Annotated in this window: 219 protein-coding genes, 1 tRNA gene, 1 pseudogene and 1 other annotated feature (2 of these 222 only partly in view); of the genes and pseudogenes, 97 read left to right on the top strand and 124 right to left on the bottom strand. The window is 56.3% G+C overall.

The window, feature by feature from the left end; translation table 11 throughout:
* Positions 1-24 (top strand) — tRNA-Val (locus tag V6944_RS06310); it begins 153 nt to the left of the window's first position.
* A 121-nt stretch (positions 25-145) separates the two neighbouring features.
* Here the strand turns inward: V6944_RS06310 and V6944_RS06315 are convergent.
* A complete protein-coding gene (locus V6944_RS06315) occupies positions 146-910 on the bottom strand; it encodes a DeoR/GlpR family DNA-binding transcription regulator (protein WP_333498307.1) in 765 nt (254 codons plus the stop codon).
* 107 nt (positions 911-1,017) lie between these two features.
* Here V6944_RS06315 and V6944_RS06320 point away from each other — a divergent pair, with 107 nt between their 5' ends.
* The 5 genes from V6944_RS06320 (at position 1,018) to V6944_RS06340 (ending at position 3,973) form a co-directional block, all read left to right on the top strand.
* A complete protein-coding gene (locus V6944_RS06320; protein ID WP_333498308.1) occupies positions 1,018-1,431 on the top strand; it encodes a hypothetical protein in 414 nt (137 codons plus the stop codon).
* Between the two features lie 87 nt (positions 1,432-1,518).
* A complete protein-coding gene (locus V6944_RS06325; protein WP_333498309.1) occupies positions 1,519-2,037 on the top strand; it encodes a phosphoribosyltransferase in 519 nt (172 codons plus the stop codon).
* Positions 2,038-2,130: 93 nt separating this feature from the next.
* Positions 2,131-2,691 carry a fasciclin domain-containing protein gene (locus tag V6944_RS06330; RefSeq protein WP_333496461.1) on the top strand — a complete coding sequence of 187 codons (561 nt, stop codon included), beginning with the start codon at positions 2,131-2,133 and terminating at the stop codon, positions 2,689-2,691.
* 59 nt (positions 2,692-2,750) lie between these two features.
* On the top strand, positions 2,751-3,299 hold the full coding sequence (locus tag V6944_RS06335; RefSeq protein WP_333498310.1) for an RNA polymerase sigma factor: 549 nt from the start codon (positions 2,751-2,753) through the stop codon (positions 3,297-3,299).
* Positions 3,296-3,973, top strand: coding sequence for an anti-sigma factor (locus V6944_RS06340; RefSeq protein WP_333498311.1), 678 nt, complete (start codon positions 3,296-3,298; stop codon positions 3,971-3,973). Before V6944_RS06335 ends, V6944_RS06340 begins: the two co-directional genes overlap by 4 nt.
* A 41-nt stretch (positions 3,974-4,014) precedes the next feature.
* On the opposite strand, the gene V6944_RS06345 is transcribed toward V6944_RS06340, so the two are convergent.
* The 6 genes from V6944_RS06345 to V6944_RS06370 all read right to left on the bottom strand — a co-directional run bounded on the left by V6944_RS06345 (position 4,015) and on the right by V6944_RS06370 (position 12,184).
* Positions 4,015-5,922 (bottom strand): heavy metal translocating P-type ATPase, encoded by a 1,908-nt coding sequence (locus tag V6944_RS06345; RefSeq protein WP_333498312.1) that lies wholly within the window; start codon positions 5,920-5,922, stop codon positions 4,015-4,017.
* On the bottom strand, positions 5,919-6,989 hold the full coding sequence (gene hflK / locus V6944_RS06350; RefSeq protein ID WP_333498313.1) for a protease modulator HflK: 1,071 nt from the start codon (positions 6,987-6,989) through the stop codon (positions 5,919-5,921). Before hflK (V6944_RS06350) ends, V6944_RS06345 begins: the two co-directional genes overlap by 4 nt.
* A complete protein-coding gene (gene hflC, locus V6944_RS06355) occupies positions 6,986-7,987 on the bottom strand; it encodes a protease modulator HflC (protein ID WP_333498314.1) in 1,002 nt (333 codons plus the stop codon). Before hflC ends, hflK (V6944_RS06350) begins: the two co-directional genes overlap by 4 nt.
* Positions 7,984-9,885, bottom strand: coding sequence for a protease modulator HflK (gene hflK, locus V6944_RS06360; protein ID WP_333498315.1), 1,902 nt, complete (start codon positions 9,883-9,885; stop codon positions 7,984-7,986). Before hflK (V6944_RS06360) ends, hflC begins: the two co-directional genes overlap by 4 nt.
* Before the next feature lie 176 nt (positions 9,886-10,061).
* On the bottom strand, positions 10,062-11,288 hold the full coding sequence (locus tag V6944_RS06365) for a multidrug effflux MFS transporter (RefSeq protein WP_333498316.1): 1,227 nt from the start codon (positions 11,286-11,288) through the stop codon (positions 10,062-10,064).
* 53 nt (positions 11,289-11,341) lie between these two features.
* Positions 11,342-12,184, bottom strand: coding sequence for an SDR family oxidoreductase (locus V6944_RS06370; protein ID WP_333498317.1), 843 nt, complete (start codon positions 12,182-12,184; stop codon positions 11,342-11,344).
* 168 nt (positions 12,185-12,352) lie between these two features.
* Between V6944_RS06370 and V6944_RS06375 the strand changes: the two genes are divergently transcribed.
* Complete coding sequence (locus V6944_RS06375) at positions 12,353-13,258, top strand: LysR family transcriptional regulator (protein WP_333498318.1); 906 nt, start codon at positions 12,353-12,355, stop codon at positions 13,256-13,258.
* Between the two features lie 13 nt (positions 13,259-13,271).
* On the opposite strand, the gene V6944_RS06380 is transcribed toward V6944_RS06375, so the two are convergent.
* The 3 genes from V6944_RS06380 to V6944_RS06390 all read right to left on the bottom strand — a co-directional run bounded on the left by V6944_RS06380 (position 13,272) and on the right by V6944_RS06390 (position 15,577).
* Positions 13,272-13,943: a carboxymuconolactone decarboxylase family protein gene (locus V6944_RS06380; RefSeq protein WP_333498606.1), complete on the bottom strand. Its 672-nt coding sequence runs from the start codon at positions 13,941-13,943 to the stop codon at positions 13,272-13,274.
* A gap of 106 nt (positions 13,944-14,049) precedes the next feature.
* Positions 14,050-15,033, bottom strand: coding sequence for an aldo/keto reductase (locus tag V6944_RS06385; protein WP_333498607.1), 984 nt, complete (start codon positions 15,031-15,033; stop codon positions 14,050-14,052).
* Positions 15,034-15,049: 16 nt separating this feature from the next.
* Positions 15,050-15,577: an NAD(P)H-dependent oxidoreductase gene (locus tag V6944_RS06390; protein ID WP_333498319.1), complete on the bottom strand. Its 528-nt coding sequence runs from the start codon at positions 15,575-15,577 to the stop codon at positions 15,050-15,052.
* A gap of 142 nt (positions 15,578-15,719) precedes the next feature.
* On the opposite strand from V6944_RS06390, the gene V6944_RS06395 reads away from it, so the two are divergent.
* The 4 genes from V6944_RS06395 to V6944_RS06410 all read left to right on the top strand — a co-directional run bounded on the left by V6944_RS06395 (position 15,720) and on the right by V6944_RS06410 (position 20,794).
* A complete protein-coding gene (locus tag V6944_RS06395; RefSeq protein ID WP_333498320.1) occupies positions 15,720-16,673 on the top strand; it encodes a LysR family transcriptional regulator in 954 nt (317 codons plus the stop codon).
* A gap of 145 nt (positions 16,674-16,818) precedes the next feature.
* Entirely contained in the window at positions 16,819-18,120 is a 1,302-nt protein-coding gene (locus V6944_RS06400) for a uracil/xanthine transporter (RefSeq protein WP_333498321.1), read from the top strand.
* A gap of 239 nt (positions 18,121-18,359) precedes the next feature.
* Positions 18,360-19,607, top strand: a complete 1,248-nt coding sequence (pepT, locus tag V6944_RS06405) for a peptidase T (protein WP_333498322.1) — start codon at positions 18,360-18,362, stop codon at positions 19,605-19,607.
* On the top strand, positions 19,604-20,794 hold the full coding sequence (locus V6944_RS06410) for an MFS transporter (protein ID WP_333498323.1): 1,191 nt from the start codon (positions 19,604-19,606) through the stop codon (positions 20,792-20,794). The genes pepT and V6944_RS06410 overlap by 4 nt, the downstream gene beginning before the upstream one ends.
* 70 nt (positions 20,795-20,864) lie before the next feature.
* Here V6944_RS06410 and V6944_RS06415 read toward each other — a convergent pair whose 3' ends face one another.
* On the bottom strand, positions 20,865-21,071 hold the full coding sequence (locus V6944_RS06415; RefSeq protein ID WP_185666118.1) for a glycogen synthesis protein GlgS: 207 nt from the start codon (positions 21,069-21,071) through the stop codon (positions 20,865-20,867).
* Between the two features lie 253 nt (positions 21,072-21,324).
* On the opposite strand from V6944_RS06415, the gene V6944_RS06420 reads away from it, so the two are divergent.
* On the top strand, positions 21,325-21,465 hold the full coding sequence (locus V6944_RS06420; RefSeq protein WP_112205122.1) for a hypothetical protein: 141 nt from the start codon (positions 21,325-21,327) through the stop codon (positions 21,463-21,465).
* A gap of 105 nt (positions 21,466-21,570) precedes the next feature.
* Here the strand turns inward: V6944_RS06420 and V6944_RS06425 are convergent, their stop codons facing one another.
* Positions 21,571-22,446, bottom strand: coding sequence for a LysR substrate-binding domain-containing protein (locus V6944_RS06425; protein ID WP_333498324.1), 876 nt, complete (start codon positions 22,444-22,446; stop codon positions 21,571-21,573).
* A 112-nt stretch (positions 22,447-22,558) separates the two neighbouring features.
* On the opposite strand from V6944_RS06425, the gene V6944_RS06430 reads away from it, so the two are divergent.
* Positions 22,559-23,299, top strand: coding sequence for a metallophosphoesterase family protein (locus V6944_RS06430; protein ID WP_333498325.1), 741 nt, complete (start codon positions 22,559-22,561; stop codon positions 23,297-23,299).
* On the opposite strand, the gene V6944_RS06435 is transcribed toward V6944_RS06430, so the two are convergent.
* From V6944_RS06435 to V6944_RS06465, 7 genes are all read right to left on the bottom strand, one after another.
* Complete coding sequence (locus V6944_RS06435) at positions 23,263-24,135, bottom strand: oxygenase MpaB family protein (protein ID WP_333498326.1); 873 nt, start codon at positions 24,133-24,135, stop codon at positions 23,263-23,265. The genes V6944_RS06430 and V6944_RS06435 overlap by 37 nt on opposite strands.
* Positions 24,136-24,153: 18 nt before the next feature.
* Positions 24,154-25,029 carry an NAD(P)-dependent oxidoreductase gene (locus tag V6944_RS06440; RefSeq protein WP_333498327.1) on the bottom strand — a complete coding sequence of 292 codons (876 nt, stop codon included), beginning with the start codon at positions 25,027-25,029 and terminating at the stop codon, positions 24,154-24,156.
* A 787-nt stretch (positions 25,030-25,816) separates the two neighbouring features.
* Complete coding sequence (locus V6944_RS06445) at positions 25,817-26,719, bottom strand: MurR/RpiR family transcriptional regulator (protein WP_415980515.1); 903 nt, start codon at positions 26,717-26,719, stop codon at positions 25,817-25,819.
* Positions 26,716-27,666 carry an ABC transporter substrate-binding protein gene (locus V6944_RS06450; protein ID WP_442910722.1) on the bottom strand — a complete coding sequence of 317 codons (951 nt, stop codon included), beginning with the start codon at positions 27,664-27,666 and terminating at the stop codon, positions 26,716-26,718. The genes V6944_RS06445 and V6944_RS06450 overlap by 4 nt, the downstream gene beginning before the upstream one ends.
* 8 nt (positions 27,667-27,674) lie before the next feature.
* A complete protein-coding gene (locus V6944_RS06455) occupies positions 27,675-28,727 on the bottom strand; it encodes a FecCD family ABC transporter permease (protein WP_333498328.1) in 1,053 nt (350 codons plus the stop codon).
* The gene (locus V6944_RS06460; protein WP_333498329.1) at positions 28,724-29,740 is read right to left on the bottom strand and encodes a FecCD family ABC transporter permease; all 1,017 of its coding nucleotides are present in this window, start codon (positions 29,738-29,740) and stop codon (positions 28,724-28,726) included. Before V6944_RS06460 ends, V6944_RS06455 begins: the two co-directional genes overlap by 4 nt.
* Entirely contained in the window at positions 29,740-30,564 is an 825-nt protein-coding gene (locus V6944_RS06465; protein ID WP_333498330.1) for an ABC transporter ATP-binding protein, read from the bottom strand. Before V6944_RS06465 ends, V6944_RS06460 begins: the two co-directional genes overlap by 1 nt.
* A gap of 425 nt (positions 30,565-30,989) precedes the next feature.
* Between V6944_RS06465 and V6944_RS06470 the strand changes: the two genes are divergently transcribed.
* Complete coding sequence (locus V6944_RS06470; RefSeq protein WP_333498331.1) at positions 30,990-33,158, top strand: TonB-dependent siderophore receptor; 2,169 nt, start codon at positions 30,990-30,992, stop codon at positions 33,156-33,158.
* 133 nt (positions 33,159-33,291) lie between these two features.
* Positions 33,292-34,251: a L,D-transpeptidase LdtC gene (ldtC, locus tag V6944_RS06475; protein ID WP_333498332.1), complete on the top strand. Its 960-nt coding sequence runs from the start codon at positions 33,292-33,294 to the stop codon at positions 34,249-34,251.
* Between the two features lie 88 nt (positions 34,252-34,339).
* On the opposite strand, the gene bhsA is transcribed toward ldtC, so the two are convergent.
* Complete coding sequence (gene bhsA / locus V6944_RS06480; RefSeq protein WP_333498333.1) at positions 34,340-34,597, bottom strand: multiple stress resistance protein BhsA; 258 nt, start codon at positions 34,595-34,597, stop codon at positions 34,340-34,342.
* Positions 34,598-34,842: 245 nt separating this feature from the next.
* Here bhsA and V6944_RS06485 point away from each other — a divergent pair, with 245 nt between their 5' ends.
* The gene (locus V6944_RS06485; RefSeq protein ID WP_333498334.1) at positions 34,843-35,481 is read left to right on the top strand and encodes a TetR/AcrR family transcriptional regulator; all 639 of its coding nucleotides are present in this window, start codon (positions 34,843-34,845) and stop codon (positions 35,479-35,481) included.
* Positions 35,482-35,537: 56 nt separating this feature from the next.
* On the opposite strand, the gene V6944_RS06490 is transcribed toward V6944_RS06485, so the two are convergent.
* The 11 genes from V6944_RS06490 to V6944_RS06540 form a co-directional block, all read right to left on the bottom strand.
* Entirely contained in the window at positions 35,538-36,074 is a 537-nt protein-coding gene (locus V6944_RS06490; protein WP_185666104.1) for a glycine zipper 2TM domain-containing protein, read from the bottom strand.
* Between the two features lie 219 nt (positions 36,075-36,293).
* Positions 36,294-37,598, bottom strand: coding sequence for an NAD(P)/FAD-dependent oxidoreductase (locus V6944_RS06495; RefSeq protein WP_185666103.1), 1,305 nt, complete (start codon positions 37,596-37,598; stop codon positions 36,294-36,296).
* 272 nt (positions 37,599-37,870) lie between these two features.
* Positions 37,871-38,413, bottom strand: a complete 543-nt coding sequence (gene ycfP, locus V6944_RS06500) for an alpha/beta hydrolase YcfP (protein ID WP_185666102.1) — start codon at positions 38,411-38,413, stop codon at positions 37,871-37,873.
* Positions 38,414-38,451: 38 nt separating this feature from the next.
* On the bottom strand, positions 38,452-39,477 hold the full coding sequence (nagZ, locus tag V6944_RS06505; protein ID WP_185666101.1) for a beta-N-acetylhexosaminidase: 1,026 nt from the start codon (positions 39,475-39,477) through the stop codon (positions 38,452-38,454).
* Positions 39,465-40,307, bottom strand: a complete 843-nt coding sequence (gene thiK / locus V6944_RS06510) for a thiamine kinase (protein ID WP_333498609.1) — start codon at positions 40,305-40,307, stop codon at positions 39,465-39,467. Before thiK ends, nagZ begins: the two co-directional genes overlap by 13 nt.
* Positions 40,288-40,926, bottom strand: coding sequence for a penicillin-binding protein activator LpoB (gene lpoB / locus V6944_RS06515; protein ID WP_333498610.1), 639 nt, complete (start codon positions 40,924-40,926; stop codon positions 40,288-40,290). Before lpoB ends, thiK begins: the two co-directional genes overlap by 20 nt.
* 23 nt (positions 40,927-40,949) lie before the next feature.
* Positions 40,950-41,324, bottom strand: a complete 375-nt coding sequence (locus V6944_RS06520) for a YcfL family protein (protein ID WP_333498335.1) — start codon at positions 41,322-41,324, stop codon at positions 40,950-40,952.
* A 3-nt stretch (positions 41,325-41,327) separates the two neighbouring features.
* Positions 41,328-41,684 (bottom strand): purine nucleoside phosphoramidase, encoded by a 357-nt coding sequence (hinT, locus tag V6944_RS06525; RefSeq protein ID WP_333498336.1) that lies wholly within the window; start codon positions 41,682-41,684, stop codon positions 41,328-41,330.
* A 131-nt stretch (positions 41,685-41,815) separates the two neighbouring features.
* Positions 41,816-42,139, bottom strand: a complete 324-nt coding sequence (locus V6944_RS06530; RefSeq protein ID WP_333498611.1) for a YdbL family protein — start codon at positions 42,137-42,139, stop codon at positions 41,816-41,818.
* A gap of 7 nt (positions 42,140-42,146) precedes the next feature.
* Positions 42,147-42,338, bottom strand: a complete 192-nt coding sequence (locus V6944_RS06535; RefSeq protein WP_185666098.1) for a YnbE family lipoprotein — start codon at positions 42,336-42,338, stop codon at positions 42,147-42,149.
* Positions 42,335-44,977: a YdbH family protein gene (locus V6944_RS06540; RefSeq protein WP_333498337.1), complete on the bottom strand. Its 2,643-nt coding sequence runs from the start codon at positions 44,975-44,977 to the stop codon at positions 42,335-42,337. The genes V6944_RS06535 and V6944_RS06540 overlap by 4 nt, the downstream gene beginning before the upstream one ends.
* Before the next feature lie 311 nt (positions 44,978-45,288).
* Between V6944_RS06540 and V6944_RS06545 the strand changes: the two genes are divergently transcribed.
* Together V6944_RS06545 and hslJ are read left to right on the top strand one after the other, a co-directional pair.
* Entirely contained in the window at positions 45,289-46,278 is a 990-nt protein-coding gene (locus V6944_RS06545) for a 2-hydroxyacid dehydrogenase (protein ID WP_333498338.1), read from the top strand.
* Positions 46,279-47,170: 892 nt separating this feature from the next.
* Complete coding sequence (gene hslJ / locus V6944_RS06550; RefSeq protein ID WP_333498339.1) at positions 47,171-47,611, top strand: heat shock protein HslJ; 441 nt, start codon at positions 47,171-47,173, stop codon at positions 47,609-47,611.
* A 3-nt stretch (positions 47,612-47,614) separates the two neighbouring features.
* Here the strand turns inward: hslJ and V6944_RS06555 are convergent, their stop codons facing one another.
* Positions 47,615-47,881, bottom strand: coding sequence for a putative hemolysin (locus V6944_RS06555; protein WP_220439790.1), 267 nt, complete (start codon positions 47,879-47,881; stop codon positions 47,615-47,617).
* A gap of 308 nt (positions 47,882-48,189) precedes the next feature.
* Between V6944_RS06555 and nifJ the strand changes: the two genes are divergently transcribed.
* Positions 48,190-51,717, top strand: coding sequence for a pyruvate:ferredoxin (flavodoxin) oxidoreductase (gene nifJ, locus V6944_RS06560; protein ID WP_333498340.1), 3,528 nt, complete (start codon positions 48,190-48,192; stop codon positions 51,715-51,717).
* A gap of 713 nt (positions 51,718-52,430) precedes the next feature.
* Positions 52,431-53,570: a porin OmpC gene (gene ompC, locus V6944_RS06565; RefSeq protein ID WP_333498341.1), complete on the top strand. Its 1,140-nt coding sequence runs from the start codon at positions 52,431-52,433 to the stop codon at positions 53,568-53,570.
* A 58-nt stretch (positions 53,571-53,628) separates the two neighbouring features.
* Here the strand turns inward: ompC and V6944_RS06570 are convergent, their stop codons facing one another.
* The 3 genes from V6944_RS06570 to V6944_RS06580 are packed head-to-tail and all read right to left on the bottom strand — an operon-like array spanning position 53,629 to position 55,389.
* Entirely contained in the window at positions 53,629-53,913 is a 285-nt protein-coding gene (locus tag V6944_RS06570) for a heavy-metal-associated domain-containing protein (RefSeq protein ID WP_333498342.1), read from the bottom strand.
* A complete protein-coding gene (locus V6944_RS06575; RefSeq protein ID WP_115074230.1) occupies positions 53,910-54,266 on the bottom strand; it encodes a hypothetical protein in 357 nt (118 codons plus the stop codon). The genes V6944_RS06570 and V6944_RS06575 overlap by 4 nt, the downstream gene beginning before the upstream one ends.
* Positions 54,244-55,389 (bottom strand): transglutaminase-like domain-containing protein, encoded by a 1,146-nt coding sequence (locus V6944_RS06580; protein WP_333498343.1) that lies wholly within the window; start codon positions 55,387-55,389, stop codon positions 54,244-54,246. Before V6944_RS06580 ends, V6944_RS06575 begins: the two co-directional genes overlap by 23 nt.
* Before the next feature lie 227 nt (positions 55,390-55,616).
* Between V6944_RS06580 and V6944_RS06585 the strand changes: the two genes are divergently transcribed.
* Positions 55,617-56,156, top strand: coding sequence for a DUF2058 domain-containing protein (locus V6944_RS06585; protein WP_333498344.1), 540 nt, complete (start codon positions 55,617-55,619; stop codon positions 56,154-56,156).
* A 51-nt stretch (positions 56,157-56,207) separates the two neighbouring features.
* Here V6944_RS06585 and V6944_RS06590 read toward each other — a convergent pair whose 3' ends face one another.
* Both V6944_RS06590 and V6944_RS06595 read right to left on the bottom strand, forming a co-directional pair.
* Complete coding sequence (locus V6944_RS06590) at positions 56,208-56,906, bottom strand: RluA family pseudouridine synthase (protein WP_333498612.1); 699 nt, start codon at positions 56,904-56,906, stop codon at positions 56,208-56,210.
* Between the two features lie 105 nt (positions 56,907-57,011).
* Positions 57,012-57,380 carry a cell envelope integrity protein TolA gene (locus tag V6944_RS06595; RefSeq protein WP_333498345.1) on the bottom strand — a complete coding sequence of 123 codons (369 nt, stop codon included), beginning with the start codon at positions 57,378-57,380 and terminating at the stop codon, positions 57,012-57,014.
* 330 nt (positions 57,381-57,710) lie between these two features.
* Here V6944_RS06595 and ttcA point away from each other — a divergent pair, with 330 nt between their 5' ends.
* Positions 57,711-58,646: a tRNA 2-thiocytidine(32) synthetase TtcA gene (ttcA, locus tag V6944_RS06600; RefSeq protein ID WP_333498346.1), complete on the top strand. Its 936-nt coding sequence runs from the start codon at positions 57,711-57,713 to the stop codon at positions 58,644-58,646.
* A gap of 48 nt (positions 58,647-58,694) precedes the next feature.
* Here the strand turns inward: ttcA and dbpA are convergent, their stop codons facing one another.
* The 3 genes from dbpA to V6944_RS06615 form a co-directional block, all read right to left on the bottom strand.
* The gene (dbpA, locus tag V6944_RS06605; RefSeq protein ID WP_333498347.1) at positions 58,695-60,068 is read right to left on the bottom strand and encodes an ATP-dependent RNA helicase DbpA; all 1,374 of its coding nucleotides are present in this window, start codon (positions 60,066-60,068) and stop codon (positions 58,695-58,697) included.
* Between the two features lie 333 nt (positions 60,069-60,401).
* Positions 60,402-61,385 (bottom strand): zinc transporter ZntB, encoded by a 984-nt coding sequence (zntB, locus tag V6944_RS06610; RefSeq protein WP_220439796.1) that lies wholly within the window; start codon positions 61,383-61,385, stop codon positions 60,402-60,404.
* Positions 61,386-61,575: 190 nt separating this feature from the next.
* Positions 61,576-62,745, bottom strand: coding sequence for a methyl-accepting chemotaxis protein (locus V6944_RS06615; RefSeq protein WP_333498348.1), 1,170 nt, complete (start codon positions 62,743-62,745; stop codon positions 61,576-61,578).
* 364 nt (positions 62,746-63,109) lie between these two features.
* Between V6944_RS06615 and V6944_RS06620 the strand changes: the two genes are divergently transcribed.
* The 5 genes from V6944_RS06620 (at position 63,110) to V6944_RS06640 (ending at position 68,857) form a co-directional block, all read left to right on the top strand.
* Positions 63,110-65,248 carry a putative bifunctional diguanylate cyclase/phosphodiesterase gene (locus V6944_RS06620; RefSeq protein ID WP_333498349.1) on the top strand — a complete coding sequence of 713 codons (2,139 nt, stop codon included), beginning with the start codon at positions 63,110-63,112 and terminating at the stop codon, positions 65,246-65,248.
* Positions 65,249-65,378: 130 nt separating this feature from the next.
* Positions 65,379-66,230, top strand: coding sequence for an aldo/keto reductase (locus V6944_RS06625; RefSeq protein ID WP_333498350.1), 852 nt, complete (start codon positions 65,379-65,381; stop codon positions 66,228-66,230).
* A 19-nt stretch (positions 66,231-66,249) separates the two neighbouring features.
* Complete coding sequence (locus tag V6944_RS06630; RefSeq protein WP_333498351.1) at positions 66,250-67,239, top strand: aldo/keto reductase; 990 nt, start codon at positions 66,250-66,252, stop codon at positions 67,237-67,239.
* Between the two features lie 190 nt (positions 67,240-67,429).
* Positions 67,430-68,143: an SDR family oxidoreductase gene (gene bdcA / locus V6944_RS06635; RefSeq protein WP_333498352.1), complete on the top strand. Its 714-nt coding sequence runs from the start codon at positions 67,430-67,432 to the stop codon at positions 68,141-68,143.
* Positions 68,144-68,290: 147 nt separating this feature from the next.
* The gene (locus V6944_RS06640; RefSeq protein ID WP_333498353.1) at positions 68,291-68,857 is read left to right on the top strand and encodes a DJ-1/PfpI family protein; all 567 of its coding nucleotides are present in this window, start codon (positions 68,291-68,293) and stop codon (positions 68,855-68,857) included.
* 65 nt (positions 68,858-68,922) lie between these two features.
* On the opposite strand, the gene V6944_RS06645 is transcribed toward V6944_RS06640, so the two are convergent.
* Positions 68,923-69,792, bottom strand: coding sequence for an aldo/keto reductase (locus V6944_RS06645; protein WP_333498354.1), 870 nt, complete (start codon positions 69,790-69,792; stop codon positions 68,923-68,925).
* 337 nt (positions 69,793-70,129) lie between these two features.
* Here V6944_RS06645 and V6944_RS06650 point away from each other — a divergent pair, with 337 nt between their 5' ends.
* Positions 70,130-70,876 (top strand): SDR family oxidoreductase, encoded by a 747-nt coding sequence (locus tag V6944_RS06650; RefSeq protein WP_333498355.1) that lies wholly within the window; start codon positions 70,130-70,132, stop codon positions 70,874-70,876.
* 70 nt (positions 70,877-70,946) lie between these two features.
* Here the strand turns inward: V6944_RS06650 and V6944_RS06655 are convergent, their stop codons facing one another.
* Positions 70,947-71,849, bottom strand: a complete 903-nt coding sequence (locus V6944_RS06655) for a LysR family transcriptional regulator (RefSeq protein ID WP_333498356.1) — start codon at positions 71,847-71,849, stop codon at positions 70,947-70,949.
* Positions 71,850-72,010: 161 nt separating this feature from the next.
* Here V6944_RS06655 and V6944_RS06660 point away from each other — a divergent pair, with 161 nt between their 5' ends.
* Entirely contained in the window at positions 72,011-72,964 is a 954-nt protein-coding gene (locus V6944_RS06660; RefSeq protein ID WP_333498357.1) for an AraC family transcriptional regulator, read from the top strand.
* A gap of 169 nt (positions 72,965-73,133) precedes the next feature.
* A complete protein-coding gene (locus V6944_RS06665) occupies positions 73,134-74,501 on the top strand; it encodes an MFS transporter (RefSeq protein WP_333498358.1) in 1,368 nt (455 codons plus the stop codon).
* Positions 74,502-74,581: 80 nt separating this feature from the next.
* Here V6944_RS06665 and V6944_RS06670 read toward each other — a convergent pair whose 3' ends face one another.
* Entirely contained in the window at positions 74,582-74,878 is a 297-nt protein-coding gene (locus V6944_RS06670; protein WP_333498359.1) for a DUF406 domain-containing protein, read from the bottom strand.
* A 203-nt stretch (positions 74,879-75,081) separates the two neighbouring features.
* Positions 75,082-76,698 carry a peptide ABC transporter substrate-binding protein gene (locus V6944_RS06675; protein WP_333498360.1) on the bottom strand — a complete coding sequence of 539 codons (1,617 nt, stop codon included), beginning with the start codon at positions 76,696-76,698 and terminating at the stop codon, positions 75,082-75,084.
* Between the two features lie 192 nt (positions 76,699-76,890).
* Here V6944_RS06675 and mpaA point away from each other — a divergent pair, with 192 nt between their 5' ends.
* On the top strand, positions 76,891-77,610 hold the full coding sequence (mpaA, locus tag V6944_RS06680) for a murein tripeptide amidase MpaA (protein WP_333498361.1): 720 nt from the start codon (positions 76,891-76,893) through the stop codon (positions 77,608-77,610).
* Here the strand turns inward: mpaA and ycjG are convergent.
* The gene (gene ycjG, locus V6944_RS06685; RefSeq protein ID WP_333498362.1) at positions 77,601-78,566 is read right to left on the bottom strand and encodes an L-Ala-D/L-Glu epimerase; all 966 of its coding nucleotides are present in this window, start codon (positions 78,564-78,566) and stop codon (positions 77,601-77,603) included. The two genes, mpaA and ycjG, sit on opposite strands and share 10 nt — an antisense overlap.
* 100 nt (positions 78,567-78,666) lie before the next feature.
* On the opposite strand from ycjG, the gene tpx reads away from it, so the two are divergent.
* Positions 78,667-79,173 (top strand): thiol peroxidase, encoded by a 507-nt coding sequence (gene tpx / locus V6944_RS06690; protein WP_333498363.1) that lies wholly within the window; start codon positions 78,667-78,669, stop codon positions 79,171-79,173.
* A gap of 47 nt (positions 79,174-79,220) precedes the next feature.
* Here tpx and tyrR read toward each other — a convergent pair whose 3' ends face one another.
* The 12 genes from tyrR to pspA all read right to left on the bottom strand — a co-directional run bounded on the left by tyrR (position 79,221) and on the right by pspA (position 90,279).
* Positions 79,221-80,765 (bottom strand): transcriptional regulator TyrR, encoded by a 1,545-nt coding sequence (gene tyrR / locus V6944_RS06695; RefSeq protein WP_333498364.1) that lies wholly within the window; start codon positions 80,763-80,765, stop codon positions 79,221-79,223.
* A gap of 228 nt (positions 80,766-80,993) precedes the next feature.
* On the bottom strand, positions 80,994-81,698 hold the full coding sequence (locus tag V6944_RS06700) for an ABC transporter ATP-binding protein (protein WP_333498365.1): 705 nt from the start codon (positions 81,696-81,698) through the stop codon (positions 80,994-80,996).
* Positions 81,685-82,521: an ABC transporter ATP-binding protein gene (locus V6944_RS06705; protein WP_333498366.1), complete on the bottom strand. Its 837-nt coding sequence runs from the start codon at positions 82,519-82,521 to the stop codon at positions 81,685-81,687. Before V6944_RS06705 ends, V6944_RS06700 begins: the two co-directional genes overlap by 14 nt.
* Positions 82,514-83,347: an ABC transporter permease gene (locus V6944_RS06710; RefSeq protein ID WP_333498367.1), complete on the bottom strand. Its 834-nt coding sequence runs from the start codon at positions 83,345-83,347 to the stop codon at positions 82,514-82,516. The genes V6944_RS06705 and V6944_RS06710 overlap by 8 nt, the downstream gene beginning before the upstream one ends.
* The gene (locus tag V6944_RS06715) at positions 83,347-84,396 is read right to left on the bottom strand and encodes an ABC transporter permease (protein WP_333498368.1); all 1,050 of its coding nucleotides are present in this window, start codon (positions 84,394-84,396) and stop codon (positions 83,347-83,349) included. The genes V6944_RS06710 and V6944_RS06715 overlap by 1 nt, the downstream gene beginning before the upstream one ends.
* A gap of 77 nt (positions 84,397-84,473) precedes the next feature.
* A complete protein-coding gene (locus V6944_RS06720) occupies positions 84,474-86,042 on the bottom strand; it encodes an ABC transporter substrate-binding protein (protein WP_333498369.1) in 1,569 nt (522 codons plus the stop codon).
* Positions 86,043-86,165: 123 nt separating this feature from the next.
* Positions 86,166-87,233, bottom strand: a complete 1,068-nt coding sequence (locus tag V6944_RS06725) for a YcjF family protein (protein ID WP_333498370.1) — start codon at positions 87,231-87,233, stop codon at positions 86,166-86,168.
* Positions 87,230-88,627: a YcjX family protein gene (locus V6944_RS06730; RefSeq protein ID WP_333498371.1), complete on the bottom strand. Its 1,398-nt coding sequence runs from the start codon at positions 88,625-88,627 to the stop codon at positions 87,230-87,232. Before V6944_RS06730 ends, V6944_RS06725 begins: the two co-directional genes overlap by 4 nt.
* Before the next feature lie 34 nt (positions 88,628-88,661).
* Positions 88,662-88,880: a phage shock protein PspD gene (gene pspD / locus V6944_RS06735; RefSeq protein ID WP_185666061.1), complete on the bottom strand. Its 219-nt coding sequence runs from the start codon at positions 88,878-88,880 to the stop codon at positions 88,662-88,664.
* Positions 88,881-88,894: 14 nt separating this feature from the next.
* The gene (gene pspC, locus V6944_RS06740; protein WP_185666358.1) at positions 88,895-89,254 is read right to left on the bottom strand and encodes an envelope stress response membrane protein PspC; all 360 of its coding nucleotides are present in this window, start codon (positions 89,252-89,254) and stop codon (positions 88,895-88,897) included.
* A complete protein-coding gene (gene pspB, locus V6944_RS06745; protein ID WP_035894063.1) occupies positions 89,251-89,475 on the bottom strand; it encodes an envelope stress response membrane protein PspB in 225 nt (74 codons plus the stop codon). The genes pspC and pspB overlap by 4 nt, the downstream gene beginning before the upstream one ends.
* 135 nt (positions 89,476-89,610) lie before the next feature.
* On the bottom strand, positions 89,611-90,279 hold the full coding sequence (pspA, locus tag V6944_RS06750) for a phage shock protein PspA (protein WP_333498372.1): 669 nt from the start codon (positions 90,277-90,279) through the stop codon (positions 89,611-89,613).
* Between the two features lie 167 nt (positions 90,280-90,446).
* Between pspA and pspF the strand changes: the two genes are divergently transcribed.
* On the top strand, positions 90,447-91,421 hold the full coding sequence (gene pspF / locus V6944_RS06755; RefSeq protein ID WP_333498373.1) for a phage shock protein operon transcriptional activator: 975 nt from the start codon (positions 90,447-90,449) through the stop codon (positions 91,419-91,421).
* Here pspF and V6944_RS06760 read toward each other — a convergent pair.
* Together V6944_RS06760 and V6944_RS06765 are read right to left on the bottom strand one after the other, a co-directional pair.
* Positions 91,412-92,803 (bottom strand): MFS transporter, encoded by a 1,392-nt coding sequence (locus tag V6944_RS06760; protein WP_333498374.1) that lies wholly within the window; start codon positions 92,801-92,803, stop codon positions 91,412-91,414. The two genes, pspF and V6944_RS06760, sit on opposite strands and share 10 nt — an antisense overlap.
* Before the next feature lie 25 nt (positions 92,804-92,828).
* The gene (locus tag V6944_RS06765; RefSeq protein WP_333498375.1) at positions 92,829-94,001 is read right to left on the bottom strand and encodes a M20 aminoacylase family protein; all 1,173 of its coding nucleotides are present in this window, start codon (positions 93,999-94,001) and stop codon (positions 92,829-92,831) included.
* A gap of 175 nt (positions 94,002-94,176) precedes the next feature.
* Here V6944_RS06765 and V6944_RS06770 point away from each other — a divergent pair, with 175 nt between their 5' ends.
* The 7 genes from V6944_RS06770 (at position 94,177) to fabI (ending at position 102,663) form a co-directional block, all read left to right on the top strand.
* The gene (locus tag V6944_RS06770) at positions 94,177-96,474 is read left to right on the top strand and encodes a helix-turn-helix domain-containing protein (RefSeq protein ID WP_333498613.1); all 2,298 of its coding nucleotides are present in this window, start codon (positions 94,177-94,179) and stop codon (positions 96,472-96,474) included.
* A gap of 90 nt (positions 96,475-96,564) precedes the next feature.
* A complete protein-coding gene (gene sapA, locus V6944_RS06775) occupies positions 96,565-98,214 on the top strand; it encodes an ABC transporter substrate-binding protein SapA (RefSeq protein ID WP_333498376.1) in 1,650 nt (549 codons plus the stop codon).
* On the top strand, positions 98,211-99,176 hold the full coding sequence (sapB, locus tag V6944_RS06780) for a putrescine export ABC transporter permease SapB (protein WP_185666055.1): 966 nt from the start codon (positions 98,211-98,213) through the stop codon (positions 99,174-99,176). Before sapA ends, sapB begins: the two co-directional genes overlap by 4 nt.
* Positions 99,163-100,053, top strand: a complete 891-nt coding sequence (gene sapC / locus V6944_RS06785) for a putrescine export ABC transporter permease SapC (protein WP_333498377.1) — start codon at positions 99,163-99,165, stop codon at positions 100,051-100,053. Before sapB ends, sapC begins: the two co-directional genes overlap by 14 nt.
* Positions 100,053-101,045, top strand: a complete 993-nt coding sequence (gene sapD / locus V6944_RS06790) for a putrescine export ABC transporter ATP-binding protein SapD (protein WP_185666053.1) — start codon at positions 100,053-100,055, stop codon at positions 101,043-101,045. Before sapC ends, sapD begins: the two co-directional genes overlap by 1 nt.
* Position 101,046: 1 nt before the next feature.
* Complete coding sequence (gene sapF / locus V6944_RS06795) at positions 101,047-101,853, top strand: putrescine export ABC transporter ATP-binding protein SapF (protein WP_106928998.1); 807 nt, start codon at positions 101,047-101,049, stop codon at positions 101,851-101,853.
* 24 nt (positions 101,854-101,877) lie between these two features.
* Positions 101,878-102,663, top strand: a complete 786-nt coding sequence (fabI, locus tag V6944_RS06800) for an enoyl-ACP reductase FabI (protein WP_333498378.1) — start codon at positions 101,878-101,880, stop codon at positions 102,661-102,663.
* Between the two features lie 3 nt (positions 102,664-102,666).
* On the opposite strand, the gene V6944_RS06805 is transcribed toward fabI, so the two are convergent.
* A complete protein-coding gene (locus V6944_RS06805) occupies positions 102,667-102,795 on the bottom strand; it encodes a hypothetical protein (protein WP_333498379.1) in 129 nt (42 codons plus the stop codon).
* A 153-nt stretch (positions 102,796-102,948) separates the two neighbouring features.
* Here V6944_RS06805 and V6944_RS06810 point away from each other — a divergent pair, with 153 nt between their 5' ends.
* From V6944_RS06810 to osmB, 6 genes are all read left to right on the top strand, one after another.
* On the top strand, positions 102,949-104,106 hold the full coding sequence (locus V6944_RS06810; protein WP_333498380.1) for a CMD domain-containing protein: 1,158 nt from the start codon (positions 102,949-102,951) through the stop codon (positions 104,104-104,106).
* Between the two features lie 81 nt (positions 104,107-104,187).
* Entirely contained in the window at positions 104,188-106,122 is a 1,935-nt protein-coding gene (locus V6944_RS06815; RefSeq protein WP_333498381.1) for an exoribonuclease II, read from the top strand.
* 163 nt (positions 106,123-106,285) lie between these two features.
* Positions 106,286-108,277, top strand: coding sequence for a cyclic di-GMP phosphodiesterase (gene pdeR / locus V6944_RS06820; RefSeq protein WP_333498382.1), 1,992 nt, complete (start codon positions 106,286-106,288; stop codon positions 108,275-108,277).
* An 81-nt stretch (positions 108,278-108,358) separates the two neighbouring features.
* Positions 108,359-108,541 carry a YciZ family protein gene (locus tag V6944_RS06825; protein WP_035896315.1) on the top strand — a complete coding sequence of 61 codons (183 nt, stop codon included), beginning with the start codon at positions 108,359-108,361 and terminating at the stop codon, positions 108,539-108,541.
* Between the two features lie 70 nt (positions 108,542-108,611).
* On the top strand, positions 108,612-109,361 hold the full coding sequence (yciT, locus tag V6944_RS06830; protein WP_333498383.1) for a DNA-binding transcriptional regulator YciT: 750 nt from the start codon (positions 108,612-108,614) through the stop codon (positions 109,359-109,361).
* 300 nt (positions 109,362-109,661) lie between these two features.
* Positions 109,662-109,877: an osmotically-inducible lipoprotein OsmB gene (gene osmB, locus V6944_RS06835; protein ID WP_035896313.1), complete on the top strand. Its 216-nt coding sequence runs from the start codon at positions 109,662-109,664 to the stop codon at positions 109,875-109,877.
* A 144-nt stretch (positions 109,878-110,021) separates the two neighbouring features.
* On the opposite strand, the gene yciH is transcribed toward osmB, so the two are convergent.
* The 5 genes from yciH to pgpB form a co-directional block, all read right to left on the bottom strand.
* Positions 110,022-110,348: a stress response translation initiation inhibitor YciH gene (yciH, locus tag V6944_RS06840; RefSeq protein WP_333498384.1), complete on the bottom strand. Its 327-nt coding sequence runs from the start codon at positions 110,346-110,348 to the stop codon at positions 110,022-110,024.
* Positions 110,348-111,082 (bottom strand): orotidine-5'-phosphate decarboxylase, encoded by a 735-nt coding sequence (pyrF, locus tag V6944_RS06845; protein ID WP_333498385.1) that lies wholly within the window; start codon positions 111,080-111,082, stop codon positions 110,348-110,350. The genes yciH and pyrF overlap by 1 nt, the downstream gene beginning before the upstream one ends.
* Before the next feature lie 273 nt (positions 111,083-111,355).
* On the bottom strand, positions 111,356-112,525 hold the full coding sequence (gene lapB / locus V6944_RS06850) for a lipopolysaccharide assembly protein LapB (RefSeq protein WP_333498386.1): 1,170 nt from the start codon (positions 112,523-112,525) through the stop codon (positions 111,356-111,358).
* A 4-nt stretch (positions 112,526-112,529) separates the two neighbouring features.
* Entirely contained in the window at positions 112,530-112,838 is a 309-nt protein-coding gene (locus tag V6944_RS06855) for a LapA family protein (RefSeq protein WP_333498387.1), read from the bottom strand.
* A gap of 169 nt (positions 112,839-113,007) precedes the next feature.
* Positions 113,008-113,733 carry a phosphatidylglycerophosphatase B gene (gene pgpB / locus V6944_RS06860; RefSeq protein WP_333498388.1) on the bottom strand — a complete coding sequence of 242 codons (726 nt, stop codon included), beginning with the start codon at positions 113,731-113,733 and terminating at the stop codon, positions 113,008-113,010.
* A gap of 167 nt (positions 113,734-113,900) precedes the next feature.
* On the opposite strand from pgpB, the gene ribA reads away from it, so the two are divergent.
* A complete protein-coding gene (gene ribA / locus V6944_RS06865; protein WP_185666043.1) occupies positions 113,901-114,491 on the top strand; it encodes a GTP cyclohydrolase II in 591 nt (196 codons plus the stop codon).
* Positions 114,492-114,537: 46 nt separating this feature from the next.
* Here the strand turns inward: ribA and V6944_RS06870 are convergent, their stop codons facing one another.
* Genes V6944_RS06870 through V6944_RS06880 form a run of 3 tightly spaced genes read right to left on the bottom strand, consistent with a single transcriptional unit; the run spans position 114,538 to position 117,463 of the window.
* Entirely contained in the window at positions 114,538-115,665 is a 1,128-nt protein-coding gene (locus V6944_RS06870) for an ABC transporter ATP-binding protein (protein WP_333498389.1), read from the bottom strand.
* Between the two features lie 12 nt (positions 115,666-115,677).
* Positions 115,678-116,580, bottom strand: a complete 903-nt coding sequence (locus tag V6944_RS06875; protein WP_333498390.1) for a carbohydrate ABC transporter permease — start codon at positions 116,578-116,580, stop codon at positions 115,678-115,680.
* Entirely contained in the window at positions 116,573-117,463 is an 891-nt protein-coding gene (locus V6944_RS06880) for a carbohydrate ABC transporter permease (protein ID WP_333498391.1), read from the bottom strand. The genes V6944_RS06875 and V6944_RS06880 overlap by 8 nt, the downstream gene beginning before the upstream one ends.
* A 194-nt stretch (positions 117,464-117,657) precedes the next feature.
* Between V6944_RS06880 and V6944_RS06885 the strand changes: the two genes are divergently transcribed.
* Positions 117,658-118,506, top strand: coding sequence for a helix-turn-helix domain-containing protein (locus V6944_RS06885; protein ID WP_333498392.1), 849 nt, complete (start codon positions 117,658-117,660; stop codon positions 118,504-118,506).
* Between the two features lie 19 nt (positions 118,507-118,525).
* Here V6944_RS06885 and bglB read toward each other — a convergent pair whose 3' ends face one another.
* From bglB to V6944_RS06900, 3 genes are read right to left on the bottom strand one after another with little or no spacing between them, the layout of a single operon-like run.
* Entirely contained in the window at positions 118,526-119,635 is a 1,110-nt protein-coding gene (bglB, locus tag V6944_RS06890) for a beta-galactosidase BglB (protein ID WP_333498393.1), read from the bottom strand.
* Between the two features lie 9 nt (positions 119,636-119,644).
* A complete protein-coding gene (locus V6944_RS06895; protein ID WP_333498394.1) occupies positions 119,645-120,937 on the bottom strand; it encodes an ABC transporter substrate-binding protein in 1,293 nt (430 codons plus the stop codon).
* Positions 120,934-122,106, bottom strand: a complete 1,173-nt coding sequence (locus tag V6944_RS06900; protein WP_333498395.1) for an oligogalacturonate lyase family protein — start codon at positions 122,104-122,106, stop codon at positions 120,934-120,936. The genes V6944_RS06895 and V6944_RS06900 overlap by 4 nt, the downstream gene beginning before the upstream one ends.
* Before the next feature lie 424 nt (positions 122,107-122,530).
* Here V6944_RS06900 and V6944_RS06905 point away from each other — a divergent pair, with 424 nt between their 5' ends.
* A complete protein-coding gene (locus V6944_RS06905) occupies positions 122,531-123,286 on the top strand; it encodes an oligogalacturonate-specific porin KdgM family protein (protein ID WP_333498396.1) in 756 nt (251 codons plus the stop codon).
* Between the two features lie 123 nt (positions 123,287-123,409).
* Here the strand turns inward: V6944_RS06905 and acnA are convergent, their stop codons facing one another.
* The 5 genes from acnA to topA all read right to left on the bottom strand — a co-directional run bounded on the left by acnA (position 123,410) and on the right by topA (position 130,678).
* Positions 123,410-126,085 carry an aconitate hydratase AcnA gene (gene acnA / locus V6944_RS06910; protein ID WP_333498397.1) on the bottom strand — a complete coding sequence of 892 codons (2,676 nt, stop codon included), beginning with the start codon at positions 126,083-126,085 and terminating at the stop codon, positions 123,410-123,412.
* Between the two features lie 214 nt (positions 126,086-126,299).
* Positions 126,300-126,467 (bottom strand): hypothetical protein, encoded by a 168-nt coding sequence (locus V6944_RS06915; protein WP_185666034.1) that lies wholly within the window; start codon positions 126,465-126,467, stop codon positions 126,300-126,302.
* Between the two features lie 2 nt (positions 126,468-126,469).
* Entirely contained in the window at positions 126,470-126,586 is a 117-nt protein-coding gene (locus tag V6944_RS06920) for a YmiA family putative membrane protein (protein WP_333498614.1), read from the bottom strand.
* Between the two features lie 337 nt (positions 126,587-126,923).
* Positions 126,924-127,898, bottom strand: coding sequence for an HTH-type transcriptional regulator CysB (cysB, locus tag V6944_RS06925; protein WP_333498398.1), 975 nt, complete (start codon positions 127,896-127,898; stop codon positions 126,924-126,926).
* A gap of 182 nt (positions 127,899-128,080) precedes the next feature.
* Entirely contained in the window at positions 128,081-130,678 is a 2,598-nt protein-coding gene (gene topA, locus V6944_RS06930; protein WP_333498399.1) for a type I DNA topoisomerase, read from the bottom strand.
* Positions 130,679-131,072: 394 nt separating this feature from the next.
* Here topA and V6944_RS06935 point away from each other — a divergent pair, with 394 nt between their 5' ends.
* A complete protein-coding gene (locus V6944_RS06935) occupies positions 131,073-131,324 on the top strand; it encodes a YciN family protein (protein WP_333498400.1) in 252 nt (83 codons plus the stop codon).
* Positions 131,325-131,402: 78 nt separating this feature from the next.
* Here the strand turns inward: V6944_RS06935 and sohB are convergent, their stop codons facing one another.
* Positions 131,403-132,449, bottom strand: coding sequence for a protease SohB (gene sohB / locus V6944_RS06940; RefSeq protein WP_333498401.1), 1,047 nt, complete (start codon positions 132,447-132,449; stop codon positions 131,403-131,405).
* Positions 132,450-132,702: 253 nt separating this feature from the next.
* On the opposite strand from sohB, the gene V6944_RS06945 reads away from it, so the two are divergent.
* Together V6944_RS06945 and cobO are read left to right on the top strand one after the other, a co-directional pair.
* Positions 132,703-133,464 carry a YciK family oxidoreductase gene (locus V6944_RS06945; RefSeq protein WP_333498402.1) on the top strand — a complete coding sequence of 254 codons (762 nt, stop codon included), beginning with the start codon at positions 132,703-132,705 and terminating at the stop codon, positions 133,462-133,464.
* Complete coding sequence (gene cobO, locus V6944_RS06950) at positions 133,461-134,051, top strand: cob(I)yrinic acid a,c-diamide adenosyltransferase (RefSeq protein ID WP_333498403.1); 591 nt, start codon at positions 133,461-133,463, stop codon at positions 134,049-134,051. The genes V6944_RS06945 and cobO overlap by 4 nt, the downstream gene beginning before the upstream one ends.
* Here cobO and V6944_RS06955 read toward each other — a convergent pair.
* The 5 genes from V6944_RS06955 to V6944_RS06975 form a co-directional block, all read right to left on the bottom strand.
* A complete protein-coding gene (locus tag V6944_RS06955; protein WP_333498404.1) occupies positions 134,023-134,997 on the bottom strand; it encodes an AraC family transcriptional regulator in 975 nt (324 codons plus the stop codon). The two genes, cobO and V6944_RS06955, sit on opposite strands and share 29 nt — an antisense overlap.
* A gap of 23 nt (positions 134,998-135,020) precedes the next feature.
* A complete protein-coding gene (locus tag V6944_RS06960; RefSeq protein ID WP_333498405.1) occupies positions 135,021-137,372 on the bottom strand; it encodes a beta-glucosidase family protein in 2,352 nt (783 codons plus the stop codon).
* A gap of 18 nt (positions 137,373-137,390) precedes the next feature.
* The gene (locus tag V6944_RS06965; protein ID WP_333498406.1) at positions 137,391-138,752 is read right to left on the bottom strand and encodes an MFS transporter; all 1,362 of its coding nucleotides are present in this window, start codon (positions 138,750-138,752) and stop codon (positions 137,391-137,393) included.
* Positions 138,753-138,933: 181 nt separating this feature from the next.
* Positions 138,934-139,854: a 23S rRNA pseudouridine(2605) synthase RluB gene (rluB, locus tag V6944_RS06970; RefSeq protein ID WP_333498407.1), complete on the bottom strand. Its 921-nt coding sequence runs from the start codon at positions 139,852-139,854 to the stop codon at positions 138,934-138,936.
* Positions 139,855-140,097: 243 nt separating this feature from the next.
* The gene (locus V6944_RS06975) at positions 140,098-140,589 is read right to left on the bottom strand and encodes a GNAT family N-acetyltransferase (protein ID WP_333498408.1); all 492 of its coding nucleotides are present in this window, start codon (positions 140,587-140,589) and stop codon (positions 140,098-140,100) included.
* Between the two features lie 97 nt (positions 140,590-140,686).
* Here V6944_RS06975 and V6944_RS06980 point away from each other — a divergent pair, with 97 nt between their 5' ends.
* Positions 140,687-141,598: a LysR family transcriptional regulator gene (locus V6944_RS06980; RefSeq protein ID WP_333498409.1), complete on the top strand. Its 912-nt coding sequence runs from the start codon at positions 140,687-140,689 to the stop codon at positions 141,596-141,598.
* Positions 141,599-141,636: 38 nt separating this feature from the next.
* Here the strand turns inward: V6944_RS06980 and V6944_RS06985 are convergent, their stop codons facing one another.
* The gene (locus V6944_RS06985; RefSeq protein ID WP_333498410.1) at positions 141,637-142,257 is read right to left on the bottom strand and encodes an L-threonylcarbamoyladenylate synthase; all 621 of its coding nucleotides are present in this window, start codon (positions 142,255-142,257) and stop codon (positions 141,637-141,639) included.
* Positions 142,254-143,135 (bottom strand): RNase RNM, encoded by an 882-nt coding sequence (gene rnm / locus V6944_RS06990; protein ID WP_333496369.1) that lies wholly within the window; start codon positions 143,133-143,135, stop codon positions 142,254-142,256. Before rnm ends, V6944_RS06985 begins: the two co-directional genes overlap by 4 nt.
* A gap of 167 nt (positions 143,136-143,302) precedes the next feature.
* Positions 143,303-143,395: a sequence feature (Trp leader region), on the top strand.
* Positions 143,396-143,429: 34 nt separating this feature from the next.
* Between rnm and V6944_RS06995 the strand changes: the two genes are divergently transcribed.
* From V6944_RS06995 to trpA, 5 genes are read left to right on the top strand one after another with little or no spacing between them, the layout of a single operon-like run.
* Positions 143,430-144,992, top strand: a complete 1,563-nt coding sequence (locus V6944_RS06995) for an anthranilate synthase component 1 (RefSeq protein ID WP_185666020.1) — start codon at positions 143,430-143,432, stop codon at positions 144,990-144,992.
* Entirely contained in the window at positions 144,992-146,587 is a 1,596-nt protein-coding gene (gene trpD / locus V6944_RS07000; protein WP_333498411.1) for a bifunctional anthranilate synthase glutamate amidotransferase component TrpG/anthranilate phosphoribosyltransferase TrpD, read from the top strand. Before V6944_RS06995 ends, trpD begins: the two co-directional genes overlap by 1 nt.
* A gap of 3 nt (positions 146,588-146,590) precedes the next feature.
* On the top strand, positions 146,591-147,949 hold the full coding sequence (trpCF, locus tag V6944_RS07005; protein ID WP_333498412.1) for a bifunctional indole-3-glycerol-phosphate synthase TrpC/phosphoribosylanthranilate isomerase TrpF: 1,359 nt from the start codon (positions 146,591-146,593) through the stop codon (positions 147,947-147,949).
* Positions 147,950-147,958: 9 nt separating this feature from the next.
* Entirely contained in the window at positions 147,959-149,152 is a 1,194-nt protein-coding gene (gene trpB / locus V6944_RS07010; protein WP_312658163.1) for a tryptophan synthase subunit beta, read from the top strand.
* A complete protein-coding gene (trpA, locus tag V6944_RS07015) occupies positions 149,152-149,961 on the top strand; it encodes a tryptophan synthase subunit alpha (RefSeq protein WP_333011811.1) in 810 nt (269 codons plus the stop codon). The genes trpB and trpA overlap by 1 nt, the downstream gene beginning before the upstream one ends.
* A 32-nt stretch (positions 149,962-149,993) precedes the next feature.
* Here the strand turns inward: trpA and V6944_RS07020 are convergent, their stop codons facing one another.
* On the bottom strand, positions 149,994-150,449 hold the full coding sequence (locus V6944_RS07020) for a MarR family winged helix-turn-helix transcriptional regulator (RefSeq protein WP_333498413.1): 456 nt from the start codon (positions 150,447-150,449) through the stop codon (positions 149,994-149,996).
* A gap of 75 nt (positions 150,450-150,524) precedes the next feature.
* Between V6944_RS07020 and V6944_RS07025 the strand changes: the two genes are divergently transcribed.
* Positions 150,525-151,472, top strand: a complete 948-nt coding sequence (locus tag V6944_RS07025; protein WP_333498414.1) for a quinone oxidoreductase family protein — start codon at positions 150,525-150,527, stop codon at positions 151,470-151,472.
* A 325-nt stretch (positions 151,473-151,797) separates the two neighbouring features.
* Positions 151,798-152,430 (top strand): LysE family translocator, encoded by a 633-nt coding sequence (locus V6944_RS07030; protein WP_333496364.1) that lies wholly within the window; start codon positions 151,798-151,800, stop codon positions 152,428-152,430.
* 9 nt (positions 152,431-152,439) lie between these two features.
* On the opposite strand, the gene V6944_RS07035 is transcribed toward V6944_RS07030, so the two are convergent.
* On the bottom strand, positions 152,440-153,963 hold the full coding sequence (locus V6944_RS07035) for an EAL domain-containing protein (protein ID WP_333498415.1): 1,524 nt from the start codon (positions 153,961-153,963) through the stop codon (positions 152,440-152,442).
* 721 nt (positions 153,964-154,684) lie between these two features.
* On the opposite strand from V6944_RS07035, the gene V6944_RS07040 reads away from it, so the two are divergent.
* The 3 genes and pseudogenes from V6944_RS07040 to V6944_RS07050 form a co-directional block, all read left to right on the top strand.
* Positions 154,685-154,891, top strand: coding sequence for a hypothetical protein (locus V6944_RS07040; protein WP_333498416.1), 207 nt, complete (start codon positions 154,685-154,687; stop codon positions 154,889-154,891).
* A 263-nt stretch (positions 154,892-155,154) separates the two neighbouring features.
* Positions 155,155-155,355 carry a hypothetical protein gene (locus V6944_RS07045; RefSeq protein ID WP_333498417.1) on the top strand — a complete coding sequence of 67 codons (201 nt, stop codon included), beginning with the start codon at positions 155,155-155,157 and terminating at the stop codon, positions 155,353-155,355.
* 227 nt (positions 155,356-155,582) lie between these two features.
* A pseudogene (locus V6944_RS07050) lies at positions 155,583-155,754 on the top strand (hypothetical protein); the annotation flags it as partial.
* Positions 155,755-156,039: 285 nt separating this feature from the next.
* Here the strand turns inward: V6944_RS07050 and V6944_RS07055 are convergent.
* Positions 156,040-156,273, bottom strand: coding sequence for a hypothetical protein (locus V6944_RS07055; RefSeq protein WP_333498418.1), 234 nt, complete (start codon positions 156,271-156,273; stop codon positions 156,040-156,042).
* Positions 156,274-156,450: 177 nt separating this feature from the next.
* Positions 156,451-157,086 carry an outer membrane protein OmpW gene (ompW, locus tag V6944_RS07060; RefSeq protein WP_333498419.1) on the bottom strand — a complete coding sequence of 212 codons (636 nt, stop codon included), beginning with the start codon at positions 157,084-157,086 and terminating at the stop codon, positions 156,451-156,453.
* A gap of 394 nt (positions 157,087-157,480) precedes the next feature.
* Between ompW and V6944_RS07065 the strand changes: the two genes are divergently transcribed.
* From V6944_RS07065 to yciA, 3 genes are read left to right on the top strand one after another with little or no spacing between them, the layout of a single operon-like run.
* Positions 157,481-158,224, top strand: a complete 744-nt coding sequence (locus tag V6944_RS07065; RefSeq protein ID WP_333498420.1) for a YciC family protein — start codon at positions 157,481-157,483, stop codon at positions 158,222-158,224.
* 46 nt (positions 158,225-158,270) lie between these two features.
* Positions 158,271-158,810: a septation protein A gene (locus V6944_RS07070; RefSeq protein ID WP_185666008.1), complete on the top strand. Its 540-nt coding sequence runs from the start codon at positions 158,271-158,273 to the stop codon at positions 158,808-158,810.
* Between the two features lie 15 nt (positions 158,811-158,825).
* Entirely contained in the window at positions 158,826-159,224 is a 399-nt protein-coding gene (yciA, locus tag V6944_RS07075) for an acyl-CoA thioester hydrolase YciA (RefSeq protein WP_333496359.1), read from the top strand.
* Between the two features lie 57 nt (positions 159,225-159,281).
* Here yciA and V6944_RS07080 read toward each other — a convergent pair whose 3' ends face one another.
* A complete protein-coding gene (locus V6944_RS07080) occupies positions 159,282-159,818 on the bottom strand; it encodes a YniB family protein (protein ID WP_185666006.1) in 537 nt (178 codons plus the stop codon).
* A 135-nt stretch (positions 159,819-159,953) separates the two neighbouring features.
* On the opposite strand from V6944_RS07080, the gene hxpB reads away from it, so the two are divergent.
* The 4 genes from hxpB to V6944_RS07100 all read left to right on the top strand — a co-directional run bounded on the left by hxpB (position 159,954) and on the right by V6944_RS07100 (position 163,786).
* Positions 159,954-160,622, top strand: coding sequence for a hexitol phosphatase HxpB (gene hxpB, locus V6944_RS07085; RefSeq protein ID WP_333498421.1), 669 nt, complete (start codon positions 159,954-159,956; stop codon positions 160,620-160,622).
* 154 nt (positions 160,623-160,776) lie between these two features.
* The gene (gene kduD / locus V6944_RS07090; protein WP_333498422.1) at positions 160,777-161,538 is read left to right on the top strand and encodes a 2-dehydro-3-deoxy-D-gluconate 5-dehydrogenase KduD; all 762 of its coding nucleotides are present in this window, start codon (positions 160,777-160,779) and stop codon (positions 161,536-161,538) included.
* An 87-nt stretch (positions 161,539-161,625) separates the two neighbouring features.
* Positions 161,626-162,216: a metal-dependent hydrolase gene (locus V6944_RS07095; protein ID WP_333498423.1), complete on the top strand. Its 591-nt coding sequence runs from the start codon at positions 161,626-161,628 to the stop codon at positions 162,214-162,216.
* Positions 162,217-162,394: 178 nt separating this feature from the next.
* Complete coding sequence (locus V6944_RS07100; RefSeq protein ID WP_185666002.1) at positions 162,395-163,786, top strand: L-cystine transporter; 1,392 nt, start codon at positions 162,395-162,397, stop codon at positions 163,784-163,786.
* 121 nt (positions 163,787-163,907) lie between these two features.
* Here V6944_RS07100 and cedA read toward each other — a convergent pair whose 3' ends face one another.
* The 8 genes from cedA to osmE form a co-directional block, all read right to left on the bottom strand.
* Positions 163,908-164,147: a cell division activator CedA gene (gene cedA / locus V6944_RS07105; RefSeq protein ID WP_185666001.1), complete on the bottom strand. Its 240-nt coding sequence runs from the start codon at positions 164,145-164,147 to the stop codon at positions 163,908-163,910.
* A gap of 139 nt (positions 164,148-164,286) precedes the next feature.
* Positions 164,287-165,042: a chitin disaccharide deacetylase gene (gene chbG, locus V6944_RS07110; protein ID WP_333498424.1), complete on the bottom strand. Its 756-nt coding sequence runs from the start codon at positions 165,040-165,042 to the stop codon at positions 164,287-164,289.
* A gap of 11 nt (positions 165,043-165,053) precedes the next feature.
* Complete coding sequence (locus tag V6944_RS07115) at positions 165,054-166,400, bottom strand: 6-phospho-beta-glucosidase (RefSeq protein WP_185665999.1); 1,347 nt, start codon at positions 166,398-166,400, stop codon at positions 165,054-165,056.
* Positions 166,401-166,505: 105 nt separating this feature from the next.
* Positions 166,506-167,330 carry a transcriptional regulator ChbR gene (chbR, locus tag V6944_RS07120; RefSeq protein ID WP_333498425.1) on the bottom strand — a complete coding sequence of 275 codons (825 nt, stop codon included), beginning with the start codon at positions 167,328-167,330 and terminating at the stop codon, positions 166,506-166,508.
* 25 nt (positions 167,331-167,355) lie between these two features.
* Entirely contained in the window at positions 167,356-167,703 is a 348-nt protein-coding gene (gene chbA, locus V6944_RS07125) for a PTS N,N'-diacetylchitobiose transporter subunit IIA (RefSeq protein WP_333498426.1), read from the bottom strand.
* A gap of 54 nt (positions 167,704-167,757) precedes the next feature.
* Positions 167,758-169,116, bottom strand: coding sequence for a PTS N,N'-diacetylchitobiose transporter subunit IIC (gene chbC / locus V6944_RS07130; protein ID WP_333498427.1), 1,359 nt, complete (start codon positions 169,114-169,116; stop codon positions 167,758-167,760).
* Between the two features lie 84 nt (positions 169,117-169,200).
* On the bottom strand, positions 169,201-169,521 hold the full coding sequence (locus V6944_RS07135) for a PTS sugar transporter subunit IIB (protein ID WP_035897020.1): 321 nt from the start codon (positions 169,519-169,521) through the stop codon (positions 169,201-169,203).
* Between the two features lie 288 nt (positions 169,522-169,809).
* On the bottom strand, positions 169,810-170,148 hold the full coding sequence (gene osmE, locus V6944_RS07140) for an osmotically-inducible lipoprotein OsmE (protein ID WP_333498428.1): 339 nt from the start codon (positions 170,146-170,148) through the stop codon (positions 169,810-169,812).
* Positions 170,149-170,376: 228 nt separating this feature from the next.
* Here osmE and nadE point away from each other — a divergent pair, with 228 nt between their 5' ends.
* Entirely contained in the window at positions 170,377-171,204 is an 828-nt protein-coding gene (nadE, locus tag V6944_RS07145; RefSeq protein WP_333498429.1) for an ammonia-dependent NAD(+) synthetase, read from the top strand.
* Positions 171,205-171,303: 99 nt separating this feature from the next.
* Here the strand turns inward: nadE and spy are convergent, their stop codons facing one another.
* The 6 genes from spy to V6944_RS07175 form a co-directional block, all read right to left on the bottom strand.
* Complete coding sequence (gene spy / locus V6944_RS07150; RefSeq protein WP_185665994.1) at positions 171,304-171,810, bottom strand: ATP-independent periplasmic protein-refolding chaperone Spy; 507 nt, start codon at positions 171,808-171,810, stop codon at positions 171,304-171,306.
* A 317-nt stretch (positions 171,811-172,127) separates the two neighbouring features.
* Complete coding sequence (gene astE / locus V6944_RS07155; RefSeq protein WP_333498430.1) at positions 172,128-173,105, bottom strand: succinylglutamate desuccinylase; 978 nt, start codon at positions 173,103-173,105, stop codon at positions 172,128-172,130.
* A gap of 9 nt (positions 173,106-173,114) precedes the next feature.
* Positions 173,115-174,440 carry an N-succinylarginine dihydrolase gene (gene astB, locus V6944_RS07160; RefSeq protein WP_333498431.1) on the bottom strand — a complete coding sequence of 442 codons (1,326 nt, stop codon included), beginning with the start codon at positions 174,438-174,440 and terminating at the stop codon, positions 173,115-173,117.
* Positions 174,437-175,915: a succinylglutamate-semialdehyde dehydrogenase gene (astD, locus tag V6944_RS07165; RefSeq protein ID WP_333498432.1), complete on the bottom strand. Its 1,479-nt coding sequence runs from the start codon at positions 175,913-175,915 to the stop codon at positions 174,437-174,439. Before astD ends, astB begins: the two co-directional genes overlap by 4 nt.
* The gene (gene astA / locus V6944_RS07170; RefSeq protein ID WP_333498433.1) at positions 175,915-176,946 is read right to left on the bottom strand and encodes an arginine N-succinyltransferase; all 1,032 of its coding nucleotides are present in this window, start codon (positions 176,944-176,946) and stop codon (positions 175,915-175,917) included. The genes astD and astA overlap by 1 nt, the downstream gene beginning before the upstream one ends.
* Positions 176,943-178,163, bottom strand: a complete 1,221-nt coding sequence (locus V6944_RS07175; protein WP_333498434.1) for an aspartate aminotransferase family protein — start codon at positions 178,161-178,163, stop codon at positions 176,943-176,945. The genes astA and V6944_RS07175 overlap by 4 nt, the downstream gene beginning before the upstream one ends.
* Positions 178,164-178,612: 449 nt before the next feature.
* Between V6944_RS07175 and xthA the strand changes: the two genes are divergently transcribed.
* From xthA to V6944_RS07210, 7 genes are all read left to right on the top strand, one after another.
* Positions 178,613-179,416, top strand: coding sequence for an exodeoxyribonuclease III (xthA, locus tag V6944_RS07180; protein ID WP_333498435.1), 804 nt, complete (start codon positions 178,613-178,615; stop codon positions 179,414-179,416).
* A gap of 354 nt (positions 179,417-179,770) precedes the next feature.
* On the top strand, positions 179,771-180,430 hold the full coding sequence (locus tag V6944_RS07185; protein WP_333498615.1) for a TVP38/TMEM64 family protein: 660 nt from the start codon (positions 179,771-179,773) through the stop codon (positions 180,428-180,430).
* Positions 180,430-181,131, top strand: a complete 702-nt coding sequence (locus V6944_RS07190; protein WP_333498436.1) for a TVP38/TMEM64 family protein — start codon at positions 180,430-180,432, stop codon at positions 181,129-181,131. The genes V6944_RS07185 and V6944_RS07190 overlap by 1 nt, the downstream gene beginning before the upstream one ends.
* Complete coding sequence (locus V6944_RS07195; RefSeq protein ID WP_333498437.1) at positions 181,131-182,324, top strand: ABC transporter substrate-binding protein; 1,194 nt, start codon at positions 181,131-181,133, stop codon at positions 182,322-182,324. Before V6944_RS07190 ends, V6944_RS07195 begins: the two co-directional genes overlap by 1 nt.
* Positions 182,297-183,832, top strand: a complete 1,536-nt coding sequence (locus V6944_RS07200; RefSeq protein ID WP_333498438.1) for a thiamine ABC transporter permease — start codon at positions 182,297-182,299, stop codon at positions 183,830-183,832. The genes V6944_RS07195 and V6944_RS07200 overlap by 28 nt, the downstream gene beginning before the upstream one ends.
* Positions 183,832-184,464: an ATP-binding cassette domain-containing protein gene (locus V6944_RS07205; protein WP_333498439.1), complete on the top strand. Its 633-nt coding sequence runs from the start codon at positions 183,832-183,834 to the stop codon at positions 184,462-184,464. Before V6944_RS07200 ends, V6944_RS07205 begins: the two co-directional genes overlap by 1 nt.
* Before the next feature lie 84 nt (positions 184,465-184,548).
* The gene (locus V6944_RS07210) at positions 184,549-185,853 is read left to right on the top strand and encodes a sulfurtransferase (protein WP_333498440.1); all 1,305 of its coding nucleotides are present in this window, start codon (positions 184,549-184,551) and stop codon (positions 185,851-185,853) included.
* Here V6944_RS07210 and V6944_RS07215 read toward each other — a convergent pair.
* Both V6944_RS07215 and V6944_RS07220 read right to left on the bottom strand, forming a co-directional pair.
* Entirely contained in the window at positions 185,850-186,482 is a 633-nt protein-coding gene (locus tag V6944_RS07215) for a CDP-alcohol phosphatidyltransferase family protein (RefSeq protein ID WP_333498441.1), read from the bottom strand. The genes V6944_RS07210 and V6944_RS07215 overlap by 4 nt on opposite strands.
* The gene (locus tag V6944_RS07220) at positions 186,472-187,041 is read right to left on the bottom strand and encodes a carboxymuconolactone decarboxylase family protein (RefSeq protein ID WP_333498442.1); all 570 of its coding nucleotides are present in this window, start codon (positions 187,039-187,041) and stop codon (positions 186,472-186,474) included. Before V6944_RS07220 ends, V6944_RS07215 begins: the two co-directional genes overlap by 11 nt.
* Before the next feature lie 78 nt (positions 187,042-187,119).
* On the opposite strand from V6944_RS07220, the gene V6944_RS07225 reads away from it, so the two are divergent.
* Entirely contained in the window at positions 187,120-187,536 is a 417-nt protein-coding gene (locus V6944_RS07225) for a pyrimidine (deoxy)nucleoside triphosphate diphosphatase (RefSeq protein ID WP_333498443.1), read from the top strand.
* Here the strand turns inward: V6944_RS07225 and V6944_RS07230 are convergent.
* Entirely contained in the window at positions 187,496-187,765 is a 270-nt protein-coding gene (locus tag V6944_RS07230; protein ID WP_333498444.1) for a YnjH family protein, read from the bottom strand. The two genes, V6944_RS07225 and V6944_RS07230, sit on opposite strands and share 41 nt — an antisense overlap.
* 235 nt (positions 187,766-188,000) lie before the next feature.
* On the opposite strand from V6944_RS07230, the gene gdhA reads away from it, so the two are divergent.
* Positions 188,001-189,344: an NADP-specific glutamate dehydrogenase gene (gdhA, locus tag V6944_RS07235; RefSeq protein WP_333498445.1), complete on the top strand. Its 1,344-nt coding sequence runs from the start codon at positions 188,001-188,003 to the stop codon at positions 189,342-189,344.
* Positions 189,345-189,458: 114 nt separating this feature from the next.
* Here the strand turns inward: gdhA and V6944_RS07240 are convergent, their stop codons facing one another.
* The 3 genes from V6944_RS07240 to V6944_RS07250 form a co-directional block, all read right to left on the bottom strand.
* Positions 189,459-191,396, bottom strand: a complete 1,938-nt coding sequence (locus V6944_RS07240) for a DNA topoisomerase III (protein WP_220440597.1) — start codon at positions 191,394-191,396, stop codon at positions 189,459-189,461.
* Positions 191,397-191,400: 4 nt separating this feature from the next.
* Positions 191,401-192,444, bottom strand: coding sequence for a selenide, water dikinase SelD (gene selD, locus V6944_RS07245; protein WP_220440598.1), 1,044 nt, complete (start codon positions 192,442-192,444; stop codon positions 191,401-191,403).
* A 130-nt stretch (positions 192,445-192,574) separates the two neighbouring features.
* Entirely contained in the window at positions 192,575-193,126 is a 552-nt protein-coding gene (locus tag V6944_RS07250) for an NAD(P)H nitroreductase (RefSeq protein ID WP_333498446.1), read from the bottom strand.
* A gap of 159 nt (positions 193,127-193,285) precedes the next feature.
* Between V6944_RS07250 and sppA the strand changes: the two genes are divergently transcribed.
* The 4 genes from sppA (at position 193,286) to V6944_RS07270 (ending at position 198,339) form a co-directional block, all read left to right on the top strand.
* Entirely contained in the window at positions 193,286-195,142 is a 1,857-nt protein-coding gene (sppA, locus tag V6944_RS07255) for a signal peptide peptidase SppA (RefSeq protein ID WP_333498447.1), read from the top strand.
* A gap of 56 nt (positions 195,143-195,198) precedes the next feature.
* Positions 195,199-196,215, top strand: coding sequence for an asparaginase (gene ansA / locus V6944_RS07260; protein WP_220440599.1), 1,017 nt, complete (start codon positions 195,199-195,201; stop codon positions 196,213-196,215).
* Between the two features lie 10 nt (positions 196,216-196,225).
* Entirely contained in the window at positions 196,226-196,867 is a 642-nt protein-coding gene (pncA, locus tag V6944_RS07265) for a bifunctional nicotinamidase/pyrazinamidase (RefSeq protein ID WP_333498448.1), read from the top strand.
* A 218-nt stretch (positions 196,868-197,085) separates the two neighbouring features.
* On the top strand, positions 197,086-198,339 hold the full coding sequence (locus tag V6944_RS07270) for a glycoside hydrolase family 18 protein (protein WP_333498449.1): 1,254 nt from the start codon (positions 197,086-197,088) through the stop codon (positions 198,337-198,339).
* A 135-nt stretch (positions 198,340-198,474) separates the two neighbouring features.
* Here the strand turns inward: V6944_RS07270 and V6944_RS07275 are convergent, their stop codons facing one another.
* The 4 genes from V6944_RS07275 to V6944_RS07290 all read right to left on the bottom strand — a co-directional run bounded on the left by V6944_RS07275 (position 198,475) and on the right by V6944_RS07290 (position 202,733).
* Entirely contained in the window at positions 198,475-199,872 is a 1,398-nt protein-coding gene (locus tag V6944_RS07275; RefSeq protein ID WP_333498450.1) for an LLM class flavin-dependent oxidoreductase, read from the bottom strand.
* A gap of 55 nt (positions 199,873-199,927) precedes the next feature.
* Entirely contained in the window at positions 199,928-201,313 is a 1,386-nt protein-coding gene (locus tag V6944_RS07280; RefSeq protein WP_333498451.1) for an FAD/NAD(P)-binding protein, read from the bottom strand.
* Positions 201,314-201,325: 12 nt separating this feature from the next.
* Positions 201,326-202,498, bottom strand: a complete 1,173-nt coding sequence (ssuD, locus tag V6944_RS07285; protein ID WP_333498452.1) for an FMNH2-dependent alkanesulfonate monooxygenase — start codon at positions 202,496-202,498, stop codon at positions 201,326-201,328.
* Positions 202,499-202,607: 109 nt separating this feature from the next.
* Complete coding sequence (locus tag V6944_RS07290) at positions 202,608-202,733, bottom strand: hypothetical protein (RefSeq protein ID WP_333498453.1); 126 nt, start codon at positions 202,731-202,733, stop codon at positions 202,608-202,610.
* 38 nt (positions 202,734-202,771) lie between these two features.
* Here V6944_RS07290 and V6944_RS07295 point away from each other — a divergent pair, with 38 nt between their 5' ends.
* Positions 202,772-204,700, top strand: a complete 1,929-nt coding sequence (locus tag V6944_RS07295; RefSeq protein ID WP_333498454.1) for a sigma-54-dependent Fis family transcriptional regulator — start codon at positions 202,772-202,774, stop codon at positions 204,698-204,700.
* Here the strand turns inward: V6944_RS07295 and V6944_RS07300 are convergent.
* The gene (locus V6944_RS07300; protein ID WP_185665965.1) at positions 204,697-204,975 is read right to left on the bottom strand and encodes a YeaC family protein; all 279 of its coding nucleotides are present in this window, start codon (positions 204,973-204,975) and stop codon (positions 204,697-204,699) included. The two genes, V6944_RS07295 and V6944_RS07300, sit on opposite strands and share 4 nt — an antisense overlap.
* Positions 204,976-205,017: 42 nt before the next feature.
* Entirely contained in the window at positions 205,018-205,431 is a 414-nt protein-coding gene (msrB, locus tag V6944_RS07305) for a peptide-methionine (R)-S-oxide reductase MsrB (protein WP_220440604.1), read from the bottom strand.
* A gap of 339 nt (positions 205,432-205,770) precedes the next feature.
* Here msrB and gapA point away from each other — a divergent pair, with 339 nt between their 5' ends.
* The 3 genes from gapA to V6944_RS07320 all read left to right on the top strand — a co-directional run bounded on the left by gapA (position 205,771) and on the right by V6944_RS07320 (position 212,097).
* Entirely contained in the window at positions 205,771-206,766 is a 996-nt protein-coding gene (gapA, locus tag V6944_RS07310; protein ID WP_035894601.1) for a glyceraldehyde-3-phosphate dehydrogenase, read from the top strand.
* Between the two features lie 84 nt (positions 206,767-206,850).
* On the top strand, positions 206,851-207,735 hold the full coding sequence (locus tag V6944_RS07315) for a D-hexose-6-phosphate mutarotase (RefSeq protein ID WP_333011882.1): 885 nt from the start codon (positions 206,851-206,853) through the stop codon (positions 207,733-207,735).
* A gap of 333 nt (positions 207,736-208,068) precedes the next feature.
* Complete coding sequence (locus tag V6944_RS07320; RefSeq protein WP_333498455.1) at positions 208,069-212,097, top strand: autotransporter outer membrane beta-barrel domain-containing protein; 4,029 nt, start codon at positions 208,069-208,071, stop codon at positions 212,095-212,097.
* 101 nt (positions 212,098-212,198) lie between these two features.
* On the opposite strand, the gene V6944_RS07325 is transcribed toward V6944_RS07320, so the two are convergent.
* Positions 212,199-212,945 (bottom strand): MipA/OmpV family protein, encoded by a 747-nt coding sequence (locus tag V6944_RS07325; RefSeq protein WP_333496323.1) that lies wholly within the window; start codon positions 212,943-212,945, stop codon positions 212,199-212,201.
* A gap of 436 nt (positions 212,946-213,381) precedes the next feature.
* Here V6944_RS07325 and yeaG point away from each other — a divergent pair, with 436 nt between their 5' ends.
* From yeaG to V6944_RS07360, 7 genes are all read left to right on the top strand, one after another.
* Complete coding sequence (yeaG, locus tag V6944_RS07330; RefSeq protein WP_333496322.1) at positions 213,382-215,316, top strand: protein kinase YeaG; 1,935 nt, start codon at positions 213,382-213,384, stop codon at positions 215,314-215,316.
* 114 nt (positions 215,317-215,430) lie between these two features.
* A complete protein-coding gene (locus V6944_RS07335) occupies positions 215,431-216,708 on the top strand; it encodes a YeaH/YhbH family protein (protein ID WP_333498456.1) in 1,278 nt (425 codons plus the stop codon).
* 135 nt (positions 216,709-216,843) lie between these two features.
* Positions 216,844-218,331 (top strand): diguanylate cyclase DgcJ, encoded by a 1,488-nt coding sequence (dgcJ, locus tag V6944_RS07340; RefSeq protein WP_333498457.1) that lies wholly within the window; start codon positions 216,844-216,846, stop codon positions 218,329-218,331.
* A gap of 16 nt (positions 218,332-218,347) precedes the next feature.
* Positions 218,348-218,848, top strand: a complete 501-nt coding sequence (locus V6944_RS07345; protein WP_333498458.1) for a YbaK/prolyl-tRNA synthetase associated domain-containing protein — start codon at positions 218,348-218,350, stop codon at positions 218,846-218,848.
* Between the two features lie 217 nt (positions 218,849-219,065).
* Positions 219,066-220,409, top strand: coding sequence for a glycoside-pentoside-hexuronide (GPH):cation symporter (locus V6944_RS07350; protein WP_333498459.1), 1,344 nt, complete (start codon positions 219,066-219,068; stop codon positions 220,407-220,409).
* A gap of 7 nt (positions 220,410-220,416) precedes the next feature.
* The gene (locus V6944_RS07355; RefSeq protein WP_333498460.1) at positions 220,417-222,453 is read left to right on the top strand and encodes a glycoside hydrolase family 31 protein; all 2,037 of its coding nucleotides are present in this window, start codon (positions 220,417-220,419) and stop codon (positions 222,451-222,453) included.
* Between the two features lie 163 nt (positions 222,454-222,616).
* Positions 222,617-223,063, top strand: a complete 447-nt coding sequence (locus V6944_RS07360) for a DUF441 domain-containing protein (RefSeq protein WP_185665957.1) — start codon at positions 222,617-222,619, stop codon at positions 223,061-223,063.
* Here the strand turns inward: V6944_RS07360 and V6944_RS07365 are convergent.
* Positions 223,047-223,841: an AraC family transcriptional regulator gene (locus V6944_RS07365; RefSeq protein WP_333498461.1), complete on the bottom strand. Its 795-nt coding sequence runs from the start codon at positions 223,839-223,841 to the stop codon at positions 223,047-223,049. The genes V6944_RS07360 and V6944_RS07365 overlap by 17 nt on opposite strands.
* 96 nt (positions 223,842-223,937) lie before the next feature.
* On the opposite strand from V6944_RS07365, the gene V6944_RS07370 reads away from it, so the two are divergent.
* A complete protein-coding gene (locus V6944_RS07370) occupies positions 223,938-225,122 on the top strand; it encodes a CynX/NimT family MFS transporter (protein WP_333498462.1) in 1,185 nt (394 codons plus the stop codon).
* 74 nt (positions 225,123-225,196) lie between these two features.
* Here V6944_RS07370 and V6944_RS07375 read toward each other — a convergent pair whose 3' ends face one another.
* Positions 225,197-225,904: a CTP synthase C-terminal region-related (seleno)protein gene (locus V6944_RS07375; protein WP_442910723.1), complete on the bottom strand. Its 708-nt coding sequence runs from the start codon at positions 225,902-225,904 to the stop codon at positions 225,197-225,199.
* Between the two features lie 137 nt (positions 225,905-226,041).
* On the opposite strand from V6944_RS07375, the gene V6944_RS07380 reads away from it, so the two are divergent.
* Positions 226,042-226,386 (top strand): DUF488 domain-containing protein, encoded by a 345-nt coding sequence (locus V6944_RS07380; RefSeq protein WP_185665954.1) that lies wholly within the window; start codon positions 226,042-226,044, stop codon positions 226,384-226,386.
* Positions 226,387-226,416: 30 nt separating this feature from the next.
* Here V6944_RS07380 and V6944_RS07385 read toward each other — a convergent pair whose 3' ends face one another.
* From V6944_RS07385 to V6944_RS07410, 6 genes are all read right to left on the bottom strand, one after another.
* Positions 226,417-226,722 carry a hypothetical protein gene (locus V6944_RS07385; protein WP_333498463.1) on the bottom strand — a complete coding sequence of 102 codons (306 nt, stop codon included), beginning with the start codon at positions 226,720-226,722 and terminating at the stop codon, positions 226,417-226,419.
* A 60-nt stretch (positions 226,723-226,782) separates the two neighbouring features.
* Entirely contained in the window at positions 226,783-227,031 is a 249-nt protein-coding gene (locus tag V6944_RS07390) for a putative hemolysin (protein WP_333498464.1), read from the bottom strand.
* Positions 227,032-227,298: 267 nt separating this feature from the next.
* The gene (locus V6944_RS07395; protein ID WP_174331283.1) at positions 227,299-227,520 is read right to left on the bottom strand and encodes a DNA-binding transcriptional regulator; all 222 of its coding nucleotides are present in this window, start codon (positions 227,518-227,520) and stop codon (positions 227,299-227,301) included.
* A gap of 61 nt (positions 227,521-227,581) precedes the next feature.
* Entirely contained in the window at positions 227,582-228,775 is a 1,194-nt protein-coding gene (locus tag V6944_RS07400) for a phage late control D family protein (protein ID WP_333498465.1), read from the bottom strand.
* A gap of 2 nt (positions 228,776-228,777) precedes the next feature.
* Entirely contained in the window at positions 228,778-229,242 is a 465-nt protein-coding gene (locus tag V6944_RS07405) for a phage tail protein (protein WP_333498466.1), read from the bottom strand.
* An 11-nt stretch (positions 229,243-229,253) separates the two neighbouring features.
* On the bottom strand, positions 229,254-230,686 hold the 3' portion of the coding sequence (locus V6944_RS07410; RefSeq protein WP_333498467.1) for a phage tail tape measure protein. 997 nt of this gene lie beyond the right edge of the window; 1,433 of the gene's 2,430 nt are visible here — the last part of the coding sequence; the start codon falls outside the window, past its right edge — the gene reads right to left on this strand; it ends in the stop codon at positions 229,254-229,256.

Genomic DNA, 230,686 nt, shown 5'->3' on the forward strand with positions numbered 1-230,686 from the left:
GTTCGAGTCCATTCAGACGCACCATTCTGTTTTATCTCCGAAATATCCCTCTCAAGCATTTATTTAAAACCGTTATGTTGCCATCATTTCATTCGCGTCTGTTGTGCAGCGAAATGGGAAGGTTTTCACCCTCCCGGAAAATACGCTATTCCGCCCTTTCGATGCGGATATTACCGTTATCGAAATCCACCGTCTGGGTATCCGGACTCACCACCATCACATCAATTTCTTCGCAGGAAACCACTTTATAGCGGGCGACCTGGGCGATTTTTTCTGCCGTCACGGCGGTAATCACCTCATTGCTCTGCGCGATGACCTGCTTCTTAAAACAGGCATCTTCATAATAGACCGCACTTAATCCCGCCTGCAGATCCAAGCCGCAGACGCCGACAAACGCCTGCTCAAAAACCATCTCCCGCACCTGATTCACCGTGTCTGAGCTGAGCGTACTTCCCGTTTTCGGATTCACTTTACCGCCCAGAAGAATCAGTTCACCGTGGGTTCTGGCGCCTAATGCCGCAGCAATTTGCGGGCAGTTGGTGACAATCGTCAGTTCAATATCCTCAGGAATAAACGCCGCCATCGCCAGGTAGGTTGAGCCGGAATCAATAAAGACGCAGGATTCTGGCTTCAGCAGTTCGGCGCATTTGCGACCCACCAGCGACTTCTCAGAGACGTTTTGTTCAATGCGCGAGGCCAACGGGCTTGAGGCAATCAGCTGACTAACTGCGCCGCCGTAGACCTTCTTGCACACCCCCTGACGCGCCAGCTCCTGCAGGTCGCGACGAATCGTATGTTCTGAAACGCCAAGCTGTCGTGCCACATCAGCCCCAATCACCCGGCCGGTTTTCATCAGCAGCTGGTGAATAAACGCCTGTCGCTGATCGGGTAAAGCATCATAATCAATCAAGGCAACCTCCCACAAACGATCAATATATTGCACAATCTATCACAATGTATCATAGTGGCGCTATCTGTTAGCCCACTGTTGCCGTCAGGCAGGACTCTCCCGACATCATGGAGCATCGTGTGTGCATCACCTTACCTCAGGGTTTGAGCGCTCATCTACAGCAGCTTGAGCAGCGGACCCACGCCTGGTTTAGCGCTCAGCCGGTCGCCTGCGCGGAAGACATGTTCATTAAGTACTACTACGAATCGCGGCGCGGCAGCCTGAAACCGCTGTACGCCACGCTTATTCAGCACGCCCGCGAGCAGCACATCGTCATTCAATCGGCCATCACGGACTGCCTGACCCGCGCGGTTTCCGCCAGCATACAGGCGCCGGGGCGCGCCGTGCGTCTGGTCCTCGGGATATTGACTTACTGGCTCTCGCAGTATCATTGCGGGCAACACCGCGAGCTTCCCGAACCCCGTGAAGCGCGCGATATCATCGCCGGGATCTTACAAGATACGGTGATCTCCGTCGGCTAAACGTCGGCCGACATTTTCCGGGCAATATCGTGACGTTTATTCATAGCCATCATGCTCGATTGTGATGGATTCACACCAGGAGTTAACATGAGCAATCACCGTATCGGCGAAATTATCCTTGATGAAGCAGCGATTGCGACAGGCGTTCGCAACGTAGCAGCGCAGCTAAACCGCGATTTTCGCGATGCCGTGGTCATTACCGTGGTGCCCGGCGGGATCCTCTTCACCGCCGACCTCACCCGGCAATTAGATTTTGATATCAGCATGGATTATATCTCCTGCCCCCATACGCCGGGCGACCGCCATAACGGCTCGACCATCGTCTATCACCAGAATATTGATATCACCAACCGAGACGTCATCGTGATTGATGACGCGATTGAATCCGGCGGCACCATGAAGCGTCTGGTCGCACACCTGGCAGAACACTATCGCCCCGCTTCCGTGTCAGTTGCGGTGCTGTTCGTGAAGCCGGGTCGCGTGGCAATCCCGGTAAAGCAGTACTACGCATGGGAGATGGAGAATGACGATCTGCTGGTGGGCTATGGGATGCCGTGGGAGAACAAATACCGTAATCGGCCCAATGTGGCTCGGCTGATAAAATAATTCATTTTTTGTGCATCCGTTTCCTTTCTTCATTCGTATTAACAGATGAGGGCACATAAACCCTTCCTAAAACAACCAATGAGGGAAGTGAAAATGAAACAATTTCTTAAAACGATGCTTTTTTCTACCCTGATCGTCAACGGTGCTGCTCAGGCGGCAATGATGGATAACAGCACGGTAATGGTCGGTGGTGCTGCCATGTACCCCTCTAAAAATATTGTGCAGAACGCCGTGAATTCGAAGGATCACACCACGCTGGTCGCGGCAGTCAAAGCCGCAGGGCTGGTGCCAACGCTGGAAGGCGCTGGGCCGTTTACCGTCTTTGCCCCAACCAATACGGCGTTTGAAAAACTGCCAGCAGGCACCGTCGACTCGCTGCTTAAACCGGAAAACAAACAAAAACTCACCAGCGTGCTCACCTATCATGTGGTCTCAGGGAAACTCGATATGAAAGCGCTGGAGAAAAAAATTAAAGCCGGCGGCGGGAAGGCGGAGCTGAAAACCGTTAACGGCGAATCGCTGTGGGTGATGGCAAACGGGCCGCACAATATTCAGATTAAAGACGTGCGCGGCAACATCGCCAATATCACCACCTATGACGTGAATCAGAGTAACGGTGTGATCGACGTTATCGATACTGTGCTGATGCCGTAAAGCATTGCCTATACTGAGTGCAGCCACTCCTGGTGTGGCTGCACCTTTAAGGGAAGCCGATGACAGCCAATGTGCCTCATATTCATGCCGGATTAATGAACCAGATAGCCTGCGGCGATAAAGATGCCCTGGCGCAGCTCTATCATCTCCTCGCTCCCAAACTGCTGGGCATCATTCTGCGCATGGTCAGACGGCGTGACTGGGCCGAAGAGATCCTCCACGATACCTTTATTCAAATCTGGCAATCGGCCATCTATTACGACGAGCAGCGCAGCGAACCGCAAATCTGGCTCTGCCATATCGCCAGAAATCGCGCGATTGATTATTTGCGCAAGCATGAGCATCGCTGTTGTTCGGTTGAGGAGATAAGCGAAGCCGAGGACGGTTTTCAAGCGCTGCCGCCCGGCGACGATGTGCATCAGGAGGCGCGTCGGCTTCATCACTGCATGGACCATTTACCCGCCGAGCAGCGCCAAAGCATCGCACTGGCCTATTATCGCGGCCTGTCGCAAACCGAAATTGCTCTGTCGATGAACCAACCGGAAGGCACGGTAAAAAGCTGGATCCGCCGCGCGTTGACGCACCTCAGGGAGTGTATTGGCCTATGAGCATGGAACAGAAAGAAGCATTGTCGGCCGCCACCTATGTGCTGGGATTAACCGACCCGCTGCAGCGACGGCAGCTAGATAAACGTCTGGATGAGGACGACGATTTCGCCGCTGAAGTCGCGCGCTGGCAGAAGGCGTTTAGCGCTGTTGACATCACCACGCGTGACGTTGCGCCCTCGCCAGGGCTTTGGCAGCACATCGCACGCGATCTGGTGCCACATCAGACCGCCCAGGTCGCTTCATCGGCGGGAAATCGTCCGTTATTCTGGCTAGGCTGGGCGCTTGCCGCCACGTTGGGTGGCGTTGTTATCCTCACTCAGGTGATAAAACCAGACTCTCCCTCTGCACTACAGACCATTGCCATTCTTAGTGATAAACAGTCAGAGCGGCAGTTCGTGGTGATGCTGGATAGATCGGTTTCTACGCTTCAGGTCTCGGCGCTAGGTGTCACCTTGCCGCACGACAAAACGCTGCAACTGTGGATGATCAAAGGCAGCGCCCCGCCGCGCTCGCTCGGGCTTATCACCCAGCGTGACGGCAACACCTTCAAGCTCCCCGCCGAGGCGCTGGATAATCAGACCGTACTGGCCATCAGCCTGGAACCGCCAGGCGGCTCTCCGCTGCCCGGACCGTCCGGCCCGGTGGTGTATCAGGGCAGCGTCAGAGCGCTGTAGCGCAAGAAAGCGCGTGGCAACGCGGTGTTGCCACGCTCGGTTTAGTGGGTCTCATCGAACTGCAACAACCGCCCGGTGTTGAGCAGCACCAGCAGCGTGCTGAGATTATGCAGCACCGCCGCGATCAGCGCGCCAGCCGAACCCAGCAATCCCATCGCCGCCGCCGCGACGATCAGAATCGTCCAGCCTAGCCCAATAAAGACGTTGACCTGCAGCGTCGAACGACATTTACGGCTCAGGCGGATAGCGCTCGGCAAGCGGCGCAAATCACCGCCCGCCAGCACTACGTCCGCCGACGCCAGCGCGATATCCGCACCGCTGCCGCCCATCGCGATACCCACCGCACCCGCTTTTAACGCCAACGCATCGTTGATGCCATCGCCAACGACCATCGGCCGCCAGCCGTCATCCACCATCTCCTGCACCTGACGCAGTTTTTCCGCCGGTAGCGCTTCAGCGGCCAATTCATTAATGCCCGCCTGCTGCGCCACGCGCTCGGCAACCGCCAGCCGATCGCCGGTCAGCAGCTGTACACGGTTAACGCCCAGCGATTGCAGTTCGGCCATCACCGCGGGCGCTTCCGGTCGCAGGGTATCTTCCAGCAGGAACCAGCCGAGGAAAACGCCATCAAGCGCCAACCCGACTACCGGGCCTTCATGCTCAGGTACTGGCGATACCGGCACATGATGCTGGGTAAACAGCGCCTGCCGTCCGAGTAGCGCAACGCCGTCATCGGTGGTCGCCGTAATCCCAACGCCCTGAATCTCTTCAACCTCACGCAACCCGATGTTACCCGGCGCGGCCACGGTCTCCGCCAGCACCCGGCTTACCGGGTGGTTACTGGTGGCACCCAGCGCAGCCGCCAGTTCAAGCACCCGTTCACGTGGAAGATCCGTCGCCAACACTGCTTCCACAAAGCTCAAACGCCCCTGGGTCAACGTTCCGGTTTTATCGACGATCAGCGCATCGACATCCGCCAGCTCTTCAAGAAATGCCGCATTACGGATCAGAATGCCGTGCCGCGCCGCGACGGCAATACCCGCCATCGCGGTGGCCGGAGCCGAAAGCACCAGTGCGCAGGGGCATGCCGCCACCAGCACCGCCAGCATGGCCTGGCTGTTGTAGGTTAAAAACCAGGTGGTCGCCGCAATCAGCAGCACCAGAATAAGGTAGTGGCCCGCGTAGCGCTCGAGCATACGGGTGATTGGCGGTTTTGCCTGCTCGGCATCCTTCATCAGCGCGATCACTTTGCCGAGCGTCGACTGGTCGCCGGTATGGCTGACTTCAACGCGTAGCAGGCCGTTCAGGTTGATGCTGCCCGCAAAAACGTTCATACCAGTTGTCGCCTCAACCGGTACAGACTCACCGGTAATGTGCGCCACATCAAGACTGGCCTGACCGGAAAGAATTCGTCCATCGGCAGGAACCCGGTCGCCCGGTCGCACCTCGACCACATCTCCCGCTTGCAGATGCTGGCTGTCAACGGACTCCAGTTCACCGTTGGCCCGTACGCGTCGAGCCTGGCTGCGCGTCAGCTTGCTCAGCCCGGCGATCGCCTGACGGGTCCCCATCACGCTGCGCTCTTCGAGGATATGGCCAAAAATCATGATCACCGGCAGCAGCGCGGCGGTCATTAAATCCCCCAGCGCCCAGGCACCGAGCATGGCCAGTACCACCAGCAGGTCGGTCACGCCGTGCAGGTCCGGGTGCAGCAGGCTGTGCCACGCGGCACGAAATACCGGTACCGCCACCAGCAGCCAGGCGACGCCGGCAAGAATATCGCTAATGCCGGGCTGGTCCGGGGCGATGGCCCGCCAAAGCAGGCTCAGCAACAGCAGACCGATGGTGACCATGGTCAGCGTCAACTGACGCTGCATGCGTCGCTGTTCGGCGGGTGTTTGCAGATTGCCGCTAAAGTGAATATGGCCGTGGCTACACTGATGGCTCATGGTTTTGCCTCGCTATGGGTTGGCGCAGCCGGCTGCGACGGCAAGCCTTGCAGGATAAGACGACTGTCGTCACCGGGCGCGACGGTAATCACCTGCCCCGACTGCGCCAGAATATGAGCCACTTTGTCACGCCAGACGCGCTGGAGCAGCCCGCCATCGGTGCCGTCATGGCGGGCCTGAGCCAGTTGAACAATGGTGCGGGTGTCCACGTTAGCCTGCGCCACAATTTCCTGACCGCGTGCCTGCGCCTGGCCCAGCGTGCGGTCGGCCTGCTGCTGCGCCTGTTGGGTACGCAGCGCCGCCGCCGTGCGGGCGCTGGCCACCGCCTGCTCCGCCTGCTGTCCGGCAGCCAGCACGGCGTTAAACGCCGCCACGGCGTTCTCCGGCAGTGAAGAGGTGATATCCACACGCTCAATACGAATGCCCGGATCGTTGCCTCCGGCGGCTAACCGCGTCAGGCTTTGCGCCATCGCCTGCTTAAAATCACTGCGCAGCTGAATACGCTGCTGCGCCGCACGACTGTCGTTTTGCAGCGTCTCAGGGCGGGTCACCAGAATCGAGTCCAGATCGCGGCCCACGCACACCACCGCCGCCGCGCGTTCTGCCAGACGGTCAATCAACGGCTCAATATGCGGGCGCTGCAGCGCAAACTGCACCGGATCGTCAACCCGCCAGAACACCCGCACGTTAAGCTGCACCACGCCCGCATCGCCGGTCAGCAAGTAGCCCGCGCCTGCGCCTGCATCGTTATCACGGTCCCAGCTGTTAATCTGGCTTAGCTGCTGCTCCCGCTGCAACGCCCTAACGTCGCGTTCAAGAATACGCTCCGAACCCGGCACCCGCTCTACCCGTTCAATCGGGTACGGCCAGGCAAACAGCAGCCCCGCACCTTCCACTCGCACCGGTTTACCGAAGCGGTAGACCACCGCCCGGCTGTCCGGGGCTATCTGGTAGATGCTGGAAAACAGCCACGCGCAGGCGGCAATCATCGCCGCCGCGTAGAGCGCAAAAAAGGCCAGGCGGTACGACTGCCCCCACGGCGTGGATATCTGCGCATCACGCATCATGGTTTCGCCGTCTCTTTGAGCTCATCCGGCCCCTGCACCAGCGCCCGGAACGGCTCTGCATCGGTACGCAGCACCATACGGGTATTGCCATTGACGATGGTGCTCAGCGTATCCAGCGAGCGCAGCAGGTTATACAACTGCGGGTCGCTGGCCCAGGCTTTGCCGTAAATCGTTGCCGCATCGCGCTGGGCGTTTGCCACAATGGTCGCCGCCTTGACGGAAGCATCGGCCTCTACAATGCGCCCATCACGATCGGCCTGGGAGTGAATCTCCGCCGCCAGACGTTTGCCTTCCGCCGTTCGCTCTGCCGCAATGGTTTCACGCTCGGCGCGCATGCGGTCAACGGTGGCATTGAGGGTCACCGCCGGTAGCGTCAGCCGTTCAATGCCGGTCTGGATAACTTCAATACCGTAACTATTGAGCAACTGTGCTTTTAACTGCGCCTGAAGCGCCTGCTCCAGCTGGGCGATTTTCACTTTGCTGCTGTCGACGTTGACGATATCTGCCAGCGCGTAGTTACTGGTGGTGGTTTCCAGCGCCGAGCCGATAAAGGTACGAATCTGACGCGCCGCTTCATCCGGCTGGTTCTGTACCGCACGGATAAAACGCAGCACATTGCCGTCGTCCGGTTTCACCTTCCAGATAACCCAAGCCTGCACTAGCACCCGCAGCCCGTCTCGGGTACCCACATCCTGCAAACCGCTGGAGGTAGAACGCACGCGCAGGTCAACGTTGATTGGCGTTTCAAACGGCGCCGGTAAACGCCACGCCAGCCCCGGAGAAAGCAGCACGCGCTCCGGATTGCCAAAACGGGTCACCACCGTCGCGCTGCCCGCGCTGACGTTAAGCAGGCAGGCCGTTAGTACCGCCAGCGTCAGTAAAAAGGCCGCAATACCGAGCCGCAACGCCCGCTTATTGCGCAGCGGCGCGGGAGAGGCCGTCTGACGCACGCCCACTTTTTCCGTACGCTGCGGAGGAACGATTGAATGGATCTTCATGGTTTGCTGGCCTTCTGTGGTGCAGTGCTATCGGAGAGCGCAGGATACTGGCGCATATCCAGAACGGGTTCATTGGTGCCCTGAAGATGACTATCCAGGATGAGAAGCGGCGTATGGGCCAGCGTCTGGCTCAGAATGTGGTAACGGCGCTCGAGAATAAAGGCCTGACCGGCCTGCTGCCAGGCCTGGCTGTCGGCGGCAAACTGCGCCGCGGCGGCCTGGGCGCGGGAGAGATTTTCCGCCGCAAACGCCTGCGCATCGTTCTCGCGGGTTTCGGCGTTTTGTCGCGCACCGTTAGTCACCGTCGCGGCATAGCCCCGCTCGCGAGCCACCCGTGCGCTGGCGGCAATTTGCGCAGCCTGCACGCCGTGATAGGCGTCAGCAGCCCCGGCTGGCGGATGGATCGCTTCGATACGGGTAGAGAGCAGTTCAACGCCGGTGTTCAGTGCGGTTAAGCGCTGCTGGATTTGCTGATTGAGCGTCGTCGACAGGCTGGCACGCTGCTCGTTGAGCAGTTCATCGAGCTGTTTGCTGGCAAACTGCGCCACCAGCACCTGACGGGCAATGCTGCGGATCAGCACCGGCAAATCTTCCGCCTGATACTGGCTGTTGAGCGCATCTTCATTGCGCAGCCCCACGCGCCAGATAAGGCGGATATCCATGTTCACTATCTGGAAACTCTGCTTATCGGCGGCCTGGCTGGCAATCACCTGCGACTGGTCGGTCAGATGGCTGCTGTCCCATAAACGCCAGCTATTCTGCGGCGCCGGGCCTTCTGCGCTGTCCGGTACGTCGTTACGCGCCTTCTGCTCCGGCTCATCGCTCAGGCGCAGCTCATGCACCGCGCCGAACTCCACGGCGCGCACCCGGCCAAACGGCCAGGGCAGACCGGCGTGCAGCCCCGGCGAGAGCACCGCCATCGGGCGACCAAAGCGCTCGTAAATGCCCCGCTGATGCAGCGGCACCTGCGTCAATCCGCTCAGCAACCAGCCAAGCACCGCCAGCCCGCAAACCACCGGGACGATGGTTTTGCCCATCAGGCGAAATGCCTGAACCTGACGCAGATCGATGCCAAAGCGTTGTTCCAGCGTGTCGAGAACAAAAGCCAGCGGGCGTAGTGGCCAGCGATACTGGGCGGCAAGCAGGCTACGGGTCAGGAAACGGGGATAGCTATCCTGCGGCAACGGCGTGGCCATCACCATCAGCACGCGCAAGAAATATTCCAATGCCACCAGCAGCACCAGCAGGCAGCCCAGTTTGATAAGCCACAACGTCAGCGTCGGCGAGTAGGTGACCAGCAGCAGCGACCCGGCCAGCAGGAGCAGCAGGTTCAGCATGACGCGCGTCAGCCCGACATATTCCTGCTGGTAGCGCCAGTGGCGGATGGTCTTAAAAGAAATAGTGCGTTCGATAACCAGCAGGCCGAAGCTGATGACCAGCAGAATGCCGGGGATGACCCGGCTTATCGCCGTGTCGGCTTCACTGGCGGGGCTGCGATCCGCCAGGCCGGAAACGGCGAAAAAGATCGCCAGCAGCGACAGCACCGCGGTCAGCGCCAGGTGGTTTTGGAAATAGTTCAGCCAGCTCTGTATGGCGGGAGGGAGTAACTGACGCTGCCGCGCTGGGGGGGATTCATCGCTTTGCGCCGCTGGGGCTGGGGCTGGGGCTGGGCACTCATAGCGTATGGCGTTATCAACAAACGCCAGCGCCACCAACACGATAGCCAGCAGCAGTCGGAATGTGGGCAGCCAGAGTCCGGTTCCTGCGATTAATAGCAGGAACGCGTAAATCAGGCCGACCAGCAGCAGTACGCCGTAGAGGGAAAATCTAGCAATGGTAAGACGCAAAAACAGGCGCGGATGCGGCGCCTTATTCTGCAATAGCGGTGGTAATGACACCCTGATGCTCCCAATGGTTTCGCCTACCCGGCTGCAACACATCTGGTAATAGCAGGAATGGCAAACGGATGCGGATTTTGGCGTTACGATATAACATCATTATCATATACAAAACAGAATATAATAAGCCGCCGCAACCATTTTCGTATCAATATGTAACCGGATATTCCGTAGGCTTATTCCTGCGCCAACGTGCGCTGCTCTCCGCCTTTGCCTTTCATCACCATCACAAAGCACAGCAGCGTAAAGGCCATCATGATCCAGGCCATCGCCCACGGCGTGCCGTCGCTAAACACCGACAGCAGCAGCGACGAGACGATCCCGCTGCCGTACTGCAACGAGCCAATCAGCGCCGAGGCCGACCCCGCCAGATTCGATGGCACCGTATCCAGCGCGGCGGCGGTAGAGGCCGCGGCGACAATGCCGTTCATCGAGAAGAAGATAAAGATAGTCAGCACCATCGCCACCATGCCGCCCATATGCGTTTTCACCGACAGCGCCAGCAGTACGGTCGCCAGCGCGGCCACAAAGGCGGCTACCCGCAACAGCGTATGCAACGGGTGACGCTGCACTAAGCGGCGGTTAACGGAGCTTAGCGCCATCACGCCGATAATATTGACCGCAAACAGCCAGCCGTAGTGCTGCGGATCAACGTGGTAGTAGCTGATATAGACAAACGGTGAACCGGCGATAAAGGCGTAGGCCGCCACGTAGAAAAAGCTCACGCACAGGGTGTAGCGCATAAACTCGCGGTTTTTCAACAGCGAAGCGTAGTTGCCAAACGCGCTGCTGATGGGCGTGGTCAGCCGTTTTTCGCCCGGCAGCGTTTCCGGTAGCCACCACAGCGCGATAAACATCGCCGCCCCCATCACCACCAGCAGCCAGAACACTGCGCGCCAGGAAGCGATCGTCACAATCTGCCCACCGAGCAGCGGGCCCACCACCGGGGCGATGGCGCTGATAATCACCAGCGTCGAGAGCATCTGCGCCGCGCGGGTGCGGGCATAGAGGTCGCGAATCATTGCGCGCGCCAACATCGGGCCGGTACAGGCGCCGAACGCCTGGAACACTCGCCAGAAAACAATCTGCGGCATGTCGCTCGACAGCGCGCAACCGGCAGAGCCAATCACAAACAGAACCATACCAATAAACAGCGGGATACGACGGCCAATGCGGTCGCTAATTGGCCCCCAGATAAGCTGGGCAAACGAGAAGCCAATCAGGAAGCCGGTAATGGTCAGTTCGACGTTCCCCTGCAGTTCGGCGGCCATCATCGGCATGGCGGGCAGGTAGATATCGGTTGAAAGCGAGGTAAATGCCATCAGCGCACCGAGAATCACAATAAAGAAGATCCCGGAGGTGGCGGCGCGTTTATTCGGCGTGGAGTGTTCGGTTCTGCTCATAATGTCCTGACAAAAAAGAAGAAACCGGCAGACGCGTGCTGCCGGTGAAGGGGTTACTCGCCAGCGGGGAAATCGGTCGATGCCGCCAGCGCTTGCTGCGTTTCAAAATCGGCAACGCGCGCGCGCAGCGTCGATATGGTGCTTTGCAGCGCCTGCGAGCCCAGTACCATGCGCAGCGGGGCCGGATTGACCTCCACGCTTTCAATAATGCGTGCCGCCATCCGCGCCGGGTCGCCCGGTGCCTGACCGTTCGCCGGGTCGAGCATCTTAAGGAAGCTATGCGCTGGTGTCGCATCGTATTCCGGCATCAGGGTCGCGACCTGCGCGCTGCCGTAGCGGAATTCGGTGCGCGCACCGCCGGGCTCGACGATGGTCATTCCGATACCAAACGGTGCCACTTCTTGCGCCACGGCTTCGACAAAACCTTCAATGCCCCATTTGGTGGCGTGATACATTGAGTTTCCGGCGAAGGCCACCTGGCCGCCGTAGGAGGAGATCTGAATCACTCGGCCACCGCCCTGGGCACGCAGATGCGGCAGCGCGCTGCGGATAAGCTGGATAGAACCCAGCAGGTTGGTATCAATCATTTGCTGCACCTGCGCGTCGTTCAACTCTTCCGCCGCGCCAAACAGGCCGTACCCGGCGTTGGCAATCACCACGTCAATGCGGCCAAAGCGTGCCCAGGCTTCATCCACCACCTGACGCACCGCCGCGCCATCGGTGACATCCAGCAGCGGTGCGCTGAAGGTCTCTGGCCAGGCGGCCAGCAGGTCTTCCACCTTCGCCGTGCTGCGCACCGTGCCAATCACGCGTTCACCGCGCGCCAGCAGCTGCTGCGCCATTTCACGACCAAAACCGCTGCTTACGCCTGTAATAAGCCATGTCCGCTGATCCATAAATCCTCCCGCTAACCGTTGATATTTGCGCCGTCAGGCGTTGTCGCCCCGCGTTTCGATGCCGTGATTATCCGCCGTAGATTATTACCAGTATATGAATTTATCCTGCTTTCAGAATTCCAATTTTGGATATAATAGCCAGTAAACCCTTAATCATCAGGCCACACCATGCTCGATAAACTTGATGCGCTGAAAATTTTCTGTACCGCCGCGCAGACGCTCAAATTCCGCGAAGCCGCCACTCAGTTGGGCCTCGCGCCACAGCAGGTCACTCGCGGCATCGCTGAGCTGGAAAGCCAGCTCGGCGAGATGCTGTTTCTGCGTAATACCCGACAAATTAAGCTCACGCCGTTTGGTCAGCAGTTCTGGCCTAAAGCCGAGCGGCTGCTGGCGGAGAGCGAAGCGCTGTTTGCCGAAGGCCAGCAGCGTAATGAGCAGGCCATGGCGGGCAAAGTGCGTATCACCCTGCCCCCGCTGTTTGAGAACCGGGATATTATCTGTCAGCTTCTGCATCAGCTGTCGGGCTACCCGGAGATTGCCATCGAGTGGCATAACACCGGTCGTCACCTGAATATTATTGATGAGCAGATTGATATTGGCATTCGTATTGGCGCGGTGCCGGATAATCGCTATATCGTCAAAACGATCCGCCCGGTCGGGGTGCAGATTGTCGCCGCGCCAGCGTTAATCCAGCGGCTGGGCGAACCCGCTGACCTCAAAGCGCTGCAGCTTCACTACCCGCTGAGCGCGCTCAGCAACAGCAATTCCGGCCGCGTCTGGCCGTGGCAGTTTGCTAACGACAACAGCTTCTTCCCGACCAACCCGGCGTTTGTCGCGTTCGATATCGACAGCGAGCTGGCGGCGGCGCTCGCCGGGCGTACCGTTAGCCAGTTGGCGGATATTACCGTGCGTCCGTTCCTGCAGCGCGGCGAACTGGTGAATTTGCTGCCATCGCTAAACTATCAGCCGTGGCAGCTCTATATATTTCGCCCGCATCTGCCGCTGCTCCCCGCCCGCGTGAGGCTGGTGTTCGATCTGCTGACGCAGATCCTACGCGAGCATTTCGCGCATTAAGCCAGGTACAGCGTTATGACTTCGCGGTTTCAGCAAGAAACTGCGCCAGAACCGCATTGGCATTAGCCGCCATGTCCGCAGAGCACGTCGCTGCCAGCACGGCGATAAACGCCTGAAGTTGCTCTGAGGTGATACCGTTATGGTGACTGATGGCAAAGTGGCTTTTCAGCTGGCTTTCTGCGCCGGGAATGGCGGCCAGCGCAGAAATCGTCGCCAGTTCACGTGCCGGCCAGTCCAGCACATCGCGCTGGAAGATATCGCCAAACAGATGCGCTTTCAGGTAGGTATCGATAGCCGGAGCAAAATCAAACAGCGGCCCGCTCACCGCTCTGCCCACCAGCGCCGTTTGGGTATCACGCCCGGCGGCCAGACTATCCCATCCCGCTGCCGCTGGGGTGGCAGCCTTACCTTCTTCATCGACAATGCCCTGCGCCTGACGCGCGTTCATCACCGACATAAAGCAGCCGAGGCCGTTAAGGCTGCGCGGGAAACCACAGTAGGCATAAAGCTGAACCAGCACTTCTTTGATCTCATTCACGGTCAGCCCAGCGTCCAGCCCTTCATGCAGCGCGGTGGTCAGTCGGGTCATGTCACCGCAGGCGGTCAGCGCGGCAATGGGGATCATCGCCTGCTGACGGTCATTTAATGGGTTTTGCATCATTGCCTCTTCGAAGGGAGCCCGCAGGCTCCCGAATAAACGGGTAAATGGGAAAAGTATAGAGCGTTAACGTGAGGTTGATTAGTTGGTGAAATCAGAACTGGCCTATGAGCCAGTTTCATGAATACCGTCGCTACCGGCCAGAGAAACGCAGTACCTCCGCCGGATAGCGCTCGCCCTGAATCTCAATATTGGCGTCGGCGATGCACTTAAGATCCTGCGCATCGAGCGTGAGGTTCAGCGCACCGATATTCTCCTCAAAGCGGATCTGGCTGCGGGTACCAAACAGCGGCACGATCCACGGTTTTTGCACCATCAGCCATGCCAGCGCCACCTGCGCCGGGGTGGCGGCATGTTTGTCGGCAATCTGGCGGATAAGCGTAACCAGTTGTTGATTGCTGGTGCGGGCGGCATCGGCAAAGCGCGGCGTGTGGGCGCGGATATCGCTACTGTCGAAGACCGTGGAGGCGTCGATTTTCCCGGTCAGAAAACCTTTGCCCAGCGGACTGTAGGGAACCAGCCCAATGCCCAGCGCTTCCAGCGTCGGCAAAATCTCACGCTCCGGTTCGCGCGTCCACAGGGAATATTCGCTTTGCAGCGCCGCCAGCGGCTGTACCGCGTGGGCCCGTCGGATAGATTCAGCGCTGGCTTCCGACATGCCAAACCAGCGTACCTTCCCTTCGGCAATCAGATCCTGCACCGTTCCTGCAACCTCTTCCATGGGCACGTCCGGGTCAACGCGATGCTGATAGTACAGGTCGATATAATCGGTCCCCAGACGCTTCAGGCTGCCTTCTATCGAGCGGCGGATCTGCTCCGGACGGCTGTTGACGCCCCCGCGATGCTCGCCGGTCTGCTGATCGATATCCCAGCCAAATTTGGTGGCGATTTTGACCTGATGACGAAACGGCGCAAGCGCCTCACCGACCATCCGTTCGTTGGTCCAGGGGCCGTACACCTCGGCGGTGTCGAAGAAATCCATCCCCCGTTCAACCGCATGGCGGATCAGCGCAATCATCTGCTCGCGGTCCGGTAGCTCGCGGGCTTTGCCATAGCCCATGGCGCCAAGCGACAGCGCCGACACCTCAAGCCCTTGCCCTAACTGACGTTTTATCATCATACCTCTCCTCCGTTTACGCCGCGCGCAGTTCGGCGGCAAAACGTGCCTGGAACTCGCTCAGCTTATCTTTATTGCGGGCCGCCACCTCATAAAACGCCAGCGGCGGGCGGTAGTCCATGCCCACATAGCGGGCGCTGGCTTTCATAGGGGTGAGCACCTCTTCCATGGTGCTGTTGAGCAGACCTTCATGGGAATAGGTGAACTCACTCGCCCCCGCTGTGGTAACAATTTGTAGTTGTTTCGCTTTCAGCGCCTCGCCGCCGGGACCAAAGGCCCAGCCGTAGGTCCAGACCGCATTCAAATAGGCTTTGAGCATCGGCGTCAGGTTGAACCAGTGGGTAGGATAGAGGAACACCACCCGGTCAGCCTCCGCATAGGCTGCCTGCTCTGCCGCCACGTCGATGGCCGCAGGGTTATCACCGTACAGTGCTTCCAGGTTACGTACCGTCACATTTTCCGCCTCTTCGGCGGTCTGCTGCAGCGCGTGGATCGCGCGGGATTGAGAGAAATAAGGATGGGAAACCACCACCAGCGTTTTCATATGTCGATGACCTTGTCGTGTTTATCTCGAATGACACGCAGTATGCGACGAGCTATTGCTAACTTTAATAGGCCTTATGGTTGATGTACTTTCAACCTAAGGTTAATAATAAAGGCCATTACCCCTGCTATCGGAACCGGACATGGACCTTTCTCAGCGCGTGCGCGCCATTACTTCGTTTATCGATGCCGCCGATGCAGGCAGCTTTGCCGCCGCCGCGCGGCTTCAGGGCGTGAGCGCCGCCGCCATCAGCAAAAACATCGCCGGGCTGGAGCAGGCGCTGGGGGTTCGTTTAATGAACCGCACCACCCGCAAGCTCAGCCTGACCGAAGAAGGGGCAGCCTTTTTACAACAGGCGCGCATCGCCATTGAGGCACTGGATACCGCCGTCGATACGGTCGTGGCCGGGAAAATGGAGACGCGGGGGCACGTGCGCATCTCCACCAGCGCGGCCTTTGGGCGCGAACAACTGCTGCCCGCCCTGCCGGGGCTGCGTCAGCGCTATCCTGGCCTTTCCGTTGAGGTGGATTTTGACGATCGGGTGACGGATATCGTCCGCGATGGCTACGATCTGGCTATCCGCGGCGGGCGCATTGTCGATTCGTCGCTGATTTCCCGCCCGGTCTGTCTGTTGAATATGGTGTTGGTGGCTTCACCGGCCTACCTGGCGGAGTGTGGCATACCAACCACGCCGGACGCGCTCAGGCATCATCATCTGATCGCCCGTCGCTTTCTCGGCGGCAAAGTGTCGCCCTGGAACTTTCACGCGCCCGATGGCAGCCTGATAACGCTGGAACCGGACGCCGCTGTTGTCACCCTCTCCGCCCCCGAAGCCCAGCTTCAGGCGGCGCTGCTGGGCCTGGGAATTGCACAAGTTGGCGTTCATCACGCGCTGGCGCATCTGCAAAGCGGGCAGCTAAAAACGCTGCTCTTCGGGCAACACGATAGCGGTAGCTATGAAATGGTGATTCAGTACCCGCACCGGGCGCTGGTTGCGCCGCGCGTCAAAGCCACCGTCGAATACCTGCTGGAGACGTTCCGCCAGGATCCCAGGCTGCATTTCCCCGTTGCCAGACTGGCGGAGTTTGCGGCATAGTCCAGGATAGATATATTCATCACACAAATACTGCATTTCATGCCGCATTTTCGGCATTTCATTCCCGTTTTCAGGCCGTTAATGCCTGAAATGTCTGATGGGCGATAAAAAGGCCTACAGTAGCGTTTATTTACAGGTGTGCCCTATGCCGAAGTCTCTGTTTCAACGTGAAAACCTGTTGTCCGGGTTTCAGTGGTTCTTCTTTATTTTCTGCAATACCGTGGTGGTCCCGCCAACGCTGGTTTCCGCTTTCCATCTGCCCAACAGCAGCCTGTTGATGCTGACCCAGTACGCGTTTCTCAGCACCGCGGTCGCCTGTTTACTGCAGGTCTTTTTTGGCCACCGCCGCGCCATTATGGAAGGGCCAACCGGCTTATGGTGGGGTACCATTCTGACCATCACCCTGGCAGAAGCCTCGCGCGGCACGCCGCTGAACGATATTGCCAGCAGCCTGGCGGTGGGAATCGCCATCTCTGCGGTATTGACCATTATTATCGGCATCAGCGGCCTCGGTAACCGCCTGTCGCGGCTGTTTACCCCGACGGTGATGGTCGCTTTTATGCTGCTGCTGGGCACGCAGCTCACCACCATCTTCTTTAAAGGGATGCTGGGGCTGCCGTTTGGTATCGCCAAATCAACCGTCGGCCTGCAGCTTGCACCGTTCGCCATTTCGACGGCCATTATGTTGTTCGTGATTGGCCTGATTATCTTCTTACCTGCGCGCATTTCCCGCTACGCCCTGCTGATTGGCACGGTTGTCGGCTGGCTGGTGTGGCGCATCTGCTTTGGCCCGTCAGCCAACTCCTTCGGCGAACTGCACTGGCAGCTGTTCCCGCTGGGCAGCCACGGTACGCTGTCGCCAGGGATTATTCTCACCGCGGTTATCACCGGTCTGGTGAATATCAGCAATACCTACGGCGCCGTGCGCGGTACCGATGTGTTCTACCCGCAGAGCCCCGCCAACAGTACGCATTATCGCCGCAGCTTTGTGGTTTCCGGGGTGATTACTCTCGTGACCGTACCGCTGGCGGTGATCCCTTTCTCGCCGTTCGTCTCCTCCGTGGGGCTATTAACTCAGACCAACGACAGCTCGCGAAAATCCTTTTTCTACGGTGCGCTGCTGTTCCTGCTGGTCGCCATCGTGACCCCGCTAACTCGCTTCTTCTGCGCTATTCCGTTAGGCGTCAGCAGCGCGGTGATGCTGGTCTCTTATCTGCCATTATTATATTCCAGCCTGGTATTTAGCCAGCAGGTGAAATTCACTTCGCGGAATATCTATCGTCTGGCACTGCCCTTATTTATTGGGCTATTTTTAATGAACCTGCCGCCGATATATTTACAGGATGTGCCGCTCACCATTCGTCCGTTGTTAAGTAATGGCTTATTGATGGGGATTTTGTTATCCGTATTGTTAGATAATATTATTCCGTGGGATCGTTTTAAATAGCTATTCCTGCCGCTCCCCGATACACCGGGGAGCACACGCGCCTTCAGCTTCACTCACCGCTTTACATGCCAGCGTAATGTGCTATTAATAAGTATAGTTGTATGGCAAGTGATTAATTCAAAAACACATAACGCAAGCGTTTCCTGTTGCATAAGAGAGAACGGTAAGAAGCTTTTATCCCTTCCACAAAGATGTGAATAAAGTGTTTCTTTACGTAACCAAATAATAGGCAAATCGTAATGAAAAAACGTATTGATAGCGACAAAATAACAAAAACATTCCTCGAATATACCTTAATTAACACCACCTCCGTTCCCACTAGTCAGAATTTACCGAGTAGTGATAATCAATTTAAACTCGCCCAACACGTCGCCAATCAATTTGCTCATCATACTGGCGTTACCGTTGATATAAACCATCACGCGATCACCACCATTACGCTTCCGGCGAATATCGCCAACGCCCCATCCATCGTCTTCTTCGCACACCTCGATACCGCGCCTGACCATACCGGCGATACCCATGCTATTCGCGTGAACCAGTACGACGGGCAGGCTATCATCCTGCCGGGCAGCGGCGAACGCTTCTCACCCGACAACCACCCGGAGCTGCTGGATTACATCGGCCAGGATCTCATCACCACCGATGGCACCAGCCTGCTGGGAGCAGATGACAAAGCGGCAATCGCCGCCGGTGCCGAAGCACTGCAGTATCTGATTGCCCACCCGGAGGTGCCGCACGGCGATATTCGTCTGGTGCAGCTGCCGGATGAAGAGATTGGTATTCGCGGGGCAAAAGCGTTGGACGTACAAGCGCTGAACGCGGACTACGGTATCTGCCTCGACTGCTGCGGCGTCGGCGAATACGTGATTGAAAACTGGTACGCCGGTAGCGCGCAGATTACGGTTAAAGGCACCACCGCTCACCCGATGAGCGCGAAAGGCAAACTGGTGAACGCGCTGTGTATCGCCACGGAAGTGATTACCGCCCTGCCGCCAAAAGAGCGCCCAGAGCACACCGAGGGCCGCGAAGGCTATTACTGGCCGCACAAGCTGACCGGTGATACCGCCAGCGCCACGCTGGATATCGCTATCCGTGATTTTGAAATCGACGGCTATCAGCAGCGTAAATCCACGCTGCAGGCGATTGTGGCCGACCTCAAACAGCGCTGGGGCGACGAGCGCGTCTCCATCACGCTGAATGATATTTACGACAACGTGAAGCCGAGTCTCGACAAATCACCGGAGATTCTGGAAAACGTCAAACGGGCGATGCATAACCTCGGCATTACGCCAAAACCGCTGCTGATGCGCGGCGGCTACGACGGCAGCGTGATCACCCCAAAAGGGCTGCCGACCATCAACATCTTTACCGGCGCACACAACTTCCACTCGACCAAAGAGTTTTTACCCGTCGAATCTCTGCGTCTGGCCGCTGAAATGTTGCTGGAGATGGTGGAACTGAGCACCAGTGAGGTTCGCGCGTGAAAAAGTGGACCATTGAATTCGTACTCTATGCCGTCTACATGGTGTTCGGTGCCGCCTGGGCCACCACCGGCTCGGTAATGCCGCAGATAATGGCTGATTTTAACGTTGACGTGTCGCACGCCGCGCTGATGTCGAACGTTATTCTGTGGGCCAAGATTGTCGGTGCCGTGGGCACTGCCGTACTGGTTGCCCGCATGGGAACGCGCAAATCGTACCTGTTGGGCTGCGTGATGATTGGCGTGTCGGTCTTTATTCCCTTCGTCGATAACTTCACCCTGCTGTTGATTATTCGCTTCCTCGGCGGCCTCGGCGGCGCGGTATGTCTGGTGTCGCTGGTGCCAACGGTGGCCCGCTTCTTCGATAACAAGATGGCGGCCACCCTCAACAGCATCAACTGCACCTCAAACATCATCGGCACCATCATTGCCCTGACGCTGGCGGGCTATCTTTCCACCTTCTTCGGCGGCTGGCGCAACCTGCTGGCGGCCTACGGGGTGATTACCCTGGCGCTGGGCGTGGTGTGGATGCTGTGCTTTACCGACGAAGAGCGCAGCGAGCAGCACGCGGCGAACCTGAGTCGTGAAAGTAAGATGGCGGTGCTGAAAGAGGCGATATTCAGCCGCATCGTGTGGGGGATGATTGCCCAGTACGCTGGCGCGATGATCATGATGGTGTTTATGTTCACCTTCCTGCCGCTGTACTACGCCAAATATGCGCATTTACCGGCAGACTCACACGCCCATCTGAGCGGCACGGTGAACCAGGTGGGGATTATGCTCGGCGCGCTGGTGGGGCCGTATTTCAAAAACCGCGGCTATCACTATAAAAACTGGCTGCTTATCTCCAGTATTTTTATGGCGGTAACGACTTTTGCCATGCTGTTCGCCACCAACGACCTGGTGATTCTGGTGTGCTCATTCCTGACCGGCGGTATCTTTGCGACCTGGTTTGCGTTTATCTTCTCGATTCCGAAAGAGGGGCTCAAAAACGCCACCACGCAGACCGTCACCTACGCCATGTCCACCTTCTGGGTCTGCACCTTCCTGCTGGCCACCATCAACAGCCAGCTTATCGGCTGGTCGGTTGACCTGACCGGCGGCTTTACCGTGGGCTTTACCTACGTCTTTGCCCTGATGGTGGTTTCACCGATTGTGGCGCTGCTGGTCTTTCCCAAAAAAGCGCGATAATCAGAAACAACAACGGGCACGATATTGTGCCCGCTTACCATGAAAAACGGGCCGTCCGGCCCGTTAACGATTAACACACTTCAAGTAACTGCCGCTTCGCGCTTTCCGCCTGCGTTCGGTAGAATTCATACCGCGCACAGAACCACGTTCTTTGCTGCTCGTTCATATTGCCGGTTACCGCGCAAATATCGACAGGGCGGCCTCGCGACTGCATTTGGGCAAAACTGCGGGCCAAAAAATCAAAGTTCATTAACGCTTGTTGATCCTGTTGTTGCATTGCATATCCCTCCGGTCTGATACTCGTTTTCAAGGCTATATGCTCTACTGTTTCCAGTATTCGCCTGTTATCAGTTACTTTTTGAACACTGCGTGCGCATTCCAGTCGCGCGCCGTCACACTTCAGCCATTTCTCTTTTTTCTTCACGAGCGGATCGTGCTGAATACGCGTGCGGGTCCATATGCGGGTACATCAATCAACATTTTTGCAATATACTGTGACAATTGTAGAACAGAGTGAGTACAGGTGAGCGATGGAAATTGATCTCGATAATCTGGTCTTTGATGGGCTGGAAGAGGCGCAAGAGCGCAACGCAGAACGTCTTGACGATGCGGACAAGAAAGCGCAGGCGATTGTCGCCGACGATGATTGCGGCGATGCCTGCAAAATCTGATAACAGAAACCGGCCTGAGGGTCGGTTTTTTTATGTGAAGTGGGAGTCTGCCCCGGCGTCGCTGCGCTCGGCCGGGCTACTTGTTCGTGGCAGTGTCACGTTAAATCAATCCGCTATCTGTTCTTTGGCTAGCGCTACTAGCTTTTTAATCGCGGCGGTGCGTTCCCGTTTGCGGTACAGCAGCCACAGCACCGAAGGTATTTCATCACCGGCAATCTCCCGGTAGCACACGCCAGGCAGATTGATCGTCTGCGCCATCACCGCAGGAACCACCGCCACACCGTTGCCCAGCGCAACGTTCGCCAGCACCTCGGTCAGCGCTCCCGCCCGTCGGGTGTGTTTAAGAGCAAAGCCGCCGCGATTCGCCACCTCATCGGTGCCAGACTGCTGCTCTGGCAGAATAAAGGTTTGCTGGCGGAGATTTGCCGGGGCAATCGCCGTGGTCTGCGCCAGCGGATGACCGTCGCTTAACGCCAGGCAAAAGTGGTCATGATGCAGCACCAGATGGGCCACGTCGGCGGGCAGCGCCAGCGGGCCACGCACTAACGCGACGTCGAGTTTACCTTCCACCAATTGCGCCGCCATCCCCGCCATCGGCAGTTCGCTGACTTCTACGGCAACGTCGGGGTATTGCTGGCGATAGTGATAAAACAGTGAACTCAGCATCCCGGACAGCAACGTCGATGACACATATCCCACGCGCAGATACCCCCGCTCGCCCCGCGCCGCGCTCTGCACCCTCGCCCTCGCCTGTTCTGCCTGCAAAAGCGTTGCCTGCGCCTCGTCGCGCAGAATCGCCCCTGCCTGCGTCAACTGCACCCGCCGCTGAGCGCGCACGAACAGCGGCGTTCCCAGTTCGCGCTCAAGCTGGGCTATCTGCACGGAAAGCGTCGGCACGGCGATACCGAGCGCCTCCGCTGCCGCACCAAAATGCAGGGTGTTAGCCACTTCAAGGAAATAACGCAGATGACGCAGATCCATGACCGCTCCAGATTGTTAGGTTTTACCTAATAATAACGACAAGCGTCTGGATTGAACAAGGCTGTCAGAACGCCGATGCTAATGGCTATACGAACCTTTCCGGATACCTACCATGCTGTATCGTTTTGCTATTTTTAGCGATGTTCACGCCAATTTACCGGCGCTCGACGCCGTTCTCGCCGATATTGACCATCACGGCATTACCCAATGCTACTGCCTTGGCGACGTCGTCGATTTCGCCCCCTGGCCGAATGAGGTTATCGCCCGACTGCGTGAGCGGCAGATTCCGGTGCTACGAGGAAACCACGACCAGCGGGTGGCCTGCGATGAACCGGTGACCACCATGGCGGTGCATAGCCCCGAAGAGCGTGATGCCAGGGTTGAAGCCATTGCGTTGAGCAAACGGGTTCTTAGCGAGGAAAACCGCCGCTGGCTGCAAGCGCTTCCCGATACATTGCGCCCGGATCTGCCGCTGCCAATTCTGCTGGTGCATGCCAGCCCGCGCTCGCTGTCGGAATATCTGTACGCCGATACCAGCGTACGCACGCTGCTGGCCTTTCCACAATTGCACGACGTCGACGCGTTAATTTGCGGGCATACTCACTTCGCCTGCGTACGGGAAATCGACAGAGGCGCGGGCCGACCGCTGCTGTTCGCCAACCCCGGCGCCGTGGGACGCATTAAACCAGGACAGCCGCAGGCAAGCTGGATGTTAGGGGAAATTCGTGAAGAGACGCTGTCGTTGAAGGTCAAAACGGTGCAGTACGATGTGGCGCAGGTGGTACAGGCCATCCGCGACAGTGAAGTACCGGATTATTATGCCGACGAACTCATGCGCCGCATCGCGCAGTGATAAGCGCCGTTGCGCACCGAGCGGCGCAGAACAGCAGCGATGGTATGCACCCCGCCACGCACCAGACGCTGCTCGACTGGATTAAGACGTAAATCCAGCATCTCCTGAGCCCAGTCGGGCAGCAGGTCAATCCCTGCCTTCATCAGAATCGTACCCGCGGGTTGTGCCATCCGCCCCGGCAGACGGGTGGTCATCAGCACGCGAGCGACTTCCCGGGTGCGTTCATCGCATCTTAGCTGAGGCCGCATCTGCTCGAGATAGTCCGCCACTGCCTGCGGTGTTTTCGGCACGTTACGCGCCCCCAACCGCTCGGCGATACTCGCGGACTCAATAAAATATTGCGCCTGCCTTGCCGGGCTCACCACTACGCGGCGATAGCGCAGATGGGAGGCCATAAACGAACTGCACTCCGCGACATGAACCCAGGTCAGCAGATCCGGGTCGCTGGCGGCGTACGGCGTCCCGTCGATGTCCATCCCGCTAACCCGCTCATGAATCGCTTTTACTTTGGCTATCAGCCGCTCGGCATCAGGAACTGTGGCAAAAGTGGTGGCCGAGATAAACTGACTGGTGCGGCGCAGACGGCCAAAGATATCTTCACTAAATGAGGAGTGATCCCACACACCGGCTAGCGCCAGTGGATGCAGCATCTGCAGTAATAACGCGCTGATGCCGCCGCACAGCATGGAGGTGAAATCGCCGTGCACCGGCCAGATAGCCGACTGCGGGCCGAACAGCCCCGGTTCCCCAGCAGGATGCTCGAAGTCGATTTCATTCAGCGCTATCCCCGTCAGACCTAGCACCTGACGTTCAATACGCTGACGTAGCCACTCCATGCGCTTTCTCCCTCAGGCTTACGCTTTACGCGCGTTATCAAGCCAGGCGTACACCGCCGCCAGATCTTGTTCAGCCAGCCCGCCCTGCGACGCCTGCGTCCACATGTCGACGATATCGGCCATCATCGGCATAGTGCCCTGCGGAGCGTTCTCCAGCGCCAGACGCGCATCTTTGAGCGCATGCTGAAGCTGCATCTGCGGGGTGTAGTCCTCTTTACGGATCATCTCCAGTTTGCCCTTGACGTACGGCGCCGCCAGCGGCCCGCCTTCCAGCGTTTCCCACAGCTGGCCTGGCGTGAAGCCAAACTGTTTGGCAAGCTGCATACTTTCCGCCACGCCCTGCATCATCGAAATCAACCAGGCGTTGATCACCAGCTTCATCTTCTGGCTGTTGCCCGCGTCGCCGTACCACTGGGTGCCGCGAGAAATGGCGTCAAAGACCTGTTGTGCATCACTGGCTCGCGACGCATCACCGCTCGCCATCACCAGAATCTGGGCGTTTTCCGCCGGGGCTTTGGTGCCGGAAACCGGTGCATCGAGGTAGAGCATATCGGGGCGAAGTGCTTCGAGCAACGCGATGGCATCGGCGGTTTCCTGAATGCCGATGGTCCCCATCTGGCAAAAGGTCGCACCTTGCGGGCAGGATGGCGCAACGGCACGGATGGCCGCCAGGGTGGCATCACCGTCGGTGAGCATGGCGATAATCACCTGCGCTTCGCTTGCCGCTTGTGCGGCGTTTTCACGCACGATAAGGCCCGCTGACAGCAGATCGTCACCACGACCCGGCGTGCGGTTCCAGCCGTATACGGTGAAACCTTTTTTCAGCAGGTTGGCGGCAAATGCATGCCCCATCGCGCCTAAACCCAGTACCGCTACCGCGGGCAGTGCCTTCATGTCTCTCTCCTCAGATGGTCGGTCTTTTGGGTAGGGTGATGATTATTCGGCAGAAAAGCAACTGGTTAATGGTTAAGCGCTCTTCTTATTTGCAGCTTTCTGATAACAAAACTGGATACATATCAGTTTGATGAAAGATTCCGTTCACTTTACGTCGGGTGGAATATGGACTTCCTTCACAGGTGAACGGGCCAAGGGGTGCGGCCGCGCACCCCTTCGCAATCCCCGCGGCCCCGCAGGGAAATCGGTGCTTCGCACTACGCTCGCCTACGACTCCAGCCTGCGGCACGGCGAAACTCGAGATTACTCGGCCCATCCATGGGCCTCGCCCCTTCGGGGCCAACGCAAGCGTTGTTCAAAATTGCTCCCGGCAATTTTGTCCTGTCTCGGTTCGCCTCAGTCCGCCATCCATGGCGGTCTGACCTTGTCTTCCGTGCTACGGCTCGCCGATTTCCAGCGGGGACTCTGCCGTTTCAGAAGCCTTTGTTTTGTTTTTCGCTAAATTCAAAGACCGCACGGTTTTTGGTGGCGTCTAAATCGCCGAAGCGTTCCCTGTAGGCCGGGTCAGCCCACATGGATGTGGGCTGAGGGCGTGGTTCACATGGATGTGAACTCGCGCCCGACCCGAAGCCGGAAGGGATAAGCTGAGGGAACCGCGCAGCGGCGATTGGCCGCCCCTTGCGCGCTCTCTGCGCCAGTGCAGTTTATATGGCTACCGCTGGAAGAGAGCGCAACAGAGTGATAAGCCTGAATGCAACTCAGAACGAAGGCATTAGCAACGCTCGCGCTACCCCCCTTTCCGCCCCCCAGACTTCCCAATCGCCTTATGCAAATCATTAATCCGCTTCATCGAACGCAGCGTCCGCTGCGAATGGGTGGATGCCACCGACAGCACCAACATTTCCAGACACACCATCACCGTACCATGCAGCGGCACCCGACCATTCTCCCCACGCGGAACGTGGATCACCACCTGCGCCATATCGCTAAAGCGCGAATCAGTAGCCTGAGTCAGCAAAATCGTCGGAATACCCAACCGCTCCGCCTCACGCAGCGTCGTCAGCCCTTCCCGATGCGGCGATTTTTGCCCCATCATAATCAGCACATCTCCGCGCTGCAGCGCAATAAGCTGCTCGGCGAGACTAAAGCCGGTGCGATTAAGCACGCAGGACGGCAAACCAATCCGGCTGAACAGTCGCGCGGTGTACTCGGTCAGAATCCCCGACGCGCCAATGCCAAACAACGCCACCTGACGCGCGTCACCGAGCAGGGCTACCGCCTGGGCTATCGCCGCACGGTTGCTGGTGCTGGCGAGCATCTCACAGGCACGCTGGTGCCCTTCCAGCACAAAATCAATGCTGGAGTTAACGTCGCTGGTCAGTGCCCCAACCGTCGAAGCCATTTTTTCCGACGAGGTGATCGTCGGGCCAAACCAGTGCTGCATGGTCTGCTTCAGGTCACGCAACCCGGCGAAGCCGAGCGCCTGGATGGCGCGTACCACGGTGGCATCGGAGGTTTGCGTAGCGGCGGCAATCTCCATCGCCGTGTGGTCGAGCACCGCTTCGCGGTTGTCATCAATCCAGTGCGCGACCGCCAGCAGGCGCGGCGAAAGCTGAGGCGTGCGGCTGCGCAGGCGTTCGCCGAACAGGTCGACCCGGCGTTTCTCTTTACGCATCACCGTCTGGCTCATTTCGCCTCCTTAGGCAGTGGACGACCGGCAATCTGCGACTGCACCTCCGCCACCAGCAGGTTCAACGAGGCATAAGAGTTAGAGATGACCTCGTCGCGCGGCAGCAGGATGTAATGCCCGGTGCGGCAGGCGCGCATAAAGTCGCACCAGCCCGGCATCACTTTTTCCATATCGTTGAGTTCATCCTGCGGTTTGCCGCCGGTGTCCGAGCGCCAGGTGGCAAACAGGAAATCGGCGTCCAGCTCCGGCAGTTGCTCAGCGCTCACGTCAATACGCTGGCCGTCGGGAATGCCTTCAATCATCGGCGGGAAACGGAAGCCCGCATCGCGTAGCACGCGTCCCAGTGAATGATAAGAGTGATGCACCGTGATTTTGCCGTTGTTGGCCTGAATCACCGATACGGTGATCTTATTGGTATCGATGGTCTGTTTGAGCTGTTCGATTTGCGTCTGATAACGGCGCTCAAGAATGGCCAGCCTCGCCTGTGAGCCGGTCAGTTCGGCCAGCTTGCTATAGATACGCGGCGCGCTGCCGAGCAGATGGTCAATGCTCACCGTCGGGGCAATTTTCGCCAGCTGCTCAATCGGCACGTTACGGTTGGGTTCGGTAATAATCAGATCTGGTTTGGCTGCTGCCACCGCTTCGAGGTCAATATCTGCGGTGCCGATAAACTGAATATCGCTGTTGTCAAAATCGACGCCGGTCAGCATCGCGCTGGAACGCAGATAGTGGCTACCGTCTGGACGTGTCCGCCCGTGGCTGGCGACCGGTGGCACGCCAAGCTCGATAAGCGGAATGGTAATGTCGAGATCGTGCATCGACACGATACGTTTCGGATGATCGGGAACCTGAACCACGCGGCCCAGATCGTCGGTAAACGGGTGCGTTTGCGCAAACGCCGAAATGCTAAACAGGCACAACGCTGACATCAGCCCACGTAGGGTCATCCAGAACCTCACAAAGCGTCACGACGACGCCACAGCAGTAAAATAAAGAAAGGACAGCCAATCAACGAAATGATGATCCCTGCCGGAATTTGTAGCGGTGCAAAGGCCAGCCGCCCGAGGGTGTCGGTGAGCAACACCAGCAGCGCGCCAATCAAGGCGCTACCTGTAAGCAACGCTACCTGACCGCCCCGCAGCATAAAGCGCGCCATATGCGGCGCCATCAGACCGACAAAACCGAGGCTGCCCACGCAGGAGACGCTCGCCGCCGTCAGCAGCACCGGGGCGAAAAAGCGCAGCAGCGTCAGGCGTGATAACCGCACCCCGAGCCCGTTCGCCACCTGGTTGCCCATCAAGGCGACGTCTGCCGCCCTCGCCGTCAAATAGAGAATCAGCACCGCCGGCAGCGCCCATACCACCGCGACCGCCAGCAGTGACCAGGTGGCGGCGTGCAGGCTGCCCGCAAGCCAGGTCATTGCCGTCTGTACATCGCGGATATCGGCAGTGGTGATAAACAGCCCCATCGCCGCCGACAGCGCCCACGACACGCCGATACCAATCAAAATAAAGCGCGGTCGCGAGAGGTCACGGGCCAGTACAATGACCAGCAGCGCCACCAGCACGCCGCCGAGCATGCCGACCAGCGGTCGCCAGGCGAGACTGACGGCGGGGAATGCCAGGATTAAGGTCAACACCACCACGCTGGTTCCCTCTTTCACGCCAATTAATCCAGGGTCGGCCAGGCCATTGCGGGTAATCGACTGCATTGCCGCACCGGCAAGGCCGAGCATGCCGCCACAGAACAGCGCCATCAGCAGTCGGGGTAAGCGGATGTCGCGCACAATGTACACCTGCTGCGCACTTAACGCCTCTGGCATAAACAGCGCCCGCCCGATAGCGCCAGTGGGAATGGGCAGCGAACCTCGCGTGATGCCGAAAACCACTAATAGCAAAATCACGGTCATCAGCGCGGCGGCGATTTTCAGCAACCGGGGACGCAGCAGAATACGCAATGGGCCGATTGCGACGGCGCGAAAACCCGCGCGGGTGACTGCTCGCATCATTTAAAGAACCTCACCGCAATCGCGATAAACACCGGCGCACCGACCATCGCGGTCATCACCCCGGTCGCCAGCTCCTGCGGCGCCAGCAGCCAGCGGGCGAGAATATCCGCCAGCAGCAGTAGTAACGCCCCAGTGGGTAGCGCCAGCAGCAGCCCGGTGCGGATATCCTGCCCGGCCCAGCGGCGAATAACGTGTGGCACCACCAGCCCGATAAAGCCAATCGGCCCGGCTACCGAGACCGCCGCACCGCACAGTAGCGCGATGGCAATCACCCCCAGTACACGGGTGCGCACCACCGATACGCCTAGCCCGCTGGCCACCCGGTCGCCGAGGGCCAGGATATTGAGGCGCGGCGCGATTAACGCCGCCATCAACACGCCGAGCAACGCAGGCACGCTGGCAATCTGTAGCGTGCCGAGACTAATGCCGGAGAGATCCCCTGCAAGCCAGGTCCGCATCGCTTGTAACGTCTGTTCATCAAGGATCAGAATCGATGCGGTGACAGCCGATGCAAACGCCGACAGCGCCACCCCGCAGAGCGTAATTTTCATCGCCGTCGCGCCGACACGCCCGGCGGAAGCGAGTAGCATCACCAGCCCGAACAGCGCCGCCGCCCCTAACGCCGCCGCCAGCGGGCGACTCACGCCATAGGAGATCCCCGCCGCAGAGCAGACCACTACCGCCAGCGTTGCTCCGGCGTTGAGGCCGAGAATATGCGGTTCACCCAGCGGGTTGCGAATCACCGTTTGCAGCAGCAGCCCCGCCGCCCCCAGCGCCGCGCCGGTCAGCAGTGCCGCCAGCAGCCGCGTCAGACGCAGGTTAATGATGATGCGGTGGTCAAAATTTCGCGGGTCGTAGTGCAGCAGCGCGTCAATCACCATGCCGGGAGCAATGGCACGCGCGCCAAGCCCGAGATGAATCACCGCGCCGAGGCATAGCAGACTGCTAACCAGCAGCAGTGCCCACAGCGGACGAACCGTTTTTGGCCGTTGAATCAGGCTCTGCGTCGCCATCAGGCAGACTCCGGGTGGGCGCAGAACGGCATAAACAGCGGTTTGCCGGTTTGCGGGTTAGGCAACATATGCACGTCGACGTCGAAAACCTGTTTGATGATTTCCGCCGTGCAGGGCGCGCTGTCATCCACAATGCTGGCAATCTTCCCCTGCTTCATAAAAATCAGCGTGTCGGCGTAATTCACCGCAAAGTTGAGGTCATGCAGCACGGTCACCACAGTGCGCCCGTGTTCGCGGGTAAGCTGCTGGAGCAGTTCGAGGATCTCCACCTGATAGCGTAAATCAAGCCAGGTGGTCGGTTCATCCAGCAGAATGGTGGCGGTTTGCTGCGCCAGCGCCATGGCAATCCAGCAGCGCTGACGCTGGCCGCCAGAGAGGCTGTCGACCGGCAGATGAGCAAACTCCAGAGTGCCGGTCAGACGCAGCGCCGTCTCGACCGCCTGTTCATCGTCCGCCGACCATTGGCGGATCAGCCCCTGCCACGGGTAGCGTCCGCGTGAGACCAGTTCAAAGACGGTGAGCCCTTCCGGGGTCAACGGCGACTGCGGCAGCAGGCCGAGCTGCCGCGCGACCTGTTTCGTTGGCTGTTGGTGAATATCGAGACCGTCCAGACGCACGCAGCCGCCCAGCGGTTTGAGCATCCGCGCCATGGTGTTGAGTAAGGTGGATTTACCGGAACCGTTGGCGCCCGCCAGCACCGTCATCTTGCCGACGGGGAGGGTCAGGCTGATGTTATCAACGATGCGCTGGTTGCCGTAACCGGCGCAAAGGGACTCCAGCACTATCCCGCGTTCCTGAGGGGCGTTTTGTTGCCGCTGTGGCATGTTTCTTTCTCTCCGGCCGCAACGACGTGGTATCGTTCTGCACTTTAAATAAATCTCATTCTCTTTTGATCATGCAATGTCGTAATGTAGTAGTCAATAGCACTACATTATCACTTCATTTCATAAGGGATAGGCCGTGCAGCGCAATTTACACCGCTAACAAAAAACAATAAAAACATTTATATTCAACACATTATGAATACAACCTCTCTTTCCCGCCTTCACACTTTGGCTCATTTTGAGTCCCCGATAAATTTATTGCTGATTGGATTTACTACTACATTTTTGCATGTTTGAATGATTCTCAATTACATATCCTGAACATCCCGGCTTGGTGTGAATGGGTAATTTTGGCTTTTCAGGGCAATGATTTTTATCAATTTTGACTGCCATCCTTCGGCAGTTTTTTTATGGGAAACAGAGAGATGACACAGTTATTCCCGACGTTCACGGGAAAATCCGGACGCGCACTTTTTTCACTGGTTTTTCTGGGGGCGGTCGGTTCTCCTTCGCTGATGGCGGCAGAAAATACCCCGAGCGGCGATAGCGCGAAAAAAGAAGAAGCGATGACGGTGATAGGCACCGCGCAGGCTGACCAGACGGTTACCGAAGGGTACCAGCCCATCAGCAGCGCCACCGCAACCCTCACCTCGATGCCGCTGCTCGATATTCCGCAGGTGGTCAACACGGTGAGTGACAAAGTGCTGGAGGACCAGCACGCCACTTCGCTTGACGAGGCGCTGTATAACGTCGCCAACGTGGTGCAAACCAACACCCTGGGTGGCACCCAGGACGCCTTTACCCGCCGTGGCTTTGGTGCTAACCGCGATGGTTCGATCATGACCAACGGCCTGCGCACCGTACTGCCACGCAGCTTTAACGCCGCCACTTCTCGCGTGGAAGTATTGAAAGGCCCAGCCTCTACTTTGTACGGGATCCTGGACCCAGGTGGCCTGATTAACGTCGTTACCAAGCGCCCGGAACGCACCTTCTCCGGCGATATTTCCGCCACCTCCAGCAGCTTTGGCGGCGGCACCGGGCAAATCGATGTGACCGGTCCGATTGAAGGCACCCGTCTGGCGTATCGCCTGATTGGTGAATACCAGAATGAAGATTACTGGCGCAGCTTCGGCAAAGAGCGCAGCAGCTTTATTGCCCCTTCCCTGACGTGGTTTGGCGACGATGCGACGGTAAACCTCTCCTGGTCACACCGTAACTACAACACGCCGTTCGACCGTGGCACCATTTTCGACCTCGATACCGGGCATGCGGTGAAGGTGCCGAGCAAAGAGCGTTTTGATGAGCCATTCAACATTACCGACGGTAATTCCGATCTGGCGCAGCTCAATGCGGAATACCGTCTGAACAGTCAGTGGACCGCCCGCTTCGATTACAGCTTTAGCCAGGACATGTACAGCGATAACCAGGCGCGCGTGATGGCTTACGATGCGAAGACCGGCAACCTGACCCGACGCGTCGATGCGACCCAGGGCTCTACCCAGCGTATGCACTCTACGCGGGCAGATTTGCAGGGTAATGTGGTAATTGGCGGCTTCTATAACGAGCTGCTTACCGGTATTGCTTACGAGAATTATGACCTGCTGCGTACCGATATGATTCGCTGCAAGAACGTCAAAAATGGCTTTAACATTTATGACCCGGTTTACGGCTCGCTGAGTAAATGTACCAGCGTCTCCGCAGCCGACAGCGATCAGCGTATTCAGCAGGAGACCTACGCCACCTACGTGCAGGACGCGCTGTATCTGACCGATAAATGGATTGTGGTGGCAGGCGCGCGCTACCAGTATTACACCCAGTACGCGGGTAAAGGCCGTCCGTTTAAAGAGAACACCGACAGCCAGGATGAAAAGCTGACGCCGAAGCTGGGTATGGTCTACAAGCTGACGCCAAACGTCTCGCTGTTCGGCAACGTGGCGCAGTCGTTTATGCCACAGTCCTCGATTGCCAGCTATATCGGCGATCTGCCGCCGGAAGAGTCCACGGCCTACGAGATGGGCGCGAAGTTTGACCTGTTCAACGGCGTGACCTCGAACATCACCTTCTTTGATATTCATAAGCGCAACGTGCTGTATACCGAGACCATCGGCGACGAAACCTACGCTAAAACGGCGGGTAAAGTGCGTTCACGCGGGATTGAAGTGGATGTCGCAGGTTCACTCACCGACAACCTGAACGTGATTGCCAGCTACGGCTACACCGATGCGGTGGTGACCGACGATCCTGACTACAAAGGCAAACCGCTGCCGAACGTACCGCGCCATACCGGTTCACTGTTCCTGACCTATGACATCAACAACGTCTACGACAGCAACACCCTGACCCTCGGCGGCGGCGGCCACGCCCTGAGCCGTCGTTCAGGCACCAACGGCGCGGATTATTACCTGCCGGGCTACGCGGTGGCCGATGTCTTTGCGGCTTATAAAATGAAGCTGCAGTATCCGGTCACGCTGCAGCTGAACGTCAAAAACCTGTTCGATAAGACCTACTACACCTCGTCTATCGCCAGCAACAACCTGGGTAACCAGATTGGCGATCCGCGCGAAGTACAGTTCACGGTGAAAATGTCCTTCTAACCGCCAGCGGCCCCACTCTCGGGGCCGCCTTTACATACTCTTTCAAACCCTTAGCACTTCCCTACAGTTCCCTTCCGCATAATAGTCGCTTTAACTTTTAAGCAACATATTGCGACTTTGAGGGATTAGAGTAATGAAACAAACTCTGCAACTTTCGCGCTGGCTACTGGGATTACTTCTCGTTGCCAGCGTGGCGCTGCCCGCCAGCGCCAACAGCTGGCCGTTACCGCCGCCCGGCAGCCGTCTGGTCGGCGAAAACCGTTTCCACGTCGTCGAGAACAACGGCGGTTCACTGGAATCTATCGCCAAAAAATACAACGTTGGTTTCCTCGCCCTGCTTCAGGCCAACCCCGGGGTCGATCCTTACGTGCCCCGTGCCGGTAGCGTACTGACCATTCCGCTGCAAACGCTGCTGCCGGACGTTCCGCGCGAAGGTATTGTGCTGAATCTGGCTGAGCTGCGTCTGTACTACTATCCGCCGGGTAAAAATACGGTCACCGTCTACCCTATCGGCATAGGCCAGCTAGGCGGCACGACGGTGACGCCAACGATGGTGACTACCGTCTCCGATAAACGCGCCAACCCGACCTGGACACCAACAGCGAATATCCGCGCCCGCTACAAAGCCCAGGGGATCGATCTGCCTGCGGTAATGCCTGCGGGGCCGGACAACCCAATGGGCCACCACGCCATTCGCCTGGCGGCCTACGGCGGCGTGTATCTGCTCCACGGCACCAACGCCGATTTTGGTATCGGTATGCGCGTCAGCTCCGGCTGTATTCGTCTACGCGATGGCGACATCAAAGCGCTGTTTGACCAGGTGACGCCGGGAACCAAAGTGACCATCATCAACACGCCAATCAAGACATCGGTCGAGCCAAACGGTGTTCGTCTGGTGGAGGTTCACCAGCCGCTGTCCGAACATATTGATGACGATCCGCAGACGCTGCCTATCGTGCTGAACGCCAGCATGCAGGCGTTCAGCCAGAATGCGAATACCGACGCAGCCGTGATGAACAAAGTGATGGACGTACGCTCCGGGATGCCGGTTGATGTCACCCGTCACCACGACGTCGCGCAGCAAAATATGTAGCACAACCCATAAAGAAAAAGGCCCTGAGCGGGATGCGCTCAGGGCCTTTTTTATAGCAGTGACATAAGCATTATGAGGGTTTTAATGCTTATTTATAGATAACTGCGGTGCCGTGCAGGTTGTTTGGACCGCTGACAGAAGTGATACGGAACGATTTCGCGCCCATGTCTTCTGCTTTCTGAGCCAGTTCTTGTTCCAGAGACGCCAGGTTAGGGCCTGCGGAAGCAGAGATGCTGCCGACTTTATGCTGGTCTGCCGGAGTAGACTGCACTTCAACGGCAGCAAAGCTTGCGAATGATAGGGAGCTCAGTATGGCTGCGATGGCCAGAGTTTTTACGGTTTTCATGATTTTTACCTTTGCAGATGATTTTTGTAGGTCAGACGTTATTAACTTAACGATCGATAAATTAATCATAATGAGATCCAGGTCACACGTCAACGTATTTTTATAACGATCGTTTATTTAATAAAGATTCATATATTTTTCATATGAATATGTTCTTTTTATTTTTCCTCACGAAGCGCTAGCCCCTTCCGGGGATTATTTTTATAATGAACGTTCACTAAACACCGACTAAGGTAGGCGGCACGATGACAACTGACACGCAAAGTTGCGCGAAAAAAGGCCGCGGTCGACCTAAAGTATTCGACCGGGAAGCGGCGCTTGATAAAGCGATGACGCTATTCTGGCAGTATGGCTATGAAGCAACATCCCTCTCCGACCTCGTCGAAGCCACGGGTGCAAAAGCGCCGACGCTATATGCCGAGTTTGTGAATAAAGAGGGGCTGTTTCGCGCCGTTCTCGATCACTACATCACGCACTTTGCCTCAAAAAATGAAGCCTGCTTGTTCTGTGATGAGCAGCCGGTGGTGGAAGCGCTACGCAACTACTTCACCGCGGTAGCTACCTGCTTTACCAGCAAGGACACACCGGCGGGCTGCTTTATGATCAATACTTCGGCGGCGCTGGCAGCGTCATCGAAAGAGATTGCGAAGACCATTAAGTCTCGGCATGCGGTACAGGAGCAGACGCTGAACCAGTTTCTTCAGCTGCGTCAATCGCGAGGGGAAATTCCGGCGGGGAAAAATGTTACCGAGCTGGCGCTGTTCTTGAGCTGTATTCTGCAAGGTATGTCCATTAGCGCCCGCGAAGGGGCCAGCTTTGATACCCTGATGCAGATAACCGACACCACGCTACGCCTCTGGCCGCAGATGATTGCCCCATCGTAAAAAAAACGCCCCGCCATCTGAGTGATGGCGGGGCGAACAACTGACTACCTGCTATTTTAGGCTTTATTCAGTACCAGCTGGCCGTTGCTATCCAGCGGGATCTGGCTACCAGGCTGTTTATCCATACGGATTTTTCCCTGCTGATCGCCAATTTTGTAGGTCACATCATAGCCGAGCGTCTTTTCGGATTTGTCATACACCGTTTTACAGCGCTGCTCGTTGGTGGTGTAGGTGTCATTATTCTGCATCGCACCCTGCACCTGGTTACCGGCATAGCCGCCGCCTAACGCGCCGACCACAGTGGCCACGCTTTTACCGTGCCCGCCACCAAACTGATGGCCAATCACGCCACCTGCCACCGCACCCAGCACGGAACCGGCGATACGGTTTTCATCCTGTACCGGACGACGATGCGTCACTGCGACGTTGCGGCACTCCTGCCGCGGATTTTTGACGGTTTCCTTGATAGGCGTAGCGGAAATGACCTGCGCATACTGCGGGCCACGGTCGAAAACGTTCATACTCGCTACGGCGGCGACCCCAAGCGCGGCGGCAACGCCAATACCTATACCCGCCAACATTGATTTATTCACGGGAGATCCTCCTTTGTTGCTATTGCTAACAATTGTGCAACCGATCGTTAGCAGTGCCTATCAGACAAAAACTCAAAAGCAGGATTTTATGTGGGGAGATGGGTGTTTCGGAGGATTCTGAAGATGGAATGTCCCGGCGTCGCGACGCTCGGCCGGGCTACTCGTCGCTGCTGTAGCCCGGCCGAGGCGTTAGCGCCGACGCCGGGAACAGCACGATGATTAATGCAGTTTCAGACGCGGACGAATCACGCGGTTGATGCTGCCAACCAGCATCATCAGGCCAGTTTTCACGTAGCCGTGCAGCGCAATCTGGTGCATTCGGTACAGAGAGATGTAAACCATACGCGCGATGCGCCCTTCAATCATCATCGAACCGCGCATCAGGTTGCCCATCAGGCTGCCGACGGTGGAGTAGTTGGAGAGCGATACCAACGAGCCGTGGTCTTTGTAGCTATAGGCTTTCAGCTCTTTGCCCTTCATCTGCGCCAGAATGTTATTCAGTGCGCAGGTCGCCATCTGGTGCGCCGCCTGAGCGCGCGGTGGCACAAAGCCGCCTTCCGGACGTGCGCAGGAGGCACAGTCGCCAATCGCGTAGATATCAGGGTCACGGGTGGTTTGCAGCGTTGGCTCCACCACCAGCTGGTTAATACGGTTGGTTTCCAGGCCACCGATCTCTTTCATAAAGTCCGGCGCTTTAATCCCTGCCGCCCAGACCATCAGATCGGCCTGAATATACTCGCCGTCTTTGGTGTGCAGGCCGCCTGCGTCAGCGCTGGTGACCATCGTTTGGGTCAGCACACGCACGCCCATTTTGGTCAGCTCGCTGTGCGCGGCACCGGAGATACGCGGTGGCAGCGCAGGCAGAATACGCTCACCGGCTTCCACCAGCGTCACGTTCAGCGCTTCGTTGCTTAAGCCTTTATAGCCGTAGCTGTGCAGCTGTTTCACCGCATTGTGCAGTTCAGCCGACAGCTCAACGCCGGTCGCCCCGCCGCCAACAATCGCAATGTTTACCTTGCCATTTGCGCCGAGGTTCGCCGAGTACTTCAGGAACAGGTTGAGCATTTCCTGATGGAATCGACGCGCCTGATGCGGGTTATCGAGGAAGATGCAGTGCTCTTTCACGCCCGGGGTGTTGAAGTCGTTGGAAGTACTGCCCAGCGCCATCACCAGCGTGTCGTACGCCAGCTTGCGCTCAGGCACCAGCAGTTCGCCCTTCTCATCGCGCAGTTCAGCGATAGTGAGGGTTTTCGCTTCGCGGTTGATATCCATCACCGAACCCAGCTGGAACTGGAAGTGGTGGTTACGCGCATGCGCCAGATAGCTCAGTGCATCCACGCCTTCATCAAGAGAGCCCGTTGCCACTTCATGCAGCAGCGGTTTCCACAGGTGGCTGTGGTTACGATCCACCAGTGTGATTTTCGCTTTTTTACTGCGGCCAAGCTTTCTACCCAGTTGAGTAGCCAGTTCCAGGCCGCCAGCACCACCACCCACAATTACGATTTTTTTCATTGGCGTAGTCATGTGACCCCCTTAAAATTTATTAACCAATTGTTAATTAAAAGTTATGAATATAGCCTTTAATTAACAACAAGTTACTTGTGTGAAACCATTCAGCTGCAATGAGAATAACATGAATGGTGCATTGGTCATACCAAAATTGATGTGCATCAAGTTTTATCGCGCAGAAGTTGAGCGAACGGTATTTTGATAGCCGAAAAACAGTGAGCAACGGTTAAAAATTAACAAAAAAAAGCCCCGGCAACGGAGCGTTGCCGGGGCGCTTTGCGGGTCTCTTAGCCTAAGGTTTTAAAGGCTTTGATTCGCTGCAGATGTGGGGAGATATTCTTGAACTTATGCCCCTGCTCTTCATCCCAGATGATCTCATAGTAATGATGCAGCATGTCGGCTGAACGCTGGCTATCCAGCGCATCATCGTGACGCGAGAGAATGGCCAGGCAGCGATCGCGATTTTTCTCACGGAAGTTGTTCACGCACTTGGTCGCGATATCCATATACTCTTCCGGGCGATCAATCTTGCCGTCCATGTTCTCGTTCGGGAACAGGTTCGGGTTAAACATCACCTGGCGGATATCGCACAGGAAGCCGATACGTTCCGCCCAAAAGCCACCCAGCCCTACGCCGCAGATGAGCGGTCGCTCGTCGGCGTTCAGCTGCAGCATCTTATCCACTTCCTTGAGCAGATGCTGCATGTCATGTTTCGGGTGCCGCGTGCTGTAGCTAATCAACCGCACGTCCGGGTCGATAAACTGTAGCTGCAGCACTTTTTCGTGGTTACCTGGGCTATTTGAGTCAAAACCGTGTAAATAGATAATCATTTGATCCTCACCACACCATTACTCCCACACCGGGAGGGTTAATGACCAGCCTTCTCTTCCTGCCAGCGTTCGTGGAGTTGCTCCAGCTCAGCGCTAACCGTTTTCCAGCGGGCGGAGTCCATCAGTTCCTGACGGCTAAATGAACCTTTATGATACAACTTCGTAACACGCTCAGCGTTGATCGGCGACAGGTTATCTAACACGCTGACGGCCCCTTTACGATTATTGCAGACGAGGATCATATCGCAACCTGCATCCAGCGAGGCCTGACCACGCTCAGCATAGCTGCCCATGATCGCCGCCCCTTCCATCGACAAATCGTCGGAGAAGATCACGCCATCAAAGCCCAGCTCACCGCGCAGCACGGTTTTAAGCCAGTGCGGCGAGCCGCTTGCCGGACGCGGGTCGACTTCATCGTAGATAACGTGCGCGGGCATAATGGCATCAAGAGCGTTTTCGGTAATCAACGTTTTAAACACCGCCATATCTTTGGCGCGAATCTCAGCCTCTGAACGCGGATCATGCGGCGTCTCTTTATGCGAGTCGGCGGTCACCGCGCCGTGGCCTGGGAAGTGTTTACCGGTAGTTTTCATCCCGGCGCTGTGCATACCGTCAATAAAATGACGCGCCATTGCCAGCGCTTTGTGCGGGTCAGCATGATAGGAACGTTCGCCGATGGCGGTGCAGATATGGCCGACATCCAGGACCGGTGCAAAGCTGATATCAATGTCCATGGCGATCATTTCGCTTGCCATCAACCAGCCTGCGTCTACTGCCATACGTCCGCCCGCCTCTTCGCCCAGCACGGCGGCAAAAGATTGCGCTGCTGGCAAACGGGTGAAACCTTCGCGGAAACGCTGGACGCGCCCGCCTTCTTGATCGACCGCCACCACCAGATGATTCCGGGAGGCGCTACGGATCTGGCGAACCAGTTCGCGCAGTTGCTCCGGGTCATGATAGTTACGGGTGAAAAGAATTAAGCCGCCTACCAGCGGATGCGCCAGAATTTCACGTTCTTCGGCATCCAGCTCATAGCCTTCAACATCCAACATTACTGGCCCCACACGGCCTCCTTTTTATCGCTAAGCTGGCACCAAATCTCGTTGGCCAGCGTGATGAATTGTTTGTCGCCGCTTTGCTGCCAGCGACACTCGAACCAGCCGGCCATAAGCATCAACACCCATGGTCGCCAGCGTTTAACCTGTCGCCAGAGCGCTTCCGGCGAAAAATGCGCCTGCTCGGCGTAGGCCCACGTCAGTTCGCGGCGCTGCTTCATATCTGCGGTCCAGACGGCGGCGAGCTCCAGCGCCACATCGCCGTCTCCCGCATATTCCCAGTCGATCAGCCGAAGCCCGTCGGCAGTATGGACGATATTGCCCGCATGAACGTCCATATGCAGCGGTGCCAGCCGCAGCGGGCGTGGTTCGCCCTGCTTACGCAGGCGCTGAAGTTCCCGCAGCCACAACGGCGTTCGCCGCGCCGGGTCGCACTGCTCCCAGTACTGCATCAGCAGCGGTTGCAGCGAAAGCGCCCAGCCAAATCGCGATTGCTGATGCAAATCATACAGGAGAGTCGCGAGCGGACGATGCGTCGGGAGCACGCTTTTGATCTCACCGGCTAAAAAATCAACGGCCATCCAGCCGGGCGTATAAAAAACCGGCTTTGGCGCCAGTGAAGACGGGAGTTGACGCAGGGCGTGATATTGACGAAGGAAATCGCTTTCCGGCGCATACGGGTCGTGATGCTGACGTAACACTAACCGCCGTTCGCCGTGTTGCAGAATGCAGCTACTGCCGCTCAGCCCCGACGCTTCGGGGCTGGCGACAATGTCATAGTGCGGGAAGACGCGTGACAGGAGTTCGTCACGCGAGAGTTTACTGTTGCGCAACCGCACCCTTACCTGACCAGACGATCTCACCGGTCTGTACCAGCATCAGCTGCATTTGCAGCGTCGGTGCGTTGACGTTGCCGGTGGCGTTAGAATAAAGCACGTACTGCGCGCCCACGTTACGGGCGATGCCCATCGCTTTGCTGCGGGAGCCGAGGCTATCCTGCGGCGACAGGCCAAGCTGCTGCTTGGCGACCGCCAGCTGCTGCGCAGAGACCAGTGTGAATTTACCGTTGCCGGCCAGCGCATTGCGCAGCGCGGTCGTCGCCTCACCGGCGTTCAGCGAACCGTTGGTACGGTTGTTGACGCTATCAACCAGCAGAATACTGCCCGCGTTAACGCCGCCGGCCTGGAGCATTTTGCCCACCAGCGGCTGCGCGGCACCGTTCCAGTCATAGTGACGAACGCGCGGCGTTGGCTGCGCAGGCGTTTCACCGCCGTGCTCAATTGGCCCCGGCTGCTGCGGGATCGTCGGCACGCTCGGTACCGTCGGCACCGGCTGCTGCGGTTCGGTTGGCTGCTGCGGCTGCTGTGGATTGACCGTGTCGACCGGTGCTGGCTGTTCACGCACCACACACCCGGCGAGGAACATCGCCAGGGAAGCAATTAACGCATAGCGACCCAATTTACTCATTGATAGTTTACCCCTCAGAGATAAAGATAAAGCCGGGCTTTATGCGCCCCAAGACTGTTAGCCGTCCCGTACAGCGTCACCGACCCCATCGGTGGAACCGTGATGCTGCGCGGCGCTTCCAGCGGGTGCATTTCCAGCCCTCTGGCGTCATACCAATAAAAACGATAATGGACGGTGACCGGCTCTCGCCTTTCGTTAAACAGCTTCGCGCTGGCGGTAGACTGGATATCCGATGAACTCAGCACCGGCTTTTCCGCGCTGACCCCCGCCGCCAGGACGTTGGATTCCATGACCAGCGTTTGCTGCTCGCTGACGGCGATTTCCGGGCGTGAATGACACCCGGCAAGCAGCGTCGCGCAAAGCACAAGACCGAGACAGACCGGTTTCATAGGTTAGCCTTTATGCGCCAGCATTGGCCCCAGCGGGCGACCACCCACCAGATGCATGTGGATATGGTAAACTTCCTGCCCGCCGTGGCGGTTGCAGTTCATGATCAGACGATAGCCGTCTTCAGCAATCCCTTCATCACGAGCAATTTTCGCCGCCACGGTGACCATACGCCCCAGCGCCTGTTCGTGCTCGGCGGTAACGTCGTTGGTGGTGGCAATCAACGTGTTGGGGATGATCAGAATATGCGTCGGCGCCTGCGGAGAAATATCGCGGAAGGCGGTGACCAGGTCATCCTGGTATACGATGTCTGACGGGATTTCGCGACGAATGATTTTGCTGAAAATCGTTTCTTCTGCCATTGGGAGTTCCTTTATTATTCTCATGTGCAGCCGGTAAAATCGTTACCGACGAACAGGTTACATGCCAAGAGTATGAGCGAGTTGCCGCCCCTGTTTCAACCGTAATGCGTTTTTTCTTAAACGTCCGACCTTTACTTCCGCACCCACTGGCCGTTAATGCCCTGGACGTATTCCCCCGGCTGGGCTTTCTCAATCAGCTTTTTCCCGGCCAGACGCGCCACTTCCTGCGACGGCAGGTTGTTGCTTTGCGCCAGCTGCTGATAGCTTTGGCTGCGTGCTTCATTGATTTTTTTCACCAGCGTCAGCGTCTCGCTATCCTGGGCAATGGCCGCCAGATAGCCCCCCTGCGTTTCTCCCACTCGCCCCTGTTGGCGAGCTTCGGGCAGCGTAAGCGCCAGCGCCTGTAGGCTGAAGAGCGTGAACGCCAGCACGGCGATAATCCCGGTTTTTCTCATCATAGCCTCAGAATAGGTCGCTACGGGACTTGAGCAGATCCTCAACGTCCTTATCGGCCTTAATATGGATTTCGTGTTCAATTTTCACGTTCATATTGATGGTGATCGGCTCTTTCGGCGCCGCCACTTCAATGCGCGGCACGCACCCTGATAACAGGCCGGTTGCCATCAATCCCAGTATGGCGATGGATAATTTCATTGTTGCTCCTTACATTCCGTGCCGCTGCGACACGGCACACCGGGAAGGGTTGCGTGTTGCTCAAGCCATGACTGAAGTTTGTCGCCAAAGCGCAGGCTTCGCCACAAATCAAAAACATTCTCCTGATGCGTATAGTTCAGGCGCACCGTGCTGCGTTTCTCGTCCATCACACCGGTACCAGTCACCGTCGCCTGTAGCGTCAGCATACCGAGACTGTCGAGATTGATACGCGTCCACGACCGCGAGATCTCCATATAGCGCAACCAGTTAATCGCGGCCCCGGCGGCAATATTATCGTCGGCGACGGCATCGGCGGTGTCTTTATCCAGCCTCAAGGTCATCGGGCCGGGGTTATGCAACCAGCCGTCTTTGATTATCCATTTACTGTCGTTCAGCCAGAGCGGCAGCGCGCCGTCCACCGGGCCGGACATGGCGAACTGTTTCGGGTTGACCGCGCTGACCAGTTCGCTGGTCGAAATATGCTGCAAGCGCAGCAGAGCCGCATCGTGCTGCGGCATGCGCAGTTGCTGCATGGTCACCTTGCCGCCGAGCACATCGACGCTGACGTCGCTCAGTTGTAGCGGCGATGCTTCGCTCCACGGCCAGGTGCCCTGCAGGTCGGCGGTGACATTACGCGCCGTCACCTGGTTGACAATTTCAGCAATACGCAGCGACACCGGGCGACGCGTCCCCAACTGCCATACGCCCGCTTTCAGGCGGAACGGCAGCACGAAATCGACGCCGTTGACTTCGTTATCCGGCATCCACGCGCTGCCGTTGCGCAGCACGCCGTGACCACCGGCCTCAAAACCTTGCCCTACGGCGGCGGAGAACGCCACCTGGGCATACAGCGAACCGTCACGTAGCTTCATTTTCCAGTCCGGCGGCACCAGCGGCTGGAACACCATCAGCGACTGCTTCGGCCACCATGCTTGTCCGCGCAGACGTTCGCCGTCCCAGCGGCCATTGACGCGAATCGGGCCAATGTCCTGCGCTCTCAGGTCACCTTTAAACTGGAAGAAGGTCGGGTCGCGGCCGTCAACGCTGAAGTTCAGGGCCGAGGCGGGCAAGACGCTGCCGCCGGTAAAGCGCGTCTCTTTGGCATCAAGCGCCAGCGCGCCGGTAAAGGAGGGATGTTGTTCGTCGCGGATCCAGTGAATCGGCTGCTGTAGCGTCAGACGCGGCTGATCGACGGTCATGGTGCCGTACTGCAGTTTGTCAAAACCGGTCGACAACGAGTTCAACACAATCGCGCTGTCGCGCCATTCGCCGGTGCCGGTGACGTCCCAGCGTGCCTGCATCGGCGTGAAGTGACCGTCCCCCCAGTAGCGCCACTGCCAGGTCCCTTTATCCGGCATGAAGTTGTCGGCCTTGCCATCCAGATGGAGGACAAAATCGCCGGTTTGCTGCTCATGGGCGCGAAGGATCGCCTGCAACCGGCCATCGATCCCCTGAGTAGAAATCTTCACTCCGGCGAGCGGCCAACGAATGTCGTCAATGTTGAGGGCATCGATGAGGCGGCCACGAGATCGCAGTAGCGAACCGGGCTGGAAAACCAGCGTCGGCGCGGAAAGCGGGCCGCTCAACTGTGCGGGCAGTTTAGCGTAGAAAATCAGATCGCCCTGCTTGGCTTCACCGACCAGATGCAGCGGCATGCTGCTGTTGTCCATGCTTAGCGTGCCCGGCCCAACGTTCAGCACCGCTACGCCTTTACCGGCATCACCGGAGGTCAGTACGCTCAGGCGACCGGTAATCAGCGTTTTATCGATACCCTGCTGCCAGTTATCCAGCTTCACGCCCACGCGACCACTGAGCGGAATGCCTGCCTGATACGGCCAGCTCCAGCGACCGTCGCTGATAACGAGCTGCTGTTCGGTAACCTGCCATGGGAAGTCAGCGATCGGGTCGTCTTCGCCACGCGCCATCATCAACAGCTGCCCCTGATTGCCGTCCCAGTTCAGTTCAGCATCCACCAGCGACGGCACCTGAGGCACCTGGAACGTCGATTCAAGATGTCCTTTCACCGGCAGGCCGTCCGGCACCAGCGGCATGGTAAATTCACCGAGCAGCTTCACCGGCGGTTCGCCTTCCAGCAGGCTGGCATGAAACTCGCTGACCGTCAGCGCCTGCCCGCGCAGACGAGCGTGCAGCGTCACCTGGTCGCCTTCATACTCCAGCTCCTGATGCTGAGCGGTGAGCGAGACCTTGAGCTTGCCCTGCCACTTTTCCCACGGCGAGATACTCAGCGAGTCGATGGACAGCCAGGTGTTCGGCAACATCGACTGCCATTCCGCCAGCGTGCGCGGTGCACCCGGCACCGCATCGTTTTGCGGGAGCTTATTAAAGCAGACGGAGTTCAGGTTGACGGCGACGGCATGCAGCTGCCAGCGACTAGGATGTGACAGCGTCACATCTTTCAGCGTAGCGAGCTCGCAATCCCCTACCAGATAACGTAAATCAGGAACGCGCAAGGAGGTGCGGGTGAAACGTGGGCTGTCGTTCAGCGCGATGCGAGTTCCCGCTGGCAGCCAGATGCCCACCAGCGTAGGCACCCAATACCCGAGTGTCATCACCAGCGTCAGCGGCAGGAGTATTAATACCAGGAGTAGCGCAATAACGGCTTTATATTTACCCTTCATGGGTGCAGTGATATCCAGATTAAGCAGGCAGTCATGCCGTGAACGCGCAGCGGGCGATCCCAAGGGGCATATTGTGTCATGTCAGACCTGTTAGTGAAAGCCGCCGTCATGGATTAATCATAGCTGCTACAAAATAAAACGTGAGGAATTTCAGTTGATTCTGATTGAGACAGTGATTTCTCCCCTGCCAATTATCCGCGTATACTGGTGATAGTTTCTTTACGTAACTTTAGCCTTCAAAATATTTTTATATTTTGTAAGATTTTTTGAAATGTGCTAAATTAACGCCAAAATCATTGGAGAAAAGTCTTATGAAAATCGCCGTTTACAGCACCAAGCAGTACGACAAAAAGTACCTGCAAAATGTTAATGAGACATATGGCTTTGAACTTGAATTTTTTGATTTCCTGCTGACGGAAAAAACCGCGAAAACCGCCCACGGTTGTGAAGCGGTCTGTATTTTCGTCAACGATGACGGCAGCCGTCCGGTTCTGGAAGAGCTGAAAAGAATCGGCGTGAAGTATATTGCGCTGCGCTGTGCGGGCTTTAATAACGTCGACCTCGATGCGGCAAAAGAGCTGGGTCTGCGCGTGGTTCGCGTTCCGGCCTATTCACCGGAAGCCGTTGCTGAACACGCTATCGGCATGATGATGACGCTTAACCGTCGTATTCACCGTGCTTATCAGCGTACCCGTGATGCTAACTTCTCGCTGGAAGGCCTGACCGGCTTTACCATGTTTGGTAAAACCGCTGGGGTGATCGGTACCGGTAAAATCGGCGTTGCCGCCCTGCGCATTCTGAAAGGTTTTGGTATGCGTCTGCTGGCGTTTGACCCGTATCCAAGCGCCGCGGCATTGGAACTGGGCGTAGAGTACGTTGACCTGCCGACGCTGTTCGCCGAGTCGGACGTTATCTCGCTGCACTGCCCGCTGACCGCGGATAACTATCATCTGCTCAACACGAGCGCGTTTGAGAAGATGAAAGACGGCGTGATGATCGTCAACACCAGTCGCGGTGCGTTAATTGATTCCCAGGCGGCGATTGAAGCGTTGAAGACGCAGAAAATTGGCGCGCTGGGGATGGACGTGTACGAGAACGAGCGCGATCTGTTCTTTGAAGATAAGTCTAACGACGTGATTCAGGACGATGTGTTCCGCCGTCTGTCAGCCTGTCACAACGTACTGTTTACCGGCCACCAGGCGTTCCTGACGGCGGAGGCGCTGACCAGCATTTCGGAGACGACGCTGGAGAACCTGCGCCAGATTGATACTGGGGCTGATTGCCCTAACGCTATTGCTTGATTCGTTGTGCGTTCTCCACATGGGTTGTGGAAAACGACTGAATATATGTCAGTTTGGTGAAGGGTTCCGTTCACTTTACGTTAGGTGGAATATGAAGTTCCATCACCGGTGAACGGGCCAAGGGGTGCGGCCGCGCACCCCTTCGCAATCCCCGCGGCCCCGCAGGGAAATCGGTGCTTCGCACTGCGCTCCCCTACGACTCCAGCCTGCGGCACGGCGAAACTCGAGATTACTCGGCCCATCCATGGGCCTCGCCCCTTCGGGGCCAACGCAAGCGTTGTTCAAAATTGCTCCCGGCAATTTTGTCCTGTCTCGCTTCGCCTCAGTCCGCCATCCATGGCGGTCTGACCTTGTCTTCCGTGCTACGGCTCGCCGATTTCCAGCGGGGACTCTGCCGTTTCAGAAGCCTTTGTTTTGTTTTTCGATAAATTCAAAGACCGCACGGTTTTTGGTGGCGTCTAAATCGCCGAAGCGTTCCCTGTAGGCCGGGTCAGCCCACATGGATGTGGGCTGAGGGCGTGGTTCACATGGATGTGAACTCGCGCCCGACCCGAAGCCGGAAGGGATAAGCTGAGGGAACCGCGCAGCGGCGATTTTGCCGCCAGAGCCCGGGGGTGCAGGGGGCGGCGGCGATTGGCCGCCCCTTGCGCGCTCCCTGCGCCCGCGCAGTTTATATGGCTAGAACTGGAAGGGAGCGCAACAACGCGATAAAGCCAAAAGTAGCTCCCCTGATCAATCCCCGCCTCTTATAACCGCCACTAAGAATTTGACTAATAACGTCAGCCACCCGCCCGGGAAGCATTTTCCGCCAAGTCCCCCAGCCCTCTCCGGCTGTACAGTAACCCCTCAGTAGCATTCACCTGATCAATATATTTATAAGAAGTCTCAAGCAATGAAGAAAATGTTATTCCTGCTGGCCGCAGCCGCTCTGCTTTCAGGCTGCGTCTATAACAGCAAAATGTCTACCGGCGGCGAACAGCTCCAGCATCACCGCTTCGTACTGGAAAGCGTGAATGGCAAAACCATCAATAGCAGTGATACTCCGCTTGACGTGAGCTTTGGTGAAAAGCAGCCGCTGTTGAACCATATTTATCTGTCCGGCGAGATGTGCAACCGCTTCTCCGGCACGGCAAAAATCAGCAACGGTGAACTAAAAGCATCCGATTTGACGACGACGCGCAAGATTTGTAGCGATGCGCAGCTGAACCAACTCGACGCCACGCTGAGTACCATGTTGCGTCAGGGCGCCCAGGTCGATTTAACCGAACAACAGTTAACGCTAGCAACGGCCGACCAGACGCTCATCTTTAAGCTCGCCGACCTGGTGCATTAATTCTCAGTAGCTACCGCAGCTTCCCGCCGCCAACGATTGCTCGCTGCAACGTTTACCGTTCGGCAGCGCGCACATGCCAATGCTGGAGCCATCCAGCTGGCGGGCGGCGGAGAGCGACCCACCGATCATCGCGCAGTTTGCTTCGCCTGAGCTGGACATTGCCGCTCTCATCCCTGGCGTCACGTGTGCCGCCGTTGCCTGCTGAGCAGGTTCACTGCTACACGCGGATAATAAAAGCGCCGCACACCCCACAAAAAAAGCAGCTCGCATCACTTCCCTCCGAATCGCAAAAATAGGAACAAACCTATGCATCATAGGCAGCGCAGCCGCGCTCGTCGAGAGAGGAAACGCGCATTTATGCACCTTAGAAACATTTTCTGGCAATTTTGTGGCTAAAAACATTCGCGTCATTGATATAGACGCGCCCCAAGGACACAAAAGCAAAAATGATTCAGCGCGGGGTTTGCTAAACTTCACCTAACATCATCGACAAGAGCGATGTGTCTATTAAGGATAAATTTCCGGTCTTCGGGATGCCCGTGGGCCACTTTTCTGCGCAATGTAAGGTGTCATAACCAATGATCACAACTGACGGTAATGGTGCGGTCGCCTCGGTGGCGTTCCGAACCAGTGAAGTCATCGCCATTTACCCGATCACGCCGAGTTCAACCATGGCCGAGCAGGCCGATGCCTGGGCGGGGAATGGACTTAAAAACGTGTGGGGCGATGTCCCACGCGTGGTCGAAATGCAGTCTGAAGCCGGCGCCATTGCCGCCGTGCATGGCGCGTTGCAAACCGGTGCGCTGTCGACCTCTTTCACCTCATCGCAGGGTCTGCTGCTGATGATCCCTACGCTTTACAAACTGGCCGGTCAGCTGACCCCGTTTGTCCTGCACGTTGCAGCCCGAACCGTAGCGACCCACGCGCTGTCGATTTTCGGCGACCACTCCGACGTCATGGCTATCCGCCAGACCGGCTGTGCGATGCTGTGTGCCGGTAGCGTTCAGGAAGCGCAGGACTTTGCGCTGATTTCACATATCTCCACGCTGAAAAGCCGCGTGCCGTTTATTCACTTCTTCGACGGCTTCCGCACCTCGCACGAAATCAACAAAATCGTACCGCTGTCGGATAACACCATTCGCGACCTGCTGCCGCAGGATGAAATCACCGCACACCGCGCCCGCGCGCTGAACCCAGAACACCCGGTGATTCGCGGTACCTCCGCAAACCCGGACACCTACTTCCAGTCTCGCGAAGCGACTAACCCGTGGTACAACGCGGTCTATGACCACGTTGAGCAGGCGATGGCTGATTTCGCCGACGCCACTGGTCGCCACTATAAGCCGTTCGAGTACTACGGCCATCCGCAGGCCGAGCGCGTGATTGTCATCATGGGCTCCGCCATCGGTACCTGTGAAGAGGTGGTGGATGAACTGCTGACCCGCGGCGAGAAAGTCGGCGTGCTGAAAGTGCGTCTCTATCGTCCATTCTCCGCTCAGCATTTACTGCAGGCACTGCCGGAAAGCGCGCGCAGCGTGGCGGTGCTCGACCGTACCAAAGAGCCTGGCGCAATGGCCGAACCGCTATACCTCGACGTGATGACCGCGCTGGCGGAAGCGTTCAATCAGGGCGAGCGTGAAACCTTACCTCGCGTGATTGGCGGCCGCTACGGCCTGTCATCAAAAGAGTTTGGTCCGGACTGCGTGCTGGCTATCTTTAATGAATTATCGGAAGCGAAACCAAAACCGCGCTTCACCGTCGGCATTTACGACGATGTCACCAACCTCTCCCTGCCGCTGCCGGAAAACACGCTGCCGTCGCGCGCGCGTCTGGAAGCGCTGTTCTACGGCCTTGGTAGTGACGGTAGCGTCTCGGCTACCAAGAACAACATTAAAATCATCGGTAACTCGACGCCGTGGTTTGCGCAGGGTTACTTCGTCTACGACTCCAAAAAGGCCGGCGGTCTGACGGTTTCTCACCTGCGCGTGAGCGATACGCCCATTCGCTCCGCCTACCTGGTGGCGCAGGCCGATTTCGTGGGCTGCCACCAGCTGCAGTTTATCGACAAATACCAGATGGCCGAGCGCCTGAAGCCCGGCGGTATTTTCCTGCTCAATACCCCTTACAGCGCCGATGAAGTATGGGGACGTCTGCCGCAGGAAGTGCAGGCCGTACTGAACCAGAAAAAAGCGCGCTTCTACGTGATTAACGCGGCGAAAATCGCCCGTGAATGCGGACTGGCCGCGCGTATTAATACCGTAATGCAGATGGCGTTCTTCCATTTGACGCAAATTCTGCCGGGTGATAGCGCGCTGATGGAGCTGCAAAACGCCATCGCTAAAAGCTACAGCAGTAAAGGTCAGGATCTGGTTGAGCGTAACTGGCAGGCGCTGGCGCTGGCACGCGAGTCACTGTTCGAAGTGCCATTGCAGCAGGTCAACGCTACCAGCCCGAACCGCCCGCCGGTGGTGTCCGACGCCGCTCCAGATTTCGTCAAAACCGTCACGGCCGCGATGCTCGCCGGGCTTGGCGATGCGCTGCCGGTCTCCGCACTGCCGCCGGACGGTACCTGGCCGGTGGGTACCACCCGCTGGGAAAAACGCAACATTGCCGAAGAGATCCCCATCTGGAAAGAGGGTCTCTGTACCCAGTGTAACCACTGCGTCGCCGCCTGCCCGCACTCGGCGATTCGTGCCAAAGTGGTCTCTCCGGAAGAGATGGAAAACGCCCCGGCTTCCCTGCACTCTCTGGACGTGAAGTCCCGCGATATGCGCGGCCAGAAATACGTCCTGCAGGTGGCGCCTGAGGACTGCACCGGCTGTAACCTGTGCGTGGAAGTCTGCCCGGCGAAAGATCGTCAGGATCCAAGCATCAAGGCCATCAATATGATGTCCCGCCTGGAGCACGTTGAAGAAGAGAAAGTGAACTATGACTTCTTCCTCGACCTGCCGGAAATTGACCGCAGCAAGCTGGAGCGTATCGATATTCGGACCTCGCAGTTGATTACCCCGCTGTTTGAATACTCCGGTGCCTGCTCCGGCTGCGGCGAAACGCCGTATATCAAGCTGCTGACCCAGCTGTACGGCGACCGCATGCTGATTGCCAACGCCACCGGCTGTTCTTCTATCTACGGCGGTAACCTGCCATCCACGCCGTACACCACCGATGCCAACGGTCGCGGCCCGGCGTGGGCCAACTCGCTGTTTGAAGATAACGCCGAGTTTGGCCTGGGCTTCCGCTTAACGGTCGATCAGCATCGCCAGCGCGTGATGCGCCTACTGGACGGTTTTGCCGAACATATCCCGACTGAGCTGAACGACGCGCTGCACGCCGATGCCACGCCGGATGTCCGTCGCGAACAGGTCTCACAGCTTCGTATTGCACTGAAAGGTGTTGAGGGTGCTGAAGAGCTGCTGACCGATGCCGATGCGCTGGTCGAGAAATCTATCTGGCTGATTGGCGGCGACGGCTGGGCCTACGATATTGGCTTCGGCGGCCTGGATCACGTGATGAGCCTGACCGAGAACGTCAATATTCTGGTGCTGGATACCCAGTGTTATTCCAACACCGGCGGCCAGGCCTCTAAAGCGACCCCGCTCGGTGCGGTCACCAAGTTTGGCGAGCACGGCAAGCGTAAAGCGCGTAAAGATCTGGGCGTCAGCATGATGATGTACGGGCATGTTTATGTGGCGCAGATTTCACTCGGCGCGCAGCTCAACCAGACGGTGAAAGCGATTCAGGAAGCGGAGTCTTATCCGGGTCCGTCACTGATCATCGCCTACAGCCCTTGTGAAGAGCACGGTTACGATCTGGCGTTGAGCCACGATCAGATGCGCCAGCTTACCGCTACCGGCTTCTGGCCGCTGTTCCGCTTCGACCCGCGTCGCGCTGATGAAGGGAAAATCCCGCTGGCGCTGGACTCTCGCCCACCGTCAGACGCGTTAGCAGAAACGTTGATGAACGAGCAGCGCTTCCGTCGTCTGAACAGCCAGCAACCGGAAGTGGCCGAGCAGCTGTGGAAAGACGCGGCGGAAGATTTGCAGAAGCGCTACGACTTCCTCGCACAGCTGGCGGGGAAGGCTGAGAAGCCAACGCCGCAGGAATAAGTAGATTGACCAATAACCGCCTTCAACATGAAGGCGGTTTTTTTGCATGTAAAATAACGGCCCATTTAGCCAGCACCGTTACATTTGTTTTTATGCACTCGATCACACTATTTAATCGGATATGGATAAAATACCTTCTTCTTATCCTTAACAAAGTATCAGGAATAGTTTTATTACCGTGTGTCAGAATATTCTCTACACACAAAACACCCTTCTCACTCCCCTTCATTTTTCATCATTTATTTAAATTCGCCAATCGCCACGCGCAAATTAGTCGCGCATTAATTGCGCAAGAACAGATGGCCATTCATCATCCAGGCCACGGTTTGACGTCAATGGAATTTTTGCTAAGCCCATGAAAAAAAGATCAAAAAAGAGGAATAAAAAAAGCCCGAATGAGGGTTCGGGCTTGTCATTTCATATGACGAAGAAGGTAAATGACACACGGCAACTTAAATACGTTGTGTGACAAAAAGGCATATAACGCAGATAGCTTACGGCAGGGAATATTCTTTGTATAATTTTTATTTTATATATTTTAAAGAAAATCATTCATCAAAATTATTATCATTTCATAGGAATTATATTCTTTAGATTTTACTTATGTTGTAACAAATGTTATTTACCATCTCCGATAGGTCTCCTTTAGCATTGCCTTACTTCCTCCATTTGAGTGGAAGTGCGCGAATAAAAATACTAAAGGAATAATTTCAATGAACAGAAAAGTACTGGCCCTCGTTATCCCTGCGCTGTTAGCAGCAGGCGCAGCTCATGCCGCAGAAGTTTATAATAAAGACGGCAACAAATTAGACATCTATGGCAAGGTAGATGGTCTGCACTATTTCTCCAGCAACTCCAGCAACGATGGCGATCAGAGCTACGTTCGTTTCGGTTTTAAAGGCGAAACTCAGATTAACGATATGCTGACTGGTTATGGCCAGTGGGAATATAACGTTCAGGCAAATGACACCGAAAGCAACACCGACAACGCATGGACCCGTCTGGGCTTCGCCGGTCTGAAGTTCGGCGACTACGGTTCATTCGACTATGGTCGTAACTACGGCGTGCTGTACGACGTAGAAGGTTGGACCGATATGCTGCCAGAATTCGGCGGTGACTCCTACACTAACGCTGACAACTTCATGACTGGTCGTGCTAACGGTGTGGCTACCTACCGCAACAACGATTTCTTCGGTCTGGTTGATGGCCTGAACTTTGCTCTGCAGTACCAGGGTAAAAACGAAAACCAGAGCGGCGAAAGCGACGTTGGCACCAACAACCGTAGCGATGGCAATACCCGTAAAGACAACGGTGACGGCTTCGGTATGTCCACCTCTTACGATCTGGGTATGGGCGTAAGCGCTGCAGCTGCATACGCAACGTCCGATCGTACTAGCGACCAGATCACCAACAGCAATGCTGGTGGCGATAAAGCTGATGCATGGACCGTTGGTCTGAAATATGACGCTAACAATATCTATCTGGCGTCCATGTATTCTGAAACCCGCAACATGACTCCGTACGGTAATCTCAACGGCGTTGCAAATAAAACTCAGAACTATGAAGTGACTGCACAGTACCAGTTCGACTTCGGTCTGCGTCCAGCAATTTCTTACCTGCAGTCTAAAGGTAAGGATCTGGGTGCAACTCACGACGGTGGCGTTTACTATACTGGCGGCGACAAAGACCTGGTTAAATACCTGGATCTGGGCGCAACCTACTACTTCAACAAAAACATGTCCACCTATGTTGATTATAAAATCAACCTGTTGGACGGTAACGATTCCTTCTATCAGGATAACGGTATCAACACCGATAACGTTGTTGCACTGGGTCTGGTTTACCAGTTCTAATGCAACAAAAAACCCGCTGGCGACAGCGGGTTTTCTTTTTTACCACGTCAGCACGGCCTCACTGCACCGCACTTTCCCCGTGAATTTCACCCTTAAACCCGGTTTTGGCAATCGCCGCCAGCAATTGTTGGTTATCGAAACTCTCCGGCACCACCACTTCAGCCTGACGCGTTTTCAGCGACGCTTTCGCCTTAATCACCCCATCGGTCGTACGCAACGCCTGATTAATTGAAATCACGCACAGCGGGCAGTTCATCTCGCCAATATCAATGGTCACCAGCTTATCGGCGGCCCAGCTCAGCGGCGTAACGAGCATCAACGCCAGACATACTGCTTTTTTCATTCCATCCACTCCCAAATCCAGGGCAGAACATAAGGATAGGTGATAAGCGCCAGCACCAGCGGTACCGACAGCCAGTAAAGCCACACCAGTACCCGACGGCTCACCACATTGACGCACACCGGCTTCGACGACAAATGCAAACGCCAGAATCCGCGCGCCATCAGCCCTACCGCAACGACGATCATCGGGAACTGCAGCCAGGACGCGCCGGGAATACCCACCAGCCCCGCCGCCGAGATGCCAAACAGCAGATACAGCAGCGGCCCAATGCAGCACAGCGTCGAGGCACCGGCAGCGACGATCGCCGCCAGTAGCGTCAGGACACCGCCCTTAATGCTGTTCGACGCTGACATAATCGTAGCTAAACGCCGCAGGATCGTAGAAGTTCAGCGGGTCGCCATCCACCTCGGCATACGGATAGCCCAGGTTGTTGACGTCACCCTGCTCTGCAGCTGGCGACAGCGCAAAATCACGCGCGTGGTTGAAGCCCACCCAGTTCATCTCCCAGTTGCCGAACAGATAGTCGTTTACCGCCGTCACCGCCGGGTCGCCGTTCTCTTTTTTCTCGGTCAGACGCATTTTGGTGACGTCCGCCGGATCGGCAGGCATCCAGCCGAAGCCGGCCAGCCAGAACATCGCGCGACAGTGTTGGCCGCCGCTGACTTTTGCCACGCCCTGCGCGTCGGCGCTGCCGAAGGCTTTTTTGGAGTAGCCATCAAGCTTGCGGCTCGCGCCGAGGCGGATACCGAACATTTCCCGCGCCGGGATCCCGACCGCGCGGCACAGCGCCACAAATACCGAGTTGATATCGGTACATTTACCGCCCAGCTTGCCGGTTTTCAGGATCTCACCCACGTCACCGGTACCGCAGCCAATGACCGCATCATCACGGTGCATATGCGTGCTCACCCAGTCATGAATCAGACGCGCTTGCTTCAGCGGCGCTTTTTCGCTGCCGATAATTTTCAGCGCGGTCTCTTTGACCAGACCATCAACGGGAATATGGGGCGTCGCCTGCAGGAACGGCTTGATTTCATCAGGGATCACCGCGCCTTCCACCGGCAACTGCCAGTCGGCAAGACGGTTTTCTTTCAGCACTTCCCAATCGCGGGTTTCAATCTCCATTTCGACCTTGATCTCCATCGGGCCACTGGAGGCAGGCCAGGTCACAAACAGGACTTTCGCCCCGTAGCGGTTATTGGCGTTGAGGGTAGCGCTTTGATAGTTGCCGCTAAAGGAGAGGTCAAGCAGCTGCTGGAAGGCAGTATCTTCAGGGATGGGGATCCACAAGTTGACCTTGCCGGAAGATCCCTGCGGGGCCTTAAGGCTGTAGGTCTGGGTCATCACGAAACGGCGTGATTTGCCAGAAGACGAGACGGCAGGCTTTGCGACGGCTTCGGTTTTGGCAAAAACCGGGCTCACCAGCCCAAGGGTGGAGAGTGCCGCGGCACCTTTCAGAAAGTTACGCCTTTCCATTGTGTTTCCTTCATCACCAGAAAAAGCTGGCGCTTAACCCCGCACCTGCGGAGGTTGGCCGCTATTATGCGGCTACGCATTCATCACCACAATGAATAACAGGGCATTAAAGGCGCGAAATGCCAAGCGGACGTCGGACAACGCGCCACTCGAGACCTATAATCTGGCATCGTGACAAAAATTACGGGTATAATCCCCGCCATTATTCATCCTATTCAGAAGCGAAAATGACAAAACTTACCTTACAAGAGCAGATGCTAAAAGCGGGATTAGTCTCCAGTAAAAAAGTGGCCAAGGTTCAGCGTACGGCGAAAAAATCGCGCGTTCAGGCTCGTGAGGCAAGAGAAGCGGTCGAAGAGAATAAAAAGGCGCAGGTTGAGCGCGATAAACTGCTTAGCGAGCAGCAAAAGCAGGCCGTGTTATCCAAAGAGTATAAAGCGCAGGTTAAACAGCTGATTGAAATGAACCGCGTCATGCCGGGCCGCGGCGATATTAGCTTTAACTTTACCGACGGCAGCATTATCAAAAAAATCACGGTCGATAAGCTGACGCAGACCCAGTTGATTAACGGGCGTCTCGCCATCGCGCGTCTGGCCACCCAGAGCAACGGCGATAGCGAATATGCGATTATCCCTGCGGTTGTGGCGGAAAAAATCGCCCAGCGCGATGCCAGCAGCATTGTTCTGCACAGCACCCTAAGCCAGGAAGTACAGGATGAAGACGATCCGTACGCTGATTTCAAAATTCCTGACGATCTTATGTGGTAAGCGCCATCTCGCGTACATCTGACCAAAAGCCCTCACGGGCTTTTTTAATGTCTAAAACGGGCTAGCATGACGCGCATTGACGCTCTCACCGCTGACGGGGTGAACAAAATTGAGCTCGCTGGCGTGCAGCATCAACCTGGGTGCGCATTCTGCGCCTGGCATCAGCAAACCGTCGTACAGATCGCAACCCAGAATTGGATGGCCCAACTGCTGACAGTGAATACGCAACTGATGCGTACGTCCGGTTTCTGGCGTTAAAGTGACCCGCGTCAGCGGTAATTGAGTCCCCTCTTCCCCCAGCTGGAAAAACCGCTCTTCGACGCGATAATGGGATCGCGCCGGTTTCCCCCGCTCTGGGCAGATAGACATGCGCGGGAACCGTGCCGGATCTTTCGCTATCGCCGCATCAATAACGCCTTCGTCATCCGCCAGATGCCCACACAACAGCGCGCTGTAGACCTTACTCACACTGCGCTGGCTGAACTGCTGACAAAGCGCAGCGTTAATCGCTTTATTGCGCGCCACCACCATCAAGCCTGATGTACCAAAATCAAGACGGTGTACCAGCGTGCAGCCAGGGAAATCGTGTACCAGTCGGTAGTGCACTGAATCGAGATTCAGGGGATTCTTGCCTGACAGGCTCAACAGCCCCGCGGGCTTATTGATAATCAGCAGATGCTCATCCTGATAGAGAACGTCTATTTCGGCTGAACAGGGCGGCGCAATAAAGGTATCGTTAATGACGGACATCGGGCGACCAGCGTAGAGAGTGGTCACGGATGATAGCGAATTTCCCGTCTCCTGGCGAATTGCACCTTATTACTCTATACCGCACGGCGCTTAGCGCATTACCGTCTAGAGAATAAAGTCGAAAGGTATACTCTCGGGTAGACCTTCAGGTTTATCAGGAAACTTGCCGTTCTTCGCGGAGAGATTAATCGCCGCTGCTGCGGCTCGGCATAAGGGTAAATCGCCGGTTTTAATATTTACCGCTTTAATCTTTCCGCCTACCGGCTGCTCAACATCAACCTGGCAGGACTGCCCTTTATATTTGTCCACTTCAAAAAAGGACTCCTGCACTGCAGACCGGGCAGCCACGACATATTCCATAATGCTTTTTGGTGCTTGAGTCGTGGACGCTGGACCGGTGACGGCGGGCTTAGAATGGACACTACATCCGGCAATAATAAATATCCCCAACGCCATACCACAGTGTTTATGCATATTCTGATCCCGGTTCGTTATTGCTGAAAAAAGAGCATCATAAACATTACGACCATTTTGTATACATCCGCATCTTAATACCTACGGTAAATAGTGGATAGCCGGCAACGTGCAAAAGCTTACCCCTCTATAAGTAACCCGGTCACAAGATGGCCTGCTGCTGTAAAACGTGCTGACATTCGCCGCCGTAATCCGTACCATACACGCCACATATTCGCTGATTCGCTATCGACCGGTCAGCGCGAGACAGGTCTTTTATCGCAAATCAAATGGATGGGAAGACGCTGCGTTCGACCTGATTTTCCATTTGGATTTTTGAGTAACCATTAAATGCAACAAAATCAAGAAATTAGCCAAAAAGAAAAATACAATCTGAACAAGTTACAGAAGCGCCTGCGTCGTAACGTGGGCGAGGCCATTGCTGACTTCAACATGATTGAAGACGGTGACCGCATTATGGTTTGCCTGTCCGGCGGTAAAGACAGCTACACCATGCTGGAAATTCTGCGTAATCTGCAGCAGAGCGCCCCTATCAGCTTCAGCCTGGTCGCGGTAAACCTCGACCAGAAACAGCCGGGTTTCCCGGAGCACATTCTGCCAGAGTATCTGGAGAAGCTCGGCGTTGAGTACAAGATTGTCGAAGAGAACACCTACGGCATCGTTAAAGAGAAAATTCCGGAAGGGAAAACCACCTGCTCGCTCTGCTCGCGCCTGCGCCGCGGTATTCTTTACCGTACCGCCACGGAGCTGGGAGCAACCAAAATCGCGCTGGGCCACCACCGTGACGACATCCTGCAGACGCTGTTCCTGAACATGTTCTACGGCGGCAAAATGAAAGGCATGCCGCCAAAGCTGATGAGCGACGACGGCAAGCATATCGTTATTCGCCCGCTGGCTTATTGCCGCGAAAAAGATATCGAGCGTTTCTCTGAAGCGAAAGGCTTCCCAATTATCCCATGCAACCTGTGCGGTTCGCAGCCGAACCTGCAACGTCAGGTGATTGCGGATATGCTGCGCGACTGGGATAAACGCTATCCAGGCCGCATTGAGACCATGTTCAGCGCCATGCAGAACGTGGTGCCATCGCACCTGAGCGATATCAACCTGTTCGATTTCAAAGGCCTGACTCACGGCGGTGAAGTGATTGACGGTGGCGATCTGGCGTTTGACCGCGAAGAGTTGCCACTACAGCCCGTTGGCTGGCAGCCGGAAGAAGAAGATAGTCAGCTGGATGAACTGCGTCTGAACGTCGTCGAAGTGAAGTAATCAGCTTGTCGCGTCTCAGGTCCGCACCTGAGACGCGTTATTCTGCGGTTATTTCAGCAGACGCACTCGACACGCCTTGCCTTTGATTTTCCCTTTCTGCAGCAATTTCCACGCCTGATGCGCCACGCCTTCGCGAACCGCCACGTAAACGTGTGCCGGATGCACGTCGATTTTACCGATATCCGCCCCGACCAGCCCAACATCACCGGTTAACGCACCCAGCACGTCGCCCGCACGCATTTTGGCTTTCTTACCGCCGTCGATGCACAGCGTCATCATTTCTGGCTCCAGCGGCACAACACGGGCTTTGCCCGGCTCAGCGACCCAGTTGAGCTTAATTTGCAGCATTTCGGCGAGAATATTGGCGCGCTGCGCCTCTTCCGGTGCGCAGAAGCTGATGGCCAGACCGCTGTTACCCGCACGTGCGGTACGGCCGATGCGGTGTACGTGCACTTCCGGATCCCACGCCAGTTCGTAGTTCACGACCATCGCCAGCGATTTAATATCCAGACCGCGAGCGGCAACATCTGTCGCCACCAGAATACGCGCGCTGCCGTTAGCAAAGCGCACCAGCGTCTGATCGCGGTCGCGCTGTTCGAGGTCGCCGTGCAGCACAATGGTGCTCTGACCCGCGGCATTCAGTTCCTCAAAGACCGCCTGGCAATCTTTTTTGGTGTTACAGAACACTACGCAGGACGCGGGCTGATGCTGGCTCAGCAGTTGCTGCAACAGCGCGATTTTACCGTGACGCGGCACGTCAAAGAACTGTTGCTCAACCGCAGGCAGTGCGTCTACGGAATCAATTTCGATGGTTTCCGGCGAGCGCTGCACGCGACCGCTGATGGCGGCAATCGCTTCCGGCCAGGTGGCGGAGAACAGCAGCGTCTGGCGAGAGGCTGGCGCAAAACGAATGACTTCATCGATGGCGTCGCTGAAGCCCATATCGAGCATCCGGTCCGCCTCATCCATCACCAGCGTTTGTAGCGCATCCAGAGAGACAGTGCCCTTTTGCAGGTGGTCAAGCAGACGACCCGGTGTCGCCACAATAATATGTGGCGCATGCTGCAGCGAGTCGCGCTGAGCGCCGAACGGCTGGCCGCCACACAGCGTCAGCACTTTAATGTTCGGCAGATAACGGGCCAGGCGACGAATCTCACCGGCGACCTGGTCGGCCAGCTCACGGGTGGGGCACAGCACCAGCGATTGGGTCTGGTAGAGACCTGCGTCCACGTGTTGAAGCAGGCCAAGACCAAATGCAGCCGTTTTACCACTGCCGGTTTTTGCCTGCACCCGCACGTCCTTTCCCGCAAGGATAGCCGGCAGCGATGCCGCCTGTACTGGGGTCATTGAGAGATAGCCCAGGTCATTGAGATTTTCGAGCTGAGAGGCTGGGAGGATGTTCAGGGAGGCAAAAGCGGTCACGGTGTAGTTCTCACGAATTAGGGGCTGACGTTCAGCAGGCGCGTATCCTCGCAGATCTCGCCGTGGGATGCGACAACTAATCAACGAGTGTAGCCAGGGTAGCGGAAAAAAAGATAAAAAAAAGCCGACTATTCTAAGCCGGCGTCGTACGAATCAATTGTGCTATGCAGTAATTCAAAAAAAGGAAGTAAGACAATATGGAGCGCAACGCCCATCGCTTGACGTTGCATTCACCTGCAGGAACGATATTGCCTCGATTGGAGTGCTGGTTTATTGACCTCGCTCAAATTAAGTCGCGTTATCGGCACTTAATGGAATATAAAAGGTGATTTTTTACAACCATTTACTGCGATGTAACCACCACGTAACACCACCAATGAGTACCACCAGCATAATACAAAAGAGGGAGAAGCCCAGATGCGATCCGCCGCCGGGAATACCCCCAAGGTTGACCCCAAACAGCCCGGTCAGGAATGTGCTGGGTAAAAAGACCATCGCCATCAGCGACATGGTGTAGGTGCGGCGCGAGAGCGACTCCTGCATCATCTGCGCAATTTCATCGGTCATTACCGCTGTCCGTGCAATGCAGCCATCAATCTCATCCAGCCCACGACCCAGGCGATCGGCAATATCCTGCATCCGGCGGCGTTGATCATCGGTCATCCACGACAGGCGTTCGCTGGAGAGCCGGGCATAGACATCCCGTTGCGGCGCCATATAGCGACGCATCACAATCAGCTGCTTACGCAGCAGGGCGAGAAAACCGCGCGGCGGTACCTCCTGCTCCAGCAGGCTATCTTCCAGATCGATAATCTTGTCGTGCAACTGTTCGATAAATTCACTGGCATGGTCAGTCAGCGCGTCGCAGACATCTACCAGCCATGAACCGCAGTCCGTCGGCCCGCTGCCGTCCTGAAGGTCGCTAACCACATCATCCAGCGCCAGCACTTTTCTCTGTCGCGTGGAGACGATCATACGTTCATCTATATAGAGCCGCATCGCGACCAGTTGATCGGGGCGTTCGTCGGTACTGCCATTAATGCAGCGCAGCGTGATCAGCGTCCCTTCGCCTAAACGGCTGACGCGCGGGCGCAGGCTTTCGCCGGAGAGTGCGTCACGCACCGTGTTGGGCAGCAGCGGCGTTGTCGCCAGCCATTGCGCGCTGTCGGGGTGGGTGTAGTTCATGTGTAGCCAGCACGGGTTCTCTTTGCTGACGGTTTCATCATCGGTCAGGGGCCTTACGCCGCCCTGCCCGTCGAGCATCCACGCGAATACCGCATCAGGTACGTTGAGATCAGATCCCTTTATGGCTTCCACTTCGCCTCCGGTCAGAACTATTCATCCTGATAGTCTAGCCATCTGCGTTTGTTAAGCAATATGTGGGCGGGGCATCGCGCTGAAATTGTTCATAAAAGCGAGAAGTGGTGGTGATAGCGTTGCAGGCCGGATAAGCGAAACGCTATCCGGCCTACCCGTCCTTCTGAGACCAATGCGTTTTTATCGAATGCTAAAACGATTGCCAAAAATCCTTATCATGGCTCCCGGCCACCGCTGGCTTAAGCACCGCGGCTCCCGGTGCCACATCCGCCTTCCGCGGCTCATCGCCAATGCGGAAATTCTGCGTCCGTGACTGCAAGTCGATAACCTGATTTTTCAGAATATCGGACGACCGCGCCAGCTCCTCCACCACCATCCCATTACTCTGCGTCACGGTTTCCAGCTCCGTCAGCGCCAGAGTTATCTGGTCGATACCTTTTTCCTGTTCGGCGGTCGAAACCGCAATCTGTTCCATCAGGCTATTCAGCTCGCCGGAACCGCTCACGATATCCTGCATATTCCGCTCGGCCTCGGCGACAATATTCGCTCCCTGCGTCACGTTATCGCTGGTCACGCTAATTAACGTCTTAATACTCTTCGCGGCTTCGGCGCTACGGTGTGCCAGATTTCGCACCTCACCGGCTACCACCGAGAACCCTTTCCCATGATCGCCCGCCCTCGCCGCTTCTACCGCCGCATTCAGCGCCAGAATATTCGTCTGGAAGGCAATACCATCAATCATGGCGATGATTTCCGTCATCTGACGCGCACAGTCGGTGATCGACTGCATGTTGGTCGCTACCTCTCCCATCAGCTCCCCGCCTTTACGAGCGCATCGGGTGGCCTCACCCGCACGTTCGCTTGCCAGACGGGTATGCTCGGCATTGTTTTTGGTCCCAGCACCGATCTCTTCCATGCTGGAGGCGGTATGCATCAGCGTAGCGGACTGCTGTTCCGTCTTCACCGCCAACTCCGCGCTACGGTTTGCCAGCTGTTCAGAGAGTGACATCGCCGTATCAGACGACGCGCGAATTTCCGCCACCAGGGTGGAGATATTATTCGATAAGCTATTGATACCCGGAATTAAGCGTCCGGCACAGTTATTACCAAATATCGGAATACGCACCGATAAATTACCATCGTTAACTTCATCAATGCTGCGCTTTACGGCGTTAATCGGTGTGACAAGATATTTGGTCATATAAAGCCAGAGCGAAGCCAGCGCTATCACCCAAACCAGGTTAATGGCCAAATGCAAGAATATATTCTTCGATAATATTAAACAGATCACATCTACAATAAGGAAAACCGCCAGAATAAATACCAGGATAAACGTTCGGACGCTAATGTTTTTAAACATAATCTTTTCCTCAACACCCGTTGTGTCATTTTGTTATATCACCACAAAGGGTATTTTCCAGATTATTTCCATGTTTATAAGGAGTTTAATTGTTAGCAGCGTCAGTTTAACTTTCACCAGACTATTCATCCTACCAAAGTTAAATTACTACAATGAATGACCATAGAAAGATGTAAGTAGAGGTAAAATAAGAATTATATAAAAAATCAATGCCTAAGATTTATTGGCATTTCATCACATTTTAGCGGTACTTAATCGACCGCAATTCAGTAAAAAGAGTCACCCGACACTGTTATTTCTTTGTGTGAATTTCGGATTTTACTGATAGATTAATTAAATCTGGTTTATGAAAGGTATGGATTACATGATGCTACATGCTTCGTGGGACCCGATACTCGTCGGCATTTCATTTTTGGTGGCCTTCATTGCGTCTTTCGTTGCGCTTGATAGTGCTGCAAAAATTGCGGCGTCTAATAAAAAAGCCGCTATCTTCTGGCGCATTACCGGCGGCGCGACGCTGGGTATTGGTATTTGGTCGATGCATTTTATCGGCATGCTGGCGATGAAAATGCCGATGCCAATGAGCTATCACCTTGAGCTTACGGTTATTTCCCTGCTGGCCGCCATTATTGCCTCGTCATTAGCGATTAATATTGCGGTTGCAGGCAACACGCTGTCGCTAAAACGCCTCTGCATTGCCACCGCCCTGCTCAGCTCTGGTGTCGTGACTATGCACTATGTCGGCATGGCGGCATTGATGGCCCACGATGACATCGTCTGGAGCATTCCGCTGATCATCGCCTCAGTAGTGATCGCCATCGTCGCGTCGTGCGTCGGTCTATGGCTTGCCTTCAGCCTACGGCTTAACAGCAAAGGTGTGCTGCTCACACGCGTCGGCGCCGCATTCGCCATGGGCATTGCAATTGCCGCTATGCACTATACCGGCATGAGTGCCGCCTCCTTTACTGACCACGGTCATATGATGATGGGCCACGACGCGATGGTCAGCGAAGAGGGGCTCTCCATCTGGGTATCGGTGACTACCCTGCTGCTGCTCGGGCTGATGCTGATGATTTCGATGGTCGACTCACAGGTGCGTACCGCCCGACTGACGGAGAATCTACAGCACCTTAACCAACAGCTGGAACAGCAGGCGCGCTTTGATGGCCTGACCGGGCTGGCCAACCGCAGCCAGATTGATATGCGCCTGCTGGCCTGCCTGCATCAATCCCGTCTGGCGGGCAGCACGTTTGCGCTGGTGCTGATGGATCTCGACCGCTTTAAGTTGATTAACGATGCCTGGGGGCATCACGTTGGCGATAACCTGCTGGTCTCTGTTGCCAACCGCATGAGCGCCTGCCTCAATCCCAAAATGACGCTCGCACGTATTGGCGGCGACGAGTTTATCCTGCTCGCGCCAAACTGTACCGAAGCGGAAATTACCGATATTTGTACCCGTCTGGTGGAGAGCATCCGCCGCCCGTTCTACCATTCCGGGCAGATCCTACAGATTTCACTCAGCGTGGGGATAAGCCTCTATCCAGGCCACGGTGAAACCCCGCAGGAACTGAAGCTTTCTGCGGATACCGTGATGTATCACGTGAAACACAATGGCCGTAACGGCTGGGTTTTCTACCATGAGTCGATGCTCGATAGTACCTGGCAAGGGGCGCATTTTCTGCAGGATCTGACCCAGGCGCTAGAACGCGGGCAGTTTGAATTGTGGTATCAGCCTAAATATCACGTCAAAGAGCAGCGTATTTATGGTTTCGAAGCGCTGCTGCGCTGGCGGCACCCAAAAAAAGGTATCCTGCTGCCCGACGTATTCCTGCCCACGTTGCAAAACACCGGGCTCATTGTCCCGGTGGGCAACTGGGTAGTCGAACAGGCGAGCCAGCAACTGCATAAGTGGAGCATTGCCGGGCACGATGACTGGACGGTATCGCTGAATATCTCCCCGGTGCAGTTTGAGCAGCAGAACTTTTACGAACGGGTGTGCGAAGCGCTGGTGCGCCACCGCGTCTCCCCAACGCGTTTAACCATCGAACTGGCAGAAACCACTGCGCTACACGGCTTTGACCGCAGCGTGCAGATTTTCAACGACTTCTGCCGCATCGGCATTACCATTTCTATCGATAACTTCGGCGTGGGCTACTCCAACATGCTGGCGCTTCAGGACCTACCCGCCGGGGAGTTAAAAATCGATAAGAGCTTTATGAAGGATATGCGGGAAAACAGTAAGCACGTCAAAATCGTCTCGACCATCATTAACATCGCTCACTCAATGAATATGGACGTCGTTGCCGAAGGCGTGGAAACGCAGGAGCAACAGCGCATCCTCAGCGGGCTGGGCTGTGATGCTCTGCAGGGTTTCTGGTTCTCCGACCCGGTGCCGGCAGAAGATATTGAGACGACGCTGAATAACCTGCCGCTGACCGGCGATCCGAATGCGCCTGCGGCACTACGGCGGGATATTTCATCGGGGAAGAAGCGGCAGGCCTAACGTCTGGGGAGCGGCATGACGCAGCCCCTTTCATTAATGAATTTTGATCATTACCGTTAGAGAATTCCCCCCTCTAATCAAATAAATCCCCACGCGCTATCCTTCTTCTACTCAGAAGAAGGATAACCCCATGCAAACAGTACAACTGAACAACGGTATTGCGATGCCGCTACAGGGCTTCGGCGTCTACCAGATGACCAATGCCGCCGAATGTGAACGCGCGGTGCTGGATGCCCTCGAGACCGGCTACCGTTTAATTGATACCGCCGCTTCCTACCAGAATGAAACCCAGGTGGGCAACGCCCTGAAGCAGAGCGGCATTGCCCGTGATGCGCTGTTTATCACCACCAAGCTATGGCTACAGGGCACCAGCTATGAAGGGGCGAAAGCACAGTTTGAACGCTCGCTGAACCGCCTGCAGCTTGACTACGTCGACCTCTATCTTATCCATCAGCCTTTCGGCGACGTGCACGGCGCGTGGCGGGCCATGGAGGAACTGCATGATGCGGGAAAAATCCGTGCCATTGGGGTCAGTAACTTCCAGCCTGACCGGCTGGCCGACCTGATGGCCTTCAACCGCATTGCGCCAGCGGTGAACCAGGTCGAAGTCAACCCGTTCAACCAGCAGCTTCACGCTACGCCATGGATGCAGAGCCGCGGTATTCAGCCGGAAGCCTGGGCACCGTTTGCCGAAGGGCGCAACGGCCTGTTTGCGCATCCGGTACTGACCGCTATCGGTAATCAATATGGCAAAAGCGTGGGCCAGGTCGTTCTGCGCTGGCTGCTCCAGCGCGGCATCGTATCGCTCGCTAAATCGGTGCGTAAGGAACGTATGGTCGAAAATTTTGCCATCAACGACTTTGCGCTGAGCGCTGACGACATGCTGCGCATTACCGCGCTGGATACCGCCACCAGCGCCTTTTTCTCCCATCGTGACCCGGCCATCGTTGAGTGGCTGGCGGCTCGTAAACTCGACGTTTAACGTGATTAAGGAACCTGCAATGCAACAGAGAACCCTTGGCCAGTCTGGCCTGAAAGTGTCCGCACTCGGTCTGGGCTGCATGGGCCTGAGCTACGGCTACGGCCCGGCAACCGATACCCGCCAGGCGGTTGAGCTTATCCGTGCCGCCGTTGAGCGCGGCGTGACCTTTTTTGATACCGCAGAGGTGTACGGCCCTTATCTGAATGAAAACGTGGTCGGCGAAGCGCTGAAGCCGTTTCGCGATCGCGTGGTGATCGCCACCAAATTCGGCTTTACCTTCGGCGATGACAACAAGCAGCAGATTTTAAACAGCCGCCCGGAACATATCCGCCAGGCGGTTGAAGGTTCGCTTAAACGCTTAAAAACCGACGTTATTGATCTGCTCTACCAACACCGCGTTGACCCGGAAGTGCCGATTGAAGACGTAGCGGGCGTAGTGAAAGACCTGATCGCCGAAGGCAAGGTGAAACACTTTGGCCTGTCCGAAGCCGGCGCGCAAACCATTCGCCGCGCCCATGCCGTCCAACCCGTTGCCGCACTGCAAAGCGAATACTCCATGTGGTGGCGTGAGCCTGAACGGGAAATTATTCCGCTGCTGGAAGAGTTGGGTATCGGTTTCGTGCCCTTCAGCCCGTTGGGTAAAGGCTTCCTGACCGGTGCCATCACCACCGACACCGCCTTTGGTAGCGATGATTTCCGCAGTAAAGTGCCGCGCTTCCAGGCCGAGGCTCGCGAAGCCAATGCCCAGTTGCTGACCGTGCTGGCTAACCTGGCCGCCGAACGCGGGATTACCCCGGCGCAGATTGCCCTCGCGTGGCTGCTGGCGCAGAAACCGTGGATTGCGCCGATTCCGGGTACCACCAAGCTACACCGTCTGGAAGAGAATCTGGGTGCGGCAGAGATTGTGCTCGCAGCAAGCGACCTGCAGAAAATCACCCAAGCGCTGGATGCGATTAAGATTGTGGGTGACCGTTATCCGGCGTCCATTCAGGCTCGCGTTGGGCGCTGATTAACCCTCCCGGCGTCGCGATGCTCGGCCGGGCTACGCGACCTCGGGGAATCTCCACGATTACCGTTCTCCACGACCACCAGTCCGCTGCGCCCAACGCGAGTGAATGAGCAGAACTATACTCCATGCTTGCAGCCTCGCCTGCCGGGTTGAGGTTCATCGTTTCGGTTCGAATATGAGGGGCGTAGTGATGACGGTATTTCAGAATAAATCGGTACTGGTTCTCGGTGGCAGTCGCGGTATTGGCGCGGCGATTGTCCGGCGTTTTCGCGCCGACGGTGCGTCGGTGATATTCAGCTATTCCGGTTCGCAAGAGGCGGCAGAACGCCTGGCAGCCGAAACGGGTAGCACCGCCGAACGAGCAGATAGCGCCGATCGCGATGCGGTTATTGCGCTGGTTCATCACAGCGGTCCGCTGGATATTCTGGTGATCAACGCTGGGATCATTCTCTTCGGCGATGCGCTCGAACTGGATAGCGATGCTGTCGACCGCCTTTTTCGCATCAATATCCATGCCCCCTACCATGCCGCCGTTGAAGCGGCGCGTCGAATGCCCGAAGGCGGGCGTATCATCGTGATTGGCTCGGTGAATGGCGACCGTATGCCACTTCCCGGCCTCGCCGCGTATGCAGTCAGCAAATCAGTGTTACAAGGGTTGGCACGGGGCCTCGCTCGTGATTTTGGCCCGTTAGGGATCACCGTCAACGTCGTCCAGCCCGGCCCCATTGATACCGATGCCAACCCCGAGGACGGGCCGCTGAAGGAGGTGATGCACAGCTTTATGGCGGTTAAACGACACGGTCGCCCTGAAGAGGTGGCGGGTATGGTCGCCTGGCTCGCCGGGCCGGAAGCTGCCTTTGTCACCGGGGCGATGCACACCATCGACGGCGGATTTGGTGCCTGACCGACAATGGGCGGCTGACGTCAGGCCGCCCTTTTTCACCGCCGCATGACACATCGTCATATCCGTGACCTGGCGCGCGATTTACGGTTCGCTATCCCCTTATCACCAGGCTATATCTTAGACATCTTTACTCAACGAGGACGGGTTATGGCAGGCAAAAAGATTCTGATGCTGGTGGGCGATTATGCGGAAGATTATGAAACCATGGTGCCTTTTCAGGCGCTGCAGATGATTGGTCACCAGGTGGACGCGGTCTGCCCGGATAAACCGAAAGGCGACTACATCATGACGGCAATTCATGATTTTGACGGCGCGCAGACCTATAGCGAAAAACCAGGGCACCGCTTTGTGCTCAACGCCGATTTTGCCAGCGTCAACGAAGCGGATTATGACGCGCTGCTGATCCCCGGCGGGCGTGCGCCTGAGTATCTGCGGCTGTATGAGGCGGTAATTAAGCTGGTGCAGGCTTTTGATGTGGCGAACAAACCCATCGCCGCCGTCTGCCACGGCCCGCAACTGCTGGCTGCTGCTGGCGTGCTGAAAGGACGCACCTGTAGCGCCTATCCGGCCTGCGCCCCGGAAGTGCGGCTAAGCGGCGGGGAATATGCGGAGATTGGCATCGATCAGGCGTATGTCGATGGCAATCTGGTCACCGCCCCGGCGTGGCCTGCACATCCGCAGTGGCTGGCGAAGTTTGCCGACCTGCTGCGATAGCTGAAGCCAGGGTGATGAAAAAACAGGCGCTAACAGCGCCTGTTTTTGTTTGAGGCGATACCCGCTCAATCGTGAATTTTTACCCCAAGGCAGCCGCGTACAAATTCCGGATTAAAATGCTTCACCGCCTCACCCACGTAGCCTAAATCCAGCGCGCTAATCTGCGCCATTTCGCCCTCGGTCAGCGAGAAATCCCAGATAGCAAAGTTTTCTGCAATACGTTCCTGGCGGGTCGATTTAGGGATCACCGTGACGCCACGCTGCACGTTCCAGCGCAGGACCACCTGGGCAACGGTTTTTTGGTGCGCCTCGGCAATCCCCTGCAACATTTTATCTTCATGTGCCTGATGTCTGCCGCCGCCTAATGGTGCCCAGGCTTCCGGCTGAACGTTGTAGCGTTTCATGGTCTCAAGCGCTTCAGGTTGAGCAAAATAAGGGTGAAGCTCGACCTGGTTCACCATTGGCTTAACGCTGACGGTTTCACAGAAGTTGGTTAACACGTGGGCATAGAAGTTCGAGACGCCAATGGCCTTCAGTTTTCCTGCCGCATAAGCCTCTTCCAGCGCGCGCCAGGCGCTGAAATAGTCACCCATCGCCTGGTGCAGTAAATAGAGATCAAAATAGGCTAACCCTGACTTTTTCAGCGACGCGTCAATACCGGCTTTTGCCGCATCCTCGTTTGCCATGTCCTGTACCCACAGCTTAGAGGTGATAAACAGCTCTTCGCGGGTACACAGGCCTTCGGCAATCGCTTCACGAACGGCATCACCCACGGCGTCTTCGTTACCGTAGACGGCGGCGGTATCAATCAAACGATAGCCCGTGCGAATAGCAGCTAACACCGACTGCTTACATTCTTCTTTATCGGTGACCTTAAAAACGCCAAAGCCCAGCATCGGCATTTTGAGGTTGTTACTTAAAACGGAATATTCCACGGTAAAGCTCCCGGCAGGTTAAAACATGATTTTAGGACAGAAACATCATGAGGATTAGTCGGCAATCCGTGATTTGACTTATGCAGTGAATTCATCAATTCGGATGTAAATCAGTAGTACGACGGTTATCACGCTTCGCTTACCATGGCGATATTTAGCAAACTGCGGACCATTAATTAGCTGCACTTATTTATGTTAGAAAATTACGGGTATTATCGAATGAATGTCGCCCTGATAGGATGAGTCCTGCTTAACACGATAGGCCGTATAAAAGGCCGAATGCAAAGCCAACAGCAGCACAACCGTTTACTCATCATCCACCTATCAGGAGCGTAAAATGACAGATAAGATCCAGGGCAAAGTGGTTGTCATCACCGGAGCTTCTAGCGGTATGGGCGAAGCCGCCGCACGCCATCTCGCCGACAAAGGCGCGAAAGTGGTGATGGCCGCTCGTCGAGCTGACCGCATCGACGCTATCGCTAACGAATTAAAGCAGCGTGGTAAAGACGCTATCGCTGTCGCAACCGATGTCACGAAACTCGCTGATATGGAGGCGCTTATCCAGAAAGCCATCAGCACATTCGGTCGGGTTGATGTACTGATCAACAACGCAGGGTTAATGCCACTTTCTCGTCTTGACCAGGGTAATGTGGATGAATGGAATCAGATGATTGACGTGAATTTACGGGGCGTTCTGCACGGTATCGCCGCGGTTCTACCTCATATGAAGGCGCAGAAATCAGGCCATATTATCAACACGGCCTCCGTTGCCGCCCATCTGGTTTTCCAGAGCTCAGCCGTTTATTCCGCGACCAAATTTGCCGTACGGGCATTGACTGAAGGTCTACGTCAGGAGACAGCGGCAGATAACATTCGCGCGACGCTCATCTCGCCAGGGGCAGTTAAAACCGAACTACTGGAGCATATTTCGGATAAAGACGTCCAGGCAGCAAACCGGGAGTACGTTGAAAACGTAGGCGTACCGCCTGAGACCTATGCCCGAATGGTGGCATTTGCGATTAACGAGCCGGAAGATGTTGGAGTCAGCGAAATTATTTTCCGCCCGACAGCGCAAGAGTTGTAATGCCCTACGGCCAGTACGCTGGCCGATTCGCTTTGCGGGATATTCATCCGTACTCTCATTCGAGGAACACTCAACGTGGTGGGTAACGCTGGTTCTTTAGCGCATCCAGCACCAGCAAAAATGCGGGGGAATGGTGACGTCTGTCTGGGTAATACAAATGATACCCCGGCATGAGCGGGCTCCAGGCCTCCAGCACACGTATCAACGTCCCTTCTCTGATGTCATTTGCCACAACATCCTCTGGAATGCAGCAGAGTCCGCTTCCGACTCGTACCGCATTGAGCATGAGTTCCAGGCTGTTTACGATCAGCTGCCCTTCCACTTTCACACTTAAGGTATCGCCATTGTGGTCAAACTCCCAGGCATACAGCCCACCGTAGGTCGGAAGACGTAAATTGATGCAGTTATGGCGGGTCAGATCCTGAAGTACCTGGGGTTCAGGATAGCGTGAAAAATAATCAGCAGAACCTACAACCGCCATACGGATGTCCGGGCTTATCCGGGTCGCGATCATGTCCCTGGCAACCTGCTCCCCCAGCCTGACTCCGGCATCAAAGCGCTCCGCTACGATGTCCTCCAGTGAGTCATTAACCGAGATTTCAACGTGGATGTCCGGGTTATCCCTTAGCAATTGCCGCAGACCGGGTTCAATCACTGAGATCGCGGCATGGGCCGCTGCAGCAATCCTGACCGTACCCGCCGGCCTTTGTCGCATCCCCTTTAGCGTATTCACTGCATGAACAATTTCATCGAGTTTAGGCCCGAGACTACTGAGCAAAAACTCGCCGGCCTCTGTCAGCGAAACGCTGCGAGTTGTACGCGTCAATAGTCGCACTTCTAGCCTCGACTCCAGATTCCGGATTGTCTGGCTTAATGCCGATTGCGATACTCCCATCTTAGCTGCCGCTCGGGTGAAGCTACGTTCACTGGCAACCAGCGAAAACGCGGCCAGCTCATTAAAGTTTTCCATCATTAAGATGCCTTACTAATGACTATTACTGCAATCATCGTTTCATTCTTATTAATATGGAAGTGCTAATGCCGCTCATGGGCAATGAGAAATGACCATTAGAGTGGCCTGGCTAACTTTTTTTACCCTATCATGCCGTTTTTTAGCTTATGGAGAAGGCCGTCATGGACCCTTTATCAGACGTACTGCAGCTTCTTTCCGCCCGCAGCTACATCACCAGCGGGCAGTCAGCCGGTGAGTGCTGGTCCATGCGCTACCCCGGTTTTTCCGGGATGAAATTTATTGCGCTGCGCAAAGGTACATTGTGGTTCCGGCTGGAAAGTGAACCAGCCTGGCGAAAACTCACCGCGGGAGATGGGGTGATTCTTACGCGTTCGGCCCCGTTTATTATGGCCTCTGACCCTGAGCTCGTGCCCATAAATTCTGAACAGGTCCCTTATCAGAAGCGCAATGGCATCGCTGACTATGGCGGCGACGAAAGCCTATTGCTGGCCGGAAAGATGGAGATCGACCAGACTGGCGCCGGGCAACTACTGGACGCCCTCCCGGTGGTTATTCCCATCAATACCGGTTCAGAATCCTCCTCTACCCTCAACTGGTTGATGGCGCGACTCCACGAGGAAAATATGTCACTGCGTCCGGGCGCGTCACTCGCTGGCAACCATCTGATGCAGCTGGTCATGATTGAAGGGATCCGAAGTTGGATTTTATCAGAAGAGCAGGCCTTGAACGGGTGGCTGGGCGCGCTACGCGATAGTCGGATCCTCGCGGCCCTGGTAGCGATACATGCCGAGCCGGAAAAACCGTGGCAGCTTGCAGAGCTAGCCGCAATTTCAGGGATGTCGCGCGCAGGTTTCTCCAGACGCTTTACCGAGTCGGCCGGAACTTCACCGTTGAATTATCTGACCCGCTGGCGGATGCACATCGCCAGCAGAGCGCTTCGACTGACCAAAGAACCGGTAAAACAACTGGCCTGGCGATTAGGGTATGCTGCTGAGAGTACATTTTGCACCGCATTCAAGCGAATCTATGGCGAGTCCCCGACTGCGCATCGCGCGACATACCTTGAAGGCCCTGTTCACCCTCTGTATGCTTTTCATCCAATCGACTCGAAATGAGATTTTGACAAAACAAATATGGATTATTGATTATTAATAATCTCATAAAATGGCGATACCCTTTTACGGTAAGTTTTGCTGCTTTTTATCAGGGAGACCTGATACTCAGTAGCCGTTTTAACCCTGTCTGCGGATAACGCCGGCAGCACCGTAACGAAATGGGAATTATATGGCCAGTCAAACGACGGCGCAAAAGCGTCTGTTTACCTTTGCATCCTGCCTGGGAATCGTGCTTGTTCAGCTTGATGTCAGTATCGTTAACGTCGGGCTGCATTCGCTTAAAGTGGCCTATGACGCCACCGTATCTGACCTGGAGTGGGTCATTAATGCCTATGCCCTTGTTTTCGCAGCGCTGATGCTCAGTTCAGGAAACCTTGTCGATCGCTTTGGTTCTAAAAAAACCTTTATCACCGGGGTCGCCATCTTCATTTTCGCCTCGGTATGTTGTGCCCTCTCCCCGACGATTTACTGGCTTGATGTTATGCGAGGAATACAGGGTATTGGTGCAGCGTTACTGCTGCCAAGCTCCTTGACACTGCTTCGGCAATATTTCGCCGATGCCCGTGAGCGATCAGCGGCAATTGCCATGTGGGCCGCCGCGGGCTCTCTGGCACTGGTCGCAGGCCCTGTCGTCGGCGGTGTGCTGATTAAGTACTGCGGCTGGAAAAGCATTTTTCTTATCAACTTTCCGCTGGGGCTCGTCAGTATCGCGCTTATTCAGTCTCTGGCTCCGGTTAGCCCAATTGCCCCCGTACGCATTAATTTTCTGAACCAATCTTTTATCGCTGCAAGCCTGGCCCTGCTGACATTTACGCTCACCGAAGCGGGACAATATGGCTGGAGCAGCCCCATTATTCTGACTACGCTCGTGCTGGGGATAGTGCTGCTGGTGTCCAATAGACGCAGGGATAAACATTCACCGAATCCAGTCATTGCCCGGGACGTGCTCTCTAGTAAATATATCCCGAGTGCGGTCATGGTCGGCTTTCTGTGCAATCTGGTTTTCTATGGCGCGGTATTTATCTTCAGTATTTTCTTCCAGAATCAGCTTCATTTGTCCGCGCTGGATGCCGGGATTGCCTTTATGCCGATGATGGCCGTCACTGCATTAGTCAATTTTTCATCGAAATGGTTTTCTTCATGGTATTCCATCAGGAGGTTGTCTCTTCTGGGCAGCGGGATCAGTATGCTGGGGTTTATCATTGTGATGTTCGTTACGCCAGCGTGGAGCGCCTACCAACTCTTTATTCCCATGGTTCTTCTCGGTAGCGGAACCTCCTTTGCCATGCCGATAATGACCAACCTGATACTGTCGCAAGCGTCCCATCAATCCGCTGGTTCAGCGTCAGCGTTTTTTAACTGCGCCAGACAAATGGGAGGCGTCAGCGGTGTAGCCATTTTTGGGTTACTTCTGAATGCGGAGTCGGACATGACGCAGGGCTTGAGAACGGTGGCATTTGCCGCCGCGGTGATGACGGTCATCTGGATTATTGTGGGTTATCGAAAGCTGCCAGCCTGTAAATTAAGCGAACTATAACGCAAAAAGACAGGTAAGCGTTTCCGCCTTACCTGTCTTCTGAAAGACTCTTCCCGATGAGAAAGACGGGAATGCTACGCTTAGAATGCCGATCTCAATGATAATTCGAAAATAATCATTTCAGCCTGGCAAGAGAACGTCACCGAAGCATTCAACTTCACGTCGTTATCGGCTTTCACTACCTGATAAGTCACCACGGCGTCTTCATCCGATGATGCTGCTGCGGCCAGTTTCTTAATCTTAGCCACGGCAAGCTCAGCTTCATTTTCCGATGGGAAGATACGCTCAATAACGCTGGTACAATTATCATTCTCAATGATGGTACCAATATCGATTGCACACCCTTTGGTACTGCATTTATCCACTACGTCTTTCATGATGATAACCTCGTATGTTTCTTCCCAAGATAAGACTCTGCCGATGGAAAGTCCAACCATTAATAGGGTTAAAGATTACCGTTTTTGAGATTAAACGCTGCGTATTTGCCAATAGAGCGGGGTTGTTGCTTTATTTAACAAAATACGTGATGTTTTCAACCAATCGTGGTGGTTGCCTGACGTTATCAGGCAACCAGTACTCATCAATGCTTCACAATATACATCGTATGCGTATAAGCCACATCTTCCGGATTGGTGATCGGGTAGCCTTTTACCCACGGCTTGATCAACCGCCCGTTGGTGTACTGATAGATAGGCGCAATAGGCGCTTTCTCGGCCAGTATTTTTTCGGCGGTGTTGTAATCTGCGTTACGCGCCTCGGCGGTGTTCTCCAGCGTCGCCTGGCGGATCACTTTGTCATACGCCGGGTCGCTGAAACGGGAAATATTGCCGGTGTTGGTGGAGGTCAGCAGCGACAGGAAGGTTGACGGCTCGTTATAGTCTCCCACCCACGACGCGCGGATCACGTCGAAATTGCCGGTGTTGCGGCTATCAATATAGGTTTTCCACTCCTGGTTTTGCAGCTTCACGTCAACGCCGAGGTTTTTCTTCCACATCGACGCCACCGCAATCGCGATTTTCTGGTGGTTTTCCGAGGTGTTGTACAGCAGCGTCAGCTTCAGTGGGCGATTCGGGCCGTAACCTGCCGCCTGCAGCAGCATCTTCGCCTGCGCGTTCAGTTCGGCCTGGCTGCTTTGCGCCATCTCAGAGGTCTGCGGTTTAAAACCAGCGGTCACATCAGGGGTGAAGCGCCATGCCGGTTTCTCACCGGTGCCTAAGACCTTCTCAGCGATAATCCGGCGGTCGATGGTCATGCTCAGCGCCAGACGCACGCGCGCATCGGCGGTTGGCCCTTTTTGGGTGTTAAACGCGTAGTAATAGGTACCCAACTGCGCCGGAGTATAGACCTGACCCGGCAACTCTTTGAGTAGCTTCTGATACTGGTTTTTCGGGAAGGATTCGGTGATATCGATATCGCCCGCCAGGTAACGTTTGGTGGCGGAGGATTCCTGGTTGATGGGGACGAAAGTGACTTTCTGAATAATCGTCTTCGCGTTATCCCAGTAGTATTTGTTCGGTACCGCCACCAGCTTCTCATTCACCACGCGGTCAGCCAGCACGTAGGCACCGTTGCCAATAAGTTTACCTGGGCGCGTCCAGTTCTTATCACTCTCGACATTGGCTTTGTTGACCGGGTAGAGCGAGAAGTTGGCGGTCAGGTTTACAAACCACGGCAGCGGTTTATCCAGCTGTACACGCAGAGTATGGGCATCTACCGCGCTCACGCCCAGCGTTTCGGGTTTAGCTTTACCATCAATAATATCCTGGGCATTGCTAATACCCGCCAGCGCGGCAAACCAGGCAAACGGCGACGTGGTTTTCGGGTCAACCAGACGCTGCCAGCTGTAAACGAAGTCCTGTGCCGTGACTGGCGTACCGTCGGACCATTTTGCATCGTTGCGCAGGGTGAACGTCCAGATACGCTGATCGTTCGTCTGCCAGCGGGTGGCGACGCCTGGAATGATATTGCCGTTGGCATCCTGGTTCACCAGCCCTTCAAACAGATCGCGAATGACCTGAATCTCCGGCAGCCCCACCGCCTTTGCGGGATCTAATGAAGCGGGTTCATCTTTGATGTGGCGAACCAGCTCCTGCTGCTTCGCCAGCACCGTTCCGGCGGGAACGTCGGCCGCGACGGCGATAGAACTCAGACCTGATAGCAAGACGGCGCAACAGGTCAAGGTGAACGGTAACTTCATGTCATCCCCTTAAAATTGGCAAACCCACACAACTTGATGAAAATATTATTTGTTTCAGTCGCGGTAATTGCAAACAACATGTCACATAAAGTTGATATATCCCCGGCAATATCTCTCAGGGAAACTATTTGATTCGCGGATGATTTTGCACAACACTGCTCAATATCCCCATTGCGTATCAGGACTCAGCGTATGTCAGCCACCCGCCCTCGCGCCCAGCGCGGCGCGTTCCCGCCCGGAACACAACACTATGGTCGTTCTCTGCTTGGGGCTCCGCTTATCTGGTTCCCCGCCCCATTGGCTGGCCCGCAGAGCGGTTTGATCATTGCCGGTACGCACGGCGACGAAAATTCTTCGGTCGTGACCCTCTCCTGCGCGCTGCGTACGCTGGCAACGGATCTTCGTCGTCACCACGTGGTGCTGGCGGTAAACCCGGACGGCTGCCAGTTAGGTCTGCGCGCGAACGCAAACGGGGTGGATCTGAACCGCAACTTCCCGTCGGCAAACTGGAAGGCGGGCGATACGGTGTACCGCTGGAACAGCGCGGCGGAACAACGCGACGTGGTGCTGCAGACCGGTAGCCGCCCCGGCTCCGAACCGGAGAGCCGGGCGCTGTGTCAGCTGATTCATCAGATTAACCCGGCATGGGTGGTGTCATTTCACGATCCGTTGGCCTGCATTGAGGACAGCCGTCATAGCGAGCTGGGGCAATGGCTTGCCGGGGCATTCAGCCTGCCGCTGGTCAGCAGCGTCGGCTATGAAACGCCGGGATCGTTTGGCAGCTGGTGCGCCGATATTGGCCTGCACTGCATCACCGCCGAGTTCCCTCCTGTCTCCTCCGACGAGGCCAGTGAGAAGTATCTGGCGGCGATGACGGCGCTGCTCCACTGGCAGTCAGCGCATCACAAGTGAAGCTCACCGCAGGTAAAACGCAGCGCGGGCTGCGCGTCGGCGGCAAGCCAGGTCGGGCCGTCGAGGTCGGCAAAGCGAACCTGCGGTGCCAGCGGTAACGCCGCTTCAATGGCCCGCGAGGTGCACAGCATGCAGCCGAGCATCAGCGCAAAGCCCTGCGCTTTGGCCTCGGCGGCCAGCGCCAATGCTTCAGTCAAACCGCCGGTTTTGTCGAGTTTGATGTTGACCATCTCATAGCGTTCGCGCAGCACGGGCAAATCTTCCCGAGTGTGACAGCTTTCATCGGCACAAATCGGCAGCGGATGGATAAAGTGGCTAAGCGCATCGTCCTCCCCGACCGGCAGCGGCTGTTCCAGCATCGCGACGTTCAAATCGGCCAGCAGCTGGCAGCGTGCGGCGAGCCCATCGACATGCCAGGATTCATTGGCATCAACAATCAGCGTGGCATCCGGCGCGGCAGCGCGGATAGCAACCATACGTTCGCTGATAAAATGGTTGTCGAGTTTGACCTTAAGCAGCCGGGCACCGCTTTCATATAGCGCTTTCGCACTCGCCGCCATCTGCTCAGGCGTGCCGATCACTACCGTCTGCGCGGTGGTAATGGTCTCCGGCAGGCGAATGCCCAACTGGGCCACCACGTCGCTTTGTAGCAGGTGGGTTTCCAGGTTCCAGAGCGCGCAGTCCACCGCGTTACGCGCGGCCCCGGCCGGCAGCAGCGTGGCCAACTGTTCGCGAGTTAACCCCTGTTCCAGCGGTTCTCCCAGCGCCATGATTTGCGCCATCACCGAAGCGATGCTTTCGCCGTAGCGCGGATACGGCGTGCACTCACCCACCCCTTTTACGCCATCCTGCTCCAGTTCGACCACCACGACCTTCGCTTCACTGCGGCTCCCGCGGGCAATGACGAAGGGGGTATGCAATGGCCAGGCTTCTTCGAAGACTCGCAGCTTTCTCATTTTTGCTCCTTACAATCAGGCGTAAATAGGGTTTGCCGTGTTAACACCTGTTGTCATACACTAGGGTTGACGTTAACTATATGTAAACAGGAAGATAATCATGTCGCAAACCGTACATTTCCAGGGCAATCCCGTTGCTGTTCAAGGTTCTATCCCACAGGCGGGCGATAAAGCTCAACCGTTTACGCTGGTGGCAAAAGATCTGTCAGACGTCACCCTGGGCCAGTTCGCTGGCAAACGTAAAGTTCTGAACATTTTCCCAAGCATCGATACCGGCGTCTGCGCGGCATCTGTGCGTAAATTCAACCAACTGGCTGGCGAACTGGCCAACACCGTGGTGCTGTGCATTTCCGCTGACCTGCCGTTCGCGCAGTCTCGCTTCTGCGGCGCAGAAGGCCTGAGCAACGTGGTTACCCTGTCCACCCTGCGTGCTCCAGAATTCCTGCAGACCTACGGCGTAGGTATCGCAGACGGTGCACTGAAAGGCCTGGCGGCACGTGCCGTTGTGGTTATCGATGAAAACGACAACGTGGTGTACAGAGAGCTGGTGAACGAAATCACCAACGAGCCAGACTACGATGCGGCACTGGCTGCCCTGAAAGCGTAATCACCGCACCACAAAAGACAAACAGCCTCTTTTCAGAGGCTGTTTTTTTATGACTCTTCGCCCTTCTTGTTGCTCAGGCCATATTCCCGCAATTTATTGGCAATCGCCGTGTGCGATACGCCCAGACGCTTGGCAAGTTTTCGGGTGCTTGGATAGCTGCGATAAAGCTGCGTCAGCACTGAGCGTTCAAAACGGCGGGTAATATCGTCCAGCGAGCCTTCCATCGCCTCTTCGCCTACCGCCGCGCTCGACACATCGTTGTCCGGCAGCAACACATCCTGAGGACGCAGTTCGTAGCCATCAAGCTGGGTCAGCGCACGGTACACCGCATTCTTCAGTTGGCGAACATTGCCCGGCCAGCCGTAGCGGGTAAGCACGGTGTTGAGATCGGCAGAAAGTTTCGGGCGGGAGATCCCCTGCTCGTCAGCAAAGCGCGCCACAAACAGTTCGGTCAACGGCATGATGTCCTGCGGACGATCGCGCAGCGGCGGAAGATTGAGGGTCAGCACGTTGAGGCGATAGTAGAGATCCTCACGGAACAGCCCTTTCTGCACCAGCTCCACCAGGTTTTTCTGGGTGGCGCAGATAACGCGGACGTCGACATGCACTTCATGGTCTTCACCCACGCGGCGGAAGGTGCCATCGTTGAGGAAACGCAGCAGTTTGGTCTGCATGCGCGGCGACATTTCACCAATTTCGTCCAGCAGCACCGAGCCGCCGTTGGCCTGTTCGAAGAACCCTTTTTTACCCTCTGCGGCATCACCAAACAGCTCGCTTTCTACCGCATCTTCCGGAATAGAGCCGCAGTTCAGCGCCAGGTACGGTTTCGCTGCACGCGGGCTGGCCAGGTGGCAAGCGTGGGCTAGCAGATCTTTACCGGTGCCGGTTTCACCGACGATCAGCAGCGGTGCGGTCAGCAGCGCCAGCTTGCGCGCCTGATCCACCATCTGACGCATACGCGGGTTAACGGCCACAATCTGGCTGAACGCGCTGACGTCCTGGGTCGTCATGGTTTGTAGTTGGCGGCCCATTCGCAGCGTGGAGCGCAGCATTAATACGGCACCCGCCAGCACGCGCACGTCGTTTTCGCCGCTCAGATAGACCGGCGTCGCCTCCAGCAGGAAGTTTTGCCCATGAATCACCACATGCTCAGCGTGAGACTCCACTTCGTCGCTTTCAAACCAACGCGGGAAATTAAAGCCGCTAATCAGTTGCGCCACGTTGTGGTTACGCATTTTATCCTGGCTCATGCCAAACAGCTGACAGCTCGCTGGGTTCGCACGTTCGATTTTGCTGCGCGTATCCAGCGACAGCACCGGCTCCGGCATCGCTTCCAGCAGCGCACTCAGCGCCAGATGTTCACGTTCGGAGGGCATCCACGGGACGGTACGAACGTCGGTCACGCCCGCAATACGGCGGATTTCCGCCATCAGGCTGCTGAAGCTGGTGAAATCCAGCTCCGCAAAATTAAGGTAGATTCGGCCAACAGGGTCGATATCGATACCGCGCAGGTCAATGCCGCGTAGCACCAGAAGATCGAGCAGTTCACGGGTCAGACCGAGACGGTCTTCACAAAAGACTTCAAGACGCATGGGAGTGTTCACCCTTATAAGCCAAAGACGTATGAATCATAAGACACTTATTCGCTGGAGTGAAGATGAGTGTCAACAATTATTGACAGTATGGCGGAAAAATGGGCGTTGTGCCGTAAAGTTATGCGTTCATCAAATGAACGATCGGTCGATCGTAGCCCGGCCGAACGAAGTGACGCCGGGGAAATCCCGGAGTCGGTGCTGTCGCACCTCGTCCGGGCTACATAATTATCCCATCCGATGCTCGCCACGCTCCAGCGCGTTACGGCCAAAGAAACGCTGAATCACCCCACCCGCCATAAAGGCCGCGCGGTCGGACATATGCGCAATCACATCCGCATCGTGACTCACCAGCAGGTAGGTCATACCGTGGTCCTGCTTCAGGCGATTAAGCAGGTTCAGGATCTCCGCCTGCACCGACATATCCAGCGCCGACGTAGGTTCATCGAGCAGCAGGATTTTGGGCCGCAGCAGCAGCGCGCGGGCAATCGCCACGCGCTGACGCTGGCCGCCGGAAAGCTGATGCGGATAGCGGCTGGCGGCATCGGCGGGCAACCCCACCTGCTCCAGCGCCGTCTGCACTCGTGCTTCAATGTCCGCTTCACCGTGAATACTCAGCGGCTCGGCTAGCGTACGCCACAGCGTATGGTTCGGATGTAGCGAAGCGTACGGGTCCTGGAACACCATCTGCACATTGCGGCGCAGTTCACCCTGGAAACGTGCACCGGGGGTAATCGGTGTATCGAACAGCGAAACCAGCCCGCCCCACTCGCGCTGCAGACCGGCGATAACCCGCAGAATGGTCGATTTCCCGCAGCCGGATTCGCCAATCAGGCTGAAAGTCTCACCCGCGTTGACGTGGAAACTGGCCGCCGACACCGCCGTTTTCTCGCCAAACGTCACCTGTAACGCCTGAATATCAACGATCGCCATGCGCCGTCTCCTCAAAGTTCTGACTGCGATCCAGCGTCGGCAGCATCTGACCATAGGTCTGCGCGTTCGGGCGGCAGGTCCATAAGGTGCGGGTGTAAGGGTGCGTGGCCTGCGGTAAATCACGAGCCGCCATCTCATCCACGCCGTTACCCTGATACATCACCAGTACCCGGTCGCAGTGCTGAGCGACCAGCGGTAAATCGTGGCTAATCAGCAGCATCGCCATCTGTCGCTGCTCGCACTGCGCCACCAGCAGCTCGAGGATCTGGTTACGCAGACGGGCGTCCAATGCTGAAGTAGGTTCATCGGCAATCAGGACTTTAGGGTCGTTAATCAGCGCAATGGCAATCATCACCCGCTGGCCCATACCGCCGGACAGTTCGCCCGGATAGCGGTTCAGCACCGCCACGTCGAGCCCCATTGCCAGCACCGCGGATTCACACTTTTCCTGTCGCGCGCGGCGGTTCAGACGCTGATGCAGGGTGAGCGCCTCTTCCAGTTGCTCACGCACCGTTTTCACCGGGTTCAGCGCATAGCGAGGGTCTTGCAGCACCATGGCGATATCATTACCCCGCAGCGCGCGCCAGCCGCGCGCATTCAGGGAGAGCACATCATGGCCGAGCACGGTTAGACGGTCGGCGCTGACGATACCCGGCTTGCGCACCAGCCCCATCAACGCCCGCGCGGTCATCGACTTGCCGGACCCGGATTCCCCCACCAGCGCCAGACGCTCGTTGCCGAGCGTGAAGCTCATATTGTTAACCACCCGCGCGCGGGGATAATCAATATTCAGCCCCTGTACAGAAAGGCGTTGTTCAGTCATGTTGCGGCTCCAGAACGTCACGTAAACCATCGCCCAGCAGGTTAAACGCCAGGCTGGCAATCAGAATCGCCGCACCTGGGGCGGCGGCAATCCACCACTGATCAAAGATCACCTGCATGCCATCGGCGATCATCGCCCCCCACTCCGCCATCGGCGGGCGGGCGCCCAGACCGAGGAAGCCTAAACCCGCAGCGGCCAGAATGATCCCCGCCAGATCCAGCGCCAGACGTACGATCGCCGACGGCAGACACAGCGGCAGAATATGGCCGACCAGCAGGCGCAGGCCGCGAATCCCCATCATCTCGGCGGCGGCTAAATAGTCGCTGTGCCGCAGACGCTGGATTTCGCTGCGCGCCTGTCGTGCATAGGCAGGCCAGGTGGTCAGCGCCAGCGCTAACGCGCCGTTAACCAGCCCTGGGCCCAGCATCGCCACGAAAGCGAAGGCCAGAATCAGACGCGGCATCGACATCACCACGTCGGTAAAACGCATCAGAATGCGCTCCAGCCAGCCGCCGTAATAGCCGGAAAGAATGCCAATCAGCAGCCCGACCGGCAGCGTAATCACCGTCACCAGTGCCACCAGCCCCAGTGCCGGACGAGTACCGTAAATCAGCCTTGAGAGCAGGTCGCGCCCGTAGCTGTCGGTGCCGAGCCAGTGCTGCGCGTTGGGCATTTGCAAACGCGCGGCGGCGTCCTGCCAGTTGGGATCCTGCGGCGCAAGCCACGGCGCCAGCAGCGCCGTGAGTACCAGCACGGCAATAATCATCAGCCCGCAGCAGGCCGCAGGCGAACGCAGTAATCGGCGCAAAAACAGAGATGATGGCATCAGCGAACCCTCGGGTCGGTCAGCCGCACCAGCACATCGGTGAGGTTATTAATCAACACAAAACAAACGCCAATCAGCAGCGTTCCCCCCATAATCGCCGCCGTATCGCCAGCGAACAGCGCCGTCGTCAGGTAGCGGCCAATCCCCGGCCAGGAGAACACCGTCTCGGTCAGCACCGCGCCTTCTAGCATTGAGGTATAGGCCAGCGCGATAACCGTCAGCAGCGTACCGCGAATATTCGGCAGCACGTGACGCAGCAGAATGCTCATCTCGCCTGCCCCTTTGGCGCGTGCCAGCAGGATGTACTCTTTGTTCATCTCGCTCAGGCAGGCGGAACGCGTGAGACGCGTGATACTGGCCAGCGAATAGTAGGCCAGCAGTAGCACCGGCAGCACCAGATGGCTGAACGCGTTGCGGAAAGCCTCTTTGTCGCCGGAAAGCCAGGTATCAACCAGCGCAAAGCCGGTTTTGGGTTCGATGGTGAACTGGTAAATGTCGTCGAGACGACCGGGGCCAGGGCTCCACTGCAGCTTCGCGTAGAACAGCGCCAGCATCAGCAGCCCGAGCCAGAAAATCGGCACCGAGTTACCCAACAGCGTCAGCGTTCGTACGGCAAAATCCCAGGGAGAACCGGCGTAGCGGGCGCAGAGGACGCCAGCAATCACGCCGAACACCGCGCCGATAATCAGCGCCAGTGTGGCGAGTTCAAGCGTCGCAGGAAAGGCGGCCAGCAGATCGTGCAGCACCGGTTGCCCGGTGGCGCTGGCGGTGCCGAGATCGCCATGGAACAGGTTGACCAGGTAGTGCCAGAATTGTACCGGTAGAGAACGGTCAAGGCCCAACTGATGGCGAACCTGATCGTAGGTCGACTGGCTGGCGTGGTCGCCAACAATTTGCAGCACGCGGTCAACGGGTGAAAGCGCAGAGAGCGCAAAGGTGGCAAGCAGCAGACCCAGCAGCGTGAGCGCGAGCGTTAGCAAGCCCTGAAAAAGCGCAGTCAGTAACCGACGAGTTCGCTGCGCGGTGGGATTCGGTAAAGCGGCGGGCATGGGTATTTCCGTATATCAACGAGAAAACGACAATGGCCCGGACGGTTTACGCCGCCGGGCCAGGGTTATCTGACGGACTATTTGGTCACGCGGTCGTACCAGACCATATCGGCGTTCAGCCCTTGCTGGTAGCCCTTCACGTTGTCGCGAACCACAATCTGCGTTTTGCCCTGATCAATAAAGACGTACGGCGAATTACGCTGCAGCTCTTCCTGCATTTTTTTGTACAGGTCGAGGCGTTTTACGACGTCCGGTTCCGCAACCGCCGCCAGCGTGGCTTTATTCAGCTCGGGAATCTTCCAGCCGTTCAGCCCCGCTACGGTGCTGGATTTACCGTCATTGAAGGCAAAGGCGCTGGCGTTGGAATGCGCATCGAAGTAGTCCGGGATCCACAGACGAATCGCCGCCTGATGCTGCTTCGCACGCACGCGAGCGTAAACCTGGCTGCCCGCCGCTGGCAGCAGATCCACCTTCACGCCGCCTTGGGCAAAGCTTGCCTGCATCGACTGCGCGATGGTGATAAACGGCGGTTTGTTTTCCACGTCGAGGGTAAAGTGGGCGTCTTTGATGCCCGCTTTCGCCAGAATTTCTTTGGCTTTGGCAGGGTCAAACTTAAACGGCGTGTTGTCCAGCGCGCCCGGGAAACCGACCGGCAGGAAGCTCTGATGCACAAAGTACTGCCCTTTCAGCAGATCTTTGGTGATACCGTTGTAGTCCACCAGCCAGCGCGCTGCTTCCCAGAACGCAGGGTTCGCCAGCAGCGGGTTGGCGGTGTTCGCGGTGTTGAACACCACGTAGTTTTGCTCGGCAGACGGAATGCTTAAGACCTGCAAGCCCGGTTTGCCCTGCAGGGCGTCAATCTGATCGGCGCCGAGGTCGCGCGCCACGTCGGCATCGCCCTGTTGAATCAGCAGGCGGCGGGAGGCCGGATCCGGCACGTTTTTAATGATCACGCTTTTCAGCTTCGGTGCGCCGGTTGGCGAGGTGTCGTTGGCTTCCAGCACGATAGCCTGATGCGGCTGGTAGACGCGCATTTTGAACGCGCCGCTGCCCGCAGAGTGCATTTTCAGCCATTCGTTACCGAAGTCATTACCCTTCACGTTGGCTGCCACCAGCTTCTCATCCACAATCGAGGCAATGGGGGTGGAGAGAATATTCAGCGCCACCGACGGACTGACGTCAGCCGTCCAGCTTAGCTGCAGCGTATGGTCGTCAATTTTCTTCAGCTGGCTGGCAATGTTGCCTGGCTCCCAGCCGAGGACGTTAAGGATAAACGCCGGAGATTTGTTAAGCGTGACGGCACGCGTGTAGGAGAAGATCACATCTTCTGGGCGCAGCGGGTTGCCGGAGGCAAATTTGGCGTCGTTTTTCAGCTTGATGGTTAGCGTTTTTTTCGCCGCATCCGCCTGCCAGCTTTCCGCCAGAATCGGCGTGATTTTAGCCGGGTCGTTGCGGTCAGGCTGAACCAGACGCTGGTAGAGGCTTGGCACCGTCTGGATGCTGGAGAGCTCGTTGGCCTCCGCCGGGTCCAGACTGACAATATCGTCCAGACCCTGCGCCACGACCAGCGTGTTTGGCGGCGTAGCGGCATAAGCGGAGGCTGACAGCGCGGTCAGCACGAGTAACGGCAGCAGTTTTTTGGTCATCGGGACTTCCTGAAAATGAACGTGTTGTGGACGATTCAGCTAAAGTAGCGCTGCTTGTCACTTTCAGTAAAGATAAGTATAGAAATAGGTTATACAATTTTTGCATAACCATATTTTATCTCGTTAACTATCCCGCTGCGCCGCCGATTTTCCTTTCTGCAGCGTCGTTTTCAGTTGGCCTATCAGCTCACGGCGGAAATCACCGAGACGCGGCTTGTCGTTATCGATCCACGGCAGCGGTCGGCAGAGCTCCATCGCTTTGATCCCCAAACGCGCGGTAAGCAGCCCGGCACCAATCCCCTGCGCCGCACGGGTCGACAGACGCGCGGCCAGATCCTGCGACATCCAGTCCATACCGATTTCCCGCACCAGCTCGCTGGCCCCGGCAAAGGCGATGTTGATCAACACCAGGCGGAACAGGCGCAGACGGCTGTAGTAGCCAAGCTCGATACCGTAGAGATTCGCGATGCGGTTGATCAGCCGCAGGTTGCGCCAGGCAATAAAGCCCATGTCCACCAGCGCCAGTGGGCTGACGGCAATCATCAGCGTCGACTCCGCCGCCGAACGGCTGATTTCACGCCGCGCCTGTGCATCCAGTACCGGCTGCACCAGATGCGCGTACAGGCTGACCACTTCGCGGTCGCTCTGGGTTTCGTGGATGGCGGCGTACCAGCGCTGTAGCGCCGGATGCGACTGATCCAGCCCCGCCTGACGCGCCAGCCCCTCGCAGAACGCGCGTCCTTTGCCCACGCTGTGGCTGTGCATTAAGGTACGCGCTTCATCACGTTCTTCCGCGCGCTGGCGTAAGCGCCAGAGTCGGCGCCATTCGGTGACCACCGACCCTACGCCCGCACCAACAATCAGCGCCCCGGCAGCACAGCCACCCAGCGCCGCCCAGTCATTGGTTTGCCAGGCGGTCATCGTCCACTGTACGCCCTGGGCGACGACGCTGATGCCAAACAGGCCAAGCCCCGCGCTGACCATTTTGCGCCACAGGCTGCGTTTCGGGCGCAGCGCGGCATCGAGGGTGGCTTCCACCTGCCCTTCCTGCTCTGGCTCTTCATCGAGCGTGACCGGGGCGAATTTTTCCGCCGTGACGCCATCAAACGCCTGCGAGGTTTTAAACTGTTCCGGCTTCACCTCATCAAGCGGGCCGTCAAAGTCAATTCGTGGTTTATAGGCGTCGTTCATCGCAGCTTATCTCCAATCAAAAACTCCAGCGCGGCATCCAGACGGATATGCGGCAGCGGCTGGTCAACGTCCATCGTCTGCGGACGGAAGGCCTCAAACTGAAAACCTTGTTTATCCCAAAAGGCCTGTCCGGGAAGACGCGCCGGGACTTCACCTGGGTAGACGGTGAGCGGCTGGCCGTCGCTTAAACGATGACCGCGCAGCGCCGGGATCTTCTCGCCGTTCACCTCAATCAGCCCGCTCTGCGTTGCCTGCACCGAGGCCAGCCCCAAACAGTCCATGGTAATGCCTTCAAAGGCGGCGTTCTGCCAGGCGTCCTGGATCAGCTGTTGCAGCAGCGACACCATATTGCCGTGCTGATCGACGGTCACGTGATCCGCTTTGGTAGCGGCGAACAACAGCTTGTCGATAACCGGCGAAAACAGGCGACGGAACAGGGTACGCTGCCCGTAATGGAAGCTGTGCATCAGCTGCGTCAGCGCCAGCCGCATATCGTTAAACGCCTGTGGGCCGCTGTTGAGCGGCTGCAGACAGTCGACCAGTACAATCTGGCGGTCGAAGCGCAGGAAGTGATCCCGGTAGAACCCCTTCACCACTTTTTCGCAGTAGTAATGGAAGCGTTCGCGCAGCATACCGGCGTTGCTGTGTTTGTCCGCCTGCGCGAGCTTCGACTCACCGATGGCGTCCACGTCCGGCCACGGGAAAAACTGCAGCGCCGGGGCACCGGCCAGGTCGCCAGGCAGCACAAAGCGGCCCGGCTGAATAAAGTGCAGCCCTTCCTGCTTGCACTGGTGCAGGTAGTCGGTCCACGCCTGGGCGAGTTCCGCCAGCCGGTTTTCGTCAGCGGGTGCAAACGGATCCAACCCTTCGCAGAGCTGTCGCCATTTTGCCGACCACTCGGCGCGTTGGCCGGTCAACAGCCCGGTCATCTGGCGCGACCAGCTCAGATAGTCCTGGTTGAGCATCGGTAGGTCGAGCAGCCACTCGCCGGGGTAGTCGACAATCTCCAGGTAGAGCGTGGAGGTCTCTTTAAAGTGACGCAGCAGCGAGTCGTTAGATTTGTAGCGCAGCGCCAGACGAATTTCGCTTACCCCGCGCGTCGGCGTCGGCCAGGACGGCGGCTGGCCGTATAGCTGCGCCAGCCCTTCGTCGTAGGTGAATCGCGGGATGCCGAGGTCGCGCTGGGGAATGCGTTTGACGCCGAGCAGGCGCTCTTCGCGCACCGCGCTCAACAGCGGCAGGCGCGCGCCGGTATGAATATTGAGTAGCTGATTCACCAGGCCGGTGATAAACGCGGTCTTGCCGCTGCGGCTGAGGCCGGTAACGGCAAGACGAAGATGCCGGTCAACGCCACGGTTGACCAGCGCATTGAATTCATTTTTGAGTCGCTTCATTGCTTATTAGACACTCCTCGCTACGCCGATAGCCCTATTTTGCCATGGGGAAATAACGTTTGGCGAGGCGGGACAACAGCGGTTCCAGCGCCACCGCCAGAAACATCTTCAGCGGGCGACGGGCGACGGACTTCACCGCCCACCCGGCTACGCCTGCCGGGCCGTAACGCAGGGCCGTCAGGAGCGCCAGCTTGCCAACAATTTTCAAACCAGGCTTCACCTTCTGGCCTGCCCGCTGCCATTTATTATTCATCAGTAACCTCTTGCTCAGAGCTGACGGAACCGGCTGCGCAGGGTAAAAGTGTCAGATGTCACGTAACGTTCCATCTCGCGCAGTCGCTGCTCACCAGCGGCTAATTCAGCATCCACGGTATCCAGCAGATCGCGGCTGGAGGGTTGATGCGGGTTGTTCATCGCCCCTTCCGGCATTGGGTCGAGGGCGAAGGTCAAAATCACGTAGGCGACGACGACAAAGAAAAACAGCCCAAACAGCATCGCCAGCACGGTAATAATACGAATCAACTTCACCGGTACGTCGAGGTACTCGGCAATACCGGCGCAGACCCCTTTCACCATGCCTCGCTGCGGGATACGCCACAGCTTTTTGTTAAGATCCAGCGCCATTATTTGTCCCTCCAGTTTGGATGTTCTGCATCCAGAATGGCTTCCAGCGCCTGAATACGCTCGCGCATCCGTTTCGCGTCATCGGTCAACTGCATCAGCCGCTGCTGCTCGCCCTGTGAAAGCTCGCCGGAGCGGGAGCGATTGCTATAGTGAAGCCACAGCCAAATCGGCAATACAAACAGCACAAATAACGTCAGGGGAATGCCGAGGAAAAGCGCGCTCATGTAAACTCCTTATTGGTGATGAGCAACAGTACCGTCTGTACTGCTCAATATTTTTGGTAGCCCGGCCGAGCAAAGCGACGCCGGGTTCTCCCCCGGAGTCGGCGTGAACGCCTCGTCCGGGCTACGCAATACTTTTTATTCGTTGTCCTGCTTCATTTTGGCTTTCAGCGCCGCCAGCTGCTCGCTGATTTCGTCATCCGCTTTCAGCTCGGCAAACTGCTGGTCCAGCGACGGCTTTTTGCCAAAACGATGGCTTTCGGCTTCCGCTTCCATATGGTCGATGCGACGTTCAAAGGATTCAAAGCGAGCCATCGCTTCATCCAGTTTACCGCTGTCCAGCTGGCGACGCACATCGCGGGATGAACTCGCCGCCTGATGACGCAGCGCCAAAGACTGCTGACGAGCGCGGGTTTCGCTGAGTTTATTTTCCAGCTCGCCGATCTCTTTTTTCATGCGCACCAGGGTTTCATCCACCAGCGTCACTTCATGTTCCAGCGTGCCGATAACGTCGGTCAGCTTCTGTTTTTCAATCAGCGCCGCACGCGCCAGATCGTCTTTCTCTTTACGCAGCGCCAGTTCGGCCTTCTCCTGCCATTCAACCTGCTGCGCCTGCGCACGTTCCACACGACGAGACAGGTCTTTCTTTTCTGCCAGCGCACGGGCAGAGGTGGAGCGCACTTCCACCAGGGTGTCTTCCATCTCCTGGATCATCAAGCGGACCAGCTTCTGCGGGTCTTCTGCTTTCTCAAGCAGCGAGTTGATGTTGGCGTTCACGATGTCGGCAAAACGAGAAAAAATACCCATTGTTCAATCCTCTTAGTTCTGTGTATCGGGCTGAGCCCTGCATAAAGACTATTACAACTTCCGTGCCAACTTTTTATCTTATTGATTATCAAAGAGGTGATTGAATTTCAGCCGCTAAACGCCTACAGTGAAATGGCGAATTACACCAACATGTGGCGAATTTCATCATGGCAGATAACAAAGATACTCTCCTCGGCGAAGCGAACCGCTTTATTGAGGTGCTGGAGCAGGTTTCCCGGCTGGCGCCGCTGAACAAACCGGTGCTGATTATCGGCGAGCGTGGAACGGGCAAGGAGCTTATCGCCAACCGCCTGCACTACCTCTCCTCCTGCTGGCAGGGGCCGTTTATTTCACTTAACTGCGCGGCGTTAAACGAAAACCTGCTCGACTCTGAGCTGTTTGGTCACGAAGCCGGGGCGTTTACCGGGGCGCAAAAACGTCACCCGGGGCGTTTTGAGCGCGCCGACGGCGGCACGCTGTTTCTCGATGAGCTGGCCACCGCGCCGATGCTGGTGCAGGAAAAGCTGCTGCGCGTGATTGAATACGGCGAGCTGGAGCGCGTCGGCGGCAGCCAGCCGTTGCAGGTGAACGTCCGTCTGGTGTGCGCCACCAATGCGGATTTGCCGCAGCTGGTGGAGGAAGGCACCTTCCGTGCCGACCTGCTCGACCGGCTGGCCTTTGACGTGGTGCTGCTGCCGTCGCTGCGCGAACGTCAGAGCGACATTATGTTGATGGCGGAGCACTTCGCGATTCAGATGTGCCGTGAACTGGGTCTGCCGCTGTTTCCCGGCTTTACCGAACGCGCCCGTGAAACGCTGCTGCACTACCGCTGGCCGGGGAATATCCGTGAGCTGAAAAACGTGGTGGAGCGCTCGGTCTACCGCCACGGCTCCATTGATGAACCGCTGGACGATATTATTATCGACCCGTTTCGCCGCCAACCGACGGTTCACGCTGAACCTGCCGGGGAAAACGTCGGCCCGGCGCTGCCGCTGGATCTGCGCCAGTTTCAGCTTGAGCAAGAAAAAGGCCTGCTGCAGCAAAGTCTGCAACAGGCCCGATTCAACCAAAAACAGGCGGCCGACCTGCTTGGGCTAACCTATCATCAGCTACGCGCGCTGTTGAAAAAGCATCAGCTTTGACGCCGACGCGGCAACAGTAGCGCACTGACCACTATCGCCCCCAGGCACAGCGTGCAGTTAAACCACAGCGCATACTGTGCCGCCTTCGCCATCCCGTGCGGCAGGAACAGCGCATAGAGCGAAGCGGTCATCGCCAGGCCAAATGCTCCGCCCAGCGAGCTGCCCATTTTGTAGATCCCGGAAGCCACGCCCACTTTATTCTCTGGCGCGCTGGTGACGGCGGTGTCAGTCGACGGTGTGGCGTAGCAGCCCAACCCCAGACCGAACAGCACGTTGCTGAAAAAGACGGTCACGATATAGGTCCAGGTTTCCAGGAAGGTGCAGGAAATCAAGAAAATCCCCACCATCGCAATGGCCGGGCCGCCCATCATCGGCAGCCTTGCGCCATAGCGCTGGAGCAGTTTTTCCCCTACCCGAATCATCAACAGCACGGTCACCAGATAGCCCAGCGTCATCATCCCGGTCTGGAACGGGCTCAGATGTCGCCCCTGCTGTAGCCAGATGCTGGTGATCATCATGGTGCCAATCGCGCCGTTAAGCATTAGATTCGACAGCACCGCCGCGCTGTAGGAACGGTTGTTAAACAACGCGAAGTCGATAAGCGCGGCCTCCTTTTTGCGCAGACCGCTGCGGATAAACCAGCCCATCGCTACCACGGCACCTGCCAGCATCGACAGCGACAGGCCGCTGGTCCAACCCCAATGGTGCCCTTTGGAGATAAACAGGTTAAACAGCACCAGGCCCGCCACCAGGCTCAGCAGCCCGCTAACGTCCAGCTTATGCTGCGCGGCGGTGGCGCTCCGGCTCTCTGGCGTGCCGCGAATCAGCAGAAATGCGGCCAGCGCGGCGGCGATGGAGAAGACAAAAATCCAGCGCCAACCCAACCCGGTGGCAATTGCCCCGCCGACAAAGGAGCACAGGCCGCTGCCGCCCCAGGAGCCAATCACCCAGAAACTGACCGCGCGCTGCCGCGCCCGCCCCTCGTACCAGGTTTTAATCAGCGCCAGCGTCGCTGGCATGATGCAGGCGGCAGACAATCCCTGAACAACGCGACCGGCCAGAAACAGCATCGGCCCCTGAGAAACCACCAGCAGCGCGCTACCCACGATGCTCAGCACCAGGCCGATAAGCGTCAGGCGTACCCGGCCAAACTTATCCGCCAGACCGCCGCTGGCGACCACGAAACAGCCGCTGAACAACGCACTGAGGCTGACCGCAAGGGTGAGCGTCTCCAGTGAAATATCGATACTGCTTTTTACGACAGGAACCACGTTGATAACCGACTGGGCAAACAGCCAGAAGGTCAACACGCTTAGCACAATGCCCGCCAGCAGTCGGTCGGTACCGACATACGGCGCTTCAGTCAACGAAACGGTACTCATGGCTCGCCCTCAGGTTGCGCGTCACTTAGGCCCGCAGATAGTCTTCCGTCAGGCCGCACCACAGCGCCGCCCCCGTCAGCAGGATATCGTCGTTAAAGTCATAGCCCGGGTTGTGGACCATGCAGCGATCCGGTTCGTCGCCCGCCCCGATGGTGAAATAGGCACCGTTAGGGTTCTGCTCGAGCATAAAGGCGAAATCTTCACTGCCCATAAACGGGTTAACCGTGGCGATAGATTGTTCACCAAATAGCGAGGTAGCTACCTCGCGCACCATCTGATTCGCCTGCGGGTCGTTACGTAACACCGGGCTGCCGTTAACGTGCGTAAGTGAGGCGGTGGCGTTGAAGCTCTCCGCCTGGGATACCGCAATATCGTGAATGCGTTGCAGCACGGTTTTACGCACCGATTCACTCAGGGTGCGCACCGTCAGTTTCATCTGCACTTTGTCGTTAATGATGTTCGGCGCCTGCCCGGCCTGAATACTGCCTACGGTCACCACCACCGGGTCGAACGGGCTGATATTTCGCGACACTATTGTCTGCAGTGCCAGCGTGATATGACAGGCTACGACGGTGGCATCGACGGTATGTTCAGGCACCGCACCGTGCCCACCGACGCCCTGAACATCGATATGCAGCGTATCGGACGATGCCATCATGGCACCATCGCGCAGGCCAATTTTGCCGAGCTTCTGCCCCGGCATATTGTGCAGGCCGAAAATACGGTCGCAGGGAAATTGGGTAAAAAGACCGTCTTCCAGCATCACACGACCGCCGTACAGCAACTCTTCCGCAGGCTGGAAAATCAGATGCAGCGTGCCGTTGAACGCACGGGTGCGCGCCAGATATTCCGCCGCGTAAAGCAGCATGGTGGTGTGACCATCGTGGCCGCAGCCGTGGAAGCTGCCGTCGGTTTTGCTGGCCCACGGCTTACCGCTGTGCTCCTGCATCGGCAGCGCGTCCATGTCCGCGCGCAGACCCAGCGTCTTGCTGCCGCTGCCCACTTTTAAGGTTCCCACCACGCCGGTACCGCCCAGACCGTAGTCCACTTCATAACCCCAACCGGTCAATAGTTTCGCCACCTCAGCGCTGGTTTTATGCTCCTGAAAACCGATCTCAGGCTGTTGGTGAAAGCGACGGCGTAGCGCAATAAATTCCGCCTCACGGCTCTGCAATGCTTCAACAATAGGATGTGTCATTTTTGTTATACCTTTATGGCTCTACGGTGATAACGTCGAGTTTATGCCGTCAACAGCGCTTTAAAGTGCAGGTTTTTGTTTTATATTGACGGAAAATGATATGACTATTTTTCATACGGTTTGGTTATGACAAAAAATAGACTGCTGTTTTTTGTCTCAGGAGAGCGAGATGCCGATGCAGCAAATCAGTGACTTTTCCGTCGCCGTGCAGGATGTCCGTCATCAGGCTCATGAAGAGCAGCCCGCGCTGACGCTGCTGTGGATCCTTCAGGGCGAGGTGACGCTGGAGACCGCCGCCGGTGTTCGCCAGCTGCAGGATGGCGCACTCGCGATCATCAATCCTGACCAGCGCTGGCAACTTGGTAGCGAACGGCCCAATGCGCTGATGACGCTAACCATCGCCAGCAACTGGCTCAACCGGCTGGATGCCCATTTTTTCGGTTTTGACTACCAGATAGCCGCTCAGCCGCACGCGACGCTGGAACAGGAAGCCCGGCTGCGCTCGCTGATGCGCCAGCTGCTGATAACGCATCTCATCAATCACCAACCACACGCGCGGCTGGAAGCCAACCGCTGGCTGAGCGAAATTGCTCTGTTGCTGGCTACCCATTTTCAGCAACCACGCCAATCCGTCACGCCGCAGGGTGCAGCAACCTGGAGCCATCGCATCCGTCAGGTGGTCGCCCGGATTGAGTCGCAGTACACCCAGCGGCTTTCGCTCGCCGAAATTGCCCGTGCCGAGCGGGTGTCCGAGGCCTGGCTCTCCCGCCTGTTTCATAAAGAGGTGGGCGTCAGTTTCATGCAGTTCATCACCGCATTACGCCTGGAGAAAGCCGCCGAACAGTTGCTGACCACCGCCCTGCCGGTGCAGCGGATTGCCCAACAACAGGGCTTTGCCAGTGCGCGGGTGATGAGTGACCTGTTTAAGCGTCGCCACGGCATGACCCCGCGCCAGTATCGCCAGCAGCCAACGGTGAAAAGCCGCCAGCGCGCGCGGGAAAACGTGCCTGACCAGGCGCTGCCGGTGGCCGCTGAAACGCTGTACGCGCTACTGAACCACACGAGTACCCAGGCGTGGGATAACCCGCCGCCGCTCCAGCATCATCCACAGTCACGACAGATAGCGTTGAATACGCTGCCCCTGCGTCGTGTACCGCTGCGCCATAGCCAGGTCATCATTACCCTGCGCGAACTTGACGATCTGCTGCGCGATGATGTGCGTCAGTCTCTGCTGGCGCTGCATGCGCAGATCCCGATTGTCGGAATTGATATTCATGAACCGTTTCTCAGCAGCCGTCTGTTCAGCGAAGGCTGGGACGACCCGCAGATGGTCGGTTACGCCTGCTGGTACAACCTACAGCAGGTGTTCACGTTTCTGGCGCGCATGGGCTGGCGCGTGCTGCTGCATACCAGCCTGACGACGCGCCCGGACCTGCTGCGCCAGTTTCTCGCCCTCGCCGCCCAGCATTTTCCGCCGTCTACGCTTGCCAGCTGGCAGTTCGTCTGGCACTGGTCGCCGCAGGCCAGCACTGAAATCTGGGCACAGCAGAAAGCCATCATCAGAAGCTTGTCGCCAGATTCGCTACTGGGGATCTGGCACCGCTTTACGCCGACCGAGGACAACACCGTTGACGACGCCATTCTCCGTTCACCGCTGTTAAAAGAGGCCGATTTCCTTGCTTGTTCGGCAAACGCCAACGAGCGTTTTCAGCAACAGTCTTTTGACGGTGCCCAGCTGGCGGCCGCCGAGAGCTACCCGGTCGATAAAGTACGCCAGATCCAACGCGCGCTGCGGCAGCACCACCTTGCGTTACCGCTGTGGCTGCTGTCATGGAACACCCTGACCGGCTCAACCCGACGCACCAACGGCGAGTTTTTCCGCGGCGCGCTGTTGATGAATAACCTGTTGGGCCTCGCTGAACAGGTGCAACTGACCGGCTTCTGGCTCAATTCCAGCCAGCAGGGTGAAGCGCGCAGTAACGGCACCTTTGATACCTCAAGCCTGGCGTTGTACTACCATCATGGGCTGACGCGGCCCATTTTCTGGGTGCTCTGGCTCTGGCAACGTCTGCAGGGCGATGTGCTGGTCAACGATAAAAATATCCTGCTGCTGCATCAGCGCGGACGCTATCAGCTTTTGTTGCGTAATCCGGTGGTCTTTAACCCGTGGCTCTCCAGCGAAGAGGCCTTTATTCAGCGCTTTCGCCAGCAGTATCCGGTTGCGCTTCAGGGGCTGAACGGCCGCTGGAAGATCAAGCGACATCTGTTCGACCAGCTCAACGGGGCACTGTTCCCTCATCTGGAAGCCATCGACAGCAGCAGCGGCCCGGATGAGGAGACCTGGACCTGGCTTGCACACAAAACCCGACCGGCGCTTAGCGTACGTGAAGAAGACGTGGTGGAAAATTGGCAGGTGGTTGACGCGCTGGAGAGCAATGCGCTGGTGTTATATGAGTTAACCCCACTGATTTGATGACTTTTAAAGCAGTTGCACGTAGAGATTTGTACCTGGTAGCCGTAAGTGCGATACACTTTGCAGATCAATCGAAAATATAACGAAACTATGCGCCTGAATTTGCCATCCTTCCTCGCCGCATTGGGGCTTTTATGCAGCCAGGCGATTGCCGCACCGCAACCGCTTGCCCCCCCTCGCGCCGATATTCGCGACAGCGGATTTGTCTACTGCGTTAGCGGGCAGGTCAACACCTTCAACCCGCAAAAGGCGGGCAGCGGGCTTATCGTCGACACGCTGGCCGCTCAGCTATACGACCGTCTGCTGGACGTAGACCCTTATACCTATCGTCTGGTACCGGAACTTGCCGAAAGCTGGGAGGTGCTGGATAACGGCGCGACCTACCGCTTCCACCTGCGCAACAACGTGCAGTTCCAGACCACCCGCTGGTTTACGCCAACCCGCGCGCTGAACGCCGACGATGTGGTCTTTACCTTTGAACGTATTTTCGATCGCCATCATCCGTGGCATAACGTCAACGGCGGTGCTTTCCCTTACTTCGACAGCCTGCAGTTTGCCGATAGCGTGCAGAGCGTGCGCAAGCTGGATAACCACACCGTGGAGTTCCGCCTGACCCGCCCGGATGCCTCGTTCCTCTGGCACCTGGCCACCCACTACGCCTCAGTGATGTCCGCCGAGTACGCCGACAAGCTGACCAAACAGGATCACCAGGAGCTGCTCGACCGCCAGCCGGTCGGCACCGGGCCGTTCCAGCTTGATGAGTATCAGGCCGGGCAGTACATCCGTTTGCAGCGTCACCCGAAATTCTGGCGCGGTACGCCGCTGATGCCGCAGGTGGTGGTCGACTTAGGCTCCGGTGGTACCGGGCGGTTGTCCAAACTGCTGACCGGCGAATGCGACGTGTTGGCCTGGCCTGCCGCCAGCCAGTTGACCATTCTGCGCGACGACCCACGCCTGCGCCTGACGCTGCGTCCGGGGATGAACATCGCCTATCTGGCGTTTAACACCGATAAGCCGCCGCTGAATAACCCTGAAGTGCGGCACGCCCTGTCGCTGGCTATCAACAACCAGCGCCTGATGCAGTCTATCTACTACGGTACGGCAGAAACCGCAGCCTCCATTTTGCCGCGCGCCTCCTGGGCTTACGATAACGAAGCTAAAATTACCGAATACAACCCGAAAGAAGCGCGTCGTCGTCTTGAAGCATTAGGTTTGCAGAAACTGACGCTGCACCTGTGGGTGCCGACCAGCTCGCAGGCCTGGAACCCAAGCCCGCTCAAAACCGCCGAGCTGATTCAGGCGGATATGGCGCAAATTGGCGTGAAAGTGGTGATCGTGCCGGTGGAAGGCCGTTTCCAGGAAGCACGGCTGATGGACATGAACCATGACCTGACGCTCTCCGGCTGGGCCACCGACAGTAACGACCCCGACAGCTTCTTCCGTCCGCTGCTAAGCTGTGCGGCCATCACCTCGCAAACCAATCTGGCGCACTGGTGTAACCGCGAATTCGACAGCGTGCTGCGCAAAGCGCTGGACTCCCAGCAGCTGGCGTCGCGCATTGATGCCTACGATGAGGCCCAGCAGATCCTCGCTCGCGAACTGCCGGTGCTGCCGCTGGCTTCGTCGCTGCGTCTGCAGGCCTATCGCTACGATATGAAAGGGCTGGTGCTGAGCCCGTTTGGTAACGCCTCATTTGCGGGCGTGTCGCGGGAAAAAGAAGAGAAGGTGCAGAAACCATGATTATTTTCACCCTTCGTCGCCTGCTGCTGCTGCTGGTCACGCTCTTTTTCCTGACCTTTGTCGGCTTCAGCCTGAGCTATTTCACGCCCCATGCGCCGCTACAGGGCGCTTCACTCTGGAACGCGTGGGTGTTCTGGTTTGAAAGCGTGATGCATTGGGATTTCGGCGTCTCCAGCATCAACGGCCAGCCGATTTCTGAACAGCTGCGGGAAGTGTTCCCGGCAACCATGGAGCTTTGCATCCTGGCGTTTGGCTTTGCCCTGTTGGTCGGTATTCCGGTCGGTATGCTGGCCGGGATCACCCGCAACAAATGGCAGGATAAGGTCATCAGCTTCTTCGCGCTGCTGGGCTTTTCTATTCCGGTGTTCTGGCTGGCGCTGCTGCTTACCCTGTTCTTCTCGCTGACGCTGGGTTGGCTGCCGGTTTCCGGGCGCTTTGACCTGCTGTACGAAGTCAAAAATGTCACCGGTTTCGCGCTGATCGACGCCTGGCTTTCCGATTCGCCGTGGCGACATGAGATGATCATCAGCGCCCTGCGCCATATGGTGCTGCCGGTGCTGACGCTGGCGGTTGCCCCGACGACCGAAGTGGTGCGCCTGATGCGCATCAGCACCATCGCAGTGTATGACACCAACTACGTAAAAGCCGCCGCGACCCGTGGGGTTTCTCGCCTGACCATTCTGCGCCGCCACGTGTTGCACAACGCCCTACCGCCGGTGATCCCGCGTCTGGGGCTGCAGTTTTCTACCATGCTGACGCTGGCGATGATCACCGAAATGGTCTTTAGCTGGCCGGGCCTGGGGCGCTGGCTGATTAACGCCATTCGCCAGCAGGACTACGCGGCGATCTCCGCCGGTGTAATGGTGATTGGCGCGCTGGTGATCATTGTTAACGTGATCTCCGATATTTTGGGTGCTATGGCTAACCCGCTGAAACATAAGGAATGGTATGCCTTACGATAGCGTCTATCTCGAGAAACGTACGCCGGGTGCTCTGCGCACCGTGTGGCGTAAATTCTACGGCGATACCACGGCAATGATTGGTTTTTACGGCTGCATGGGGCTGGTGCTGGTGTGCGTATTCGGCGGCTGGTTTGCCCCGTACGGCATCGACCAGCAGTTCCTCGGCTATCAACTGCTGCCGCCGTCATGGTCACGCTACGGGGAAGTGTCGTTCTTCCTTGGCACCGACGACCTGGGCCGCGATGTGTTAAGCCGCCTGTTGAGCGGCGCGGCACCTACCGTTGGTGGTGCGTTTGTGGTTACGCTGGGGGCAACCGTCTTCGGCCTGGGGCTCGGTGCCTTTGCCGGCTCAACCCGTGGCCTGCGATCGGCGGTGCTGAACCATATTCTCGACACCCTGCTCTCCATCCCTTCGCTGCTGCTGGCGATTATCGTGGTGGCCTTTGCTGGCCCGCACCTGTCGCATGCCATGTTCGCCGTCTGGCTGGCGCTGCTGCCGCGCATGGTGCGCTCGATTTACAGCATGGTGCACGACGAACTGGAGCGCGATTACGTCATTGCCGCCCGCCTCGACGGGGCTTCGACGCTGAACATTCTGTGGTTTGCGATTTTACCGAACATTGCCGCAGGACTGGTGACCGAAATCACCCGCGCGCTGTCGATGGCGATTCTGGATATCGCCGCGCTGGGCTTCCTTGATCTGGGCGCACAGCTGCCCTCCCCGGAATGGGGCGCGATGCTGGGCGACGCGCTGGAGCTTATCTACGTCGCACCATGGACGGTGATGCTGCCGGGGGCGGCCATTATGGTCAGCGTCCTGCTGGTTAACCTGCTGGGCGACGGTATTCGCCGCGCCATCAACGCGGGGGTGGAATAATGCCGTTACTTGATATTCGCAATCTGACCATCGAATTTAAGACCAACGAAGGCTGGGTGAAGGCCGTGGACCGGGTCAGCATGACGCTGGCCGAAGGCGAAATTCGCGGTCTGGTCGGTGAGTCTGGTTCGGGCAAGAGCCTGATCGCCAAAGCAATTTGCGGCGTGACCAAAGATAACTGGCGCGTGACCGCAGACCGTATGCGTTTTGATGATATCGACCTGCTGCGCCTGTCCAACCGCGAGCGCCGCAAGCTGGTCGGCCATAACGTGTCGATGATTTTCCAGGAGCCGCAGTCCTGTCTCGATCCGTCTGAACGTATCGGCGAACAGCTGATGCAGAACATTCCAGGCTGGACCTTTAAAGGCCACTGGTGGCAGCGCCTGGGCTGGCGTAAACGCCGCGCCATCGAACTGCTGCACCGCGTGGGGATTAAAGACCACAAAGACGCGATGCGCAGCTTCCCCTACGAGCTGACCGAAGGGGAGTGTCAGAAGGTGATGATCGCCATCGCGCTGGCCAATCAGCCGCGTTTGCTGATTGCCGATGAACCGACCAACGCCATGGAGCCGACCACTCAGGCGCAGATCTTCCGTCTGCTGACCGGTCTTAACCAGAACAACAACACCACCATTTTGCTGATCTCCCATGATTTGCAGATGCTGACCCACTGGGCAGATAAGATTAACGTCATGTATTGCGGGCAGACGGTGGAGAGTGCACCAAGCGAAGAGCTGGTGACCATTCCGCATCACCCGTATACCCAGGCGCTGATCCGCGCGATTCCTGACTTTGGCCGTTCCATGCCGCATAAAAGCCGCCTGAATACGCTATCCGGCGCGATCCCGCTGCTGGAGCAGCTGCCGATGGGCTGCCGTCTGGGGCCACGCTGCCCTTACGCCCAACGCAAATGTATTGAAACCCCGCGCCTGACGGGTGCGAAGAATCACCTGTTCGCCTGTCATTTCCCGCTGAACATGGAGAAAGAGTGAAATGGTCGAAACCTTGCTTGAAGTGCGTAATCTGAGTAAGACCTTTCGCTACCGCACCGGATGGTTCCATCGTCAGACGCTGCAGGCGGTTAAGCCGCTGAGCTTTACCCTGCGCGAAAAGCAGACGCTGGCGATTATCGGTGAGAACGGCTCGGGCAAATCAACGCTGGCAAAAATGCTGGCGGGGATGGTGGAACCGACCACCGGCGAACTGCTGATTGACGACCATCCGCTGGAGTTCGGCGACTACTCGTTCCGCAGCCAGCGTATTCGCATGATCTTCCAGGATCCGAGTACCTCGCTGAACCCGCGTCAGCGTATCTCCCAGATCCTCGATTTCCCGCTGCGTCTCAACACCGATCTCGAACCAGAAGCGCGCCAGAAGCAGATTATCGACACCCTGCGCCTGGTCGGCCTGCTGCCGGACCACGTCAGCTACTACCCGCATATGCTGGCGCCGGGGCAGAAACAGCGTCTGGGCCTGGCCCGCGCGCTGATCCTGCGCCCGAAGGTAATCATCTGCGACGAAGCGCTGGCTTCGCTGGATATGTCGATGCGTTCGCAGTTAGTGAACCTGATGCTGGAGCTGCAGGAAAAACAGGGTATCTCCTATATCTACGTGACCCAGCATTTGGGCATGATGAAGCACATTAGCGATCAGGTGCTGGTGATGCACCAGGGGGAAGTGGTGGAACGCGGCAGTACCGCCGACGTGCTGGCCTCCCCGCTGCATGATTTAACCAAGCGCCTGATTGCGGGCCACTTTGGCGAGGCGCTGACCGCCGACGCCTGGCGTAAAGACCGCTAACACTGAAGAGAAGGATCAAACACGATGGGTTTTCTTTCCGGTAAACGTATTCTGATTACAGGCGTCGCCAGCAAGCTCTCCATCGCCTACGGTATCGCTCAGGCGATGCAGCGCGAAGGGGCCGAGCTGGCGTTTACCTACCAGAACGACAAGCTGAAAGGCCGCGTAGAAGAGTTCGCCGCCTCTCTGAACTCTAGCATCGTCCTGCCGTGCGACGTGGCGGAAGATGCGAGCATCGAATCTCTGTTCACCGAGCTGGCTAAGGTCTGGCCGACGTTTGACGGTTTCGTCCACTCCATCGGCTTTGCGCCAGCGGATCAGCTGGACGGCGACTACGTCAACGCGGTAACCCGTGAAGGCTTCAAAATCGCCCACGACATCAGCGCCTATAGCTTTGTGGCGATGGCGAAAGCCTGCCGCAGCATGCTGAACCCCGGCTCTGCCCTGCTGACCCTCTCCTATCTGGGCGCCGAACGTGCGATTCCAAACTACAACGTGATGGGGTTGGCGAAAGCGTCTCTGGAAGCCAACGTGCGCTATATGGCAAACGCCATGGGGCCAGAGGGCATTCGCGTCAATGCGATTTCGGCTGGCCCGATTCGCACGCTGGCCGCCTCCGGCATCAAGGATTTCCGAAAAATGCTGGCACACTGCGAAGCGGTAACCCCGATTCGCCGCACCGTCACCATTGAAGATGTCGGTAATTCAGCGGCCTTCCTGTGCTCTGACCTTTCTGCCGGGATCACCGGGGAAGTGGTGCACGTCGACGGCGGTTTCAGTATTGCTGCGATGAACGAACTCGAACTGTAGGCCTTAGGATTTCCCGGCGTCACTACGTTCGGCCGGGCTACAACTCACCTCACTCGGTAGCCCGGACGCGGCGTTAACGCCGACGCCGGGATTTTCCCCGGCGTCACTGCGTTCGGCCAGGCTACGATTCACCGCTTCTTACCCCTCTGTTATTCCAGTCAGTTATTAATTATCGCCGAACAATATTTTCTCCCTCGTCACGCATGCGCCAGGATATTTACCTATAACGATCCGGCAACACGCTCAATACCTGCCGGCTCGCCACCTATAGATCAAGGAATACCCATGGAGCCACGCCGCGTTTACGGCAAAAGCCACTGGTATCACGAAACCCAGTCGAGAGCCCAACACAGCGATGTGATGCCGCTGGTTCCCGAAGCCGCACACGTTGACGACCGTTTTTTACTGGACCTCACGTTACCCGACGCCCTCTACAGCGCCAATCAGCGCTGGCTGCGTCTTGCCCGTACGTTCGCCCAAACGCTGTTCCCGGATGTGGTCACCGTCAACCGCCTGCACACCTTTAGTGCCTACGACCGTCTGAGCACCGCGCTCACCGTCGCGCAGGTTTCCGGGGTTCAACGTCTGTGTAACCACTACGCCGCGCGTCTGGCACCGCTGCCGGGGCCGGATTCATCGCGCGAGAGTAACCATCGGCTGGCGCAAATCACCCAGTACGCCCGTCAGCTTGCCAGCTCACCGTCGGTGATCACCCCACGCGAACGCCAACAGCTGGACGGCGTAGGGCTTACCGCACACGATATTATTCTGATTAACCAGGTGGTCGGCTTCGTCGGCTTCCAGGCGCGCGTTATCGCCATTTTCCAGGCGCAGCTCGGTTTCCCAGTGCGCTGGATACCCGGTATGCCAGTGCAGGAAGATGCTGACGCAGAACGCTTCCAGAGTGAAAGCGCGCCGTGGTTTACCGACTTTGTCAGTACCGCGCCGCACCAGGCCAATACCCCGCAGGGTGACGCGCTGATACGCTGGCAGCAGGTACCCGAACTGGCAGACCTGGCAAACGTGCTGGTCGCCGAAGAAACGCTGCTGGAAGGGTTGGGTGAGCTTATCGATGCCCTCGCCTTCGCGCATCCGCTTCAGCCGCTGGCCTCGCTTATCCCGGCGCGCATCAACGGCAGCGCGAGCTGTTTTCATTACTACAGCGGACAGTGGCAAGGCGCCAGCGGCCTGCCGGAGGCGGTACGCAACGGCGAGCGCGCCATCCAGGCCTGGAGTCACCACTATCCGTGTGAGCGGGCAATGGCGCAGGCAACGCAGCTTTTAACCCGCGCGCCGGACCGTTTTAGCGCCGCTCAGCTAACCCCGCTCATTGAGCAAGGTCTTTCGGTGCCAGATGCCATCACGCTGCTTGCCTGGAGCGCGTTGAGCGGCTGGTTAAACCGCCTGCGCATCGCCCTTGGCAGCGCACAACAAGTTACGTAAAAGGGTGAAAGAGCGCTTGCTGCAACCTATAGATTCGCGTAACAATGTCAGCCGCTCTTTTGGCCACGAAAATAGATCAATATGCTTCAGGACAACCCGCTGCTCGCGCAGCTAAAACAGCAACTTCACTCCCAGACGCCACGTGCTGAAGGGGTCGTAAAAGCCACGGAAAAAGGCTTCGGTTTCCTCGAAGTCGACGCGCAGAAAAGCTATTTTATTCCGCCGCCGCAGATGAAAAAAGTGATGCACGGCGACCGTATTATCGCCGTCATCCACTCTGAAAAAGAGAAAGAGAGCGCCGAGCCGGAAGAATTGGTTGAGCCTTTCCTGACCCGTTTTGTCGGAAAGATTCACCGCAAGGATGACAGACTGTCTATCGTTCCTGACCATCCGCTGTTAAAAGATGCCATTCCCTGCCGCGCTGAACGCGGTGTGACTCATGATTTCAAAGAGGGTGACTGGGCCGTTGCTGAAATGCGCCGTCATCCGCTGAAAGGCGATCGTAGCTTCTACGCTGAGCTGACCAAATTCATCACCTTTGGTGACGACCACTTTGTGCCGTGGTGGGTTACCCTCGCCCGTCATAACCTGGAAAAAGAAGCGCCAAACGGCGTGGCGACTGAGATGCAGGATGAAGGTCTGGAGCGTCGCGATCTGACTGCCCTCGACTTCGTCACCATCGACAGCGCCAGCACCGAAGATATGGACGATGCGCTGTTTGTGGAAGAAGCTGCCGACGGCAAGCTGCTGCTGACCGTGGCTATCGCCGACCCGACCGCCTGGATTGTGGAAGGCAGCAAGCTGGACGACGCCGCGAAAATTCGCGCCTTCACCAACTACCTGCCGGGCTTCAACATCCCGATGCTGCCGCGTGAGCTGTCCGACGACCTCTGTTCGCTGCGCGCGGAAGTGGTTCGCCCAGTCCTGGCCTGCCGCATGACGCTGGCCGCCGACGGCACCATCGAAGACAACATTGAGTTCTTCGCTGCTAACATCGAATCAAAAGCCAAACTGGTGTATGACGACGTCTCCAACTGGCTGGAAAACACCGGCGACTGGAAGCCACAGACCGACGCCATCGCGCGTCAGATTACCCTGCTGCAGCGTGTTTGCCAGATTCGTAGCGAATGGCGTAAGACCCATGCGCTGGTCTTCAAAGACCGTCCTGACTACCGCTTCGTGCTGGGTGAGAAAGGCGAAGTGCTGGATATCGTCGCTGAACCACGCCGCATTGCTAACCGCATCGTTGAAGAGTCGATGATTGCGGCCAACATCTGCGCAGCTCGCGTGCTGCGCGACAAGCTGGGCTTTGGTATCTACAACGTCCACACCGGCTTTGCGCCCGACAACACCGAAGCGCTGGCTGCGCTGCTGAAAACCCACGACGTTCACGTCGATCCGGTTGAAGTGCTGACCCTGGACGGTTTCTGCAAGCTGCGCCGCGAGCTTGACGCTCAGCCTTCCGGCTTCCTCGACAGCCGTATTCGCCGCTTCCAGTCATTTGCGGAAATCAGCATCGAGCCGGGCCCGCACTTTGGTTTAGGTCTGGAAGCGTACGCGACCTGGACGTCACCGATTCGTAAGTACGGCGATATGGTGAACCATCGTCTGCTGAAAGCGATCATCAAAGGCGAAAACCCTTCCCGTCCGAAAGACGATGTCACCGTGCAGATGGCCGAACGCCGTCGCCTGAACCGCATGGCGGAACGCGATGTGGCTGACTGGTTGTACGCCCGTTATCTGAATCCGCAGGCGGGTAAAGATACCCGCTTCGCAGCGGAGATCATCGACGTTAGCCGCGGCGGCATGCGTGTACGCCTGGTGGATAACGGCGCGGTTGCCTTTATACCTGCGCCATTCCTGCACGCCGTGCGTGATGAGATGGTTTGCAGCCAGGAGAGCGGCACCGTGCAGATCAAAGGCGAAGTGGTTTATAAGGTCACTGACGTTATTGATGTCACCATTGCGGAAGTGCGCATGGAGACTCGCAGCGTGATTGCGCGCCCTGCGGCGTAAGCGTTCTCTGCTGTACTACGCGGCTCCTTCGGGGGCCGTTTTTTTTGGCCAGCGTTCACGCCTCTACCCTCTTTTTTCTACGCGAAATTTCAAAAAACGTTCACACTGAATACCATGGTATTGGATTCGGACGCATTCGAATGCAGGTGTACGAGGAGCACACATGGTGAAGTCTCTGGCACAAAATCTGCTCGACCCCACTCCCAGTGAAACCAGTCTCTACTGGCGTTTGTCGCGTGCCGAACCCACTCTTTACCTGAGCATAGACCCCGATTCCGGCGCTGGGTCCGACCTCGCCATCCCCCTCAGTGAAGAAAATGCCCAGCGCATTCATACCATGAGCGTCACCACCTCAAGCCTGGCGGTCAATATTCAGGTCAACGGCCATGATGTGCCCATTCATCTTATTGGCCGCAAGGTCAGCGGTACGGAATGGGCCGGCACGGCGTCTTCCTGGTTTGATACCTCCTCTGTGGCCCGCGACCTGCTGCAGGGGCTGCTGTTTGCCGAACAGGTGGTGTCTGAAGCGAACTCAGTGATAGTTATTCTCGACCGGGAAGGCAAAATCCAGCGCTTCAACCGTCTGTGCGAAGAGTACACCGGGGTAAAAGAGCAGGACGTGATCGGCAAAACCGCCTTCGAGCTTTTTATGTCTGCGCCGGAAGCCGCCGCCGCGCGGGAGAACGTGAGTCGTTTTTTTAGCAACGGCGGGCCCTATGAAGTGGAACGTTGGATCAAAACCCGCAAAGGGCCACGCCTGTTTCTGTTTCGCAACCGCTTCGTTCATAGCGGTAGCGGTAAGAATGAGATCTACCTTATCTGTTCCGGTACCGACATCACCGAGGAGCGCAAAGCGCAGGAGCGATTGCGGGTGCTGGCGAATACCGACACCATCACCGGACTCCCCAACCGTCATGCCATCAACGAGCTGATCGGCAGCGCCATCGACACCCGCCAGCCTGACGAACAAATTGGCCTGGTCTATTTCGATCTCGATAATTTCAAAAAGGTGAACGACGCTTACGGACACGTCTTTGGCGATCAGCTATTGCAGTCGGTGGCGCTGTCGATTTTAAGCTGCCTGGAAGAGAACCAGACCCTCGCACGTCTGGGCGGTGATGAGTTTATCGTTCTTGCCACCCACACCTCACAGAGCGAGCTGGAAGCCATGGCATCCAGGGTGCTGACCCGCCTGCGCGATCCTTTCCGCATTGGTCTGATTGAAGTCTATAGCGGTTGCTCGCTGGGTATCTCTATCGCCCCGCAGCACGGCGAAGACCGGGAGAGCCTGATTCGCAACGCCGACACGGCGATGTACACCGCCAAAGAGAACGGGCGCGGGCGCTTTAGCGTCTTTAAGCCAGAGATGAACCTACGGGTGTTCGAATATCTGTGGCTCGATACCAATCTGCGCAAAGCCCTGCAGTGCGATCAATTGGTTATCTACTATCAGCCCAAGGTCGACTTAAACGGCGAGGTGCATAGCCTCGAAGCGCTAGTGCGCTGGAACTCGCCCGAGCGTGGGCTGATCCCGCCGATGGATTTTATCTCCTATGCCGAGGAGTCGGGGCTGATTGTACCGCTAGGGCGCTGGGTGATGCTGGACGCGATTCGTCAGGTGGCGCAGTGGCGCGACCGAGGTATTCACCTGCGCGTCGCGGTTAACGTTTCAGCAAGGCAACTGGTCGATCAGGCTATCTTCAGCGATCTGAGACAGGCCATGAAAGCCCAGGGATTCGAGCAATGTCCGATTGATATTGAGCTAACAGAAAGCTGCCTTATCGATAACGCCGAACAAGCGCTGGCCGTCATTGAACAGTTTCGCGCATTGGGGGCGCAAATCCATTTAGATGATTTCGGCACCGGCTATTCGTCGCTGTCGCAGCTGGCCCGCTTCCCTATCGATACCATTAAGCTGGACCATATTTTTGTGCAGAGCGTTCACGACCATTCCGTTTCCCAATCGCTGGTGCTGGCGATTATTGCCGTGGCTCGGGCGTTAAATTTGCGCATTATTGCGGAAGGTGTCGAGAACGCGGCTGACGATGCGTTTTTGACACTACACGGCGTGGATGAGCGGCAGGGCTACCTTTTTGCGCGCCCGATGCCGGTCGCCGAGCTGGAACGCTGGCTGAGTGAGCATTCGGGGTTATAAGGTAAGCCATTTTTTCACTTCTCTTTTGTCGGTAAATTTTGCATCATTGATTTCAATCGAATTTATCAACAGGATCCCACTATGTCCGAGCTCGATGCGCGTCAGGTAGCCCAACGTATTGATACCGTACTTGATATTCTGGTTGGCGGCGATACCCATTCCGCAATCAATAATCTTGAAATACTCAAAGCGGAATTACTGGCCTACGCGGCAGACGAACGCGACAGCCGTACAGGTCAGCCAAAATCCCCGTGGGAAATCTGACACCATTCGCCCTGCGAGCGGCGGGTTAATCATCGCTTCCGCCCTCGCCCTTAACATTGATGCATTGATTATGAATTCCCGACAGCAAACCATATTACAACTGGTGATTGATAAAGGCCGGATGAGCGTCGCCGATTTGGCGAAAATGACCGGCGTTTCGGAAGTTACCATTCGCCAGGATCTAAACCTGCTGGAAAAGCAGAGCTACCTAAGACGTACGCACGGTTTCGCCGTTCCGCTGGACAGCGAAGATGTCGAAACGCGCATGATGAACAACTTTTCCCTCAAGCGTGAACTGGCGGCCTTTGCCGCCTCGCTGGTGCGTCCGGGTGAAACGGTGTTTATTGAGAACGGCAGCAGCAACGCGCTGCTGGCGCGCGAACTGGCAAAACAGCCGGATATTACCATCATCACCGTCAGCAGCTATATCGCGCATCTGCTGAAAGAGACGCCAGGAGAAGTTATCCTCCTTGGTGGGATCTACCAGAAGAAGAGCGAGAGCATGGTTGGCCCGCTGACGCGTCAGTACATCCAGCAGGTGCATTTCAGCAAAGCGTTTATCGGTATTGACGGCTGGCAGCCGGAGACCGGTTTTACCGGTCGCGACATGATGCGCGCTGATATTGTTAACGCGGTGCTGGAGAAAGGCAGCGAAGCCATTGTTCTGACCGACAGCTCGAAGTTTGGTGCTACTCATCCGTATCCGCTCGGGCCGATGAGCCACTTCAATCGTTTGATTACCGACGACAATTTATCCACCGAAAAACAGCTGCAGCTTGAGCAAACCGGACTGACGGTAAATATCGTCAAACGCCCTTAATAACGTCGCCCGATGCCTGCCGGTGTCGGGTTTTTTACCGTTTTACCTCCCCCGTTTTTTACCCCGCTTCGCTATGAGACTTTTCCTACGCCGGAATTAAGACTTTTTCCCTGGAACTTACATCACAAATTCGTAAAATTAATGTTAGCGATATAACAGGAAGTAACTATCACTTGCGTGACTTTTAGCAACAAAATTTACAACCTGCGCAACAAGCTTCACGGAATATGCACTGAGTACTGGTGGCAACTGCTATAGTTAAAGGGCTTTTTCCGTGAATAGAATATTCAGGAGAAAAAAATGACTTCAATGAAAAAAATGACGGCTGCTGTTTTAGCGGTAACGCTGGTAATGTCGCTGAGTGCATGTTCTAACTGGTCCAAACGTGACCGTAATACCGCGCTGGGTGCCGGTGCAGGTGCAATCGGTGGTGCCGTGTTAACGGACGGTAGCGCGCTGGGTACGCTGGGCGGCGCGGCGGTAGGTGGTATTATCGGCCATCAGGTCGGCAAATAAACCGCAATTCGAATATCAGGGCTCCGATGAGAATCGGGGCCCTTTTTATTTCACCGTGAGTGATGGTGACATTCCCGGGGTCGCATAGGCTCGCCCGGACTACAGGATGGGTAGGCCGGATAAGGCAACGCCGCCATCCGGCAATTAACCGCCTGCCAGCTTGACCTTCATCCCTTTAGCTTCCAGCAGCGTTTTGAGCAAATCGCGTTTGTCGCCCTGAATTTCAATCACGCCGTCTTTCAGCGCGCCGCCGCAGCCGCATTTCTTTTTCAGTTCGGCGGCCAGTTTGGTCAGCTCATCGTCGTCGAGATCGATACCGGTAATAAGACAAACGCCCTTCCCTTTACGCCCACTGGTCTGGCGCTGAATTCTGACCACGCCGTCACCTTTCGGACGCACCACGGCGGCCTTAGGCTCATCGATGCGGCCGGTCTCCGTCGAGTAAACCAGACGGCTGTTGTTGTCGCTCATTAGGCCCCCAGATTCAGCGATGCGTTAATGTCGCGCAGCGTTTGCGCCGGGTCGGCGGATTGCGTAACCGGGCGACCAATAACCATATAGTCTACGCCTGCGGTCAGCGCCTGCTCCGGCGTCATAATACGACGCTGATCGCCAGCGTCGCTGCCGGTTGGGCGAATGCCTGGGGTCACCAGCTTAAACGCCTGGCCCAGCTCCTGCTTAAAGCGAACCGCTTCCTGTGCCGAACACACCACGCCATCCAGACCGCAGTTTTTGGTCAGCGTAGCCAGTTTCAATGCATATTCCGCCGGAGACAGTGCGATGCCCAGGTCCTGCAGGTCGCTGGACTCCATGCTGGTCAGCACGGTAACCGCAATCAGCAGCGGCGCATCGGCGCCAAACGCCGTCAGCGCTTCGCGCGCCGCGGTCATCATTCGTGCCCCGCCGGACGCGTGTACGTTTACCATCCAGACGCCCAGATCCGCCGCCGCGGCAACCGCATGGGCGGTGGTGTTCGGAATATCGTGGAATTTCAGGTCCAGGAAAATCTCAAAGCCGCGCTGCTGCAGGTCACGCACAAACTGCGGGCCAAACAGCGTAAACATCTCTTTGCCCACTTTTAAGCGGCAGTCACGCGGGTCAATGCGATCAACAAAGGCGAGCGCGTTATCGCGATTATTGTAGTCAAGGGCAACAACAACGGGAGAGGTGGTGACAACACGAGAAGAAGATGAAGCAACGGACATGACTGGACCTTCTTATTGATGGGCACGCGGGGTGCGGAAAAGGTAAACGGGCAGCATTCTACCTGCGTGACCGGACAGGCACAATGCCGAGGGGTAAACGGAGGGGAAATTAAAGTATGTTGTAACTATACCCGTCATACTTCAAGTTGCAGGTGCGTTGGCTGCGTTCGCTCACCCCAGTCACTTACCAGAGTAAGCTCCTGGGGATTCACTCCCTTGCCGCCTTCCTGTAACTCGAATTATTTAGGGTATAAGTGGGCTATTTTTTAGAAATTACTGGCCGTCCAGCCCACGAATCGGCTTAATGGTCGACCAGGAGCGGCAGGATGGGCAGTGCCAGTAGAGCGTATAGGCGGTAAAACCGCACTTCTGGCAGCGATAGCGCGGCTTGCTGCGCACCTGTTCGCCGACCATGTCGCGCAGCACCATCAGGCTCTCTTTGGCGCGCCCTTCTTCCGCCTCATTGAGGTGGTAGTCCATCAGCTTGTGGAACACGCGCATGGTTGGGTGACGCTGCAGCTGGCGCGTCACGTAGGTTTGCGCCGCTTCTCCGCCTTTACTCTGTTCCATCACCTGCGCCAGCATCAGTTCCGCCGTGGCACCGGTGTTCTCTTCCACGCAACGCTGGAGGAAATGTTCCCACTCTTTGTCTTTGCCGAGCTGGTGATAGCAGGTTTGCAGCATTTCCAGAGTTTCGCTGACCAGCTCTTTATCCTGGTCAATCACCCGCAGCAGGCTGTCCATCGCTTTGGCGTAATCGCCTTTCGCCATCCACGCACGCCCCATCATGATGGACACACGCGCGCTTGACGGGTCGGCCGCCGCGCCGCGCTTGAGCAGCGACATGGCTTTATCGAGCTCGTCATTGCCCATCTGCTGCAGCGCCAGCTCACACCAGAAGTGAGCGATGTCGCCGCGATGTTTATCTTTACCCAGCTTCACCAGGCGTTCGGCGGTATCGATAGCCTTTTGCCAGTCGCTGGTGGCCTGGTAGATTTGCAGCAGTTGCTGCAGCGCGCTGATGCGGAAGTCGGTTTCGTCCACCAGCTGGTTAAACATGTCTTCGGCACGGTCATACAGCCCGGCGGCCATATAGTCACGGCCCAGTTGCTGCACCGCCAGCAGGCGCTGGTCGTAGGTCAGAGAGGCGCTTTCCATCAGCGTCTGGTGGATGCGGATAGCGCGGTCAACCTCGCCGCGCGAGCGGAACAGGTTGCCCAGCGTCAGGTGAGCTTCCACGGTGCCGGTATCCTCTTTGAGCATATCGAGGAACAGGTCAACCGCTTTATCCTGCTGGTTGCTTAAAAGAAAGTTCACCCCTGCCACGTAGTCACGCGACAAGCGGTTCGCTTCGTCCTGTTTGGACTGTTGTGCACTTCTGCGGCCCATATACCAGCCATAGGCTGCTGCTACGGGTAAAAGCAGAAACAACAACTCCAGCATGTAATTATTCCTTCGCCGCCGGAACGGTCGGGGCTACCGGAGCCGTCGCGTCGGGCGTCATTTGATGTTCGAGTCTTTTGATTTTACGTTCGGCACGCAGCAGCGAGACACGCACACGCAGCCAGAACAAGCCGCAGACCAACCAGCCAATCGCGAAGCCCACGGCAAACAACACCGCCAGCAGCGTGGAGATTCTGAATTCGCCCTGAGCAAGCAGGTAGTTAAAGGTGACCAGCTGATCGTTTTGTGCACCCAGCGTCACCGAAATGACAAAAATCGCTAACACCAATAAGAAAATGAGTAGGTATTTCACATGACTTCCCGTTATGTGGCTTCGGCAGTGTCGACACCGCACCCAGCCTTATAAAATAACATCTTCACCGCGACGACGAAATGGAAAAGCGCACTGAGAGGCTTAGATCTGTGGATCACCACGATGAAAATCAACCCTTTCCCCTGAATTCTCTTCGCCGCGCCCGCGTTTATACCGTTTTTTCCAGCGGCCCGCACCAATAGCGCACTAGCCAACAGGCTACCGTTGCCAACAGCCACGACATCACCGTCGCCACCATCAGATCCAGCGGCCAATGCATGCCCAAAAGCAGACGGCTGCCCATCACGCCTATCGCCCAGGCCATCGCCAGCGCCACCGTCAGCACCCGACGACGCGGCCACAGCAGCCCCGCCATCAGCAGCGCCCAGGTCGCCGCAAACATAGTGTGGCCGGAGGGAAAGGCAAATCCGGTCTCTTTTTGCCAATGATGGCGTAAAAAGCCGGGAATATCATTTTGTTGCGCCAGCTGTTCTTTCACCAGCGCCGCCCTTTCTTTACGCTTTAAAGTGTAGAACTGTGCGACGGGAATTTGCTGCGTTTTTTCCAGCCAGACCACAAAAGGCCGCGGTTCCTGCACCTGCTCTTTCACCAGCGATTTCGCCCCCTGGCCCAGCAGCACGGTCGCGCTGAGTACCAGAACCAGGATAATCGCATTGCGCCACCCAGGCCGCAACATCGTGATAACCAGTGCGCACAGCAGCAAATGGGTAATAATGCCCCACGGTTGGGTCACGGTTTCCGTTATCGCATACAGCGCATGTAACCCCCATCCGCTCGGTGCCGGCAGCCACTGCCAGCCAGAAAGCCACACCGCCAGCGGCATCAGTAGCAATAGGGCGGCGGCAATGGTCGTTCGTCCCGCGATGGTGCGCATTTCTCTTCCTTCTTGCATCAATGTCATCGTCCAACCTAAAGATAAAGTGTCAAATTTGTGCGCTTTACGAGCGGTCACCCGCGCACAATTAGGTGAAGTAAAGCACGTTGTGGCAAAATAAGGAAAACAGAAGGCGCTGATCGCGCTGAGATAATCTGGAGAATCACATGCAGCTTAAACGAGTGGCAGAAGCCAAACTGCCAACCCCTTGGGGCGATTTCCTGATGGTGGGCTTTGAAGAACTGGCAACCGGGCACGACCACGTCGCGCTGGTTTTTGGTGATATTACCGGGCAGACCCCGGTGCTGTCGCGGGTTCACTCTGAGTGTCTGACCGGCGATGCGCTTTTCAGCCTGCGCTGTGATTGTGGTTTCCAGCTTGAAGCCGCGCTGTCGCACATTGCGGAAGAAGGCCGTGGGATCCTGCTGTACCATCGCCAGGAAGGCCGTAACATCGGTCTGCTCAATAAAATCCGCGCCTACGCGCTGCAGGATCAGGGCTACGACACCGTTGAGGCAAACCATCAGCTGGGTTTCGCCGCCGACGAGCGTGATTTCACTCTGTGCGCCGATATGTTTAAACTGCTGGGCGTAGACGCCGTGCGTCTGCTGACCAACAACCCGAAAAAAGTCGAGATCCTGACCGAAGCGGGCATCAATATCGTTGAGCGTGTGCCGCTGATCGTGGGTCGTAACCCGAAAAATGCCCACTATCTCGATACCAAAGCGGCCAAGATGGGGCATCTGCTCAATAAATAAGGCTGTTGTCGCCGTTTATCACTAAACGGCGACCTATTCCCGCGGCTTAGAGTGAAATATTCAGCTCCCTCTCGGCATCAAAAATATGGCATTTCGCCATCTCAAAACGAAACCACACCTGGCTATTCAGCCTGGCATCCAGAATCGGCTTCACCTGATCGGATGGCATCCGCGCCGTCAGTTCAAAATCCCCCACCTGCAGGTAGAGAAAGAACTCGTGGCCCATGTTCTCAACGCGGATCAGCGTGCCCCGACCGCCGCCTTCAGCAAACGGCTGCGTTGAGACGTGAACGTATTCGGGGCGAATGCCGAAACAGACCGCTTTATCGACGTAGTGCGCCACCTTCTCCTGCTGCTGCGCGTTAAGCGGCAGCGTATCGTGGCCGACGGTGATATGCAGCCCATCGTCTTTACGCACGAGGCTGGCCGGTTTGATGTTCATCTCCGGCGCGCCGATAAACCCGGCCACGAACATGTTTTGCGGATAGTGATAGAGATTATCCGGCGTATCGACTTGCATAATATGGCCAAGTTTCATCACGCAGATACGGTCGCCCATGGTCATCGCTTCGGTCTGGTCGTGGGTGACGTAAACGGTGGTCGCCGGTTTCCCGGAGCGTTTGAGCGATTTATGCAGATCGGAAATACGAATACGCATTGAAGCTCGCAGTTTGGCATCGAGGTTAGACAGCGGTTCATCAAACAGGAACACGTCCGGCTTTTTCACAATCGCGCGGCCTACCGCCACACGCTGCGCCTGACCGCCGGAGAGCTGACGCGGCAGGCGGTCAAGCAAATCCTCCAGTTCAAGAATTTTCGCTGCTTCATTCACCTGCACGGCAATCTGATCTTTCGGCAGCTTGCTCAGCTTCAGGCCAAACGCCAGGTTCTCGCGCACCGTCATGTGCGGATAGAGCGCATAGTTCTGGAACACCATCGCAATGCCACGCTCTTTTGGTGCGAGGTTGTTAACAATTTTCTCGCCAATACGGACTTCCCCACCGCTAATGGTTTCCAGCCCCGCCAGCATACGTAGAGTGGTCGATTTGGCGCAGCCGGACGGGCCGACAATCACCATAAACTCCCCTTCCGCAATCTTAAGGTCGATACCATGTACCGCTTTGAAGCCGTTGGAGTAGACCTTTTCCAGTTTGTTGAAAATCACTTCAGCCATGATAGTTCCCTCTTAACCTTTAATTCCGCTACTGGAGACACCCTGGACGAAGTAGCGCTGCGCCAGGAAGAAGACAATAATTGATGGCAGAATGGAGATGCTCGCCATTGCCAGAATTTCGTTCCACGGCGCGCCTTCGGTCACGTCGATGGACATTTTCAGCGCCAGGGCAATCGGATATTTATCCACGCTGTAGACGTAAATCAGCGGGCCGATAAAGTCGTTCATCGACCACATAAACTGGAACAGCGCCACCGAGATAATCGCCGGTTTGAGGATGGGCACCACCACGTACCACAGCACCTGCCAGGAACTGCAGCCGTCAATCTGCGCCGCCTCTTCCATGTCACGCGGTACGCCGCGCAGAAACTGAATCAGCATAAAGACGAAGAAGCCTTGCGTGGCAAACGCCGTCGGCAGATACAGCGGCAGATAGCTGTTGAGCATGCCCATTTCGCGGAACATCAGGTACTGCGGGATCAGCAGCACTGTGCTCGGCAGCAGCATGGTGGCAATCAGCGTGGCAAACCAGAATTTCTTCCACGGGATCTCGAAGCGGGCAAAGCCGTAGGCCACGATGGTTGAAGAGACAATGGTCAGAATCACCTTCGGAATCACATATTTGAAGGTGTTAATCATATAGTGGCCGAAGTCGTATTCCGTCCCCGTTTTCCAGCCGTTGATAAACCCATCCCAGGTCGCATGGACCGGCCAGAGGTTCAGGGTGGTGAAGATTTCGTGGTTCGGTTTAAACGATGCCGAGAACATCCACGCCAGCGGATAGAGCATCATCAGCCCGACCACCAGCAGAATGGTATAACGCAGCGACCGACTCACTTTTTCGCGGCGCAGCGTGCGGGCCACTTCACGTGCGGCCTCCTGCTCGGTCGCAGACATGGTTTGCAGATCAGCCATTTTTGCCTCCCTTATCGGCGGAGTAGAAGACCCAGTATTTCGATGATTTGAAGGCCACGGCCGCAAAGGCAGCCACCACCAGGAACAGGACCCACGCCAGCGCAGCGCCGTAGCCCATATCGAAATATTTAAACGCGGTATCGTAGATATAGAGCGAGAACAGGTAGGTATAGTAGGTCGGGCCTCCGCCGGTAATGACGTACGGGCCGGTAAATTCCTGGAAGGTCCCACTGGTCTGCATAATGAAGTTAAAGAAGATAACCGGCGTAATCAGCGGCACCGTCACCTTGAGGAACATCTGCCATTTCGACGCGCCGTCGATCATCGCCGCTTCATACTGCGACTGCGGGACGTTTTGTAGCGCCGCCAGGAAAATAACCATCGCTGAACCAAACTGCCAGACACGCAGCAGCGTAACGGAAATCAGCGCCAGCGAGGGTTCACCCAGCCAGTTGATCGGATCTACACCCATCGCCCCCAGCATACTGTTGAACAGGCCGTCGATGGCAAACAGCGCTCGCCATAAAACCGCAATGGCTACCGAACTGCCAAGAATCGACGGGATGTAGTACGCGGTGCGAAAGAAACCGATGCCCCGCAGTTTGAAATTGAGCACGAAGGCAATGCCCAGCGCGAATGCCAGTTTGACGGGAATGGTCAGGAACACGTAGACAAAGGTGACCGCCATAGATTTCCAGAAGAGTGGATCTTCCGTCAGCATGTAACGATAGTTTTCAATACCGTTAAATTCTGGCGGGCTCATTAAGTCATACTGGGTAAAACTCAATAAAAAGGACGAAATAAAGGGAAAAGCGGTGAACACCACTAACCCTATTATGTACGGTGAGATCCATGCCAGCCCTAATAACTTATTCTCGTTCATAGATTCCTCTAATATAATAAAGATATCTTGAGTAACGACATCGTGTTAACGATTCGCATAGTGATCTTTATCACATTTAATATTATCTGATTAATTTTCGCCGTGAACTCCAGCAGAATAATGAAAAAACATTTCATTTTTTAAAAATTAAAACCTATAGTCAGAAAATAATCTCTCTGCTGAAGGCTATTGCTATGGCATTACGTCGTCATTCCACCTATTTCCCTGAAAATGCGTCACTGATGATTAAGCACATCGCTGACCAGGATATCTGTCCATTGCACGCCCATGACTTTTACGAAATGGTCTGCGTCTCCTCCGGGAGCGGGATGCACGTCATTGACGGGATTTCCTGGCCTATCAGCTGCGGTTCTGTATTTATCGTGTCGCCCAATGAAGAGCATTATTTTGAGAAAGTCGAAAAACTGTCGCTCCTCAATATTCTCATTCATCCGGATTTTCTCACCGAGACCCTGCTGACGTTGTTAGCCGACTTCGCACCAAATAAACAATTTATGGCCACCCATCAAACCATCGTACATAGTGCATTTTATACCAACCTATTAAATGAAGAATTAAACAAAGATTTAGCCTGGCGTTCCGTTATGCTGGAAACGTTATTTACACAACTCGCCGTATTTTTACAACGCGGCCATGTGAGCCAGACAGCTCACCGCTGCGCTAAGGAAGATTCAATTATCTATTTGCTAAATTATTTGCATCACAACTATGCAAATGATCAATTAAGTATTGATTATCTGGCACAAAAATTTAATATTCAAAAACGCATGCTGGAGCGAAAAGTACAATCCATTACCGCCCTGACGCCCAATGATTACATCACCCACGTCCGCTTGTGCCATGCGATGAATCTGTTGGTCACTTCGGAACAGTCCATTACCGATATCGCCTACCTGTGCGGTTTTAACGACAGCAACTACTTCTCCCATCGCTTCAAACTCTTTTTCGGCATGCCGCCGCGCACGGTACGCAAGTACGGGCTGTTCCCCCTAATAAATCACCGTACGGCTCTCCAGTCCTGAGACCAGGAGCCGTTGCGGCTTAGATAAACAGATTCTGATACTCGATCAACGCCAGCATCGCCATCGCCTGTCCATACGGCATGGAGGTGCGTTCAATATTGCGGTAGTAGTCGAGATCTTTGCCCATTCCGGTGCCGAAAGAGACGTTTGCCAGCTCGCCCTGCGGCGTAATCTGCCGCATGACCCCTTCCGCCGCCGCTACCCCGGTCGCCAGAAAGCGTTTATCGATATAACGCTTACGTACCGCCTTCAGGATGCCGTAGGCAAAACCTGCTGAGGCAGAAGATTCCAGGTAGGAGGTAGGATCGTCCAGCAACGTATGCCACAGCCCGCTCTCTTTATCCTGACGCTCCGCCAGAGCGGCTACCTGACGCGACAGCTGCCCTAGCAGGAACTCGCGCACCGGGTCGCCCTGCGGGAGGTCAAGCATCTCAATAAAGTCAGGGATCGCCACCGTCACCCAGCTATTGCCGCGCCCCCACAGCGCTTTGGCATAGTGATGTCGGCCTTCGAAATTCCAGCCGTGGTACCACAGCCCCGTAGGCGCATCGCACAGATACTGCGAGTGCAGCAGGAACTGCCGTTTGGCCTCTTCAACCCATTCCGGGCGATTCAGCACCAGGCCCGCTTTCGCCAGCGGCATCACGCTCATCATCAGCGTGTCATCCCACAGCTGCTGATGGTGCGCATAGTTAAAGGTCATATGCTGCAGCCCGCCCAGCTCGGTGCGCGGCATGTCGTACATCACCCAGTTAGCCCAGCATTCGATATAGCGCTTCCACGGTGTATAGCCGTTTTCTTCATACACTGAGGCCAGGGTCAGCATTGGCGCCATGGTGTTGACGTTTTTAGTTGGCGTGCCTTCACGGAAACGGTCCGTAAACCACTGTTCGATAATCGCCAGCCAGCGCGGGTCACGGGTTTGCTGCCAGTACTGCCAGAGCCCGTACAGCCCCACGCCGTGGGTCCACTCCCAGCCGCCCCACCCTTTGGTGTCGACCACGCGCCCATCGGCCAGCGTCATCAGAAATGCGCCGTTTTCGTCGCGAATATTCACCAGCGCATCGATCAGTTTTTCGGTCATCAGCACCGTTTCATCGGCGCTAAACTGCAGTTGTTTCCTCTCCATGAACTCCCCTTACTTCATCGGTGCATGTTTACGCAGCGCGCGTTTCGCCGTGCGTTCGAACTCTTTTGCTGCATCTTCAGCGCTGATTTTGCCGTAGTCGATCCGCTGGGTGAGATCCAGCCAGTACTGTTCGATCTCCGGATTTTTGAAGTACGGCGAGACGTAGACGTTGTCCGACGGCATGCTTTCCACCAGCTTCAGGCCGGTGATCACCGGGTCGTTCGGCTGGGCCATATCGGTTTTCACCACGAAGTCCGCCGCCGCTTTGCTGACCGGGAAGCCACGTTCCAGCCCCATTAGCTGCACGCCTTCCGGCTGGTTGACCATAAAATCAAGCAGCATGGCCGCCTCTTTCGGGTGCTGCGTGTTGCGACTGATGGCAAAGATCATCGATGGTTTGATAAACAGCCCCGCATCTTTGGCACCTGGCAGCAACGGATAGGGCCCGACTTCCAGCTTCGCCGGCGGCGTCAGGGTGTCTTCATATTTGGCGACCGCCGAGCTCATCAGGTTCGATCCGCCAAATTCGCCGTTGATCCACGGTTTCATCTCAAACGGCTGCGCTTTGCCAAAAGATTGAATGTACTTCTGGCTTGGCAGGACATGCTCAGCGACCAGTTTCTGGTAGACCTGTACAAATTCCAGCCACTGCGCTTCGCTGTAGGTGAACTCGCCTTTTTCATTGAGCATCGGCTGATTGTATTTCTGCACCATCCACGAGTTGATTAGCTCCATTGAGGTGGTGACGATCGCTGGATAATAGTTATCGCCGAGCTTCTCTTTAAACACCTGTCCGGCGGCGAAGAGTTCATCCCAGGTTTTTGGGTAAGCCAGCCCGGCTTTCTTCCAGGTTTCTGTGTTGTAGTAAAGAATGGGTGCCACCAGCGACACCGGCAGTCCCTGCACTTTGCCATTGACGGTGACGGTGCTGAGCTTGCCCGCGTAGTTATCCAGCCCCACCTCTTTGCTCAGCTGGTTGAGGTCGTAAAAGCCGTTGCCCGAGCGCGAGAACACCTGAATCCAGCTCCAGTCGAGCTGCATCACATCCGGTTCGTTCTTCCCGGCAATCTGCGTGGAAAGACGCGATACAAAACCATCCCAGCCGGTGTACTCCGCTTTCACCTTGATATTCGGATGCACCTGTTCGAAGGCGCGAATGGTTTTCAGGGTGTTCTGGTGGCGGGAGTTTGCGCCCCACCAGGCCACGCGCAGCGTCACCGTATCGCTGTCGTCCGCAAACGCCGGGGCCGTGCACAGCATGCCGCTACAGGCGAGCATTAACGAGAAGGCAATCTTTTTCATTTCGAGCTTCCTTTCAGTAAAGGGGCAATCTCTGCCAGATAGACGGCAGGCAGGCCGTCGCGGTCAGAGGTGTAGAGCACGTGGCTTAAATCCGGGCTAAAAGAGGGATGCGGGTGGCTCGCCTGGCACTGCCCGTCAATAACGCGCCAGGAGGTGTCGTGACGGGTAATTTTGCGCGTTTGCTTTTGGCCTGGTTCAAACAGGTAGAGCCACGGGTCGGTTAACGCCGTGTAGCCACCCTCATCGGTTAAATCAACCGGCGTGCCGCAGCCGTCGCCGACCAGTAGCGACCCGTCGTAATTACTCATCAGGTGCGAACAGGCAGGCATTTCCATCACTTTCTCGCTCTGTGCGCTGCCGGCCAGCGTCTGGCAGATATGGCGTTGATGCGTCTCTTTATTCAACGAGACGAAAATGATGCGTGAACCGTCGGGCACCCAGAATTCATGGGTAAAGGTTTCTGCTTCCGGCTGGCTTACCGGCGCCGAGAGGCCGGTCTGGCGATCGTACAGCCAGATGCGGTTGCGAATCAGGTCATGCGGCCCTTCATGGCAGTACATGATGGTGTTGGTGTCATTCGGGCGAAAGCCGGGGTGGCCCAGCCAGCGCGGCTCTTCAAACAGCACCTCCGAACGCCCGGTGGCAAGATCGATAACCTCGCAGCGGGTGGTCGGGTTCAGGTGATATTGCCGCTGGAAATCGTTCCAGTCGTTCAGCGGGATCCAGGTATCCGCTGACAGCGACATGCCGATCATCTTGCTGCCAGTGCTGTCCGGCGCCCAGGCGCTGGTGCTGACCCACTGCGCGGGTAGCTCGTAGAGCACCTCTTCACGTAGGGTATCCAACTCAACCCTGACAATATGGCAGTTGTGGCGCATAAAGATCAGGGCGCAGTCATCTTCGGTGATAAAGCCGTCAAAGCTGTTGTCACCCGGCCCTTCCGTCAGTTGACGCAGGGTATGCTGTTGCAGATCCAGCAGCCAGTAGTTCCAGTTGCCATCATCGACGCCGCCAATCAGCAGCTGCGTGCCCCCCTGCAGGAAGCACTTCTGATAGAAGTAGTTGCGGTGAAAAATACGATCCCGCGGGGTTAGCCGAACCACGCGAACGTGGGTGACGGGGTCAATTTCAGATGTAAACGTCAGTGGAGTGACATCACCCTTTGCCATAGTGTCCTCAATGTCAGGAGTTGTCGGGTCGGTTCAAAGGCATCTCAGGATGCGGATTCTCCCGTCAGTCTTAGCTGACAGGAGTGGCTCACAGCATGCCGAGGCCTACCGGCAATAACCTTTGAAATAATGACAAAGCCCGTTACCGGATGACGCAATAACAAAGGTTTCAGCGTTATCATGAATAATTTCAGACATGCTCACATTCTTAACACGATAAATATCTTTCTTAGCTTTCCCGACAAAAAATCAAAAGAGTTGGTGATTTTATAAAGGTTTTAACGTTGCAGCGGATGCTTAACTACGGGCGTTCATTTAGCGAAGCTTGCCAGTAGTGGCAATTAATACATCGACAGGCTCACGCAGGATAAACCGAGTGCATTGTGTAATGCATTATTCAAATAATAATGAGGGAAGAATTGTTATGTTATCCGGTAAATACCTTATAGCAGGTTGCGTCTTATTAACCAGCAACGTTGTGCTGGCTGAAGAATATACCTCTCCGATCCGCTCACTCAGCCTTGATTACCGGCATGAGTACCGTGTACGTGACCGTACCCACTATGACAAGCTGAATATGTCTGCGGCGCTGCCGGACAATTACAATTTCGCGATTGAGACAAAATACAAAACCGGTGGCGATGATCCACAGGATAAATGGTACGATGACCCGGTCATCAATGCCGTAGAATTAACGTTATCAAAATCATTTACCTTCGGAAATTTCAAAATCGCACCATTAATTCAGCCCGAATTTAACAGTGAAAGAACGGAGTGGAAATTTGGCTTTGTGCCATGGTACACGTTTAATGAAAATTGGGCAGTCGGCGGGATGTACCGTTTTGAAATGACCGATTATGCTAACGATCCAGACTGCGGGTATAATGGGGATAAATCCTGTAGCACCAATAAACACCGCACCGTAAACCGTGGCGACCTTTATCTGCGCTACACCCTCGACCGTTTCTCTACGACCTACAAATTTATCTATAAGCACGGCGATGAGATTCTGTGGGGGAACCAGCATTATGACTACGAGCAGGAGTGGCAGTTCGACTACACCCTCGGGGATAAAAAGGAGTGGAAGCCATACGTTACCTTTGGCGACATTGGCCGCTCATCCCGTTCAACCGAACGTCAGTTCCGTCTGCGTATGGGGGTGGTCTACACCTTTAAATAAGCGGAAAACCTCTCACGCTATATGGGCGTGAGAGGTGGGTTTCTGTTCAACGTGCCGCTCTCATTTTCTTTTGCTTCTGTTATTGCCATCGTCCGTTTTGGGGCCAGAATTCGGCCCCTTTTTTTATCCCAGCATATTACGAATGACGTAGTGCAGGATGCCATCGTTCTGGTAGTAGGTTAGCTCCGTCGCCGTATCAATACGGCAGCGACACGCCAGCGTCTGTTGCTGCCCATCCGGCCGGGTGATCAGCACCGGAATTATCACCCCCGGCTTCAACTGCTGTAGTCCGGCGATATCAATCTGCTCTTCACCGGTTAGCTTCAGCGTTTTACGATCTTCCCCCTGCGGGAACTCCAGCGGCAGAATGCCCATGCCAATCAGGTTCGATCGGTGAATACGTTCGAACGATTCGGCGATGACCACCCTGACGCCCAGCAGGCGCGGACCTTTTGCCGCCCAGTCGCGACTGGAGCCGGAGCCGTACTCTTTCCCGGCAATCACCGCTAGCGGCGTACCCTGCTGCTGATAGGCCATCGCGGCATCGTAAATCGACATCACCTTATCGTCCGGCAGCAGGCGCGTCATGCCCCCCTCCACGCCGGGTACCATTTCATTGCGAATACGGATATTGGCAAAGGTGCCGCGCATCATCACCAGGTGGTTACCACGACGAGAACCGTAGGAGTTGAAATCGCGGCTGGCAACGCCGTTGTCCTGCAGGTAGCGGCCTGCCGGGCTGTCGGCCTTGATACTGCCTGCCGGTGAGATATGGTCGGTGGTGACGGAGTCTCCCAGCATCGCCAGCACGCGCGCACCGTGGATATCCTGGACCGGGTCGGGCGTTACGCCCATTTCATCAAAGAACGGCGACAGTCGGATATAGGTGGAATCATCCTGCCATTCATAGGTGTCGGAAGCAGGAATGTCGATCGCCTGCCACTCCGGCGTTCCGGCAAAGACCGCCGCATATTCTTTATGGAACATCCCGGTAGAGACCTGCTGCACCGCTTCGGCTATCTCGGCGCTGCTCGGCCAGATATCTTTCAGGTAGACCGGGTTCCCATTGCTGTCCTGCCCCAGCGGGTCGTGGGTCAGATCCACCCGCATATTCCCGGCCAGCGCGTAAGCCACCACCAGCGGAGGCGAGGCCAGCCAGTTGGTTTTCACCAGCGGGTGAATACGGCCCTCAAAGTTACGGTTACCGGAAAGCACCGCGCCAACCGTCAAATCGCCCTGCTTGATGGCGTTCTCAATCGGATCCGGCAGCGGGCCAGAGTTACCGATACAGGTGGTACAGCCATAGCCGACGAGGTTAAAACCAAGCTGGTCAAGATAAGGCGTAAGACCCGCGTGGGCCAGGTAGTCAGAGACCACCTTCGACCCCGGTGCCAGCGAGGCTTTGACCCATGCTTTTGGCTTCAAGCCCAGCGCCACGGCTTTTTTCGCCAGTAGCCCGGCGGCCATCAACACGCTAGGGTTTGAGGTGTTGGTACAAGAGGTAATCGCGGCAATCACCACCGCCCCTTCAGGAAGCGCATGCGTTTCGCCGTTAAGCGTAAAGTCGACGGCGTTTTTCCCCGTTGAGCCCTGATTTACCGCCAGCTCGGTCGTGGCGTTAAACGCCTGCGGCACCTGAGCCAGCGCGACGCGATCCTGCGGGCGTTTCGGCCCGGCGAGGCTGGCTTCAACGTCGTTCATATCCAATGCCAGCGTCTGGCTGAAGACCGGTTCATCGCCCTTGCGTCGCCACATCCCCTGCGCTTTCGCATAGGCTTCAACCAGCGCTACCTGCTCGTCGCTGCGTCCGCTGAGGCGCATATACGACAGGGTAATGTCATCAATCGGGAAGAAGCCGCAGGTTGCGCCGTATTCCGGCGCCATGTTGGCAATCGTGGCTCGGTCGGCCAGCGGGAGAGAATCCAGCCCGTCACCGTAGAACTCGACAAATTTACCCACCACGCCAAGCTTACGCAGCATCTGCGTAACCGTCAGCACCAGGTCGGTGGCGGTGATCCCTTCGCGTAGCTTGCCGCTGAGTTTAAAGCCGACCACGTCAGGAATGAGCATAGATACCGGCTGCCCCAGCATCGCGGCTTCCGCTTCAATGCCACCCACACCCCAGCCCAGTACGCCAAGACCATTGATCATCGTGGTGTGTGAGTCGGTTCCGACCAAGGTGTCGGGATAGGCAACCCATTCATCGCCCTGCTGCTCGCTCCACACCGCGCGCCCCAGATATTCCAGGTTTACCTGGTGGCAGATCCCGGTGCCCGGCGGCACGACGCGGAACTGACTGAAAGCCTGCTGCCCCCAGCGTAAAAAGGTGTAACGTTCGTGGTTGCGAGACATCTCCAAACGTACGTTCTCATCAAACGCTTCGTCGTCGCCAAAACGGTCCACCGTCACCGAGTGGTCAATAACCAGGTCAACAGGTGACAGCGGGTTCACTTTGTGGGTATCCCCGCCGAGGCGTTTCACCGCTTCGCGCATGGCAGCGAGATCGACCACCGCCGGCACACCGGTAAAGTCCTGCATCAGGACGCGGGCGGGACGATAGGCAATTTCACGATCGGCGTGGGCCTGTTTAAGCCACCCCGCCAGCGCCTGAATATCCTCAGCGGTGACCGAATCGCCATCCTGCCAACGGAGCAGGTTTTCCAGGAGAACTTTGAGTGATTTAGGCAGGCGGGTGATATCACCCAGGGTCTTAGCAGCCAGCGGCAGGCTGTAGTAACGGTAGGTTTTATTATCGACCTGTAGTGTATCCTTGCAGGTCTCTCGTAGTGTTGACGACATAGCTCCTCCTTAAATGGCGGGAATTGCAGTACTCTGACACTCCTCATGGTCTATATAAAAGATAACACAATCAGGGGAAAACGCAGGGAAAGGGCTCAGATTGATAAATTCAATCAATGGGTTATTCAGAATAACATCCAGATGGAATTAATAGCAGAGAAAGGATTTATTTCGTTTGACGGCATGAAAATGAAAGTGAAAAATAACCATAAAGTTATTGTTTCTTATTCTCATCCTGATTGAAGAGATCGATAAATTCTTTTTGATCGCGGGTCAGGTTCCATTCATCAGGAATATTGACCTTACTATTTTTGTCATCTTGCGGTTTTTTTTCTACCGGAGCGGAGGGCTTCACCGGCTTGACGCGTTCAGACGTGAGCACGGTTAGCCCCAGATTTTCCAGACCAGCAGCGCTACCGCTACCCAGAACAGTGCAGAGCCCAGGAATACGCTCAGCCAGGCTTTGCGTTTCACACGAGAACCGTTATCTTCTGCCGCCATTACCGCCCTCTCACAATCGATATTACTTATCATTTTCACACCAATCAATTGTTACAACTAATCATCGTTGAGATAAATCCTAAGTAAATTTTAAGCAAAAATCCAGAGGTTTTACGAATATTACATGGAGATTAATTTAATCTTTTGAGCTCAAAGCGATATTTGAGAAGACAAATTTGCCTAACCCTAAATTTATTTCTACTTTTGCGGCGTAATGAGTAATAGAAACAATTCTTAGTCAAATTTTAGCGCGGAGCGGGAGATGGAAAAGGCGTGCTATAGCAAGGATATAACTGTTTCCGCCCCTTTAGGGAAGAGGCGGATAATTAAGTGAAGCTTATTTTTCTGGCAGCTTTATATCTTTAAACATGGCTTCAATGTCTTCATTCGAGCGCAGCGCTACGGCGGTATCAACCACATCACGCGTCAGATGCGGAGCAAATCGCTGAATAAAATCATACATATAGCTACGCAGGAAGGTGCTGCGGCGGAAGCCAATTTTGGTGGTGCTGTGGCTGAAAATACCTTCTGCGTCCAGCTTCACCAAATCTGGGTCAGAGTGGGGATCGACGGCCATGCTGGCGATCACCCCTACCCCTAATCCCAGGCGTACGTAGGTTTTAATCACGTCGGCATCGGTGGCGGTAAAGACAATACGCGGCGTCAGACCCGCGCGGTTAAACGCGGTGTCTAACTCCGAACGACCGGTGAAGCCAAAGGTGTAGGTGACCAGCGGATACTGCGCCAGCTCCTCAATGGTGACAGACGTTTTAGATGCCAGCGGATGCTCTGGCGTGACCACAATCGAGCGGTTCCAGTGATAGCACGGCAGCATCACCAGATCGTCATAGAGATGCAGCGCTTCGGTGGCGATGGCAAAGTCGGCATTGCCTTTAGAGACCGCTTCCGCAATTTGCGTTGGCGACCCCTGATGCATGTGCAGCGATACGCGCGGGTAGCGTTCGATAAAGCCCTTAATCACGCCCGGCAGCGCATAGCGTGCCTGAGTGTGCGTCGTCGCCACGTACAGCGAGCCTTTATCAGGCCAGGTATGCTCCCCTGCAACGGATTTAATCGCATCTACTTTCGACAGGACTTCACGCGCGATACGGATGATTTCCTGGCCCGCTGGCGTAACCTGCGTCAGATGTTTACCGCTACGGGCAAAAATCTGAATCCCCAGCTCATCCTCCAGCATTCTGACCTGCTTACTGATACCCGGCTGCGAGGTATACAGACCTTCAGCGGTGGAGGAGACGTTAAGGTTATGGTTGACCACCTCAACGATATAGCGGAGTTGCTGTAATTTCATGCGGTTGTATCCAGTCTGCGCTCAGGAATCGGTCATAAAGACGATTTAATCATAAGAAATGCATTGGCTATAACCACTATATCATTTATAGCAAGTGTGTATAGATGGAAACAAAAAATAATAACGAGGTTATAAAAAAGGGCCGCAAATGCGGCCCTTTGTGACAGTGTAGGCAAAAAACGCTACTTTTTCGCTTCAACCCATTTACCGTCAACGAAGAACGCTGACCAGCCGGTCGCCTTGCCATCTTTCTCAGAAGCGACGTACTGCTGTTTGGTTTTACGGCTAAAACGAACCATCGTTTTGTTGCCCGCCGGGTCCTGCTGAGGCGCGTCGGCCAGATAACGCAGTTTTTCCGGCAGACGGTCGCGGAAGCGGAACAGCTCTTCTACCAGCGGCGCGCGGGTTTCACGTGATTTCGGGAAGGTGTTGGCCGCCAGGAATACCCCAGCCGCACCGTCACGCAGCACGAAATACGCATCCGACTTCTCGCACGGCAGCTCTGGCAGCGGAACCGGGTCTTCCTTCGGCGGAGCGACTTCACCGCTACGCAGAATTTTACGCGTGTTCTTACACTCTTCGTTGGTACAGGCCATGTACTTACCGAAACGCCCCATTTTCAGGTGCATTTCAGAACCACATTTCTCGCACTCAACGATCGGGCCGTCATAGCCCTTAATGCGGAACTCGCCCTCTTCAATCTCGTAGCCGTCGCAGGTCGGGTTGTTACCACAAACGTGCAGCTTACGCTTCGGATCGATCAGGTAGCTGTCCATCGCCGTGCCACATTTCTGGCAGCGACGCTTGGCGCGCAGCGCGTTGGTTTCCGCGTCATCGCCTTCCAGCACGTTCAGCACTTCGTTTTCCGGCACCAGGTTAATGGTGGTTTTGCAGCGTTCTTTCGGCGACAGCGCGTAGCCGGAGCAGCCGAGGAACACGCCGGTGCTGGCGGTACGGATACCCATTTTACGGCCACAGGTCGGGCAGTCGATGCTGGTCAACACCATCTCGTTCGGCTGCATGCCGCCCTCTTCTGGCGGTTTCTCAGCCGTTTCGAGCTGCTTGGTGAAATCACCAAAGAACAGATCCAGTACCTGCTTCCACTCGGCTTCGTGGTTGGCCACGCGGTCGAGGTGATCTTCCATCTGCGCGGTAAAGTCGTAGTTCATCAGCTCGCGGAAGTTCGCTTCCAGACGATCGGTGACGATCTCGCCCATTTTTTCCGCATAGAAGCGACGGTTTTCGGTGCGCACATAGCCACGATCCTGAATGGTCGAGATGATCGACGCATAGGTGGACGGGCGACCGATGCCGCGTTTTTCCAGCTCTTTAACCAGCGAGGCTTCACTAAAGCGAGCAGGCGGTTTGGTGAAGTGCTGTGCCGGAGTCAGTTCAACCAGGCTTAGCTTATCGCCCTGGTTGACCATCGGCAACGTGCGGTCTTCATCGCCTTTACGCAGCGCAGGCATCACTTTGGTCCAGCCGTCAAAGCGCAGGGTACGACCACGCGCTTTGAGTTTGAAATCACCCGCTTTCACGGTCAGCGTGGTGGAATCGTACTGCGCTGGCGTCATCTGACAGGCCACGAACTGGCGCCAGATCAGCTGATACAGCTTCTGCGCGTCCGCTTCCATATCTTTCAGCGCTTCCGCCTGAACGGAAACGTCGGAAGGACGAATCGCTTCGTGCGCTTCCTGTGAATTTTCTTTGCTGGCGTACTGGTTCGGGTTCTCCGGCAGGTATTTTTTGCCGAAGTTATCGCCGATAAAATCGCGAACCATGTTTACCGCATCCTGACTCAGGTTGGTGGAGTCGGTACGCATGTAGGTGATGTAGCCCGCTTCATACAGGCGCTGCGCCATCATCATGGTTTTCTTCACGCCAAAGCCCAGACGGGTACTGGCCGCCTGCTGCAATGTAGAGGTAATAAACGGCGCGCCAGGCTTGCTGCTGGTCGGCTTATCTTCACGCTCAAGGACGCTGTAGCTGGCTTTTTCCAGCAGGCTAACCGCCGCCATCGTTTCGTCACGATTAACCGGACGGAACGGTTTGTCACCCTTATGGGTCACTTCCAGCGGCAGCGCATCGCCGCCCGGCGTGGTCGTGCTGGCGTCAATTTCCCAGAACTCTTCCGGCACAAACGCTTTAATTTCGCGTTCGCGTTCCACCACCAGACGAACCGCCACGGACTGAACGCGACCGGCGGATAAACCGCGGGCGATCTTTTTCCACAGCAGCGGCGAGACCATGTAGCCCACAACGCGGTCCATAAAGCGACGCGCCTGCTGAGCGTTAACACGGTCGATATTCAGCTCACCCGGCTTTTCGAACGCCTGACGGATCGCATTTTTCGTAATTTCGTTAAACACCACGCGGCTATAGCGTGATTCATCACCCCCGATCACTTCCCGCAGGTGCCATGCAATGGCTTCCCCTTCGCGGTCAAGGTCGGTTGCGAGATAGATGTGGTCGGCTTTTTCCGCCAACTGTTTGAGTTCCGATACTACCTTTTCTTTGCCAGGCAGCACTTCATAGTGTGCCGCCCAGTCATGCCATGGGTCGACGCCCATGCGGTTAACCAGCGCGCCTCGTTCATCCTTTTTAGGCTTTTTGGCCGTTTTGGTGGAGGTAGAGTCAGCGCTCTTTTTGGCGGCTGAGCCACTTGTCGGCAAATCGCGGATATGACCGACGCTGGACTTAACCACGTAGTCATTACCCAGATACTTATTGATCGTTTTGGCTTTTGCCGGGGACTCAACGATAACGAGAGCTTTACCCATATTCACCTTACCTAATTTGATTCTTCCAGGAATACATCGCACATGTTCCACATTCCACTGGCGACAAGCCTTGTATGTTGCGGCAATACCAATGGATATCAACCCTTTACCAACTGGCTTTTGAGACACGTAGCCAGGTAGCTGAGTTTACAGACTTTTTTTCACCAGGGTCTATAGCACGAAGAATATTTGGTCGAATGTCAAGCAAATCTGTTGCCAGATCGCCGAAAGCGTCACACTGTACCTGATAAAATTCGTTACGCAACTTTATTAGCATGCAATCACCAATCATGCCAACTCTGAGGTAAAATGCTTGTCCCTGGTAAACGTCGGGAAAATTTGCCCGAAGACGGCGCCCGGCGTAGACTAGCGCAGGAATTTTGAGGAGTTGAATATGTCCAATAATAGCCAACCTATCGATCGTCAGACACTGCTTATTGAAGCAAACCGCCTCATTCGTGAGCATGAAGATACTATGGCGGGTATTGAAGCCACCGGCGTAGAACAGCGCAACGGCGTGCTGGTCTTCAGCGGTGAATTTTACCTGGATGAACAGGGCCTGCCGACGCCGAAAAGCACGGCGGTGTTTAATATGTTCAAGTATCTCGCCCACCAGCTGTCTGAAAAGTATCACCTGGTTGACTGAACATAGGGCTTGCGCCTGAGCAGTCTGATATAGCCCGGTAAACCTGTTTTACCGGGCTATAGAGTAGAAAGGAAATCGTTATAGCAGTGGTTTCTGACCGCGCTGCCACCAGCGCATCATCAGTTTGTCGGCGCTTTCTGCCGCACTTCCAGTAAACCGGTCCATCATTTTCTTACGCTGCGCATAGCGCACGCCGATAACGTCACGCCCTTCCATCAAGCCTAGCAGCAGTTCATCGCTGGTGCCCACTTCATCAACCAGCCCTTTTTCCTGTGCCTGCGTGCCGTACCAGTGCTCGCCGGTTGCAACCTGGTCGATGTCCAGCGACGGACGCATCCGCTTAACGAAATCCTTAAACAGATGATGCGTTTCGTTCAGCTCTTCACGAAACTTCTGGCGCCCTTCTTCGGTGTTTTCACCGAGCAGCGTCAGCGTCCGCTTGTACTGACCGGCAGTATGCAGTTCGACGTCGATATCTTTATTTTTCAGGAAACGGTTGAGGTTCGGGATCTGCGCCACCACGCCAATCGACCCGAGAATGGCAAACGGTGCCGCCACAATTTTGTCAGCCACGCAGGCCATCATATAACCGCCGCTGGCCGCCACTTTATCGACCGCTACCGTCAGCGGGATCTGCTTATCGCGGATACGCTGCAGCTGCGATGCCGCCAGGCCATAGCCATGCACGACGCCGCCAGGGCTTTCCAGACGCACGACGACCTGATCCTGCGGGGTTGCAACGGTCAGCACGGCGGTAATCTCTTCGCGCAGGGAGGAGACTTCATGCGCATCCATACTGCCTTTAAAGTCGATAACCCAGACGCGCGGTTTGGTTGCTGCCGTGCTGTCACCCTGCTTCGCTTTGGCTTTAGCCGCTTTCGCTTCCAGCTTCAGCTTTTTCTTTTGCGCCTTATGCCAAAGCTTTTGCTGAGGCGCGTCGAGCAGCGACACGGCTAAATCTTCCTGCATATCCTTGTGCTGCTCGCTTAAGTTGGTGATTCGCAGCTCACCACGCTGGCGTTTGCGCTGCGTGACGTTGACAATCAGTACGGCAATCACCGCAATGGCGACAACAACCGTGACGATTTTCGCCAGAAAAAGACCATATTGAAAAAGTAATTCCACACATCCACCTTGTACAAAAATCACAGAATCTACCGCCCAGTGTACAACACCGCGTTCAGTACGTCTCGACTGCAGTATCAGGCTACGAGGCGCATTCCAGATTACTTTTTTGCTGATGAAATCATTGCAAATTGTTAATTAACCGTTGTCTCTCCCGTGCGCTGATTGAAATAGCGCGAAGATTCAGGCATAAAGCCCAAAAGCCATGAAAAGTCCATGAAATATGGCGGGTAAGCGCCATAGAGGAGTCACCGTGCACTATCAACCCCAACTCGATTTGTTGCAAAACCGTATCATTCTGGTCACCGGTGCCAGCGATGGTATCGGTCGTGAAGCGGCAATGACCTATGCCCGTTACGGCGCCAGCGTTATTTTGCTCGGCCGGAACGATGAAAAACTGCGCGCGGTTGCGCAAGAAATGGATCGCGAAGGTCTACGGCCTGCCCGCTGGTTTACCCTCGACCTGCTCACCTGCACGCCGCAGGAATGTCAGCATATTGCTCAGCAGGTTAGCCTGCACTACCCGCATCTTGACGGCGTGCTGCACAACGCCGGGCTTCTGGGTGACGTGGTACCGATGGACCAGCAGGACCCTGCCGTCTGGCAGCAGGTGATGCAGGTCAACGTCAACGGTACCTTTATGCTTACCCAGGCGCTGCTGCCGTTGCTGCTGAAAGCAGAATCCGGCTCGCTGGTCTTTACCTCATCGAGCGTCGGCCGCGAAGGGCGCGCCAATTGGGGGGCCTATGCGGTGTCGAAATTTGCCACCGAAGGGATGATGCAGGTGCTGGCCGAAGAGTATAAAAATCGCCCTCTGCGCGTAAACTGTATTAATCCCGGCGGCACGCGTACCAAAATGCGCGCCAGCGCCTTCCCAACGGAAGACGCGCTGAAGCTGAAAACCCCCGCCGATATTATGCCGCTCTATCTGTGGCTGATGGGTGACGATAGCCGCCGTAAAACCGGTATGACTTTTGATGCCCAGCCAGGGCGTAAACCAGGAATTGCACAATGAGTGATGAACGTTACCGCGAGCGCCAGCAGCGCGTAAAAGAGCGCGTTGCCGCCCGCGTGGCCGCCGCCCAGGATACCCGTGGCATCGTTATCGTCTTTACCGGCAACGGTAAAGGCAAAACCACCGCCGCCTTCGGTACCGCGACCCGCGCGGTTGGCCACGGCCATAACGTTGGGGTGATCCAATTTATTAAAGGCACCTGGCCTAACGGCGAGCGCAATCTGCTTGAGCCGCTCGGCGTTGAGTTTCAGGTTATGGCCACCGGCTTCACCTGGGACACCCAGAATCGGGAGAGCGATACCGAAGCCTGCCTCGCCGTCTGGGAACATGCGAAACGGATGTTGGCGGACGATAGGCTGGACATGGTGCTGCTCGATGAGCTGACCTATATGGTGGCGTACGACTATCTGCCGTTAGAAGAGGTATTAACCGCGCTGAAAAATCGTCCGCATCATCAAACGGTGATCATTACCGGTCGCGGCTGCCATCGGGATATTCTTGAGTATGCCGATACGGTCAGCGAGCTACGTCCGGTGAAGCATGCGTTTGAAGCCGGTATTAAGGCGCAGATTGGGATTGATTACTGACCGCTAATCGGTCGAGAAGCGCATGATTGAGCGGCAGGCACAGGCAGTCCTCACCCTGTGCCAGCGCGACCTCGGTCAGATTCTGGCGCGAAATAAAGCGCTTGCGGTACTCCGTCGGCGTGAGCCCGCAGTATTTATTAAAGGCGGCAATCAGCAGCTTGTGCTCCTGAAAACCGCAGCTGTGGCTGATGTCGGTAATCGGCGTGCGCGTGTCGCGCAGCAACGTGCGGGCTTTGTTCAGCCTGACCAGCGTCAGATACTCTTTGAAATTGTGCCGACTGACCTTTTTAAACAGTCGGGAGAACCATGAGTAGCTCATTCCGCAATGCTCAGCAACATCGCTGAGGGTCAGAGGTTGATCAAAGTGTTGATTAATATACTCAATCCCTTCTTTGATCATCGCCTCTTCCCGCAGCGTACTTTCCCCTCGTTCAATAGACTGCCCGGCAGCCACCAGCGCATCCAATAGCAGATAGATAGCAGCGATGCGCTGAAACGGCGCGTGATTATCAATGATGCGTTCCAGCAGCGCCGTCAGCCGCTGGAAAACCACGTCGTCGGCAGCGCTCATGGCAAATTCATGCGTGCGCCACTCCAACAGCGGCGCAGGATGCAGTTCATCAAAAAGCCCAGGGGAGAACTGCACCGTGACCAGTTGGCTCCCCTCTTCCTCCGCATTCAGTTCATGCACTTCTTCGGCATTGATATAGAGCATCTCGCCCTGTTGCAGCATGACGTTTTGCTGGCCGACGGTCAGAGAAAAGCGCCCGTTCAGCACCGTGATCAGCTCCGGTGCCGGATGCCAGTGCGGCTCGCAGTAGCGGACCTCAGCGGCAAACACATTCAGCTTTTCCGCGTCAAAAGCAATCAGCTCGTAGCCGCTATTCGCCGTCTGCCGCCCGGAGTGCGTCGCCGGATGGGGATGCGTCACTGAAAATGGGAACACGCGCTCTCTCCTGTTATGGGCCGTTACTGGGGTTCAGCCAGCACGGCATTGAGCTCGTCACGCTCGATATCCAGCGCCAGGAACTCGGTCAGCGCAATCAGCAAGCCGCAGAACAAGTCCGGAGCCAGGCGAATCAGCTTTTCTCGTACCTGCTCTGGCGGCAGCTGGCTCTTATCGGCAATCAGCTGGACTACGCGTGCAAAGGCTTTCGGTTGCTGTATCAACTGCTGCAACGAGTTATCGTCGCGCAGCGGCACGTAGCGCGCCGGGCAATCCACCGTAAACGTCGCGTTCAGCGGCAGGTCGCGGGAAGAACCACCAATATGTACCTGCCAGTTCCCCGGTGTTATCACCCAATCCGCAAGGCCAGGATGGTAGCAGGCCAGTTCGCTAATCGGTAGCTGCAGGCTGACGCGTTGGGTCTCACCCGCCGCAAGGGCAATTTTATCAAACCCTTTCAGTGCGCGGACTTCACGGATCAATTCACCCTCTGGAGCAGAAACGTACAGCTGCACAATCTCTTTGCCGTCTACCGCGCCGATGTTGCTCAGTTCAAAGCTAACGGTGAGCGTGTCGTCCGCGCCAATCGTCTCCGCTGACAACGACAGGTTGTCGTAGCTAAATTGGGTATAGCTTAAGCCAAATCCAAACGGGAAGCGCGGCGTCAGGCAGCGTTTATCGTAGTAGCGATAACCAACAAATAACCCTTCACCGTAGTGATGGCGCAGGTTTTCACCTGGATAGTTCAGCCAGGCCGGCGTCTCTTCCAGGGTATTAGGCACGGTCACCGTTAGCTTGCCGCTTGGGTTACGCTGCCCGAACAGAATTTCCGCCACTGCGCGGCCCATGCCCTGCCCGGCAAAGAAGGTTTCCAGTAGCGCTTTGCATTCGCCAAGCCATGGCATCACCACCGCATCGCTGTTTGCCAGCACCACCACCACGTTGGGCTGAACCGAGGCGACTTCACGAATCAGCCGCTCATGCACCGCCAGAATATTCAGGTCGTGACGGTCGCCGTTTTCACCATCTTCACCCACCGCCGTGCTGACGAAGATCACCGCTACATCGGCCTCTTGCGCGACCACCTTCGCCTGAACCAGCGCGGCTTCGTCGCACTGGAGATCGTCCGGCGCGCCGATGGCCCAACTGACGCTGAACGCTTCACCGGCGAGGTCAAAGATTTCATCTAGCGGACGGTCAAGCAGATACGGCACCGTGGTCGCGCAGCCGGACCCCTGAATCACTGGCTCCTGCGCCGGTTTACCCAGCACGGCGATACGCGGCGTCTTTTCCGGGCGCAGCGGCAGAAGGTTGTCGTCATTTTTCAGTAGAACGATAGATTCCGCCGCCAACTGCTGCGAAAGGCGGTGATGTGCAGAGAAATCTGCCTGAGCATTCGGGCGGCGATTGCGCTGCACTTTATCCAGCAGTTCCAGCATTCGCAGGCAGGCGCTATCGACCACCGCCATTGGCACTTCGCCTGCGTTGATGGCCGCCAGCAGCGTCTGCTTATCGCGGCGAGTTTCCGGCATTGCCAGATCGTTCCCCGCCATCAGCGATGCAGGACGATCTTTAATACCATACCAGTCAGACATCACCAGGCCGTCGTAGCCCCACTCATCGCGCAGCACCTGTGTCAGCAGGAACGGGTCTTGTGACGTCTGCACACCGTTCAGGCGGTTATAGGAGGACATCACCGTCCACGGCTGCGATTTAGCAATTGCCCGCTGGAAGCCTGCCAGATAGATTTCCCGCAGCGCGCGCTCCTCAATAACGGAGTCCATTTCGGTGCGGCGGTATTCCGAGTTGTTGGCCGCAAAGTGCTTCAGGCTGGCGCCCACGCCTTCGTCCTGTAAGCCGTTGATGAGCGCTGCGGCAATATCGCCGCTCACTACCGGATCTTCGGCATAGTATTCGTAACCGCGCCCCGCCAGCGGCGTGCGGCGAATATTAATCCCCGGCCCCAGTAAAATCCCGACGCCCATATGCTGGCATTCGCGCCCTAGCGCCTGGCCCATCTGATAGACCAGATCTATATCCCAGCTACAGGCAAGGCTTGAGCCGTTAGGGAAACAGGTGGCTGGCAGCGAGGCGCTGAACAACGCCTCACTGCCCCCTTTCGCTGCCGGTTCTTCGGCGTTAGCGCGGTCGGCGGTTTGGGTGATCACAGAGATAAAATCATCCATGCTCCACTTTTCGTTGCCGTCTATCTGCGCGCTGCTGTAACGCACGCCGTAAGTACCGTCGGTCATCACAATATCGTCGATGCCGTGCTGCGGCAGGCTCGCCGTACGCCACAGCCCGCTGCCGGTCAGCAGCGCCACTTTCTCTTCTGCATTCATTGCCGCAATAAGCGTTTTAAAATCACGATTCATGTCTCTGGCTCCCTGAGGTTAAAGCGCGTTCTGCTTGCGCAGGCTGATTTTCTGCACGATGTCGCGGTAGGTTTTTTCATCCAGCGAGTAGCTGGCAACGAAGATGGCGCTAATCGCAAACATCGCGCCGGGGAACAGCGTCATGAGAATATTGATGCCACTTAGCGCGTCGGCACTAATATTAGCGGCGTCATAGTGGTAATAATCCAGCATCCACCCGGCGCAACCGCCGCCGATGGCCATCGCTATTTTGGTAATAAAGTTGAAGAAGCCGTAAATAGCGCCTTCGGTTCGCACGCCGTGGTGCCATTCGGCATATTCCACGGTGTCGGCAATCATTGACCACATGGCGACAAATCCCATGCCCAGCGTAATACTGAACAGGCACACCCCGGTCATAATCAGCCAGATATTATTACCGGCAACAAAATACTGCATCAGCACGCCCAGCACGCCAATCAACAGCGCCACCAGCGTCATTTTCTTTTTGCCGATGACGGCAATCACTTTCTCAGAAACCACCGTCCCCAAAATATAAGCGGCGGACTGAATCATAAAGAACGAGGCGGTAAAACCCTCATTGCCGATAATGTACTTAATAAAGTAAATCGCGATCGCCATCCACACGGTGTAGGCGATATAAAAGAAAACAGTAAATAACGACAGGTTAATCAGCGGCGCATTGCCCACCACCGCACGGAACATTTCACGCAGCGTCGGCGCCGGCGTATCTTCTTCTTCTCCCACGCGCTCTTTGGTCATGCCAAAGCAGGCAAGGAACAGGAACGTCGCCAGCAGCGCAAAGCAGGAGACGGCAAAGACGTAGCCCAACTGTTTGTCGTCAAACGGTGAAATCAGAATATCCGCGGTAGTAGAGACGATCAGGTAGCCGACAATCGCCATCACAAAGCGATAGACCGACAGCGACGAGCGTGAGGCCTCGTGCTGGGTTAACCGGTTGGTCAGCGCCGAGTACGGCGTGTTGACCGCGGTGTACGCCAGGCAGTAGATGGTGTAGGAACAGAGTGCGAACCAGAATTTGGCCTCACCGCCAAACGGCAGGAAGCACAGCACGGTCAGCAACCCCAGCGGCACCGAACCATATAATAGCCACGGGCGTAGCTTGCCGTAACGGCTGTGGGTTTTATCAATAGCGAAGCCAATCAGAATATTAAAAATCGCATCAACGACTCGCGCAATAACAAAGATCAGGCTCGCTTGAACTGCGCTAATACCGTAAATGTTGGTATAGAAGAATAATAAAAAGAGAGAGACAAAACCGAAGGATAAATTAGAGGCAAAGTCACCGAAGCCGTAGCCAATTTTTTCTTTGACGCCGATAACCACATAGCTTGCCGAGAGTTTTTTCGTTGTATCCATTTCGGGCTACCTGTTTGAGTAATCTGTGGCAACAGTATATGGCGAGGGCTATTTAATCACTTTGCGTTCTTTGTCCGAGGAATTCCTGTTTTTTGTCTTTATAAAGAAGTGTGAATGACATCACAGGAAGAGATTAACACGGGGAGAGTATTCCGGCGGGAGCCCGCCGGAACTGACGTCGTTAGCCTTTCGGTTTATTACGGGTGCTGGAACGACGGTTCGTATTATTATTGTTGCCGGTATTACCACCGGTGGTGGTGTGACGCTTCACGGCGCGACGGATCTGATTCGCCTTCATGCGACGGCGATCTTTTTCTACCGCCACTTTCGAGGAGGTTTCTGCTGGCAGTTCTACCAGTTCACGCAGATAGTTGGTCTGCGCCAGATCCAGTTCGGTATAGCCACCGCGCGGTAGGCCTTTCGGCAGCGGGATATCGCCGTAGCGAACGCGAATAAGACGGCTCACCTGCACGCCTACCGCTTCCCACAGACGGCGAACTTCACGGTTACGGCCTTCGGTCAGGGTCACGTTGTACCACTGGTTGATGCCTTCACCGCCGCTGAATTTAATGGTTTTGAATGCCGCAGGACCATCTTCCAGCTGTACGCCACGGGAGAGCTGACGCACTTTCGTGTCATCCACTTCACCGAACACGCGCACCGCGTATTCACGTTCAACTTCACGGCTTGGGTGCATCAGGCGGTTTGCCAGCTCACCGTCAGTGGTGAACAGCAACAGACCGCAGGTGTTCACGTCCAGACGGCCAACGGCAATCCAGCGGGCGCCACGCAGCTTTGGCAGACGGTCGAATACGGTCGGGCGACCTTCCGGGTCGTTACGCGTACACAGTTCGCCTTCCGGCTTGTAGTACGCCAGAACGCGACAGATTTGTTCTACGGATTCTTTGACGGAGATGAGGTGCCCGTCGATACGAATTTTGAGGCCTGGGATCACTTCAACGCGATCGCCCAGCTTGGCGATTTTGCCGTCCACGCTAACGCGGCCCGCTTCAATAATCGTTTCAATTTCACGACGGGAGCCGTGGCCGGCGCGTGCCAGCACTTTTTGCAGTTTTTCGCTTTTATCGCTTTTATCGCTCATAGAGCTTCCTTCAGGTGTCGCCTTCACAGGCGTCTTAGAGACTTCATCAGCAACGCGGGGAATCAGCACCGGGTTGCATAAGGAGGCAGGCAGCGGCGTATTTTCGTGACGCAGGCTACCCACCCAAAATGGTGACCGCACATACTACACGAATTTTAGGAGAAAAGGGCAGCTTGTTCCTGCCCTTTTGTTTCACTTTATCGGCCGTCGCGGCGAAAAGAAGTCTGATGGCGCGATAAAAAGCTAAATCCCCTGCACCATTTCAAACCACTCCTCCCCGCCGTGCGTCGAGTCAGACTTTTTAAGGAACTGATAGCCAAAACGTTTATACATCTCCAGATACTGCGCTTTACACATCAGGTAGATGGCCGTTTTGCCCTGCTGGCGCATATGCTCGATAAACGCCTGCATCAGCGCGGTGGAAAGACCTTTACCCTGGTAGTCCGGGTGCAGCACCACCGACATAATCACCGCGTTCGGCGCCTGCGGGTCGTGGCCCACCAGCTCTTTGAACTCCTCATCCGACATCACCACCTCCCAGGCGCAGCCTGCATTGATAAAGCCGATAATGTCGCCATCCTGCTCCATGCACAGAAAGCCCTGCGGATAGCGGTCGATGCGAATGGCAATTTTCTCCCGCGTCGCCGCTTCGTCTGCCGGATAGGCTGCGGATTCAATTTCATAACAACGGTCGATGTCGGACGGGGTGGCCTGACGGAAAGTAGCGTGTGACACAATGCCTCCAGAGATACAGCTTTCAGTTGATGGTCGCTATTCTAGCGCCAGCGTGATATGAATACGCTGCATTCTTTTCAACGGCAAACTGAATATCATGCATCGTAATCTTCGCCTGCTGGATCTTAACCTGCTGCTGGTCTTCGACTCCCTTTACCGCCATCGTCGCGTGGCCGAAGCCGCCAGCGAGCTCGCTATGAGCCCTTCGGCATTCAGCCACGCATTAAGTCGCCTGCGTAGTTCACTCAACGATCCGTTATTCAGCCGCCAGGGTAGCCAGATGCAGCCGACGCCACGGGCGGAATCGCTGTTTCCCGCCATTGCCGGAGCATTATCGGCGCTGAACGGCGAGCTGGGTCAGGCCGATCGCTTTCAGCCTGAAACCAGCAACCAGACCTTCACCTTTGCCGCCACCGATTATACCGCCGCGGTATTTTTCCCCGAATTGATAGCCCGGCTTCAGGCCTGCGCGCCCGGTATTCGCACGCGGATTGTCTACTCCCGCGAATATGACGCGCTGGAAGAACTGCTGACTGGCAGAGTCAATTTTGCCATCGGATTTGAGGAAGAGAATGTGCAGCCTCGCCACGGCTTAGCGTCGCTGGAGCTGTTTACCGACGACTACGTGGTGGCGGTGCGCAAAGGTCATCCGTTGGCGAACGAGACGCTGACACCAGAAACCTATCTGCAGTTGGGTCACGTTGTGGTCAGCCCGTGGAACGAACACCATCGTCCCATCGACAGCTACCTTGCCTCACGCCACGTGAGTCGACGCACAGTGGTGGAACTGCCGAGCGTCATGTCGGCACCGTTTATCGTCAGCCGCACGGATCTGGCCATCACGCTACCGCGTCGCGGGGTGCACCAGCTTTTTGATACCCGCCAGCTCACCCTGCACACGCCGCCGTTCCCTATTCCCCCTTACACTCTGAAAGTGTATTACCGCCCGGCGAGCGGACAGGCGAAAGCGCAGCAGTGGATGCTGGAGCAGATAAGTCAGCTGGAATAGAAGAGATACCCGGCGAGGCGTCGCCGGGTCAGGAAGGATCAGAGGAACGGTTTAACGTCGCCGACGCCTTCACGCACCACGACCGGCGAATCTTCGGTCAGGTCGATAACGGTGGTGGGTTGCTGGCCGAGGTAGCCGCCGTGGATGATCAGATCCACCTGTTTCTCCAGACGATCTTTAATCTCTTCAGGGTCGGATTCGGTAAAATCACTGCCCGGCAGCATCAGAGAGGTCGACAGCATTGGCTCGCCTAAGGTTTCCAGCAGCGCCTGAGCAATCGGGTTTGACGGTACGCGCATCCCGATAGTTTTACGCTTTTCCTGCAGCAGGCGACGTGGCACTTCTTTGGTCCCCTGCAGGATGAAGGTGTAGTTGCCCGGCGTGTTGTTTTTGATTAAGCGAAACGCCACGTTATCGACGTAGGAGTAAGTCGACAGCTCGGACAGGTCGCGGCACATCAGCGTAAAGTTGTGGCCGTCCGGCAGATGACGGATGCGGCAGATACGCTCCATCGCGCCTTTATCTTCAATTTTGCAGCCCAGCGCGTAGCCGGAGTCGGTTGGGTAGACGATGACGCCGCCCTTACGCACAATCTCGACCGCCTGGTTAATCAGACGCGCCTGCGGGTTATCCGGATGGATATAAAAAAACTGACTCATGCTTCCCTCTCAGTTGAATTCTGCGGCTGCTCCCAGCGCTGCCAGACACCCTCGACGCCTGCGGGTAACCACAGTTTGCGGCCCAGTTCAATCCACGGGCAGGGCTGATGGAAATCCGACCCTTGTGACGCCAGTAAACCGTATTCGCGGGCATAGGTGGCAAGCTGAGCGCGCTCGTGAGGCGCTTGCTGGCACTGGGCGACTTCCATCGCGTCGCCGCCGTGTTCACTAAAGTGTGCCAGCAGTCTTTTCAGCCACTTGGCGGACAAATTATACCGCCCCGGATGGGCCAATACCGCTACCCCACCCGAATGATGAATGACATCAATAGCTTCCTTTATTGTACACCACTGTGGCGGAACGTATCCGGTTTTCCCACGTGCGAGGTACTTTTTAAAAACGTCGCCAATATTACTCGCTTTGCCCTGCTCGACGAGGAAACGCGCGAAGTGCGCCCGCGTCACCGCCCCGCCATCGGCATACTTCTGCGCGGCCTCCCAGGCACCAGGGATATGCGCTTTTTCCAGCCGCTCGGCGATCATCACCCCGCGCTGCTCGCGGCGGGCTATCTGTGCGCTTAAGAACGCTGTGAGCGCCGGATTGGCAATATCAATATTCAGGCCAACGATATGGATCTCGTGATTTTCCCACAGGGTCGAGATTTCTACGCCGCTAATCAGCGTCAGCGGCAAACCAGCGCGGGCGATTTCCGCTCGTGCAGCAGGAATGGCAGCGACAGAATCATGGTCGGTGATCGCCAGCGTGCCTACGCGGTTTTCCAGCGCACGATGCACCAGCGCTTCCGGCGTCAGTCGTCCGTCGGAGGCGACCGTGTGGCTATGCAGGTCATAAATGATGGCGTACTCGTTGTCGCTCAAAACAGCTCCCATTGGACTACCTATAAAGATTCGCGGCCTATCATAACGGCATTGCGTGAAATTCTAAAATCAGGGGTTGACTTTGCCCTCTCGAACTAGTTAACTAGTACGCAAGTTCACTTAGTAGAAGGTATCTCAACATGACGCATAAAATCATTGCTCTGCACGGCGGTTGGTGGCGTACTTCCCAGTAGGGCGGAGTCATCACGTCTGCGTTATGCATACAGATACCCGGCCCGCCAATGAGCGGGCTTTTTATTAAGTAAAAATTATTCAGAACAGGCGAGAACAACGATGCAAACACAAAAACCTATGCTCGAGCTTCTGACCAGTGACGCGATTTACCGTGAAAATCCCACCGCGCTGTTCCATCAGCTGTGCGGTGCGCGCCCGGCGACGCTGCTGCTTGAATCAGCCGACATTGATAGCAAAAACGATTTAAAGAGCCTGCTGCTGGTCGATAGCGCGCTGCGCATCACCGCGCTGGGCGATACCGTCACCATTCAGGCGCTGTCAGATAACGGCGCTTCCCTGCTGCCGCTGCTGGATGCCGCGCTACCAGCGGGCGTCGAAAACAACCGCCAGCCAACCTGCCGCGTACTGCGCTTCCCGGCGGTGAGTTCGCTTCTGGATGAAGATGCTCGCCTGTGTTCACTGTCGGTGTTCGACGCCTTCCGCCTGTTACAAGAGCTGGTGATCGTTCCGCAGAACGAACGTGAAGCGATGTTCTTCGGTGGCCTGTTTGCCTATGACCTGGTCGCTGGTTTCGAAGACCTGCCGCAACTGGAAAGCGATACCAGCTGCCCGGACTACTGCTTCTATCTGGCTGAAACGCTGCTGGTGATTGATCACCAGACCAAAAACACGCGTATTCAGGCCAGCCTGTTTACACCATCAGAATCAGAAAAAGACCGCCTGCAGCAGCGTATCGCCCAGGTTCGCCAGCAGTTGAACGAGCCGCCGTCAGCGCTGCCGGTACATGAAATTAGCACCATGCGCTGCGAAACGAACCAAAGTGACGAAGCGTACGGTGATGTGGTGCGTAAGATGCAAAAAGCGATTCGCGCCGGGGAAATCTTCCAGGTGGTACCGTCTCGCCGCTTCTCGCTGCCTTGCCCTTCTCCGCTCGCCGCCTACGACGTGCTGAAGAAGAGCAATCCAAGCCCGTATATGTTCTTTATGCAGGACAATGATTTCACCCTGTTCGGTGCCTCACCGGAAAGCTCGCTGAAGTATGACGCGACCAACCGCCAGATTGAGATCTACCCGATTGCCGGTACCCGCCCACGCGGCCGCCGCGCTGACGGCTCGCTGGATCGTGACCTCGACAGCCGCATTGAGCTGGAAATGCGTACCGACCATAAAGAGCTCTCCGAGCATCTGATGCTGGTTGACCTGGCGCGTAACGACCTGGCGCGTATCTGTACGCCCGGCAGCCGCTACGTGGCAGACCTGACCAAAGTTGACCGTTACTCCTTTGTGATGCACCTCGTCTCCCGCGTGGTTGGCGAGCTGCGTAAAGACCTCGACGTGTTGCACGCCTACCGCGCCTGCATGAACATGGGCACCCTGAGCGGCGCGCCGAAAGTGCGTGCAATGCAGCTGATTGCTGCCGCTGAAGGTAAACGCCGCGGTAGCTACGGCGGCGCGGTGGGTTACTTCACCGCCCACGGCGACCTTGATACCTGCATCGTTATCCGCTCCGCGTTCGTTGAAAACGGCATTGCGACCGTTCAGGCTGGCGCCGGGGTGGTTCTGGATTCCGTTCCGCAGTCTGAAGCCGACGAAACCCGTAATAAAGCTCGTGCGGTTCTGCGCGCCATCGCCACCGCTCATCATGCACAGGAGATTTTCTGATGGCTGACATTCTGCTGCTCGATAACATCGACTCCTTTACTTACAACCTGGCAGATCAGCTGCGCGCAAACGGCCACAACGTGGTGATTTACCGTAACCACGTTCCAGCACAGACCTTAATTGAACGTCTGGGCACCATGGATAACCCGGTACTGATGCTCTCTCCTGGCCCCGGTGCCCCGTCTGAAGCGGGCTGTATGCCTGAACTGCTGACCCGCATGCGCGGTAAGCTGCCGATTATCGGTATCTGCCTCGGTCATCAGGCAATTGTTGAAGCCTACGGCGGCTATGTTGGTCAGGCAGGCGAAATCCTGCACGGCAAAGCCTCCAGCATTGAACACGACGGCCAGGCAATGTTTGCTGGCTTAAGCAACCCGCTGCCGGTGGCGCGCTACCACTCATTGGTAGGCAGCAACATTCCGGCCGGTTTAACCATCAACGCCCATTTCAATGGCATGGTGATGGCGGTACGTCACGACGCGGATCGCGTCTGCGGCTTCCAGTTCCACCCGGAATCGATTCTGACCACGCAGGGCGCTCGTCTGCTGGAACAAACGCTGGCATGGGCGCTGCAAAAGCTGGAGCAGAGCAACACGCTGCAGCCGATTCTGGAAAAACTGTATCAGGCCGAAACCCTGTCTCAGCAGGAAAGCCATCAGCTCTTCTCCGCCGTGGTGCGCGGTGAAGTGAAACCAGAACAGCTGGCCGCCGCGCTGGTGAGCATGAAAATTCGCGGCGAAAGCCCGAATGAGATTGCCGGTGCCGCCACCGCCCTGCTGGAAAACGCCGCGCCGTTCCCACGTCCGGACTATCCGTTTGCCGATATCGTCGGCACCGGCGGCGACGGCAGCAACAGCATCAACATCTCCACCGCCAGCGCCTTTGTCGCCGCCGCGTGTGGGCTGAAGGTCGCCAAACACGGCAACCGCAGCGTCTCCAGTAAGTCTGGCTCTTCCGACCTGCTGGCCGCTTTCGGCATTAATCTCGATATGAACGCCGACAAATCGCGTCAGGCGCTGGATGAACTCGGGGTGTGCTTCCTGTTCGCACCAAAGTATCACACCGGTTTCCGTCACGCCATGCCGGTTCGTCAGCAGCTGAAAACCCGCACCCTGTTCAACGTGCTGGGGCCGCTGATTAACCCGGCGCATCCGCCGCTGGCGCTGATTGGTGTCTACAGCCCGGAACTGGTGCTGCCGATTGCAGAAACCCTGCGCGTACTGGGTTATCAGCGTGCGGCGGTGGTTCACAGCGGCGGTATGGATGAAGTGTCGTTGCACGCGCCAACGGTCGTTGCGGAGCTGAATGAGGGCGAAATTAAGAGCTATCAGCTGACCGCTGATGACTTTGGCCTCAAGCCTTATCATCAGGCCGAACTGGCCGGGGGCACGCCGGAAGAAAACCGTGACATTCTGACGCGCTTGCTACAAGGTAAAGGTGAAGCGGCCCATGAGTCCGCGGTGGCGGTCAACGTCGCCATGCTGTTGCGCCTGTACGGTCACGAAGACCTGAAAGCCAACGTACAACAAGTGCTGGATGTTCTGCACAGTGGTGCAGCCTACGACCGCGTCACCGCATTAGCGGCAAGAGGATAAGAAATGCAGACCGTATTAGCAAAAATCGTTGCCGATAAAGCGATTTGGGTAGAAGCCCGCAAACAGCAACAACCATTAGCCTCGTTCCAGAACGACGTACAGCCAAGCCAGCGCAGCTTCTATGATGCGCTGCGCGGCACCCGTACCGCCTTTATTCTGGAGTGCAAAAAAGCCTCTCCGTCGAAAGGGGTGATCCGCGATGATTTCGACCCGGCGCGCATTGCTAACGTTTATAAGCACTACGCTTCGGCAATTTCCGTACTGACCGATGAGAAGTATTTCCAGGGCAGCTTCGACTTCCTGCCTATCGTCAGCGGCATCGCGCCGCAGCCGATTCTGTGCAAAGACTTTATTATCGATGCCTACCAGATCTACCTGGCGCGTTTCTACCAGGCGGACGCCTGCCTGCTGATGCTCTCCGTGTTGGACGACGAGCAGTATCGTCAACTGGCGGCAGTCGCGCATAGCCTGAACATGGGCGTGCTGACCGAAGTCAGCAACGAAGAAGAGCTGGAGCGCGCAATTGCGCTGAAGGCGAAAGTCGTGGGGATCAACAACCGCGACCTCCGCGATCTCTCTATCGATTTGAACCGCACTCGCCAGTTGGCGCCGCGTCTGGGCCACGATGTCACGGTGATCAGTGAATCCGGCATCAATACCAACGCGCAGGTTCGTGACCTGAGCCACTACGCCAACGGCTTCCTGATTGGTTCGGCGATGATGGCCTACGATGACCTGAACGCCGCCGTCCGCCGTGTGCTGCTGGGCGAAAACAAAGTCTGCGGGCTGACCCGCCCACAAGATGCGCAAGCAGCCTATGAAGCCGGTGCTATCTACGGCGGCCTGATTTTTGTGCCAACCTCACCGCGTGCGGTAAACGATGCGCAAGCGCGTGAAGTGATAAATGGCGCCCCGCTCTCCTACGTGGGCGTGTTCCGTAATACCCCAACGGCCGAAGTCGTGGAACGCGCGACGACATTGCAGCTGAAAGCCGTTCAACTGCACGGCAGCGAAGACCAGGCTTATATCGATGCTCTGCGCGCCGAACTCCCTGCCAGCGTGCAAATCTGGAAAGCGCTGAGCGTCGCCGACACGCTGCCATCTCGTGACCTCAACCACGTCGATAAATACGTGTTCGACAACGGTCAGGGCGGTTCCGGGCAGCGTTTCGACTGGACACTGTTACAAGGTCAGGATCTGAGCAACGTGATTCTGGCCGGTGGTTTAAGCGCAGATAACTGCGTAGAAGCGGCCAAAAGCGGCTGCGTCGGGCTGGATTTCAATTCAGGCGTAGAGTCACAGCCGGGTATTAAAGATGCCAGCAAATTGGCCTCGGCATTTCAAACGCTGCGCGCATATTAAGGAGCAATAATGAGCACTTTACTGAACCCCTATTTTGGTGAATTTGGCGGGATGTACGTTCCGCAGATTCTAATGCCCGCCCTGCGCCAGCTGGAAGAGGCTTTCGTCAGCGCCCAGAAAGACCCTGCGTTTCAGGCAGAGTTTACTGACCTGCTGAAAAACTATGCCGGTCGTCCAACGGCCCTGACCAAGTGTCGTAACCTGACGGAAGGCACCAAAACCACGCTGTACCTCAAGCGTGAAGATTTGCTGCACGGTGGCGCGCACAAAACCAACCAGGTGCTGGGTCAGGCGTTGCTGGCAAAGCGTATGGGCAAAACTGAGATCATCGCCGAAACCGGCGCCGGTCAGCACGGCGTGGCTTCCGCACTCGCCTGCGCCCTGCTCGGCCTGAAGTGCCGCATCTATATGGGCGCGAAAGATATTGAACGTCAGTCGCCGAACGTCTTCCGTATGCGCCTGATGGGTGCAGAGGTTATCGCGGTACACAGCGGCTCCGCTACGCTGAAAGATGCTTGTAACGAAGCGCTGCGCGACTGGTCTGGCAGCTATGAAACCGCGCACTATATGCTCGGCACCGCCGCGGGCCCGCACCCGTTCCCAACCATCGTGCGTGAATTCCAGCGCATGATTGGCGAAGAGACCAAAGTGCAGATCCGCGAAAAAGAAGGTCGCCTGCCGGATGCCGTGATTGCCTGCGTCGGCGGCGGGTCTAACGCTATCGGTATGTTCGCCGACTTTATCGACGAAACCAGCGTCGGCCTGATTGGCGTTGAACCTGCCGGTCACGGTATCGAAACCGGCGAACACGGCGCACCGCTGAAGCACGGTCGCGTTGGCATCTACTTTGGTATGAAATCGCCGATGATGCAGACCGATGAAGGCCAGATTGAAGAGTCATACTCTATCTCTGCCGGTCTGGACTTCCCGTCCGTTGGGCCGCAGCACGCCTTCCTGAACAGCATTGGTCGCGCCGAGTACGTGTCGATTACCGATAACGAAGCGCTGGACGCCTTCAAGGAACTCAGCCGCCACGAAGGGATTATCCCGGCGCTGGAGTCTTCTCACGCCCTGGCCCACGCGCTGAAAATGATGCGTGAAAACCCAGAAAAAGAGCAGCTGCTGGTCGTTAACCTGTCCGGTCGCGGCGACAAAGACATCTTTACCGTACACGATATTCTGAAAGCGCGAGGGGAAATCTGATGGAACGCTATGACAACCTGTTTGCTCAACTGAAGGCCCGCAAGGAAGGCGCGTTTGTTCCCTTCGTCACCCTGGGCGACCCAAACCCAGAGCAGTCGCTGAAGATTATCGACACGCTGATTGCCGCGGGTGCCGACGCGCTGGAGCTGGGGATCCCGTTCTCTGACCCGCTGGCCGATGGTCCAACGATTCAGAACGCGACCCTGCGCGCCTTTGCTTCGGGCGTCACGCCGACCCAGTGCTTTGAGATGCTGGCAGCGATTCGCCACAAGCACCCGACAATTCCGATTGGCCTGCTGATGTATGCCAACCTGGTCTTCAACCGCGGTATCGATGCGTTCTACGCCGAGTGCGCTCGCGTCGGCGTCGATTCCGTGCTGGTTGCCGATGTGCCGGTAGAAGAGTCCGCGCCGTTCCGTCAGGCCGCGATGCGCCATAACGTCGCGCCGATCTTCATCTGCCCGCCCAACGCCGACGATGAACTGCTGCGCCAGATTGCCGAACACGGTCGGGGTTATACCTACCTGCTCTCACGCGCAGGCGTAACCGGTACCGAAACCCGCGCCGCGCTGCCGCTGCATCATCTGGTGGAAAAACTGGCTGAGTACAATGCGGCACCGCCGCTGCAGGGCTTTGGTATCTCCGCACCGGATCAGGTGACGGCGACCATCGACGCCGGCGCTGCCGGGGCTATCTCGGGCTCTGCGATTGTCAAAATCATTGAGCGTAACGTCGAGAACCCGCAGGCGATGCTGGATGAGCTTTCAAGCTTTGTTACCAGCATGAAAGCGGCAACTAAATCAGCGTAATGCCTCAGGCCGCCTGACGCTCGTCAGGCGGCTTATTGCTGTTGCAGGCTGTCGGCGTATTTACGCGTCAGCGTGAACAGCGCCTGCACCTCTTCCGGCGACCAGTTCGCCAGCACCCGATTCATCAGCGTTTGTCGAGCCACCGCTATCTGCGCAAAAATCGCCTGTCCCTGCTCACTTAGCGTCACTTCGCTAATCCGCCTGTCGCGCGCGTTTGGCTGCTTATGCGCTAACCCCTGCGCTTCAAGTTTCTTCACCTGACGGCTAACGGTGGTGTAATCCCGCCCGAGGTTATCCGCCAACTCCACCACCCCTATCGGCCCACGGCGGCCAATCGCCACCAGCAGCGGAAACAGCAGCTGCTCCAGCTGCACCCCTGCCGCCTGTAACAGCTGCTCATCCCGGGCGGGCTGGTTCATCACGCCGATGATATCCAGCAGCGCGCCGTGGAATTCCGTGATGTCATAATCATTATGTGCATATTGCATATATTCTCCAGGCGAGTATAGTGCCGTTATCTGATATGTGCATTTTACACATAAATACCTTTTGGAGACACACTGATGAAAGCTGCCGTGGTCTTTGACCTCGCCCAAGGCCCAGTATGGGCCGATTTTGATGAACCGCAGGTAGGAGAGCAGCAGACGCTGGTTCGCGTCCACGCCGCCGCCATTAGCCACGTAGTGAAAAGCCGCGCCTCCGGTAAACACTACAGCTTTGACGGCACGCTGCCGTTTGTTGTCGGTATCGACGGTACCGGCATGCTCCCTACCGATGAGCGGGTCTATTTTGCCTTCCCAACCGCGCCGTGGGGCAGCGTGGCGCAGTTCGCGCCTGTTGCCCGTCAGAACTGCTTTGCGCTGCCGGATGGCTTAGATGATGTCACTGCCGCCGCGATGGCCAACCCAGGAATGTCCGCCTGGGCGGCGCTGGTGAAGCGCGCGCATTTCCAGGCCGGTGAAACCGTCCTGGTAAACGGCGCGACCGGCAGCGCCGGGCAGCTCGCGGTGCAGATTGCCCGCTATCTCGGCGCCAAAAAGGTGATCGCCACCGGGCGTAATGCCAGTACCCTCGCGACGCTGGGCGCTGATGCCACCATTCTGCTCACCGGTGATGACACCACCCTCAGCGCGGAATTCGCCGTTCAGGCCAACCAGGGCATTGATGTTGTTGTCGATTATCTCTGGGGCCACAGCGCAGAACTGCTGCTGCCCGCACTGGCGAAATACAGCCGAGGCGACACACCGATTCGCTACGTACAGGTCGGGTCGCTTGCTGGAAGCGATATTGCCCTTAGCGGCGCGGTGCTGCGCTCTGCCCCGCTGCAGTTAATGGGCAGCGGGATTGGCAGCCTGCCGATGGCGCAACTGTTGCAGGCGACCGGCGAGATGCTGAATGCGGCGGCCGCAGGTGAGTTTACCATCGCGACCACGCCCGTGGCGTTGCAAAACGTTGCTACCGCCTGGCCGCTGGATGATAGCCAGAAGCGTACGGTATTCACCCTGGAATAAAAAAAAGCGCTTTCACACAAAAGATAGGGTTGATATCTTAAATGAGAAATATTATCTTTCTCATTACCGAATAGTTGAGCAAATCACTCAGGTATTCGGTACGACATTGCTCACATTGCTTCCAGTATTTTTGCCCGCATTTTATGCGGGCTTTTTTTTGTCCTCGTGCCGGCCCCGGGGTCGGCGTAAACGCCTCGCCCGGGCTACACCATTTGTAGCCCGTCCAGGCGAAGCGCCGCCGGGAGCCGTTCCCTACCAACAATTGTCTCGCCCGTATGAATGAGAAGTCGTAGTATAAAAACTCTTCGCCCCGCTGGAGTTACCCATGTCAGAGTCCCACAACATTCTCGCGTTCGCCCTCGTCTCACTCGGCATGGCGCTCACCCCCGGCCCCAATATGATCTACCTGATTTCACGCTCCATTTCTCAGGGACGCACTGCGGGGCTGGTCTCACTCGGCGGTGTAGCGCTGGGCTTTATCTTCTATATGGTCAGCGCCGCCTTCGGCTTAACCGCGTTGATGATGGCGGTGCCCTATGCCTATGATGCGCTGCGCATTGCCGGTGTGGCCTATCTACTGTGGATGGCGTGGCAGTCGGTGCGCCCCGGCGGACGTTCGCCGTTTCAGCTTAAAGAGCTGCCCCAGCACAGCCCGCGCAAACTGTTCCTGATGGGCTTTCTGACCAATCTGTTGAACCCCAAAATTGCCATCGTCTACCTTTCGTTGCTGCCGCAGTTTATCAACCCCGCCAGCGGCAGCGTGCTGACACAATCATTGATGCTGGGCATGACGCAGATTGTGATTAGCGTGTCGATCAACGCGCTGGTGGCACTTTCCGCCGGGACCATTGCGCTGTTTCTGGTGCGTCGCCCCTCATTTGGCACCATCCAGCGCTGGCTGATGGGCGGCGTATTGACGGGGTTGGCCATTAAGATTGCCACTGAATCACGTCGCTAGCGGTCTGGGCTATTCAACAACCACCCTGACCTTCGGTTTTGACAGCAGAATTTTGACCAGCTCAGGCAGGGATACCGGTTTGAAAAAATAGTACCCCTGCAGGTAGGTAATGTTATTTCGGCTGAGGTAATCGACCTGCGCCTGGGTCTCGACCCCTTCAGCAACGATGCTGATTGAGAGTTTACGCGCCAGTTCAAGCACGGAATCCAGAATCAGCGTCGAGTCCTCATAGGCGTTTACCCGGCCGACAAAACTCTGATCGATTTTGATGTAGTCAATATGTAGGTCGTGCAGATAAGAGAGTCCGGAGTAACCGGTACCGAAATCATCCAGTGCAATGGCGAAGCCATTTTCATGCAACACGTTCAGCGTCTGAATCAGATGCTCATCGACATGCAGCGGTTCCCACTCCGTGACTTCAATCACCAGATTCAGATCCTGGCGAGCAAAATGCTGCTTGTACGCCAGACACTCGGTCACAAAACCCGGTGCCACAATATGCGATGCGCTGAAATTAATTCCGATGTGAAAACCTTCCGGTAGCTTGCTCTCAATGGCATTCATATGCGCCACCACCTGCGCCATCAGGCTGCGGGTTAGCGGCACAATTAAGCCCGATTTTTCAGCTGCGGGAATAAAGACCGCGGGAGAGATAAAGCCCGCTTTGGGGTGTTTCCAGCGGGCCAGTACTTCCACGCCGCGCAGCGTCCCTTCTCGACCGTTTACGATGGGCTGGTAGTAAGGCACGATTTCCCCTTTGGCAATCGCTTTGCGCAGCGTCTCTTCCGGTGTCGTGCTTTTATTAAGGTATTGATACAGCGCATAGGCGGCAACGCCGGAGAGCAGCAGCAGGAAAATCAGAATCCCGCCGCCTTGATGAACCAGCCGTTCGACGCTGAACAGCGCGGGAAGATTGTACTGAATAGCAAAGGGATAATGTTCCACACTCACCATGCCATGACCGGGCAGGTTTGCTGGATGAGGCTGAATATCACCAGATAGGCCCATCACCTGGTTATCCACCACCAGTGAATAATTTGCATCACGAAGCGGGGTATTGAGAACGTCGCGAATATGGCGGTCGCTCACGGTGATAATGATACGTTTTCCGGCAAAACGGCGCTGGAATAAGAGCACCGGACGATCGTCAACCGTGTTCACCCTCGATAATAACAGCAGCGATTTCTCTGGGATCTGCGCCACATGCAGTATCAGTATGTGATTACCCGGCAACGAGGAGCACCACACCCTGCCATCCTTAAAGATAAGGAGGGTGCGTAAATGCGGCTGTAGTGCTGCTTCAGTGCCCAACTGATACTGTCCCTGAGCATCACATCCTTTTTCGATGACCTCCTCCGCTCCCCGACTGGCTTCCTGCGCTTCACCCAGCATGGTGGCTATATTTCTCGCCGCGTAGTGTGCCCCCGCCAGACGTTCAGAACGCAGCGAATACCAGAGCTGGGCATTGAGAATAAAAATACCGGAGATCAGCAGAAGCGCCGCGGCGATGACGAGGATAAGGACATTGCGCATTAACGCTACCTGGCTAAAAGTGAGTACGGCGACGCATAAATTTTACACTTTGAGCATGGTTGAAAATACCCAGAAATGCCATTCGCGCCATCACGAGAATGAAAAACGTCGCTATTTCCCTTAAAACTCATCGCTTTCCACGCTAATGATTAATTTTACAACTATTTTTCTATCGACGTTCGGTCGATTTACGTATTCCTGGTACTCATCTATTTTTGATATTAATCAAATGTCGATCATTTTTCTGATGCCCATAAAGCGATATGCCTTCGCTTTTTTTTAAAAAACTGTTGCGAGAAAATTGACCATTTTTGTACTAGTAGCATGGATGCAATGCTGATTGTTTTGTATTAAATAATGAATAACGTCGCCATGCAGATATATAAATCATACAAAATTAGGGGAGCATTTCCCTACTCCTTAACATAACGTAATGCGTTGCCCAGACTGCGTTTTCTTCTGTCCAATGACCTGACAAGGTCTACCGCACATTTTTCCCACGTTCAATGCTGCTTCAAAATGTAACATCAGGCATCAAAAAATAACGGAAACGTCCTTGCACACGGTCTACCCTTTCATTCGGAATAAATAGCGGATATTCCCCTTCATACTTAACGTTTTTAATACAATATCTACGACATTATTCGTACGTTGACATGTCATTTGAGCACCTTCATATTTCATGCAGAAAAATAATGTCCTGGGTGACGTAGAGAATCGTATGAAACACGCCAGAACCTATCCTGCTCAGCGTCGACGCCGTGGCGAAAGTCTGAATGCAGGGCTGACAATGCTGAGTGCGCGTGTCGCAGACGAGCTTTGTGAATACGTTCGTGAAGTGGCAAGCCAAACGCGAAAAAGTAAACAGCAGATCATTACCGAAGCGCTCGTGCTTTATCGGGAAAGTAATCCAGAGATAACCGAGTAAATAGGCTCGTTTATTTATATCGACTGACGGCAGGTCAATGTAAGTACTTTTAAGTGGAAATTAAAAAGAACGCTGATGTTTTTACGGGTTACCCGTGCGCGAAATATGTCGTTTATTAGCGACATAATTAAACCACGGCGGTTAAACGGTACTGTTCACGATATTTTATTTTCGCCACAACTGACTAAAGCACAGTAGCGTGTTTGATGTAGAGGATTTTCAAAATGGTATTACTACGCGCTTGCTGTTCGCTAGGTTGGATTATGAGCATTACGTTCGCGCTGACGATGGCGGTGATTACCGTATCGCTAACGACGTTGAACCTAACCCTGGCGCTCTCTCAGGGACTGGTGGCTGTGCCGGTGAAGGCGCTAGTTCACGCCTTAATCGTCGCCTTAGTGGCCCTGCTGCACTATGTGCCTCAAACGTATTTAAGCTGTTCATCATTCACTTTTAGTCTGTAGTAGACGACCCCCCTGGTGATGGGGGGGATTTTTTGTGAGGTCATACGATGTGCGTCAATCTGTACGATAATGCTCGCCGCTATCGCGATGAGAAAAAGTAGTCATCAATAGAATACGCTTGTCGCTGTTATTTGACGACGGACTGATTGGTACGATCCCCTTCAGTTTTTAGTGTAATAAGAGCAGCAATAGTTATAACGAAACACACAACACAGGCTCCATCCTTAATGAAAAAAATCATGCTTTCCGCGCTGGCCTTCGCCGTCGTTGCCTCCGCACCGGCCCATGCTATTAATGCCAAATACCGCGAGCAGCTCATCCGTTCCGGCTGTACACAGATGACGGAAGGCGTCACCTGCGACATCAACAAAACCAAGGCGCAAAACGCCGCGAATGCAGGCAAACCGCTTGCCAAAACGGCGCCTAAGCCAGCAACTGCTGCGAATAAAAAGTATGGTCAGATCGTAGGCGAGGCAGAAACTATTCTGGGTATGAAAAGCATTGCCGCTGAAGAGTTTCTAGTGGAAAAAGGCTGGCGCCAGCAGTCTAACGGCGACTGGGGAAAAGCTGGACACCTGCTGCGGATTGTGGAAGAAAAAGGCGTCGTGCTCAACGCTCAGCTCGTTAAATAATAATAAGGCTCCTACGGGAGCCTTATTATTACCCTCAGTAGCACATCACTGATTACGCTACTTTGGTCACGCGTAAAAAACGCTGCGGTAATTCCCCTTCCACCACCAGCAGCACCGATTTCAACTCGATCCTCATACTTTGCTTAATGGCGGCCGCCTTTAAACTGGTCGACTCCCGCTGAAAACCACCATCGTTATAGGGCACTATCAGAATACTGTCCCCTGGTGCTTTCAACTGCCGAAGTGCTTCCGTTCGCGTGTTGTAATTGAGGTATTTGTTTGCCATTCCTGTTCTCTTTTTCGCACCCACCGTTAAAGCTGACTTCATTGATAAAATAGTGCGTTATCAACAGTAAGGGCTTTTATTTCCGGTGACTAAGAAAAAGGAATGTATACTTTAAATGCGGAACATTCCTGGCAAGAGAATACGCTGACCATAAGATGACCAGCGTTGTCAGGACAGTTAGAACCGATAACCCGCCGAGAACATAAATACCCACGGGTCAAGACGCGTACTCACGCTCTGATTGGCCCCACCCGCCTTGAATTTGACGTTAGTATCAATATCCATATACCAGACCGACATGTTCAGCAGCCAGTCGCGGTTAATTAGATAATCCAGACCAACCTGGCCTGCCGCGCCCCAGGAGTCATCGAGGCTCAGGTCAGAAAGCCCGGCTTTTTTACCGGTATCGTTAAAGTCGTTATCAAAGAAGGTGGTGTAGTTGATACCCGCGCCAATATACGGGCGTACTTTGCTCTGCGCGTCGCCAAAGTACCACTGCGCCATCAGGGTTGGCGGCAGTTGGTGCACGGTAGCGATATTTCCCGTCGGCCCGGTGCCCACCTTATGGCGGAACGGCGTAGCTGCCAGCAGCTCAATACCGATGTTGTCCGTGGCCATGTAGGTAAAGGTCAAGCCAAGCTGCGTATTGTTGCTAACGTTAAAGCTGCCAAGGCTGCCCAAAACGTTATCAGACCCTTCCGTTGGTCTGACGGTCGCCGAACCTGCACGGATGAAAAACTCACCCGCTTCGTGCGCCCAGACGCCGCCGGAAAAGGTACTCAACATTAATGCAACCACTGCTAACTTTTTCATATCCACTTCCTCATTATGGTTTTTCAAGCGCGGCAAATATACCCATAACGAGTTACCTTTGATCCTACTCAGATCACACTAAATCATTAGATTTAACATTTATTGATCCAGATTAATTTTTACCATTTTCTGCCAACGTGTCATTTGCGCTTATATCAATTCTATGATTTTGCCAGGAAAATCGGCCATGACATTGTTTTTATCGCCACCGTTGAATGATAAGAATGGTGGAACAATGTGCGGTGAAAATCAGCGCACGTTCACCGCGCCTCGCCGCCGTGAGTTTCTCTTTACAAAGATATACTTAGCCCAGCTCGCGCAGGACGTGCTACGGCTGCACGATTTGCGGTACAATTGCCGGCTAATCAACACCTGCCATACTCAAGGAGAGTGCATGTCTATCACGGCGCAGTCTGTATACCGTGACACGGGTAATTTTTTCCGTAATCAGTTCGTCACCATCTTACTGATTGCTTTGCTCTGTTCATTTATCACCGTAGTGCTCGGCCATGCCTTCTCACCTAGCGACGATCAGCTCGCAACGTTGACCGTTGGGGATAACCTGGCGGGTAGCACCGGCCTGTTCGATCTGGTACAGAACATGACGCCGGAGCAGCAACAAGTTCTGCTGCGCTCCTCTGCGGCTTCAACCTTTTCGGGGCTCATCGGTAACGCGGTGCTTGCGGGCGGGATTCTGCTGCTTATCCAGCTGATCTCCGCCGGGCACCGCGTCAGCGCCCTGCGTGCTATTGGCGCAAGCGCACCGGTGCTGCCGAAGCTGTTTGTGCTTATCTTCCTCAGCACCTTCTTGATCCAAATGGGCATGATGCTGATTATCGTGCCCGGTATTCTGCTGGCTATCGTGCTAGCCTTCGCGCCGATCATCATGGTGCAGGATAAGCTCGGTGTGTTCTCTGCCGTTCGCGTCAGTACGCGTCTGGGCTGGGCAAATATCCGCCTTATCGCACCGGCGGTTATCGGTTGGATGCTGGCAAAAACGTTGCTGCTGCTGATGGCTTCCAGCTTTGCCGTGCTGACGCCTTACCTCGGCGCGGTGGTGGTAAATACCCTTAGCAACCTTGTTTCCGCACTGTTGCTGATCTATTTATTCCGCGTGTATATGCTTATTCGTCAATAACTGATGCTGCCCATCGGTGGGCAGCGCTGAACTACGGAATCGAAGTATGAAGCAGTTTCTGGATTTCTTACCGCTGGTTGTCTTCTTCGCCTTTTACAAGATTTATGACATCTATGCGGCCACCAGCGCCCTGATCGTGGCCACCGCCGTGGTGCTGATCTACAGCTGGGTACGCTATCGCAAAGTTGAAAAAATGGCGCTGATTACCTTTATTCTGGTGGCGGTGTTTGGTGGTCTGACTATCTTCTTCCATAACGATGAGTTTATTAAATGGAAGGTGACGGTAATTTATGCCCTCTTCGCTGGCGCGCTGCTGGTGAGCCAATGGGTGATGAAAAAGCCGCTGATCCAGCGCATGTTGGGCAAAGAGCTTACCCTGCCGGAAACCGTGTGGTCACGGCTGAATCTGGCCTGGGCGGTGTTCTTTATCCTCTGCGGTCTGGCCAATATCTATATCGCTTTCTGGTTACCCCAGGAAATTTGGGTAAACTTTAAGGTGTTTGGCTTAACGGCCCTGACGCTGGTGTTCACCGTGCTTAGCGGCGTTTATATCTATCGTCATATGCCGCAAGACGACCATAAGTAAGTACAGAGAAGAACCATGACACAACAAAATGACGCGCCTCAGGGTGAGCTGGTATTACGCACGTTAGCCATGCCTGCGGATACCAATGCCAACGGTGATATTTTCGGCGGTTGGTTAATGTCGCAAATGGATATTGGCGGCGCCATTATGGCGAAGGAAGTGGCTCACGGTCGCGTAGTGACCGTCCGGGTCGATGGCATGACTTTCCTGCGTCCCGTTGCGGTAGGTGATGTGGTGTGCTGCTATGCACGCTGCGTAAAACGTGGCAACACGTCTGTCACTATCAATATTGAAGTGTGGGTGAAAAAGGTGTCGTCGGAGCCCATTGGTCAGCGCTACAAGGCCACCGAGGCGCTGTTTATCTACGTCGCGGTTGACCCCCAGGGTAAACCGCGCGCGATTCCAGCGGCATAAAGCAACAAGCCCGGCAATTGCCGGGCTTGTTGCTTGTAGGCCAGATGGTGGTGCACATTAAAGAAAACCGAGCACCTTCAAAACAAAGTAACCAATCACAATAATGATAATCGGCAAGATATAGAGCGGGAAAAACTGCACCAGAATCGTGTGACGCGGCACTTCGACTCTCGCTTCCAGCGCTTCACGACTGAGCCCTTCCGCCCCTTTCGCCTTCTCCAGAATCAGCTGATCGTTCACCCCTTCACGTAAAAACTTCGCCTGACGCGACATCCGCGCACCAGAGTCCTGCAGCGCCAACGCGACAAAAATCAGCGCATAGATGACCCAGAACATGATGTTCAGCCCGTTATGAAAATCCGGCTGCGGCGAGTTGTACCAGAAGATATTTAAGAATGGCGTATTGAAACGCATCATTTCGACCATCACGTGCACGAAATCCATCATGACGGCATCGATTCCCGGCTGTTTCGCGCTGTGCTCGTACATAAATTTAAGTACGGAAATCAGCGTTGAGATCACCGCGGGTATAAAGATAACCCACCCGGCAATCCGCTTCAGGATGGCAATGCGTCCAGCTTGTTGATACGTCATGGGTTCCCCTTGTTAAGACGCCTGTTCTCGGGCTAAGTGCTTATTTAGTCTACCCGCTGAAGGTGACTTTCGCCCGACTTTACGCGCGATATGATATACCATTGCTGAACTCGTTACCCTAAAGGAGAGGAAGTTATGTCCACCGAGCGTCAAATACGTGCCGCGATTTTCGATATGGATGGCTTGTTGATTGATTCAGAACCGTTGTGGGAACAGAGCGAACACGAAATTCTCGGCGCGCTGGGCGTGGATTTCACCCGCCGTCATGAGCTTCCGGATACCCGCGGTCTGCGCATCGATCTGGTGGTGGAACTCTGGTTCGGGCAACAGCCGTGGACGGGGCCAGACTGCGCCACCGTCGTAGAACGTATTATTTCGCGTGTAATTTCACTGGTGGAAGAAAAACGTCCGCTGCTGCCGGGCGTCCGCGAAGCCGTCGCGCTGTGCAAAGCGCAGGGGCTGAAAGTGGGCCTCGCGTCGGCCTCACCGTTGTCTATGCTGGAAAAAGTACTGACCATGTTCGACCTGCGTCATCAGTTTGACGCGCTGGCCTCCGCCGACAAACTCGATTACAGCAAACCGCACCCATTGGTGTATCTCAACTGCGCGGCCGAGCTTGGCGTTAGCCCACTGCAGTGCGTGGCGCTGGAAGATTCCGTCAACGGTATGATTGCCAGCAAAGCGGCGCGGATGCGCTCTATTGTCGTGCCCGCTGCTGAAGGCCAACTCGACCCACGTTTCAGCCTGGCGGACGTCAAGCTGCCGACGCTGGCGTTTTTAACTCGCGAAAATCTGCTCGGGTAATAATTTTGCGGGCATTCATTGTGCCCGCAAATGATACCTGCATCATAAAAAATGAAACGCTGTTTTATTTTTATTTGAATATTCGATCACACCCTTCTATGCTTTAGCCCTGTAGGTCATCTCATAACGATAAAAACCGCATACAGGGGTCGACATGATTCTTCACGCTTTTAATCTGCAAGGTAAAGTGGCACTCGTGACCGGGTGCGATAAAGGTTTGGGCCAGGGTATGGCGCTGGGGCTGGCGGAGGCTGGGTGCGATATCGTCAGCGTTAGCCGCCGGATACCGCAGGAGACCGCAGAGAAAGTCGCCGCACTGGGCCGACGCCTTTACAGTATTCAGGCCGATCTCAGCCAGCCTGAAAGCATCGCCGATATTGTACCTGCCGCCGTCGCTGCTGCCGGACGTATCGATATTCTGGTCAACAACGCTGGAACCATTCGCCGGGAAGATGCCCTCTCCTTTAGCGAAAAGGACTGGGATGAGGTGATGAACCTCAATATCAAATCGGTATTCTTCCTTTCCCAGGCCGTTGCGAAGCAGTTTTTGAAACAGGGCGATGGGGGAAAAATTATTAATATTGCCTCGATGCTCTCTTTCCAGGGCGGCATTCGTGTGCCATCCTACACCGCCTCAAAAAGCGGCGTGCTCGGCATTACTCGCCTGTTGGCTAACGAGTGGGCTCAGCATCAGATTAACGTCAACGCTATTGCGCCAGGGTATATGGCCACCAACAATACCCAGCAGCTGCGCGAAGATGCCGAACGCAGCAAAGAAATTCTCGACCGCATCCCGGCGGGACGCTGGGGTTCGCCGGACGATCTGAAGGGCCCGGTGGTCTTCCTCGCCTCATCCGCCTCTGATTACATCAATGGCTACACCATTGCCGTCGACGGTGGCTGGCTGGCGCGCTAATTTTTGACAAAGAGTTACACTGTAACCTCTTCCGCCTACTGTATAAAAACCCTATACTGTATGAATTTACAGAATAACGGGTTTATCATGACGGCGGAAGGTCATCTGCTCTTTTCCATCGCCTGCGCGGTGTTTGCTAAAAATGCCGAGCTCACGCCAGTTCTCGCCCAGGGGGACTGGTGGCATATTGTGCCGTCGGCGATATTGACCTGTCTGCTCCCGGATATCGATCACCCGCGTTCGCTGCTCGGGCAGCGGCTTAGCTGGCTCTCCAAACCCATCGCACGACTCTGCGGCCACCGCGGTTTCACCCACAGCCTGCTCGCCGTCTTTGGCGCGCTGACGCTGTTCTATCTGAAAGTGCCCGACAGCTGGATTGTTCCGGCCGATGCGGTTCAGGGGATGGTGCTGGGCTATCTCAGCCATATTCTTGCCGATATGCTTACCCCTGCGGGCGTGCCGCTGCTCTGGCCATGCCGCTGGCGTTTTCGTTTGCCGATTCTCGCGCCGCGCAAAGGCAACCAGCTGGAGCGCGTGCTGTGCATGGCACTGTTCGCCTACGCCGTCTTTATGCCCCAGTCGCTGCCTGACAACGGCGCGGTACGCTGGTCATCGTCGATGATCAATATGCTGCAGACGGACTTCAATCGCTTTATTGGTCGCCACATTGAACAATAATCCAGCGGAAATCACACTTTTGGCATAATCCATTCCATTTGGATATAAGCGGACTAATACACTTCTGTTAACCTTCTCACATCCAGACAAATCTTTACGGATTTGATCTAAAAAAACACGCGTCGCGGCTCTCTCTATTGCCGCTGAACGCCGTGGATAATACTTCAGGAGAACGGGGATGAATTTTCCATTAATAGCGAACATTATCGTGTTCGTGGTACTGCTGTTTGCTCTGGCGCAGACTCGGCATAAGCAGTGGAGTCTGGCTAAAAAAGTGCTGGTCGGCCTGGTCATTGGTGTGGTCTTCGGCCTCGCCTTGCAGCTGATCTACGGTTCCGATAACCCGGTACTGAAAGATTCCATCCAGTGGTTCAACATTGTCGGTAACGGCTATGTACAGCTGCTGCAAATGATCGTCATGCCACTGGTCTTCGCCTCGATTCTGAGCGCGGTTGCCCGTCTGCATAACGCCTCTCAGCTCGGTAAAATCAGCTTCCTGACCATCGGTACGCTGTTGTTCACCACGCTGATTGCGGCGCTGGTCGGCGTACTGGTTACCAACCTGTTCGGCCTCACCGCTGAAGGTCTGGTACAGGGTTCTGCTGAAACCGCGCGTCTGAACGCCATTCAGAGCAACTACGTCGGTAAGCTCGCTGACCTGACCGTACCGCAGCTGCTGCTCTCCTTCGTGCCGAAAAACCCGTTTGCCGATCTGACAGGCGCTAACCCGACCTCCATCATCAGCATCGTTATCTTCTCCGCCTTCCTCGGCGTGGCTGCACTGAAGCTGCTGAAAGATGATGAGCCGAAAGGCAAGCGCGTGCTGACCGCTATCGATACCCTGCAGGGCTGGGTAATGAAGCTGGTTCGTCTGGTCATGCAACTGACGCCATATGGCGTGTTGGCGCTGATGACCAAAGTGGTTGCCGGTTCTAACCTGCAGGACATCATCAAGCTGGGCAGCTTTGTTATCGCCTCTTACCTGGGCCTGCTGATTATGTTCGTGGTACACGGCCTTCTGCTGGGCGCCAACGGCGTTAGCCCACTGAAGTACTTCCGTAAAGTCTGGCCGGTGCTGACCTTCGCCTTCACCAGCCGTTCCAGCGCCGCGTCCATTCCGCTGAATGTGGAAGCGCAGACCCGTCGTCTGGGCGTGCCGGAATCTATCGCGAGTTTCTCTGCTTCCTTTGGTGCCACCATTGGTCAGAACGGTTGTGCAGGCCTCTACCCGGCAATGCTGGCGGTGATGGTTGCGCCAACCGTAGGCATTAACCCGCTGGATCCGGTTTGGATTGCTACGCTCGTCGGCATCGTGACCGTCAGCTCCGCCGGTGTCGCAGGCGTGGGCGGCGGTGCTACCTTCGCGGCGCTTATCGTGCTGCCTGCGATGGGTCTGCCGGTGACGCTGGTTGCGCTGCTGATTTCTGTCGAACCGTTGATCGACATGGGCCGTACTGCATTGAACGTGAGCGGTTCCATGACTGCCGGTACCCTGACCAGCCAGTGGCTGCGCCAGACCGACAAAGACGTGCTGAATAGCGAAGAAGACGCCGAGTTAGCTCACCGCTAACCCGTAGCCCGGACGAGGCGGAACGCCGACTCCGGGATTGCTCCGCCGTCACATCGTTTCGCCGGGCAACAAAAATACCGCTGGTTTTCACCAGCGGTATTTTTATATCCGTATCACGCCGTTACGCGTCGATATCCCCTTCCTGCCGCATCTGCACTGCCCAACGCTGGGCCGACTCCGGAATAGAGAACGCCTGCGAGCGACAAAACGCGCTGCCCATCAGCACAAATGCCACGTACTTGCCACGCAAAAGCCAGACGTCGCGAAAGCCTTCGACTTTAACGGCGTGGTCGGGCGGAGCGGGTTCGGTACGCGGTACATAGCTGATAATCTGCCGTTTTTGTTGGCGAAGCGGTTTCATAAGCAGTTAAATTCACAATCATTAATGGCAAAAGCAGGAAAGTCTTATGATAGCAGGAATCGTCCGGGCGCGTCATACACAAAAAAGCCCGGCAGGAACGCTGCCGGGCAAGGGTTGAGGGGGTAACACAAGACACTTTTTACACGTCGCGGTAGGTTCCGAGACGATAACCTCGTTCAGCAATCGCGTACTTCAGCGATTCAGAGGTCAGCACATCCAACTCATCCAGACGCGGGTAGCAATACGCGCTGCCCATAATCGTCCGGTCAACAAACGCCGGATGGCACATCACTTCCAGAGACTGCTCCTGGCGCGCCATAGAGGCGTCCAGTACCTGCAGGAACAGCGCTTCGGTCACGGCATCACCGTAGAACTCGCTGCTGAATGCCGCGGTGCTTCGTATTCCTTCCGGGATCTCAAAGGGATACGGAATGGTACGGTCAATACGCAGTGCAATGCCTTTCGATTTCGCAAATTCGGCCACCAGCGGGAAAATTTGCGGGATCATATGCACATGGTGATGACTGTCAAAATGCGTCGGTTCGGCATCGAACAGGTCGATAAAGCGACGGTACTGACACTCCAGCTCATGAGCAATTTCATCCATCGGCAGCGCGCCCTCTTCCGCCATCTGCCAGATCCACTTGCCGAGTTTGCCCTCGCGGGTCAGCCCCGGCATGGATGACAGCGGTTCGCCCAGGGTCAGCACAAAGTGCATACCCACGGCGAGCTCCGGCGTGCGACGGCTGATGCGCGCCGCGTGGTCGATAGCCGCACCGTTCACCAGCGCGGTTGTCGACGTGACGAGGCCATGCTTGCAGGCATCAAGGATGCCGTAGTTCTGGCCTTTGCTCAGACCGAAATCGTCGGCATTGACGATTAACAGACGTTCCATCATGCCTCCTGTCACTGTTTCAGTTTCTCCACGGTGGCAGCGAAGTTCGGCAGCCATTCTTCATGCGCCAGAATCAATTCACGTGCCAGCACCTCTGCATCTTTATCAGAGTGGATGAGCGGGCTTAAGTTCAGCGCCAGCAGCACATCGTTGAACTCACCGCTCAACGCTGCCTGGCTAGCCGCCACTTCGAAACCTTTGATGGTGTGGATAAGGCCCAGCACTTTTTCATCAAAGTGGGTCACGCGCGGGTGCGGTTTTGCACCATCACGGCCCAGAATGGAGGTCACTTCGATAGACCAGTCTGCTGGGATGTTATCAATATGGCCGTGGTGTGGAATGTTGACGTAGTGTTCAGTCTGCTTATCGTTGTAGATAGCGTTGATCACCTCGCACGCCGCATCGGAGTAATATGCCCCGCCGCGCAGTTCCAGCTCTTTCGGCTTCACGTTCAGATCCGGGTTTTTGTACAGTTCGAACAGCTGCTTCTCGACTTTCTGTACCACCTGGGCGCGCGCGCCGCCTTTGTAGTATTCGCCCATTTCGATGGCCAGCATCTCTTTTTGCTTGAAGTAGTACAGCAGATAAGAGCATGGCAGCAGGTTCAGGGAGCGCAGCAGCCCTTCGCTGAATGGCATATCGAAGATGTTTTTCACGGTATTCGCCGACAGCGTACCGGAGGCGACGCCGTCCAGCAGTTCAGCAAAACGAGACTCGCCGTTGACCAGCACGTCGCGCACGAACACCATGTGGTTCAGGCCGAACAGGTCGATGGACAGATCGTCTTTCTCGGTCAGGCGCAGCACGTCGGTGAAGAACATCTTCATGCCGATTGGAATGTTGCACACGCCGATAAAGCGTTTGAAGTCAGTGTGGCGATAAACCGCTTCGGTCACCATCCCGGCCGGGTTGGTGAAGTTGATGACCCACGCGTCCGGGCAGACTTCCTGAACATCTTTAATGATGTCGAAAATCACCGGAATGGTGCGCAGACCTTTAAACAGGCCGCCCGCGCCGTTGGTTTCCTGACCCAGGTAACCGTGGCTCAGCGGAATACGTTCGTCTTTTTCACGGGCTTTCAGCTGGCCTACGCGCAGCTGGGTGGTGACAAAGTTGGCGTCTTTCAGGGCTTCGCGGCGGTTCAGCGTCTTATAGACCTTCATCGGAACGCCGGCTTTTTCCACCATGCGCTCACACAGTGCGTGGATGATATCCAGCTTCTCCTGGCCGCCTTCGACGTCAACCAGCCACAGTTCCGTTACCGGCAGCTCATGATAGCGTTTAAGAAAACCTTCCAGTAATTCCGGCGTATAGCTGCTACCACCACCAATAGTAACGACTTTCAATTTCTGGCTCATACTTTTCTCCCTCGAGATCCACAAGCTAAACGTGGCTTACCCGCCGCATAATATGCGGTGAGCTAAATGCTTTGTTTCAGAACTACGAAATAATTTCGTAGCGCGTTATTTGATAACTGTCAGTTTCTTCCGATAATTACTTGGCGTGAATGAGGTCAGCTTCTTGAATGTTTTAATAAACAGACTTGGACTGCTGTAACCTGACTCATACGCAATATCGGTTACTGAGTAGTTGGTTATTTCCAGTTGTTTCTTGGCAAAGTTAATGCGGATATCATTAATAATCTGCATCGGTGTTTTTTCATAATAGCGCTGGGTGGCTCGGGTTAAATACTCCTGGGTTTTCCCGGATAACGCGACCATATTTTCCAACGCCCCTTCGCCAAATTTTAATTTATCGTGCATGGCTTCTACGGTGGTTTTTAGCCACTGCGGCGTCACGTCCTGCGCCTGCTCTTCCCGGTGATGGCGTAAGCGATTAATCACGTAGAAGGAAACCAGTTCAATAAATTCGTCGAATTCCGTTTCGCGAAAGTGTAGTGAGGCAATAACCGACTCGATGTAACTCAGAAACGTGCTTTTGATCGAATAGACTTGCGAAGCAACCAGCGCAAACGGAATCAGCGACTGATAGTGCGTATCGAAGAAATCTTTGCTGATCCCCACGTTGAGAATGCGCGTAGCACCGAACTCATAGAAGCTCTGGTGATGCGACCCCATCGGGATGAAAACAAAATCTCCTCGCTCCAGCATGACCCGCTTACCGTTTATCACCTGATAATAGCGGCCGGTCAGTACGATAGTGAACTCGTAGTAGTCGTGCTGGTGTAACCCACTGATACTTTCCGTTTTGTTGTAGATGAAGACATGAAAATTTTTACCGTTAAAGAGCTGTTGTTCTCGGGCGGTGTTGATTTCCATGGTGATCATCTTTGGTTGCCTCATAGGGAAAAGCCTATTGTACCTTCTCGTGAAGTTCGATCAATTCAGCAACCAGCTCGCGAGCTAACATTGACGTCATAAGATGATCTTGCGCATGGACCAGCACCAGGCTGACCTTCATTTTGCCTTCGCCTTCATCACTCTCAATCAGCTGAGTCTGCACGCGGTGCGCTTCACTCAGCGCAATGCGGGACTGGTCCATCGTGGCTTTCGCGGTTTCAAAATCACCCTGCTTCGCCAGTTTCAGCGCGGCGTATGCCAGGCTGCGTGCCTGCCCTGAGTTGATAATCAGGCCCATCACCACTTCTTCGAGATCGTTTTCCTGCACGTCCTCAGCAACCACATTATCCAGATCAAACATAACTATTCCCTTTTGTGAGGGCGGTATGGAGGCTCGCTCCATACCGCATTGGCATTAGAATTTCAGAGAGGCAGCGATGTCTTCTTCGCTTTCTTCTTCTTCAATGGTGGCCTGCGCCTTGTTCGAAATCATCACGAATGGCAGGTAGACCAGCGTTGAGACACCCAGGTTGAACAGCGCAACAATCAGGGCGGCAACGCTACCGTTACTGTTGAAGAACGCCCCCAGGCCGGTAGGCATGGTCCATGGTGCCAGGTTAGTCACCGGAGGAATGATGCCCATCGAGTAGGCCGCCAGGGTGATAGCTGCCAGAATCGGCTGTACCAGTACGAACGGGATGAACATCACCGGGTTCATGATGATCGGCAGACCAAACAGAATCGGTTCGTTAATCTGGAAGATACCGGATGGCAGAGCCAGTTTCGCCACCTGACGATGGTCAGCGCGACGGGATGCAATGAAGATAGCGATAATCAGACCCAACGTCGCACCGGAACCACCCAGCAGGATGTAGGAGTCGAGCATCGGTTTCGCCCAGAAGTGGAACTGCTGGCCAGCGGCAATCGCGGCGTCAACGGAACCGTACTGGTTGTACAGCGCGATGTTTTCCAGCGCCCATGGGGTCATGATGCCGTTATCCAGCGCCGTCAGCGCCAGTGAACCGTGTACACCGAAGAACCACAGCAGGCTGTTGAACACGACGTACGCCCAACCTACCACGCCACCCATCGCAGCCAGCGGCTTGGAGATGGAGTCCATGATGATCTGGTGGAAGTTGCTGCCGTACGAAGTCAGGATCCAGGAGATGATCCCGAAGATAGACAGAATCAGGAAGCCCGGGATTAACGCCGAGAAGGAGCGCGCAACCGAAGACGGCACGCTCGACGGCAGGGTAATCACCCAGTTACGACGGATAACGAAGGTGAACAGTTCCGCCACAACCAGACCGATGATCATACCGGAAATAATGTTTTGACCACCCAGCCAGTTTGCACCGACAGCGTAGGCATCACCGACGCTGTATGGGGTGACGGTCATAAATGCCGCTACCGCCAGCAGGCCGGCTGCCATTGGGTCAACTTTGCGTTCTTCTGCTAACGCAGAGCCGATAAAGAAAGGTGCCATCAGCGACATAATGCCTAAGGTACCGTTATAAACGTTACCGCCGATGGCTTTAAAGCTGTCTAAGGTCGCAATGGTTGATGGTTCCAGGCGGACCCCCATTGAATAAAAGAATGACCCCTCACCAAAGCTCAGGAAAACGTTATTAATTAAGACGAACATGGCCCCCGCAAGGGTCAGCGGCATTAATTTAATAAAACCGTTTTTGATGGCATTGATGTGAGGCTGCTTTCCTATTTTAACAGCAAAAGGAAGGAGTACCTTTTCAAGCGAATCGATCACTTTACTCATAGAAAAATACCCTTAAAAGGCCGCAATCAATATTGCGGCGATTAATTATGAAATAACTCTTTGACGGGAAAAATAAATATAAAATTACTGCGCAGCTGACTTCTTAATTGCAGCAACAGCTGCTTTTAACACACCTAAACCATCGACCTTGCCGTAGAGCGTTGAGTCAATAACTTCAACCGGCTTATTTGGCAGAATCTTTTTAATATCGTTCAGCATATAACCGATTTGCGGGCCAAGCAGAACCACATCTGCCTCTGGACCTTTTTCTGCAGCGAACGCTTCAGAGAATGCTTCAATAATAACTGGCACTTCGTATTTCTCAGCCTGAGCTCGCATTTTGGAGACCAGTAATGAAGTGGACATGCCTGCAGAACAAAATAGATAGATATGTTTCTTTTCCATTCACGCTTCCTCAACTTGTGAAATCTGTCATCATCGGGCGATGTTCCATGTGCCCACTACCCTCGTATGTAACAGATGAGTTATCTTCTGTTTATGGGATGAGTATACGGCAACAATTTGTGTACGGATAATTCTCAAGACCCAAAAATTGTCTCTCATTGACCTCTCGTTTTGACTACCTTCACACTTTACTCAAAATAATTCGCGACAAGAAATAAGCATCATTCCTCATAAAAAAGCCCGACACACGGGTCAGGCTTTCGTACGAATCCTATAAATGCACGAGGATCACTTCTTGGCAGCAGGGTCCGTGTCGTACTCGGCGCAGGTCTGGTAGCCAGAGTTGATGACGTGGCCGGTGTCATCCAGCGCCACAAAGTAGGTTTCTGTTTTACCATCTCTTTGACCCAGAATGTAGGTCTGGCAGGTTCCGCGAGCATGAATCATCTTAATTTCAGTGGATGGCTTACCGGCAATCTGCATCACCTGAGAGCGGCTCATCCCTTTTTTCACATCCTTGACCACCGGTTGCGTGAACTGATCGGCGGTACGGTCGTAGGCGGTACAGCCTGCCAGCATGGTCAATACCGCGGCGGCACCCAGAAGCCCTGCTATATTCTTGTTCATTTTCCCTCTCCTTTTTTGTTGGTGTCCATTAAGCCTGGAATAAATATTGCTATTTATCAAATAACCCAACGCATTGATTACCGTAACCCACGGTAAATCGGGCTAATATCCAGCAGTCAAAACGGTGATCCTTGTCGTTTTACCGTCAAAGAGGTAGTTTTAACACTTTGTTCTGATGGGCCAACGACAGGCGATTTTCAGGCTGGCACACACATTCCGGAGGGGTAAATGGCATTACAACAAGACATTATTCAGGCACTCGGCGCAAAACCACAGATTGACGTGCAACAAGAGATCCGCCGCAGCGTAGATTTTCTCAAGGCATATCTGAAAACCTATCCGTTTATCAAATCATTAGTGCTGGGCATCAGCGGCGGTCAGGACTCTACCCTTACCGGCAAACTGTGCCAGCAGGCGATTAACGAACTGCGCGCCGAAACCGGCGACAGCGCACTACAGTTTATCGCCGTGCGTCTGCCTTACGGTGTCCAGGCCGACGAACAGGACTGCCAGGACGCGATTACCTTTATCCAGCCCGACCGCGTACTGACCGTCAATATCAAAGGCGCGGTGCTCGCCAGCGAACAGGCGCTGCGCGAGGCCGGTATCGAACTGAGCGACTTTGTTCGCGGCAATGAAAAAGCCCGTGAACGTATGAAAGCCCAGTACAGCATCGCCGGTATGACGCACGGCGTCGTCGTGGGTACCGACCATGCGGCCGAAGCCATCACCGGCTTCTTCACCAAGTACGGCGATGGCGGCACCGACATCAACCCGATTTTCCGCCTTAACAAACGCCAGGGGAAACGACTGCTGGCCGCGCTTGGTTGCCCGGAGCACCTTTATAAGAAAGCGCCAACCGCCGACCTTGAGGACGACCGCCCTTCTCTGCCGGATGAAGCCGCACTCGGCGTCAGCTACGACAATATTGATGACTATCTGGAAGGCAAAACGCTACCCGCGGAAATCGCCAAAACCATCGAAGGCTGGTATCTGAAGACCGAGCACAAACGCCGCACGCCGATTACCGTGTTCGACGATTTCTGGAAGAAATAATGTCTTGATTTATCGGCAATAAAAAACCGCCGGAGCTGCCCATAGCCTGATGGCGTTTATGGGCAACTCCGGCGGTCTTAAGACCGTGCGCTGAAGGTATTATTCAGCAGGCGCAGGTGGCATTTTACCTTCATGCGCTTTGTGTTCTGTCAGACGCTTCTCAAAATTGGCATTAAATTGCTTTTTCTGATCCGGCGTTAAGATGTTGTAAATCTTGTTTTGAGTTTCCAGACGAGACAGCATCATCTCTTTATGCTGTGCTTCCATCTTGTTGATTTGCGCTTCAGCTTTCGCTTTGTCGAAGCTGTCGCTGGCAATCAGGTTGTGCATCTCGCGCATCTCTTCCTGCGGCGGACGCTTCATGTGCTGGCGCCCCTCTTTCATGATGTCGCGAACTTGCTGTTTCTGCGCATCGGTCAGGTTCAGCCCCTGGAACATCATGTCATGACGTGGGCCCATTTTACCTTTGTGATGATGCATCATCGTACCGTTCGGCTGCGCCGCGTCGGTGGTGGTGGTCGAGGTAGTGTCCGCAGCGTGAGCCAGGTTAGCCGCGCCCAGAGCCAGCGTAGAGGCAACAAACAGAGCAGTTAATTTTTTCATCATCGAATCCTTACTTTCAGTTATTCTGACGGCGCATCGCCGTGTTGACGAGATTAACTTTACGGGGTTTATCGTCAATTAATCAGAGCGTGCGTAAAACAATGAAAGTGTAAAAAACGATTTCGTGCCAATTATGAGGAAATTAAGGAAGAAATGTGGAGAGTTGCAACAAAAATAATCAACCATTTGATTAAGAAGAGATTTTGAAGAAGTATAAAGCAGCCATGATTAATAATAAAGCGCAACCTTAAGAATAATCCGCAATAAATCCTGGCACAAATAATCAAAGCCGCAGCGCCCCCACGTGCGGCCCAGTTTAATTAATCCATTGGAGGGCAACGTTCCAGCATCAATCCCGCCCGCAGCCCCAGCGCCACCTCAGGATTCGGAAAAAGCACATATTCACAGGGTGATGACACCACGTAGCGCGTATCGCCGTCTTCCGCCAACACCGTCCCCTTAGCAAAAGGGGTAAAGTTTAGCGTCTGCGCTGACATATAAAGCCGGAAGTCGGCGCTGCGGCGGGTAATCTGCTGCACGACACGATAATACAACGGCACCGTATCAGCGCCGCCGCCAAACTCCCCCGCCAGCAAATGTCTGAGCTGCCGCATTACCAGCGCAAACTGGTTTAAATCATTTTGTCCAAACGGTTTGGCTTTCCCCAGCTCAAGGGTGCAGGCCAGCGCGCCAAAATATTCGCAGCTAAAGTGAGTAAAGGTCCCACCGGGTGACTGATGAAAAACCAATGCCTGCAGGCCCGCTGAGCCCAGCCAGCGTAGAAAAGGCGGATCCCACGGTGATTCCCGCGCAGGCAGTACACCAAAGCGCTGATGATGCGAGCCACGAATAGCAGTATGTAAATCCAGATGCCAGCGCACTTCAGCCGGGCAGCGCTGGTAAAACGCAGTGACGGTCTGCTCAAGGCTGGCGGCACGAATGGTCTCGTCACTGACGGGAAAATGCCGCCAGCGCGCACCGAACATGCGATTCATATCGCTGTGCAAATAGCGCTTGTTATCGCGCAGCGCTGGCGGGTTACCCAGCACCACCAGCAGATGCCAGCGCAGCTTAATCTCACCGTTTAAAAGCGCTTTCAGCAAATAATCGACAATCTCCACCGGGGCGGTTTCATTGCCATGAATGCCCGCTGACAGCACCAGCGCCTGTGAGCAGGGCTCGTCCGGCGTCAGTTGCAGCACGCCAGCTTCACGCCACTCCCAATGGAAGTACGCCGTATTGCCCTCGGGCTGCTCCGGCAGCCTCCCCGCAAGCGTCAAGGCCAGAAACTGTTTCATACCGCCTCCTTAGCACTGGAACGGGTAGAGCGAGCCCAGACGCAGTATCTGGGTTAAGCGATCAAGCGCCTCTCGTCCCTCTTGCAATAGCTGCGGGTCAGCAAGATCGGCCTGAGTTAGCCGGTCCCGGTAGTAGCAATCGACCCAATCATTCAGCGTGGCGAACAGCGTGTCGTTCATCATTACCGCCGGATTCACCGCCTGGCGTTCAGCCTCGGTAAGCACAACACGTAGACGCAGACAGGCCGGTCCGCCGCCGTTGGCCATGCTTTCACGCAGGTCGAACACCCGCAGTGCGTCTATCGGGTTATCCTGCGCCAGCAGATCGTTAAGGTAGCGCCACACCCGTGGGTGTTCCTGCGCCTCGCCCGGCAGTACCAGCATCATGCTGCCGTCGGGTTTACTGAGCAGTTGGCTGTTGAACAGATAGGTCGACACCGCATCGTCCACTGTTACCCTTGAGGACGGCACTTCTATCGGCATAAACCCCGGCACTTTCTGCGCCAGTTCGCCCATCAGCGCGGACTGGTTCACAAAGGCTTCAGCATGGCAGAACAGCACCTGCCGATTGCTTACCGCGATAACATCATTATGGAACACGCCACGGTCGATGACCTGCGGATTTTGCTGCACAAACATCGCCTGATTCGGGTTGAGTTGGTTCAGCCGGGCCACCGCTTCGCTTGCTGCCCGCGTTTGCCGAGCCGGATAGCGCTGCGGCTGGTTGCCCTGCCCGCCGTCACGACCATAGACAAACAGCTGTACCCCTGGCTGGCCGTAGTCGCGCCCCAGGCGGTTGTGGTTAGCCGCCCCTTCATCCCCGAACGCCGCCACCGAAGGCAGCGCGCGGTGCACGACGAAATGGTCAGGACTGGCAAAAATGCCCTCCAGAATGGCCTGAGTGGTCGGCGCTTCACTGGCGCGGTGCAGCAGGCTGCTCAGGTTTGCCACCGTCAGGTGCACCTTGCCATCCAGCGCATCCGCCGAAGGACAAACCGTCGCCGCGTTCGCCACCCACATCGCCGAGGCCGAGCTGGCGGCACTCAGCAGTTCTGGCGACTGCGCAGCCGCTTTGGCGATCACCTGCTCGTCGCGCCCGCTAAAGCCAAGCTGGCGCAGCAGCGCAACGTTGGGTCGCTCCTGCGGTGGGATCACCCCTTGCGGGAATCCCGCGTCCGCCAGCGCTTTCATCTTTAGTAGTCCCTGCTTCGCCGCGCGCTGCGGGTTAGAGACCTGATATTGATGCTTCGTCGAGGCTTCATTGCCAAACGACAGCCCGGCGTAATGGTGAGTTAACCCCGGCAGGCCGTCAAAGTTCACTTCCCAGGCGTTCATGATGGCACCTCATGCTGAAAATCAAGCCCAGGGTTGAGCGTTGCGGGTAGCGTCAGCAACGGTGATTCGAGGCTTGCCATTGGCCACGCGCAGTAGTCCGCGGCGTACCATGCGCTGGGGCGATGGTTACCGGAAGCACCGGTGCCACCAAACGGTGCAGTGCTTGCCGCACCCGTCAGCGGTTTGTTCCAGTTGACGATCCCGGCGCGTGCTTCCAGCAGCAGGCGCTCAAATTTTTCACGGTCTGGCGAGATAAGCCCGCAGGAGAGGCCGTAGCGGGTGGCGTTAGCCAGACGAATCGCCTCATCAAAATCATCGTAGCGCCACACCCCAAGCAGCGGTCCAAAGACCTCTTCATCGGCGATGTCGTGCGCTTCGCTGAGCTCAACTATCCCCGGTGTCAGCAGGGACGTTCCCGGCTTGAGTAACCGTGGTGCCAGCAGCGTTTTACCGCCTTTTTCTACTTGCATCTGCCAGGCCTGGTAGACTCGCTCCGCGGCCAGCGGCGAGATAAGCCCGCCGATAAACGGCTGCGGGTCGGCGTTCCACGCGCCCGGCATAATGCGCCCCGTCACCTCAACCAACCGCTGAAGAAACGCATCGCCCTGCGCGCCACGCTTCACCAGCAGGCGGCGCGCACAAGTGCAGCGCTGTCCGGCGGTGACGAACGCTGACTGAATGGTCAGGTGCACCGCGGCATCCAGATCGGCAACGTCATCGACAATCAGCGGGTTGTTGCCGCCCATTTCAAGGGCCAGCATTTTCTGTGGTTGCCCGGCAAGCTGGCGATGCAAATGGAACCCCGTTGCCGAACTACCCGTAAATAACACACCATCAAGTCCTGACTGGGCGCTGAGCGCTTCACCGGTTTCCCGCCCGCCCTGAACGAGATTCAGCACGCCCGCCGGTAACCCAGCCTGCTCCCAGAGTTTAACCACCTCCTCGCCGCACGCAGGCGTCAGTTCGCTCGGCTTAAACACCAGCGTATTGCCTGCCAGCAGCGCCGGCACGATATGGCCGTTTGGCAGATGTCCAGGGAAGTTATAGGGGCCAAACACCGCCAGCACGCCGTGCGGACGATGGCGTAAGGTCGCCGCGCCGTCGGCCATGTCGGTATGGCTCTCCCCGGTACGGCTATGGTAGGCCTTAATAGAGATGGCAATTTTGTTGATCATCGCCGTCACTTCAGTGGCCGCTTCCCAGCGCGGCTTGCCGGTTTCGCGGGCGATGGTGTCGGTTAGCGCGGCTTTATGGGCCTCCAGCAGAGCAGCAAACCCTTCGACGATGGTCTGACGTTCACTGAACGGTCGCCGCGCCCAGGCGGGAAACGCCGAACGCGCGGCGGCAACCGCCTGCTCAACCTGAGCGGCATCTGCGTCATTGCCCTGCCATACCGCTTCTGCCGTCACCGGGTTGGTGCTGCGCCGCGCCTCGCCGTGACCGGACAGCCAGCGACCATTGATCCATAGGCTCATTATTTTTTCTCCTCAGGGCATAAGCGCACCAGACGAACGGCGTCGCCCGGGTGACAGTTCAGGGCATCAGACTGCTCGGCGTTCAGGGTCAGGACATCTGCCTGCGGGTCGGCATGGACCAGCATCGCGCGGTAGTGTTGATACTGTTCGTTGGCGACCACGCACAGCGGTAAATCGGCCCCTGCCGGTTCACCTGCCGTCACCGTCACCAGACGGCTTTTACGCACCGCCCGTACGCGGTCGATATCGCACTCCAGCGTCGGGCCACCGTCAAAAATGTCGACATAGTCGCGGTAGCGGAAGCCCTCTTTTTCCAGCACGGCGCGCGCGGGCGCCGTTTGCGGATGCACCTGCCCAATCACCGCCCGTGCCTCTTCGCTGAGAAAATCGGTGTAGATCGGATGTTTTGGCATCAGTTCGGCGATAAACGCCTTCTGCCCGGTGCCGCAGAGATAATCCGCGCGGGCAAACTCCATCGAGAAAAAGCGTTTACCAAGGCTCTCCCAGAACGGTGAATAGCCGTGGTCGTCAATCACCCCGCGCATCTCTGCCACCACCTTGTGGTTAAAGCTGTCGCGGAATGCCGCCATAAACAAAAAACGTGACGATGACAGCAGGTGTCCGTTGCTCTCTTTACGCCACTCCGGGTCGAGAAACAGCGAGCACAGTTCGCTGCTGCCGGTGTGATCGTTGGTCAGAAACAGCGTTGGCAGCGCGTTGTAGACGTTCAGCTCTTTTGACGCATGCACCAGCGTCCCTACCCGATAGTTATACCAGGGGTCGTTGATGCCAACGGCCACTTCGATGGCGCACACGCCGACCACGTCGCCGCTGCGGGTATCTTCCATCACAAACACATAGCCCTGGTCGCCGCGCGGCAGCGTGCCCTGCCAGGTCGCCTGCGAGCGCGCAATACGCGCCGCCAGCGTGTGTTCATCCTGCGGCAGCGAGGTCAGCCCGCCACCGGTTTTTCCGGCCAGTTTTAGCAAGCCGGGCAGATCGCCAGACGCGATGGGACGGATAATCATCATGATGACTCTCCCGCGACAAAACGTTCACAGGCCGCGGCGAAACGGTTGAGACCGAGCGTCACGTCCTCTTCTTTGACGATGAGCGCCGGGGCAAAACGCACCACATTCGCCCCGGCAATCAGCACCATCAGCCCCTCTTCCGCTGCCAGCAGGCTTATCTGCTTCGCTTTCCCGGCGTATTCGTCACGCAGCGCGCAGCCAATTAACAGGCCGATGCCGCGAATCTCTTTAAATAATCCAAACTGAGCATTGATGGCCTGCAGTCGTTCTTTAAACCACTGCTCACGCTGTCTGACGCCGTTCAGCACCGCTGGCGTGTTAATAATGGAAAGCACTTCACCTGCCACCGCGCAGGCCAGCGGGTTACCGCCGTAGGTCGTGCCGTGGGTACCGACGGTCATGACGCTCGCCATCTCTTCGCGCGCCAGCATCGCACCAATCGGGAAGCCGCCGCCCAGCGCTTTCGCGGTGGTCAGCAGATCCGGCGTGATGCCGTAGTGCATATAGGCGTACAGTTCACCGGTACGGCCCACGCCGGTCTGCACTTCATCAAAAATCAGCACCGCATGATGGCGATCGCACAGCTCGCGCAGCTCACGTAAAAACTCAAGCGTCGCCGGAATAACCCCACCTTCGCCCTGAATCGGCTCCACGATCACCGCACAGGTGCTGTCATCAATCAGCATGCGCGCGGATTCAAGATCGTTATAAACCCCGTGACGAACGTCCGGCGGCAGCGGCGCAAAGTCCTGAGAATAAGCGGGCTGTCCGCCTGCGGTAACGGTAAACAGCGTGCGGCCATGGAACGCATTTTTGAAGGCCACAATGCCGCTTTTATGCGCACCGAAGCGGTCGTGAGCGAACTTACGCGCCGTTTTTAGCGCCGCTTCGTTGGCTTCAGCCCCGGAGTTACAGAAGAAAATGCGATCAGCAAAGGTGGCGTCAATCAGCTGCTTCGCCAGTTTCAACGCCGGTTCATTGGTATAGCCGTTGCCGGTATGCCAGAACTTCGTCGCCTGCTCGGTCAGGGCGCGGACCATTGCCGGGTGCGCATGTCCCAGGGCATTCACCGCAATACCGCCAGCAAAATCGATATACCCTTTGCCCTCTTGATCCCACAGCCAGGCCCCCTCACCGCGAACAGGAATAAACGCTGCTGGGGCGTAAACCGGAATCATCCACTGATCAAAATTTTGACGGCTGATTGACTGAGACATAGCGACCTCGATAAGTAAATAAATGGTTTATTTTATGTTAATGAATTGATGCTTTTCCCTTTAAATGTAGATTGCACGGTTCGTGCCAGCGAGAGGTAAAAATGCATAAACGGAGTTTGATAACGAAATATCAATAAGTTACAAAAGCAACCTATTCACCACAAGTGCATAAAAAGTGAATATTAGTGACATCAGGCGATGATTGCAGGGTGAAATTAAGAAATATTATGCATCCGCAAAATATCATTCTGGATTTGTGATCAACTGCGAAATTTATCGTAGATTTACGCCTTATTACGGCGCAGATTGCCTCAATCTGGTGCAGATTTTGCTCTGCAACATGGCAGTGGTAATAAAAGAAATTGGCGATACCGCCGGGCGAAGGCAGCGAGGTACGTTAAATTCTGCTACTATCCCGTCACAATTCACCAGGTAAAGTGACGACCACTATGAAATTTGTCTCTTTTAATATCAACGGCCTGCGCGCCCGTCCTCATCAACTGCAAGCCATCGTTGAAAAACATCAGCCTGATGTGATTGGCCTGCAGGAGACCAAGGTTCACGACGACATGTTCCCTCTGGAAGAGGTGGCGAAGCTCGGTTACCACGTCTTCTACCACGGACAAAAAGGCCACTATGGCGTCGCACTGCTGACCAAAGCCGAACCGATTGCCGTGCACCGTGGTTTCCCGACCGATGATCCCGAGGCGCAGCGTCGTCTGATCATCGCCGAAGTGCCGTCACCCTTCGGCAACGTGACGGTGATGAACGGCTATTTCCCGCAGGGCGAGAGCCGCGACCATGAAACCAAATTCCCGGCCAAAACCAAGTTTTATCAGGATTTGCAGAACTATCTGGAAACCCGTCTGAGTAAAGAGAACCCGGTGCTGATTATGGGCGATATGAACATCAGCCCGACCGATCTCGATATCGGGATTGGCGAAGATAGCCGTAAGCGCTGGCTGCGCACCGGTAAGTGCTCGTTCCTGCCGGAAGAGCGCGAGTGGATGCAGCGTCTGCTGGGCTGGGGTCTGGTGGATACGTTCCGTAATGCCAATCCAGACACCAACGATCGTTTCTCGTGGTTTGATTACCGTTCCAAAGGGTTTGACGATAACCGTGGGCTGCGTATTGATTTGCTGTTGGCAAGCCAGCCGCTGGCGGCACACTGCGTGGAGACGGGGATTGATTACGAGATCCGTGGGATGGAGAAGCCGTCAGATCATGCGCCGGTGTGGGCGACGTTTAAATAGTTATTATTGGCTTTAACATTCCCTTTCCATTGTAGCTACCGCTTGACGTTCAAGACGGTAGCTACAGGGGTTGCTTCGACGATTTAGACGCCACTAAAAACCGTGCGGTCTTTTAGCTAACAGCAAAAAACCGTCTTTCTGAAACCGAAGAAGCAACATTTTCCGCCCAACGAAAAGTGAACGGAACCCCGCACCCAACCCGAAACCTACAATGAAAAATTCTGAGCAAAATCAATAAACCAACGCTAATATCTTGCAGTGACCACTAATCTATAATACCGTCGCGCGCACTTTTTCTTCCCGGCAGGAGGACCCCCATGCAAAAGAAGTCACTACCACACAGCCACTAAGCTCCTGCTCATTGTCGCTGTCATCAGCCTATTCGCTATCCTGATCCACACCTTCGACCTCGCTGACCTGGTCACCAACTTCCGCCACCTGCAGGAACAGGTACGCCAAAGCGGCACGCTTGGCTACGTCACCTATATCGCTCTGTTTATCCTCGCTACGGTATGCCTGCTGCCCGGTAGCGTGCTGGTGCTCGTCGGCGGCATTGTCTTTGGCCCATGGCTCGGTACGCTGCTCTCGCTGATTGCTGCCACCGCTGCCTCGGCAGTCTCCTTCTTGCTCGCCCGCTGGCTCGGGTGCGCGCTGCTGCTGAAATATGTCGGCCACACGGCTACCTTTCAGGCGATTGAGCGCGGCATCGCCCGCAGCGGCATCGACTTTTTGATTCTTACCCGACTCATTCCTCTCTTTCCGTACAATATCCAAAACTATGCCTACGGACTGACCGCCATCCCTTTCTGGCCCTATACCCTGATCTCTGCGCTGACCACGCTGCCGGGGATTTTTATTTATACGCTGATGGCAAGTGAACTGGCGGCACACGGCCTGACGCTGGCGTTTATCCTCAAACTGAGCCTCGCCGGGCTGGCGCTGTTTGCACTTGTGCAGGCGGCCAAACGCTATGCCCGGCATAGACGCGTTGATTTGTCCGAGGAGGAGCGCTGATGGCATCACACCGCACCACGCTGTTTTTCCGTCTGCTGCTGATCGTCGCGTTTATCACGCTGCTGCTTGCCTGGTGGTATGTGCCGAGCGTGAACGCCTTTATCAATCACAGCCTGACCGCGTTTCTCGCCGTCGACCAACAGGGCATCGAGCTCTTCATCCACTCCTATGGCTCACAGGCCGCCGCCGTCTCCTTTGTGTTGATGATTTTTCAGGCCGTTGCCGCCCCGCTGCCCGCTTTTCTTATCACCTTCGCCAATGCTTCGCTATTCGGCGCGTTCTGGGGTGCGGTGCTCTCGTGGACCAGCTCGATGGCCGGTGCCGCGCTATGCTTCTACATCGCCCGGCTGATGGGGCGCGGCGTGGTCGAAAAGCTGACCGGAAAAATGGTGCTCAAAAGCATCGACGGTTTCTTTGAACGCTACGGTAAACACACGATTTTAGTCTGCCGCCTGTTGCCTTTCGTCCCCTTCGACCCGGTGAGCTACGCCGCCGGGCTGACGTCGCTGCGCTTTCGCCACTTTTTTATCGCCACAGGTATTGGTCAGCTTCCCGCTACTATCGTCTATTCATGGGTCGGCAGCCTGCTCACCGGTGGCACCTTCTGGTTTGTCACCGGGCTGTTTATTTTGTTCGCCCTGACTATCGTTATCGTTGTCGCTAAGACGTTCTATCACGAACGGCAAAAGAGGAATTTCTGATGCGTTATCACGCAGATGTACATCGCCTGCGCGCTGGGCTGCTGGGGCTAGGCCTATTGGCGCTGAGTCCATTAGCGGCTTACGCGCAAAACTGGCAACAGGTGGAAAACGAGGCCAAAGGACAAACCGTCTGGTTTAACGCCTGGGGCGGCGACGACGCGGTGAACCACTATCTTGACTGGGTGAGCGGTGAGGTGAAGCGTGATTACGCCATTAACCTGCGCATCGTACACATTGCCGATGCGGCAGACACCGTAAAGCGCATTCAGACCGAAGCGCAGGCCGGGCGTAAGACCAACGGATCGGTCGATTTGTTGTGGGTCAACGGTGAAAATTTCCGCGCGCTGAAAGAGGCCAACCTGCTGCGTACCGGTTGGGCGGAGCAGTTACCGAACTGGCGCTATGTGGATGTGAGCAAACCGGTGCGGGAAGATTTCTCGATACCGGTGGAAGGCGCAGAATCGCCATGGGGCAGCGCGCAGCTGACCTTTATTGCTCGCCAGCAGCAAACGCCGCAGCCGCCGGACTCACCGCAGGCGCTGCTCGAATTTGCCAAAGCCCATCCCGGCACGGTGACCTACCCGCGCCCGCCCGATTTCACCGGCACTGCGCTGCTTGAGCAGCTGTTAATCAACCTCACCCCCCAGCCAGATGCGCTGAAGCAGCCACCGGAGGCAAAGACCTTTGCTGCCGTCACCGCGCCGCTGTGGGCCTATCTTGATACGCTGCACCCGCTGCTGTGGCGCAATGGCAAAGATTTCCCCCCTTCACCGGCGCGAATGGACGCTATGCTGAGCAACGGTTCACTGCGCCTCTCCCTCACCTTTAACCCGATGCACGCGAAGCAGAAAGTGGCAAAAGGCGAGCTGCCGAAGGACAGCTACAGCTTTGGTTTCCAGAGCGGCATGCTGGGCAACGTGCATTTCGTGACCATTCCGGAGAACGCTTCCGCCAGCGCCGGGGCGCAGGTGGTGGCAAACTTCCTGCTCTCCCCTGAAGCACAGTTGCGCAAGGCTGACCCGGCCATCTGGGGCGACCCCAGCGTACTGGATCCGGCAAAGCTGAACGCTGGGCAGCAAAAAACGCTGCAATCGCTTATCCCGGAACACGCACCGAAAGTACTGGCTGAGCCGCATGCCGCCTGGGTGAACGCACTGGAGCAGGAATGGCTGCGCCGTTACGGTACGCACTGATTCTGCTCTGCTGGGGCATGATGCTGATTATCTATCTGCCCCTGCTTCCCGCCGCCGGTCTGCTGTTGAGATCGGCGTTTTCGCTCGTCAACTGGCAACCGCTATTCACCGACCCGCAACTACTGCAAGCGCTGACCGCGACGGTCGTCTCCACACTGCTCGCGGTGGGTGGCGCGCTGGCGCTGGCGCTACTGGTCATCGCGACGCTCTGGCCTTCTGCGGGCTGGCAGCGGCTCGCCTCCCGTCTGCCCTGGCTGCTGGCGCTACCGCACGTGGCCTTCGCTACCTGCGCGCTGCTGTTGTTTGCCGAAGGCGGTGAACTCTACCGTTTGCTGCCGATGCTCAGCCCATTTCAGGACCGCTACGGTATCGGGCTGGGTCTGGTGCTGGCGGTCAAAGAGAGCGGCTTTTTACTGTGGGTGTGCTGGGCGCTACTCGGCGAACGCCGGCTGGCAGAACAGGTGGTGGTGTTTAAAAGCCTCGGCTACGGGCGCGGGCAGTGCCTGACCCGGGTTATTCTTCCGGCATTGATGCCCTCGCTCAAGGTGGCGCTGCTGGCCACCGCGGCCTGGACGCTGTCGGTGGTCGACGTGGCGACGATTATCGGCCCCGGCAACCCGCCGACGCTGGCGGTGCTGGCCTGGCAATGGCTGAATTCGGCAGCCCCGGAGGATCAGGTCAAAGGTGAACTGGCCTGCCTGCTGTTACTGGTGTTATTGGCGCTACTTGCCGGTTCCGCCGCAGGCCTCTGGTCGCTCTGGCAACGGCGACTGCCCAGGTTGAACGGCGTACGACGCCCCAGTTTCTCGCAAACCCCAGGACGAATAGTCGGCCTGCTGCTGCCGCTCAGCGGATTAGTCTGTACCCTGTTTCTGATGTTGCAAGCGCACGCCACTCTGCCCGATGCCGATACCTTCAACAACAGTCTGTGGCTGGCGCTGCTGTCCGCGCTGGCCGGTGCGTCGGTCTGCTTGCTGTGGCTGGAGTGGGGACCACGCCGGACGCAGCACTGGCTCAACCTGCCGCTGCTGCTACCGGCTCTACCGCTGGCCGCAGGGCAATATCAGTTGGCACTATATGGCTGGCTCGACGGGCAGTTCACCACCGTGCTGTGGGGACATCTGCTGTGGGTGGTGCCGTGGATGCTTTTCGTACTTCGCCCGGCCTGGCAGAACATTGACTCGCGCCAGATACTGTTGGCGAAAACGCTTGGCTGGCAGCGTGGGACCATTTTCCTACGGCTGAAGTGCCCACTGATCGTTCGCCCGCTGCTGTCGGCGCTGGCGGTCGGCTTTTCCGTCAGTATCGCCCAGTACCTGCCCACCCAATGGCTTGGCGGTGGACGCGTGCCGACGCTCACCACCGAAGCCGTGGCGCTGAGCAGCGGCGGCGTAACCGCGACGCTCGCCGCCCAGGCACTATGGCAACTGTTACTGCCAATGGGCTTCTTTTTACTTACCGCGCTGCTGGCGCGCCGTATCGGTTATTTACGCCGGGGATTACGCTAATGTTGCAGGTCAACAATCTGACGCTCACGCTCGGCGGTCAGCCGCTGTTGCGCGAGGTTAACTTCACCGTCGCGGCGGGCGAAATTGTGACGCTGATGGGGCCGTCAGGCTGCGGAAAGTCGACGCTGTTTTCGTGGATGGTTGGCGCGCTCGATGGCGCCTTTCGCGCACAGGGCGAGCTGTGGCTTAATGGCCGCCGCTGCGATCCACTACCTACTGAGAAACGGCGCATCGGCGTGCTGTTCCAGGACGCGCTGCTGTTCGACAATATGAGCGTCGGTCAGAACCTGCAGCTAGCGCTGCCCGCGACCGTTGCCCGTCATACCCGCCAGCCTCGCGTTGAGCTGGCGCTGGAGCAGGCGGGGTTAGACGGTTTTTATCGTCGTGACCCGGCCACCCTTTCCGGTGGCCAGCGCGCCCGCGTGGCGCTGCTGCGCGCGCTGTTGGCAGAGCCCGACGCGCTGCTGCTGGATGAACCATTTAGCCGCCTCGACGGACCGCTGCGCGGCAGTTTTCGCCAATGGGTGTTCGACGAACTCCGCCAGTTGCACATTCCCGTGGTGCAGGTGACTCACGACCCGGATGATGTCCCCACCGACGCCCTCTGTTTGCAGTTAGCAAACTGGCATTGACGCGGGAAATACTGCGTTAACGCAAGGTATTTTCCCCTTTGGAGGTTCAGAATAATGCTCCTTTTTTCCTCGTCGGATGATTTGATGAAACGTGTTTCTCAACTGACCGCGCTGGCCGTTGCGCTTGGCCTCGCTTCCTCTGTCTTTGCTGCCGAAACGGCAAAAACCTTAACCTTGACCCACCTGCTGCAGCAAAATGGCACCGCCATTGATACGCGCATGAGCGCGTTTTACAACGGCTGGCCTCAGCATGCCAACGGCACCCAGGGCCACGAACCGGGCGCGTTAAACCTCTCCGCCAGCTGGCTCTCCGCGATGAACGACGAGCAGCTTAGCGCGTGGGCGCAGCAGCATCAGCTGAGTAAAACCACCGACATCGCACTTTACGGCGACAGTAAAGACAACGAGGCGGTCGCCAAACGTCTGAAACAAGCGGGCTTCAACAATATCTCCACCCTGAGCGATGCGCTGGAGCAGCCAGACCGTCTGCAAAAGCTGCCGCACTTCGAACAACTGGTATACCCGCAGTGGCTGCATGATTTACAGCAGGGAAAAAACGTTCCGGCAAAACCGGCGGGCGACGTTAAAGTGATTGAAGCCGCCTGGGGCGCGCCGAAACTTTACCTGGTCAGCCATATTCCGAACGCAGGCTATATCGACACCAACGAGGTGGAAAGCGAGCCGCTGTGGAATAAGGTTTCTGACGATAAGCTCAAAGCGATGCTGGCGAAACACGGCATCCGCCATGACACCACCGTTATTCTTTACGGTCGCGATGTCTATGCTGCGGCGCGCGTCGCGCAGATTATGCTGTATGCAGGCGTGAAAGATGTGCGTTTGCTGGACGGCGGCTGGAAAACCTGGTCCGATGCGGGTCTGCCGGTGGAACGCGGCCTGCCGAAAGACGTCACTCCGGCACCAGACTTCGGCATCACCATCCCCGCCCAACCGCAGTTAATGCTGAATATGGAACAGGCGCGCGGCCTGCTGCACCGTCAGGATGCGTCACTGGTCAGCATTCGTTCGTGGCCGGAATTTATCGGCACCACCAGCGGCTACAGCTACATTAAGCCAAAAGGTGAGATTGCTGGCGCTCGTTGGGGCCATGCGGGGAGCGACTCCACCCATATGGAAGATTTCCATAACCCGGACGGCACCATGCGCAGCGCAGACGATATCGCGGCAATGTGGAAGTCATGGAACATTCTGCCGACCCAGCAGGTCTCCTTCTATTGCGGCACCGGCTGGCGCGCGTCGGAGACCTTTATGTACGCCCGTGCGATGGGCTGGCAGAACGTCAGCGTCTACGACGGCGGCTGGTACGAGTGGAGCAGCGACCCTAAAAACCCGGTTTCCACCGGCGATCGCGGCCCCGACAGTTCTCGCTAATCCGCCTCTTCATGACGCTGGAGATTTTTCAGCGTCATGTACCCTCCCCACACTCGATTAAACGTCGTCAGCCAGCACAGCGCGCCAAAGATCCACGCCATCCACGCAAACCACGCCGGAAACAAGCAGCCCAATACAAATAACAAAATCGTCTCGGTGCCTTCGGTTAAACCACCAAGGTAGTAAAACGATTTGTGCGCGTAGCCTGGGTTATCAATCTGATGCTTCGCCGCCAGCGCCGCAAACGCCAGAAAGCTGCTGCCGGTGCCCATAAACGCAAACAGCAACCAGCCACCCGCCAGGGCATTCGCCGCCGGATCTGCCAGCATAAAACCGAACGGCACCAGCGCGTAGAACAGAAAATCGAGGGCGATATCGAGAAAGCCGCCGGCATCCGTCAGCCCGCGTCGCCTGGCCAACGCGCCGTCAAGCCCGTCCAGCAACCGATTTGCCACGATGGCCACCAGCGCCGCGCCGTACCAGCCCAGCGCCAGAAACGGCAGCGCCAGTACACCAATCGCAAAGCCCAGCAGCGTAATACCATCGGCGGAAATGCCAGGCCGGTCCAGTGCTTGGGCCGCGCGGTTCAGCAGCGGCTTCAGGCGCGGGTGAAGATGTTTATCGAGCATCGTGCTCTCCTGGGGTGTGGCACAGCCCCTGCGAAGGGATTTCCAGCGCAGCGTTAAAGCGCGCCGACAAATTCTGGAATGCCACCAGCGCGGTCATTTCCGTTATTTGCTCATCGTTAAAGTGACGCTGTAACGTCGCTTTCTGTTCTGCGGAAATGGACGGCGGCGTAGCTGTCATCGCATCAGCGTAGTCCAGCGCCGCACGTTCAGCAGGAGAAAACAGCGTGGAGGTTTGCCAGTTGCCCAGCGCCAGCACTTTATCCATCGCCCCGCTACGCTGTGCCAGACGCAGGCTGTTGGCATCAATGCAAAATGCGCAGTCGCACTGCTGAGAAACGCGGGTCATCAACAGCGCCCGCAGCGTGGGGTCCAGACGCGCTTTTTTACGCTCCAGATAGCCAACGAACAATGCCACTAACCAGAAGAGCCGGGGCATTCGCCCCCACCAGCGGGTGGGATTCAATACGCTGCCGTAATGTTTCTGTTGCATCGCAACAATAGGTTTCAGACTGAGGGGTAACTGACTGAGCGGTTGCACCCAGGGTTGTTTATTTTTCACCCGGAGACTCCTGCAAGGCTTTAGCTAACAACAAAGCAGCGATAATATGGCATTCCTTTTATCAACTCTTTGACCGCTATGCTGAAAACCATTGATGTTGTTGCCGCCATTATCGAACAAAACGGCAAAATTCTGCTGGCCCAGCGCCCGCCGCATGCCGATCAGGCCGGACTATGGGAGTTCGCGGGCGGAAAAGTTGAGCCGGGCGAAAGCCAGCCGGAAGCGCTAGTGCGCGAACTACAGGAAGAGTTGGCGATCCGCGCCTGGCCTGGCCGTTACGTTGCCAGCCACCAGCGTGAAGTCTCCGGGCGGATAATCCACCTTCATGCCTGGCACGTGCCCCGCTTTGACGGTGAAATCATCGCCCACGAACACAGCGCGCTGGTGTGGTGCACGCCAGAAGAGGCCTTTAGCTATGCGCTGGCCCCCGCCGATGTGCCTCTGCTTGAGGCGTTTATGGCTTTACCCGACGCCAGACCAGTGGATTCGTGCTGATGGTTCGTTCATCACGCTGACACTGTAACAGTACGCCCTCGGCCTTAATCACCGCCCCTTCCGAGTAGTTCTGGTTCTCATAAATACAGCACTGGGCGCACGGCTGTGCCCGCTGGGTGGTGTTGCTATTGCTGAACACCTCCTGCGGGACATTCACCTCAAGCTGCGGCCGCGCCTGTGCCGCATGACAAAACAGCGCCAGAGCGCCCGCTATCCAGAACGTTTTCATCACTTAATCTCCTGAAAAATCGTCTCTTAATACTATCGACCAAATTCGGGGCGAGCTTACGTTTTTTACATCATCGTTTTTAGTTATGACCCCACCCCGAGTATTAATTTTATTTTGGTCCTGGAATTTACTTGTCATACGTTAGCCAGGTAATGATATAGTCGAAAAACGACACTTTATTAAACACAACCATAACAACTACATACATCCACAATCATAAGAGGTACTTATACTTATGGATAAGGTTTGCTCCCTGGACTCCTTCCTGGCTCATGTTCAACAACGCGACCCACACCAGACCGAGTTTGCTCAGGCTGTCCGTGAAGTCATGACAACGCTCTGGCCGTTTCTGGAACAGAACCCGCACTATCGCCAGCTTTCTCTGCTGGAACGATTAGTTGAACCTGAGCGTGTTATTCAATTCCGCGTCGTGTGGGTAGACGACCGCAATCAGGTGCAGGTTAACCGCGCGTGGCGCGTGCAGTTCAGTTCGGCGATTGGGCCGTACAAAGGGGGAATGCGCTTCCACCCGTCTGTAAACCTCTCTATTCTCAAATTCCTCGGCTTCGAACAGACCTTCAAAAACGCCCTGACCACCCTGCCTATGGGCGGCGGTAAAGGCGGTTCTGACTTCGATCCGAAAGGTAAAAGCGAAGGCGAAGTCATGCGCTTCTGCCAGTCGCTGATGACCGAACTCTATCGTCATCTGGGCTCAGACACTGACGTCCCAGCGGGCGATATCGGTGTCGGTGGGCGTGAAGTCGGCTTTATGGCCGGAATGATGAAAAAGCTCTCCAACAACACCGCCTGCGTGTTTACCGGCAAAGGCCTGTCGTTTGGCGGCAGCCTGATCCGCCCGGAAGCCACCGGCTACGGTCTGGTGTACTTCACTGAAGCGATGCTTAAGCGTCACGGTCTGGGCTTTGAAGGAATGCGCGTGGCGGTTTCCGGTTCCGGCAACGTGGCGCAGTACGCTATCGAAAAAGCGATGGAGTTTGGCGCACGCGTAGTGACCGCCTCCGACTCCAGCGGTACCGTGGTTGATGAAGCCGGTTTCACCAAAGAGAAATTGGCACGTCTGTGCGAAATTAAAGCCAGCCGCGACGGCCGCGTGGCCGATTACGCGCGCGAGTTTGGCCTGGTCTATCTGGAAGGTCAGCAGCCGTGGAGCGTGCCGGTGGATATCGCGCTGCCGTGCGCCACCCAGAACGAGTTGGACGTTGACGCGGCACGGGTGCTGATTGCCAACGGCGTGAAGGCCGTGGCGGAAGGTGCCAACATGCCAACCACCATCGAAGCGACAGACCTGTTCCTCGAAGCGGGCGTACTGTTCGCACCGGGTAAAGCGGCGAACGCCGGTGGCGTCGCAACCTCTGGCCTGGAAATGGCGCAGAACGCAGCGCGTATGAGCTGGAAAGCGGAGAAAGTGGATGCGCGTCTGCACCACATCATGCTGGATATCCACCACGCCTGCGTTGAGCACGGCGGTGAATCCGCGCAGACCAACTACGTTCGCGGTGCGAACATTGCAGGCTTCGTGAAAGTGGCCGATGCGATGCTGGCGCAGGGCGTGATTTAATCTTGTCGGTAGCCCGGACGAGGCGCTTTAGCGCCAACTCCGGGTTTTCCCCGGCGTCGCTTCGCTCGGCCGGGCTACATTTTTCCAGAAAACATCATCAGGCAGTCGGGGCGATTACGCGTCTTGTTCCGGGCTTGCCGTCGGTTTCTTACTCTTCCCTTTGCCTTTACTGAACGACTTCTTCGCGCCGCCTGGCGCCGCTAAGCCACGGAACTGTCTCACCGGCGTACTGCGCGCCTGCTCGATAAGCTGGAACAACGTGCCCACCAGCGGCTGCATAAAGTCCTGATAGCGGCACTGCTTTTCGCTGATTTGCGTCAACGTGGACTCCCAGTGCGCCGTCATATCCGGGCGCGTCGCCATCTCCGGCAGCGAATGGAACAGCGCTTTTCCCGCGTCGGTTGAGTGAATATAGCGCCCTTTCTTGGTCAGAAAACCGCGCTTAAACAGCAGTTCGATAATCCCGGCGCGGGTCGCTTCAGTACCTAACCCGTCGGTGGCACGCAGAATCTTCTTCAGGTCTTTATCCTGCACAAAACGGGCAATCCCGGTCATTGCCGACAACAGCGTAGCGTCGGTGAAATGGCGCGGCGGCTGCGTTTGTCGCTCTACCACTTCGCCGTTTTCACACAGGAGTTCATCTGCTTTAGCCACCACCGGCAGCGGTGTGCCGTCGTTCTCTTCGTCGCGCTCTTTCGCCCCCAGCAGCGTGCGCCAGCCGGCTTCTGCCAGGAAACGCGCCTTCGCCACAAACTTACCGTTGGCAATATCGAGATCGATCTGGCATTTGCGATACACCGCATCCGGGCAGAACTGCATCAGATACTGACGTGCGACGAGGTTATACACCTTCGCTTCATTGTCGGTGAGATTGACCTTGCTGGCCCGCGCCGTGGGAATAATCGCGTGGTGAGCGTCGACCTTTTTGTCGTCCCAGCAGCGGTTGCGGGTATCGGTATTCACCACCGGCTGCGGCAGCAAATCTGGGGCGTGTACGCCAATAGCGTTAATCACCGCGTGTCGACCGGCGAAATGTTCTTCCGGCAGATAGCGGCTATCGGAACGCGGATAGGTGATGAGCTTATGGGTTTCGTACAGCTTCTGGCAGATATCCAGCACGTTCTGTGCGCTGAGGCCAAAACGTTTGGCCGCCTCAATCTGCAAGGCCGACAGCGAAAACGGCAACGGTGCGGGTTCGGAGTCGCGTTTATCGTTGTAGGCGGTGACCAGCGCGGGCTGCCCGCCAATACGCTTCACCACGTGCTCGGCCAGCGCGCGGTTCAGCAAACGCCCCTCTTCATCCTGATGCGGCTCACAGGCTTCACTCGGCTGCCAGGTGGCGGTAAAGCGTTCGTCTTTTGGCGTCACGATGTGCGCTTTCACTTCGAAGAAATCCTTCGAAACGAAATGCTCGATCTCTTCATCGCGGCGCACCACCAGCCCCAGCACCGGGGTCTGCACGCGCCCAACGGAGAGTACGCCCTGATAGCCCGCATTACGCCCAAGAATGGTATAAGCGCGGGTCATATTGATGCCGTACAGCCAGTCAGCGCGAGCGCGGGCCAGCGCCGACACGCATAACGGGATAAACTCGCTGTTGGCGCGCAGACGGGAAATCGCCCGCTCCACCGCCTGTGGGTTCAGGTCGTTGATTAGACAGCGCTGCACCTGATGACGTTTTTCCGCCGACAGTTGCAAGTAGTCCAGCACTTCATCCACCAGCAGTTGCCCCTCTCTATCGGGGTCCCCAGCGTGAATGACTTCACTGGCTTCATGCAGGAAGCGCTTAATGACGTTCAGCTGTTTGGTGACCGATGGCCGGGGCTGTAGCTGCCACTTTTCCGGCACAATCGGCAGGTCCTGCAGATTCCAGCGCGCATAGCGGCTGTCATAGACATCAGGCTGCGCCTGCTCCAGAAGGTGGCCGATACACCAGGTCACGACCTGACCGTTGCCGCATTCGATAAAACCGTCGCCCTTGCGATGTGGCTTCGGCAGCACGTCAGCAATGGCGCGAGCCAGGCTCGGTTTTTCCGCTATGAACAACCGCATCGGTTCAGCGCAGCTCGATCATCGGACGGCCACCGCGTGCGGTCACCAGTTCACCGATGGCGGTCAGGTTGATACCAAATTCCGCCGCCGCCGCATGCACCGCCTCTTCGGCGTCTGGCGTGACCGCCAGCAGCAGGCCACCGGAGGTTTGTGGGTCGCAGAGCAGCGCGCGCTGTGAGGCGGTCATGGTGCCCATCAGGTGACCATAGCTGGCAAAGTTACGTTCGGTCCCGCCCGGTACAGCGCCTAACTCAATGTATTCTGCCACGCCCGGCAGTTTCGGCACCGCGTCGAAGTCAATCTGCGCCTGGACGCCCGCGCCCTGGCACATTTCGCTCAGGTGGCCGAGCAGACCAAAACCGGTTACGTCGGTCATCGCTTTCACGCCTTCGATATTGGCAAACGCCGAGCCCACCAGGTTCATCTGGCACATCACTTCCGTCGCCAGCCCCTGGTGTTCTGGCTTCAGCAGCGATTTTTTCTCGGCGGTGGTCAGCACGCCAATCCCCAACGGTTTGGTCAGGAACAGCTTGCAGCCCGCCTGCGCGGTACTGTTTTTCTTCACCCGTTCGGTTGGGACGATACCGGTGACCGCCAGGCCGAAAATCGGTTCCGGCGCGTCGATGGAGTGGCCGCCCGCCAGCGCAATGCCGGCCTGTTTGCAGGCAAAGCGCCCGCCTTCGGTCACTTCACGGGCAATTTCCGGTGCCAGGGTGTTAATTGGCCAGCCGAGGATGGCGATCGCCATGATCGGCTTACCGCCCATCGCGAAGATATCGCTGATGGCGTTGGTCGCCGCAATGCGGCCAAAGTCGAACGGGTTGTCGACAATCGGCATAAAGAAATCGGTGGTGCTGATGACCGAGGTACCGTTACCCAGGTCGTAAACGGCGGCATCGTCGCGAGTTTCGTTACCGACAAGCAGGTTCGGGTCGATAAACTTCGTCTGCTCGCTGTGCAGGATGGTCTCCAGCACCTTCGGTGAAATTTTACAACCGCAACCCGCTCCGTGGCTGTACTGCGTTAAACGAATGGCCTGCTCGCTCATGGACAACTCCTGTCATTGCTCTGGCATTTGCATAGGGGCTGTATGTTAACGCCAGAACAGAGCCGTGATAAGTACGACTGTCTGAATTCGCGGGCAGTTGCCTATATTCCAGACAATCGTAACGGTTTTTTTAAAGGTAACGGACGAACGGTGCCGTCTCCGGGAAGGTAATGGTCGTCGACGCTTTGAGCTGCGGCGTGCCGAGATAGAGGAAGCCGACGATTTTATCCTGCTCGCCACATTGTAGCCCTTCACGCACCACCGGGCTCTCGGTCAGCGCACCGCTGCGCCAGATACCATTAAAGCCCTGAGCGACAGCGGCCATCTGCATCGCCATCACCGCGCAACCTGCCGACATTTCCTGCTCCCACTTCGGCACTTTTGGGTGATCCTGGCATTTGGCAATCACGGTGATGATCATCGGTGCACGGAACGGCGCATTATGCGCTTTTTCGATAGCCTTCTCATCGCTTTGCGCAGCAACCGCGCCCTGCTCCAGCAACTGGCTGAAACGTTCGCGGCCTGCGCCTTCAATCACCACAAACTGCCACGGCTGCAAGGTGCCGTGATCCGGGGCGCGCATCCCTGCGCGGAGGATGTTTTCCAGCGCCTCACCTGCCGGTGCGGGCTCAGCCAGACGGGAAGCGCTGCGGCGATTAACGAGTAATTCAAGTGCGTCCATTGAGTAACCCTCTCATGTTATTTTTCATAAAATTAACATGCGCGAGGATTTTGTTACAGCGCCGAAGGCGATTCCTGCTGACAAGCGGCGGCGGTCTATTTAGGATAGCCACACGTTTTGCCGTTTCGGTAAACCTTTTATTTCTTGCAGGGAGAATACATGCGAACCCTATGGCGCTTTATTGCCGGATTCTTTAAATGGACGTGGCGGCTGCTCAACTTCGTGCGTGAGCTGGTGCTGAATCTGTTCTTTATTCTGCTGGTGCTGGTTGGCGTCGGTATCTGGTTACAGGTAAGCAGCAGCACCACGAGCGAGCACAGCAGCCGCGGCGCGCTGCTGCTGGACATCAGCGGCGTAGTGGTGGATAAGCCTTCCGCCAGCAGCAAACTTAGCGTGATTGGCCGTCAGATTTTCGGCGCCAGCAGCGATCGCCTGCAGGAAAACTCGCTGTTTGATATCGTGCAGACCATTCGTCAGGCGAAAGATGACCGCAATATCACCGGCATCGTGCTGGATCTGAAAAACTTCGCCGGGGGCGATCAGCCGTCGATGCAGTATATCGGCAAAGCGCTGCGCGAATTCCGCGATAGCGGCAAGCCGGTGTATGCCGTCGGCGATAGCTACAGCCAGGGGCAATATTATCTGGCGAGCTTCGCCAACAAGATCTGGCTGTCGCCGCAGGGCGTGGTTGACCTGCACGGTTTCGCCACCAACGGCCTGTACTACAAGTCGCTGCTCGATAAGCTGAAGGTCTCGACCCACGTGTTCCGCGTCGGCACCTATAAATCCGCCGTTGAGCCGTTTATCCGTGACGATATGTCCCCTGCCGCGCGTGAAGCGGACAGCCGCTGGATTGGCGAACTGTGGCAGAACTACCTGAATACGATTGCCGCTAACCGTCAGATTACCGCGCAGCAGGTCTTCCCTGGTGCACAGGGTCTGCTCGACGGGCTGCGTAAAGCGGACGGCGACACGGCAAAATACGCGCTCGACAACAAGCTGGTTGATGCGCTGGGCTCAAGCGCGGATATCGAAAAAGCGATGACCAAAGCGTTTGGCTGGAGCAAGGCCGATAACAACTATCGCGCCGTCAGCATGTATGACTACGCGGTGAAAACCCCGGCAGATACCGGTTCAAGCATCGCCGTTATCTTCGCGAACGGCGCCATCATGGACGGTGAGGAAACCCCGGGTAACGTCGGCGGTGACACTACCGCGTCGCAGATTCGCGATGCACGTCTGGATCCGAAAGTGAAAGCCATCGTACTGCGCGTGAACAGCCCTGGCGGCAGCGTCAGCGCCTCTGAGGTGATCCGCGAAGAGCTGGCTGCGGCCAAAGCGGCTGGCAAACCGGTCGTGGTCTCGATGGGCGGCATGGCCGCTTCCGGCGGCTACTGGATCTCTACACCAGCGGATTACATCGTCGCCAGCCCAAGCACGTTGACCGGCTCTATCGGTATCTTCGGGGTGATCAACACCGTTGAAAACACGCTGGACTCCATCGGCGTGCACACCGACGGCGTGGCAACCTCACCGCTGGCCGATATGGCGGTGACCAAAGCCCTACCGCCGGAGGTGCAGCAGATGATGCAGCTCAGCATCGAAAACGGCTACAAGCGCTTTATCACTCTCGTGGCGCAGGCGCGTAAGAGTACGCCAGAGGCAATCGACAAGATTGCGCAGGGCCACGTGTGGACCGGTGAAGATGCGAAAGCCAACGGGTTGGTTGATAGCCTCGGTGATTTCGACGATGCGGTGGCAAAAGCCGCTGAACTGGCGAAAGTGAAATCCTGGCATGTTGACTACTATCAGAGCGAACCGACGTTCTTTGATATGGTGATGGATAGCGTATCCGGTTCAGTGCGCGCCTCGCTGCCTGAGGCCGTGCAGGCTTATCTGCCTGCCCCGCTCGCGGCTGCTGCCAATACGGTAAAAGCCGAGAGCGACAAGCTGGCGGTGTTTAACGATCCGCAAAATCGCTATGCATTTTGCCTGACCTGCGCCAATATTCGCTAATCGCAATCCCCTCCGCATGGAGGGGATTTTCTTTCGATTAATCAATAGACGACCCCATGCAAAAAAAATCCATTTACGTCGCCTACACCGGCGGGACCATCGGGATGCAGCGCTCCGACCACGGCTACATTCCGGTTTCCGGTCATCTCCAGCGCCAGCTGGCGCTGATGCCCGAGTTCCATCGCCCCGAAATGCCGGACTTTACGATCCACGAATACGATCCGCTGATGGACTCTTCCGACATGACGCCGGAAGACTGGCAGCACATCGCCGACGACATCAAAGCGCACTACGACGAGTATGACGGCTTTGTGATTCTGCACGGCACCGACACTATGGCGTTCACCGCCTCGGCGCTCTCGTTTATGCTGGAGAACCTCGGCAAACCGGTTATCGTCACCGGCTCGCAGATCCCGCTGGCTGAGCTACGTTCCGACGGGCAGATCAACCTGCTGAACTCGCTGTACGTCGCTGCGAACTACCCGATTAATGAAGTGACCCTGTTCTTCAATAATCGCCTCTATCGTGGTAACCGCACCACCAAAGCGCACGCCGACGGCTTTGATGCTTTCGCCTCGCCAAACCTGCAGCCACTGCTGGAAGCCGGGATTCATATCCGCAAATTAGGCACCCCGCCTGCGCCACACGGTGAAGGCGAACTGATCGTGCATCCTATTACGCCGCAGCCGATTGGCGTGGTGACGATTTATCCCGGCATTTCCGCCGATGTGGTACGTAACTTCCTGCTGCAGCCGGTCAAGGCGCTGATTCTGCGCTCCTATGGCGTGGGCAATGCCCCGCAAAACGGCGTTTTCGTCAATGAACTGGCCGAAGCGAGCAAGCGCGGCATCGTGGTGGTGAACCTCACCCAGTGCATGTCTGGCAAAGTGAACATGGGCGGCTACGCTACCGGTAATGCGCTGGCGCAGGCGGGCGTGATTAGCGGCTCAGACATGACGGTAGAAGCCACGCTGACCAAACTGCACTACCTGTTAAGTCAGGGGCTGGATGCCGACGCTATCCGCAGCGCCATGCAGCAGAACCTGCGCGGTGAACTGACCCCGGACGAGTAAGGAGAGCGAGATGACGCAACGCGCACTGCTATTGGTCGATTTACAGAATGATTTCTGCGCCGGTGGAGCACTTGCCGTCGCCGACGGCGACAGCACCGTCGACGTGGCAAACCTGCTCATCCGCGCCGCAAAAATTCGCGGTGACGTGGTCGTCGCAAGCCAGGACTGGCACCCCGCCAACCACGGCAGCTTTGCCAGCCAGCACGCGGTAGACGCCTACAGCCAGGGCACGCTCGATGGCCTTCCACAGACCTTCTGGCCGGATCACTGCGTGCAGCACAGCGACGGCGCGGCGCTGCATCCGCTGTTGACGGCTCAGGAGATCGATGCTGTGTTCCACAAAGGTGAAAGCGTCAATATCGACAGCTACAGCGCCTTTTTCGACAACGGCCATCGCCAGAAAACCGGTCTCGACGCATGGCTACGTGAGCGCGGTATCGGCGAGCTTGTGGTGTTAGGGCTAGCAACCGATTACTGCGTGAAGTTCACCGTACTCGATGCATTACAGCTTGGCTATACGGTCAACGTTATCACCGACGGTTGCCGCGGCGTCAATATTCAGCCGCAGGACAGCGCCAATGCGTTTATGGAGATGGCGGTCGAGGGGGCCACACTGTATACGCTGGATGACTGGCTGGAAATTCAGGGATAACACCCTGTAGCCCGGACGAGGTGCGAAGCGCCGACTCCGGGTTGGTTCTCCCCGGCGTCGCTTTGCTCGGCCGGGCTACGCTCGATACTCCCCCTTTTTCTCCCTCGTGAACCATCTCGCAGATTTAACCCAGCGGCAGTGATATGTTCGAACGGCTGTTTTTTCGCCACGCCATTTCCGTGGCGTGTTTGCTTTTTTAATGTCAAAGAGGACCGTTTATGAAACTTTTGCCTTTGCTGGCAGCATTACCCCTGCTCTGCGCCTCGGTTGTTTCCGCGAATTCCTTGATGTCCGTCGGCTACTTCAACGGTGGCGGTGATGTGACGGCTGGGCCTGGTGGCGACATCGATAAGCTCGACGTTCGCCAGATTACTCACCTGAACTATTCGTTCGGCCTTATCTACAACGACGAGAAAGACGAAACCAACGACGCGTTAAAAGACCCGACCAAACTGCACCAAATCTGGCTCTCGCCGAAAGTGCAGGCCGATTTAGCAAAAATTCCTACGTTGCGTAAACAGAACCCCGATCTGAAAGTGCTGCTGTCCGTCGGCGGCTGGGGCGCTCGCGGCTTCTCCGGCGCGGCAGCCACGCCAGAATCCCGGGCGGTGTTTGTCCGCTCGGTGCAGGATGTGGTGGCAAAATATGGTTTAGACGGTATCGACCTTGACTGGGAATACCCGGTCAACGGCGCGTGGGGTCTGGTCGCCAGCCAACCGGCGGACCGGGATAACTTCACGACGCTGCTTAAAGAACTGCGCGATGCGTTTGGTCATAAAAAGCTGGTGACCATTGCCGTAGGCGCCAATGCGGAAAGCCCGAAAAGCTGGGTGGATGTGAAAGCCATTGCGCCGCTGCTCGATTACATCAACCTGATGACCTACGACATGGCGTATGGCACCCAGTATTTCAACTCCAACCTGTATGATTCGACCCAGTGGCCGACGGTAGCCACGGCGGATAAGTACAGCGCAGACTTCGTGGTGAATAACTATCTGGCCGCCGGGCTGAAGCCAAGCCAGATGAACCTCGGCATCGGTTTCTATGGCCGGGTGCCAAAACGTACGGTTGAGCCAGGCATCGACTGGAGCAAGCCGGATGCACAGAAAAACCCGGTAACTCAGCCTTACTTTGGGCCGCACGAGGTGGATCTGTTTAAATCGCTGGGCGTAGACCTCAGCAAAGATACCTACGTGAAGTACAACGATATTGTCAGCAAACTGCTGAACGACCCGCAGAAACGCTTTACCGAGCACTGGGATGACCAGGCGAAGGTGCCGTGGCTGTCGGTGCAGTCAACGGACGGGAAACCGCTGTTTGCCCTCTCCTATGAGAACCCGCGTTCGGTGAGCATCAAGGCCGAGTACATTAAGAGCAAAGGGCTGGCTGGTGCGATGTTCTGGGAGTACGGCGCGGATGACAACAACCAGTTGGCGAAGCAGCTGGCCGAGTCGCTGGGGATCAAACACTAAGCCACCTGCATGACCTGGTGTCGATACTCAATACCGAGCCACCCCGGCGGCGCATTCGCTTGGCCGGGCTACAGGTTTCAGGTAGCCCGGACGAGGCGTTTCGCCGACTCCGGGGCGGTTCGGTGCCGACTCAGGTTACACCGGCGTTAAAATCCCGCTTTGTTCATGAATACGGTAACCGGCTCCCGGATGCGGGGTCTGCAACCGCGCGCTGCCGCCAAACAGCTTCTCACGCAGCGTGCCCTGGCTATACGCCTGCTTGTAAACCCCGCGCTTTTGCAGCTCTGGAATTAAGAGCTCCACAACATCGGTGAACGTTTCATGGGTCACCGCGTAGGCCAGGTTAAAACCGTCCACATCGGTCTCTTCCACCCACGATTGCAGTTCGTCCGCCACCGTCTGTGCGCTACCCACCATCAGCGGGCCAAAGCCGCCAATGCCCACCCAATCCGCCATCGCTTTCACCGACCACTGGCGCTCCGGGTCGGCGGTGGAGAAGGTCTCCACTACCGATTGAATGGCGTTGGTTTTCGCGTAGGTAAAGACCTCATCCGGCTGATACTGGCCAAAATCGATCCCCGTCCAGCCGGAAATCAGCGCCAGCGCGCCTTCGTAGCTGGTCCAGTTTTTATACTCCTGCCACTTCGCCTGCGCCGCTTTGTCGGTTTCATCCACGATCACCGTTTGCATATTGAAGATCAGAATGCTGCGCGGGTCGCGCCCGGCCTCTTCGGCGCGACGGCGAATATCCGCCACCGTCCGCTTCAGCGCGCTTTTCGACGGCGAGGCAACAAAAACGCACTCGGCATGGCTGGCAGCAAACTGTTTGCCACGGCTGGAAGCCCCCGCCTGATAGAGCACTGGCGTACGCTGCGGCGAGGGTTCGCACAGATGGTAGCCCGGTACGTCGAAAAACTTCCCATGGTGGTTAATCGCGTGAATCTTGTTCGGGTCGCTGAAGATTCGTCGCTCGCGGTCACGCAGAATCGCTCCCTCTTCCCAGCTACCTTCCAGCAGCTTGTAGACAACCTCCAGATATTCATCGGCGTAGTCGTAACGGGCATCATGCGCCGTCTGCGCCTGCTGGCCGATATTGCGCGCCCCGCTCTCCAGATAGGAGGTGACGATGTTCCAGCCCACGCGCCCTTTAGTCAGATGATCCAGCGTCGACAGGCGGCGAGCAAACGGATATGGGTGCTCAAACGACAGCGATGCCGTCAGGCCAAAACCCAGATGTTCGGTGACCAGCGCCATTGGTGTCACCAGCGCCAGCGGGTCGTTCACCGGCACCTGTGCGGCCTGGCGAATGGCCGCATCGCCGTTGCCGTTGTAGACGTCATAGACCCCCAGCACATCGGCAATAAACAAGCCGTCAAACTTGCCTCGCTCCAGCAGGCGCGCCAGATCGACCCAATAATCCAGATCCTTATACTGCCAGGAGCGGTCGCGCGGATGGGCCCATAGCCCTGGCGATTGGTGGCCGACACAGTTCATATCAAAAGCGTTCAGACGAATTTCACGTTGTGATGGCATAGCGTTTTCCCCTTACGCCCGGTCATGCTCCGGCGCAAAAATAGTGTTGGTAAAGTTACGATAACGCGAGCTGGCGACAGTCGAGCTTTTCCAGCACCGACTGCGCGACCCGCTGGGCGTGATCCGCCACCTGCGGTAGCCCCATCAGTTCGCCAAAGCGCCCACGCGCCGCCGGACCAGCGACCCAGATGGGTAATGTGCTGTCCACCGGCTGCGACTGCGCATCCACCTCAATGCCCATACCCAGCGCGTCGGCACGAATCATCCCGGCCTGTTCAAGCGCCCGGAAAAAGGGCTGACGGCTAATCAACTGGCTATGCGCAGGCCCGGTGGTCAGCACCAGATAGTCCACCGTTTCGGACTGAGGCTGACCGCCGCGTGGCTGCAGTTGCAGACGTAGCGCGTCACCTTGCGCCGTGACAGCATTTAACCGGGCGGCCTGTACGCGCAGCAGCCCCGCTCGCTGGCGCGCAGCAATGGCCTGCGATACCTGCGGCGCAATGCGGTAGCGATGCACATCCCAGAAGCGCCGTAGGTGACGTAAAAACTGCCGCTTCTCCGCCTCGCTCATCTGCTGCCAGATGGCCTGCCCCTGGCTGCGCACCGCGTCCAGCACCACTTGCCAGGGCAGTCCTTGCTCTGCCGCCCGGTGAATATCCCGGCGGATATTCGCCAGCCGCTGGCGCAGCGTGCCCGCCAGATAATCCTCCGTCCACTTGGGCAGATTCGTGGGCGCATTGGGCCGTGAGAGCAGACCGTGACGCGAAAAGGCAATGATCTCGCCCTGATGTCCAAGCCGCTCCAGCGAGGCCACCACGTCCCCCATGCTCAGCGCGGTGCCCATAATGGCGACGCGTGCGCTGGCGGGGATCGCCGCGAGCGCACCGCTCTGCCATGGGTTCGCGATCAGCCGTGGGTGAGCCGCCAGTTCGCGGACGGCTCCCGGTAGCTGCGGCGGCGGATGGCTAATCGCCAGCACCAGGCTATCGGGCCGAAGCCGGTCGCCTTTTTCTGTCACCACCCGACCGTCCTGCCAGCCAACGGCGCGGTCCTGTATATGCACCACACGACCACGATGCGTACGGGTTTCAGCCGTCAGCGTGGCCTGAAGATAACAGCCAAACGCACCGCGCTGCGGATAGACGCTGCCGTCTGCAAGCTGCGCCTGCGGATCCTGTGGAAAGTCGCCGTGGCGGCGATACCAGCGGTCAAAAGCGCCGTCGTCATCCCCGGCGAGCTGCATTCGCGCGGCGGGGACGTTAATTCGGTGCGCCGGGTCGGTAGCCGAATAGGCCACGCCCAGTCCCAGGGCATGACGAGGTTCGATGATGCTTATACGTAGCGGCTGTGCCGCCTCGCGCAGCAGGTGGATGGCAACTGCCGTACCGCTAAACCCGCCCCCGATGATCACCACATGGGGTTCACTCATCCGTTGCTGCATAACGTCGCCCCTTTAGCTCGCGCTGACCTGTTTGATCGGACGTTTCGCCCCGCCGATGGTTTCACCAAACGGCCCGGTGTTGAGCTGCCCCTTCGCCGAGCGCGGCTGGGTGCTGGTCGGCAGCAGCGGCATCACCAGTTCCGCAAAGCGGTGCGCCTCTTCCAGATGCGGATAGCCAGAGAAGATAAAGTTAGTGATGCCCAACGTCTGATACTCGCGGATACGCTCCGCAACCTGCTGTGGGCTGCCCACCAGCGCGGTGCCTGCACCGCCGCGCACCAGTCCGACGCCCGCCCAGAGGTTTGGCGCAATACGCAGGTTGTCGCGGTTACCGTTATGCAATGCGCTCATTCGCGCCTGACCGGTAGAGTCCATACGGGAGAAAATCTGCTGCGCCTGCGCGATCGTCTCATCATCCAGGTGCGCAATCAGTTTGTCGGCGGCGGCCCAGGCTTCCTCTTCCGTTTCCCGTACAATCACGTGCAGGCGGATGCCGTACTCCAGCGAGCGTCCTTTCTCTTCGGCGCGCGCTTTCACCACCGCCAGCTTTTCCGCCACCTGCGCGGGTGGCTCGCCCCAGGTGAGATAGGCGTCGATATGATCGGCCGCTACCTCAATGGCCTGCGCCGATGAACCACCAAAATAGAGCGGTGGCCCGTTGCGCTGCACCGTCGGGAACAGCACTTCCGCCCCCTCTACCTGAATATGCTTACCGTGATAGTCCACTTTTTCTCCCGCCAGCAGACGGCGATAGACGTCCAGAAATTCGTGGGTCACTTCATAGCGCTCGCGGTGGCTCAAGAAGATGCCATCGCCTTTGTTTTCCACCGGGTCACCGCCGGTAACGACGTTTATCAGCAAACGCCCTTCGGAAAGCCGGTCAAGGGTGGCCGCCATGCGCGCTGCCAGCGTCGGCGGCTGTAAGCCAGGGCGAACGGCGACCAGATAGCGTAAATTTCGGGTGATGGGCGCCAGCGCCGCCGCCACCAGCCAGGCGTCTTCGCAGCTTTTACCGGTCGGGATCAGCACGCCGTAGTAGCCGAGGCTGTCGGCGGCCAGCGCCACCTGCTGCAGATAGGGAAGATCCACCGGGCGCCCCCCTTCGGTGGTGCCCAGATAGCGCCCATCGCCGTGGGTCGGCAGGAACCAGAAGATATTGATGTTCTCAGCGGCTTGTACGGTCATTATCCATTTCCTTTATAACTATATTTGGTATTTGTAGAAGCGGTTATTTAAGTCAGTTATAAAGAGGTTAGCGAAATGCGTGCCAGTTTTTCATAGAAAAAATAGCCTTTTAATTCATTGCGTTATCAAAATCATCTTCACGTTCAGGCTGTTGTAAATGCAACACCGTGCCGGCAAAAATTGCTGCAATGGCAACAACCTCCCCCTTTTCCCCTCTGGCAAATTCAACGCGCAAAAGATACCGTCCAGACAGGAATTAGCTGGAGACTCACCATGCTCAACGCAGAACTCACGTCATCAGGCCCGGAGCTGGTTGATCCCGCTTCGAAGGCTTTTCAGAAGGTGCTCAATCGGCTTGCTCCAACCGATGCCACGGTGCTTATCATTGGCGAAACCGGCACCGGTAAAGAGGTGGTGGCACGCTATCTGCATCGACATAGCCCGCGGGCCAACGCGCCGTTTCTGGCGGTGAACTGTGGGGCGTTAACCGAGTCGCTGGCGGAGTCAGAGCTGTTCGGCCATGAGAAAGGCGCATTCAGCGGCGCGACGCACCGCCATCAGGGCTGGTTTGAGGCGGCAGAGGGCGGCACCCTGCTGCTCGATGAAATTGGCGAGCTGAGCCCGGCGCTACAGGTCAAGCTGCTGCGCGTACTTCAGGAACGGGAAATTACCCGCGTCGGCTCACATAAGCCCGTTCGTATCAACGTCCGGGTGATTGCGGCGACGCACGTTGACCTTCCGCGTGCCATTCAGGAGCGGCGCTTCCGCGAGGATCTCTTTTACCGCCTGAACATCGCCGCCGTTAACCTACCGCCGCTGCGCCAGCGAAAGCAGGATATCCCGGTGCTGGCCGATCACTTTATCCAGCGCTACGCCCGTCGACTCGGGCGCACCGAGCAGAAAATTGCCCCGGAAACGCTGACAATGATGCTGGACTATCCCTGGCCGGGTAATATCCGCGAGCTGGAAAACACGCTGTATAATGCGGTATTGCTGAACCCCGATTTATGGCTACTGCCGGAACATCTGCGGCTTACGTCAGCCGCGTCATCCCAGCAGCCTGCACAAGAAGAGAGCGATGAGCTGACGGCCTTTATGCACCGCCAGCTTCAGACGCACAGCGGCGCGCTGTACGATCGTATGCTGCGGGCGATGATCCAGGCCGCCATGAGCCAAAGTGACAATAACCAGAGCCAGGCGGCCTCGCTGCTCGGCATGAGCCGCCACACGCTGCGCACGCAGCTGGCGCATCTGGGAGTGATTAAGCAACGGCGTAAACCCGGCGATCGCCTGCCGCCTGCACCGCGCGAACGCGAGTTGCGCATTGGCTACCAGCGCTTTGGTAATCTTGGCGTGCTGAAGGCACGTCAGCTACTGGAACAGTCGTTCGCTGATTTAGGGGTGAACGTGCTGTGGAGCGAATATCCTGCGGGCCCGCAGCTACTGCAAGCGCTGGGTAATGATGAGATAGATTTTGGTACCACTGGCGAAGCGCCACCAATTTTCGCGCAGGCGAAGGACAATGCGCTGCTGTACGTCGCCTGGGAGCCTCCTGCCCCACGCAGCGTCGCGATGGTGGTGCCGCATGACAGCGATATCCGCACGCCGGAGCAACTCAAGGGCAAACGCGTTGCGCTGAACAAAGGTTCCAATGTGCACTGGCTACTGGTACAGATTCTGGAAGAGGCCGGGCTGGGGCTGGACGACGTGAAAGTAGTCTACGCGCCGCCAAAGTATCCGTTAACCGCCAGCGACTACCTGGCGGCAGACGCGTGGATGATGTGGGACCCGGTGCTGAGCGCGGCGGAACGCAGCGGCACGCTACGGGTGCTGGCGACCGGCGAAGGACGGGTCAATAACCATCAGTTTTATATCACCCGCCGTCAGTACGCGCAGCATAACGAAGAGATCATCACCGGGATCGTGGCGGCGCTGGTGAAAACCGGCAGGTTTATCGACCGCCATCGTCATGAGGCGGCTCAGTTGCTGGCAACTGAATTAGGGCTGGACACTGGAGCGCTGGCCTGCGCGCTGGCGCGACGCAGTCATCAGACCCGCGAGATGGATATGCAAGCAATACGCGCACAGCAGACCATCGCCGACCGCTTCTACGCGCTGGGCCTGCTGAACAGGCCCGTGGCGGTCAGAGAGGCGCTTTGGTATGCCAAAGCGCGATTGATTGAGCCGTGGGCAGCGGCTTAGTGCTGTTTGAAGGTGGCGATGGGCTTCGGCGCAATGCCGAAGTCCTCCTTCAACTGTTGCTTACTCTTCATCACCATCTGGCCCTGGGTATCGATGGTCATATGCTGCGCGTCTTGGTTGTTGCGCGACTGCCAGAGCATCACCAGTTGTAAACAGTTCTCTTTCTGTTCAGCGGTTAACGCTACGCCGTCAGGCCATTTTCCCAGCTCCACCGCAGTGGCGAGACGCTGGTAAATTTCCGGCGTCATCGTCTCGATCATCTGCTCAATACTCATGCCCCGCTCCTTTTTTCAGGAATAATTTGCTGAATCGTTTCTTCAACCCTTAGTGGCATCGCCGTTTTCGTCATCCGTGAAGCTCAGCGACGCCGAGTTGACGCAAAAACGTTCACCGGTTGGCTGTGGACCGTCAGGGAAAACGTGCCCAAGGTGTGCATCGCAATTTCCACATCGGATTTCAGTACGTTGCATGCCGTGGGAGTAATCATTGAGATAGCGAATGGCCGTATCGCTCACCGGCTCATAAAAACTCGGCCAGCCGCATCCGGAATCAAACTTGCTTTGGGAATGAAATAACGGTGCGTCACACACCAGGCAGTGGTAAATCCCATCACGCTTGTTATGCAGTAAACGCCCGGTAAACGGCGGTTCTGTGCCATGTTTCTGGGTGACATAGAACTGCATTTCACTGAGGGTATTTTTCAGTTCTTCTGGGGTGGGTTTCTTCACCATTTTGCTCACATCTCACTATGAAAAATACATTCGCCAGACGATTCTAACAAAACATTAACAATGAAGCCTGAACTTTTGTTCTAAACTTAATCGGCGTGAAAAGGCAGCCGGGTAATTGTGACCTGAATCACATTTTTATCTTCTGCGCCCTTTAAAATCCCCGGCGCCGCCCTCATGTGGTTTCAAGCTCATAGGAAGAGTGAGACACGTCAGTCGACCAAAGCTTAGGCAGAGGATTGATTTGTCGCAATGATTGACACGATTCCGCTTGACGCTGCGTAAGGTTTTTGTAATTTTACAGGCAACCTTTTATTCACTAACAAATAGCTGGTGGAATATATGACTATCAAAGTAGGTATCAACGGTTTTGGCCGTATCGGTCGCATTGTTTTCCGTGCTGCTCAGGAACGTTCTGACATCGAGATCGTTGCAATCAACGATCTGTTAGACGCAGACTACATGGCTTACATGCTGAAATATGACTCCACTCACGGCCGTTTCAACGGTACCGTTGAAGTGAAAGACGGTCATCTGATCGTTAACGGTAAAAAAATCCGTGTTACCGCTGAGCGTGATCCGGCTAACCTGAAGTGGAACGAAGCAGGCGTTGACGTTGTTGCTGAAGCAACTGGTCTGTTCCTGACTGACGAAACCGCTCGTAAGCACATTGCTGCTGGCGCGAAAAAAGTGGTTCTGACTGGTCCTTCCAAAGACAACACCCCTATGTTTGTTAAAGGCGCTAACTTTGACAAATACGAAGGTCAGGACATCGTTTCTAACGCATCCTGCACCACCAACTGCCTGGCACCGCTGGCTAAAGTTATCAACGACAACTTCGGCATCATCGAAGGTCTGATGACTACTGTTCACGCGACCACCGCTACTCAGAAAACCGTTGATGGCCCGTCTCACAAAGACTGGCGCGGCGGCCGCGGCGCAGCTCAGAACATCATCCCATCCTCTACCGGTGCTGCTAAAGCAGTAGGTAAAGTACTGCCAGAACTGAATGGCAAACTGACTGGTATGGCGTTCCGCGTTCCAACCCCTAACGTATCCGTAGTTGACCTGACCGTTCGTCTGGAAAAAGCTGCTTCTTATGAAGAAATTAAGAAAGCAATCAAAGCTGCTTCCGAAGGCGCAATGAAAGGCGTTCTGGGCTACACCGAAGACGACGTTGTATCTACTGATTTCAACGGTGAAGTTTGCACTTCCGTATTCGATGCTAAAGCGGGTATCGCTCTGAACGACAACTTCGTTAAACTGGTTTCCTGGTACGACAACGAAACTGGTTACTCTAACAAAGTACTGGACCTGATCGCTCACATCTCTAAATAAGTTGAGATGAGAATCTGATCCAAAAAGGCGACTTCGGTCGCCTTTTTTTATGGCCAAAAATCTTAAAACACCAAGGATTGCATCATGATTAACACAATTTTCGCTCTCCCGGTCATTGAACAGCTTACCCCTGTCCTCTCCCGTCGTCAGCTTGATGAGCTGGAGCTTATCGTTGTAGACCACCCAAAAGTGAAAGCCTCCCTTGCCTTCCAGGGCGCGCACCTGCTCTCCTGGAAACCAGCGGGCGAAGAAGAAGTACTGTGGCTGAGCAACAACACTCCGTTCAAAGACGGCGTGGCGCTGCGCGGCGGCGTGCCAATCTGCTGGCCATGGTTTGGCCCAGCGGCTCAGCAGGGTTTCCCGGCGCACGGCTTTGCTCGTAATCTTCCGTGGGAGCTGAAAGCCCATAACGAAGACGACAACGGCGTAGTGCTGACCTTCGAACTGAAAAGCAGCGATGCAACCCGTCAATACTGGCCGCACGAGTTCACCCTGCTCGCTCGCTTCAAGCTGGGTAAAACCTGCGAGATGGAACTGGAAGCACACGGTGAGTTCGAAACGACCACCGCGCTGCACACCTACTTCAACGTTGGCGATATTCACGCGGTGAAAGTCAGCGGTCTCGGTGACCGTTATATCGACAAAGTGCAGAACGCAGAAATTGGCGAACTGAGCGATGGCGTTCAGACCTTCCCGGATCGTACCGACCGCGTATACCTGAACCCGGAAGCATGCAGCGTGATCAGCGATACTTCCCTGAACCGTACCATCGACGTAATCCACCATCACCACGTCAACGTCGTTGGCTGGAACCCAGGTCCAGCACTGTCCGTCAGCATGGCCGATATGCCGGATGATGGTTACAAAACCTTCGTCTGCGTCGAAACCGCCTGCGCCAGCGCAACGCAGAAAGCCACCGAAGAAAAACCGGCTCGCCTGAGCCAGACCATTCGCGTCGTTAAACGTTAATCCCCTCCCCCTATCTCTCGCCGGGCAATAGCACATTGCCCGGCGCTTTTCTTCTACCGCACATCAACGAACTTATTTAATCCAATAAAGTTACCGGTAACATCATCTGGATCAAGCGGACTGAAACATCCTGAAATAGGATTATTATTAGGTGATATCCTTTCATCACAACAAGAATGCACCAGTAATATTTAAATAATTACAATATTCATCCAGATAAACCTCACTCTAATTCCCTTATCTACTGCGCGGAATTTCGATGTTTGCATGTCTGATTCACCGTCAGCCCCGCAGCGCTTAACAACATTATTTTGTTTTTTGTCGAGGATAATCATGCCTGTTTTTCACACGCTTCCTTTTCGGCGTAGCACCCTGGCGCTCACCATGGGACTTGCGCTCTATGCCCTGACGCCTGTCGGGGCGAATGCTGCCGATGGCGCAGACGGCAGTGCCGCAACGCCTGATGCCAGCGCTCAGGGCGGCCAAGGTGGCAATATGGATTTAGTGACCGGTGCCGGTGGCCACGGCGGTGCGGGCGGCTCAGGGGGGCGTGGACAGGCGAGCAGTGATGGGCAAAGCGGTGAAACAGGCAACCTGAGCGGCAGCCAGATCTCCGCCGGTAACGGCGGCATTCACCAGGAGCCTGACCGCGTCGCCAATAGCGGTGCGGGTGCTGCCGGCGGTGGCGGTGGCGGCGGTGCGGCTGGAGCCGTAATGGACGGCACTGGACCGACACAAAACGACGGCACCATTCAGGGTGGCAACGGTGGACGCGGCGGTAACGGCGGCTCCAACACCACGGACGTCGCCGATGCGGGCAACGGTGGCAACGGCGGTGATGGCGGTGGCGGAGGGAGCGGCGTGCTGCTCACCACCAGCGGCAGCTACGACAATAGCGGGACAATAAACGGCGGCAATGGCGGCACCGGGGGGAATACCGGCAGCGCCAGCGCGAACGACAAAACCAGCAACGGTATCACTATCCATGCCGGCAGCGGCGGCGCGGGCGGTAAAGGTGGTGACGGCGTTACCGCAACGCAGGGCGGCAACGTGACGAATAGCGGCACCATCAGCGGTGGTAACGGTGCTACCGGTGGTCTGGCGGCCAATGCCAACAGCCAGCAGAACACCACGGTGACCGGCATCGGTGGTACCGGCGGTAAAGCCGCCAGCGGGGGTAACGGCGTGTGGCTCAGCGATACCAGTTCCATCACCAATACTGGCAAGATTATAGGCGGTATCGGCGGCAATGGCGGTAACGGCGGCGCGGTTGAGGCCGGTCAGGGTACCGGCGTTGTCGGCTATGGCGCCATCGGCGGCAACGGCGGCAGCGGGATCACCGTGGTCAACAGCGGTACCATCACCAACCAGGTGGGTGGCGAGGTGATCGGCGGCTATGCCGGGACCGGCGGCGGCGGTAACTCCAACAGCAGCGGCCTGAACCTCAGCGGCGGTGACGGTGGCAACGGTGGTAATGGCGGCATCGGTATCGCGCTGGAAAACGGCGGTACGGTCTCTAACTTCGGTAACGTGATTGGCGGCGCAGGCAACCGTGGCGGTGGCAGCGGCAATCTGGCGACCTCCCGCGGCGGCGACTCCGGCATTGGCGGCACCGGGATTGATATCACCCAGCAGGGCAACGTGACTAACGAAACGTCCGGGAAAGTCCTGGGTGGTAAAGGCGGCGATGACTCTGCGGGCGGCGGTGGCGTCGGCGGCGTTGGCGGTACCGCCGTGAATATTACCGGCGCGGGCGATGTGCTTAACAAGGGCGAATTCACCGGCGGCGATGGCGGCGCAGGGGCCAACGCGAACGGTACCAACGCCGACGGCGGAACCGGCGGTCAGGGCGGCAACGGGCTGGCCATTAACGGTAAAGGTACCGTGACCAACGCTGCGAGCGCCACGGTCCACGGTGGGATGGGCGGTACCGGCGGCGGCGGTAGCATCGGCAACGGGGGCGTTGGCGGTAAAGGCGGTAACGGCGTGCTGATTGGCGCGGGCGGTACGGTGACTAATGGTGGCACCATCATCGGCGGGACCGGGAATCGCGGCGGCGGCGGTGGTCAGTCAGATGGCGGTAGCGGCGGTGACGGGGTCCATATCGAGACCGGCGGTGGTACGCTTGATAACAGCGGTACCATTTCCGGCGGCAGCGGCGGCAATGCCGGCACCGCCACGGGTAGCGCAGGTGCAGGCGGCATCGGCGTGTACGGCAGCGATATGACCATCATCGACAGCGGCACACTGCAGGGCGGGATGAGTCAGGACGGCACCACCCGCTCCCAGGCCGTGTTGTTCGCCTCCGGCACTAACTCACTGGCGCTACACGCGGGCTACAATGTCGTGGGCGACGTTAGCGCATGCAACGGCGACGATACCCTGATCCTCGGCGGCGACCGTGACGCCGAGTTTGATGCCGCCAGCATTGGCGACAGCGCGCAGTATCAGGGGTTTGACCATTTCAGTAAGGACGACAGCAGCACCTGGCTTTTGAAAAACAGTACCGATTCGGTCACACCCTGGACGCTGAAAGGCGGCATATTACAGATTGCCGAGGCCGATAGCCTCGGCCAGGCCGGAAGTGCGCTGACCTTCAACGGCGGTACGCTCCAGTTGCTCGACAACGTTTCACTGGATGCCTCGCGCCCGGTTGCTATCGGTAGCGATGGCGGTACGCTGGATACCCAAGGCTACCACGCCACTCTGGACCAGGGGATCACCGGCAGCGGCAACTTCACTAAACGAGGTTCTGGTGCACTGACGCTTACCGGCGACAGCACCTTTGACGGTGAAACCACGCTTGCCGAAGGCAGTATGGACGTCACCGGCTCACTCAACAGTACGGTAACCGCACAGCGCGCCACCGCCCTCTCCGGCACCGGCAGCGTCGGCAGCACGACCCTTGAGGATGGCAGTTCACTGACCGTGGGTTCGCCAACCAGGAGCGATGACACCGACGCGACCTTTACGGTTAACGGCGACCTCAGCAACGGCGGCAACATCACGCTATCACGCAGTCTGCTGCATGCGGGTAACCAGTTAGATGTCAGCGGTAATTATCGCGGCGGCAGCGATAGCGCGCTGAATCTCAATACCGTGCTAGGCGATGATGCTTCGCAAACCGATCATCTCAGCATTGCGGGCGATACCTCCGGTACCACGCGCGTTACGGTCAATAACGTGGGCGGCATCGGTGCGCAGACGAATCAGGGGATTGAGGTCATCAGCGTAGGCGGGCAGTCCGCTGCCGGCGCTTTCGTACAGGCGAACCGTGTGGTGGCTGGCCCGTGGGACTACAGCCTGGTACAAAAAGGCCAGAACTGGTATCTGACCTCAATCAACACCACGCCGGTCACCCCGGTCATACCTACCCCGGGAAAACCACAGTATCGCCCGGAGGCCGGGAGCTATCTGGTCAACCTGGCCGCCGCCAATACCCTCTTCAGCCTGGCGCTGGACGATCGTGAAGGCGCGACTGAATACACGCCACAAGGCACGCAGCGCTCTGCCCTGGCAAGCATCTTCTGGCTGCGTCAGGAAGGCGGACAGAACCGCTCACGCGCGGCAGGTGGGCAGATTCGCTCACGCGCCAACCGCTATGTGGCTCAGATGGGTAACGAGTTCTGGCACGGCAGCCACAACGGCGACGATCGCTGGGGCGCGGGTCTGATGGCCGGTTACGGTAATGTCTCCGGGTTATCGTCATCATCCTTGACTGGCTACCGTTCGCGCAGCCATATGGCGGGCTATAGCGTAGGGGCATACAGCACCTGGTACCAGAACGCCGTCAGCCGACAGGGTCTATATCTCGATAGCTGGGTGAACTACAACTGGTTTACTAACCGGGTCAACGGCGACGAGTTACCGCGTGAAACCTATAACAGTCGCGGCTTCACCGCTTCGGTGGAAACGGGTTATAACATGCTGCTGCGGGAGCAGCCACGCCAGGCTATCTATCTTGAACCTCAGGCCCAGCTCACGTGGATGGGGGTAAAAAGCCCGGACCACACCGAAGCAAACGGTACGCAGGTGAAAGACAATAGCAAAGGCAACCTGCAGTCTCGTCTGGGAATGCGACTCTATTTGCGCGGTCATCGCACGGAAGATGACGGTAAGGGGCGTGAGTTCAAGCCGTACGTTGAAGCCGACTGGCTGCATAACACCCATTTTGCCGAGATTCGCATGGGCAATACGTCGATTCGTCAAGAAGGCGCGGCCAACATCGCCCAGTTGAAACTCGGCGTGCAGGGGCAAATTTCCCCGTCGCTGAATCTATGGGGCGGTACCGCCGTGCAGGTGGGCGACCACAGCTATAGCGATGCGTCGATTATGATGGGGGTAAAATACGCCTTTAAATAAAAAAGCCTCACCACGATGCAATGCACCACGATGAGGCCCTTGAGTAGTGCGACCCCGACGCATAATGCGTTGGGGTTCATCACCCTGAAATTTGGGACAATTTAGAAGGTGTAGGTGACACCAGTAGAAAGTAACCCGGTCCAGCTCTTGTCAACCATCGGGCTATCGGTAACCTCATCAGAGAGACGGGTATAGCGCGCGGTGCCGTAAACACTCCAGCTACCGGCGAAGCGATAGTTCGCCGTCAGCTCCAGATATGGGCTCCAGCTGTTGCTTGGGTCGTAGCTTCTCAGACCGCTTTTCGCCGCTTCATGGTGAGAAACGCCGTAGTAGTACTGGTTCTGATTCTCACTGTTCCACTCCACACCGATACCCGGCGTTAAGGTCAGGCCGCCGTTGGTGTAGCGATAGACCCATGCGGTATCCCACACAATGCCGTTACTGTTATCCAGAATGTCACCAGAAAGCGCGGTACGCAGAGAACCATACTGCGTGTGGTGCATCCAGGAAACACCCGCCATTACGGTAGATTTACGCTTATCCAGTCGACGCAGCTGGCTATTGTCGCTGTCGCCCGGTTTGAAGTACATCGGAGACCAGTAGCCCATCACCGAGAGCTGGTCAGTGCCGTCGTTCCACAGGTAGTAGCCGCCGCCCAGACCGTGGAACCAGAAGTTATCCCCTTCATAGCTGATAACTGGTACAGGGTACACATCATGGTCGTACTGCTTATATGGATGCTCAACAATCCCGACACCCGCACCCAGAGTCAGCTTACTTTCCGCCTGTACTGCGGTAGCAGAAGTGGCAATCAGGACCCCTAAAGCTAGAAGTTTGATTCGATTCACAATCTGTCATTCCTTTTTTCAACATTTCAGCGTGCTGAAGTTTACCTTTCACACTGTCTGACGACAAATTTTTTACCTGTAATATCAGAAGATGACTCATCATTATCTCGCCGGAAGATGGCGACGCGCTTGCAAATACGTGACAGCACGATGAAAGCGTAAAAAATAGTAAAAGAATTAATCCCCGTATTTTTTGATGAGTTATTGATATGTCATTGAAAATCGTTTTTCTCGCCATGCAAGTTTTGCAAATGCCATCTACGCTTAATTTTAGAAGGTGTAATCGCAGCGCACGTTACCGTTAATCGTCCGACAACCTGGCACACGGGTTGCTGGATAAGGAGTGAGCGTCGTTCGGCTTACCTCTTCCGGGAGCCCCCATTATTCATACCAACGGCTCTTAACCTGTGCTAAAAAAACGAAAGGACGGCATGCCATGAATATATTCGATCACTATCGCCAGCGCTATGAAGCTGCCAAGGACGAAGAGTTCACACTGCAGGAGTTTCTTACCATTTGTCGGCAAGATCGCAGTGCCTATGCTAACGCAGCAGAACGGCTATTAACCGCTATCGGCGAGCCCGTAATGGTTGATACTGCCCAGGAACCGCGGCTTTCCCGTCTCTTTTCGAACCGAGTCATCGGGCGCTATCCGGCGTTCGAAGAATTCTACGGCATGGAAGAAGCGATTGAACAGATCGTCTCCTATTTGAAACATGCCGCCCAGGGACTGGAAGAAAAGAAACAAATCCTCTACTTATTGGGCCCGGTCGGCGGTGGTAAATCCTCGCTGGCAGAGCGTCTTAAAGCGCTGATGCAGCGCGTTCCTATTTACGTGCTGAGCGCCAACGGCGAGCGCAGCCCGGTTAACGATCACCCATTGTGCCTGTTTAACCCGCAGGAAGACGCGCAGATTCTGGAAAAAGAGTACGGCGTGCCAACCCGCTATTTGGGCACCATTATGTCGCCGTGGGCCGCGAAGCGCCTGCACGAATTCGGCGGCGATATCACCAAATTCCGCGTGGTAAAAGTCTGGCCGTCGATCCTTGAACAGATTGCCATTGCCAAAACTGAACCAGGCGATGAAAACAACCAGGATATCTCGGCGCTGGTCGGTAAAGTTGATATCCGTAAACTGGAACACTATGCGCAGAACGATCCGGATGCTTACGGCTACTCCGGCGCGCTGTGCCGAGCCAACCAGGGGATTATGGAGTTCGTCGAGATGTTTAAAGCGCCTATCAAGGTGCTGCATCCATTGCTGACGGCGACCCAGGAAGGTAACTACAACGGGACCGAAGGGATCTCTGCCCTGCCCTTTAACGGTATTATCCTGGCGCACTCGAACGAATCCGAGTGGGTCACCTTCCGTAATAACAAAAACAACGAGGCGTTCCTCGACCGTGTGTACATCGTCAAGGTGCCTTACTGCTTACGTATCTCCGAAGAGATCAAGATTTACGAGAAACTGCTTAACAACAGTGAACTGACCCATGCGCCTTGCGCACCGGGCACGCTGGAAACCCTGTCACGCTTCTCCATTCTTTCGCGTCTGAAAGAACCGGAAAACTCCAGCATCTACTCGAAGATGCGCGTGTACGACGGGGAAAGCCTGAAAGATACCGACCCGAAAGCGAAATCCTACCAGGAGTATCGCGACTACGCGGGCGTGGACGAAGGGATGAACGGTCTCTCCACCCGTTTCGCCTTTAAGATCCTGTCTCGCGTGTTCAACTTCGACCACGCCGAAGTGGCGGCGAACCCGGTACATCTGTTCTACGTGCTGGAGCAGCAGATCGAACGCGAGCAGTTCCCACAGGAGCAGTCAGAGCGTTACCTGGAGTTCCTGAAAGGCTATCTGATCCCGAAATATGCCGAGTTTATCGGTAAAGAGATTCAGACGGCGTACCTCGAATCCTATTCGGAATATGGGCAGAACATTTTCGACCGTTATGTCACCTATGCCGACTTCTGGATTCAGGATCAGGAGTACCGTGACCCGGATACCGGGCAGCTGTTTGACCGTGAATCACTGAACGCTGAACTGGAGAAAATTGAGAAGCCTGCCGGGATCAGCAACCCGAAAGACTTCCGTAACGAGATAGTCAACTTTGTGCTGCGCGCCCGCGCCAACAACAGCGGCCGCAACCCGAACTGGACAAGCTACGAGAAGCTGCGCACGGTTATCGAGAAGAAAATGTTCTCCAATACCGAAGAGCTGCTGCCGGTGATTTCGTTTAACGCGAAGACCTCAACCGATGAGCAGAAAAAGCACGACGATTTTGTCGATCGGATGATGGAAAAAGGCTATACGCGTAAGCAGGTTCGCCTGTTATGTGAATGGTATCTGCGCGTGCGTAAATCGTCATAACCACGCTGTACCCGGTAGCGTTCGCGCTACCGGGTCTACAACAATGTCCCGTAGGCCGGGTCTCCCGGCACTTACAGGCGCAGTAAGTTGGCAAAAAGCAGTTCAGGAGGGGCTATGACCTGGTTCATTGACCGGCGTCTGAACGGCAAAAACAAGAGTGCGGTTAACCGCCAGCGCTTCTTGCGCCGTTATAAAGCGCAAATAAAACAGTCGATCTCCGAGGCCATCAACAAACGTTCGGTGACCGATATCGACAGCGGTGAATCTGTCTCCATTCCGACGGATGATATTAGCGAGCCGATGTTCCATCAGGGACGCGGCGGGTTGCGGCATCGGGTTCATCCCGGTAACGACCACTTCGTACAAAACGATCGTATCGAACGACCACAGGGCGGCGGCGGTGGCGGCGGTAGCGGTCAGGGCCAGGCCAGCGCCGATGGCGAGGGTCAGGATGAGTTCGTGTTCCAGATCTCCAAAGATGAGTATCTGGATCTGCTGTTTGAAGATCTGGCGCTGCCGAACCTCAAGCGTAATCAGCAGCGTCAGCTGACCGAGTTTAAAACGCACCGCGCGGGCTTCACCGCCAACGGTGTCCCTGCCAATATCAGCGTCGTTCGCTCGCTGCAAAACTCCCTCGCCCGCCGCACGGCGATGACCGCAGGTAAACGTCGCGAACTGCACGCGCTGGAAGCCACGCTGGATGAAGTGGCCAAAAGCGAACCGGCGCAATTGCTGGAGGAAGAGCGTTTACGTAAGGAGATTGCCGAGCTACGGGCAAAAATCGATCGCGTGCCGTTTATCGACACCTTCGACCTGCGCTACAAGAACTACGAAAAACGTCCTGAGCCTTCCAGCCAGGCGGTGATGTTCTGTCTGATGGACGTTTCCGGCTCGATGGACCAATCGACCAAGGATATGGCCAAACGCTTTTACATCCTACTCTATCTGTTCCTGAGCCGGACCTATAAAAACGTCGAAGTGGTCTATATCCGCCACCATACCCAGGCCAAAGAGGTGGACGAGCACGAGTTCTTCTACTCGCAGGAAACGGGCGGCACCATTGTCTCCAGCGCGCTGAAGCTGATGGATGAGGTGGTAAAAGCCCGCTATGACCCGGCGCAGTGGAACATTTACGCCGCGCAGGCGTCCGACGGCGATAACTGGGCAGATGACTCCCCGCTGTGTCATGAAATTCTGGCGAAGAAAATCCTGCCGGTAGTGCGTTACTACAGCTATATCGAAATCACCCGACGGGCGCATCAGACGCTGTGGCGCGAATATGAACACCTGCAGCAGACGTTTGATAACTTTGCCATCCAGCATATTCGCGATCAGGAGGATATCTACCCGGTATTCCGCGAACTGTTCCACAAGCAAGGCAGTGAAAAATAACATTATTCGGCTGTCTCCTCGGAGACAGCCGCCGCTTGATGTTTTCAAAACATTTCCATCGCTAATGCATCGCTAGAGATACTGTGCCTCCCATGTTAAAATTCCGGCTGACACGGAAGAACATTTAATTTCACCATGAAACTGCAGAATAAAATACTGCGATTTGTCATTTCATCAGGCGTTGTCATTTTGACATCCTCCTTCCTGATTTATGAATTAGTCGCCAGTCATCGGGATATGTCCGAATATATGCGATATATCGTCGATAAAGGCGAGTCGGCCTTTCTCTATGAGAAATATCAAAACCAGCTGATCATATCGCAGTTCGCACAGAAGCTGGATGAATGGCCTACCCCAGAGGCCGCCGCACGGGCCTGTGCCAGCGTGCAGCATCGTGGCGAAGTGAACGGTCTGAACATTGACGGCGAAAGCTACTCGCCGCTGGAAGGCTCGCTGACCGCCGGGAAAACGCCCTGTGATACGTGGGTGAAGAGCCTGCCGGCCCTCGAAGCGTTTGACTCCGCTATTGAGAATAATGAAGTCTGGAAACCCATGCTGCCGGATGAAGAAGGACAGCAAAAACGCTTTCGCTATTATATTGATATAGTGAATCAATATATCTATTTCAATTCACCAGTCACTATTAAAGACCCGACATTAACCAGCTGGAATTTTCTCTACGGCGACCGTTTGGGAATATCACCCGCGAGCCTTGAGAACTTATTCCTTGGACGAACGGTGGTGTCGAGTATCTATATTGATACTTTTACTCAAAAGAATATTTTAACGTTCTTAACACCGCTCTATCATCATGAGAATCTGCAGGGGATCGTGATGGTCGATCTGTCGCATCAGGATCTGCGCGATATTCTCTATACTCGCGACCGTCCCCATTTCTGGCGCTACCTGGATATCTCCATTATTGATTCCGACAACAACGCCCATATTGTTATCCATCGCGGCGCCTCGCACCTGCTGAGCTATGTTAACTATACCCGGCCGCTGGCGGAAAACATGCGCGTGGAACTGTCGCTGGACGTCATGTACTTCCTGCTAAGCTCGTGGAAACTGTTCCTGTTTTACCTGGTGTCTACCGCCGCGTTGCTGCAGCTGGTTCGCACCCATTTCCGTCTCTACCGCACGGTCAGCAAAGAGAACATCAGTGATTCACTCACCGGGCTGTACAACCGTAAAATCCTCTCGCCGGTACAGAGCATGCGTCTGCAGCGCCTGACGGAACAGGGGGTAGGGATTGTGGTCATCGCCCTCGACTGCGACAAGCTGAAGCAGATTAACGACACCTGGGGCCACGATGAAGGCGACCGTGCCATCATCATGCTGGCCCAGGCCATTTCCGCCACCATCCGGAAAAGCGACTATGGCGTTCGACTGGGCGGCGACGAATTTTGTATTATCCTCATCGACTACGAAGAGGCTGAGGCGAAGGTGATTACCGATCGCATCCAGGATCAACTGGCACTCATCGATACCGAACACCGCGTCAGCTTCTCCTGGGGGGCTTATAAAATGCACCTGGGGGATAATCTTGAAGGGGCGATGAAAATCGCCGACCAGCGCCTCTATCAGCATAAAAAACAGCGTAACCGTACACCTTCGGCGTAACACAGGAGAGAACACCATGATTGAACCCGTCGCCGTTGATATTCACCAACGGCTGCTGAGCTTGCTCGACCACCATCAGGCCCGCTATCGCGTGATGGCGCACGAAGCGGTTGGCAAATGCGAAGCGGTTTCTGACATTCGCGGCACCGCATTAGGCCAGGGAGCAAAAGCGCTGGTGTGCAAAGTGAAAGGCAATGGCGTGAACCAGCACGTGCTGGCGATCCTTGCTGCCGACCAGCAGGCCGACCTCGCGCAATTGGCGCAGCACATTGGCGGCCTGAAGGCATCGCTGGCAAGCCCAGCAGAAGTCGATGCCCTCACCGCCTGCGTGTTCGGCGCCATTCCGCCGTTCAGCTTCCATCCTTCTTTACGTCTGGTCGCCGATCCGCTGCTGTTTGACCGCTTTGAGGAAATCGCCTTTAACGCGGGTAGCCTCGAAAAATCAGTGATCCTCAATACCGAGGATTACCTGCGCATCGCCCAGCCGGAGCTGGTAGCCTTCCGCCGTCAATCCTGATGACAAGTCATTGCCGGATGGCGGCGTAACCGCCTTATCCGGCCTACAATCCCCTCGCTCTGTACTAACCCACATTTCTTTATTTTTGTTACCGGTATCACGCAAAGCAGTTTACGTAAGCGTAATACGGAATATCGCAATTGTTAACCCACCGCCTTCATCCACACTATATGGCGTCTTTCCCCACAATCGTGCTGTAACGACACCAGGTGATACGATGAACATAAAAGTTACCCGTAAAGAAAAAATCAGCTATGGATTAGGCGATATGGCCAGTCATATCGGTCTGGATAACGTCATAATCTTCTTAACCTTCTACTATACCGATGTCGTCGGCCTTCCCGCCGCCTTCGTGGGCACCATGTTTTTACTGGCCCGTACCGCCGATGCGATTATCGACCCGGCGATGGGCTATATGGCCGACCGTACCCGTTCCCGCTGGGGAAAGTTCCGCCCCTGGATGCTCTGGCTGGCACTGCCTTTCGGCGTGAGCTGCCTGCTGACCTATGCAGTACCGCAGTCGCTGGATATGTCCGGTAAGATGATTTTCGCCAGCGTCAGCTATACCTTCATGATGCTGATGTACACCGCTATTAATATCCCCTACTGCTCGATGGGCGCGGTCATCACGCCAGACAACGATGAGCGCATTTCCCTGCAATCCTGGCGCTTTTTCCTGGCCACCCTTGGCGGCGCGATGTCGACCTTCTTTATGATGCCGCTGGCCGAGTATCTGGGTGGTGATGACAAACTGATGGGCTACCGCTCGGCGATGGCGATTATGGCCTGCGTCGCCGTGGTGATGTTCTGGATCTGTTTTGCCAATACCCGCGAGCGCATTAAGGCCCCGGCGACTCACAACAACTATCTCGCCGAACTGCGCGATCTGCTGCGTAACGATCAGTGGCGCGTCGTTGCTGTATTGGTTATCACCAACATTGGCTTCGGCGTCATTCGCCTTGGCGCAATGATGTACTTCGTGACCTACTACCTTGGCAGCGCGGCCTACTTTATGTGGATGCTGGCCGCACACATCATCGGCAAAGCCGTCGGCAGCCTACTGGCAAAACGCCTGACCCGCAATGCCAACAAAGTACAGATGTTCGGCTACTGCGCCGTACTCGCCGGGGTGCTGAGCATCGGGCTGTTCTTCGCACCAAAATCCATCTTCGTGCTGGTGCCGCTGACGTTCATCGTCTCCACCCTTTATCAATCCACCACTACCCTGATGTGGGTGATGATGGCCGACGTCGCCGACTACGGTGAATGGCGTCAGGGCAAACGTATGGACGGCATTATCTTCTCGACCTTCCTTGCTGTGCTCAAGCTGGGTATGGCGCTCAGCGGCGCTATCGTCGGCTGGACGCTTGGCTTTAGCGGCTACGTCGCCAACGCGCCGGAGCAGACGCCGCTGGCGATGCACTGCATCGTCGCCCTCTTTACCGTGGTACCGGGCCTGCTGTCGCTAGGCGCGTTCATCACCCTGCGCTGGTACAAGCTGGATGACCACACCATGCAGGAAATCAATCTCGCGAAAACCCAATCTCTTGTTAAAGGATGAGTCAACCATGAGCGAATTAATTCAGTACGCGAATGCTATCGAGTGGCGCTTTGAACGGCAGATCCTGCGCGTCGAGCCGTGGGGGGAACACAGCCTTCGCGTGCGCGCCACCTGCGCGTCGGCCTTCAGCGAGGCGCTTCATGCCTTGCTGCCGCAGGATAACGGTCAGGCCATTATTCAGCAGGATGCGGAAACGCTGACCCTCACCCACGGCAACATCCGCGCGGTGCTAAACCTCAAAGGTCAGCTGGCATTTTATAATCAGCACGGCGAACTGTTGCTCGAAGAGATGTGGCGTCAGCGCTCAACGGTGGGTATTGGCGCCAGCGAAAAGAGCCAGGATAAGTACGTTAGCGCCTTGAAGCTCGATGGGCGCGAGTTCAAACCGCTGCCCGGCGGCAAGTACCAGTTGACCGTGCGTTTCGAGTCCCGGGACGGCGAACGTCTGTACGGAATGGGCCAGTATCAGCAGCCGTGGCTGGACCTGAAAGGTTGCGAGCTGGAGCTTGCTCAGCGTAACTCACAGGCCAGCGTGCCGTTCTTACAATCCAGCCTCGGTTACGGCCTGCTGTGGAACAACCCGGCGATTGGCGAAGCGACGCTGGCGAAAAACCATACCTGGTGGACGGCGCGCGTCACCGAAGAGATGGACTACTGGATAACCGCCGGAGATACCGTCTCGCAGGTCACCCGTCAGTACGCTCGGGCCACCGGAACGCCTCCCCCGGCTCCGGGCTTTATCAGTGGCCTGTGGCAGTGCAAGCTGCGCTACCGTAACCAGCAGGAGGTGCTGGAGGTGGCTCGTGAATACCGCCGACGTAGCCTGCCGCTGTCGGTGATGGTCATCGACTTCTTCCATTGGCCGAACCAGGGCACCTGGTGCTTTGACCCGGTTGACTGGCCGGATCCGCAAGCAATGGTTGAGGAGCTGGAATCGCTCGGTATTAAGCTGATGGTCTCCGTCTGGCCAACGGTAGAAGCCCGCAGCCCGCTGTTCCCGCATATGAAAGCCAAAGGCTGGCTGGTGACCAGCGATCGCGGCGTGCAGGTTAATCTCGACTTTATGGGCAACACCACTTTCTTTGACGCGACGCATCCGCAGGCGCGGCAGTTTGTTTGGGAGACGGTGAAGAAAAACTACTATGACCTCGGGATTAAATTGTTCTGGCTGGACGAAGCGGAACCTGAATACCGCGCCTACGATTTTGATAACTATCGCTACCACGCAGGTCCGGTACTGGAAGTGGGTAACCGCTATCCACGCGATTTTGCCCAAGGGTTCTACGACGGGCTTCATGAGGCAGGCGAACGCGATATCGTCAACCTGGTGCGCTGCAGCTGGGCCGGTAGCCAGCGCTATGGCGTACTGGCGTGGTCCGGCGACGTCCACTCCTCCTTCCATGCCTTCCGTAACCAACTGGCCGCCGGACTGAATATGGGGCTCGCAGGCATACCGTGGTGGACGACGGATATCGGCGGCTTCCAGGGCGGCAACATTCACGACCCAGCGTTCCACGAGCTGCTGATCCGCTGGTTCCAGTGGGCGGTGTTCTGCCCGGTACTGCGTATGCATGGCTATCGTGAACCTCGCGTACAGCCTCCGGAAAGCTACCGTCATGGTATTCCACAGTGCGACAGCGGTTCGCCAAACGAACTGTGGAGCTACGGCGAAGAGAATTTCACCATTATGCAGCACTGGCTCGGGGTACGAGAAAGCCTGCGCCCGTATATTGATGCGCTGTACGACAATGCGCACCGCCACGGTGATCCGCTGATGCGTCCGCTGTTCTGGCACTATCCGGACGAGGCGCAAAGCTGGCAGACAGAAGATCAGTATCTGTTCGGCGAGGATCTGCTGGTTGCCCCGGTAATGCACGCCGGGCAGCGCCAGCGAGATGTCTGGTTACCGAGTGGCCATGCGTGGGTTGGGCTTGACGGAGAACGCTATCATGGCGGGCAACGAATCACCGTCGCCGCCGGGCTGGAGACGATTCCGCTGTTTATTCGCGAAGGCAGCCCATTAACGACGGTATTGGTTAAATAATCAGGCAAATGCCTGAAATCCTCGACAAAGATTGAAAAAGACCTGTCTACGCTCCGCTTCTTGCGTACAGTAGAGTGACTAACAAGTAGCCCGGCCGAACGCCGCGACGCCGGGCAACGAAAATGCACGTTCTTTTTCTCTTTCTGGCAAGGATTACCGCTTTATGATCGATACCACCCTACTGATCCTTCTGGGTCTGGCGGCGCTGGGCTTTATTAGCCACAACACCACCGTCGCCGTCTCTATTCTGGTTCTGATTATTCTTCGCGTCACCCCGCTTAGCACCTTCTTCCCGTGGGTGGAAAAACAGGGGCTCAGCATCGGGATTATCATTCTGACCATCAGCGTGATGGCCCCTATCGCCAGCGGCACGCTGCCAGCCTCGACGCTAATTCACTCTTTTGCCAACTGGAAATCGCTGGTCGCCATCGGCGTCGGCGTGTTTGTCTCGTGGCTCGGCGGGCGCGGCGTAACGCTGATGGGCACTCAGCCGCACCTGGTCGCCGGGCTATTGATTGGCACAGTGCTGGGCGTCGCGCTGTTTCGCGGCGTGCCGGTGGGGCCGCTGATTGCGGCGGGTCTGGTGTCGCTGCTTATTGGGAAGTCGTAGTCAGCGCCGCCAAATAGCGGCCCGGCGTCTGTCCAAGCCCTTTACGAAACATGGTGATAAACGCCGTGGTGGAGTCGTAACCCAATGACAGCGCTACCTGCTGGACGCTCAGCCCGCGCACCAGCATCTGCAGCGCAAGGATCAACTGCAACTGGTGACGCCAGCGGCGAAAGTTAAGCCCGGTCTCTTTCACCACCAGTCGGGCAAGGTTGCGCTCGCTCATGGCAAAGCGCTGGGCCCACTGCGCCAGCGTCTGCCACCGAGCAGGCTCTGCTTCCATGGTCTCAACCATCAGGCGAATTTTAGGGTGTGCAGATACAGGCAGCTGTAGCTGCTGCTCCGGCTGCTGCGGAAGTTCATCGAACAGCACCTGAATCAAACGCTGCGTCTCAGGCTGTTCACGCTGGCTTTCATTGCGCCCGGCAAGCGAGAGGATCAGCTCGCGCACCAGCGGTGAAATCTTCAGCGTGCAGCAGTGTGCTGGCATCTGCGCGGCACCGGGCTCGATAAATAAGAAGCACAGCTCCGCCAGCGGCGTCGCCCGGTTGCTGTGCGGGACTTCGCCGGGGATCCACACCGCAAACTGCGGTGGCACCATCCACATGGCATTTTCTACTTCGCAGGTAATGGCGCCGTGCAGCGCGAGAATAAGCTGCCCTTTACGGTGCTGATGCAGCGGAATGTACTGTTCCTCTTCCGCCACTTGCACCCCAAACGCGATGGCCGCATCCTGATGGCTATCCGGGTGATAACCCCCTAAACCGAGTCCCAGCATCATTTTGTCCGATTTTAGCGATAATCTGTCATTTTAGCTTGATTTCAACAAAGGCTAAACCGGGTATTGTAGTGCTCCCACTCTTTTGTCGAGATGTCTATGTCTGAAGTTACGACGTCTGCCAGCCGCCGCTGGCTGCTGATTATTGGTATTTTATTGATTGCCTCGACGCTGCGCGTCACCTTTACCGGCGCTGCGCCTTTGCTCGACGCCATTCGCGATGAATATGGCCTGACTACCGCACAAACCGGGCTGTTAACCACCCTGCCGCTGCTGGCGTTTGGCCTTGTCTCTCCGCTGGCCGCCGGGGTTGCCCGTCGCATCGGCATGGAGCGCAGCCTGTTTATCGCCATGCTGCTGATTTGCGCCGGGATTGCCGTACGATCTCTGCCGTCAGTGACGCTGATGTTTACCGGTACCGCCATCATTGGCTGCGGGATTGCGCTGGGCAACGTGCTGCTGCCGGGGTTAATCAAACGTGATTTTGCCTCACAGGTGGCGAAGTTTACCGGCGCGTATTCGGTGACGATGGGCGCGGCGGCGGCACTCGGTTCTGCACTGGTGGTGCCGATTGCGCTTAGCGGCTTTGGCTGGCGCGGCGCACTGCTGATGCTGATGGTCTTCCCGGTGCTGGCGCTGCTGTTCTGGCTGCCGCAGTGGCGGGCGGCAAAAACCACCGCGCTTTCCAGCAGCGGAGCCATGCATAACCGCGGCATCTGGCGCTCGGCGCTGGCCTGGCAGGTGACACTGTTCCTCGGTCTCAACTCGTTGGTTTATTACGTGATAATCGGCTGGTTACCGGCCATTCTCATTAGCCAGGGCTACAGTGAAGCACAGGCTGGCTCTCTTCACGGGCTGTTACAGCTTGCCACCGCGGCCCCCGGCTTTGTAGTTCCGCTGATCCTGCACCGGATGAAAGATCAACGCGGGATCGCCATCACCGTAGCTCTGATGTGTGCTATCAGCGCGCTGGGCTACTGGCTCTTGCCATCGCAGGCGGTTATCTGGACGATTATCTTCGGCTTCGGTTCTGGCGCGACGATGATTCTGGGCCTGACCTTTATCGGGCTGCGCGCCAGTTCGGCGCACCAGGCCGCGGCCCTTTCGGGGATGGCGCAAGCGGTCGGGTATCTGTTGGCCGCCTGTGGGCCTCCGCTGATGGGGAAAATTCACGATGCGACCGGCGCATGGCATCTTTCCTTGATGGCAGTGGCGATCATTGCGCTGGTGATGGCGGTGTTCGGCGGGCTTGCCGGGCGAGACAGAGAGATAAACGTTGAATAAAACGTAGCTCGGCCGAGCGCAGCGACGCCGGGGAAATCCCGGAGTCGGCGTACCGCCTCGTCCGGGCTACCTTTTTACTGGCCAGCAGCGTGCAGGAATGCCTGCACCAGCGGTGCCGGACGTCCTGCCAGCGCGTTACGCTCATGCTGGAACAGCGTCGCCACGAAGAACGGATGCGTCACCAGTTCCACCGCGCGAATATCCCCGTTATCGTCCCAGCCGGTTACCCGCAGCGGCAGCGATTTCAACGCCTCGGCGAAGTCGGCAGAGATACCGTAGTTGCAGTGATAGCCCTCTTCGATGCTGTCGCGACCATAAGCCCGCGCAATCAACGTATTGGCGCGCAGTTCAATGGTATCGCTCTTTTCTACCAGCGAGCAGGTCAGCGGCGCAATCACCATTCGGCCTTCGGTATCCGTTTCCGCATGCGCCGCATCTTCCCAGCCCATCACGTTGCGCGCGTACTCCAGAATAGCGTGCTGGAATCCCCCGCAGGTACCAAGGAACGGCAGGCTGTTTTCGCGGGCGTAGCGTACGGCGATTAATGCCCCCTCGGTATTCTGATACGGGCTGGCAGGCACCAGCCAGATGCCGTCAAAATCAGCGAGGCTGTCAGCGCTGTGCACATCACGCGTGGCAATCCAGCGGTATTCAACGGGCACTTCCAGCACTGCGGCGGCGTCGTCAAGCGCCAGCGGGATCGCCTGATGAGCAATCACATCAGCGTTGTAGTCGCCCACGAGGGCAATGCGAAGAACGGGGGTCAGTGCAGAGTTTTCCATGAGAGGTCCTTATGTGCAGACGTTACCAACGGCATAAGGAGCCTCAGACTAGCGATGTCGTCGCGCTTTAGCAATACCCGGAGGGCGAACCCAACCAATCTTTGTGGTATGGTCGAATGGAACAAGGGAGGAAGGATATGATCCAGTGTAAACGCGTGTATGACGACGCAGCACCTGACGATGGTTACCGTGTCCTGGTGGACCGGTTGTGGCCGCGCGGTATCAAAAAGGAAAACCTTATCTACGATGAATGGTGCAAAGACCTCGCCCCTTCAGCCGAGCTGCGTAAGGCTTATCACGGCGAGGTTATCGACTTTGCCACCTTCTGCCAGCACTACCGCGAAGAGCTTTCGCATCATCAGGATGTAGGCCAGCGTCTGGCCGACATCGCGCAAAAGCAGGGGCTTACGCTCATTTATGCCGCCGCGAACACCGCGCAAAACCACGCACGCGTGCTGGCCGACTGGCTGAAAAATCGCTAACGCCTGAACGCGATGTCTGCGGGCATCGCGTTACCCCACCAGTGCGGCCTGCTCTTGCGCCATCAACGCATCTGGCGTTAACGGCAGCAAATATTCTGAACGCACAAAAGCAAAACCCTGTTGCCCTTCACCTGCGCTCACTTCACCGGTCACCAGCCACAGCGCACGCGGCGAGTCGGCGGCCAGTTCAGTCATCACCCCGTTGACCGGGTTCAGACAGCGCTCCCCTGGCTTAATCAGCGCAAACAGTTCAACACTCTTACCGATATTTGCTCGGCCAGCGGCGGTACGGGCACCGGTAATAATGGCGATGGTGCCCGGCTTCAGCGAAAACATACGTCTCTCATTAATCAGAATTATCCTGGAGGCGCAGTGTACTGGATAAGGAATGTACTGTCATTTTTTCTGCGGATGATCGCGCCGCCACAGCGCCCACTCCTCAATCGTTTCGCCACTCGGCAGCTTACAGAGGCTGAACTCGCCCTGAGCATTGACCTGGCGAATGCTTTCACCTCCTTTCTGTTGGCAGTACACCGCAGCAGGATTAGCCATACCGATTTGCGGCGGCGGTGGCGCATCCGGTTCAGCCGTTTTTGCACACCCCGCAAGCAGTAGAGGCAGTAGTAAAACATAGTGACGAGACATCATTTCTCCTTATTTTCACTCTGGAGTTTAGCTTTAAACTCCATAATTTCTTCAAATTAGCTACACTTTTGCGACGTAAAGTACATCTCGTTCTCAACTGACCAGAGAACAGAACATTCCATAATCAATGAGTTATTTTGCCCCATCTCCCCCGATGGGGCTTTTTTTTAGAGTATAACATAGTGAAATAAAAGGATTTATTTCCAGCAATGTCCACGCATTGACCACATCTCACAAAAAGCCCCGCATTTGCGGGGCTTTCTTTGTCTACATCCACGGTATTGATTGCTGACCATTTGGCATCGGATGAGGTAACGCCGGTACCACTTCACCCGGCTTGACGATGTATCGCTCGACCGTCTCAGTCGTCACAAACGTGCAGCTACAATTAATATTTGTGCACTGGTGGTAACGCTCTTTGGTGGTGTCAGTAAAGTAACGACTAGTGCGCGCGTGGGCGGCTGTATGGCATAACGGACAATGAAACATTTTTCACCTCACCGGTTAGATTCAACGACCTAATTTTAACCAATTATTTATTATAAAACAATTAGTTATAATTAGTTTCAGACATATCACCATCCGTTTCATACTCCACACCAGAAAGCATCACCTCGAGCTCTACAGCCGTTGTGAAGCCGCCTTTTGTTAGGTTGTGGGTCAATTTACTGATTATCCATGCTTGCTCGTCTATAACGCTCTTAAAGCCTGAGACCCTGACCGGCATTTCTGGGTAAATATCCTCGCGACCGGTCGCCAGCATAATGGAGAATTCCGCAACCCCGCGCTGCAATTTATCCCACTTCGCCTGAGCCGCGCGCATCGCTTGCGCCTTCGTGGCGTAAATGGTCGTCAGCGCGAAAACATTGTCAGCCTCACCGGCCATGTATTCGCCCTCTCTGGCTTCCTGCTCTTTTTGCTTTTTGGCCGTGGCTTTACTGCTCACTGGTTTTGCTTTCGGGTGCTGTAGCGCCCGGAGGTGTTGCTCTTTGGGCTTACGTTTCAGCTTCACTGTCTGCTTTTGTTTCGCCGGTTTCGGGTCTTTAGTGTGCAGCCATTTAGCGGTTACGCCGGTGTAAGCGCCACGGTCGGCAATGGCAAACTGATGCCGGTCACCGTCACCGCGCTGGATGGTAATTTGAGGAATTGCTTTACCGCTCGCCGTGGTACCGCTTCCCGCTTTGAGCATCAGCAATCTACCCGCTTTCACTGAGACCGCGCCGCCGTTGCGTTCTGCGAGGCGGGTCAGGAAAACGGCGTCGGACTCCTGAGACTGGTCGATATGCGGAATCTGGATCCCCGCAAGAGAATCGGTGACGCTGGGCATTAACTTGTTTCGCTCAGCTATCGAGCTGACGATTGCACCGAGCGTGGTGTCATGCCATGACTCCTCACGACGGGAATTAAGCGTCCCGCGAAAATCCGCACTCCGGGCGCGAATGGTTACCGTATCCGGCGCCCCCCGGTGCTCTACCTCATCGACGGTAAATCGCCCCTTACTGACCAGCGAGAAACCTTTCCACCCGAGATACAGCGACAACACCGCACCGCGAATCGGCAACGCGACCAGACCGTCAGTATCGTCGAGCTCAATGTCGAGCTGGTCGGCCTCAAAACCCCGATTGTCCGTCATCGAGAGGTTAATCAGCCGGTCACTGATATTGCCGGTGATATCTTTGCTTTCCAGTGTCAGCATAAAGTCGGGCGTCAGCGTGGCACCCGCGCCGGTGATAATATCCAGCATGATTACGCCCCCACCATCGACAGCAGATCGCCAGCTTTCCCGACCAGACTTTCGGCCTGTTTTCCAATATCACCATACACCGCGGCGAGCGATTCATCGACACGGGTCAGTGACAGGGTGAAGCTGATTTTTCGTGGCGTCCCATCCTCAAAAAATACCGTGCCGGTCTCCGAGACATTACTGACAACAAACATTCCGTAAATCCAGCCTGAGCCAGAGATAAGCGGCCATGCGCGCCCCTGTTCAGCCATTGCATACAGCGCCAGCATCGTGAGCTTACCGCCGGTCAGCTCAGGATACAGGTCACCGCTCAGGGTGATTTTATCTTCCCCCTCGCCGAGATACTGAAAAGCGTCACGCTTCCCGATGCGAGAGTTTGACGCCCAGCTATAATCCGCGCTGCGCTGTATGCTCTGGTAGGGCAGCGTCTGACGCATAAAAACAAACATACCTAATGCCAGCATCATAATCAGTCTCCTTAGTCATGCATCATGCTTGCGCGGGCTTTGGCGCGCTTATCGCGCTCATACTTCTCTAATGCATCCTGCAAATCATTACCCAACCGACCTCCCGGCATACCATTGCCCGGCACGGTGATTTGATAGGTTGGCCGACTCTGGTCGATGTAGGTTTTACCGGCGGGTGCCGTGACCGGCTGATAGCTGTTGTATGCGCTGATTGCCGGGCTGTAACCGTTCTGCGTCGCCGCATTGGCCTTCGCCGCAGTCTGGTCAAGTGAGCTGGATTCTTTGTTGATAATGCCGAGTTTTTCGAGCACCCAGTCAATCCCGCTTCGCAGCTTGTTAAAGGCATTAAGCGGCATCAGCAGTGCATCGGCCAGCGCCTGACCGAACATAACCCCAACATCACGACAACTGTTGAGCGTGTCCTGAGTTGCTTTCACCGGCGCTATCAGGTCTTTAAACCACTGCCAGACGCCGCGAAGTTTTTCGCCGAGACTGTCGAAAATGGGTGCCAGCGGGGCGAACATTTCCCCGACCGGCGCAAAGGCACTCATGAGCCCCTCGACCACACCGGCAAAGAATGCGCTGACAGGCTCCCAGTATTTACGGATAAGCAGCGCGCCAGCGACAACAGCCGCCGCTACCGCTACGACAGGCCACGTAATAGCACCAATAGCCGCAATGACCCCGCCACTGATTGTCGTAAAGACCGCACCAAGCGCACCAGCCGCCGCAATGATGGCGTTAATGCCAGCAATTACCGGCCACGACACAAGGCCAATGGCACCAATCATCCCCACAATGCCGACAGCCGCCGCCATAATGACTCCCAGCGTGGTGGCAAGAGACTTGTTCTTTTGGATCCAGCTATCGAGCCTCAATACATACCCTGTCGTCGTTTGTACCAGCTTTCTTAATGATGACTCTTGCTGGTCAAACAGGTCGGTTCCTACCGCTTCATACGCAGACTGAAACTCTTTAAAATCGCCGCCGAGGTTATCCTGCATGACCTTCACCAGCTCAGCGGTTTTGCCATCCGATGCTTTAAGGGAAGCGGTAAGCTGGTCTAATTTCCCGCTCGAGGCAGCGGTCATGAGTACCGCAGCCGACGAGCTGGCCTCTTCACCGAAAATGGTTTTCATGTATTCGGCGCGCTGGCCGGTGCCGAGGTTGTTTTTATCAAAACTCCGCTGCATTTCTTTCAGGATGGTAAATATTGGACGTGTGTTCCCCTTACCATCAGCCGTTTTGACGCCGAGCTCTTTAATGGCGTCATACGCTTTGCCCGTTGGAGCCTGCAGGCGACTTAATACGGCACGGCTCCCCGTACCCGCCATCGAGCCCGTAATTTTGGCGTCATGCAGTGCGCCGACCATTGCGGCTGTTTCCTCGATGCTGATCCCGGCATTTTTCGCCACCGGCGCGGCATAAGTCAGCGCATCACTCA

It is taken from the genome of Kluyvera sp. CHPC 1.2972, assembly GCF_036759925.1.
Classification (GTDB): Bacteria; Pseudomonadota; Gammaproteobacteria; order Enterobacterales; family Enterobacteriaceae; genus Kluyvera.

Bases quoted from the DNA above. Each gene is read 5' to 3' on its own strand.
- pdeR (WP_333498382.1), top strand. From the start codon at position 106,286: ATGGTGAAGTCTCTGGCACAAAATCTGCTCGACCCCACTCCCAGTGAA.
- yciA (WP_333496359.1), top strand. From the start codon at position 158,826: ATGACACAACAAAATGACGCGCCTCAGGGTGAGCTGGTATTACGCACG.
- V6944_RS07230 (WP_333498444.1), bottom strand. From the start codon at position 187,765: ATGAAAACGTTCTGGATAGCGGGCGCTCTGGCGCTGTTTTGTCATGCG.
- V6944_RS07390 (WP_333498464.1), bottom strand. From the start codon at position 227,031: ATGTCTCGTCACTATGTTTTACTACTGCCTCTACTGCTTGCGGGGTGT.
- V6944_RS06980 (WP_333498409.1), top strand. From the start codon at position 140,687: ATGCATCGTAATCTTCGCCTGCTGGATCTTAACCTGCTGCTGGTCTTC.
- V6944_RS06575 (WP_115074230.1), bottom strand. From the start codon at position 54,266: ATGTCAGCGTCGAACAGCATTAAGGGCGGTGTCCTGACGCTACTGGCG.
- V6944_RS06595 (WP_333498345.1), bottom strand. From the start codon at position 57,380: ATGCATAAACACTGTGGTATGGCGTTGGGGATATTTATTATTGCCGGA.
- trpA (WP_333011811.1), top strand. From the start codon at position 149,152: ATGGAACGCTATGACAACCTGTTTGCTCAACTGAAGGCCCGCAAGGAA.
- hslJ (WP_333498339.1), top strand. From the start codon at position 47,171: ATGAAGAAAATGTTATTCCTGCTGGCCGCAGCCGCTCTGCTTTCAGGC.
- pspD (WP_185666061.1), bottom strand. From the start codon at position 88,880: ATGAATAATAAATGGCAGCGGGCAGGCCAGAAGGTGAAGCCTGGTTTG.
- V6944_RS07225 (WP_333498443.1), top strand. From the start codon at position 187,120: ATGCTGAAAACCATTGATGTTGTTGCCGCCATTATCGAACAAAACGGC.
- chbG (WP_333498424.1), bottom strand. From the start codon at position 165,042: ATGGAACGTCTGTTAATCGTCAATGCCGACGATTTCGGTCTGAGCAAA.
- cedA (WP_185666001.1), bottom strand. From the start codon at position 164,147: ATGAAACCGCTTCGCCAACAAAAACGGCAGATTATCAGCTATGTACCG.
- bhsA (WP_333498333.1), bottom strand. From the start codon at position 34,597: ATGAAAACCGTAAAAACTCTGGCCATCGCAGCCATACTGAGCTCCCTA.
- V6944_RS07360 (WP_185665957.1), top strand. From the start codon at position 222,617: ATGATCGATACCACCCTACTGATCCTTCTGGGTCTGGCGGCGCTGGGC.
- V6944_RS06435 (WP_333498326.1), bottom strand. From the start codon at position 24,135: ATGGAGTGGCTACGTCAGCGTATTGAACGTCAGGTGCTAGGTCTGACG.
- V6944_RS07210 (WP_333498440.1), top strand. From the start codon at position 184,549: ATGAAACGTGTTTCTCAACTGACCGCGCTGGCCGTTGCGCTTGGCCTC.
- V6944_RS06870 (WP_333498389.1), bottom strand. From the start codon at position 115,665: ATGGCTGAAGTGATTTTCAACAAACTGGAAAAGGTCTACTCCAACGGC.
- V6944_RS06995 (WP_185666020.1), top strand. From the start codon at position 143,430: ATGCAAACACAAAAACCTATGCTCGAGCTTCTGACCAGTGACGCGATT.
- V6944_RS07315 (WP_333011882.1), top strand. From the start codon at position 206,851: ATGATTAACACAATTTTCGCTCTCCCGGTCATTGAACAGCTTACCCCT.
- V6944_RS07045 (WP_333498417.1), top strand. From the start codon at position 155,155: ATGAGCATTACGTTCGCGCTGACGATGGCGGTGATTACCGTATCGCTA.
- V6944_RS06395 (WP_333498320.1), top strand. From the start codon at position 15,720: ATGGACCTTTCTCAGCGCGTGCGCGCCATTACTTCGTTTATCGATGCC.
- pspF (WP_333498373.1), top strand. From the start codon at position 90,447: ATGGCAGATAACAAAGATACTCTCCTCGGCGAAGCGAACCGCTTTATT.
- V6944_RS06425 (WP_333498324.1), bottom strand. From the start codon at position 22,446: ATGGATCTGCGTCATCTGCGTTATTTCCTTGAAGTGGCTAACACCCTG.
- chbA (WP_333498426.1), bottom strand. From the start codon at position 167,703: ATGTTTGATCTGGATAATGTGGTTGCTGAGGACGTGCAGGAAAACGAT.
- V6944_RS07175 (WP_333498434.1), bottom strand. From the start codon at position 178,163: ATGTCTCAGTCAATCAGCCGTCAAAATTTTGATCAGTGGATGATTCCG.
- V6944_RS06420 (WP_112205122.1), top strand. From the start codon at position 21,325: ATGGAAATTGATCTCGATAATCTGGTCTTTGATGGGCTGGAAGAGGCG.
- V6944_RS06400 (WP_333498321.1), top strand. From the start codon at position 16,819: ATGCCGAAGTCTCTGTTTCAACGTGAAAACCTGTTGTCCGGGTTTCAG.
- V6944_RS07020 (WP_333498413.1), bottom strand. From the start codon at position 150,449: ATGCAATATGCACATAATGATTATGACATCACGGAATTCCACGGCGCG.
- V6944_RS06520 (WP_333498335.1), bottom strand. From the start codon at position 41,324: ATGAAACCGGTCTGTCTCGGTCTTGTGCTTTGCGCGACGCTGCTTGCC.
- V6944_RS06920 (WP_333498614.1), bottom strand. From the start codon at position 126,586: ATGGCGGCAGAAGATAACGGTTCTCGTGTGAAACGCAAAGCCTGGCTG.
- trpCF (WP_333498412.1), top strand. From the start codon at position 146,591: ATGCAGACCGTATTAGCAAAAATCGTTGCCGATAAAGCGATTTGGGTA.
- sapF (WP_106928998.1), top strand. From the start codon at position 101,047: ATGGTCGAAACCTTGCTTGAAGTGCGTAATCTGAGTAAGACCTTTCGC.
- ompW (WP_333498419.1), bottom strand. From the start codon at position 157,086: ATGAAAAAGTTAGCAGTGGTTGCATTAATGTTGAGTACCTTTTCCGGC.
- osmE (WP_333498428.1), bottom strand. From the start codon at position 170,148: ATGAACAAGAATATAGCAGGGCTTCTGGGTGCCGCCGCGGTATTGACC.
- mpaA (WP_333498361.1), top strand. From the start codon at position 76,891: ATGTCAGCCACCCGCCCTCGCGCCCAGCGCGGCGCGTTCCCGCCCGGA.
- V6944_RS06900 (WP_333498395.1), bottom strand. From the start codon at position 122,106: ATGGCAAAGGGTGATGTCACTCCACTGACGTTTACATCTGAAATTGAC.
- osmB (WP_035896313.1), top strand. From the start codon at position 109,662: ATGACTTCAATGAAAAAAATGACGGCTGCTGTTTTAGCGGTAACGCTG.
- V6944_RS06770 (WP_333498613.1), top strand. From the start codon at position 94,177: ATGCAGCAAATCAGTGACTTTTCCGTCGCCGTGCAGGATGTCCGTCAT.
- ttcA (WP_333498346.1), top strand. From the start codon at position 57,711: ATGCAACAAAATCAAGAAATTAGCCAAAAAGAAAAATACAATCTGAAC.
- V6944_RS06450 (WP_442910722.1), bottom strand. From the start codon at position 27,666: ATGACCCTACGTGGGCTGATGTCAGCGTTGTGCCTGTTTAGCATTTCG.
- pgpB (WP_333498388.1), bottom strand. From the start codon at position 113,733: ATGCGCACCATCGCGGGACGAACGACCATTGCCGCCGCCCTATTGCTA.
- V6944_RS06590 (WP_333498612.1), bottom strand. From the start codon at position 56,906: ATGTCCGTCATTAACGATACCTTTATTGCGCCGCCCTGTTCAGCCGAA.
- V6944_RS06810 (WP_333498380.1), top strand. From the start codon at position 102,949: ATGGAGCCACGCCGCGTTTACGGCAAAAGCCACTGGTATCACGAAACC.
- V6944_RS06345 (WP_333498312.1), bottom strand. From the start codon at position 5,922: ATGAGCCATCAGTGTAGCCACGGCCATATTCACTTTAGCGGCAATCTG.
- V6944_RS07280 (WP_333498451.1), bottom strand. From the start codon at position 201,313: ATGCAGCAACGGATGAGTGAACCCCATGTGGTGATCATCGGGGGCGGG.
- V6944_RS06650 (WP_333498355.1), top strand. From the start codon at position 70,130: ATGACAGATAAGATCCAGGGCAAAGTGGTTGTCATCACCGGAGCTTCT.
- V6944_RS07065 (WP_333498420.1), top strand. From the start codon at position 157,481: ATGTCTATCACGGCGCAGTCTGTATACCGTGACACGGGTAATTTTTTC.
- dgcJ (WP_333498457.1), top strand. From the start codon at position 216,844: ATGAAACTGCAGAATAAAATACTGCGATTTGTCATTTCATCAGGCGTT.
- hinT (WP_333498336.1), bottom strand. From the start codon at position 41,684: ATGGCAGAAGAAACGATTTTCAGCAAAATCATTCGTCGCGAAATCCCG.
- gapA (WP_035894601.1), top strand. From the start codon at position 205,771: ATGACTATCAAAGTAGGTATCAACGGTTTTGGCCGTATCGGTCGCATT.
- topA (WP_333498399.1), bottom strand. From the start codon at position 130,678: ATGGGTAAAGCTCTCGTTATCGTTGAGTCCCCGGCAAAAGCCAAAACG.
- V6944_RS07395 (WP_174331283.1), bottom strand. From the start codon at position 227,520: ATGTTTCATTGTCCGTTATGCCATACAGCCGCCCACGCGCGCACTAGT.
- V6944_RS06965 (WP_333498406.1), bottom strand. From the start codon at position 138,752: ATGGATACAACGAAAAAACTCTCGGCAAGCTATGTGGTTATCGGCGTC.
- V6944_RS07380 (WP_185665954.1), top strand. From the start codon at position 226,042: ATGATCCAGTGTAAACGCGTGTATGACGACGCAGCACCTGACGATGGT.
- V6944_RS07080 (WP_185666006.1), bottom strand. From the start codon at position 159,818: ATGACGTATCAACAAGCTGGACGCATTGCCATCCTGAAGCGGATTGCC.
- V6944_RS06365 (WP_333498316.1), bottom strand. From the start codon at position 11,288: ATGAGCAGAACCGAACACTCCACGCCGAATAAACGCGCCGCCACCTCC.
- V6944_RS06370 (WP_333498317.1), bottom strand. From the start codon at position 12,184: ATGGATCAGCGGACATGGCTTATTACAGGCGTAAGCAGCGGTTTTGGT.
- V6944_RS07200 (WP_333498438.1), top strand. From the start codon at position 182,297: ATGGCTGCGCCGTTACGGTACGCACTGATTCTGCTCTGCTGGGGCATG.
- V6944_RS06585 (WP_333498344.1), top strand. From the start codon at position 55,617: ATGACAAAACTTACCTTACAAGAGCAGATGCTAAAAGCGGGATTAGTC.
- chbC (WP_333498427.1), bottom strand. From the start codon at position 169,116: ATGAGTAAAGTGATCGATTCGCTTGAAAAGGTACTCCTTCCTTTTGCT.
- V6944_RS07135 (WP_035897020.1), bottom strand. From the start codon at position 169,521: ATGGAAAAGAAACATATCTATCTATTTTGTTCTGCAGGCATGTCCACT.
- V6944_RS06875 (WP_333498390.1), bottom strand. From the start codon at position 116,580: ATGGCTGATCTGCAAACCATGTCTGCGACCGAGCAGGAGGCCGCACGT.
- V6944_RS06460 (WP_333498329.1), bottom strand. From the start codon at position 29,740: ATGGCGACGCAGAGCCTGATTCAACGGCCAAAAACGGTTCGTCCGCTG.
- ssuD (WP_333498452.1), bottom strand. From the start codon at position 202,498: ATGACCGTACAAGCCGCTGAGAACATCAATATCTTCTGGTTCCTGCCG.
- gdhA (WP_333498445.1), top strand. From the start codon at position 188,001: ATGGATAAGGTTTGCTCCCTGGACTCCTTCCTGGCTCATGTTCAACAA.
- V6944_RS07295 (WP_333498454.1), top strand. From the start codon at position 202,772: ATGCTCAACGCAGAACTCACGTCATCAGGCCCGGAGCTGGTTGATCCC.
- V6944_RS07030 (WP_333496364.1), top strand. From the start codon at position 151,798: ATGTCAGAGTCCCACAACATTCTCGCGTTCGCCCTCGTCTCACTCGGC.
- V6944_RS06660 (WP_333498357.1), top strand. From the start codon at position 72,011: ATGGACCCTTTATCAGACGTACTGCAGCTTCTTTCCGCCCGCAGCTAC.
- V6944_RS06455 (WP_333498328.1), bottom strand. From the start codon at position 28,727: ATGATGCGAGCAGTCACCCGCGCGGGTTTTCGCGCCGTCGCAATCGGC.
- msrB (WP_220440604.1), bottom strand. From the start codon at position 205,431: ATGGTGAAGAAACCCACCCCAGAAGAACTGAAAAATACCCTCAGTGAA.
- yciH (WP_333498384.1), bottom strand. From the start codon at position 110,348: ATGAGCGACAACAACAGCCGTCTGGTTTACTCGACGGAGACCGGCCGC.
- V6944_RS06760 (WP_333498374.1), bottom strand. From the start codon at position 92,803: ATGAGTACCGTTTCGTTGACTGAAGCGCCGTATGTCGGTACCGACCGA.
- yeaG (WP_333496322.1), top strand. From the start codon at position 213,382: ATGAATATATTCGATCACTATCGCCAGCGCTATGAAGCTGCCAAGGAC.
- ldtC (WP_333498332.1), top strand. From the start codon at position 33,292: ATGAAACAAACTCTGCAACTTTCGCGCTGGCTACTGGGATTACTTCTC.
- V6944_RS07100 (WP_185666002.1), top strand. From the start codon at position 162,395: ATGAATTTTCCATTAATAGCGAACATTATCGTGTTCGTGGTACTGCTG.
- V6944_RS06465 (WP_333498330.1), bottom strand. From the start codon at position 30,564: ATGCCACAGCGGCAACAAAACGCCCCTCAGGAACGCGGGATAGTGCTG.
- V6944_RS06675 (WP_333498360.1), bottom strand. From the start codon at position 76,698: ATGAAGTTACCGTTCACCTTGACCTGTTGCGCCGTCTTGCTATCAGGT.
- V6944_RS07195 (WP_333498437.1), top strand. From the start codon at position 181,131: ATGCGTTATCACGCAGATGTACATCGCCTGCGCGCTGGGCTGCTGGGG.
- lapB (WP_333498386.1), bottom strand. From the start codon at position 112,525: ATGCTGGAGTTGTTGTTTCTGCTTTTACCCGTAGCAGCAGCCTATGGC.
- V6944_RS06580 (WP_333498343.1), bottom strand. From the start codon at position 55,389: ATGGAAAGGCGTAACTTTCTGAAAGGTGCCGCGGCACTCTCCACCCTT.
- fabI (WP_333498378.1), top strand. From the start codon at position 101,878: ATGGGTTTTCTTTCCGGTAAACGTATTCTGATTACAGGCGTCGCCAGC.
- V6944_RS07275 (WP_333498450.1), bottom strand. From the start codon at position 199,872: ATGCCATCACAACGTGAAATTCGTCTGAACGCTTTTGATATGAACTGT.
- acnA (WP_333498397.1), bottom strand. From the start codon at position 126,085: ATGTCGTCAACACTACGAGAGACCTGCAAGGATACACTACAGGTCGAT.
- V6944_RS06535 (WP_185666098.1), bottom strand. From the start codon at position 42,338: ATGAAATTATCCATCGCCATACTGGGATTGATGGCAACCGGCCTGTTA.
- astD (WP_333498432.1), bottom strand. From the start codon at position 175,915: ATGAGCCTATGGATCAATGGTCGCTGGCTGTCCGGTCACGGCGAGGCG.
- hxpB (WP_333498421.1), top strand. From the start codon at position 159,954: ATGTCCACCGAGCGTCAAATACGTGCCGCGATTTTCGATATGGATGGC.
- pspB (WP_035894063.1), bottom strand. From the start codon at position 89,475: ATGAGCGCGCTTTTCCTCGGCATTCCCCTGACGTTATTTGTGCTGTTT.
- pncA (WP_333498448.1), top strand. From the start codon at position 196,226: ATGACGCAACGCGCACTGCTATTGGTCGATTTACAGAATGATTTCTGC.
- V6944_RS06700 (WP_333498365.1), bottom strand. From the start codon at position 81,698: ATGGCGATCGTTGATATTCAGGCGTTACAGGTGACGTTTGGCGAGAAA.
- V6944_RS06485 (WP_333498334.1), top strand. From the start codon at position 34,843: ATGACAACTGACACGCAAAGTTGCGCGAAAAAAGGCCGCGGTCGACCT.
- astE (WP_333498430.1), bottom strand. From the start codon at position 173,105: ATGAAACAGTTTCTGGCCTTGACGCTTGCGGGGAGGCTGCCGGAGCAG.
- sapA (WP_333498376.1), top strand. From the start codon at position 96,565: ATGCGCCTGAATTTGCCATCCTTCCTCGCCGCATTGGGGCTTTTATGC.
- V6944_RS06555 (WP_220439790.1), bottom strand. From the start codon at position 47,881: ATGCGAGCTGCTTTTTTTGTGGGGTGTGCGGCGCTTTTATTATCCGCG.
- hflC (WP_333498314.1), bottom strand. From the start codon at position 7,987: ATGAAGATCCATTCAATCGTTCCTCCGCAGCGTACGGAAAAAGTGGGC.
- chbR (WP_333498425.1), bottom strand. From the start codon at position 167,330: ATGATCACCATGGAAATCAACACCGCCCGAGAACAACAGCTCTTTAAC.
- V6944_RS07250 (WP_333498446.1), bottom strand. From the start codon at position 193,126: ATGGACGCACTTGAATTACTCGTTAATCGCCGCAGCGCTTCCCGTCTG.
- V6944_RS06640 (WP_333498353.1), top strand. From the start codon at position 68,291: ATGGCAGGCAAAAAGATTCTGATGCTGGTGGGCGATTATGCGGAAGAT.
- selD (WP_220440598.1), bottom strand. From the start codon at position 192,444: ATGAGCGAGCAGGCCATTCGTTTAACGCAGTACAGCCACGGAGCGGGT.
- cobO (WP_333498403.1), top strand. From the start codon at position 133,461: ATGAGTGATGAACGTTACCGCGAGCGCCAGCAGCGCGTAAAAGAGCGC.
- V6944_RS06670 (WP_333498359.1), bottom strand. From the start codon at position 74,878: ATGAAAGACGTAGTGGATAAATGCAGTACCAAAGGGTGTGCAATCGAT.
- xthA (WP_333498435.1), top strand. From the start codon at position 178,613: ATGAAATTTGTCTCTTTTAATATCAACGGCCTGCGCGCCCGTCCTCAT.
- V6944_RS06330 (WP_333496461.1), top strand. From the start codon at position 2,131: ATGAAACAATTTCTTAAAACGATGCTTTTTTCTACCCTGATCGTCAAC.
- kduD (WP_333498422.1), top strand. From the start codon at position 160,777: ATGATTCTTCACGCTTTTAATCTGCAAGGTAAAGTGGCACTCGTGACC.
- V6944_RS06320 (WP_333498308.1), top strand. From the start codon at position 1,018: ATGGAGCATCGTGTGTGCATCACCTTACCTCAGGGTTTGAGCGCTCAT.
- V6944_RS06495 (WP_185666103.1), bottom strand. From the start codon at position 37,598: ATGACTACGCCAATGAAAAAAATCGTAATTGTGGGTGGTGGTGCTGGC.
- V6944_RS06725 (WP_333498370.1), bottom strand. From the start codon at position 87,233: ATGAACGACGCCTATAAACCACGAATTGACTTTGACGGCCCGCTTGAT.
- V6944_RS07035 (WP_333498415.1), bottom strand. From the start codon at position 153,963: ATGCGCAATGTCCTTATCCTCGTCATCGCCGCGGCGCTTCTGCTGATC.
- V6944_RS06325 (WP_333498309.1), top strand. From the start codon at position 1,519: ATGAGCAATCACCGTATCGGCGAAATTATCCTTGATGAAGCAGCGATT.
- V6944_RS07355 (WP_333498460.1), top strand. From the start codon at position 220,417: ATGAGCGAATTAATTCAGTACGCGAATGCTATCGAGTGGCGCTTTGAA.
- astB (WP_333498431.1), bottom strand. From the start codon at position 174,440: ATGAACGCCTGGGAAGTGAACTTTGACGGCCTGCCGGGGTTAACTCAC.
- V6944_RS06430 (WP_333498325.1), top strand. From the start codon at position 22,559: ATGCTGTATCGTTTTGCTATTTTTAGCGATGTTCACGCCAATTTACCG.
- V6944_RS06630 (WP_333498351.1), top strand. From the start codon at position 66,250: ATGCAACAGAGAACCCTTGGCCAGTCTGGCCTGAAAGTGTCCGCACTC.
- V6944_RS07115 (WP_185665999.1), bottom strand. From the start codon at position 166,400: ATGAGCCAGAAATTGAAAGTCGTTACTATTGGTGGTGGTAGCAGCTAT.
- tyrR (WP_333498364.1), bottom strand. From the start codon at position 80,765: ATGCGTCTTGAAGTCTTTTGTGAAGACCGTCTCGGTCTGACCCGTGAA.
- V6944_RS06625 (WP_333498350.1), top strand. From the start codon at position 65,379: ATGCAAACAGTACAACTGAACAACGGTATTGCGATGCCGCTACAGGGC.
- V6944_RS06765 (WP_333498375.1), bottom strand. From the start codon at position 94,001: ATGACACATCCTATTGTTGAAGCATTGCAGAGCCGTGAGGCGGAATTT.
- V6944_RS06415 (WP_185666118.1), bottom strand. From the start codon at position 21,071: ATGCAACAACAGGATCAACAAGCGTTAATGAACTTTGATTTTTTGGCC.
- V6944_RS06815 (WP_333498381.1), top strand. From the start codon at position 104,188: ATGCTTCAGGACAACCCGCTGCTCGCGCAGCTAAAACAGCAACTTCAC.
- V6944_RS07025 (WP_333498414.1), top strand. From the start codon at position 150,525: ATGAAAGCTGCCGTGGTCTTTGACCTCGCCCAAGGCCCAGTATGGGCC.
- ycjG (WP_333498362.1), bottom strand. From the start codon at position 78,566: ATGAGAAAGCTGCGAGTCTTCGAAGAAGCCTGGCCATTGCATACCCCC.
- V6944_RS06340 (WP_333498311.1), top strand. From the start codon at position 3,296: ATGAGCATGGAACAGAAAGAAGCATTGTCGGCCGCCACCTATGTGCTG.
- V6944_RS06390 (WP_333498319.1), bottom strand. From the start codon at position 15,577: ATGAAAACGCTGGTGGTGGTTTCCCATCCTTATTTCTCTCAATCCCGC.
- trpB (WP_312658163.1), top strand. From the start codon at position 147,959: ATGAGCACTTTACTGAACCCCTATTTTGGTGAATTTGGCGGGATGTAC.
- bglB (WP_333498393.1), bottom strand. From the start codon at position 119,635: ATGGAGAGGAAACAACTGCAGTTTAGCGCCGATGAAACGGTGCTGATG.
- pspA (WP_333498372.1), bottom strand. From the start codon at position 90,279: ATGGGTATTTTTTCTCGTTTTGCCGACATCGTGAACGCCAACATCAAC.
- V6944_RS06615 (WP_333498348.1), bottom strand. From the start codon at position 62,745: ATGTTTAAAAACATTAGCGTCCGAACGTTTATCCTGGTATTTATTCTG.
- V6944_RS06825 (WP_035896315.1), top strand. From the start codon at position 108,359: ATGTCCGAGCTCGATGCGCGTCAGGTAGCCCAACGTATTGATACCGTA.
- V6944_RS06440 (WP_333498327.1), bottom strand. From the start codon at position 25,029: ATGAAGGCACTGCCCGCGGTAGCGGTACTGGGTTTAGGCGCGATGGGG.
- V6944_RS07095 (WP_333498423.1), top strand. From the start codon at position 161,626: ATGACGGCGGAAGGTCATCTGCTCTTTTCCATCGCCTGCGCGGTGTTT.
- sapD (WP_185666053.1), top strand. From the start codon at position 100,053: ATGCCGTTACTTGATATTCGCAATCTGACCATCGAATTTAAGACCAAC.
- V6944_RS07365 (WP_333498461.1), bottom strand. From the start codon at position 223,841: ATGATGCTGGGACTCGGTTTAGGGGGTTATCACCCGGATAGCCATCAG.
- V6944_RS07385 (WP_333498463.1), bottom strand. From the start codon at position 226,722: ATGTTTTCGCTGAAGCCGGGCACCATCGCCATTATTACCGGTGCCCGT.
- nadE (WP_333498429.1), top strand. From the start codon at position 170,377: ATGGCATTACAACAAGACATTATTCAGGCACTCGGCGCAAAACCACAG.
- hflK (WP_333498313.1), bottom strand. From the start codon at position 6,989: ATGATGCGTGATGCGCAGATATCCACGCCGTGGGGGCAGTCGTACCGC.
- V6944_RS07205 (WP_333498439.1), top strand. From the start codon at position 183,832: ATGTTGCAGGTCAACAATCTGACGCTCACGCTCGGCGGTCAGCCGCTG.
- V6944_RS06895 (WP_333498394.1), bottom strand. From the start codon at position 120,937: ATGAAAAAGATTGCCTTCTCGTTAATGCTCGCCTGTAGCGGCATGCTG.
- V6944_RS06720 (WP_333498369.1), bottom strand. From the start codon at position 86,042: ATGACCAAAAAACTGCTGCCGTTACTCGTGCTGACCGCGCTGTCAGCC.
- sppA (WP_333498447.1), top strand. From the start codon at position 193,286: ATGCGAACCCTATGGCGCTTTATTGCCGGATTCTTTAAATGGACGTGG.
- V6944_RS06715 (WP_333498368.1), bottom strand. From the start codon at position 84,396: ATGCCCGCCGCTTTACCGAATCCCACCGCGCAGCGAACTCGTCGGTTA.
- V6944_RS07405 (WP_333498466.1), bottom strand. From the start codon at position 229,242: ATGATGCTGGCATTAGGTATGTTTGTTTTTATGCGTCAGACGCTGCCC.
- V6944_RS06545 (WP_333498338.1), top strand. From the start codon at position 45,289: ATGAAAATCGCCGTTTACAGCACCAAGCAGTACGACAAAAAGTACCTG.
- V6944_RS06655 (WP_333498356.1), bottom strand. From the start codon at position 71,849: ATGATGGAAAACTTTAATGAGCTGGCCGCGTTTTCGCTGGTTGCCAGT.
- V6944_RS06620 (WP_333498349.1), top strand. From the start codon at position 63,110: ATGATGCTACATGCTTCGTGGGACCCGATACTCGTCGGCATTTCATTT.
- V6944_RS06335 (WP_333498310.1), top strand. From the start codon at position 2,751: ATGACAGCCAATGTGCCTCATATTCATGCCGGATTAATGAACCAGATA.
- spy (WP_185665994.1), bottom strand. From the start codon at position 171,810: ATGATGAAAAAATTAACTGCTCTGTTTGTTGCCTCTACGCTGGCTCTG.
- V6944_RS07190 (WP_333498436.1), top strand. From the start codon at position 180,430: ATGGCATCACACCGCACCACGCTGTTTTTCCGTCTGCTGCTGATCGTC.
- sapC (WP_333498377.1), top strand. From the start codon at position 99,163: ATGCCTTACGATAGCGTCTATCTCGAGAAACGTACGCCGGGTGCTCTG.
- V6944_RS06730 (WP_333498371.1), bottom strand. From the start codon at position 88,627: ATGAAGCGACTCAAAAATGAATTCAATGCGCTGGTCAACCGTGGCGTT.
- V6944_RS07400 (WP_333498465.1), bottom strand. From the start codon at position 228,775: ATGCTGGATATTATCACCGGCGCGGGTGCCACGCTGACGCCCGACTTT.
- sapB (WP_185666055.1), top strand. From the start codon at position 98,211: ATGATTATTTTCACCCTTCGTCGCCTGCTGCTGCTGCTGGTCACGCTC.
- V6944_RS07055 (WP_333498418.1), bottom strand. From the start codon at position 156,273: ATGGCAAACAAATACCTCAATTACAACACGCGAACGGAAGCACTTCGG.
- V6944_RS07350 (WP_333498459.1), top strand. From the start codon at position 219,066: ATGAACATAAAAGTTACCCGTAAAGAAAAAATCAGCTATGGATTAGGC.
- V6944_RS06710 (WP_333498367.1), bottom strand. From the start codon at position 83,347: ATGCCATCATCTCTGTTTTTGCGCCGATTACTGCGTTCGCCTGCGGCC.
- V6944_RS07040 (WP_333498416.1), top strand. From the start codon at position 154,685: ATGAAACACGCCAGAACCTATCCTGCTCAGCGTCGACGCCGTGGCGAA.
- V6944_RS06885 (WP_333498392.1), top strand. From the start codon at position 117,658: ATGGCATTACGTCGTCATTCCACCTATTTCCCTGAAAATGCGTCACTG.
- V6944_RS07240 (WP_220440597.1), bottom strand. From the start codon at position 191,396: ATGCGGTTGTTCATAGCGGAAAAACCGAGCCTGGCTCGCGCCATTGCT.
- astA (WP_333498433.1), bottom strand. From the start codon at position 176,946: ATGATGATTATCCGTCCCATCGCGTCTGGCGATCTGCCCGGCTTGCTA.
- V6944_RS06470 (WP_333498331.1), top strand. From the start codon at position 30,990: ATGACACAGTTATTCCCGACGTTCACGGGAAAATCCGGACGCGCACTT.
- V6944_RS07070 (WP_185666008.1), top strand. From the start codon at position 158,271: ATGAAGCAGTTTCTGGATTTCTTACCGCTGGTTGTCTTCTTCGCCTTT.
- V6944_RS06960 (WP_333498405.1), bottom strand. From the start codon at position 137,372: ATGAATCGTGATTTTAAAACGCTTATTGCGGCAATGAATGCAGAAGAG.
- V6944_RS06905 (WP_333498396.1), top strand. From the start codon at position 122,531: ATGTTATCCGGTAAATACCTTATAGCAGGTTGCGTCTTATTAACCAGC.
- V6944_RS06705 (WP_333498366.1), bottom strand. From the start codon at position 82,521: ATGACTGAACAACGCCTTTCTGTACAGGGGCTGAATATTGATTATCCC.
- V6944_RS06385 (WP_333498607.1), bottom strand. From the start codon at position 15,033: ATGATAAAACGTCAGTTAGGGCAAGGGCTTGAGGTGTCGGCGCTGTCG.
- tpx (WP_333498363.1), top strand. From the start codon at position 78,667: ATGTCGCAAACCGTACATTTCCAGGGCAATCCCGTTGCTGTTCAAGGT.
- bdcA (WP_333498352.1), top strand. From the start codon at position 67,430: ATGACGGTATTTCAGAATAAATCGGTACTGGTTCTCGGTGGCAGTCGC.
- ompC (WP_333498341.1), top strand. From the start codon at position 52,431: ATGAACAGAAAAGTACTGGCCCTCGTTATCCCTGCGCTGTTAGCAGCA.
- V6944_RS07300 (WP_185665965.1), bottom strand. From the start codon at position 204,975: ATGAGTATTGAGCAGATGATCGAGACGATGACGCCGGAAATTTACCAG.
- V6944_RS06445 (WP_415980515.1), bottom strand. From the start codon at position 26,719: ATGAGCCAGACGGTGATGCGTAAAGAGAAACGCCGGGTCGACCTGTTC.
- V6944_RS07320 (WP_333498455.1), top strand. From the start codon at position 208,069: ATGCCTGTTTTTCACACGCTTCCTTTTCGGCGTAGCACCCTGGCGCTC.
- V6944_RS07335 (WP_333498456.1), top strand. From the start codon at position 215,431: ATGACCTGGTTCATTGACCGGCGTCTGAACGGCAAAAACAAGAGTGCG.
- V6944_RS06540 (WP_333498337.1), bottom strand. From the start codon at position 44,977: ATGAAGGGTAAATATAAAGCCGTTATTGCGCTACTCCTGGTATTAATA.
- V6944_RS06935 (WP_333498400.1), top strand. From the start codon at position 131,073: ATGTCCAATAATAGCCAACCTATCGATCGTCAGACACTGCTTATTGAA.
- ansA (WP_220440599.1), top strand. From the start codon at position 195,199: ATGCAAAAAAAATCCATTTACGTCGCCTACACCGGCGGGACCATCGGG.
- V6944_RS06530 (WP_333498611.1), bottom strand. From the start codon at position 42,139: ATGAGAAAAACCGGGATTATCGCCGTGCTGGCGTTCACGCTCTTCAGC.
- V6944_RS07345 (WP_333498458.1), top strand. From the start codon at position 218,348: ATGATTGAACCCGTCGCCGTTGATATTCACCAACGGCTGCTGAGCTTG.
- rluB (WP_333498407.1), bottom strand. From the start codon at position 139,854: ATGAGCGATAAAAGCGATAAAAGCGAAAAACTGCAAAAAGTGCTGGCA.
- V6944_RS07270 (WP_333498449.1), top strand. From the start codon at position 197,086: ATGAAACTTTTGCCTTTGCTGGCAGCATTACCCCTGCTCTGCGCCTCG.
- yciT (WP_333498383.1), top strand. From the start codon at position 108,612: ATGAATTCCCGACAGCAAACCATATTACAACTGGTGATTGATAAAGGC.
- pyrF (WP_333498385.1), bottom strand. From the start codon at position 111,082: ATGTCCGTTGCTTCATCTTCTTCTCGTGTTGTCACCACCTCTCCCGTT.
- trpD (WP_333498411.1), top strand. From the start codon at position 144,992: ATGGCTGACATTCTGCTGCTCGATAACATCGACTCCTTTACTTACAAC.
- ycfP (WP_185666102.1), bottom strand. From the start codon at position 38,413: ATGATTATCTATTTACACGGTTTTGACTCAAATAGCCCAGGTAACCAC.
- cysB (WP_333498398.1), bottom strand. From the start codon at position 127,898: ATGAAATTACAGCAACTCCGCTATATCGTTGAGGTGGTCAACCATAAC.
- nifJ (WP_333498340.1), top strand. From the start codon at position 48,190: ATGATCACAACTGACGGTAATGGTGCGGTCGCCTCGGTGGCGTTCCGA.
- V6944_RS06570 (WP_333498342.1), bottom strand. From the start codon at position 53,913: ATGAAAAAAGCAGTATGTCTGGCGTTGATGCTCGTTACGCCGCTGAGC.
- V6944_RS06880 (WP_333498391.1), bottom strand. From the start codon at position 117,463: ATGAACGAGAATAAGTTATTAGGGCTGGCATGGATCTCACCGTACATA.
- pepT (WP_333498322.1), top strand. From the start codon at position 18,360: ATGAAAAAACGTATTGATAGCGACAAAATAACAAAAACATTCCTCGAA.
- ribA (WP_185666043.1), top strand. From the start codon at position 113,901: ATGCAGCTTAAACGAGTGGCAGAAGCCAAACTGCCAACCCCTTGGGGC.
- V6944_RS07375 (WP_442910723.1), bottom strand. From the start codon at position 225,904: ATGGAAAACTCTGCACTGACCCCCGTTCTTCGCATTGCCCTCGTGGGC.
- V6944_RS07370 (WP_333498462.1), top strand. From the start codon at position 223,938: ATGTCTGAAGTTACGACGTCTGCCAGCCGCCGCTGGCTGCTGATTATT.
- V6944_RS06985 (WP_333498410.1), bottom strand. From the start codon at position 142,257: ATGAGTCAGTTTTTTTATATCCATCCGGATAACCCGCAGGCGCGTCTG.
- V6944_RS06665 (WP_333498358.1), top strand. From the start codon at position 73,134: ATGGCCAGTCAAACGACGGCGCAAAAGCGTCTGTTTACCTTTGCATCC.
- V6944_RS07215 (WP_333498441.1), bottom strand. From the start codon at position 186,482: ATGCTCGATAAACATCTTCACCCGCGCCTGAAGCCGCTGCTGAACCGC.
- V6944_RS06375 (WP_333498318.1), top strand. From the start codon at position 12,353: ATGCTCGATAAACTTGATGCGCTGAAAATTTTCTGTACCGCCGCGCAG.